Below are 230,686 nucleotides of genomic sequence, written 5' to 3'. Positions count from 1 at the left end.
TTGCCGGCCTTGCCCACCCACGCCTCGGCGGTCTGCTCGACGATGGAACGCACGGCCGAGTTGGACGCATCGATCGACACGCTCAGGCCCTCGATCGTCGCCCCGGCAGCAACGAGCTCCTGCGGTGTGACGGTGACGCCGTTCGACGAACCCGTAGATTCCGGTCCCCCTGGATATCCCACTTCGACTCCTCTGCTTCGATTTTCGTATTCACGTACGCCCGCGGCGCACATGACGCTCGACCGAGGGACCGCGTGCGGCCCGCTCACTCCCCTACATCTCCTTGGACGCAGCCACCCCTCGGTTCGGTTCCGGCATACGGCGAAAATCTGCGCGGCGGCCTCAACTCATCGGCACGATCTCCAGAGTCTGGGTGGCCAGATCACATTCGGTGTCGATCGCGGACGAGTCCGGTCCCTCGAACTGGCAGCCGATGCTCACCTGCACATCCGATTCGACCAGCACACGCCACAACACAGTGGACGCATCGGCCGGCCGCTCGACGTACGAGATCCCCACCCGACCTCCGAAATCACGGGCAGGCTCCAGCGATCCGATCGGGGAGTCGGGTCCACGCGCGTCGACTGCCGCACCGAGCTCGGACGCAACCTGTTCGAGCGTCGAGCCGGGCACCAGTTCCTGCACTGTGACGACGATGCGACGCTCGGGTGCTGTCGGCGGAATCAACACCATCCGGGCCGGGTCCTCCATCCTGGTCCAGGTCGCCGGTAGTCGCAGCGACGCCCGGCCCGAGACGAACGTCGCCGACGGGATCACCGACGGTGACTCGCTCGTCGCCGATACTGCTGTCGCCGAGGTCGTTTCGGTCGCGGGGGTCGTTTCGGTCGCGGGGGTGGCTTCGGTCGTCGACACCGCCTGGGTGGCAGGCATCGCGAACGGCGGCGAGGTCGCGACGGCCACCTCTTGCGGAGACCGAAGGACGAACGTCAGTGCAACGACACCACCGGCAACGATGACCGATGCGGCCACCGCACCGAACGCTCGAACCGGCCATCCGCTTCTTCGGGGAGGTGGCACCGCGACGGTCACTTCGTCGAGCCATGCCGCCGAGCGCCCTGCCGCGGCTCGCCCTGACGGGGCAGTTTCCACCTCCGCTCCCGCACGTCGATACAGAGACCTGGCGACGTCGAGTCCGGTCAGCCATCGTGCCGGATCTTCCGCAGCGGGGCTCGAGCTCGAACCCGACTCCGCCACGATGAAAATGTCCTCGGGACATTGCGACACCGACGATCGAAGGTAGTCGTCGGCTCGTCGTCGCCAGCTGTCGTCTCGTTCTCCGACAGCAAGTACTGCACCGATGTCGCCGCCGTGAGTTCTTGCCTCGTCCACCAGGACGACCGTCGTGTCGAGGGTGCCCACTTCGATCACCACCGCAGCAGCCGGTGCGCGTTCTCCCGCCGACGCGACCGCGGCGATCGCCGTCTCCACGACGACGACCTCGCTCGCCGACGTGGCGAACACGGCTCGGAGGAGCTCTCGACGCTCGTCGCCCCACGTCGAGGGATACGCGATCTCGAGCAGATCGAGTCGTTCGTGTATCCCGGCTCCCTGCAGCGCCGACCACACGATCCCGTGCAGGACTTCGCCGCGATCCCACACTGCGCCGCCCACGAGGATCGATCGATCGTCGAGACACAGCAGCGGAGGGACCTCGGTGTCCGCGCCCGCCCGCCCGAAGACGAGACGACCACCCTCCGATACCGCGTATGCGGATCCGACGTGTTCGCGTGGACCCTGCAGCGTCGCACCGGACGCGACGACAGAAATCTCCGAATGACTCAAATGCACAGCCGCGTAACGCCACTGCGCCCTCGTCAACTCGAGTGTCCGAGCTGCACGAGCGCGGGGCCGGACCGATCGACGAACACTCCACGTCCGGGCGGCATCGGGCTCGGACGCACGGTGCCGATCAAGCTCCCCTCGTCTCGGCTCCCGCTCATGACCAATCCCGGAGTCACCAGGTCGCGTAGCCGCCCGATCACCGGGTCGAACAGTGCCCGCGCCGCCCCGCCCGAGCGACGCGCCACGATGAGGTGCAGTCCGATGTCCCGGGCGTGTGGCAGATGCTCGACCAAGGGCGACAACGGGTTTCCGGACGCCGTGGCCACCAGGTCGTAATCGTCGACGACGACGAACACCTCGGGCCCGTCCCACCACGACCGCTCTCGGAGCTGCTGCTGGGTCACGTCCGATCCCGGCATGCGCCTGCTCATTCTGCCTGCGAGATCGACGATCATCGCCGTCAACGTCGCCTGCGCGGCCGCATAGCCGGCCAGATGCTCGGAATCGACTGTGCCCAAGAGAGTTCGACGGTAGTCCGCCACGATCAGTTTCACCCGATCGGGTGGGTTCGCATCGACCAAAGATCGACAGATCCCCCGCAGCAGGGACGTCTTCCCGCATTCGCTGTCGCCGAAGACGACGAAGTGTGGGTTCTCGGCGAAGTCGACCGTCACCGGAGCCAGCTCGGCCTCGTCGATGCCGATCGGAACTCTCAGTTCTGCAACGGTGCCGCGGTCGCGAGGCCAGGTGCCACCGAGTCGATCCAGCACCTCCGACCGTTCGAGCATCTCCGGCAACATGCGGACCGGCGGGGCAGGCGGCCCCGTGGACGCTGCGGCGATCGCGGTGACGGACTCTGCCACAGCTCGGGACAGGTCGGCCACCGATCGACGGTCGTCGACCCGAGGCAGTGCGATCTGCAGGTGGAGACCGTCCTTGGTCATACCCCGGCCCGGTCGGCCCTGCGGCACACTGGCGGCTTTCGTTCGGCCGATGTCCGAGTCCGACGGATCTCCGAGTCGCAGCTCGAGCCGGGTCCCGATCAGATCCTTCGTTGCGGGCCTCACTTCTGCCCAGCGAGAGGCCGTCAGAACGAGGTGCAGACCGAATGCCAGTCCCTGGGTCGTCAGCGTCGCGATCTGTTGTTCGAGACTCTCGAAGTCCGATCTGATGGATTGCCATCCGTCGATCACCAGGAAGACGTCGCCGAACCGGTCGTTCGCATCGACCGGTTGCATCGCCCGCAGCCGCCGGAACTCGACCATGGAATCGATGCCGCGATCTCGAAAAGTCTTCTCCCGCTGACGAACGACAGCCGCGACCTCGGCCACGGTCCGGCGCACTCGGTCGACGTCCAATCTGTTGGCCACCGATCCGACGTGCGGTAGTTCGGCCAACCCGGCCAGCGTTCCACCCCCGAAGTCCAAGCAGTAGAACTGAACCTGAGCGGGTGTGTGCGTCATCGCCAGAGCCATGATCAGCGACCGAAGGGCCGTCGATTTCCCCGACTGCGGAGCCCCCACGATCGCGACGTGCCCGGCTGCACCGGACAGGTCGACGGTGAGCAGATCCCGCCGCTGATCGAACGGCCTGTCGATGATGCCGATCGGAGCACGAAGTGTGCTCAGCGCATCGACGCCGCCGCTCAGTACCGACCGAGGCAGTAAGCGGGTCAGTGTCGGTGCCTTGTCCAACGGCGGTAGCCATACCTCGTGGGCCGGCATACCGCGGCCTGCGATTCGGCCGACGACGACGTCGAGAACGGTCGCGCCGGTGTCGTCGTTCTCGACCGGATCCGGTTCGACCACCGGCTCGACACGGACGTCGTTCTCGACGGGATCGACCACGACCGGATATGCGGTGAACGGCCTCGGACGGATGTCGACGCCCTGCGCGGCGGGTGCCCCCGCACTCGAACGTGGCGGAACGTACGGTCCGGACACGTAGGCCGCAGCGAAGCGGACGATCTCGGCCGAATCGCACTTGAGATAGCCGGCACCGGGCTGAGCAGGCAGGTGGTACGCGTCGGGAACACCGAGAACGGAACGTGACTCGTTGGCCGAGAACGTTTTCAGACCGATTCGATAGGACAGATGACTGTCGAGTCCGCGCAGCTTGCCTTCTTCCAGACGCTGACTGGCCAACAACAGATGCATGTGCAACGAACGTCCGAGCCGCCCGATCGCCACGAACAATTCCGCGAATTCCGGTTGCTGACTGAGCAATTCCGAGAACTCGTCGACCACCACGAACAGAGCGGGCAACGGCGCCAGGGCAGCTCCCGCTGCGCGCGCCTTCTCGTAGTCGGACACATTGGCGAAGTTTCCGGCCGAGCGCAGCAACTCCTGCCGACGGTTCATCTCGCCGGCGAGGGCATCACGCATCCGGTCGACCAGAGCCAGGTCCTCGGACAGGTTGGTGATCACGGCCGCAACGTGCGGCGCGGCCTCGAGCCCCGCGAAGGTCGCCCCGCCCTTGAAGTCGACCAGTACCAGGTTCAACTGCTGCGGGGCGTGGGTGGACACCAACCCGAGAACGAGCGTACGCAGAAACTCCGACTTACCCGAACCCGTTGCGCCGATGCACAATCCGTGTGGACCCATGCCGTTCTCGGCAGACTCCTTCAAATCGATCTCGACCGCGCTGCCGTCGGGTGCGACGCCGATGGGTACCCGCAACCGGTCTCGACCGCGACGCACTGTCCACGCTCGATCCGTATCGAGCGTGGCGACGTCGGCTATTCCGACGAGGCTGTTCCATCCCGACACTGCGGCCCCGTCGTCGGTGACGGTATCGACAGCGGAGGGCGACGACGGCGCGCGATACGGAGAAAGGCGTCGAGCAACGGCGTGTGCCTCGGTGGTGCTCATCGCGTCCGCCACGGCGAAGACCTCGACTGCCGTGCCGCTGACCGCACCGATCGAGCCGTTCTCGACCACCAGCTGGAGCCCGCGACTTGCCGCCAGTCGCGTGCACAACCCGGACAGGTCGACGATGGTGACGGAATCGAGGCCGGTGTCGGTGAGGTCGGTCGAACGGTTGGCGACCAGTCCGCCGTCCACCACGATCACCAACTGCGTGACCCCACTGTTCACCGCCCCACGTGCGAAGCGATTCCGCATCGACAGGACGTCCCCCAGCGCGCTCTCGAGCTCGAGGACACTGCCGAAGATCATTCGCGCAGAACCGGCACCGTCTCGCAACACGTCGTGTTGTGTGTGCGGCAGCCACTTGGTCCATTCCCACTGCTCCACGGTGTCGGGGCCGCAGACGACGGCCACCGCGAGGTGGTCCGGTCCGTGGAAGGTACAGAGATAGGCGACCATCGAGCGCACCATCGCGCGAGCGGCATCGCGATCCCCGGCTACCGACAGAGCGGCGAATCCCCTCAGCGACACGGCAATCGGCAACTCGGCCACCACCGAGTGTGCTCGCACGAATCGGCGCAGCGACACCGCGGACACCGGTTCCAGCTCTTCCACAGGTCCGGTCTCGGGAGGCACGAGTCGGGTCGCCAAACGCTGATCGCCGAGCCCGACCCGCACGTGGGCGAAGTCGGCGTCCTGAGGCCGACGTTCCCACATACGGTGCGTTCCGGCCGTCGACCACAGAGTGCCCGGATCCGGGTGGCTCCACTCGAGTGCCCTGCGCTGATCTCGCTCGGTGTCGGCGACGTCTCGTCGAAGCTGGTCGAGATACCGCAGATAGTCCTTACGGTCCTCGTTCGCCTCGGCGGTACGTGCTCCCCCGGACTTGCCCCCGCCTGCCAACATGCCCACCATCGACATCAGCATCATGGCTGGGAACATCAACATCATCGGGTTCGCTGCCGCACCGGAAGTGAACATGAGCGCAACCATTCCGACCATGGCGGCGACCATCACCAGCGGCATCAGCTTCATCAGGAGATTGCCGGGTACCGCGCGCGGCACGGGAGGCGGCGGTTGAAGTACGACCTCGCCGCCCGGTGACCGAGGTACTTCCCGGCGCGCGCTGCGAACGAAGCGCACGGTACTCATCGATCAGCCCCCACGGCCGCGCCCCCACAACTGCATTCGCGGCGACCTCCCCCCGAGGCCGCGTGGACGACAGGCTAACGCATGCACAACCGGAGGGTCCACCGTTGCGTCGAAGCATCGGGATACAGAAATAGAACGGCACCGCATTCGGTTGAACGAAGAATGCGGCTCCGAGGCCGCACATGTTCGACGAACGAAAGGTCGGCTTCCGTGTCCGTACCCCTGTCCATCCTCGATCTCGCACACGTGGGCGAGGGCGAAACAATCCGAGACAGTTTCGACGCCAGCGTGACGCTCGCCCAGCACGCCGAGAACTGGGGTTACCAGCGCATCTGGTACGCCGAACATCACAACATGAAGACGATCGCATCGTCGGCGACGTCGGTGTTGATCGGGCACGTGGCCGCACACACGAAGCGAATTCGACTCGGCTCCGGCGGGATCATGCTTCCCAACCACGCGCCGCTCACCATCGCCGAGCAATTCGGCACGTTGGCCACGTTGTTCCCGGACAGGATCGATCTCGGACTGGGCCGCGCCCCCGGCAGCGACCAGGTGACCATGCGCGCCATGCGCCGCGACCCCGCGTCCTCGGACCGATTCCCCCAGGACGTCCAGGAGCTGCAGGGGTACCTGTCCCAGCAGTCCCTCGTCCCCGGGGTCAGTGCCACGCCGGGTGCCGGCACCGAGGTGCCGCTGTACATCCTCGGATCGTCTCTCTTCGGCGCACAGCTCGCGGCAGCCCTCGGCCTGCCGTACGCATTCGCGTCGCATTTCGCACCCGACGCACTCGAACAGGCCGTGGAGATCTATCGCCGCGACTTCCGTCCGTCGGCGCAGCTGTCCGAACCTCACCTCATCGTGGGCGTCAACGTGATCGCTGCGGACACCGTCGCCGAGGCTCAGGCCCAGTTCCTCCGAACCAAGAGAAGCCGCGTGAGCCTGCTGCTCGGACGGGGTCGCACCTTCACCGACGAGGAAGCCGACATGGTGCTGGAAGCACCCGCGGGGCAACAGATCTCGAAGATGACGAAGTACTCGGCCGTCGGGACGCCCGACATGGTCAGGGAGTACCTCGACCGATTCGCCGAACGCACGGGAGCAGACGAGTTGATCGTCGCCTCGGGCGTCTCCGATCGTCGATCCTGGCTCAGGTCGTTCGAGCTGCTGGCCCAGGTGAGCGAGCTGGTTCCTGCCTGACTGCTGCGAGCAGGTCTCGGCGGAGGCGACGAGCGGTCGAGTGTCGGCGTGATGTCGTAGGGTGTGGACGCACGATGCCCGGGGGGCGGGCATCGACAGTGCACTGCACGCATCCGGGGGGATATCCATGACACGCGCCGACAGCCGTCCCGCAACGACGAACACACCGTCCGACGCAGCCGAACCGACCATCGCATCGGACCCGGCCCGACGTGCGCAGGGGCTGCGTGCCGTCTTCGCCCAGGACGTGTGCCGGGTGACGGTGTCGGCGAGGTCGACCCAGGTTGATATGGCACTGCCCGTGGACGTTCCGGTGTCGCTGTTGATTCCGGGGATCGTCGACATGATCGCGTCACGAGCGGAGCCTGCGGAAGGACCGGGTCCGGTCGGGAGCCGGACCGCGGACTCCGGATCCGACGGGTTGTCGGGGGCCTGGACGCTGTCCCGTATCGGACGCCCGCCGCTACCGTCGACGTCCACACTGTCGGAACTGGGCGTACGTGACGGCGACCTGCTCGTGTTGGGTGTCGCCGAGCGTCCGGCACCGACTCCGTTGTTCGACGATCTCATGGATGCCGTGGCCCGTTCCGGCACCGACGACGTTGCTCAGTGGACCGCGCGTACTGCACGCACGGTCGGTTCGATCATCACGGGCTCGACGGTGCTGCTCGCCTGCGGAATCGTTCTGAGTGACCCGGTTCGATCCGGTGCCGAGAACACGAGCAGCCCGGTCGAGGCAGTCGCCGCGGTCACGGCCGCGGTCCTGTTCGCCGTTGCGGGGATGATCCTCGGCCGGCTGTACGAGCAGGTGGCCGTCGCGGTGCTTTTCGGGGGATGCGCGTCGGCGCTGATGTTCACCGGTGGAACTCTGTTCGTGCCCGGCCAGTTCGGGGCAGCTCACGTGATGTTGGGTTCGGCCATGGCAGGCTCGATCGCGCTGTTGTCTCTGCGAATCGGCGGTGCCGGGCTCGCCGTGTTCACCGGGTCGATCGTGCTGGCAGTGTCGGCGTTCGCCGCGGCGGTCTGCGCGTTGTTCACCGTGATGACGCCGGCGGCCATCGGTACCGTCGCAGCACTGGTAGGTCTGACCGGAATCGCCGTGTCGGCCCGACTGTCGATGATGCAGGCGCGGCTTCCGTTGCCTCCGGTTCCCACCGCCGGTGCCCCACTGGACACCCCCCAGGAGGCGGAGCTCGATTCGATGTCGTTCGCAGATCTGCAGGTGGCAGCCACGCGCGCACGGAGCTACCTGACGGGATTGCTCACGGCGTTCACGATCGTGGTGGTGATGGGAGTACTCGCTGCGGCGGCGAGCGACACCGCGACCGGTTCCGGGTGGCCCGGCATCGCCCTCGCCGCACTGTGCGCGCTGGTGCTACTTCTGCGCGGACGCACGTATGCCGTTGTGACACATGCCGTCCCACTCGTCGGTGGTGGTGCGGTCGTCCTGTTCTCGCTCTCGGTCGGGGCAGTGATCACATTTCCGGACCGTGCACTCGAGTTGTTCGGCGCGGCGTTGGCCGCCGCCGTCGTCGCATCCGTGTTCGGAGCCCTGGTTCCGACCCGCAACTATTCGCCGGTGATGCGGCGATCGGCCGAACTGGTGGAATACGCCGCGATCGCCCTCGTCATTCCGATCGCAGTATGGGTGTGCGGTCTGTACAGCGTCGTCCGCGGACTGTGACCGCGCGCCGGCGTCGTGCGCACACCGTTGCCGCGCTCACTGTCCTGACCCTCACTTACGAAGCACTGATGGGACCGTCCTTCGCGCACGCCGAACGCCCGCTCATCGATCCGGTGCAACTGCCACCGCCCAGCCCTCCCGCGCCTTTGGAACCGACCGAGCAGAAGAACGCGTGCGCCGTCCCCTCCGAAACGATCGACGCCCAGGAAATTCCGACGGCGCAGCAAGCACTCGACTTCGCGTCCGTGTGGCCGATCACTCGCGGAGCCGGTCAACTGATTGCCGTCATCGATACGGGCGTCACGCCTCACCCACGTCTGCCGGGTCTGATTCCTGGGGGCGACTACGTCGGCACCGCCGACGGATTGTTCGACTGTGACGCGCACGGCACGATGGTGGCCGGTCTCATCGCCGCGCAGACGGCCTCGGGCAGCGGTTTCGCCGGCGGCGCTCCGGACGCCCGCATCCTGTCGATCCGTCAGTCCAGCAACGTGTTTCAAGTCGTGGACAACAGGACCGACCAGGAGAAGTCGACCGAACCCGAGAACGCTGCCGGGTACGGAAACGTACGGACGATGGCCATGGCAATCCGGACGGCCGCCGACGCAGGCGCATCGGTCATCAACATCTCCGAAGTGGCGTGCGTACCGGCCGGCGCAGGCGTCGCCGACGGCCCACTCGGCGCAGCAGTGCAGTACGCCGTTCGCGAGAGAAACGTCGTCGTCGTCGCCGCGGCGGGCAACTTCGGGAGCGACGCGTGCAGGGCACAGAACCCCATGCCCGACCCGGTCCGGCCCGAGGCGGACCCGTGGGAAGGGTTTGCGACCATCGCGACACCTGCCTGGTTCGACGACGTGTTGACCGTCGGTTCGGTCGAGTCGGACGGTTCGCCGTCGTCGTTCAGCCTGGCCGGACCATGGGTGGACGTGGCTGCTCCGGGCTCCAACATGACGTCGCTGTCGCCGGCGGGCAACGGCCTGGCCAACGGCATTCGGGGCACCGACGGCGTAGTACCGATGACCGGAACCAGTTTCGCCGCACCGCTCGTCGCTGCGACAGCGGCACTGGTGCGGGCGTACAGGCCCGATCTGTCCGCTCTCCAAGTGATCGACCGCATCGAGCGAACAGCTCATGCGGCGGCCGACGGATGGAATCCGTCGGTCGGCCACGGCGTCGTCGATCCACTCGCTGCGGTGACCGACGTCGTGACACCGACGCAGCGAACCGTCCCCGCAGATGCGGTCGCGATCGGTGCGCCGCTCCCACCGCCCGCCGCCGATCATCGGCCACGCGATGCGGCGGTGACCGGGTCGGTGGTGGTCGCGGTGATTCTGGGTCTCGGAACGGCAGTCTCCATTCCCCTGCGCCGACGGCTGTGATCGGCCCGCCCACTCGCCGGGACTACTTGGACGGAAGCGCGGCTGCCTGCGGGTCCGCCGCGACCCCGTCGTGCATGGTCAGCGCCTGGCCACGCCCCAGAGTTGGCCCGCTGCCCAGCAACTGCAGAATCTGCCACGGTGCAGGCGCCGGGAGTCCGAAGCCCAATGCCGACGCTGCATCCGCACCCTCGACTCCGTAGCGAACTCCCGTGTCGGCGACAAAGAAGACGCTGTCCTGACGGGTACTGGCCGTCGAGATACCGGTGCTTCGAACGAATCCGCCGCTACCCGGCGACAGATGGACCTGGTCGACCGCATCACCGCCGCCGTCCGCCTGAGCCAGTTCCACCGGTGAAGCGGTGGTATCGAGTGGCAACGACCGTCCTGCGGATTCGACCAGCTGCGCAGTCGGACCACCGTCGGCGACATCGAGTGGTGACCACGTCAGACACCCGACGGGCCTCTGGCCCGAGTCGACGATCTCGGGAGTCGTCGGCGGGAAGGTCGATACGTCGAGCCCGGACATCGTCTTGGGAGCGTCGGCCAGGACGTCGGGATTGACGGCCGCGATGTCGGGGCTGCCCTGCGAGTCGGCGAACTTGACGAGTAGGGCCGCGGTTTCGCTGATGGCTTGGATGCCGTCTTCGAGCACGACGTAGTACCGAATGTCGCGGCCGGCAACCTTGACCACGGATCCGATAGGCCGGTTGTCGAACGGGTAGGCGGGGATCTCACCCGCTCGCGCTATGAACGGAGCCGTCACCGCAGGCGACTGCGGTACCGCGTTGAGCAGACCGGCACTGACCGGCGTCGGCGTCGCATCCTCGAGGCCCAGCGCCCGAACGACAGCTCTGTCCGCCAGATCGACCGGCGACTTGGTGCCGTCGTGGACGAGATACGCCGCACCGCCCAAAGTCCACAGGAATGCTTCGGATGGGCCGAGCGCAGCCGCGTTCTCGCCGTAGCGGGGCTCCCCCACGATCACTGTCGTGGACGTGACGCCGGCGATCGGATCGACGGTGTCGCACACGGTCCACGACTCGGCCTCGCCGTCCGGGTCGTGCGGCAGCGCCGACGGGGCACCGGGAATTCCGACCAGCGCACCGCGAGGTCGCGACGCCAGTTCCGACTCCTTCACCGTCACAGGGTTGTCGGGCCTTCCCACGATCAACCGCGCCGAAGCCAGGTTCAGCACCGGATGGAACACGCCGTCGACGCTGACGAACATGGCGGCCGACTCCTTACCGACCACGATCGACGCGTCGCCGATCTTGTCCTGAGGCCGAAACAGCGCCAGGGCAGCGCAGCCCGCCAGACCCACGCATGCGACGACGACACCCACCATGAGCGCGCGCGACTGCGACTTCATCGGGTCGTGCAGCATCCGCGCGTCGCGCCTGATGAGGGCATGTTCCATTCGTCGGACGAGAAAGCGGTATCCGCCGACCTGCCATTTCGTCGTCGGAGTAGATGCCACGATTCCTCCCCAAGATTGTGCCGACCCGATCCCCCATCGGGTCACGCGACACAGTACAGTTCGTCCGCACCCATCGGCGACCGCGTCGGCGACGATCGATCGGGCTGCAACCTTCGGGGGGAGGGTATGTGATGACGCGTTCGAGGAGACGACGGCGCACGTCGGTCGTGTCGTTCGCCGTGCCATCTGTTCGAGGGTTGTTCGCGGCCGAAATAACTACTGTGACAACAACTCTCGCACTACTCGCGGCCGACGTTCCCGTCGAGTGGACGCTCACCGCCGCAGCGACGGTGTCGCTCGTACCGTTCGTCGCCTTTCGGCGAACGTCGATCGCCGGCTGGCTGGTCGTCGCTCTGCGCTTCGGATCCGGCCGAGCCCCTGCCGTCGGGGTGACAACAGAACATGTCGACCCCGACGGCCGGCCCGTCGCTGTGCACTGGCAGCGCGATACCGTCACGTGCACCGTGGAGATCATTGCACCGGAACACGACACGACGGTGCTGGCGCGAACGCGAGCCGACACACGACACACGCTGCCCATCGAGGCGTTGACGTCGTGCTTTCGGCAGCACGACGTCGAGGTTGCCGCAATCGACATCGTCGCGCTCGGGTTTCGAACCGCCGACGGTTCGGTGGCCACCGACGTGTACGAGGGCCTCATCGGCCCGTTGCCCGCCGTCGCGCAGCGCACGGTGTGGGTGTCCGTCACTCTGGACGTACGAGCCAACGCCCTGGCGATGGCAGCGAGGGGCACGGGCCGGACGGGGGCGGCCCGAACCGCGGTCGTTGCAGCCCTCCGCATTGCACGCGCCTTGGAATCTCATGGACTGTCCACACGGCTGTCGACGGCCACAGAACTCCGAGCCGCGGCATTGCACCTGAGCCGGGGTGTCGATACCGACGACCTGACTCAGGTGTGGTCCTATGCTCCATTGCCCGGCGTCGCGAGTACGGGTTACGGAATCGATTGCAGCACAATCACTGTCGAGGATCTTTCGGCCTTGTGGGCGACACCGTCGCTGGGTACGACCATGTCCGTTCACCTGCGCCCCACCGACGAGCCGAGCCGCGTCCGCGTTCGTGCGTCGTGCAGATTCGCTGCGCGAGAGGCAATCTCGAGGCCCGATGTTGCTTCACTGACCTCGATGGCCGGACGTCAACGAGACGGCATTCTCGCCCAATTGCCACTGGCTGTGGCAACACACTCGGCAGTGATGCCGGTCGGAACCCTCTCGACCTCCGCACTGCAGGCCTGGGCGTTCCCGGTGAGTGGTTGCGGCCAACTACTGGGATCGGATACGAACGGAAACGGTGTGGCAGTGCGGATCTTCGGGGCGAACCTGCCGCGGGTCAGCATCGTGGGCGAGCTCTACCTCGCCCAACAACTTCTGTTCCGAGCCGTGGCGATCGGAGCGCGAGTTGTCGTCAGAACGGACAGACCGCACGCCTGGGGAGCCCTCCGCGACGCCATCGGGGAGCCCAAGCGGTTTCTAGTCGACAGCGACCACACTCGGGTGCGGCCCTCGTACGACGTCGTCGTGGTCGACTTCGCAGACGGCTCCATCTCGCTCGATCAACAGTCTGTTCCCGGCGTCACTGTGATCTCGCTGACCGAACACGAACCGCCGCATGATCCGGCGGCACCCGGGCCGAGCCGACAGGAATTCGCCGCGATGCTGTCGATCGTTCAGCCGCGTGCGTCGGGTGACCGAATTCGGGTGCGCTCGGGTCCGATCGACATCGAACTGACGCTGGTCACCATTCCGCAGGAAACGGCGTTCATCGGTCGACCGAGAAGTCTTCGACCCGCCGTCCGAGTCTGACAGTGTCAGCCGGGGTACCGGACGCGCGCCCGTGCGCTCGACACTGCGCCGGCCCACCACTCGAGTTGGTCGAGCAATCGCCCCAAGGAGTCGACAGCAGCGGGATCGTCGACGCCACCGGCCTCGTCGAAACGCCGACGCACGCGATGGAGTGATACCGAATCCCGTACCGACACCATGTGTAGCTCTGCGGCGATGAGGCGCAGTTGCTCGGTCGCTCGCACACCACCCGCCAGACCACCATAGGAAACGAATCCCACTGGCTTGGAACGCCATTCGTACTTCACCGTGTCGAGCGCGGTCTTCAGCGAGCCGGGCACAGCGTGGTTGTATTCGGGAGTGACGAGGACGAACGCGTCGGCCTCGCCCACGATGCGGGTGAAACGTTCGGAGTCCTCGCTCGACGTCAAGCTGTTCGGGAGATCGAAGTCCGCGAGATCGACATCCACAACCGTGAGGGAGTCGCGCGCCGACGCCACGCTGCGTACCCAGGCTGCGACGGTGGGGCCCACCCGCCCCTCCCGAACGCTGCCGGTGACCACCGCTAGACGTATCGGCTGGATCGTGTCGGCACCGGACCCGGCGCAATCGTCGCTCATCCTTCTCCTCCACAGCATTCGTCGCCGACGATTGCCGGTCGAGTCTCCCGGGTGGCAGCATTGCGCGCGGCCAACATGTCGGCTGGTGGATAGTCGACCCGCACCAGGGCAAGTCCGTGGGCCGGGGCCACTGCCACCTCGCTCGCGCGTTCTCGACGACCGAGCAGGGAACGTGCCCAGTCGGGGGTTCGTCGTCCTTCACCGACGGCCTGCATCGCCCCGACCAGACTGCGCACCATCGACCAGCAGAACGCATCGGCGCTGACGTACGCGGTCAATCGATCCCCCTCGCGTTCCCAGTCGAAGCGCTGCAGTTCTCGCACTGTCGTGGCACCGTCTCGCCTCTTGCAGAACGCTGCGAAATCGTGCAGTCCGATCAGTGCCTGCGACGCCTCGCGTACCGCGTCCAGATCGATCGGCCGAGGCCAGGACACGACTCCGGCGACATCCAGAGGATCGACGCCGTAGAGCGCTGTGCCGAATCGGTACTCGTAGTGACGGCGATATGCCGAGAACCGAGCGTCGAAGTCGGGCGAGACCTCCGTGATCGCACGAACCCGGACGTCGGCGGGAAGGAAGCGCGCCATTCTTCGAATCAACCGGTCGTGCTCGTCCGGCACACCCACGGCGTCGAAATGTGCAACCTGACCGGTCGCGTGCACTCCGGCGTCGGTTCGACCGGCCACCGTCAGCTCGACCGGTTGACGGAGCACCGTGGAGAAAGCCTCCTCGAGCACGCCACACACGGTTCGGATACCGGGTTGCCGAGCCCAGCCGGAGAAGTTCGTGCCGTCGTACGAGATGTCGAGCCGATATCTGGTGGGGACCGACAAAGCGGGCCCGCCATCTCCTGAGGAAATGGCGGGCCCGCTTCGGTCGTGCTCGGAGCTCACAAGGACTAGTCCTTCTTCGCATCCTCGGCCTCGGGGGCGTCCGACGCGTGAGCGTCGTTGTCCTCGATGCCTTCGATGACTGCGTCGGCGTTGGCCACCTCGGCGTCGGTCGCGTCGGCTTCGACAGCCTCGACGACGTTGTCGTCTGCCGTGTCCTCGGCCGGAGCCTCGGTTGCGGCGGGAGCAGCCTTCGATGCCTTCACGCGGCGCGCGCGGTCGGCTTCGTTGGACACCGTCTGCTCGTTGACGAGCTCGATGATGGCCATCGGCGAGTTGTCACCCTTACGGGGGACGGTCTTGATGATGCGCGTGTAGCCACCGTCGCGATCGGCGAAGAAAGGCCCGATCTCGGCGAAGAGCTTGTGCACGACATCTTTGTTGTTGATCGTCTTGAGAACCTCACGACGATGGGCCAGATCACCCTTCTTGGCATGGGTGACGAGCTTCTCGGCGTGGGGACGAAGGCGCTTGGCCTTCGACTCGGTGGTGGTGATGCGGCCGTGCTCGAAGAGTGACGTCGCCAGGTTGGCCAGGATGGCCTTCTGGTGTGACGCCGACCCGCCGAGACGGCGGCCCTTGGTGGGCTTGGGCATGATGAATCTCCTAGTAAGAGCTCCAGCGAGCTGATTACAGCTGTTCTGTCTCGGCGTAGTCCTGCTCGGCGCCTTCGGTATCGCCGAAGGAGCCTGCGTCGGTGTCACTCCACGTGCCCGTGGTGGCGTCGTAGCCAGGCACGGTGCTCGGATCGAACGACGCGGGGCTGTCCTTGAGGGAAAGGCCGAGCGAGTGCAGCTTGACCTTCACCTCGTCGATGGACTTCTGCCCGAAGTTACGGATGTCGAGCAGATCGGACTCGGTACGACCAACCAACTCACCGACGGTGTGAACACCTTCGCGCTTGAGGCAGTTGTAGGAACGAACCGTCAGGTCCAGATCCTCGATGGGGAGTCCGAAGGATGCGATGTGATCGGCCTCGGCGGGCGAGGGTCCGATCTCGATGCCTTCTGCTTCGACGTTCAGCTCACGGGCGAGGCCGAAGAGCTCAACCAGGGTCTTGCCCGCCGAAGCGAGCGCGTCCCGCGCGGTGATGGAATTCTTGGTCTCCACGTCGAGAACGAGCCGATCGAAGTCGGTGCGCTGTTCGACGCGGGTGGCCTCCACCTTGTAGGTGACCTTGAGCACGGGCGAGTAGATCGAGTCGACCGGAATACGGCCGATCTCGGCACCCGATGCCTTGTTCTGAACGGCGGGGACGTAGCCGCGACCGCGCTCGACGACGAGCTCGATCTCCAACTTGCCCTTGTCGTTCAGGGTCGCGATGTGCAGATCTGGGTTGTTCACCGTGACGCCGGCCGGAGGCACGATGTCGCCTGCGGTGACAGCGCCGGGGCCCTGCTTGCGGACGTACATGGTGACCGGTTCGTCTTCTTCGGAGCTCACCACGAGTCCCTTGAGGTTCAGGATGATGTCGGTGACATCTTCCTTGACTCCGGGAACGGTGGTGAATTCGTGGAGGACGCCGTCGATACGGATGCTGGTGACAGCAGCGCCGGGGATCGACGACAGCAGGGTGCGGCGGAGCGAGTTGCCGAGTGTGTAACCGAAGCCGGGCTCGAGCGGCTCGATGACGAATTTCGAGCGGTTGTCGGCGATGACCTCTTCGGTCAGCGTCGGGCGCTGTGAAATGAGCATTCTGTGTTCCTCCTGTACGGGCGTCCGCTATTTGACGCCCACGTGTGGAGGCGAAGACGCATGTGAGCCTCGCGAGGAGACTCACATGCGTGCTGCGCCTTACTTCGAGTAGTACTCGACGATGAGCTGCTCCTGGAGCGGCACGTCGATCTGTGCGCGCTCCGGCACCCGGTGAACCAGGATGCGAAGACGGTTGGGGACGACCTGCAGCCACGGAGCCACCGGACGATCGCCGTAGCTCTCACGGGCGATCTGGATCGGCAGGGTCTGCGCGGACTTCTCGCGGACATCGATGATGTCGTACTGCGAGACGCGGTAGCTGGGGATGTCCACTCGCTTGTTGTTCACGAGGAAGTGGCCATGGGTGACCAGCTGGCGTGCCTGACGACGCGTACGTGCGAGACCCGCACGGTAGACGACGTTGTCGAGGCGAGTCTCGAGGATGGTCAGCAGGTTCTCACCCGTCTTGCCGGCGGCCCTGTTGGCTTCCTTGTAGTACAGACGGAACTGCTTCTCCATGACGCCGTAGGTGAAGCGAGCCTTCTGCTTCTCCTGCAGCTGGAGCAGATACTCGCTCTCCTTGATCCGCGCGCGGCCGTGCTGGCCGGGCGGGTAGGGACGACGCTCGAACGCCTGGTCGCCTCCGACGAGGTCGACGCGCAGACGACGCGACTTGCGGGTGATAGGACCGGTATAACGTGCCATTTTCTAAACCTTTCCTTCCCGCTAGACCCGACGCCGCTTGGGCGGACGGCAGCCGTTGTGCGGCTGAGGGGTGACATCGGAGATGGTGCCGACCTCGAGGCCTGCGGCCTGAAGTGAGCGGATCGCGGTCTCACGGCCGGAGCCGGGACCCTTGACGAACACGTCGACCTTCTTGACGCCGTGCTCCTGAGCCTTGCGCGCAGCGTTCTCGGCTGCGAGCTGTGCGGCGAACGGAGTCGACTTGCGCGAGCCCTTGAAGCCCACGTGTCCCGAGGACGCCCACGAGATGACGTTTCCGGCGGGGTCGGTGATCGACACGATCGTGTTGTTGAACGTGCTCTTGATGTGCGCAGATCCGTGCGGGACGTTCTTCTTGTCCCTGCGACGCGTCTTCTGCGCCTTCTTCGGACCGGTACCGCGTGCTTTGGGGGGCATTACTTCGCCTTCTTCTTGCCGGCAATGGTGCGCTTGGGTCCCTTACGGGTACGCGCATTGGTCTTGGTGCGCTGTCCACGGACGGGCAGACCACGACGGTGGCGAAGACCCTGGTAGCAGCCGATTTCGATCTTGCGTCGGATGTCGGCCTGCACCTCGCGGCGCAGATCGCCCTCGACCTTGAGGGACTCGTTGATGTAATCGCTGAGCTTGCGCAGATCGTCGTCGCCGAGATCCTTGCTGCGCAGGTCGGGGCTGACGCCCGTTGCTGCGAGAATTTCCTTGGAGCGGGTACGGCCGACGCCGTAGATGTAAGTCAGTGCGATCTCCATGCGCTTTTCGCGCGGCAGATCCACACCTGCGAGACGTGCCATGTGGCATTTCCTTTTCTTGTCCGGAGGTCTGCTCCCAGTCCGTCCCCTGTGTCCTTCTCACCGCTGGGGTGGGAAGCGTCTTTTAACAAACTCAGTGGGGCCCCGGCCTCCGTGCCGGGGGTCTGCCGCGACGCGTGTGTTGCGGTTGGTGCTGGGAGGTCATCTTCTAGCTGTTGCCAAGCCGACGTGCGTGATGCTCGGTGGTTATCCCTGACGCTGCTTGTGACGCAGGTTGTCGCAGATCACCATGACGCGTCCGTTACGACGAATCACCTTGCACTTCTCGCAGATCTTCTTGACGCTCGGCTGAACCTTCACGTCGTTGATCTCCTGTGTGTAGCTCGGACGCGCTGCGAGCAGCGGACCGAGCATGGTTCTCCCCGACCGGACATGGCCGAGGAAGCTCTTACTTGTAGCGGTAAACGATGCGTCCACGCGTGAGGTCGTAGGGCGAAAGCTCTACCACGACGCGATCCTCGGGAAGGATGCGGATGTAGTGCTGACGCATCTTTCCGCTGATGTGGGCGAGTACCTTGTGGCCGTTTTCGAGCTCAATGCGAAACATCGCATTGGGCAGCGGTTCGACAACTCGGCCCTCTACCTCGATAGCACCGTCTTTCTTGGCCATATCCTCCGCGATCCTGGCTCTCACACCTGGTTGATTGCATCTGTTTCCGTTACCGTGATGCCCACTGACCGACTCCTCGGAACCGAGTCGGAGTATCGCCGGACGGCCGCACAGCCCTCGAGGCATGCGGACATCCGGTACGCAGGGCGCACCGTCGATCTATGCTACCGGCAAAGACACATCTGGCCAAATGCGCGCGAAGCGGGCACGAAACGCGTCGGATGGCGACGTTAGATTAACTGAGCTAACCTTTCGTCCGCCCGCCATCGTTCAGCCACCGAGCCCGCAAGGTGCCCTCTTGAGTTCCAACCCGTCCGGCCCAGCCGTCTCCGTGATCATTCCCGTACACAACGCCAGAGATGTGCTCGACGAGCAACTACGCGCGCTCGCCCACCAGGACTACGACGGCCCGTTCGAGGTCGTCGTCAGCGACAACGGCTCGACCGACGGAGTGCGCGAGTTCGTGCAGGACCACGCACTACGGGCCCGCTTGAATCTGAAGTACGTCGATTCGTCCGGCACCCCGGGCGCGTCGCATGCCCGCAATCGCGGTGCGGAAGCAGCCGAGGGCCCACTGCTGGCCTTCTGCGATGCCGACGACGTCGTACACCCGACATGGCTGCGGCGCATCACCGCCGAATTGAACAGCTACGACCTCGTGGGAACCGGCCTGAGCACCGAGGCGCTGAACTCCGAAGCGACGCGCGCCGCAGTTCCGTTCGCCCCACCTTCGAATCAGGGCAAGTCGCCCTTTCGCCCGTTCGTCATCGGGGCGAGTATGGCGTGCCGCGCGTCGACCTACCGAGATCTCGGCGGGATGTTCGAATTCGTTCATGCCAGCGAGGACATGGAATTCTCCTGGCGCGCACAGCAATCGGGTGCCCGCCTGCACTTCATAGCCGAGCCGCTGGTCGAATATCGTCTGCGTACCGGCTACCGGGACAATTGGAAACAGGCGGGGGCGCTGGGATACGGGTCGGCCCACGTCCGCGGAATGCATCGGGCTGCCGGATGCCCGCCGTTCCGAATCCGCACAATTTCCGTAGCGCTCCTCGCGCTCGCGGTACGAAACCCATTGCTGCCGACCGCAGTGACTCGGATGCCGACTCGCCTCTGGCTACGCCTGACGGCAGCCCACCTCGGACTCATCCGAGGGGGCCGCCGGTACTCGTCACTCACCTGGTGAGCGTTGACCTGGTAGTTCTAGCGAGGCCGAACCGTCAGGATTCGCGGGCCGTCCTCGGTCACCGCGACCGTGTGTTCCCAGTGCGCCGCGCGTGAACCATCGGTGGTCACCACGGTCCACCCGTCGTCGAGAATGTCGGTCTCGTAGGTACCGAGCGTCAACATCGGTTCGATGGCCAGCGTGGAACCCACCACGAGCTCCGGGCCTTTGCCCGGCGCGCCCTCGTTCGCGAGGAACGGGTCCATGTGCATTTCGCGGCCGATGCCGTGGCCGCCGTAACCGTCGACGATTCCGTATTTGCGACCGTGAGCATCCTCGGCCGCGTGCGTACCGGACTCGATGGCGTGGGAGATGTCGGTCAGACGATTGCCGGGGATCATCGCTGCGATCCCGGCCTCCATGGAGAGCCTGGTCGCATCGCTCAGCAACGCATCGGCCTCGATGATGTCGCCGACGCCGAACGTCCACGCCGAATCTCCGTGCCAGCCGTCCAGCACTGCACCGCAGTCGATGGACACGAGGTCGCCCGCGACCAACAACTCGTCCGCCGACGGAATGCCGTGCACCACGCGGTCGTTCACCGAGGAGCAGATGCTGCCGGTGAATCCGTGGTACCCAAGAAACGAGGGCACCGCGCCGGCATCACGGATGACCGCCTCGGCAACTCGATCGAGTTCGAGCGTCGAGACTCCGGGCTTGGCTGCATCTCGTACGGCGACGAGAGCGGCACCTACCACGGCACCGGCTGCCGCCATCGCGTCGAGCTCACCAGCGCTCTTGAACGGGACGACTTTTCGTTTACGGCCGAACGCCATTACTTGCCGTGGTCCTCGATGGACTTCAGCGCGCGGGCATTGACTTCGTCCACCTCACCGATCGCATCGACGGTGACCAGCTTGTCGGAGTAGTAGTCCAAGAGCGGTGCCGTCTCGTCGCGGTACACCTTGAGCCGATTACGGATGACGTCCTCTTTGTCGTCCTCACGGCCGCGCGCCAGCATTCGGTCCACGACGACGTCCTCGTCGACGACGAAGGACAGCACTGCATCGAGATGCGCGTTCAGGTCGGAGAGGATGTCGACCAGAGCTTCGGCCTGGCCGACCGAACGCGGGAAACCGTCGAGCAGGAATCCGTTGACGGCGTCGGGCTCGGCGAGTCGACTGCGCACCATGTCGACGGTGAGTTCGCTCGGCACGAGGTCGCCCGCGTCGAGGTACTTCTTCGCTTCCAATCCGAGCGGGGTCTTCTCGCCGATATTGGCGCGAAAGAGATCGCCTGTCGAAATGTGTGGCACGCCCAGCTTCTCGGAGAGGAGGACGGCCTGAGTGCCTTTGCCGGCACCGGGGGGACCGAGCAGAACAAGTCTCACTTGAGGAACCCTTCGTAGTTACGCTGCATCAGCTGGCTTTCGATCTGCTTGACGGTGTCGAGGCCCACGCTGACCATGATCAACACGGCGGTACCACCGAACGGAAGGTTTTGAGCTCCGCCCGAACTGCCGATGTCGAGGAACAGGTTGGGAAGCACCGCAATGGTGCCCAGGTACACCGCACCGGGCAGCGTGATGCGACTGAGAACGTAGTTGAGGTAATCGGCTGTCGGCTTACCCGGTCGGATGCCCGGGATGAATCCACCGAACTTCTTCATCTCGTCGGCCCGCTCTTCGGGGTTGAACGTGATCGCCACGTAGAAGTACGTGAAGAAGACGATCAGCCCGAAGAAGATAGCGATGTACACCGGGTTCGCCGGGTTCACCAGATACTCGTTGATGATCCGCTGCCACCAGCTCGGATCGGTTGCGGTGCTGGCGGACGTGAGCTGGGCGATGAGATTGGGTAGGTAGAGGAGCGAGGACGCGAAGATCACCGGGATGACGCCGGCCTGGTTGACCTTGAGCGGCAGATACGTGGACGAGCCGCCGTACATCTTCCGGCCGACCATGCGCTTGGCGTACTGGACCGGGATTCGGCGCTGACCCTGCTCGACGAAGACCACACCGGTGATGATGAGGAACGCTGCGAAGCAGACGAACCCGAAGACCAACCCGCCGCGGCTCTCCAGAATCGAGTTGCCCTCGGACGGGATGCGCGAGGCAATTCCGGCGAAGATCAGCAGCGACATTCCGTTGCCGACACCGCGCTCGGTGATGACCTCGCCGAACCACATCACGACGGCTGCGCCTGCAGTCATGACCAGCACGATGATGACGAGCCCGAAGATGGACTGGTCGGCGATGATGTCCTGCTGACATCCCTGGAGCAACTGGCCGCGCGAAGCGAGGGCCACCAGGCCGGTCGCCTGCAGGATGGCCAGTGCGATCGACAGGTAACGCGTGTACTGCGTCATCTTGGCCTGGCCCGACTGTCCCTCCTTGCGGAGTTCCTCGAACTTGGGGATGACGACGGTGAGCAGCTGCACGATGATGCTGGCGGTGATGTACGGCATGATGCCGATCGCGAACACCGAGAGCTGGAGGAGCGCTCCACCGGAGAACAAGTTGATCAACGAGTAGATGCCCGCCGAATCTCCACCGGAGACCTGGTCGATGCATGCTCGGACATTGGCGTAGTCGACACCCGGCGACGGCAGTGTTGCACCGAAGCGATACAGGGCCACCAGACCGAGCGTGAAGAGGATCTTCCGTCTCAGGTCAGGAGTCCTGAGGGCCGACACGAAGGCGGAAAGCAAAGATCCTCCTGGCACGACTGCGTTGACGCCGCGAGTGCTTCGTCGGGAGCGACTGATGCTCCCGTGAGCCTCACGAGCATGGACTGCGGACGACATGCGTCGACCGCATCGATACGAACTTCTCTGAACTCTAGAACTCTAACAGTGCGCATCGAACGGACCGACGGTCAGTGTTGGACCCTGGCCGATCGGTCGACACACACGACATTCCGTGTAGGCAACGATGGCCGCAGCTCAGCTACGAGAGCTGTGGCTGCGGCCATCGTCACGAACTGCTGCTCGACGCGCTGCTACTCAGCACATCGAAGCAATGCTCATACCTCGGTTGCAGAACCGCCGGCAGCGGCGATCTTTTCCTTGGCGGAGCCCGTGAACTTGTTGGCCGAGATATCGACCTTCACGGTGAGGTTTCCGTCTCCGAGAACCTTGACGAGCTCGTTCTTGCGAACAGCTCCCTTGGCGATCAGCTCGGGGATACCGATCTGACCACCCTCGGGGAACAGGCGCTCGATGTCGCGCAGGTTCACGACCTGGAACACGACACGGTTGCGGTTGGTGAAGCCCTTGAGCTTCGGGAGCCGCATGTGGAGGGGCATCTGGCCACCCTCGAAGCGTGCCGGCACGTTCTTGCGTGCGCCGGTTCCCTTGGTACCGCGACCTGCGGTCTTGCCGCGCTTGCCACCTTCACCACGGCCGACGCGAATCTTCGTCGACTTGGATCCGGCTGCGGGGCGCAGGTGGTGCAGTTTGATGGTCATGGTTAGACCTCCTCAACAGTTACGAGGTGGCGCACCGTGTTGACCAGTCCGCGGTTCTGCGGGTTGTCCTCGCGGACGACCGTCTGGCGGATGCCCTTGAGCCCGAGAGTACGCAGGCTGTCACGCTGGTTCGCCTTCTGGCCGATGGTGCTCTTGATCTGAGTGACCTTCAGCTGAGCCATTACTTCACCGCTCCTGCCTGTGCGCGTGCGCGCAGCATTCCGGCGGGTGCAACCTCTTCGAGGGTCAGGCCGCGGCGAGCCGCAACTTCCTCGGGACGCTGCAGACCCTTGAGGGCTGCGACGGTCGCGTGCACGACGTTGATGGCGTTGTCGCTACCGAGCGACTTCGACAGCACGTCGTGGACACCGGCGCACTCCAACACTGCGCGAACAGCACCACCGGCGATGACGCCGGTACCGGCGCTGGCCGGACGCAACATGACGACGCCGGCAGCGGCTTCGCCCTGGATGGGGTGGGTGATGGTGCCGGCGATCATCGGGACGCGGAAGAAGCTCTTGCGAGCCTCCTCGACACCCTTCTGGATGGCCGCGGGAACTTCCTTGGCCTTGCCGTAGCCGACGCCGACCAGTCCGTTGCCGTCACCGACGATGACGAGGGCGGTGAAGCTGAAGCGTCGACCACCCTTGACCACCTTGGAGACGCGGTTGATCGTGACGACCTTCTCGATGAAGTTCGACTTGTCCGCAGCGTTGCCGCCACGGCCGTTGTCACGACGATCGCGACCGCCACCACCGCGGTTGTCGCCGCGCTGGTTGTTGTCGCCACTTGCGTTGGGGCCACTGTTCTGTCCGGCGGGGCCGCTTCCGCCGTCACGCCGTTGACGTCCCGGCATCAGGCTGTCCTTCCGTTGTCAGTCATTGTCATCATCAGAACGTCAACCCGCCTTCGCGGGCAGCGTCTGCGAGTGCCGCGATGCGGCCGCTGTAGTTGTTGCCGCCGCGGTCGAACACGACTGCCTCGACGCCGGCTGCCTTCGCACGGCTGGCGATGAGCTCGCCGACCTTCGCGCTGACGGCCTTCTTGTCGCCCTCGAGTGCGCGCACATCGGCTTCGATGCTCGACGCGCTGGCCAGCGTGTGGCCCGCCAGGTCGTCGATCAACTGCACGTGGATGTGACGCGAGGACCGGTTGACGACCAAGCGCGGACGCTCGGGCGTTCCGGAGATCTTCTTGCGAAGGCGGAAGTGACGACGTGCCTTCGACAGGCGACGCTTCGTCGAGACGTCGGTGCCGCGCGGTGTGCGCTTGACGACGTTCGCCTTGTCTGCTGTTTGCTGGCTCATATCACTTACCCGTCTTTCCGACCTTGCGGCGGATCACTTCACCCTCGTAGCGGATGCCCTTACCCTTGTACGGGTCCGGACGCCGCAGACGACGAATGTTGGCAGAGATCTGACCGACCTTCTGCTTGTCGATGCCGACAACGGTGAATCGCGTGGGCGACTCGACCGTGAACGTGATGCCCTCGGGTGCTTCGATCAGCACGGGATGGCTGTAACCGAGTGCGAACTCGAGGTCCTTGCCCTTGAGTACGACGCGGTAACCGACGCCGTGAATCTCCATCTTGGTGGTGTAACCGTTGGTGACACCGGTGATGAGGTTCGCGACGAGAGTGCGCGAGAGACCATGCAGCGAGCGGCTCTTACGCTCGTCGTCGGGCCGAGTGACGGCGATGGTGCCGTCGTCGGCGCGGGCGATCTTGATGGGCTCGGCGACTGTCAGGCTCAGGGCACCCTTGGGGCCCTTGACCGCAACGTCCTGGCCGTCGATGGTGATATCGACGCCAGCGGGGACTGCGACCGGCAATTTTCCAATACGTGACATGGTGTGGCCTCCCCTACCAGACGTAGGCGAGGACTTCTCCGCCCACACCCTGCTTGGCAGCCTGACGCTCCGTGAGCAGACCGGTGGACGTGGAGATGATCGCCACGCCCAGGCCGCCGAGAACCTTGGGCAGATTGGTGGATTTTGCGTACACCCGGAGACCGGGCTTGGAGACGCGTCGCACGCCGGCGAGGCTGCGCTCACGGCTCGGGCCGTACTTCAGATCGACGATGAGGGTCTTGCCCACCTCGGCGTCTTCCGTGCGGTAATCGGAGATGTAGCCCTCGCGCTTGAGGATCTCGGCGATGTTCGCCTTGAGCTTCGAGTGGGGAAGCTTCACCTCGTCGTGGTACGCCGAGTTGGCGTTGCGCAGACGGGTCAAGAAGTCTGCAATTGGATCGGTCATCGTCATGGTGTGACCTGTGCACCTTTCTCGCAGCGGTTCCCATGCAGCACGCGCGGGCTGGTGCCTTCCGGTTCCGGAGAACCCATCGGGCCTGGCTCGTCACATCGTGGGCCTACAGCGAAGTGAACATGTCCTGACCGACTGTTGCCGGTCAGGGGTTGCGCTCCAAGCAATGCATCGCTGCACTGCCAGGTGTTACGAGCTTCCGCATGTTCAATGCTGACGTGCGGAGAACTCGAGGTTGCGTTTGTTGTATTGCAAGGACTCGCGTGCAGGCACGACGAAGCCCGGGCAACCGCTCTAGTGTAGGCATCGCGCACCCGAAGACCAAATCGCCTTACCATTGCGGGACAGCTCGGGTCCAGTCGGACACCCCGACGAGTACTTCTTCGCTAACGTCGGACCATGACGGACTCGAAGGCAGTCGACATCGACCACCTCACCCACACTCTGCGCGACCGCAACATCGCAGGGGTGACGATCGGCTGGGTCGACAACAACGGCATCGTCCGATCACGCACCGTGCCCACCGCAGAATTGACTGCAGTCGCACGGCGTGGAGTGGGAGTCACCGCGGTGTTCGCGGTATTCGATTCGCATGACGGGATCACATTCGCCCACGAAGGACTGTCGACGCCGTCCGGCGATGTGCGGTTGATTCCGGTGATCGAGAGCGCGTCGAGCGTGGTCGCCCTGTCCGGACAGCCGGGGCTGGCCTGGGCGCACGGACGACAGGTCTCGGCAGACGGCACACCGTGGCCCTACGATCAGCGCTCAGTTCTCGAGCGGCAGGTGCAGAAGGCGTCCGATGCCGGTTTCGAGGTACGGGCCGGATTCGAGATCGAGTTCGCCCTGACTCGCGAGTCGGACGGACTGTCCGCTCATCGCGGACCTGCCTACTCGGCGAACGCACTCCGCGATGTCGATCAATTCGTCGTTCTATTGCTCGAGGCGCTGTCTGCGAATGGCCTCGACATCGGGCAGATTCATGCCGAGTACGGCGGCTCCCAGCTGGAGATCGCATTGAGTCCACTCGATCCACTTGCTGCGGCCGACGCGCAGGTACTCGCGCGGCAGACCATCCACTCAGCGGCCAAAGCCCAGGGCCTGAGGGCAAGCTTCGCTCCCCTGCCCTCGTCGAGCAGTGCGGGTAACGGATGGCACCTACACACATCACTGGTTCGCGACGGTCACAACGCTCTGACCGGCGACGGAGAGTACGGACTGTCCGACACCGGGCAGGCGTACATCGCGGGCCTCGTTCGAGAACTCCCGGGACTCACTGCCATCACGGCACCGAGTTCGGGGTCACTGCTGCGTCGTCGACCGGGGTACTGGGCAGGTGCCTTCGGATTCTGGGGCGTCGAGAACCGCGAAGCTGCAGTGCGACTCGTACCGGCCACGCCCCTTCTCGGCCCGGAACACACCAACGTCGAGTTGAAGGCGTGCGACGCGTCCGCCAATCCGTACCTGGCGCTGGCCGTCACGATCGCGGCCGGTCTGGCGGGAGTGGTGGATTCGGCGCAATTGCCGCCTCCGGTCCAGGAGGACGTAGGAGGTTGGGACGATGCTCGTCGGGATGCCGCGGGAATCTCGCCTCTCGCAACGACCCACGCGCAGCAGCGCGAAGACCTCCTGTCGTCCGCACTGGTCCGAGACGTGTTGGGCATGGAACTTCTGGGCGCGTTCGTCGCCTGCCGGGACGCCGATGCCACGTGGGCGGAGAGTCATACCGAGGACGAACTGCTCGAATCGTTGCGTTGGATCTACTGAGATGCTGCGCAGGTTCGCCGGGGCAACCACCATCGTCTCGGCCCTCGATCATGCTCTGCCGCAACCGGATCAACTCTGCGGACCGTTCTCGGCATCGGTTGCGCTGACGGCCGTCATGGGCGACGACGCACCGGGCGTGACGGCACTCGCGGTCGCGTCGAGGTCCGCGATCTGGCCGGGTGCAATCGACTCGGCCCGTCCTCCCGGAACCCCCCGAATCACCGACGGGTGGGATCTACTGCCGAGAGCCGCATCGATCGACGCAGCCGGGACCACGGCAGCAGGTCTCACGGAGGGCATCGAGACCGCGACCGATCACCGCGTCGCCGTGGTTCCCATCGTGGGGCCCTCCGTCGAGCGATTGCGTCTGCTACTCGACCGTCTTGCCGACGGGCCTTTCCGCTTCGCATCGTTGGCGAATGTACATACTGCAGAGTTGACCGACTTCGACTGGAACGTAGGACATTTCGTGACCGTCTGGGGATTCGATCCAGTCGAGGACGTAGTGGCGATTGCCGACACCTACCGGGAACTCGGAGACCCGGACATGCCGCCTGGATGTAGAACCGTCTCCACCGATGCCCTCGCGTCGGCGATGTCCGAGCGTGGCCTGCTGCTGATCGTCGACAGCCAGGATCATCATGCGGCGGTGGATCTGGTCCGCTCTCTGGATCTACGACACGACGTGTGGTCGGTGTGAAAGTCAGGACCTGAGCAACGCAAAATGGGCGTGGGTTCCTTTCGGAACCCACGCCCATCAGCGTGGTGTGGTGAAGCCCGGAGGCTTCAGATCACCAGGAGCTCTTGCGAACTCCGGGAAGCTCTCCGGCGTGTGCCATCTCGCGCACGCAGATACGGCAGAGGCCGAACTTGCGGAACACGGAATGGGGACGGCCGCAGCGGTTGCAGCGAGTGTATGCACGCACCGCGAACTTCGGCTTCTTGTTGGCCTTGTTGACCAATGCCTTCTTCGCCATGGACTCAGTTCTCCTTGAACGGGAAGCCGAGGTGCTTGAGCAGCGCGCGGCCTTCTTCGTTGTTGGTTGCGGTGGTTACTACGGTGATGTCCATGCCGCGCGGACGGTCGATCTTGTCCACGTCGATCTCGTGGAACATCGACTGCTCGTTGAGGCCGAACGTGTAGTTTCCGTTGCCGTCGAACTGCGTGCCCGAGAGGCCGCGGAAGTCCCTGATTCGGGGAAGGGCAATGGAAACCAGACGGTCGAGGAACTCCCACATGCGGTCGCCACGGAGGGTGACGCGTGCGCCGATGGGCATTCCTTCGCGCAGCTTGAACTGTGCGATGGACTTGCGAGCCTTGCGGATCTCCGGCTTCTGGCCGGTGATGGCAGCGAGGTCTGCAACTGCGCCGTTGATCAGCTTGGCGTCACGGGCGGCGTCGCCGACACCCATGTTGACGACGACCTTGACGATGCCGGGGATCTGCATGACGTTCTCGTATGCAAACTCGGTGTTCAGGGCGTCTTTGATCTCAGCGCGGTAGCGCGCCTTGAGGCGGGGCTGTTCGCCCGCGATGTTCTCGGTGGTAGTCATCTCAGATGTCCTTCCCGTTCTTGCGGGAAACACGAACGCGCTTGCCGGATTCTTCGTCGGTCCGGTAGCCCACGCGAGTGGGGTTTCCGTCCGAGTCGACAACTGCGACGTTCGATACGTGGATCGGGGCTTCCTGAGTGACGATGCCACCCGAGGATGCGCCGCGCTGGTTGGCAGAGACCGCGGTGTGCTTCTTGATGCGGTTCACGCCTTCGACCAGAACCTTGGAGTCAGCGGGGTAGGCCTGAATGACCTTGCCCTTGGCACCCTTGTCCTTGCCTGCGATCACGAGAACGGTGTCGCCCTTGTGCACCTTCATTTACAGCACCTCCGGGGCGAGCGAGACGATCTTCATGAACTTCTTCTCACGCAGCTCGCGGCCGACCGGGCCGAAGATGCGGGTTCCACGGGGGTCGTGGTCCGGCTTGATCAGCACCGCAGCGTTCTCGTCGAAACGGATGTACGAGCCATCCGGACGGCGACGCTCCTTGACGGTGCGGACGATGACGGCCTTGACGACCTCACCCTTCTTGATGTTTCCACCGGGAATGGCGTCTTTCACCGTAGCTACGATGATGTCGCCGATTCCGGCGTAGCGACGTGACGAACCACCGAGAACGCGGATGCAAAGGATTTCCTTCGCGCCCGTGTTATCAGCGACGCGTACTCGCGACTCCTGCTGAATCACTAACTTCTCCTTGACCTGGATGTACGTACGTGCCGGATTTCCGTCCCGACACGCGCGGTCGGCTGCCTAGAGCGGGCGCACGAAGACACACCGCTGCCACAGGCAACCGGTCAAGTGTAGGGGAACGCCGATGCCAGAGCCAAATCGCCGTCACGGAGACGTGCTCGCCCCCTACGTGTCGGACCTTGTCGGTACGGTTCGGAGATGGGGCAACAGGGGTGGGCGGGGAGCAGCTGTGACCGGGAACGGTGAGTCCGCAGGCTGGTGGTCGAGTCTTCCCGCAGATCGAGTGACTCGACTTCGCGGGGCGTCCGAACGCGAGCTCGCCGAATCCGCGAACCCGCTCCCCGCCGACGCACCTGCGATCGTCTTCTTCACTGTCGACGAGTCGGCATCTCATCGTTCGGCAGACCTGGTCGAGATGGTGGTCACGTCGCTGGAGACCGCAGCGGTCGACTCGACCGCGCTGTGGCTCCCCGAGTTCGAGCACAACGCAGGGACCTCCACGTTGGAGCGGCGTGCCGCTCGCACGTCCGCCGTTCGCCTGGCTGCCGACTCGGCACACTTCGGCCCCTACATAGCGGCTCTGGCCGAGTCGGCCTCCTCGGGGCGGCCGATACGCCGGGCGGTGTTCACCGTCGAGACCCGCGCGGCAGGTTCGGCGCGAGCTCTCGCGGCAGCTCACGGCCGCAACATTGTCGCTCTTGTGCTGGTCGTACCCGACGCCGTGGACGCCGACTTCGTGTCGACCGCAGCGGAATGGCTGTGTGCTCACGCACGGGCGGGCGTGTGGCTCACCGGCGGTGGCTCGTCGAGGATGGACAGATTCCCGTCCGTATCGGTGCGCGCACCCGAAGTGCCTGCCGGCGTCAGCACTGTCCTCGATCGCTTCCGGCCGTTGAGCTATCCGCCGATCGCCGGACACCCACACCCGGCGAGCGATCCGGAGAAGCGCCTGTACAGAGCGCTGGACCAGCACGAATGGGCCACCGGTCGAGAGCACAATCGCTCGATTCGGCTCGGCGAACTCAGCCGTCCGTTCACAGTCGACGTACTGTGGCGCACCGAGAGAGTCATCGTGGAAATCGACGGCGACGAGCACCGTGCCGCCCAGCGCTTCGCCGAGGACCGCGTGCGCGACAACCAGCTGCAGACACACGGGTACATGGTGTTGCGGTTCACCAACGCTCAGGTGATGGACGACCCGCACCGCGCTGTGGCTACCATCCGCGAGGCAGTATCGAGAAGACGATCGAAGGGGGATCCTCGATGAGTACCGAAGACCTGAACGGCACCGAAGCAGCAGTACTGCTCGTTCTGATGGCCGAAGCGAGTCCGGTGAAGAACAGCGCCCTCAAGGCACTCGGCCCCGAACTACCGAAGGCTTCCCGCGACAAACTGAAGAATGCGGGATTGATCGAGGTCGATTCTTCGGTGCGCCCGATGACCCTGGAGCTGACCGACAGAGGGTGGCGCACCTGCGGTGAGCTCATCGGCGGTGAACCACCGGCTCGGTCGACAGGCGCAGGCAAGGCCATGTTCACCGTGTTGGCAGGGTTACGTCGCTGGCTGGATCGCACCGACAGCCGTCCGGCCGATGTGTTTTCGCCCCGCGGGGACGAGACCGCACCCCTCGACAGCTCCGAGAAGGCCGACAAGACCGTCGACATCGAAGCCTCGATTCGCGCGGCCTACGCACGGCTCGCACGCGAAACCGGTAGCACCGTTCGGCTGTCTCGCTTGCGAAACGAGTTGCGAGACATCCCTCGTGGCGATCTCGACGATGCACTCGCACGGCTGCGCCGCGCCGCGGACGTCTCGCTGATACCCGAGGAAAACCAGAAGACGCTGACCGACGAGGAACGCGCTGCGGCCGTCGTCGTCGGTAATCAGCAGAACCACCTTCTCTCGATCGAATCATGATGGGCGTGAACTCCACGATGACGGACAACGAGCAGATCCGGGCTCTGGAATCGGTACGGCTGAGCTGGGCCCCGACCCCCGACGACGTGTGGCGTTCGCAGTCCAACGTGCACGTTCCCGGTATGCACGAGCGGGTGTTCCTCGAGGTGATGAACGCCTACGACGACGCGGAGACGTCGGATGACGCCAGTCCGCTCGGAGTCGTCGTACGCGGGCCGGCCGGATCCGGCAAGACGCATCTGCTGGGGCAGGTGCGCGAGGAGGTGCAGCAGAAGGGCGGGTACTTCTTCCTGATCAGGCTGCTCGACGCCGCGGGCTTCTGGCGGTCGACTCTCATGGGGATGCTCGACGACCTGATGCGGCCCTCCGGCCAAGGATCCGACAGCCAACTCGCACTTCTGCTGCGTCGCTTGTGCACGATCGGCGACATTCCCGACGAACAACGCGCAAAGATCATGGGCGAGAACATGATCGACGCCGAGACGCTGAACGACTTCGTCACCGCCGTATACAAGGTCCACCCTCGACATCGGCGTACCTCGCAGCACACGCTGCGCGCCTTGGTGCTGTCCATCGCCCCCGATTCGGCCGTCCAGGATCTCGGTGACGCATACCTGCAGTCGATCGACGACGTCGATGCCGAAGAATTCTCGCCCTGGGGAATCCGCCGGGCCGAGCTCGGTCACCAAGGCATTGCCGAGAACATCTCACGACTGCTGGCCATCACCGGTCCGACAATTCTCGCGATAGACCAGATCGACACGTTGGTCGCGCAATCCCGAACGGGATCGGATCAGGAGTTCGCCGACGCACAGGAAGACAAGGTCGTCGAGCAACTGGCGCACGGTCTGATGTCGCTGCGCGAAACGCTTCCTCGCACCGCGTCGGTACTCTCGGCTCTGTCGAGCGCGTGGGAGTTGATCGCCGCCCGCGGCGTGGCACCGATGCGCGACCGCTTCCGAGTGACGCAGCCTCTCAAGCCGATTCCGTCGTCCGACATCGGACGCCTGTTACTGGGACGACGTCTGGCGGCGTGCTTTCTCGAGGCAGGCTTCACCCCGCCGCATCCGACGTGGCCGGTGGCACCCGACGCATTCGAGCAGGCCCCGGACTTCACTCCGCGGCAGCTGCTGATCGCGGTCGACCGTCACATCAGGCACTGCCTCGACACCGGCGTCGCGTCGGAGTTGGAGAGTTTCACGGACAAGTCCGGGCCCGCGGATGCGCAGGACCTCCCCAAAGCACGGGTCGACGAACTCGACATACTCGACGATCGCTACGCAGCACTGCGCAAACAGGTCGACGTCGCCATTCCGCTGAAGCCCGACAGTGAGGACTCGATCGTCCCCGCACTCCTGTCTGCGGGCCTGACCGCGTGGATCCACGAGCATCAGTCCTCGGACGACAGCCTTGCCCAGGACCCACCTCCGAGCGGCAAGCCTGCCCTGCATGCCAGGCTGCGACATACCGTCGACACCGATACGGACGACGAGGAGCACTGGTGCTTCCGCGCGGTCACCTCCGGCAATGCCAGGGCCGCGTTGGCCCGTGTGGAGCGTGCGGTGACCACGGCCGGCCTCAGGGCAGACATGCCGAAACGGCGACTGATCCTCATCAGAAACGACCCGTGGCCCAATGGCGCGAAGACCGAGCAGACCGTCGCCGCTCTGCGACGTGCAGGCGGCATTGTCGTGCCGTTCGGCGACGAGGACCGCAGGGCCTTGGCGGCTCTGTCGGTGCTGCTGGCCGAGAACTCCCCCGCTCTCACGTCGTGGTTGCTCGCGCGCAAGCCCGCACACGAGGTCGAACTGTTCTCCTCCGTGTTGCCTGCAGTCAGCGTCGTCGACGACGACACCGCATTGATCGAACCCGAGAACACCGTCGCGGCCGAACCGATTGCGAGCCGCCGGCCGTCGATCGTCGCCGGGTCGGAAGTGAGCACCGGTGCGGACGTCGCAATCCAACTCGAGGCGCTCCGTAAGCACACAGCGATCTTCGCGGGTTCCGGATCAGGGAAGACGGTACTGATTCGCCGACTGGTGGAAGAATGTGCGCTGCAAGGTGTTTCGGCGATCGTGTTGGACGTCAACAACGACCTGGCTCGCCTCGGCACCGCGTGGCCCGAGGACGAACGGACGTGGCCGCCGGGCGACGAGGCCAAGGCGGCGGCGTATCTACGCGACACCGACGTCGTGGTGTGGACGCCCCGCAAGTCGGCGGGCCGACCGCTGAGCTTTCAGCCACTGCCCGATTTCGTCAGCGTTCTCGGTGATGCCGACGAGTTCGATTCCTCCGTCGAATCTGCATTGGCGTCGCTCGAGCCCGCCGCCGGCGTCCTGGGTACTTCCCAGAAGGCGAAACACGGCCGCGCAGTGCTGAAGTCGGCGCTCGATCTCTTCGGTCGACGCCCACAGGGCGGCACGCTGGCGGACTTCATCGACCTGCTCGAAGAATTGCCCGAGGACACCAGCGACCTGCGCGATGCCGTACGGATCGCGCAGGGACTGGCCGAAAATCTGAAGGCAGCCGTGGCCAACGACCCCATGTTCGCAGGGGCGGGCACCCCGGTCGACCCGGCAGTGCTGTTGACTCCGGCCGACGGCAAGAAGGCCCGAGTATCGGTGATCAATCTTGCGGGCCTGACCACCGACGAGCAGAAGCAGAGCTTCGTCAATCAGCTGCAGATGGGCCTGTTCTCCTGGATCAAGAAGAACCCCGCGGGTGACCGGCCGCTCGGCGGACTGTTCGTGATGGACGAGGCGCAGAACTTCGCCCCCTCCGATCGCACGACCGCAGCGACACACAGCACACTTGCGCTGGCGTCGCAGGCGCGTAAGTACGGTCTCGGTCTCGTGTTTGCCACGCAGGCACCGAAGGGGTTGCACAACCGCATCGCCGGAAACGCGTCGACACAGTTCTACGGACTGCTCAACAGCCCGTCCCAGGTCGAGGCGGCCAAGGAGATGGCCCGCGTCAAAGGCGGCTCGGTACCCGATGTCGGCCGTTTGCCCGCGGGGCAGTTCTACGCTGCCGTCGAGGGCGCAGAGTTCCGGCGAACCGCCACTCCCCTGTGCCTGTCCTACCACCCGAAGAGCCCGCCGACCGAGGAAGAAGTCATCGAACTCGCGCGTTCCTGACAGCACGCGTCGACACTGGCACACTGGATCCGATGAAAAACCTCGCTCGCGGGGAGAACTGCCCCGCTCCGACCGGCCGGCTGACGGTGACACTTGCCGCCTCGACGTCGGTCGACGTGTCCGCGCTGCTGTTGGGGCCGGACGGACGGGTGCGTTCGGACGCGGATCTGGTGTTCTACAACCAACCCGAGGGCGCGGGCCTCGAGTACCAGCGCGGGCCGTCCGGCCATCTCGTCCTGATCGATCCCTCCGCGATTCCAGCCGATATCGAGACCGTTGTCATCGCGGCATCTCTGGACGGTACCGGTCCGGCAACGTTCTCTGCCGCCGGCCCGACATCGGTGACCGTCTCCGACACGTCGGGCGGTGCGATTGTCGGATTCACCGCCGACGCCCTCGGCGACGAGAGTGCTCTCGTCATCCTGGAGTTCTATCGCCGCAACCAGCAATGGAAAATTCGGGCGGTGGGCCAGGGGTACGCCGATGGGTTGGCGGGCCTGGCCACCGCGTTCGGTATCAGCGTCGAGGACGACGATCCGCCCACATCCGAGGCACCGACGGCACCGCCCTCGCACCGAAGCGATGCGATCGTGAATTCACCTGTCCCACAAGGAGTCCTGGCCATGAGAAGTGAACTGTTCGCGCCCGCCCACGCCGAAGTTCCCGGATCCGGGATTCAGAAACAGGGCAGCAAGATGTGCCGGGTCGGCATGAACGGCGAGATCATGGCTCGGGCCGGCTCGATGGTCGCGTACCAGGGCAATCTGCAGTTCGAGGCCAAGGGCTCCGGGGGTATAGGTCGAGCCCTCAAACAAGCCCTGTCCGGCGAAGGCGTCCCCCTGATGAAGGTCACGGGCCAGGGCGACCTGTTCCTCGCCAACGCCGCACAGGACGTTCATCTGATCGATCTCGACGGCACGGACGGGCTCACCATCAACGGGGCCAACGTTCTCGCGTTCGACTCCTCGCTGAGTTACGACATCAAGCGTGTCCAGGGTGCCGCTGCGGGTGGAAACGCGGGGTTCTTCAACTGTGTGTTCACCGGTCGGGGCCGTATCGCCATCACCACCGACGGAGTGCCGGTCGTCCTGAACGTCGACCAGCCGACGTTCGCCGACCCGCAGGCAGCAGTTGCGTGGTCGTCGTCTCTGCAGACGAGAGTGAAGAAGAACGACTCGTTCGGGCTCGGAACGTTGATCGGCCGCTCGACCGGAGAGAGGTTCACGCTGGAATTCGCCGGCCAGGGGTTCGTGGTGGTGCAGCCGTCGGAACAGCCGCCGGGTGGACTGGTCGGCGGTACCGGTGGCGGCGAGCAAGCAGGCGTCGGCGGAGCGCTGGGCGGCTTGCTGGGCAGGTAAGCCGCACGCTTCGGAAAGCACAAATGCCCGCCCCCGGGAAGGGAGCGGGCATTTTTGTGAAGGTCCTACTTGGCCTTTTCGAGAACCTCGACCAGTCGCCAGTGCTTCGTGGCGGACAGCGGACGGGTCTCCATGAGCTGAACGCGATCGCCTACGCCGGCGTCGCCCTTCTCGTCATGTGCCTTGACCTTGGTGGTACGACGAATGATCTTGCTGTAGAGGGGGTGCTTGACCCTGTCCTCGAGCTCGACGACGATCGTCTTCTCCATCTTGTCGGATACGACGTAGCCGATCCGAGTCTTGCGGTTGTTGCGCTCTTCAGTCACAGTCTTTTCCTCGCTCATGCCGCGTCACCTGCAGTGTCCTCGGAAGGACCAGATGCCAAGCCGAGCTCACGCTCGCGCAGGACGGTGTAGATGCGCGCGATCTCGTGACGGACGGTGCGCAGTCGACGGTTGTTGTCCAACTGGCCGGTAGCCATCTGGAAACGAAGGTTGAACAGCTCTTCCTTCGACTCACGCAGCTTGGTGACCAGCTCTTCACCGGTGAGCTCGCGGAGCTCTGCGGCTGGGGTTCCGGTAGCCATCAGAACTGCTCCTCCCTGGTGATGATGCGTGCCTTGATGGGCAGCTTGTGGATGGCGCGAGTCAGTGCCTCACGCGCAATGGTCTCGTCGGGGTACGACAGCTCGAAGAGCACGCGACCCGGCTTGACGTTCGCGATCCACCACTCGGGCGAACCCTTACCGGAACCCATGCGGGTCTCGGCAGGCTTCTTGGTGAGCGGGCGGTCCGGGAAGATGTTGATCCAGACCTTGCCGCCACGCTTGATGTGGCGAGTGATCGCGATACGAGCGGACTCGATCTGACGGTTGGTGATGTAGGCGGGCTCGAGAGCCTGAATGCCGTAGTCACCGAATGTCACCTGAGTTCCGCCCTTGGCGGCACCCGAACGCTTCGGGTGGTGCTGCTTGCGGTGCTTGACCCGGCGGGGGATCAACATGCGTCAGCCCTCCTGAGTGGGCTCGGTCGAGGCCGGAGCCTCGGTTGCGGATGCCGCGCGGCCGGCCTCGGTGCTGGTCGCCGTGGTGCCCGAGGCACCGCTGCGACGCGGACGAGTGGGACGCTCACGACGGGGACGGTCTGCACCGGCGGCCGGAGCCGCAGCGGCAGCGAGTTCACGCCGTCCGCCGACGATGTCGCCCTTGTAGATCCAGACCTTGACGCCGATGCGGCCGAAGGTGGTCTTGGCCTCGTACAGCCCGTAGTCGATGTCGGCGCGGAGCGTGTGCAGGGGAACGCGTCCCTCGCGGTAGAACTCCGAGCGAGACATTTCAGCGCCACCGAGACGGCCGGAGCACTGAACACGAATGCCCTTGACGTTCGGCTGACGCATGGCCGACTGGATCGCCTTACGCATTGCGCGACGGAATGCGACGCGGTTGCTGAGCTGCTCGGCAACACCCTGGGCCACGAGCTGAGCCTCGGACTCGGCGTTCTTGACCTCGAGGATGTTGAGCTGAACCTGCTTGCCGGTCAGCTTCTCGAGAGCTCCGCGGATGCGGTCGGCCTCGGCACCACGGCGACCGATGACGATGCCCGGACGTGCCGTGTGGATGTCCACGCGAACACGGTCACGAGTGCGCTCGATCTCGACCTTGGCGATACCCGCGCGCTCCATGCCGGTGGCGAGGAGCTTGCGGATCTCGACGTCTTCCTTGACGTACTCCGAGTACTGCTTGTCTGCGTACCAACGCGACTTCCAGTCAGTGGTGATACCCAAGCGGAAGCCGTGCGGGTTGATTTTCTGACCCACTACTGAGCCCCTTCCTTGGACGCCTGGCCCTTACGACGGTTACGAGACGTTCCGCCGGTCTTGGGCAGGCTTTCGACGATCACCGTGATGTGGCTGGTGCGCTTGCGGATCCGGAATGCCCGGCCCTGAGCACGCGGCTGGAACCGCTTGAGGGTGGTGCCCTCGTCGACGAATGCAGTGGCGACGATCAGCGTGCTGGGATCGAGATCCAGGTTGTTCTCTGCGTTGGCGGCTGCGGACGCGATCACCTTGGCGACCGGCTCGCTGGCTGCCTGCGGCGCGAACTTGAGGATGTTGAGCGCGTCCTCGACGGAGCGCCCACGAACCAGATCCACGACGCGACGTGCCTTCATCGGCGTGACGCGAACGTGCTTCGCTACGGCCTTGGCAGTCGGATTGGCGGTGGGGGTGAAGTTGGTCATCGCCTCTTCGCCTTCCGGTCGTCCTTGATGTGACCCTTGAACGTGCGGGTCGGTGCGAACTCTCCGAGCTTGTGGCCGACCATCGAGTCGGACACGAACACCGGTACGTGCTTGCGACCGTCGTGGACGGCGAAAGTGTGACCGATGAAGTCGGGGAGGATTGTCGATCGACGGGACCAGGTCTTGATGACCTGCTTGGTTCCCTTGTCGTTCTGGACGTCAACCTTCGCGAGGAGGTGATCGTCTACGAACGGGCCTTTCTTCAGGCTGCGTGGCATTCTGAACTCCCTCCTAGCGCTTGTTCTTGCCGGTACGACGACGACGGACGATGAGCTTGTCGCTCGCCTTGTTCTTGCGGGTACGGCCTTCAGGCTGTCCCCAGGGGCTGACCGGGTGGCGTCCACCGGAGGTCTTGCCCTCGCCGCCACCGTGCGGGTGGTCGACCGGGTTCATCACGACACCACGAACGGTCGGGCGCTTGCCCTTCCAGCGCATGCGGCCGGCCTTACCCCAGTTGATGTTCGACTGCTCGGCGTTGCCGACCTCGCCGACGGTTGCGCGGCAGCGCACGTCGACGCGACGGATTTCACCGGACGGCATACGCAGCGTGGCGTAGGGGCCTTCCTTACCGAGGAGCTGGATGCTCGCTCCGGCGGAGCGGGCCATCTTCGCGCCACCACCCGGACGGAGCTCGACCGCGTGAATGGTCGTACCCGTCGGGATGTTGCGCAGGGGCAGGTTGTTGCCGGGCTTGATGTCGGCATTGGCACCCTGCTCGATCGGCGAGCCCTGGGCGATGCCCTTGGGTGCGACGATGTAGCGCTTCTCGCCGTCTGCGAAGTGCAGCAGTGCGATGTTCGCGGTGCGGTTGGGGTCGTACTCGATGTGAGCGACCTTGGCCGGCACGCCGTCCTTGTCGTTGCGACGGAAATCGATGAGACGGTACGCACGCTTGTGACCGCCACCCTTGTGCCGGGTGGTGATACGACCGTGTGCGTTACGTCCACCGCGACCGTGCAGCGGGCGGATCAGCGACTTCTCGGGGGTCGAACGCGTGATCTCAGCGAAGTCGGACACGCTGGAGCCACGACGGCCCGGGGTTGTCGGCTTGTATTTACGGATTGCCATGAGTCTTCTCGTCCTCTATATCCGAAGAGTCCCAGTCGCTTACGCGACCGGACCTCCGAAGATCTCGATGGGCTTGCTGTCGGCGGAGAGCGTTACGAGCGCGCGCTTGGTGTCCTTGCGCTTGCCGTAACCGAACCGGGTCCGCTTACGCTTGCCCTGACGGTTCATCGTGTTGACGCTGGTCACGGTGACGTCGAAGATCTTCTCGACGGCAATCTTGATCTGCGTCTTGTTCGAGTCCGGGTGCACCAGGAACGTGTACGTGCCTTCTTCGATCAGTCCGTAGGACTTCTCGGAGATGACCGGTGCCAGCAAGATGTCGCGGGGATCGGCGATCGTGGTCACTTGCTTGCCTCCTCGTTCTTTGCAGGCCCAGCGATGAAGGTGTTCAGCGCTTCCACGCTGAAAACGACATCATCGGCGTTGAGCACGTCGTACGTGTTGAGCTGGTCGGGTGCGATGGGGTGCACGCCGTCCAGGTTCTGAACGCTCTTCCAGGCTGCGATGTCCTCGCGGCCGACGACAAGCAGGACCTTTTTGCGGTCCGAGATCTCGGCGAGGAACGTCTTCGCACCCTTGGTGGACGGAACCTGTCCGGCAACCAATTCGGTGATGACGTGCAGGCGCTCGCTGCGGGCCCGATCGGAGAGGGCTCCGCGCAGTGCGGCGGCCTTCATCTTCTTGGGGGTCCGCTGGCTGTAGTCGCGCGGCTGCGGTCCGTGGACCGTGCCACCGCCGACGAACTGAGGAGCGCGGGTCGAGCCCTGACGGGCGCGGCCGGTGCCCTTCTGCCGGTACGGCTTCTTGCCGCCGCCGCGAACCTCGCCACGAGTCTTCGTGGAGTGGGTTCCCTGACGAGCAGCTGCCAGCTGTGCGATGACGACCTGGTGCAGCAGCGCGATGTTCGCCGGTGCGTCGAAGATCTCCGCGGGGAGATCGACGGTGCCGTTGGTCTTGCCGCCGGCTTCCTTGACATCGAGCGTCAGCTTGGTCTCGGTGTTCTTCTCGAGGCTGGTCATGCCCGTGCACCACCCTTCAATGCAGACTTGACGATCACGACGTTGCCGCGACGGCCCGGGATCGCTCCCTTGATCAGCAGCAGACCGTTCTCGCTGTCCACCTTGTGGACCGAGAGGTTCTGCGTCGTGACGCGGTCGCCACCCATACGTCCGGACATGCGCATTCCCTTGAACACGCGACCCGGCGTTGCACAGCCACCGATGGATCCGGGACGACGGTGCACAGCCTGTGCACCGTGGCTCGCGCCCTGTCCCTTGAAGCCGTGACGCTTCATGGTTCCGGCGAAGCCCTTGCCCTTGCTGGTGCCGGTGACGTCGACGTATGCGCCGTCCTCGAACACTGCAGCCGTGAGCTCCTGGCCGACCTCGAACTGCGAGGCGTCGGCAACGCGAATCTCCACGATGTGGCGACGCGGCGTGACACCTGCCTTCTCGAACTGGCCGGTGGTGGGCTTGTTCACCTTGCGCGGGTCGATCGCACCGAATGCGACCTGGACGGCGCTGTAGCCGTCACGTTCCTGGGTGCGGATCTGGGTGACCACGTTGGGGCCTGCCTTGATCACGGTCACCGGAACGACGCGGTTGTTCTCGTCGAAGACCTGGGTCATTCCGAGCTTGGTGCCCAGAATTCCTGTCGCAGGCCGGTTCTTGTTATCAGTCATCGTTGTCTCCGCGCTCACTGGATGTTGACGTCGACACTGGCCGGGAGGTCGATGCGCATGAGCGCGTCCACCGTCTTCGGTGTCGGGTCGAGGATGTCAATGAGCCGCTTGTGAGTACGCATCTCGAAGTGTTCGCGCGAGTCCTTGTACTTGTGCGGCGAACGGATGACGCAGTACACGTTCTTTTCTGTCGGCAACGGCACCGGTCCGACGACGCGGGCACCCGTACGGGTGACCGTTTCGACGATCTTGCGCGCTGACGCGTCGATCGCCTCATGGTCGTAGGCCTTGAGCCTGATGCGGATCTTTTGTCCCGCCACGCTTAGTGTCCTTTTCTTGCCGCTTGGTCGTAGAACGGGCCGTTCGGCCTGCTCCACCTCGTCTGCACAGTCCCCGAGCCGGGGGAATCCCTCCGACTCGAACTGCCTTCGTGCACACACGACAGTGAAAAACGTTGACGACCAGGCGTGACCTGTATCCGTTGCCGCTCTTCATCTGTCATGGTTCTCCGGTCCACGCGGTCGGGCGTGTCGCGATTCCGCTCATTCTTCTGCGCTGAAACTTTCGCTTCAACCATCCGAGGGAGGAAACCCACACCGATCGAGCTGGTGGTCCGGACGCGCTCACGTGGAGCGCTGGTCTCATGTTCTGCTCAGCCGATCTCTCGATCGACTCACCTGGTTCAGGCCGCACGCAAGCGCGTCCCGTGTCCAGGCAACCCGACCAGTATGCCGCAGTGTGCGCGACAGATCAACTCGGGGTCGATCCATACGCTCCGCACGACCTTACTCAGCAGTAAGGTAAGCCCATGAACACAGTCGCAACCACCACCGGGGCCACGTATCGAGCCTGGTCGAAGCTCCCGAACAACACTATCGGATCCACCGTGTTCTCCATCGGCATGTGTCTTCGGGTGCCCTACTTCGCGTCCGTGCTGCCACGGGTGGTTGCGCTGGAACCGGGGCGCTGCGAGGTCACGGCCCCGAAATGGCTGGGGATCCGCAACCACCTCGGCACGTTCCACGCGATCGCCGCGTGCAACCTCGCCGAGGTTGCGATGGGGATGCTCGCCGAGGCCACCGTTCCGACGTCGCACCGCTGGATCCCCAAGTCGATGACCGTCCAGTACCTGACGAAGGCGACCACGTCACTGCGCGCGGTGGCAGAACTGGAGACCATTCCCGATTTCGCGACCATCACCGACGGATGCGAGATCGTCGTGCCGGTTGCCATCCGTGACACCGCGGGCGTCGAGGTGGTGCACGCCGACATCACGATCTGGGTATCTGCAGCCTCTCGTTGACATACTCGACCGATGGACACGGTGACGCGGTCGGAGCAGCAGAATTCGGTAGTGGTGGTCGGGGGCTCCGGAGCCGTCGGCCGGCTACTGGTCGATCTCCTGCGCGGCGACGGCGTGCAGGTCACCGTCGTCGACGCTCGAGCCGCTTCGACATCGGTCGACGCCGCGACGCTCGTCGGCGACATCACCGCACCCGACCACCGCGTCACAGCTGCATTGTCGACTGCGTCGACGATCGTGCTCGCTGTGCCCGAGTCCGTGGCACTGTCGGCCGATCTGAGCGCGGTACGCCCCGACGCACTGCTGGTGGAGACGTTGTCGGTCAAGTCCGGCTACTCGCAGTACGCCGGCCGCGGCGGACACCTCGGCCCGACGCTGGGCATCAACCCGATGTTCGCACCGTCCCTGGGCATGAACGGACGCCCCGTTGCCGTCGTCGTGCACCGACCCGGCACCTCGGCCGACGCGTTCGTCGACAGACTGCAGCACTGGGGTGGCCGGACCGTTCTCCTCGACGCCGAGCGTCACGACCGACTCGCTGCGGCGACCCAAGCGCTCACTCACGCCAGTGTTCTCGCGTTCGGGCTCGCCCTGGCCGAGCTAGATCTGCCGTTCGCCGACATCGACGCCGTCGCTCCTCCCCCCCACACGACGATGCTCTCCGTCCTCGCACGCATCACCGGTGGAGAGCCCGAGGTGTACTGGGACGTTCAGGCAGGTAACCCACACGCCGCCGACGCGCGGGCGGCGTTGCGCCGCGCGACGCAACTGCTCGGCGAGACCGTCGAATCCGGCTCGGAGTCCGAGTTCGCCGAACTGATGAACCGAGCAGGCAGCGCCCTCGGCAGCTCCGCCGATCGCTATCGATCCGTCTGTGCCGAGTTGTTCGGTATCGTTCGAGGTTCCGGCGACAATTCGTGATCGCCGGTCCGGACGCGGAGGCGGGGCACACGATGTTGGAACAGCCGACCTTGCCGGAGCACGACCCCCACGATGTCGTCGAGAGCGCGGTCGTAGCGCGGTTGGCGAAGAACTGGTCGCAGCGTGCCACCGTCAAGAAGCCCGAACCCCAGTTGGACGATTTGTTCGACACGACCAAGCGAGATTTTCCCGACGCCTTGATCCCGTTCGGAGAACACGACACATTCCTCGGTGCCGAACCGGAACAGCAGGATCGGCTGCGGGCCTGGGGCTGGATCGCGTTCAACAAGAACGTGATGGATGTCGAGCAGCACGTCGTTCACCCGGGATTTTCGCTGCTCGCCCAGGATGTGTTCGAGACCGGGATGGGCGACACCCTCGCGGTCGCGGTGACTCAGGCCATGGTGGACGAGCAGTACCACACGCTGATGCACCTCAACGCCAGTGCGGCGACCCGTCGCGGTCGCGGTTGGGCGTTGTCCGAACGATCCCTGCCGTTCAGTTCCACCGTCCGTCGCCAGCGGACCGCTCAGGCGAAGAGCGACGACCCGTGGTCTGCGGCGATCAGCTCGCTCGCCTTCATGACGGTCGCAGAGATCTCCATCACGTCGTACCTCGATCTGATCGAGGACGACGACGTCATTCAGCCGATCAATCGGGCGACGGTCAAGCTCCACAATCGCGACGAGTACTGCCACGCATCGATTGCCGACGACATGGCGGCGATCGTCTTCGACAGGCTCGGATCCAACGATCGACAGAAGTTTCTAGACGGTCTCGTCGACGGCATGGATGCGTTCTCGAGCAGCGACTTCTCGACGTGGGCGCGCATTCTCGAACTCGAAGGTGTCCGCGGAGCCGAGGCCATGATCGCCGACGTCGAGGCCGACAAGAGCCGTCGAGCGCTGGTTCAGGACTACAGCGGACTGCGATCCCTGTGCCGAAAGCTGGACGTCGAGGACAGTATCGATATCGATTGGGGCTGACGGCAGAACATCTGCGACTGCAATCCACAGGTAACATTTCCCGGCAGTTCCCGTATCAAGTAGTGGCCCTCCCCTCCACGGGCCCCGGCACTGCCCCGGCCCCATTCACCCCACAGCTCGGAGATCCGATGTCGTCAGCTCAGCACGCAGCCGTACACGTGGAGGACGTACACAAGTCCTTCGGCGATGTGCATGCGCTGCGCGGCATCAGCTTCTCGGCCGAGCGGGGAACCGTACTCGGCATCCTCGGCCCCAACGGTGCGGGCAAGACCACGACTGTCAAAGTGCTGTCGACGCTGATCGCGCCCGACAGCGGCCGAGCCTTCGTCGCCGGCCACGATGTTGCTGCCGACGCTCCCGCGGTGCGGCGATCGATCATGATGACGGGTCAGTACGCCGCCCTCGACGACACTCTTTCGGGGCGCGAGAACATCGAATTGTTCGGCCGCCTCATGGGTCTGGACAAGAAGGCTGCCAAGGCTCGCGCCAAGGCCCTGCTCGACGAATTCGACCTGTCCGATACCGGCAAGCGTCCGGTCCGCGGCTACTCCGGCGGCATGCGCCGTCGTATCGACATCGCATGTGGCCTGGTCGTGCGTCCCGAAGTCGTGTTCCTGGACGAGCCGACCACCGGACTCGACCCTCGGAGCCGACAGGGTGTGTGGTCGTTGGTCGAGGCACTGAAGGCGCAGGGCATCACCGTGTTGCTGACGACGCAATATCTCGAAGAGGCAGACGTACTGAGCGACAACATCATCGTCATCGACAAGGGCACAGTTATCGCCGAAGGTACGTCGGATCAGCTCAAGGCCATGACCGGCGGTAGCTACTGCGAAGTGGTGCCTCTCGATCCGGGTCAGCTACGAGCAGCGGCCGAGGCGCTGGGTGAGATGGTGCCTCCGGCGGTGCACGCCGAGATCACTGCCGCATCCGACCGCCTGTCCGTGCCTGCCCCCGACGGTGCCGCAACCTTGTCCGAGATCCTCCGCCGTATCGACGCCCGTGGCATCGTGCTGGCCGACATCGCGTTGCGCCGCCCCTCGCTCGACGACGTCTTCCTCACCCTCACCGGCCATTCGCAAGCGAGCCCCACCCCGTGACGGCCACGACGCGAGCCGTCTCGAATACGCGTGCGGTCACCGCTCCTCGGACAACCACCGGGTCGACGACGCAGCAGCCCAAACGCCGGTCACGAACGCGGCCATCCGGCTTCGTGCAGTGGCAGGCACTGACCGGGCGTGCACTGTGGACGATGCTCACCCAGGGTGAGCTGCTGATCGCGGTCATCGCTCCGCTGATCTTCACCATCGGCTTCTACCTTCCGCTCAAGTTCGTGATGGGCCTGCAGGGCATCGACTACGCACAGTTTCTGATGCCGATCATCGTGCTGCAGGCAATGGCGTTCACCGCCATCTCCGCCGCGCAGAGGGCATCGACTGAGGCGATGAGTGGACTCAACTCTCGGTTGAAGACGATGCCCGTCGTACGCGGCGTCCCGCTGGTGTCGCGAATCTCGAGCGGTGTCGTCCGTTCACTGGTATCGCTCGTATCCGCACTCGGTTTCGGCTACGTCATCGGCTTTCGCTTCTCCGCAGGATTCGGTCAGGCCCTGTTGTTCTGCGCGCTCGCCATGCTGATCAGCACCACGTTGTCGATCGGTGCCGACGCAATCGGAACGCTGTCGAAGAGCCCCGAAGCGACCAGCCAGGTGTTGACCCTGCCCCAGCTCATCCTCGGCATGGCCTCGTGCGGATTCGTTCCCGAAAGCGGCTTCCCGGAACTCATCCGACCGTTCGTTCGCAATCAACCGATTTCGCAGTTCTCGTTCGCTATGCGCGACATGGCCGAGGGCGGAGTCAGCTTCCAGGTGTTGTGGCCATCCCTCGCCTGGGTGGCCGGCCTGCTCCTGTTCTTCGTCCCGCTCGCCATCTGGGCGAGCTCGAGACCAGAATGACGAGTCCGAGATGACGATGACAGAAGCGTCGGTGAACGCTGCACGCGTATCCAACCTGACCTTTCCCGAACCCAACATGGCCCTGCGAGAAGGGTCGATTCGTGCGCTCGGGACACACAGCCTGATCCAGGCCAAACGACTTCTGATGCGATGGATGCGCGATCCGTCGACGATGATTCAGGCGTTGCTGTACCCCGCGTTGATGCTGGTCATGTTCCGTGTAGTGCTCGGGAACTCGATTTCCGCGGCCACCGGATCGCCGGCGATCTACGGCCAGGTGCCGATGATCGCCCTGGTCGGAGCCATGTTCGGGTCCATCGTCAGCGCCGTCGGCCTCAAGGGCGAACGAAAGTCGGGTCTGTTGGCTCGGTTCTGGACAACGCCCACTCACCGTGCGGCCGGCCTACTGGGCAGGATGATCGCCGAAGCAGTTCGGGTGCTCGTGACCACCGTGGTCATCATCTGTGCCGGTGTAGCGCTGGGGTTCAGGTTCACCCAGGGAATTCAGGCCGGCATCCTGTTGCTCCTGATTCCTGTCGTGTTCGGTATCGGGTTCGCAGTCATGGTCACGTTCCTCGCCACGGTGGCCGGCGACGCACCACTGGTCGAAGTGGTGTCGATCTTCTGCACGTTGTTGATGTTCTTCAATTCGGGATTCGTCCCCGTCCTCGCGTATCCGCTCTGGCTGCAGCCGGTGGTTGCAGCGCAGCCGATGTCGGTTGCGGTCTCCGCGATGCGCGCGCTGGCACTCGGAGGGCCCGTCATGACTCCGATTCTCCAAACTCTCGCGTGGTCTCTGGGAATGGTCGTGATCTTCCTCTACCCTGCGATCCGGGGGTACAAGAAGGCATCTGCGTCGGGCTGATCGCGTAGTCCGGACCGACATTTCTACGTTGGGGGATTCGTTGTGGTCGACCGGGCACGACCTGAGCATCCGTCGGTATCGGTGATCATTCCTGTCGGCGGCCTCGATCCGCACTTGGACGCACAGTTGCAGGCTCTGGCCGATCAGGATGTCGGGTTTCCGTTCGAGGTGCTCGTTGCGGACAACACGCGAGACGGGGACCTCGGCGAATACGTACTCACTCATCCTTTGCGAGAGCGGCTGCGGCTCAGGTCGGTCGATGCTTCCCGCGAGACCGGAGCGGGTTACGCACGCAACTGCGGCGCCCGGGAGGCGTCCGGCGATCTGTTGGCGTTCTGCGACTCGGACGATGTCGTGCACTCGTCGTGGCTCACCACGCTCGTACAGGAGGCGTCGTCGTTCGATGTTGTCGGTACTGCGGTCGAAACCGACACGCTGAACAGCGTCCGGGCGCTGTCTTGGACTCCCACGACAGCGCCGGAGAACCAGGGCCGCACCGACTTCCTGCCGTTCGCGATCGGCGCGAGTATGGCCTGCTGGGCATCGGTGTACAGCGATCTCGGCGGCATGGACAACCGCTACCGAGCGAGCCAGGATGTCGAGTTCAGTTGGCGCGCGCAACTGGCGGGTTACACCTTGGGGTTCAGTACCGAGGCAGTGGTGGCGTATCGACTGCGTGACGAGCTACGCCCTCTCCTGCGCCAGTCGTTTCGCCTCGGGTTCGGCTTCGCCAAGCTTCGCGGAATCTACCGGCCTCAGGGGTGCCCGGCACTGAAAGTGCGCCGAGTCGCGTCCTGGTGGATGGCGCTGCTGCTGCGCAATCCCCTGCTGCCGACGTCGCTGACCAGGATGTCACGCGGCCATTGGCTGCGCGCGTTCGTCATCCGGGTCGGCGAGCTTCGCGCAGGAATCAGATACGGAGCCATCGGTTGGTGATGTCCACCACACGGGCTCGCCGACCGGCCTGCCCGACCGGCACCCTTGACCTGCACGCCTGTTACGCCTGTGTGTCCGGCTGTTACGGTCGGTGACGCAGATGCAGGTGACAGCGGCGGATTCCCACGCCCCGGACGAGATAGAGGCCATGCCGAAGAGGTTCACGAGAGTATTGCCCACGGCGATTGCTGTCGCGGTGGCCGGTGCCCTGTCCTTCACCGGGACGGGCACAGCGGTCGCTGCGCCCTCGCCCACCGGCACCTCGGTTTCTGCCACTCCTACGCTCGAGGGTGCCAACGACTTCGGCTGTGTTCCCAGCGCGGCCCATCCCCGTCCGGTCGTGCTCGTCCACGGAACCAAGATGGATGCGTCCACGTGGAAGATCCTGGCACCGCAGCTGAAGAGCGAGGGCTACTGCGTCTTCGCACCCAACTACGGCGGAGTATCGCTGCTGCTCGACCCGGGCACGACCATCTGGGGCTCCGGCGACATCGCTGAGTCGGGCCGTCAGATCGGCCGTTTCGTCGACGAAGTACTCGCGGCGACCGGTGCCGAGCAAGTCGACATGGTCGGCCATTCGCAGGGCGGCACCGCCACTCGGCAGTACATGAAGTTCGATGGCGGCACCGATGCGCAGGACCCCGCCCGCAACAAGGTGCACACACTGGTCACACTGGGTGCCACCAACCACGGCACGACCTTCGGTGGTTTGCAGCAGCTCTCCGAACTGCTCACCTCTCTCGGCCTGCCCGGCGACGCACTCACCCCCCTGACATACAACATGGCGGGTGCCCAGCAACTCGTCGGCTCGACGACGCTGACGAGCTTGAACGAAGGCGGAGACGTCGAACCAGGGGTCGAGTACACCGTCATCGCCACGCGCAACGACACCGTCTCGACACCGCCCGCGAACACCTTCCTCAAGTCCGGCGACCCTGCGATGGTGCACAACGTCTGGGTTCAGGACGTGTGCCCCACGGCGACGACGTCCCACGTCGGTCTCGTCGCCGATCCCGCTCCCCTGTACATGGTGAAGACCGCACTCGATCCCGATTACGCAACCACCACGCCCGCACCCTGCTGAACATTCTCCACACTCAACGACGAAGGCCTCACGACACGGTGTCGTGAGGCCTTCGTCGTTGCCGAACGGACTACCGGTGCAATTCCGCGTCCAGCACGGGCCCGATCTCGGTCGATGCCGGCGACGACGCCATCTGCCAGTGCGTCGAATGGACCGGGACGACCGTCATGCCCTCGCTCAGCGCACCGCGCCATGTCGCCGCCGCCACGTTGCCCGTGGGATCGTCGGTGACCGATGCGAACAGCAGCGCCCGTCCTGTGAAGGTCTGTGGCACATAGGTTTCGATGAGCTCTGCCGATTGTGCGATCCCGTCGAGTATCCCGGCGACCCGTTCGCGGGAAATCGAGTCGAAAGGTGCCGGCATCGACTTCAACAGTTCGGCCACGGAGTCGACCGTGAGTTCACCGATCTCGAGGTGGTTGTCCGCACCGACACCCAGCCCGCCGAGAATCTCGTCCGCCGATACCGGCCTGTCGACGAGGTGGTCCGACCCACCCGCAACGAACGAGTCCATCATGGCCAACGTCGAGACCTCGTGGCCCTCACGTTGCAGTTGCACGGCCATCGCATGCGCGATCAGTCCGCCCATGGACCACCCCAGCAAGTGATACGGGCCCGACGGTTGCACGGCGCGAATCTTGTCCACGAATACCGCAGCCCACTGTTCTATCGACTGCGGCACAGGTTCTGCACCGGACAGCGCGGGCGACTGCAATCCGTAGATCGGACGGTCGTCGCCGATGTGTGACGCCAGGGCACCGAAGGCCCAGGACAGACCCACGATGGGGTGGATACAGAACAGCGGGGCCGAAGAACCACCTACCCGTAGAGGTATCAGGACCTCGAGCCCGCTTGCTTCCGCTCCGTCGACTCCCGATGCCGTGGCAGCAGTGATCCGTGCCGCAAGGGAGGCAACGGACGCGTCCACGAACAACCAGTTCAGAGGAACAGGCCGACCACCGAGGGCCCCCTTCAGCGCGGAGACCAACTTGACGGCCAGTAGCGAGTTGCCGCCGAGCGAGAAGAAGTCGTCGTCGAGTCCCACGCGTTCGACTCCCAGAACGTCCGCGAACACACCGGCAACAGCTTCCTCCACCGGTGTCTGCGGCGACCTGAACTCGCGGGTCTCGAACTCCGGACTCGGCAGCGCCCGACGATCCAGCTTTCCCGCAGCGTTGAGCGGTAGAGCGTCGAGCACCACGAAGGCCGACGGAACCATGTAGGACGGCAGCGCAGAAATTGCCTCCGCCCGAACGAGCTCGACATCGATGTCGGTACCGGGTGTAGGAACCAGGTACGCCACCAACGACTCACCGACCGCCGAGTGCGACACCACGACGACAGCCTGACTCACCGACGACCGCGCCGTCAGCGCAGTCTCGATCTCTCCCAACTCGATTCGCTGCCCACGGAACTTGACCTGAAAATCGGTGCGACCGATGTACTCGAGCCGATCGGCATCCATCGACCACCGCACCAGATCACCGGTCCGGTACATCCGCGTCCCCACGCCGTCGAACGGGTTCGCCACGAACCGCTCCGCCGACAGGTCCGCCCGCGCAACGTAACCCCGCGCCAACTGCACACCCGCCAAGTACAACTCCCCCGGAACGCCCGCCGGTACCGGATGCAGACGCGAATCCAGCACGTGCACCGAGGTGTTCCACTCGGGCACACCGATGGACACCGATCCGGACCCCGCCCCGTCCTCGGAGACATCGCGATAAGTGACGCTGACCGCCGCCTCGGTAGGCCCGTACAGGTTGTGCACCCGCGCATCCGACACTGCCCGCCAGGCATCGACGGTACCCGCGGGCAGCGCCTCACCGATGACGAAAACATGACGCAGCGACGCGATCGACTGCGCCGACACCGCTTCGACGAACACCGTCAGCATCGACGGCACGAAGTCCGTCACGGTCACCCCGTGCCGCGCGATATCGGCGGCGACCGCCTCGACGTCACGCTGCGCGCCCGGGGCAGCAACGATCAACCGACCGCCGGTTCGCAGCGGCAGGAAGAAACCCCACAGCGAGACGTCGAACGTCGTCGCCGTCTTCTGCAGGTACACATCCGACGCATCGAGGCCGTATTCCTGCGCCATCCAGGCCATCTGGTTGACGATGGCCCGGTGTTCGATCGCCACGCCCTTCGGGCGACCGGTCGACCCGGACGTGAACAACACGTACGCCAGGTCGTCCCCGGAGGCACGCGGAAATACCACCGACCCGGCCGGCTCCGGTGGATCGGTGATGTCGACGACCGGAACAGCGGTCGCCGTGACGAAACCATCTCTGGCCGTGGACAACACGACCACCGGAGCGGCCGTGTCGAGAATGTAGTCGTTACGTTCGGTCGGCTGATCCGGGTCCACCGGAACGTACGCCGCGCCCGATCGCAGCACCGCATACATGCCGACGACCAACTCGACGGACCGCCGCATCGCGAGCCCCACCAGAACACCGGGCCCGGCACCGTGCGCCTGCAACAGCTGCGCAGTCGCGTCCACCCGAGCCGAGAATTCCCGATACGTCAGCGACCGTTCGCCGAACACCATCGCAACCGCGTCGGGCGTGTCGGCCACCACGCGATCGAAGCCGTCCAACAACACCTCGGCGGATTCGATGGCCACCTCGTCGCCATTGCCGCGCACCATGATTCGTTCACGCTCGGCCGAATCGAGAACGTCGATATCACCGACCACGACATCCGGACGAGCGGTCACCGCCTCGAGTACAGCCACCAACCGTCGCCCGAACGACGCCACCGTCGACTCGTCGAACAGATCCGTCGCGTACATCAGCTCGCCGGCCAGACCTGCGCCGTCTCCGAGTTCGGTGAGCGTCACCTGGAGATCGAACTTTGCCGACGCCGCCCCGGACCCGAATGCCTCGACGCCCAGATCGGGGAGCTCGAACGATCCCTGGGAGAAGTTCTGGAAGAACAGCGCTACCTGGACCAGCGGGTGCCGCCCTTGCGAACGCACCGGATCGAGTACCTCGACGAGACGCTCGAAGGGTACGTCCACATTGTCGAATGCCTCCAGGTCGGACGTACGTACGGCATCGAGTACCGCACCGAACGAGGCGTCTCGAGCGATCTGCGTTCGCAGGACCACCGTGTTGACGAACATGCCCACCAGGTCGTCCAACCGTGCGTCGCCGCGACCACCCACCGGTGCTCCCACGGCGATGTCGGACGTCCCGGACAACGTCGCCAGCAGCACCGCCAACGCTGCGTGCACCACCATGAACGCGGTGGCGTCGTGCGCGCGTGCACACTCGAGTACACGGGCGTGCAGTGCAGCGTCGATCTCGAACGCCGTCACCGCCCCCTGTCCCGATGCGACCCGCGGGCGCGGCCGGTCGGAGGGCAGATCCAACTGCTCGGGGAGGCCGTCGAGCGTGCGACGCCAATAGTCGATCTGCTTGCGGGCCAACGACTTCGGGTCCGATTCGGAGCCGAGCATGTCGAGTTGCCAGAGTGTGTAGTCGACGTACTGGACCGGCAGCGGTGCCCACTGCGGTGCCGATCCGCCGTGCCACGCGAGGTACGCAGTCATGACGTCGCGGGACAGCGGGTCCATCGAGAGCCCGTCCGCCGAGATGTGGTGGGCAACGAAGGCCAGCACGTACTCCGGTGCTGCACCGGCGGGGTCCGTGATGTGGAACAGCCGGACACGAAACGGGATCTCGACGGTGACGTCGAATCCGCGGGTGAAGAACTGTGTGACCGCAGCGAGCGCGTCGTCACGAGCGATGCGGACCACGTCCATCCCGACGTGCGTCTCGGCCTCGTCCCGCACCTGTTGATACCCGACACCGTCGATCTCCGGGTACACGGTGCGCAACGATTCGTGTCGACCGACCACGTCCCCGACGGCAGCCTGCAGCGCGTCGACATCGAGTTCTCCGCGGAGCAACAGAGCGACCGGCACGTTGTTGAGGGCGGAGTCGGTGTCGAGGCGGTTGAGAAACCACATTCGCTGCTGTGCGGACGAGAGCGGGATGCGCTCGGGCCGCTGCCTCGACGTGTCGAGCGCAGCTCGAACCGGACCGTCCGCCGAATCAGCGGCCTGCGCCAAGGCCTCGACGGTGGAGGACTCGAACACCGAGCGCGCCGGAACATGAACGCCCAGAGCCGAACCCAATCGAGCCGCAAGCTGTGTGGCGATCAGGGAGTTGCCCCCGAGTGCGAAGAAGTCGTCGTCCAGGCCGACCCGTTCGACCCCGAGCAGCTCGACGAAGATATCGGCCACCACATGTTCGGTAGTGGTCGACGGGGACCGGAACTCCGCGGCCTCGAACACCGGTTCCGGCAGTGCGTCTCGGTCCAGCTTGCCGGTGGGAGTCAGCGGGATCGAATCGATCCGTGTGATCACCGAGGGCACCATGTGCGCAGGCAGACTCCGCCCGGCCTCGTCCAGCACCCGGTCCAGATCGACGTCCGTCCCTGCCACCGGCAGTACGTACGCTGCGAGAACGGTTGCGCCGGTGGGACTGCGGTGACCGAGGGTCACCGCGAAATCGACCCCGTCCTGCGCTGTGAGAACGGCGTCGATTTCACCGAGTTCGATTCTGAAGCCTCGGATCTGGACCTGAAAGTCGTTGCGGCCCAGGTATTCGATGGCCCGTCCGGACGCCACTTCCCGCCAGCGCACCAGGTCACCGGTGCGGTACAGTCGGCTCTGTTCCGAGTTTCCTTCGGCTGCATACGGATTGGCGACGAAACGCGCAGCGGTCAGCGCGAAGCGTCGATGGTAACCCCGCGCAAGGCCGGCACCGGTCAGATACAACTCCCCCGGCACCCCGGCGGGCACCTGCCGCAACCGGTCGTCGAGCACGTGGTAGCCCATGTCCTTGGTGGACGGCCCGAGCAGCACGGCTTCGCCCGCGTTCAAGGGTGGCGAGATGTTGCACACCATCGACGCTTCGGTGGGGCCGTAGACGTTGTGAAAACGTCTGCCCGGTGCCCACTTCGACATCAGTTCCGAGGTGAAGGCCTCGCCGCCGATCGCGAGCACTCGCATGTCGGGCACCTCTGCCGGATCGAGTGAGGCCAGCGCCGCCGGGGTGATGAACGCATGGCTGACGCGGTGGCTGCGGAGCATGTCACCCAGATCGGAACCGCCGTAGACGCCGGGCGGGACGATGACCATCGTCGAACCTGCGCCCACAGCCATCAGTAGCTCCAGCACGGACGCATCGAAGCTGGGGGACGCGAAATGCAGTGTGCGCGAATCGGAGTCCAGCCCGTAGATCTCGACCTGAGTGGAGGTCAGCGGTGCCAGCCCGGCGTGGGAGACGGCGACGCCCTTCGGCAGACCGGTCGAGCCGGAGGTGTAGATGACGTACGCGAGCGTGGACGGGCGAATCGGTGCCCGTCGGTCGTCCGCCACGACGGGATCGTCGGACAACCCCTGGAGTGCGCCTTCGGTGTCGGACGAGTCGAGGCTGATCCACGACACCGACGTCGGCATCGATTCTTCGAATTGTGTTGCAGTGACACCCATTCGCACGCCGGAGTCGTTCACCATGTGCGTGATGCGGGCGGCTGGGTAGTTGGGGTCGATGGGCACGAATGCAGCACCGGTCTTCGCCACGGCCCACACGGCCGTGACAGATTCGATCGAACGGGTCAGTGCCAGTGCCACGAAATCCTCGGGGCCGACCCCGCGTTCGATGAGCAGCCGGGCCAGCCTGGACGACCGGGAGTCGATCTCCCGATAGGTGAGCGACCGGGTGCCGCACTCCACCGCTATACCGTCCGGGTTCTTTTCCACCGCCGCGGCGAGCAGAGTCGGCAGCGCGACCGTACGGGCCGGTCGCTGTCGGGTGGGTCGTGCACGGGTAGGCCTGGGGCGGCTCGACCGTCCACCCACTCGGCCGCCCGACTCGGACGGTGTGCCGGTCGATCCATCCGAACTCATCTGAACTATGACTCCTCACCAGTGTTGCCCCGCGCTCGGTCGTGGACGACGCGTCGGCCGATCCGACCGTTCATCGTCCACGACGCGGCGAGCGTTGCAGTTCGCCTCACCTTATCGGGCGGCGGTTCCTATCGACCCGGGCAGACGATGCACCGGAATGTCGACACCGCTCATCTCGGCACCGTCACCGTCGACCGACACGATCGCAACGAGGTCCTCGATGTCCTCGGGGTGCAGTCGATCGACCGCGGCGATGTCTGCTGAGGCAAGGAACGCATGGGTTACCCATTCTGCGGACACGATGTCGGCGGCGTCCTCGGCGGACTCCGCCCGATCGGTCACCAGGGCTGCACCTGCGGTCACGGCGACCACACCGGCCAGAACTGCTGCACCGGAATCGAACCGGGTGGGGACGGCCAGCCGCGAATCGAAGGCCACTGCCCACTCCGCCACTGCGTTCGTCGCCAGTGCAGCGAGTGTTCCGTGGTCGATCACGGTGCCGTCGTCGACCACGACCAACGCTGGGCTGTCGGGTCCCAGAACCGCCGTTCGGTCCGAATACGTCACCGGCCGCCCAGAACTCGCGGCAATGGCGTCGACGACGTCCGGATGCCCGAGGTGGATGGTCGTGACGGACCCGGCCCAGCTCGGCGCGTCGTCACCGTCCAGGACGAGGACGGACGCGCCTGCCCGCTGCAGAACGTCGGAAGAGTTCGACGGGGCGATCGGAGCCACCGCTCCGCCTGCCTTGGCCACCGCCCACCGCGTCACGACTGCCGCAACAGCGTCGGTGACGAAGACGCCGACCACGACTCCGGTTCGGACGCCACGTTCGATCAGTACCCGAGCCATACGTGAGGACTGCTCGTCGAGCTGACGGTAGGTGGTCTCGACACCGTCCGACGACAACGCGGGCGCATCGGGATCTGCGTCCACCGTCGAGGTGAGTACCTGCGGCAAGGTCAGGTCCGACCGAACCGGTGCCGCAGTGGAGTCAGCGGTCTGCGGGGTCTCGGTCAGTGCCGCCCGCTCGGCGGCGTCGAGAACGTCGATGTCGCCGACGACGACCGCTGGTGTTGCCGCCACTGCACCGGCGATGCGTGCGAATCGTTCCGCCAGCGACGCGACCGTGGACTCGTCGAACAGATCGGCGGCATACACCCATTCGACGTTCAGGGTTCCGGTGCCGCTGTTCCCGTCGGCGTGCTGGGTCTCCACCGTGACCTGCAGGTCGAATTTCGCCGTCGGCTCGAAGCCGCTGACGGGTTCGACCACCAGGTTCGGCAGCTCGAAGCGCGCCTCGCCGTGGGGCTCCACCGACAGAACCGTCTGGAACAGCGGGGTGTACCCGGCGTTCCGGTCCGGTGCGATGGTGTCGACGACCCGCTCGAACGGGACGTCCGAATTCGCGAAGGCCCGCAGGTCGGTCTCGCGTAGAGCGGTCAGCAGCTCTGCGAACGTCGCATCCGGGTCCACGTCCGTGCGCAGCGCCAACGTGTTCACGAACATGCCCACCAGTCCGTCGAGCGCCTCGTGCCCGCGCCCGGCGATGGGCGTGCCGACGGCGAAGCTGCGGGAGCCGCTCATCCGCGACAACAGCACCCCGAGGACCGCGTGCAACACCATGAACAGAGTCGCGTTGTTCTCGCGGGCGATCGCGGCGAGCCCGGTGTGAACCGACTCGTCCAGCTCGACACTCACACTGGCTCCGCGCAGGTTGGCGGTAGCCGCTCGCGGCCGATCCCACGGCAACGACACGACCGGGGTGATCCCGCTGAGCTCGTCCGCCCAGAAGGCCAACTGCTGCGACAGAATCGACGTGGGCTCGCTGTCCGAGCCCAGCACCTGCCGCTGCCATACCGCAAAGTCCGCGTACTGCACCGTCAGCGGTTCGGGCGTGTAGTCGGTTCCCGACGCGGCAGCGAGGTACGCAGTCATGACGTCACGGGCCAGTGGTGCCATCGATGCGCCGTCTCCGCTGATGTGGTGCATCACGATGACGAAGACGTACTCGTCCGGGCCGAAGCGGAACAGTGCTCCCCGGACCGGGGGTGCGACGGTGACGTCGAAGCCCTCGTAGACGAGTGCGCGAATCCGTTCGGCGGTGTCGGAGTCGTCGGTCGCGTCGATCGGAGTCAGATCGGGTACGACCGATCCGGCATCGACGAACTCCTGGTACGGCGAACCGTTCGCATCTTCCGGGTAGCGCGTGCGCAGTGCCTCGTGGCGTTCCACGGTGCTGGACACGGCGCTCTGCAGTGCCGCGACATCCAGCTCGCCTCGCAGACGGAGCGCCAGCGGCATGTTGTAGGCCCCGGACTCGGGGTCGAGTCGGTTCAGTACCCACATGCGCTGTTGCGCGAGCGACAACGGAACGGTCTGGCCGGCCGGTCGGCGACGCAGCGGCATATCGTTCGCGTCGTCGATGCGTGATTCGGCGCGCGCGGCGAGTGCCGAGACCGTCGAGGCCTCGAACAGGTCTCGGACACCGACCTTCTTCCCGAGCGCAGCCGACACCCGTGCCGCCACTCTTGTGGCGATCAGCGAGTTACCACCGAGATCGAAGAAGTCGTCGTCCGATCCGACCCGCTGCACGCCGAGCAGCTCCGCGTAGATCTCCGCCACGATCTCCTCGACCGGCGTTGCGGGAGCACGGAACTCGCGAACCTCGAACACCGGCTCCGGCAGTGCTTTTCGATCCAGCTTGCCGCTGGTGTTCAGCGGGAATTCGGCGAGCACCATCACCGTCGCCGGCACCATGTACTTCGGCAGCGCGCCGCCGACGAAGGTGCGTACCTCGGCCGGGTCCAGCGTTCTACCCGGCGCGGGCACCACGTATCCGACGAGCTGGTCGCCGGCACCGGTGGTCGCCACCACGGCCGTGGCCTGGTTGACGTCGGGATGGGCCAACAGTGCGGTCTCGATCTCACCGAGCTCGATCCGCTGGCCACGGAACTTGACCTGGAAATCGGTGCGCCCGATGTACTCCAGGACTCCTGCAGCGCCCGGCCCCGATCGCCATCGGACGAGGTCTCCGGTGCGATACATGCGCTCGCCGGCAGCCGAGAACGGGTTCGCGACGAAGCGGTCCATCGTCAGGTCGACCCGCCCGAGGTATCCGTCGGCGAGCTGCGTTCCCGCCAGATACAGCTCACCCGCGGTCCCTGCGGCAACCGGATGCAGCCTGCCGTCGAGAACGTAGGCCTGGGTGTTCCATTCCGGCGCACCGATCGGGACGGTCGCGCCCTCGTCGGCAGACGTCTCCCAGTACGTCACACTCACTGCGGCTTCGGTGGGGCCGTACAGGTTGTGGATCCCGGCAGAGGTGATCGCGCGGAAGTCCGTCACCGTCTCCGGCGGCAGTGCCTCACCCACCACGTAGACGTGTCGCAACGACCGGCACTGCTCCTCGGTGGCGTACGCGGCGAACACCGTGAGCATCGACGGCACGAAGTCCGTGACGGTGACGCCGTGCCGGGCGATGCGCTCCGCGACGTACGCCGGGTCGCGGTGGCCGTCGGGGGTCGCGAGAACGACGCTCGCACCGACCTGGAGTGGGAGGAAGAAGCCCCACAGTGACACGTCGAACGTCGTCGCCGTCTTCTGCAGGTAGACGTCGTTCTCGTCGAGCGAGTACTGGTCGATCATCCACGCCATCTCGTTGACGATCGCGCGGTGCGGCACCGCGACGCCCTTGGGTCGCCCGGTCGACCCGGACGTGAAGATGACGTAGGCGGTGTTCTCCGGGCGTACCGGTGCCAGTCGGTCGGCGTCGGCCACGGCGTCTGCCGGGTAGGACGCGAGATCGAGTGTGTCGAGTTCGAGAATCGGGAACCGTTCCGGCAGTCCCGTCCGATCGTGGCTGGTCGAGAGAACGGCGACGGGCACCGCGGTGTCGAGGATGTACTCGATGCGCTCGGCCGGGTGGTCCGGATCGATGGGTACGTAGGCGCCGCCGGCTTCGAGGACGGCGTACATGCCGACCATCAGGTCGATGCCTCGCCTCATGCCGAGAGCGACGAGTGACTGCGGGCCGACGCCGAGCGAAATCAGGTGTCGGGCAAGACGATTGACCCGCTCCGAGAACTCGGCGTAGGTCACTGCGGTGCCCTCGTAGAGCACGGCCGTGGCGTCCGGGTTCGCCGCAACCCGAGCCCGGAACGGCGCGGTCAGCATGATGCCCGCGTCGACCTCGTGCGCGGTGTCGTTCCAGGTGTCGATCACGCGGGTTCGTTCTTCCGAGCCGAGCAGATCGATATCGCCGACCGCCGTCGTGGTGTCGGAGACGAAGGTTTCGAGAACACCGACGAGCCGGGACAGGATCGATTCCACGTACGCAGCGTCGAACAGATCACTGATGTACTTGAGCGTGAACGAGATTCGATCCTCGGCCACGACCAACAACGTCAGTGGGTAGTGAGTGTTGTCGTTCGAGCTCACCGACTCGACGGTCATTCCGTCGATCGCTGCCGCTTGCTGCGTCAGCTCGGCTTCGTCCACCGGGTAGGACTCGAAGATGGTGAGGGTGTCGAACAGATTCCCCATTCCGATCGCCCGTTGGATGTCGACGAGTCCCATGTGATGGTGGTCGAGCAGGTCTGCTTGTTCTCCCTGAATCCGGACCAGGTAGTTCTCGACAGTGTCGGCCGGATCGAATCGAACGCGCACCGGGATGGTGTTGATGAACAGGCCGATCATCGACTCGACGCCGGGAAGAGCAGCGGGACGGCCGGAGACCGTGGCACCGAATACGACATCGGTGCGGCCGGTGATGTGTGCGATCAGCAGGCCGTAGGCCGCTTGCACCAGCGTGTTGACGGTAACGCCGAGCCTGCCGCCGAGCGCCACGAGCGACGCGGTGGTCTCGGGATCGACGAATTGCTCCGTCTCTGCCGAGCGTGCGGAGATCTCTCGTCCGACACTCGGCGGCGCGACGAACGTCGGCTCCTCGACTCCGGCCAGCGCGGTGGTCCACGCACCGAGAGACACGGCCGGGTCCTGTCGGTTCAGCCAGGCCAGGTAGGAGCGATACGAGCGAACCCTCGGCATCGACGAGGTGGAACCCCGAGCGGCGTACAGGTACAACAGTTCCTTCATCACCAGCGGCAGAGACCACCCGTCGAGGAGCACGTGGTGGTTGGTCATCGCGAGCTTGTAGGTGGTCGGGGTGATTCGCACGAGGACGAAACGCAGCAGCGGTGCAGTGGAGACGTCGAAATGCCGTCGTTGCTCGGCCGCCAGGGCATCGGCGACTGCTGTGCCACGTTCCGGCTCGTCGAGGTGCGACAGGTCCATCGTGGTCCAGGGCAACACGACGTCCTGTTGGACGATCTGCACCGTCTCGCCGTCTGCGGTCGCGGTGAACGAGGTACGCAGATTGTCGTACCGGTCCAGCAGCGTCTGGGCAGCGTGATGCAACCGTTCGGCGTCCACCTCGCCGGCCAGGTCGAGTACGACCTGCATGGTGTAGACGTCGATCGACGCATCTGCGAACAACGCGTGGAACAGCAGTCCTTGCTGCAACGGTGACAGCGACCAGATGTCGGTCAGCTGTGGGTAACGCGCCTCGAACGCCGCGATGTCGGCCTGCGACAGCGCCACCAGAGGCACGTCCGACGGGGTCAGGCCGCCCGAGCCGGGTACCTCGGCGTACGAGGCCAGCGCCGACAACGCCTCGGACCACAGCCCGGCGAGACGCTCGACCGTGTCCGCGGACACGGCTCCGGTCGGGAACGCGAAGCCGGCGCTCAGGACCCCGCCCTCGTCGCTGTCGAGCACGATCGCGTTGATGTCGACGGTCTTGTTCGCGGCCATGTCGGCGTCACCGGGCGCGGAGAGCTCACCGTCGGCGGCCGGCAACCAGCCGAGCGACTTCATCTCATCCGGGACCTCGCCGGCGTCGACCCGGCCCAGGTAGTTGAAGCTGATCTGTCCGGTGCCGAGTTCGGCCAGTTCCGCAGCGGTCTCCGAGTTCAGGTAGCGGAGCAGTCCCCAGCCCATGCCTCGATCGGGCAGCGCCAGCATCTGCTCCTTGACTGCCTTCACTGCATCGCCGAGCTGCGCCCCTCCCGCGAACGCAGCATCGACGTCGATTCCGGTCAGGTCGAGGCGCACGGGGAACAGGCTGGTCAGCCAGCCGACGGTCCGTCCCAGATCAGCTCCGGGAACCACCGCTTCCTCGCGGCCGTGGCCTTCGAGCTGCACCAGTGTTGCCGGTGCAGTGATGCCGCGCTCGGACCGCAGTCTCGTGACGGCCAGAGCGAGCCCGGCCAGCAACCCGTCGCTCACTCCGCCGCGGAAGATCTCCGGAACGGTGGTCAGCAAGGTGCGCGTGACGTCGGGTGTCAATTCGATGTTCACCCGTTCGAGCGTCGCCACGACGTCGACCGCGGGATCGAAGGGGCGGTTGCCCAGCACGGGGTCCTCGGTGTCGGCGATCGAACGCCACAGCGGCAATTCGGCCAGCCGCGCCTCGCTCGCTGCCGCGTCGACCAGTGCATGGGTCCAACGCCGCATCGAGGTCCCGACCTCGGGGAGGGTCGGGGTCACTCCCCCGGACACCTGAGCCCAGGCGGAGACGAAGTCGGGGACCACTATTCGCCACGACACTCCGTCGATCACGAGGTGGTGCGCCGCTACGGTCAGCATGCCCGGCACCTCGGGTCCTCGATCGACCCAGACGAGGGCGAGCATGCGACCGGCGGTGGGGTCGAGCGTTCCCACCGCATCGTCGAATACTGTTGCAGCCGAATCGGTATCGGCGCGGGTGAGCAACGCATCCACATCGACGGCTCCGGTGCCCGCAACCTCGAGGCCCCAGCCGCGGTCGTCGTGTACCAGGGTCGACCGCAGCACGTCGTGTCGATCGACCACTGCAGTCACCGTGGCGAGAATTCCGGCTCGGTCGATACCGATCGGCAACTCCAAGGTGACGGCCTGATGGAAGCGTGACCACCCGCCGCCGCGCTCGATCATCGCCACACCGAACGGGGGTAGCGGCATCCAACCGACACCGCCGCCGTCGAGTTCCTCGAGCACGACCGCGTCATTGCCCTCACCGACGATCACGGCGACCTCGGCGAGACCGGCAACGGTCTTGCGCTCGAACACATCTCGCGGCCCGAACTGAATTCCCTTGGCCTTGGCGCGAGAGACGAGCTGAATCGAGACGATGCTGTCGCCGCCGAGCGCGAAGAACGAATCGTCGACCCCGACGGCGTCGAGGCCGAGGACGTCTGCAAAGACCTCGCCAATGATGCGTTCGGTATCGGTTGTTGCGGTACGGAATTCGGCATCGCTGCCGAATTCCGGTTCGGGTAGCGCTCTGCGGTCCAGCTTGCCGTTCGGCCCGAGTGGCAGGGCATCGAGCACGATGAGCCCGGCCGGAACCATGTATTCCGGAACCAGGGTCGCAACCGAGGCGGTGACCGCTGTGGTGTCGATCGTCTCCCCGGCGACAGGAACGACGTAGCCGACCAGTAGTTCACCTGCCGACGGCGTCCGGCGCACGAGAACGACGGCTTGGTCGACCGACGGATCTGCAGTCAACGCGGCTTCGATTTCGCCGAGCTCGATCCGCAGGCCTCGGAGTTTGACCTGGAAGTCGGTGCGGCCGAGGTACTCGAGTTCACCGTCGCGCCTCCAGCGCACCAGATCTCCGGTGCGATACATCCGCGAGCCGGCTGCGCCGTGCGGATCGGCGACGAACCGGTCGGCGGTCAGGTCCGGGCGGCCGAGGTATCCGCGGGCCAGTTGACGCCCCGCAAGATACAGCTCCCCGGGCACCCCGACGGGCACGGGGTGCAGTCGCGCATCGAGCACGGTCACCCTCGTGTTCCACACCGGTGCACCGATGGGAACCGACACGGTATCCGACGGCAGGACATGGTGATACGTGACGTCGACAGCGGCCTCGGTCGGGCCGTAGAGGTTGTGCAGCTCGGTGGCGGGCAGTGCAGTGCGCAGGGCCGAGGCAACCGATGCAGGCAGTGCCTCACCGGAGGCGAACACCGCACGCAGGCCGGTGCAGTTCGACACACCGTCCGCGGCGGCGAACACGGCCAGCAACGACGGCACGAAGTGCGCGACCGTGACGCCGCGTTCGGCGACGGTGCTCACCAGATATGCCGGATCTCGATGGCCGTCGGGCACCGCGATGACGAGTTCGGCACCGATCTGCAACGGCCAGAACAGCTCCCACACCGACACGTCGAACGTGACCGGCGTCTTCTGCAACACCTTGTCCTGCTCGGCGAGACGGTATTCGGCCTGCATCCACAGCAGACGGTTGACGATGGCCTCGTGGCTGACCGCAACGCCTTTGGGGCGACCGGTGGAGCCGGAGGTGAAGATGACGTACGCGGTGTCCGCCGGTCGCAGCGGTGCGGTTCGCTCGGCATCGGTCACCGGTGCCGTGGACAGACCTGTCGTGTCGACGGTGTCGACCAGGATTCTGGCGGCGTCGGTCACGAGATCTGTACCGTCGCGCTCGGTCGTGAGCAGCACCACCGGTGCCGCCGTGTCCAGGATGTAGCCGATTCGTTCGGCCGGTAGATCCGGGTCGACCGGAACGTAGGCACCACCGGCGGCGAGCACTGCGTAGATACCCGTCAGCATGTCGATGGAGCGGCGCATGGCCGTCGCCACCACGGTTTCCGGGCCGACTCCCTCGGCGATGAGCAGACGCGCGAGCGCGTTGACCCGTTCGGAGAATTCGCGGTACGTCACCCGATCGTCGAGGAAGCTCGTGGCGGTGTTGTCCGGGGACTCGACAACTCGGGTCTCGAACAGCGACACCAGAGTTGCGCCGGGATCCACCTCGTGCGCGGTGGCGTTCCAATCCTCGAGGACGCGGGTACGTTCGCCCTCCTCGAGGATGTCGATGTCGCCGACGACCCCGTCCGGTGTGTCGGTCAGCGCGTGCAGTACCCGGACGAGCCGTCGCCCGAGGGAGGCCATGCTGGATTCTTCGAATAGATCTGTGGCGTAGTCGAACTGCACGTCGATTCCGGCGGGAGCACCGCGGTCGTCCGTGTTCTCCCAGAGCGTCACCTGCAGGTCGAATTTCGCGAACGCGCTACCCAGATCGATGCCCTCGACACTCAACCCCGGCAGGGCCAACGTCTGGCGGTTCAGGTTCTGGAACGTCAGCATGACCTGGAAGATCGGGTGGCGAGCCTGTGAGCGGTCCGGGGCCAGCTCGTCGACGAGCCGCTCGAACGGCACGTCGGCGTGCCCGAAGGCTCCGAGGTCGGCCTCGCGAACTGCGGCGAGTTGCTCGCGCAACGTTGCCGCGGGGTGCACCGTGGTACGCAGGGCGAGCGTGTTGACGAACATGCCGACGAGCTCGTCCAGATCGGCGTCACCGCGGCCGGCGACCGGGGTCCCGATCGTCACGTCGTCGGTACCCGCCATCGCGCCGAGGAGCACCGCCAGCGCGGTGTGGACCACCATGAAGTTCGTGGCGTTGTTGGCGCGGGCAGCGCGAGCGATGTTCGACTGCAGAGCCTCGTCGATCGAGAAGTTGTATGCCGCACCGCGATACGACGCCACCGCCGGACGCGGCCGGTCGGTCGCGAGATCGAGCTGTGCCGGGGCACCGGCCAGAGCCGAAGTCCAGTAGGCGAGCTGCTTCGCCAACGGCGAATCGGGGTCGTCCTCGGAGCCGAGTACCTCGCGTTGCCACAACGCGTAGTCCGCGTACTGCACCGGAAGTGGTGCCCACTGCGGGTTCTCCCCCGCGGCACGGGCGGTGTAGGCCACCATGACGTCGCGCGTCAGGGGTCCCATCGAGAACCCGTCCGCGGCGATGTGGTGGGCGACGAAGGCCAGTACGTGCTCGGTCTCGCTGACCCGCAGGATCCGGATTCGGACCGGAACAGCTCGGGTCACGTCGAATCCCGCGGACACGAAGTCGCGCAGGGCCTGCTCGATCGAACTCTCGTCGACGTCGTCGACGACAACCGTCACGCCGGCCTCCGCGGTACCGAGTACCACCTGATGGCCTCGTCCGTCGACCTCCGGGTACACGGTGCGCAGAATTTCGTGCCTCGCCAGCACGTCGTGCACGGCGTTGGTGAGTGCATCGACATCGATGCTGCCGGACAACCGAATTGCGACCGGGATGTTGTTCACGGCGGAGGTCGGATCGAATTGGCTCAGGAACCACATGCGCTGCTGGGCCATCGACAGCGGCACCGAGTCCGGTCGCGTCCGAGCCGTCAGTGCCCGGCGCGCACCGGTACCCACCTCGGACTCGATCGCACGTGCGAGCGACTGCACCGTCGGAGACTCGAAGATCGAGCGGACCGGCACCTGAGTATCGAGCGCCGCCCCCAGCCGGGAGACCACCTGGGTGGCGATGAGCGAGTTACCGCCGAGCGCGAAGAAGTCGTCGTCCAGACCCACGCGCTCGACAGCGAGCACCTCGGCGAAGACCGCCGCGACGGCCTCTTCCACCGGATTGGTCGGCGCGCGGAATTCGGCTGTCTCGAACTGCGGTTCGGGGAGCGCCTGTCGATCCAGCTTTCCGTTGACGCCTCGAGGAAGAGCCTCGAGCACGACGAAGGCCGCCGGGATCATATACGACGGCAGACGTTCGGCGAGTGCACGACGGATGCCGTCCCGATCCAGCGTCACCCCATCGGCGGGCACGAGGTAGGCCACGAGCCGCGCGCCTGATCCCGTGTCCGCGAGAGCGATCACGGCGACGTCGCGAATCTCGTCGAGCGATCCGAGAGCGGCATCGATGTCGCCGAGCTCGATACGGAAACCGCGAATCTTCACCTGGAAGTCGGTGCGCCCGACGTACTCCAGTTCGCCGTCGGCGCGCCAGGATACGAGGTCACCGGTGCGGTACAGACGGCCGCCGGGGGTGAACGGGTCCGCGACGAATCGCTCGGCGCTCAGATCCGGCCGCGCGAAGTACCCGTCGGCCAGCTGCGCACCCGCGAGGTAGAGCTCACCTGCGACGCCGACCGGAACGGGAGCCAGACGCGAATCCAGCACGTAGACACGGGTGTTCCACTCCGGGCCACCGATCGGAACCGTGGTGCCGTCGACGGTCGTCACCCGATGCGAAGTCACCGAAACCGCGGCCTCGGTCGGTCCGTACAAGTTGTCCAGTCGCGCAGCCGAACTGCGCAGCGCGCGCTCGGCCGTGGCGACCGGCAGTGCTTCGCCGATCGCCAGGATCCGCGTCAGGGTTTCGGGCAGGGTGCCCGCCGACGCCGTGACCAGCGCGTCGAGCACGGACGGCACGGTGTGCAGTGTCGTCACCGATTCCCGGTTCATCAGATCGACGAGGTAGGCGGGATCGCGGTGGCCCTCGGCGTCGGCCACGACGATCGCACCACCGGAGACGGTGGCGACCCAGAACTCCCACACGGACAGATCGAAGGTGGCCGCGGTCTTGAGCAGTACTCGGTCGGTGCTGCCCAGTCCGTAATGGGCGCTCTGCCACCGCAGCTGATTGACGATGGCGGCATGACTCACCGCGACACCCTTGGGGCGGCCGGTGGATCCGGACGTGAAGATGACGTACGCGGTGTTCGCAGGCCGCAGCGGCGAGGTGCGCTCACTGTCGGTGACGGGCGCGTCCGAGACCTCTGCGTCGAGCACTCGCGGATCGGTGTCGACCAACAGCACCGGAACCGAGTCGACATCGACACCGTCCCGCGCAGTACTCAGGACCAGAGCGGGAGCAGCTACCTCCAGGATGTAGGCATTGCGGTCCGCCGGCTGATCCGGATCGATGGGCACGTACGCCCCACCCGCCTTGGCGACGGCATACATCGCGACGAGCAGATCCACCGAGCGCCTGATAGCCAGAGCAACCGTCACCTGCGGGCCGACACCGGCACCGATCAGGACGCGGGCCAACCGGTTGATTCGACGATCGAACTCGCCGTACGACAGTGACTGACCGGCATGGACCACCGCGACCGCGTCGGGCTGCGCCTGCACCTGTCGATCGAACAGCGATACCAGCGTCTGCGACGCATCGACATCGTGATCGGTGTCGTTCCACGTGCGGACGATCCGGGTGCGTTCCTCGGGCGAGAGCAGCTCGAGATCGCCGACGACGGCCGATGGGTCCTCGGCCACGGCGGCGAGGAGGCGAACGAACCGGTCGGCAAAACCTTCGATCGTGGCGCGATCGAAAAGATCGGTGGCGTAACTGAATTCGGCCGACAGTTCCGCAGGCGAGCCGTCCGGGGCGTAGCGGTCCGAGATCGACAGTTGCAGATCGGTTTTCGCGGTCACCGCGTCCGCCTCGACGGCACTCACCGTCAGGCCCGGCAGCTCGAACGTCGACTCGGCAAGGTTCTGGAAGGACAGGCCTACCTGGAACAACGGGTTGCGTGCCGTCGACCGCACCGGGTTCAGCACCTCCACGAGACGCTCGAACGGAACGTCGGAGTGCGCGAACGCGGCCAGGTCCCGCTCTCGGGCCTGAGCGAGTAACTGGCGGAAAGTCATCGACGATTCGACCGACGACCGGAAGACCAGGGTGTTGACGAACATACCGATCATCGAATCGAGAGCCCGCTCACCGCGGCCGGCGATGGGCGTTCCGACCGCGATGTCCTCGGAACCGGACAGGCGTGCGAGCAACACCGCGAATGCCGAGTGCACCACCATGAACAACGTTGCCTGCTCGGTACGTCCGAGTTCGGCGAGAGCAGCGTGCGTGCCGGCGTCGACGGTGAACCGTACGGCATCGCCGCGGAAACTCTGCGCAGGCGGGCGCGGGCGATCGGTGGGCAGCACCAGCTGATCCGGCAGCTCGGCGAGCGTGTCCTTCCAGAACGACACCTGCTGCGCTGCAACCGAATCGGGATCCGACTCGGTACCGAGCACGGTTCGCTGCCACAGCGCGAAATCGACGTACTGCACCTCGAGTGGCTCCCAGTCCGGAGCCGTCCCTGCAGATCTCGCGGTGTATGCGGTCATGACGTCGACGGCCAGCGGGCCCATCGACGCGCCGTCGGCCGACACGTGGTGGACGACGAAAGCCAGGACGTGCTCGTTCTCGTCGACGCGGAACACGCGCGCGTCGACCGGTACCTCGACGGTGACGTCGAAGCCACGCGTGAAGAATTCGGTCACGGCGGCAACGACGTTCGCACCGGCCACGTCTCGCACGGCGAGGTCCATCGGCACCTCGGACGCCGGCAACACCTGCTGGAACGGGCCCTGTGCCGAGTCCGGGTACCGGGTACGAAGAGACTCGTGGCGCTCGACGACATCGCGCACCGCCGACTGCAGCGCAACGACGTCGAGCTCACCCGACAACCGCACGGCGAACGGAATGTTGTCCACCGACGACGTCGTGTCGAACTGGTTGAGGAACCAGTACCGCTGCTGCGCAGGCGAGAGCGGCGGGTGTTCGGGACGCGGACCCGCCACGAGTGCAGCTCGCCCGCCCGAACCGACAGCGCTCTCCACGTGCGCCACCAGTGCGGCCACGGTCGAGCTCTCGAACAGCGCCCGCACCGGGACCACCGTGTCCAGGGCCGCGCCGAGCCGCGAGACCACCTGGGTGGCGATCAACGAGTTACCGCCCAGGGCGAAGAAGTCGTCGTCCAGTCCCACTCGCTCGAGGTGCAGGACGTCGGCGAACACTCCGGCGACGATCTCTTCGACCGCGGTGGTGGGTGCGCGGAATTCCCGGGCCTCGAACACGGGTGCGGGAAGCGCGGCGCGATCCAACTTGCCCACCGGGGTCAGTGGAACGGTGTCGAGAACGATGATCGACGACGGGATCATGTAGGCGGGCAATGTTTTTCCGACGAAGGCGGTCAGCTCGTCGACGTCGACGACCGAACCACGCGTCGGCAGCACGTAGGACACGAGGGTGGTGACACCCGAGGGCAGTTCGTGTCCGAGTGTGACGGCGAAGTCGACCTCGGGAACAGCGGTGAGCGCGGAGTCGATCTCGCCGAGCTCGATACGGAACCCGCGCACCTTGACCTGGAAGTCGGTGCGGCCGACGAACTGCAGCTGCAGGTCGTCCGTCCATCGCACGACGTCGCCGGTGTGGTACATCCGTGCGCCGTCGATGCCGTACGGGTTGGCCACGAAGCGCTCGGAGGACAGACTCGGCCTACCGAGATAGCCGCGAGCGAGCGCACCGCCCGACAGATACAGGTCACCCGCGACACCGGTCGGAACCGGTTCGAGCCTGGAATCGAGGATGAGCACGGACATGCCGTGAATCGGTCGACCGATGGTGATCGGCTCGCCGGGCGTCAACTCGGCGAAGCTGGAGATGATCGTGGTCTCGGTCGGTCCGTACCCGTTGAAGTACTTCCGGTCCCCTGCCCAGCGGGCGAGCAGTTCGGGAGTGGTCACGTCGCCGCCCACCGAGAGCACCTCGAGCGAATCGATCCCGTGGGGATCCATCGTGCCGAGCACCGCGGGCGTGATGATCGTGTGAGTGACCCTCTCCGCCTTCAACAATTCGGCCAGTTCGGTGCCGCCGAGAATCGATGCGGGTACCACTACCAACGTCGCGCCGACGGAGAACGCCGCCATCCACTCCAGAACCGACGGATCGAAGTTCGGCGAGCAGACGTGGAGGAACCGCGAGGCCGGTTTCAGGTGATAGAGATCGGTTGCTGCGTCGAGGACGCCGCCGAGTCCGGCGTGCGTGACGACGACGCCCTTCGGCTTGCCCGTCGAGCCCGAGGTGTAGATGACGTAGGCGGGGTTCTGGAACGTGACGGGTCGCAGGCGGTCGGCGTCGGTGACCGGCTCGGCAGAGCGGGTGCGGACCTCGGCCACGAACTCGTCGTCGTCGACGCTCAGCCAGGTCAGGTCCTGCTGTCCGCCGGCGAGCCGATCCGAGTGTGCCCGGGTGGTCAGGCCCAGTAGGGCCTCGGAGTCCGAGACCATGTGGGCGACGCGATCCTGCGGATACGTCGGGTCGACGGGTAGGTGCGCGGCCCCCGATTTTGCCACTGCCCAGACCGCGAGCACCATGAAGTAGGAGCGTTGGAATCCCAGAGCCACAACGGATTCGGGGCCGGCCCCGCGCTCGATGAGCACCCGGGCAAGCTGCGAGGACGTCGCTTCGAGTTCGGCGTACGAGATCGAGCGGCCCTCGTAGCGAATCGCGGTCGCCGACGGGTCGAGTGCGGCTCCGGCAGCGAAGATCTCGGCCAGAGTGCCGCCGGCCAACACGTCGTCACCGTGGACGTGGGTGAGCCGGTCGTATTCGTCGTCGTAGAGGATGGACAGATCGCCCACCGGGGTGTTCGGTGTCGCCACGATCGCTTCGAGCAGCCAGCGGAAACGACGCGAGAACACCTCGATCGTGTTCTCGTCGAACAGGTCTCGCGCGTAGAGGAAACCGGCGGACAGACCGGTGCCGTCGGACTTCTCGTGCAGCGTCAGCGACAGGTCGAACTTGGCGGTGTCGACCTCGACGTCGACCGCCGAGACCGTCAGATCGGGTAGGTGGAATTCGCTCGGCGGCAGGTTCTCGAACGCGATCGCGACCTGGAACAGCGGGTGCCTGGCCGTCGTGCGCTCGGGCTCGAGCAGATCGACGAGCCGCTCGAAGGGGATGTCCGCGTGTGCGAATGCATCGAGGTCGACGTCCCGGACGTGGCCGAGGAGGTCGGTGAATCCCTTGCTTCGATCGACCGAGGTGCGGAGCACCAGGGTGTTGACGAACATACCGATGACGTCGTCCAGGACGGCCTCGCCGCGGCCTGCGACGGCGGTACCCACCGCAACGTCGTCCGAGGTGGACATGCGAGCCAGGAACAGCGCGAGAGCACCGTGGAGCACCATGAACAGGGTGGTTCCGGTCGACCGGGCCAGATCGTCGAGCGAGGCACGCATATCCGCATCGATGTCGAACTGGAACCGCCCGCCCGAGTACGACTGCACCGCAGGACGCGGCCGGTCGTACGGCAGGGTCAGCTCACTGGGCAGGTCCGCCAGGGCCGAACGCCAGTAGTCCGCCTGTGCTGCCATCAGGCTGCTCGGATCCGCGTCGTCGCCGAGCACGGCGCGCTGCCACAGCGCGAAGTCGGCGTACTGCACCGCCAGCGGCGTCCACTGCGGAGCGTCGCCGGCCACACGAGCGAGGTAAGCCGTCATCACGTCGCGGGTCAGCGGTCCCATGGACCACCCGTCTGCGCTGATGTGATGAACCACGACGACCAGCACGTACTCGTCGTCGGTGACCTGGAACAGTTTCGCGCGCAGGGGAATCGACTGGGTGACGTCGAATCCTTCGGAGGCGAAAGCGATCAGGTCGGCCACCGCACCGTCGGCGGACGGTGTGGTGGGTGTCAGGTCCGGTGCCACCGATTCGGCAGGCAGGATCACCTGATGCCCCGCTCCGTCCACACTCGGGTAGACGGTGCGGAGTGCCTCGTGCCGGTCGAGAACGTCGACGACCGCTGCGTTCAGGGCCGCAGTGTCGAGTGCTCCGGTGAGCCGGATCGCCACCGGGATGTTGTTGACCGCCGATTCGGGCTCGAATCGGTTGAGGAACCACATCCGCTGCTGGGCGAGAGAGAGCGGAATTCGTTCGGGGCGTTCCTGCGGCACCAGAGGCGCGGAGACTCCGTGGCCGACGTGGCTTTCCAACGCAGCAGCCAAGGCTGCCACCGTGCCTGCCTCGAACATCGTTCGGACGGGCACCGTCGTGCCCAGCTCGGCACCGAGTCGTGCGGCGACCTGAGTGGCGACGAGCGAATTGCCGCCGAGCGCGAAGAAGTCGTCGTCCACACCGACTCGGTCGAGTCCGAGGACCGCGCCGAACACGTTCGCGACGACCTCTTCGACCGGATCGGACGGTGCCCGGTAGGGCGTTGCCTCGAATTCGGGATCGGGCAGCGCTTTTCGATCGAGCTTGCCACTTCCGCCGAGCGGGAATTCGGCCAATTCCACGACGGTGGTCGGCACCATGTACTCGGCCAGACGTCCACGTAGCGCGGTGCGTACCCGGTCCACATCGACCGGGCCTTCGGTGGGGACGACGTAGGCAACCAGTTGTTCTCGTCGCACGAGCACCACGGCCTGAGCGATCTCGGGAAGATCCAACAGAGCCGATTCGATTTCGCCGAGTTCGATACGAAGACCACGCAACTTCACCTGGAAGTCGGACCGGCCCACGTACTCCAACTCACCGGCGGGCAGCCACCGCACCACGTCGCCGGTTCGATACATCCGCGCACCGTCGACCGCGAACGGATCGGCAACGAAGCGATCCGCGGTCAGATCGGGTCGGCTCACGTATCCCCTGGCGAGCTGGACACCCGAGAGATAGAGCTCTCCCGACACCCCGACCGGAACCGGCCGCAACGACGAATCGAGAACGCGCACATCGGTGTTCCACACCGGTGAACCGATCGGCACCACGGCTGTGTCCGCGTCGGAGACCGCGTGATAGGTCACGTCGACAGCAGCTTCGGTCGGGCCGTACAGGTTGTGCACCGACACCTGTGGGAGTGCGCGGCGCAGCGAATGTGCAGTAGCAGGCGCAAGCGCCTCCCCCGAGGCGAACACCGTACGCAGCGACGCTCCCGCGTCGGGCCTACGCAGCGCCTCCGGTGTGAACACCGACATCATCGACGGCACGAAGTGCACTACCGAGACATGTTCGCGTTCAATGACATCGAGCAGGTACGACGGATCCCGATGACCCTCGGGAACCGCGACGACCACCGATGCGCCGACCTGGAAGGCCCAGAAGAACTCCCACACCGACACGTCGAACGTAGCCGGTGTCTTCTGCAACACCACGTCCTGCGGACCGAGGGGGTACTCGTGCTGCATCCACGACAACCGGTTGACGATCGCCGCGTGCGATACGCCGACGCCCTTCGGCCGACCCGTCGACCCCGAGGTGAAGATGACGTATGCGAGGTTCTCTGCCCGCAGCGGTGCCGTCCGCTCCGCATCGGTCACCGGCGCCGACGAGAATTCCGACACGTCCACGGTATCGATGTCCACCGTCTCCACGCCGGGGAACTCGACGTGATCTCGGGTGCTCGAGAGCACCCGTACCGGCGAGGCCGTGCTCACGATGTACTCGTTGCGCTCCGACGGCTGAGCCGGATCGATGGGTACGTACGCAGCACCGGCCTTGACGATCGCGTACATACCGACGAACAACTCGATACTGCGGCCGACTGCGAGGCCGACCGTCGAATCGGTCCCGACACCCACCGACAACAGGTACCGCGCCAGGCGGTTCGCGCGCGCATCGAGCTCGGCGTACGTCAGCCGAACGTCCTCGAACACCAGGGCCTGCGCGTCGGGGGTCTGCTCGACGCGACCATCGAACTGCCCCACCAACGTTGTTCCGCTGGTGATCTCGTGCGCCGGTCCCGAACCGAACGTCAGCACCGACTCCCGCTCGACCGAGTCGAGCAGGTCGATCTCTCCAACGGCTGCGGCGGGCGCTGCGGTGATCGCACGAAGAACCCGAACGAACCGCTCTCCGAATCGAGCCATCGTCGACTTGTCGAAGAGGTCCGCAGCATAGGTCAGGGCGACGGTCAGGCCCGCGGGCTCGGAGCCGGCCGGTGCCGAATCCCACAGCGTCACTTGCAGATCGAACTTCGCCAGGTCTGCCTCGTAGTCGACCGCTGCGATGGTCAGGCCGGGGAGCTCGACCGAGGTTCGATCCAGGTTCTGGAACGTCAACATGACCTGGAACAGCGGGTGGCGTGCCTGCGAGCGCGCCGGGGCCAACACGTCCACCAGACGCTCGAAGGGCACGTCGGCATGCGAGAACGCAGCGAGGTCCACCTCCCGGATCTCGCGCAGCAGATCGTCGAACGACGTCCGTGAATCGACTTCGGTGCGCAGCACCAGTGTGTTGACGAACATGCCGACCACGTCGTCGAGGGCCGCGTCTCCACGGCCGGCGACCGGCGTACCGATACTGATGTCGTCGGCGGCCGCGAGCTTGGCCAACAGCACGGCCAGCGCGGCGTGCACGACCATGAATGTCGTTGCGTTGTGGTCTCTTCCGAGCTTCTCCAGCGCGCGGGCCAGTTCGGCGTCGATCTCGAACGTGTGCGTGCCGCCGTTGGTCGTGGCGACCGCCGGGCGGGGACGGTCGGTGGGTAGCTCCAACTGGTCGGGTGCGCCGCCGAGTCGGTGCCGCCAGTAGTTCTCCTGCGCCGAGATCAGAGATTCGGGATCGTCCTCGCTGCCGAGGACGGCCCTCTGCCACAGCGTGAAGTCGGCGTACTGCACCTCGAGCGGAGTCCACTGTGGTTGCTGCCCGTTGGTGCGCGCTACGTATGCGGCCACCACGTCTCGGGTCAGCGGGCCCATCGAGAATCCGTCGGCCGCGATGTGGTGCACCACGAACGCGAGCACGTGCTCGGTCTCGGCCGTCTCGAGAAGCACCGCCCGGAAGGGCAGCTGTACCGCCAGATCGAAGGGCCTGAGCGCGAACTGGAGCAGCACGGCGGGAACGTCGGCATCGGTTGCCGTCGCGCGCTCCAATTCCACTGCCACCGCATCGGATTCGAGTACTTGTTGGAAGCCGATGCCGTCGTGATCGGGGTAGACCGTCCGCAGCGACTCGTGCCGGTCCAACACGTCGATCAAGGCCGCCTGCAGGGCGGTGAAATCGAGTTCACCGCTCAACGCGATGGCGACCGGGATGTTGTTGACTGCCGAGTCCGGCTCGAATCGGTTGAGGAACCACATCCGTTGCTGGGCCAGCGACAGCGGCACACGTTCGGGCCGCTGCTGTGCCACCAACGGAGGTCGCGCGTGCGTCGAGCCTGCGGCATCGACGGCCGCGGCGAGTTCGGCGACAGTCGGTGCGTCGAAGAACGACCGCACATCCACTGCTGTGCCCAGTTCCGCGTTGACTCGCGCGATCACGCGGGTGGCGTTGAGCGAGTTTCCGCCGAGAACGAAGAAGTCGTCGTCCACGCCGATACGGTCGATACCGAGAACCGTCTCGAAAATTGCCGCCAGAGCAGTTTCGGTGTCGGTGCCCGGGGCGCGATACTCGCGTACGAGCGAGGCGAAATCGGGCGCAGGCAAGGCTTTTCGGTCCAGCTTGCCGCTGGCGTTCAGGGGGAATTCGTCCAGCACGACGAACACCGACGGCACCATGTACTCGGGCATGCGCCGGCGCACCGCATCCGCCAGGCCGTCGTGATCGATATCGGGCTCGGTGCTCACGACATAGCCGACGAGCTGCTCACCCAACTGGGCCTGCGATCGGTCGGCGTGAACGAGTACCGCAGCCTGGGTCACCTGCGGCTCGGCGAGCAGCGCTTGCTCGATCTCGCCGAGTTCGATACGGAGGCCACGCAGTTTGACCTGGAAGTCGGTGCGGCCGATGTACTCGATCTGGCCGTCGGCGCGTCGGCGCACCAGGTCGCCGGTGCGGTACATCCGGTCCCCCGGCTCACCGAACGGGTCGGCGACGAATCGATCGGACGTCAGGTCCGTGCGTCCGAGGTATCCGCGAGCGAGCTGCACGCCCGCGAGATAGAGCTCTCCCTCGACTCCCCGGGGTGAGCGCCGCAGACCCTCGTCGAGCACGTAGAGGTCGGTGTCGTCGACGGCAGCACCGATCGGTACCGAGCCGTCCTCCACCTGCTGGGTTCGGTAGTACGTGACGTCGACGGCTGCTTCGGTGGGACCGTACAGGTTGTGCAACTCGGCACCGGAGATCGCGTGGAACGCGTTGACGGTTCGCGCCGGCAGCGCCTCACCGGAGGCGAACACCATGCGAAGCGAATCGGCCTGTGCGGCGGTGGGTTCGGCAACGTAGACCGACAGCATCGACGGTACGAAGTGGGTCACCGTCACGCCGTGTTCAGCGATGACGCGGGCGAGATAGGCGGGGTCGCGGTGCCCGTCGGGCTCGGCGATCACCAGTGTCGCGCCGATCTGCAACGGCCAGAAGAACTCCCAGACCGACACGTCGAACGTGAACGGCGTCTTCTGCAAGACGACGTCGGCCGGGGTCATCGTGTATTCCCGCTGCCGCCAGGAAATATTGGCGACGATCGCGCGGTGGCCCACCGCCACGCCCTTCGGCCGCCCGGTCGAACCGGACGTGAAGATGACGTACGCGAGGTCGTCTTCGCCGAGGGTGCCGAGCCGGTCCGCATCGGTGATGCGCCCTGCAGTCACGCCGGAGACGTCGACGGCATCGACGAGCAGAGTCTGCGTGCCGTCCGGCAACTGCGGCAGGTCCTCCGATGTCGTGAGCACCAGAACCGGTCGCGCGGTATCGAGGACGTAGGCGAGTCGATCCACCGGGTGCTCGGGGTCCAACGGAACGTAGGCACCACCGGCTGCCGAGATGGCGTACATACCCACCAGCAGATCGAACGAGCGGCGGATCGACAGCCCCACCGTCGAATCCGGGCCGACTCCCCGCTCGATCAGAACCCGGGCGAGGCGTTCGACCGACTCTGCGAACTCGGAATAGGACCGACGCTCACCGCCGAACACGAGCGCGGGCGCGTCCGGTGTGCGCTCGGCCTGATCGGCGAACAGGGTGTAGAGGGTGGTTGCCTCGGGTTCGGCCGGGCTCGACGCCGAGTCGTCGTCACCGAGAACCGTCGCGGCATCGGAGACCACCGACGAGACCACGGCGTCGAGACCACCGTCGGTGGCCTCGATGAGGCCGGGAACGGTGTTGGACAGCACGACCGGGACCAGCGCGTCCGGGCCGAGAACCCCACCCATGGCCGTGTCGAGGGTGGTGATCTCCTCGTCCAACCGGGCGTAGGTCAACTCCGTGCCGAGGTGCGCGAGCGCCACGCGGTCCGGTTCGACCGCAGCGACGCTCCGAACCAAGCGCGGAAGGTCCTCGACCGTCAATGCTGCCTCGCGTCGACGTCCAACCGCCATCTAACTTTTCCTCCTGATCGATCCACGTGCACAACCGGCGAGCTCGGCTTTCGTCACGACGACGCGATCACCGACTCCGCCCGTTGGATCAACGATGCCAGAGCGGTCGACAACCCCTCTGCACCGAGGGCGGGCAAGATGCCCGGAATCAGTGCGGACAGCGTGACCGTCACCAGAGCCTGCGGCTTCATCGCCGCGCCCATCGTCGCCGACATCTGCGTCAATTTGGCGTTCAGGGCCGCAAAATCGACACTCGTCGATTCGTGCTCGAGCGCCACCGCATCGGGCGCGGTCGCCGCTGCGTCGGCAATCAACTGCGGTAGGTCGTCGACCGTCTTCGGCTTGGCGCGCGGCGCGAACTCGGCCTTCTCCTCGTCCGTGAGGATGTCGATGGATCGCAGCACCACCTCGGGATCGGAGACGACCGTCCGCAGAATCTTCGACAGCCGCTCGGCGAACGTCGCTATCGTCGATTCGTCGAAGATCGACGTCGCGTAGGTGAACGTCGCCTCGATGTCCTGCAGCGCTCCGGTCTCGTCGAAGTTCTCGACGGCGGTCAGCTGAAGGTCGAACTTCGCCTGATCGTCGCCTGCCGGCAGCGCCTGCACCTGCAGGCCCGGCAACTCGAACGTGCCCGTCGCATGGTTCTGGAACGTCAACATCGCCTGGAACAGCGGTGTGTAGGCGCTCGACCGAGCGCGGCCGAGCGCATCGACCAGCCGCTCGAACGGAACGTCCGCGTGGCCGAACGCCGCGAGGTCCTTGTCCTTCGCCTGACGTACCAGGTCCAGGAACGTGCCGTTCGGATCGATCTGCGTGCGCAGCACCAACGTGTTGACGAACATGCCCACCAGGTCGTCCAGTTGCTCCTCGCCGCGTCCTGCCGTCGGGGTGCCGATGCTGATGTCCGACGAGTTGCTCAACCGGCCCAGCAGAACCGCGAACGCGCTGTGCACCACCATGAACGTCGTCGCCGCATGCTCGCGGGCGATCTCCTCTATGGCCGACGCCACGTCTGAACCGAACGTGAAGCCGTACGACGCGCCTTCCATGGTCGGTCGAGGTGGCCGTGGGCGATCGAGCGGCAGTGCCAGTTGTTCCGGCGCTCCCGCCAGCTCGGCGGTCCAGTAGGCCAGCTGCTTTGCCAGCGGACTGTCCGGGTCGTCCTCGCGGCCGAGTACGTCACGCTGCCACAGCGCGAAATCGGCGTACTGCACCGGCAGCGGTGTCCACGACGGCATCTCCCCCGCCACCCGAGCGGTGTAGGCGACCATGACATCGCGGATCAACGGCCCCATCGAGAACCCGTCGGCGGCGATGTGGTGAGCCACCACGGCGAGGACGTGTTCGTCGTCGCCGACCTGCAGCAGCGCAGCCCGGACCGGGACGGTCTTCGTCACGTCGAATCCCGCACCGAGGACGTCCGTCAGGCGGGACACCACGGCGTCCGGTGCCACCTGTTCGGGTTCGAGCTCCACCCCGACGTCGGCGACGCCACCGATCTGCTGCACCGGGCCGTCGACCGAATCGGGGTAGGCCGTCCGCAGAATCTCGTGGCGACCGAGCACATCGTCGAACGCGCCGCGGAGCGAGGCGATGTCGAGGGCACCGGTCAACCGCACCGCGACGGGGATGTTGTACGCGGACGAACCCGGGTCGATGCGGTTGATCGTCCACATCCGTTCCTGGGCGATCGACAGGGGTAGTCGATCGGGACGCTCGCGCACCGTCAGTTCCCGGCGGGCACCGCCGCCGACGAGCGGCGCGATGTGTGCAGCGAGGCCCGCCACCGTGGACGCCGCGAACACCGATCGCACGGGAATCTGCGCGTCGAGAGCCTGGCCGAGGCGCGAGACCAGTTGGGTTGCGATCAACGAGTTTCCGCCGAGGGCGAAGAAGTCGTCGTCCAGCCCCGCGCGGTCCAGCCCGAGCAGTTCGGCAACGGTCGTCGCGACGATCTCCTCGATCGGGGTGACCGGTGCGCGGAACTCGGTGGCCTCGAAGTGCGGCGCGGGCAGCGCCTTTCGGTCCAGCTTTCCGTTGGCATTGAGCGGTAGCGCTTCGAGCACCACGAATGCCGCAGGCACCATGTACGACGGAACGAGATGCGAGAGTTCGGATTCGACGTGCGCGACATCGACGACCTCCCCGGCCCGGCCGACGACGTAGGCCACCAACTGGTCACCCATGGACTCGCCGCTGTGCACCACGACGGCCGAATCTGCCACTGCCGGCTGCGACCGCAGGGCCGCTTCGATCTCACCGAGCTCGATGCGGAATCCGCGAATCTTCACCTGGAAGTCGGCCCGATCGATGTACTCGAGGTGCGCCGGGGCCGGCGTTCCGTCGACGACGGGCACCCGCCAGCGCACCAGGTCGCCGGTGCGGTACATCCGAGAACCGTTCGCGTCGAACGGATTGGCGACGAATCGCTCCGACGTCAGGTCCGCGCGCCCGAAGTAGCCGCGCGCCAGCTGCGCGCCGGCCAGGTAGAGCTCGCCGCTGACACCCGCAGGCACCGGATGCAACCGCGAGTCCAACACGAACACCGTCGTGTTCGCCTCGGGAACACCGATCGGCACCGCGGTCGTATCGGCGTCCGTCACCGCGTGCGCGGTCACCGACACCGCTGCCTCGGTCGGCCCGTACAGGTTGTGCAGGTCGGTCGATCCGTTCCGCTTGCGGAACTCCTGTGCGACGGCAGCGGGCAGTGCCTCACCGATCGCCAGCACCCGCCGCAGGCTCGGCGATACCTCGCCCGCGGCGACGGTGCCGAGCATCGACAGCATCGACGGCACCAGGTGCAGTGTCGTCACCGACTGCGTGCGAATCAGCTCCAGCAGGTAGTCGGGGTCACGATGACCGTCGGCCTCGGCCACGACGAGCCGTCCGCCGGAGGTCAGCTGCGACCAGAACTCCCACACCGACAGGTCGAACGTGGCTGCGGTCTTGAGCAGCGCTGCGTCGGTCTCGTCGAGTGCGTACTCCGCACGCAGCCAGTTCAGCTGGTTGACGACGGCACCGTGCGAGACCGCAACGCCCTTCGGACGACCGGTCGATCCGGACGTGAAGATGACGTACGCGGTGTTGGCTGCGGTGAGCACCCCGGTGCGTTCGGACGCGCCAACCGGAACACCCGAGTAGGCATCGGCGTCGAACCGGGCCAGATCCACGATCGGGGCAGCATCGGTGATCTCGGCACCCACATCGCCGGAGATCAGAATGCACGCAGGAGCGGCTGTCTCGAGGACCAACGCGTTGCGCTCGGCCGGCTGGTCCGGATCGATCGGAACGTACGCCCCGCCTGCCGTCGAGATGGCGTACATGCCGACGAGGAGATCGACCGAGCGTCGAATGGCAAGGCCGACAGGCACTTCCGGCCCGACACCCATGCCGATCAGGTGACGCGCGAGCTGCGAGACCCGCTCGGCGAACTCTCCGTACGTCACCACGCCGTCGTCGTGGACGAGTGCGACTGCAGCGCGGTCGCGTTCGGCGGCTGCACCGAACAGATCGGGCAGGGTCGTGTGTTCCACGGCACCGAAATCGTGAACCGTGTCGTTCCAGTCCTCGACGATCGCAGATCGCTCGCCGTCCAGCAGCACGTCGAGATCGCCGATGGGTGTCGACGGCGACGCCACGACGGCGGCCAGCACGGCCTCGAAGCGGGCCACGAGTGAACGGGCCGTGCTCTCGTCGAACAGATCCGTCGCGTAGGTCAGCAGGGCATCGAAGCCACCTGCCGCGCCGTCGCCCTGCTGGGCATCGGACACGATCAGATGCAGATCGAACTGTGAGTTGCCGGTCTCGGTGTCGAGCGCCGAGATTTCCAACCCGTCGAGCTCGAACTCGCGGCGAGCGAAGTTCTGGAACGAGAAGCCGACCTGGAACAGCGGGTGCCGAGCCGTCGAGCGCGTGGGGTTGACCACGTCGACGAGCCGCTCGAACGGGATGTCCGAGTGGGCGAACGCCTGCAGATCGGTTTCTCGTGCGGCGTCGAGGAGATCATCGAAGGTCGCCTCGCCCGGAACATCGAGTCGCAACACCAGGGTGTTGACGAACATGCCGACGAGGTTCTCGATCTCGGCCTCGCCGCGACCTGCGATGGGTGTACCCACGACGATGTCCGAGGACCCCGAGATCCGCGAGAGCAGCACTGCGAAGGCCGCATGCACGGCCATGAAGACGGTCGCGTTGTGCGCGCGTGCCAGTTCCGCGAGACGCGCGTGCGCATCGACGTCGATTCGGAAATCGATGCGATTGCCGCGGAACGTCTGGCTCGCCGGACGCGGGCGATCGAGGGGTAGCTCGATCTGCTCGGGCAACTCCGACAGCGCGGCAGACCAGTATCGAATCTGTTGCGCTGCAATCGATTCGGCGTCGTCCTCGGAGCCGAGAACGTCCCGTTGCCAGAGCGCGTAGTCGGCGTACTGCACCGGCAGCGGTGCCCATGCGGGATCGGAATGCCGGGTACGGGCGGCATAGGCCGTCATGACGTCGGTCGACAACGGCATCATCGACAGACCGTCGGCGCTGATGTGATGGACCACCATCGCCAGCACGAACTCGGTGTCGGAGACTCGGAACAGCGAGGTCTTCAACGGAACCTCTGCGGTCACGTCGAACGTCGACGCCAGCAGCTCCAGCACCCGAGCGGTCACCGATTCCGCGTCTGTGTCGATCACGTCGAGAGTCGTCGGCACCTGGGACATCGGCACGACCACCTGATGCGGTCCCTCGGGCGAATCCGGGTACACCGATCGCAGTGTCTCGTGCCGCTCGATGACGTCCGAGACCGCGCTCTGCAACGCGCCGACGTTCAGATCGCCGCTCAGCCGAAGAGCGAACGGGATGTTGTACGCCGTCGAGTCCGAGTCGAACCGGTTGAGGAACCACATCCGCTGCTGCGCGAGCGAGAGTGGAACTCGATCGGGGCGAGGTCCCGGCACCAGCGCCGGCCGCGCGCCCGAGCCCTGCTCGACCCTCGCGGCGAGTGCCGCGACCGTCGGGGCCTCGAACAGTGCCCGGACCGGGACCGTCGTGTCGGCGGAGGCACCGAGCCGGGACACGACCTGGGTGGCCACCAGCGAGTTGCCGCCGAGTTCGAAGAAGTCGTCGTCGAGACCGACCCGGTCGAGACCGAGGACGTCGGCGAACACCTCGGCGACCATCGACTCGATCGGAGTCGTCGGTTGCCGGAACTCGCGAGTCCGTGCGGCCGGTTCGGGCAAGGCTCGTCGGTCCAGCTTTCCGTTGGTGGTCAACGGGATTGCGTCGAGCACCACGAACGCCGACGGGACCATGTACTCGGGGAGCTGCTCGGCCACCGACGCACGGACGGCGTCGACGTCGATCGTGGAACCGGTTGCGGGCACCAGGTAAGCGACCAGGCGCGCGGCACCGGGAGCGTCCTCGCGCACGATCACCGCGGCCTGTCCGACGGCCGGAGCCGACAGAACCGACGATTCGACTTCGCCCAGTTCGATGCGGAAGCCGCGGATCTTGACCTGATCGTCTGCGCGACCGACGAATTCGAGCTCACCGGTGGGCGACCACCGGGCGACGTCACCGGTGCGATAGAGCACGGATCCGTCGCCTGCGAAGGGATCTGCCACGAATCGTGTCGCCGTCAGGTCCGGCCGACCCAGGTATCCCCGCGCCACCTGACCGCCCGAGACGTACATCTCTCCCGGGACACCCGCCGGCACGAGGCCGAGTCGCGCATCCAACAAATACACGGACAACCCGGAGATCGCCCGACCCACCAGCGACCCCGATGCCTCCGCGGCAGCCTGCGCATCGAGCGCCCGATGCGAGACGTGGACGGTGGTTTCGGTGATGCCGTACATGTTGACCAACTGTGGGGAACGATCGCCGTGCCGATCGAACCAACCGCTCAATCGACGCAGCTCCAACGCTTCTCCGCCGAAGACGACGTAGCGCAGCGCGTACTCGGCAGCACCCGATGCCGTGCGGTCGGCCTGGTCGAACTGGTAGAAAGCAGACGGGGTCTGGTTGAGCACGGTCACGCGTTCGCGAATCAACAACTCGCGCAGCGCTTCCGGCGACCTCGACGTGAAGTAGTCGACCACGACGACGGTGCCACCCGTGGTGAGCGGGCCCCACAGTTCCCACACGGAGAAGTCGAACGCGAACGAGTGGAACAGAGTCCAGACGTCGGCGGGACCGAAATCGAAGTGCCGCTGGGTGTTCGCCAGCAGGCGGACGACGTTGCGGTGCGGGACGACGACGCCCTTGGGGGTGCCGGTCGAACCCGAGGTGTAGATGACGTACGCAGCTTCTGCGGCCGTCACCGCGGGAAGGACGTCCGTTGCGAACCGGGACTCGTCCGCTGGGGTGTCCATGTCGACCCTGGGCAGTTCCGGCGGTAGCGCGACCTCGACACCGGTCCAGGTCAGTACCGCGGCGGGACGCGAGTCGGCGAGCACGAACTCGATGCGATCGGCCGGGTACGACGGATCGATCGGTACGTATGCACCTCCGGCCTTGAGCACCGCGAGCAGCGCCACCACGAGATCGGCCGTGCGAGGCAGTACGACTGCGACCGCGGATTCGCGGCCGACACCCTGTGCGACAAGAACTCTCGCCAGTGCCGTCGACTCGGTGTCGATGTCTCCGTACGTGCGCGACCGACCGTCGAAGACGACGGCGGCAGCGTCCGGGTTCTCCGCGACCCTGGCCGCGAACAGGGAGACGATGGAGTCGGCAGAATCCGCGACCGCCGGTGCGTCCTGGGCAAGGGCGAGAACGTGATCGCGCTCGGCCGTATCCATCACCGGGATGTCCCCGACGGGCTGCTCGGCATCGGTACCGACCGACTCCAGCACGCGGATCAGGCGCTCACCGAAAGCGCGGGCTGTGTCCTCGTCGTAGAGATCACGGGCGAACGTCACGTCGATGGCCGAGCTGCCGTCCGCCTGGTTCTCGGTGAACGTGAACTGAATGTCGAACTTCGCCGTCTCGACGTCGAGATCGACTCCGCGCACGGTCAGGCCCGGGAGCTCGAGTTCGGTCTGCTCCATGTTCTGCACGGTGAGCATCACCTGGATCAGCGGATGCCGCGCGGCCGACCTCGGTGGGTCGAGTACCTCGACGAGTCGCTCGAACGGCACCTCCGCGTGCGCGAACGCCGACAGATCGGTGTTGCGCGTACGGGCGAGTAGATCGGTGAAGGCAGCACCGGGATCGATCTCGGTGCGCAGCACGAGGGTGTTGACGAACATACCGATGACGTCGTCGAGTGCCGCCTCACCGCGACCGGCGACCGGAGTACCGATGGCGATGTCGGTTTCGCCCGACAACCGGGAGAGCAACACCGCGAGAGCAGAGTGCAACACCATGAACAGTGAGCTCTGATTGGCGCGGGCTACCGCGCCGAGGCGCGCATGCGTCTGCGCATCGAGAGTCAGCCGAATGTTGCCGCCGCGGTAGGACGACCGATCGGGACGCACTCGGTCGCCGGGGAACGTGCTCTCGTCCGGCAGTCCCGACAGCGTTCGCGTCCAGTGTCGGATCTGGCCGGACACCGGTGAATCGGGATCGCTCTCGGAACCGAGCACGGTCTGCTGCCACAGGGTGTAGTCGGCGTAGCGAACCGCGAGCGGTGCCCAACCCGGTTCGCTTCCTGCACTCCGGGCCGCGTACGCGATCATGAGGTCGCGAGTCATCGGTCCGATCGAGAAACCGTCTGCGGCAATGTGATGTGTGGCCAAGGCCAGCACATGCCGGTTCGAGTCGAGCTCGAGCAGAATGGCGCGGAGTGGGGGTGCGGCCGTGACGTCGAAACCCTGCACGAAGAACTCGGCCAGGGCGGCGGTGACGTCGTCGGCGGTGACCTTCGTCGGTGCCAGCTCCGGAGCTACCTGCGCTGCGGGGACGATGACCTGAGACGCCACCCCGTCCACCTCGGGGTAGACGGTGCGCAGCGATTCGTGCCGTTCGATGACGTCGGCCACGGCAGAGCGCAGCGCGGCGACGTCGAGGTCACCGATCAGTTCGATGGCGACGGGCAGATTTTCCGTTGCCGAATCGACGTCGAAACGGTTGAGGAACCACATCCGGCGCTGGGCGAGCGACAGCGGAACGAAGTCCGGCAACTCGGTGCGCACGAGAGGAATCTTTCGTCCCGATCCCGAGAGTTCGTCCAGCTTCGCCGCGAGAGCCGCCACCGTCGACGCCTCGAAGATGGTCCGAACACTGACCGTGGTGTCCGTCGCGGCACCGATGCGCGACGCCACCCTGGTCGCCACGAGCGAGTTACCGCCGAGAGCGAAGAACTCGTCGTCGGCTCCGACGACATCGACGCCGAGCACGTCGCGGAACACCTGCGACACCACGATTTCCGACGTGGTCGTCGGAGCGCGGAAGGCACGCTGCTCTATATCCGGTGCCGGGAGCGCGCGCCGGTCGAGCTTGCCGTTGGCGGTCAGCGGAAGTGCGTCGAGCACGACGGTCGCAGCCGGAACCATGTATCCGGCGAGCGAGCGGGCGGCGAACGCCGTCAGGTCGGCCACGTCGACGGTCGCACCGGAGGCGGGGACCACATAGGCGACCAGTTGTTCTCCGGCGACGGCCGTCTGCCGAACCAGCACCACGGCCGACTCCACCGACGGGTGCCGGCGCAGCACGGTCTCGATCTCCCCGAGTTCGATGCGCAAACCACGCAACTTGACCTGGAAGTCGGTGCGGCCCAAGTACTCCAGGCGCCCGGTGTGAGACGAGGACTCCCGCCAGCGCACCAGATCGCCGGTGCGGTACATGCGAGAACCCGGTTCGCCGAACGGATCCGGTAGGAATCGATCTGCCGTCAGATCCACTCGACCGAGGTAGCCGCGGGCCAGTTGGACTCCGGCGAGATAGAGCTCACCTGCGACCCCGGGAGCAACCGGGGACAGTCGGGAGTCGAGGACGTACGTTCTGGTGTTCCACACCGGGACACCGATCGGAACCAGGTCGACGTCCGCCTCCGACACCTCGTGATAGGTGACGTCGACAGCCGCTTCGGTGGGTCCGTAGAGGTTGTGCAGCGCCACGCCCGGCAGGACGCGTCGGACGCGTTCGCCGACCTCGGCGGGCAGCGCCTCTCCGGAGGCGAACAGAGTCCGCAGCGACGCGGCTGCGGACGACGACTCGGCTGCGACGACGGAGACGAAGACCTCGAGCAACGACGGCACGAAGTGTGCCGTCGTGACCGACTGCGCCTCGATGGTCTCGAGCAGGTACTGCGGGTCTCGGTGCCCGTCCGGCTTCGCGACGACCAGCGTCGCCCCGATCTGCAACGGCCAGAACAGTTCCCACACCGACACGTCGAACGTGACAGGGGTCTTCTGCAACACGACATCGTCGGCGACGAGCTCGTATTCCGACTGCATCCACAGCAGACGGTTGACGATTGCCTCGTGTGTGACGGCCACGCCCTTCGGCTGCCCGGTCGACCCGGACGTGAAGATGACGTATGCGGTGTTCGTCGGTGCGAGTGCACCGATTCGGTCCGCGTCGGTGATCGGTGCATCGGAGACGCCCGACAGGTCGAGAACGTCGATGTCGATCACGTCGAGCCCGTCGGCATCCACCGAGTCTCGTGACGTGCTCAGTACGCACACCGGTGCCGCGGTGCGCAGGATGTGCGCAATTCGCTCGGCAGGCTGATCCGGGTCGATCGGTACGTAGGCACCGCCCGCCGCGACGATCGCGTGAATTCCGACGAGGAGCTCCACCGAACGACGGGCGGCGATCGCCACGGTGGTCTCGGGGCCGACACCACGATCGACGAGGTACCGGGCAAGACGAGCCACCCGTGCGTCGAACTCGCCGTAGGACACCGACTCGTCACCGAATACCAGTGCGGTTCCGTCGGATTCGACCGACCGCCCGAGGGAGGCCAGCGTCTGTGACCGGTCGACGTCGTGGTCGGTGTCGTTCCAGTCGTCGAGCACGCGCTTGTACTCGACGTCGTCGAGCAGTTCGATGTCGCCCACGACGGTCGAGAGGTTGTCTGCGACGGATTCGAGGACCTTGATCAGACGCTCACCCAGGGTGACCACCGTGGACTCGTCGAACAGGTCGGTGGCGTAGGTGACATCGAACGTCATACCCTGCGCCGCGCCACTGGGTCCGAACGATTCGACGAACGTGAACTGCAGGTCGAACAGTGCAACCAGGGTCTCGAAGTCGACGCCCGAGACCGACAGTCCCGGTAGTTCGAGATCCTTCTGCCCCAGGTTCTGGAACGCGAGCACCACCTGCACGAGGGGATGACGAGCCGTGGAACGTACCGGGTTGAGGATCTCCACCAGACGCTCGAACGGAACGTCCACGTGTGCCAGCGCCGACAGATCGGTCTCGCGAGCATCGGCGAGTACCTGGTCGAACCTGCGCGCGGTGTCGATCTCCGTTCGGAGCACGAGGGTGTTGACGAACATGCCGATCAGGTCGTCGAGCGCCGCCTCACCGCGGCCCGCGACCGGTGTGCCGATCGCGATGTCGGTCTCGCCGGACAGCCGCGACAGCAGTACCGCGAGGCTGGTGTGCACCAGCATGAACAGCGACGCGTTCTCACGTCGGGACGCCTCGATCATAGCGCGATGCAGTTCTCCGTCGATCGAGAAACGCACCAGCGCACCGCTGTTCGATGCCACCGCCGGCCTGGGACGGTCGGAGGGCACATCGAGCTGATCCGGCAGACCGGCCAACGTCGTCGTCCAGTAGTCGATCTGCTGCGAGACCACGGACGTGGGGTCGTCCTCGGAGCCCAGCACCTCGCGCTGCCACAGGCTGTAGTCGGCGTAGTCGACCGGAAGCGGAGTCCAGTACGGCTCCTGGTTCATCGACCGCGCCGCATAGGCATTCATGACGTCGCGAGTGAGCGGGCCGAGCGAGAAACCATCGGCGGCGATGTGGTGCACCACGAACACCAGCAGGTGCTCGGTGGGGCTCACCTCGAACAACCGAGTACGGAACGGGAGGTCCTTCGACAGGTCGAATCCTGTCGTCGCCAGCTCGCGCATGGCATCGGCCACCTGATGCGCGGAAATTTCGATCGGCGTCAATTCCGGTGTCGCCGACTGCGCGTCGACGATCACCTGATGAGCCGTGCCGTCGGTCTCCGGGAACACCGTCCGCAGAGACTCGTGCCTGGCGACGACGTCCGCGACCGCGGTCTGCATGGCCCGGCGGTCGAGCAGACCGGACAACCGGACGGCGATCGGGATGTTGTTGGCCGCCGACTCGACGTCGAACTTGTTGAGGAACCACATCCGCTGTTGCGCCAGCGACAGCGGAATGTGCTGCGGACGCTGCTGCGGTACCAGCGGCGGCCTGCTGCCGGTGGCGACCAGGGTGCCCAGTCTGGCTGCGAGGTCGGCCACCGAGGACGCGTCGAACAGCTCGCGAACGGCCATCCGGGTGTCCAGCGCGACGCCGAGTCGGGACACGAGTTGCGTTGCGATGAGCGAGTTTCCGCCCAGCTCGAAGAAGTCGTCGTCGAGACCCACGCGCTCGACGCCCAGCACCTGGGCGTACACCTCGGCGACGGTGCGTTCGATGTCGTTGGTCGGTTCGCGGTACTCGGTGACCTCGAATGCGGGGTCGGGCAACGCCTTTCGGTCGAGCTTTCCGCTGGCACCGAGCGGGAACTCGGGCAGCACGATCAGTGTCGACGGCACCATGTACTCCGCCAGACGGCCGCGTAGCGCCGACAGAACGGCTCCGGTGTCGACCGACACCCCCGAAGGAACCACGTATCCGACGAGTTGGTCGCGGCGGACCACGACTACGGCTTGAGAGACCGACCGCTGGGCGAGCAGCGCCGTTTCGATCTCACCCAGTTCGATGCGCAGGCCGCGCAACTTGACCTGGAAGTCGGAACGTCCGACGTATTCGAGCTCGCCGTCGCGATTCCAGCGCACGACGTCGCCGGTGCGGTACAGCCGCGCGCCGCCATCGGCGAACGGGTGAGCGACGAACCTGTCCGCGGTCAGGTCGGGGCGTCCCACATAGCCGCGCGCGAGCTGGGTGCCGGCGAGATAGAGCTCACCTGCAACACCGACCGGGGTGGGATGCAGTCGCGAATCCAGTACGTAGACAGCGGTGTTCCACACCGGAGCACCGATCGGCATGACGTCGGAGTCCGAATCCGTGACCGCGTGGTACGTCACGTCCACGGCAGCCTCGGTCGGTCCGTACAGGTTGTGCAGTTCCACCGACGCGACCGCACGCCGCAGTGCGCGAGCGGTGGTGGGCGGTAGCGCCTCGCCGGAGGCGAACATCAGTCGGAGCGAGGCTCCCGCGCTGCGACGCCGCTCGACTTCGGGCACGAACACCGACATCATCGACGGCACGAAGTGCACCACCGAGACACGTTCGCGTGCAATGACATCGAGCAAGTAGATGGGATCTCGGTGACCGTCGGGAACGGCGATCACCACCGAGGCACCGACCTGGAGCGCCCAGAAGAACTCCCACACCGACACGTCGAACGTGGACGGCGTCTTCTGCAGCACCACGTCGCGTGGAGTCAGGGCGTATTCGCCCTGCATCCACAGCAGTCGGTTGACGATCGCGTCGTGCGACACCCCGACACCCTTGGGACGGCCCGTCGAACCCGATGTGAAGATGACATACGCGAGATTCCGCGAACGCAGTGGGGCGCGTCGGTCGTTGTCGCGCAACGGTTCCGACGACAGGTTAGAAGTATCGAGCGTGTCGATGTCGATTGTGTCGACGTCGGGGAATTCGACGTGATCGCGCACGGTGGACAACACCCGGATCGGTGCCGCGGTGGCCACGATGTAGTCGTTGCGATCCGCCGGTTGGGTCGGGTCGATCGGCACGTATCCCGCCCCGGCCTTGACGATCGCGTACATGCCGACGAACAGGTCGAGGCTGCGGGCGATCGCGAGGCCGACCAACGTGTCGGGCCCGACGCCCAGCGAGACCAGATGGCGCGCAAGACGGTTGGCGCGTGCATCGAACTCGGCGTACGTCAGCCGCTCACCCTCGAAGACCAGCGCAGTTGCGTCCGGGGTCAGGGCGACCTGTCGGTCGAACAGGTCCACCAGAGTGATGTCGGCGGGGACCTCGTGTTCGGTGTCGTTCCATTCCGCCACCACGCGGTCGTGCTCGCCGTCGTCGAGCAGATCGATGTCGCCGACGGCCACCGACGAATCGGCCACCACGGCCGTGAGCATCCGTACGAACCGGTCGGCGAACCCGCGAACGGTCTCGGCATCGAAAAGGTCTGTCGCGTAGGTCAGTTCGGCGGCCATGCCCTGTCCGCGGCCGTCCAGTCCGATCGACTCGGTCACGGTGAGCTGCAGGTCGAACTTGGCGATTTCGGCATCGAGGGCGACACTGTCCACCGACAGGCCCGGCAGGTCGACGTGTGTTCGGGTGAGGTTCTCGAACGAGAGCATGACCTGGAACAGCGGGTGTCGAGCCTGCGACCGCGACGGGTTGAGGACCTCGACCAGACGCTCGAACGGTAGATCGGCGTGGCCGAAGGCTCCGAGCGCGACTTCGCGCGCGCGGCCGATCTGTTCGGAGAACGTGCGTCCGGAGTCGATGTCGGTGCGCAGAACGAGCGTGTTGACGAACATGCCGACCACGTCGTCGAGCGCTGCGTCACCGCGGCCGGCGACCGGAGTACCGATGGCGATGTCCTCGGTGCCCGACAGTCGGGCCAGCAGCACGGCCAGTGCGGCGTGGACGACCATGAACAGCGATGCGTTGTGGGTATGTGCCAGAGCGGACAGGCCCTGGTGCACATCGGCAGGCACGTCGAATCCGATGGAGGAGCCCTGGTAGGACTGGCGACTGGGGCGCGGCCGGTCGGTCGGCAGATCGAGCTGGTCGGGTAGGCCGGCGAGGATGTCGGCCCAGTAGTTCACCTGACCGGAGATCAACGACTGCGGATCGTCCTCGGAGCCCAGAACCGAACGCTGCCACAGGCTGTAGTCGGCGTACTGCACTTCCAACGGCATCCAGGCCGGGTTCTCCCACGCGGTGCGCGAGGCGTAGGCGATCATGATGTCTCGGGCCAGCGGTCCCATCGACCAGCCGTCGGCCGAGATGTGGTGCACCACCATGGCGATCACGTGTTCGCGTGGGCCGATCTCGAACAGTCGCGCCTGGATCGGAACGTTGACGGTCACGTCGAACGTCGTCGACGCGAGCGCGAAGACCTGTCGCTGAATGTCGGCGGCCGAGGTCGGAATCGGCATCAGGTTCGGCACCGTCTGAGCGGCGTCGAGAATGGACTGCTGCGGTCCGTGCGCGGTGTCGGGATAGACGGTGCGCAGCGACTCGTGCCGGTCGATCACATCCATGATGGCGACCTGCAGTGCGGCGACATCCAGGTCGCCGGTCAGCTTCAGCGCGAACGGAATGTTGTATGCAGCGGAGTCGACGTCGAACCTGTTGAGGAACCACATGCGTTGCTGCGCAAGCGACAACGGGATGCGCTCCGGACGGACGGTCGCGACCAGTGCAGTCCGGCCGCCCTCCCCCGCCGCCTGTTCGACGCGCACCGCGAGCAGCGCGACCGTCGACGCCTCGAACAGCATGCGCACCGGCACGGTGGCGTCGAGTGCCACTCCGAGCCGCGAGACCACCTGGGTGGCGATCAGCGAGTTACCGCCGAGCTCGAAGAAATCGTCGTCCAGTCCTACCCGCTCGACGCCGAGAACCTCGGCGAAGACGTCGGCGACGATCTCTTCGATCGGTGTCGTCGGTGCGCGGAAATCTCGCACCTCGAACACCGGCGCAGGCAATGCGCGCCGGTCCAGCTTTCCGTTGACCGTCAACGGAATCGTCTCCAGCGCAACGAACGCCGACGGAACCATGTACTCCGGCAACAGTTCGGCGATACCGGTTCGCAGATCCTCGAGGTCGAGGGTCGGCCGACCGTTCGCCACCGCCGAGACCACGTAGGCGACCAACCGGGCCGCCCCGGGCGAATCCTCACGGACGACGACGGCGGCCTGGGTGACGGCGGGGTGCGCGGTGACCGCGGCCTCGACCTCACCCAACTCGATTCGGAAGCCGCGCACCTTGACCTGATCGTCGGAGCGGCCCAGATATTCGAGCTCGCCCGACGCGTTCCACTGCGCCAGATCGCCGGTGCGGTACAGCAACGACCCGGCATCGGAGCCGGAGGCGAACGGATCGGCCACGAACCGCACCGCGGTGAGCGGTGCGCGTCCCAGGTATCCGCGCGCCAATTGTCCACCGGCAACGTACATCTCGCCGGGCACCCCGACCGGGACCGGATGGAGCCGGGTATCGAGAACGTAGACGCGCAGCCCTGCGATCGGCTTGCCGACCACCGATGCGGTCGTTGCGACGGACGCGGAGCCCAGCGCCTGATACGACACGTGCACCGTGGTCTCGGTGATGCCGTACATGTTGATCAGCTGCGGTGCACGATCGCCGTGCCGCTCGAACCAGCCGCTCAATCGACGCTGTTCGAGGGCCTCGCCGCCGAAGATCACGTAGCGCAGAGACAGCTCTCCGCCGGTCGAGGCCGCCGTGCGATCGGCCTCGGACAGTTGGTAGAACGCCGACGGAGTCTGGTTGAGCACCGTCACCCGTTCGTCCACGAGCAGCTGATGGAACGCTTCGGGTGAGCGCGAGGTGAAGTAGTCGACGACCACCAGAGTGCCGCCGTACAGCAACGGACCCCACAGTTCCCACACCGAGAAGTCGAACGCGTAGGAATGGAACATCGTCCACACGTCGTCGGCTCCGAAGCCGTAGACCGCATCGGTGTTCGCGAGCAGCCGAACCACGTTGCGGTGCGGCACCAGAACACCCTTGGGGCGACCGGTCGACCCCGAGGTGTAGATGACGTACGCGACGTTGGTGGGGCGAAGCGGGCGAATGCGATCGGTGTCGGTCACCGGTGCGCCCGAGATCGACGACAGATCGACCGTGTCGATGTCGACGAATGTTGCGCCGATGCGAGATTCGACGTCCGCGGGCAGCTCGATCGGGTCCGTTCCCGAGAAGAGAATCGATGTCGGACGCGCATCGTCGAGCATGTACTCGACGCGGTCCAGCGGGTAGCTCGGATCGACGGGGAGGTAACCGCCACCGGCCTTCACGACCGCAACCAGCGCGACGACGAGTTCCGCCGACCTCGGTAAGGCGACCGCGACGAGGCTCTCGGGGCCGACGCCGTGTGAGATCAGTACGCGGGCAAGGCGATTGGTCCGAGCATCGAACTCGGCGTACGTCAGCGACGTGTCGCCGAAGCGCACGGCCACTCCGTCCGGCTGTGCCGAGGCCGCAGCGTCGAGCAGGTCGATCAACGTCACGTCGCGAGAGACGTCCGGCCCGGACACGTTCCAGGTGGACACGACGGACTCGTATTCGGCGGCGTCCACGATGTCGACGTCGCCGACCGGAACCGACGCGTCGGTGGTAACTGCGTCCAGAATTCCGAGGAAGCGCCGCGCGAAGCTGTCGACCAGATCTGCGTCGAACAGATCGGTCGCGTACTCGAACACCGCATCGATACCCGCGGCAGTTCCGTCGACCTGGTGCTCGGTGAGCCAGAGCTGGAGGTCGAATTTCGCTATCGGGACGTCGAATTCGGCGGCCACGGCGCGGAGCCCGCCGACGGTGAGTTCACGAGACATGGCCGATTCCAGGGAGAGCGCCACCTGGAACAACGGGTGCCGTGATGTCGAGCGGACCGGATTGAGAACCTCGACCAGGCGCTCGAACGGAACGTCGGCATGCGCGAACGCCGACAGGTCCGTGTCGCGGACGCGAGCGAGCAGCTGCTCGAACGACAGTGCCGGATCGACATCGGTACGAAGTACCAACGTGTTGACGAACATTCCGACGAGGTCGTCGAGTGCAGGCTCACCGCGACCGGCCACCGGCGCGCCGATGGCGATGTCGGTGGTGCCGCTCAGTCGAGCCAGCAACAGCGCGTACGCCGACTGCATCACCATGAACAGCGACGAGTTGTTCGCGCGGGCGAGATCGGCCAGAGCACTGTGCAACCGGGCCGGAATCTCGATGCGCAGCTTGCTGCCTGCGTTGGACGACACGGCGGGGCGGGGCCTACTCGACGGCAGCGCCAGCTGATCGGGTAGATCCTCGAGTGTGGCACTCCAATAGGCGATTTCGCGTGCAGCGAGCGAATGCGGATCGGTTTCGGGACCGAGTACCGCACGCTGCCAGAGCGCGTAGTCGGCGTACTGGACCTCGAGCGGCGTCCACTCGGGAGCGCGGCCCTGTATCCGGCTCGAGTAGGCCAGCAGGACGTCGCGCGCCAACGGTCCGAAGGAGGCTCCGTCGGCAGCGATGTGGTGCAGGACCATCGCCAGTTCGTACTCGGTGGGCGACATCTCGAACAGCGCGATTCGGAACGGCGTGTCGATCGTGACGTCGAAGCCCTTGGCCACCAACTCGTGCAGTCGGCCACCGAGCTCGTGCCGTTCGATGCGGATCGGGGTGATCGTGGCCGGTGTCCTGGCCGCGTTGAGCACGACCTGCTCGGGCGATCCGTCCACTTCCGGGTACACCGTGCGCAGCGTCTCGTGTCGTTCCACGACGTCCGCGAATGCGGCCGACAGGGCACTCACGTCGAGTGGACCGCTCAGATGGACCGAGAACGGCAGGTTGTACACCGCAGTGGCCGGATCGAACCGGTTGAGGAACCACATGCGTTGCTGTGCAGGCGAGAGTGGGATGCGCTCGGGGCGTTCCCGGGATTCGAGGATCGGGGTGTCGGATCCGCGGCCGGCAGCCGACTCGGCCCGGGCAGCCAGTGCGCCGACGGTGGGGGCCTCGAACAGCTCGCGCACTCCCAGGCGTACTCCGAGTGCGCCGCCGACTCGTGTCACCAACTGTGTGGCGATCAGCGAGTTGCCGCCGAGCTCGAAGAAGTCCTCGTCCAGACCGACCTTGGACGCGCCGAGCAGGTCCTCGTAGATTCCGGCGACGACGTATTCCGCGCGGCTCTGCGGTGCTCGGTACTTCTTGGCGCTGGTGAACACCGGCTCCGGCAACGCTTTTCGATCGAGCTTTCCGCTGGTGTTGAGCGGCAGCGCATCGAGCACGACCACTGCTGCGGGAACCATGTAGGACGGCAGCGCATGCCCGGCGAATTCGATGGCCTCGGCGGAGTCGATGGACTTCCCCGGCCCGGCGACGACGTAGGCGACGAGTTGGTCGCCGGTAACCGTCTGCACGACCAATGTCACTGCCTGCGAGATGGATTCGTGTGCGAGCAGCACGGTTTCGATCTCGCCCAGCTCGATGCGCTGGCCACGGAACTTCACCTGGAAGTCGGTGCGTCCGATGTAGTCCAGCACTCCGTCGCTGCGCCACCGAACGAGGTCGCCGGTGCGATACATCCGCTCTCCGGCGTCGCCGAAGGGGTTGGCCACGAACCGATCCGAGCTCAGGTCGGGGCGACCCACGTAGCCCCGCGCCAGCTGGACGCCCGCGAGGTAGAGCTCGCCCGCTTCTCCCACCGGAGTGGGTCGCAGCCGGCTGTCCAGTACGAAGGCGCGGGTGTTCCACTCGGGCACACCGATCGGGACGGTTCGCGTGTCCTGTGGGCTGCTCTCGTGGTACGTCACCGAGACCGCCGCCTCGGTGGGACCGTAGAGGTTGTGCAGTCCCGCGGCGCAGACGGATCGGAATGCTGCTGCCGTCTCGACCGGAAGCGCCTCGCCGATCACGAAAACGTGACGCAGCGAAGCACAGGTGTTGGCCGGCGCGTTGGCGACGAACACGGTCAGCATCGAGGGCACGAAGTCGGTGACCGTGACGCAGTGTTCGGCGATCCTGTTCGCCACGTAGACCGAGTCGCGATGCCCGTCGGGGGTGGCGAGCACCATCGTCGCGCCCACTCGCAGCGGCAGGAAGAAACCCCACAGCGAGACGTCGAACGTCGTCGCCGTCTTCTGCAGATAGACGTCGGTGGTATCCATCGGATACTCCGCCAGCATCCACTCCATCTGATTGTGGATGGCGGCGTGCTCCACGGCGACGCCCTTCGGGCGGCCGGTGGAGCCGGAGGTGTAGATGACGTACGCGGTGTTCGAAACACGAAGCGGCGCAATCCGTTCCGCGTCTCCGACCGGAGCGGACGACCGGGCGGACAGGTCGACCAGATCGACGGCGACCGTCTCGGTGCCCTCGGGCAGCGACACGTCGTCACGCGACGAGATCAGTACGCACCGAGGCTGCGCGGAATCGAGGATGTAGGCCGTGCGTTCGGCAGGATGATCCGGGTCGATCGGTACCCATGCTCCGCCTGCCGCCACGATGGCGTACATGCCGACCACAAGATCGAACGAGCGTCGAATGGACAAGCCGACAAGAGTCTCCGGGCCGACGCCCATGTCGATCAGATGGCGAGCGAGGCCGTTCACCCGCGCCGACAGTTCTCCGTAAGTCAGGACGTCGCCCTCGTACACCAGAGCCGTGGCGTCGGGACGAGCTGCCGCAGCAGCCTCGAAGGCGGTGAGCAGAGTGCTGGGCGTGGTCTCGTGTTCGGTGTGGTTCCACTCGGAGACGACCAGTGCGCGCTCGGATCCGTCGGTCAGAGCCAGGTCCCAGACGAGGTCCGTCGGGGCTGCCGCCACGAAACGGCCGAGGAAGTCGACGAACCGCTCGTGATTGCGGCCGGACTGATCGGGGCCGTACAGGTTGGGGTTGGACTCGAAGTCGATGTGGGTCGTGGCCCCGGCGACGCTCGTGTAGAGGTTCAGTCCGAAGTCCTCGATGAGGCCGGTGGAGAGGATGTTGATTCCGCCGACCATCGATCCCAGGCGCACCTCGCCGAAGAACAGCATGATGTTGACCCAGGGACCGAAGAACGCAGCTTGACCGCTTGCGCCGCCGGCGTCGCGGCGAATGTCCTCGTGCCGGTACCGCTGGTGGCGCAGTGCACCGGAGACCTCGGCGTTGACGCGCGCCAGCATCGTTTCGACGGTGGTGTCGCCCGAGACGTCGAACCGCAGCGGCACTACGTTGGACACCATGCCGCCGGAGCGGCGCAGAACCGCGGTGGTTCGCGCAGTCACCGGCAGTGACAGCACGACGTCCTCGCGGCCGGTCATCTGGGCCAGATACGCCGCGAACGCGGCGATGACGATGGTCGCCATCGTCGTGTCGGTCTCGGCGCGCAGGGCATCGAGACTGCTCATCGTGTCGGCAGACAGAGCGGTGCTGTCGATCTGACTCTTCGGGGCCGGCGGAGCGGTGTGCCCGGCGAGGGTGGTGACTCCGTCGATTCCGTCGATCCGCGACGCCCAGTACTCGCGATCGGCCTGGAAGCGGCTCGAATCGCGGTAGGACATCTCGATGTCGTAGACCTTGGTCAGATCCGAGGCCAGGTTCTTCGTCGGTTCGGTGCCCTCGACCTCGGACGTGTACAACTCCGCAGCGCGGTTCATGAAGGTCACGGCACCGAAGCCGTCGAGAACGACGTGGTGCACGCGCTCGTACCAGAACCAGACATCGTCCTCGATACGCAGGACGGTGGCGGCGATCAGTCGATCGCGAAGAATGTCGATCGGAGCGCTGTAATCGGCGTGCATCCACTCGAGGGCGGCCGCGCGAGGGTCGTTCTCGCCGCGCAGATCCACCAGTCCGAGCGAGTCGTCCAGGGTGGGGTCGACGATCTGTCGTGGCTCCGCGTCGATCTCGGTGATACGGACGAAACCGGACTGCAGTTCGAGGGCTGCGCGTGACGATGCGCGCCGCAACAGTTCGACGTCGAGATCACCGCGCAGTTCGACGTACTGCGCGATGTTGGCGGGTACCGAGGGGTCCACGTGCTGCGCGAACCACATCCCCAATTGGGCCGGTGACAGTGGGAACGAGGGATGCTGCCGACTGTCGACTCCCGTGTCGTCGTCTCCAGCACCTTCCACACCTAGCGGGTCCAATCGATTCCTCTCTTTCCCACAATCACACGCGCCCCCACCGGCCGCCGAAGCGGCGGACAACGATGGGCACCGAACACATCGAGCAAGCTGACTACGTCGATCTCTATTTTCTCACCATGAACAACTCGGAAGTTACCTTTCAGTACTTATCCGTCGAGATGGGCCGGACCGTTACATGCCCAGCACGCGTCGAGAGCACCCGCCCCCGTACGTGCAGAACCGGTGGCTGGATTCGGCACCCGGCCAATCTACAGGCCCGCACGCGCGGAGTTCGTCGGTTGTCACGCCGTCATGTCGAAAGCGGCAATCACCTTGGTAGGTACCAAACGAACGATCAATTCGCCCGGAACTCCGTTGCGTCTGCCGAACTCCTCCCCTCTGTCGCGGCCCATGTACCGCGCTCCGATCTCGGTGGCCGTGCGCACCAGTTCTCGGGGATCCTCGTCGATCGAGGCAACGCCCTGCACCTGCACGAACCCGTACGGCGGCTCTTCGAGATCGACGGTCAACACGATCCGAGGGTCCCTGCGGATCGCTCGCCCCTTGGCGGTATCGGCTCCGGTGTTGAACACGATGGAATCGTCCTCGACGACGAACCAGATCGGGGCGACCAGGGGCCGTCCGTCCGAAGCGAGGTAGCCGACCTTTCCGGTGCGGGTACCTGCCGACAGAAACTCTCGCACGCGTGGATCGGTGAAAGACGTCATCGACGTCACGCTACTCGGCCGGACCGACAGGTTCACGTCACCGACGAACTCGGCCAGGACGTGCCGCTCAATCGACGATGCTGTGCCGGGCACCGTCCGCATATCTCGCGCGTCGAATCGACGATCTCCTGCACGAGATCGCGGAGGGGCTTCGTCGATACGGCCCTCTCAGCGACCCAACGTCGCTCCGATCAGAATCAATCTCATCGCTCGCTCCGTGGCATCGGTCAGAAACTCGGCACCTCGTTCGAGCGCTTCGACCAGTTCGACCGGCGAGGGCAGAATGCCTGCGAAGGCGTCGATACCCGAGTCGTAATTGGCCCGGGCATCGAGACCGATGGTGCCCGCGAGCGCCACCACTGGTTTGCCGTGGAGCTTCGCTCGGCGCGCGACCTCCGTAGGGATCTTGCCCTTCGGCGTCTGCTTGTCGATGGAACCCTCGGCGGTCAACACCAGATCGGCCGTCGCGATGAGGCTGTCGAGATCGACATGATCGAGCATCACCTCGAAGCGCGGTAGGAGCTCTGCTCGCAGGACTGCAGCCACGCCGGCACCCATCCCGCCGGACGCCCCCGTGCCCGGCCCGGTGCGCAGGTTCAGGCCCGAGGGCCGTGTCGACACGTCACGCTCGAGCACCTCGGCCCAGCGGTCCATCGCAGCCGACAGAACCTCCACTTGCCCCGGAGTGGCACCCTTCTGCGGTGCGAAGACCCGGGCGACTCCCCCCGGTCCACACAGAATGTTGTGCGGATTGCATGCGACCCTGATCTCCACACCGCTTCCCGGAGTCAGACGTGGATCGAGACCGGACACATCGATGTGATCGAGACGGACCAACTCGCCTCCGCCGTCACCCAATTCGAGGCCTTCGGCATCGAGGAGTCGCACTCCGAGCGCTTGGAGCAAACCTGCGCCGCCGTCCGAAGTACCGGAATCACCGCAGCCCAAAAGAATTCGTTCGGCACCGTAATCGAGGGCGGCGCGGATGAGCTCACCGACTCCGCGGCTCGTGGTGATCGTCGGGTCACGCATATCTCGCGGAACCAGCGACAGGCCGGCCGCCGCTGCCATCTCCACGACCGCTGTGATCGGCCCGTCGGTTCCCAGGAGAGCGAAATGGGACGCCACCGGCGTGCCGACCGGCCCGGTCACGACGGCGTCGATCACCTTTCCCAGGGTGGCACCGGCAAGTGCGCGGGCAGACCCTTCACCCCCGTCGACCAGGGGAACCGAGCTGACGATGGCACCGGGCACCACCCGGCGGATACCTGCACCGATAGCCACTGCGACCTCGTCGGCACCGAGGGATTCCTTGAACCCGGACGGGGCGACGACGAAGCGGAGAGGAGTTGAAGAGGGCATGGTGATCGTGTCCTTGTCGGAAGTCGGAGATCAGGAGATGGGAGTGCCGAGCAGAGGCCACACGGCGACGGCGAAGAACAGCACGGTCACTGCGGTCAGCGGCGCGAGGAACGCGGACAGCCGCAGCAGGTCCTTCGGTGAATATGTATCCACACCTTCGGCTTTGGCGAAGATCGCCACTGGCTTCGCCGAGGACGGCATGGTGTGGCAGAAGCCTGCCGCAGCCGTCGAGGCGAAGGCCGCGGCCACTGGATCGATGCCGAGCGCCACAGCCGTGGTGACGACGAGTGGAACCAGCACGGACGAACGGGCCGAGCGAGATTGGATGAGAAGATGTGACGCGACGGACAGAACGATCACCACTGCAATGAACACCCAGGGCGGTGCCGATCCGATCGGGACCACCGTGAACAGCCCGTCCGAGAGCCACCCTGCCGCACCGGACGTCGTCAGCGCGGTCCCGAGGGCCAGCGTCGCCGCCATGAACAGCAGCAGCGACCACGGCACCGTCGACAGCGCCTTGCCGAAATCGGTGGTACCGAAACGCGGAGAGGTGGAGATCAGTGCACCGAGCAGGGCGATGATGGCGGGGTGCACGCCGTGCAGCGGTTCCGAGCACCACAGCACGATGACGACGGCCAGCAACGTCGCGGCCCGGTTCTCCGCGATGGTCAGCGGTCCCGTCACCGGGGTGGGAAGCCGCGACGCCATGTCGGATACGTTTACCGCCAGTGGGATTCGGCGATCCTCACGATCGGTGAACAGCAGCAGTACGAGTTCGGCCGCACAGTGGCTACTGACCACGGCCAGCGGCACACCGAGCAACAACCACGCGGTGAAGCTGATGCCGGTGCCCGTCGCACTTTCGAGCACCTGGCTGGTGATCAGATGTGCCCCCGCGCCGATGAGGGTCGCCACAGCGGACAGCAGGATGACGGTGGGAAACAGGATTGCCAACGCCCGCACCACCCGCTTGCGCTCGGCGAGCGCCTGCGCCAACGCCACGAACACCGGCAGCGCAAGTGCCGCACGACCCGAGGTGGCAGGAATTGCGAATGCGGTCACGATCAGTGCAGACGTCACCAAATGGGCGAGCTGGCGTACGCTGCCCGCACCGCTGACGATGAACACCGCTGCGCGCGTTGCCAAACCGGACTCGCGAACTCCAGCGGCGATGATGAACGCCGCGATGAGAAGCCAGATGGTCTCTTCGCCCAGAGTGTCGAACAAGGCGTCGGTGCTGACCACACCTGTCAGTACCAGAGCCAGTGCGGCACCGAGTGCGACGTAGGTGTCGTCGATCTTGGTGAACACCCAGAGGGCGACAGCTGCCGAGAAGACGACGAGCGTCGTCCGTCCCGCGCTCGGCAACCCTTGCGCCGCGCCGGCGAGCACGGCCAACAGCACCAGCAGTGCAACCGAACTGACGACGAGCTGAACCACCCGGCGGGTCCACAGATCGCGAAAGCGCCACGCCCGCATCGGTTGCGGAAGGGGAGGTGGCTGCGTCCTGAAGCTGACCGTGTTCATGATTACCAGTCTGGAGCCGACCGATGAAACGCCGATGAACAGTCCATGAGCGTTCTTTCATGAGCGGTTCTGCTCAGGCCAGGCGGTACCCCATCCCGCGCACCGTCTCGATTCGATCGGAGCCGATCTTCTTGCGCAGCATACGAACGTAGACGTCGACGACGTTGGAGCCGGGGTCGAAATCGTATCCCCATACGTGACTGAGGATCTGCTCACGAGAGAGGACCTGCCGTGGGTGACGCAGAAACATCTCGAGCAGAACGAACTCGCGCGATGTCAGCGACACCACCACACCGTTCACCACGGCACGTCTGGTGTGCAGATCCACAGCCAGAGAGCCTGATTCCAGAACGGAGACCGAGGGCTCTCGGTCACCGCCACGCAGCCGCAGTCGAACACGTGCAAGCAGCTCCTCGAACCGGAACGGCTTGGTCATGTAGTCGTCCGCTCCCCCTTCGAGGCCGGTCACGGTGTCGCGCACCGAGTCCCGGGCCGTCAGGATGATCACAGGAATACCGACACCGGCGCCTCGTAGCGATTCGATCACCTCGAACCCGTCCTTGCCCGGCAGGCCCAGATCCAGAACGACGAGATCGAAGTCTCCGGTCGTCGCATAATCGATCGCGGAGATGCCGTCGGCCACGGTGGTCGTGGTGAAACCGTTGGCCCGTAAACCCTTTTCGATGAAGGACGAGATGCGGACGTTGTCCTCGGCGATCAATATTCGGCTCATCGTCGGTCTCTCATCGTGCCGGCAGGTCCAATCCGAAGGTCGCACCCGCACCGGGTCGACTGTCGAGCGTCGCGGCACCGTGGTGCCCGTCGGCAATTGCTCGCACGATGCTCAGCCCCAGCCCTGCGCCGCCACTGTCCGAGCGAAGCGAGCCACTGCTTCCGCGGGCGAACCGTTCGAAGATGGTCGACGCATCCACGCTGGACACACCGGGCCCGGTGTCGCTCACCCACAACCGAACTCGGTCCAGGGCAAGCTCCGAGCCCACGACGATCCGGTCACCGGTCCGGGTGTGCGACACCGCATTCTGCGCCAGCTGAAGCACTGCCTGCGTGACTCGCTGCGGATCGACCCGCACCGAGCCCGTACCGACGTGCCCCAGGATCCAATCGCGGTCGGCGAGCGCTCGCACCTTGGCGTCGATGTCGCGCGTGAGGATCTCGAGATCGACCGGTTGCTTGCGGACGAAATCCGGCCGCTCGGCTTTGGCAAGGATCAACAGGTCCTCCACGATCCGGTTCATCCGGTCCAACTCGTCGGTGACGAGCCGAACCGTCTCTTCACGCTCGTGTGGGTCCTCACCCATCAGTTCCAGATGCCCACTGACGATCGTGATCGGCGTACGTAGCTCATGGCTCGCGTCGTCCACGAATTGTCGCTGCGCGGCGAACGCGGACTCCAGCCGGTCGAGCATGTCGTTGAACGTGTCCGCGAGCTCGGCGACGTCGTCGCGGCCCTCCACCTCGATCCGCCTGGACAGATCGTCGGTGGTGATCTGGGCCGCGGTCCGGCGAACGAGACGTACGGGCGCAAGAATCTGCCCGGCCACCACCCAAGCGATACCGCCGGTGAACAGAAGTGCCATGAGCGATACCCCGACAACTACACGAATGGTGTTGGACACGTCTGCGCGCTCACGGTCGACCAGGATTCCGATAGCGAACGTCCCGGCCTGGCCCCCGCCGGAAGGTTCGGCCACCTGTTTCGCCCAGGCGACTTCTCCCTCCGAGGTCGGTGTCGATCCCACGCTGTCGGGTGAGTCCACGATGGCCGATACGACAGCGGCGTCGGCGACCAGATCCCCCGGACCGCCGCGCTCCTGACGCAGGAGTCGATCGGTGTATCCGAACAAGATCTCGTCGTCGTCCGGGTATTGACGCTGCAGGTGCAACTGGAGCAGATCTGCCACATTGCCGAACGGCAGACCGTCGTCCGGGTCACGGCCGGTCGCCGCGAACTCGCTGAACTCGCTGATCTCCTGCTCGAGCGCCACTGCGGTGTCTCGCTCGACGTCCGCGAGGAGGATCGTTCGCACTGCAACGCCGACGGCCAGCATTGCCAACGCCATGACGAACAACAGCCAGCCGAGGATGCGCACCCGTGCCGGAACTCGGCTTCCCACCCGGGGGCGACGAATCTCAGGCTCGGGCTCGAGTCCCGTCGGCGCGAGCACCTCGGTGCGGGCGTTGCTTCCGTCGATCACCTTTTCGGTCGAGTTCACCCGTCGTCATCTTCCGCATCGTCGTCGCCACCCACATCGTCCTGGTTGCCGACGTCGTCGTCATCATCCCCGTCCGGCAGAACCACCACGGGCGGCGGGGCCGGCACGACGATGGATTGCGGTGCTGATGGTGGAACGGCTGGAGCATTCCCGACCGACGGCCCCGTGTCGGTAGGAGCGCCTGCGGTGATGGGTGGGGCGGCGGTCGCCGGTGGGGCTGCGGTCGCCGGTGGGGCTGCGGTTGTCGACGGGGCAGCAGTCGTCGATCTGGCTGCGCCCGACGTCTGAGGTGCACCGCTCGACGTCGCGACTCCGACGGTGACGCGCGGCTCGAAGCTCGGTGGCTGAGGGGTGTCGGCCAGCACGGTGCTCGCGAGCGCGACGCCTACCGGCACGATCACCACAGCCGCCAGGACTGCAATCTTGGGTGCGAACTTCACACCGCCACACTCCCTCCGGTGCGTGAGACGACGATGAAGGCGACATGAGTAAGTTTTCATGTCCGCGATCGGACCGAACCTCGACGGCATTCGGGTCCCGCCGAGCCGGGTGCTATACCGCAGCTGCGTGTGTCAGCGTGCCTGCACAGACCGTTGCCCTGATCTCCGTCTCCGCCAGATCGTGCGCCGAGCGATGCACCGGGTGCTCCTCGAGAACGACGATGTCCGCGACGTCCCCGACGCGGAGCGCAGCGCGGTCGCCGCTCGCCGCCTGTAGTGCCGCGTCGAGAGGAACCGATTCCTCGGCATGCCACGGCGGCCGGTCGTCGTCGGTTCGGAATACCGCCGCCGCAACGCCTGCCAATGGCTCCGGTGGACTCACCGGAGCGTCGGAGCCGAAGAGAAGCGTGGCACCGCTTCGATGGAGCGACCCGTAGCCGTAGGCGACCGAGCGTCGACCTGCCCACAGATCCTCGGCGATGTCGCGGTCGGCCATGGCGTGCTGCGGCTGCACCGACGCCGCAACGCCCAGCGCCGCGAAGCGTGCGATGTCTTCGGGGACGAGCTGCTGCGCGTGTTCGATACGACCTCCGCAACCGGCCCGCTCGAACGCATCGAGCGCAACGCCGTTCGCCCGGTCACCGATCGCATGGACAGCAGAGGTGATTCCGCCGCGAGCTGCGCGAGAGACGAGCTCGAACAGTCCGTCGTGGGTCTCGAGCAACAGTCCGTAGGCGTTGTCACCGTCGACGCCCGGGTAGCGATCGTGACAGCAGGCCGTTCTGGTGTTCAGCGAGCCGTCGAGCATGACCTTCAGCGGTCCGCGCCGAATCATGTCCGAGACGGCCGAGACGTCGCCGGTGCGCTCCCCACGATCGAGCGCTTCGTCGAGCCACTGCGGCCACACCGTGGTGTCGACGCGCACTGCGGGAGATCCGGCCGACAGGCGTCGATCCCAGACCGTCCGGTTGTCGGCGAACTCGAAATCGACGACGCCGGTCACTCCGCGGACCGCCAGTGCCGCGGTGGCGTCGAGCACCGCTCGGTCCAACTCGGCCGGGTCCTCCAATGCCTCCAGCGCCATGACGGCCTCGAGACCGTCGACGTCACGAAGCACTCCGGTGGGATGGTCGATACCGAGATCGCGCAGCAGCGCCGGACTCAGCCACAGCGTGTGCAGGTCCATGCTCGTCAACGCCACACGGACGCCGGGCAATGCATTCTCGAGTAGATCCTTGTGTGGTTCGTCGGGCCACTGCGCGTCCCGAAAGCCGTTGGCGCGCACTACGGAATCGCCTGCTGTGCGCGCATAGGGGAACACCAGTGCCGCGGCATCGGCCGCCGACGAGGCCGGCCCGACGTCGATACGCCGCCGCGCCGCTGCCCATTGCGTCAGATGAACATGACTGTCCACGAAACCCGGCAGGGCCACTCCCCCCGCCCCGTCGACGACCTCGACGCCGCGGGTGCGATCGCTACCGGCCGGGGTGATGGACCCGATGGTCGAGCCGACGAGTTCGATGTCGAAGAGCACGCCGGAATCATCCAGTGCGACATTGGCGATAATCACTCCTGGGACTCTAGAGCGTCGCCCCCGACGCAGGCGCGCATGCCATCCTCTAGCAATGAAGACAGAGCCTGTGGCGATGCAGACAGATCGGACCGACCCCGTCGGATATCACGCGACCGTCACGGTGCGGTGGTCGGACATGGACGCATTCGCGCACATCAATCACGCCCGGATGGTCACTCTGCTCGAAGAGGCGCGCATCGAATGGCTGCTCAGTGAGGGCGAGGCCAACGAAAGCCTGATCAAGAGTGCGTTGATCGCGAACGTCACCATCGCGTACAAGAAGCCGCTTCGGCACTCGGACGGTCCGCTCGACGTCACACTTTGGTTCGAGAAGGTACGTGCGGTCGATTTCACCATCGGCTACGAGGTACGGGCAGCGGGCGCGGCCCCGGATTCGCCGCCTGCGGTGGTGGCGACCACTCGCATGGCGATGGTCGACGTCGGGGCGGAGACTCTGCGCCGGATAGCGCCCGAGGAGAAGGCCTACCTCGCGCGCTGGACTCGCTGATACTCCGCCGCGCGGTCTGCGAACCACCGCACCGCCTCCGGATCGTCGACGGCACTGGTGTCGAGAGCAGTTGTCTCGGCAGCACCTTGGAACATTTTCTTGAGCGGCACTTCGAGCTTCTTACCGGTCCGCGTGTGCGGGATCGCGGGCGCTGCGACGATGTCGTCGGGAACGTGCCGCGGGGATGCCTGTGTCCTGATGACGGCAACGATGCGCTCGCGTAGCTCCGCGGTGAGCCCATCCGGGACCACCACGAACAGCGGCATCCAGTATCCCCCGTCGGGCTGTTCCATGCCGAGCACCAGGGCCTCGATGACCTCGTCGAGAGATTCGACGGCCTGATAGATGTCTGCGCTTCCCATTCGAATTCCGTTGCGGTTCAGCGTCGCATCGGAACGACCGTGCACGACGACGCTGCCGCGTTCGGTCACGGTGATCCAGTCGCCGTGCCGCCAGATGCCCGGATAGGTATCGAAATACGCGTCCCGATAACGGGTTCCGTCGGGATCGTTCCAGAACCGCACCGGCATGGACGGCATCGGTTCGGTGACGACCAGTTCGCCCACTGCGCCGTGCACCGAGTTGCCTGCCTCGTCGTAGGCATCGAGTGCAACGCCCAGGAACGGAACCGACAACTCGCCCGCCCAGACCGGCACGGTCCGCACTCCCCCGGCGAACGCCGACACCACATCGGTACCACCGGAGATCGAGAACACCGGTACGTGGGCTCCGACCTTCTCCGACAACCACATCGACGACGTCGCGGGCATCGCAGACCCGGTGATCCCGATGGCGCGCAGGCTCGAGAGATCGTGATCGGCACCGGGGTGTGCGTCCGCCTTGATGCACGCGAGGACGTACCCGGGGCTGGTACCGAGGTACGTCACGCCCTGCGCGGCCGCGATGCCCCACAGCGCGTCCGTTCTCGGGAACGCGGGATTTCCGTCGGTGGACACGATCGTGGCCCCGACCAGCAGGCCGGCCACCTGGAAGTTCCACATCATCCAGCTCGGGCTCGTGTACCAGAAGAACACATCGTCGGGTCCTAGATCCGAGTGCAGTGCAACGGATTTGAGATGCTCGAGCAGCACGCCACCATGGCCGTGCACGATCCCCTTGGGCCGTCCCGTGGTCCCCGACGAGAACACGACCCACAACGGGTGATCGAACGGCACTGCGACCGGAGCGAGCTCGCGCGGTGTCGCGGTCGCGTCCGCCCAATTCAGCGCCGTCCCCGCGGTCCCCACAGCGTCGCCGATCGTGACCACCGTGCGCACCGTCGGCAATCCCTCTGCGAGAGTGTTCACGTCCGCATCTTTGTCGCGGAAGGCCCCTCCGTAGACGTACCCGGACGCGGTGATCAACGCCGTGGGGTCGAGCTGCCCCAATCTGTCGAGCGCCGCCGCCGCCGAGTAGTCCTGCCCACACGCAGCCCATACCGCGCCGAGACTTGCTGTCGCCAGGAAGGCGATGATCGCCTCGGGCACGTTCGGCAGGTACCCGACGACGCGGTCGCCTCGCCGGACGCCCGCGTCGGACAGGGTGCCCGCCAACGCACCGGCCTGGGCGATCATCTCGGACCACGTGACGGTCCGCGTCGAACCGTCCTCGGAGGCATGAACGATGGCGGCTCGATCTCCTCGAGCGTGCCGGACGACCTGATCGACGTAATTCAGCTCGGCACCCGGGAACCACTGCGCCCCCGGCATACCGTGGCCCTCGAGGACCGACGCCGGCTCGATGGTGGAGCGAATGTCGAAGTAGTCCCACACCGCTGTCCAGAACGATTCGATGTCGTCGATCGACCACCGCCACAACGCTGCGTAGTCGGGCAGCGTCACCTCGTGGCGCTCCTCGACGAACCGGGTGAACTCGGTGACCCGAGCGTGCTCGACATCGGTATCGGTGGGCGTCCACAGCGCACTGGTCATGGACGTCAGTATGTCAGCCCAACGGCTGGGTTCAGATCAATCCGAGCGAGCGTTCACGCATCTCGACCTTGCGCACCTTGCCGGTGACGGTCATCGGGAACTCGTCGACGACGTGCACGTAGCGCGGAATCTTGTAATGCGCGAGGCGACCGTCGCAGAACTGCCGCACCGCGTCCAAATCCAGTGGTGCGGCACCGTCTCTGAGCTGTATCCACGCCATCAATTCCTCGCCGTACTTCTCGTCGGGAACACCGATCACCTGAGCGTCGAGGATGTCGGGGTGAGTGTAGAGAAATTCCTCGACCTCGCGGGGATAGATGTTCTCGCCGCCGCGAATCACCATGTCCTTGATGCGCCCGGTGATCGCGACGTAGCCGTCACCGTCCATGACCCCGATGTCGCCGGTGTGCATCCACCCGTCGCTGTCGATGGCCTCTGCGGTCTTGTCGGGCTGCTCCCAGTAACCGATCATCACCGAGTAGCCACGGGTGCACAGTTCACCCGCCTCGCCTCGTGGCAGTGTCTCACCGAGAACGGGGTCGACGATCTTCACTTCGAGGTGCGGTCCCACACGACCGACAGTGGACACTCGCTGCTCGATCGAGTCGTCGCTGCGAGTCTGCAGCGATACCGGCGACGTCTCGGTCATGCCGTAGCAGATGGACACCTCTGCCATTCCCATGCGTTCGATGACCTGCTTCATCACCTCTGTGGGACAGGGTGATCCGGCCATGATTCCGGTACGCAGGCTGCTCAGATCGAATTCGCCGATGTTCTCCAGCGCCAACTCGGCGATGAACATGGTCGGTACGCCGTAGAGCGAGGTGCACTTCTCATTGGCCACGGCCGTCAACGTCGCCACCGGGTCGAACGCGGGACCGGGGATGACCATCGTTGCTCCGTGCGACGTGCACGCGAGATTGCCCATCACCATGCCGAAGCAATGGTAGAACGGCACCGGAATGCAGACCCTGTCGTTCTCGGTGTAATGGCAGAGCTCGCCGACGAAGAAGCCGTTGTTCAGTATGTTGCGGTGACTGAGCGTCGCACCCTTCGGGAAACCCGTTGTACCCGAGGTGTATTGGATGTTGATCGCGTCGTCCGGGCGAAGTGTGCTCGACACGTCGGCGACCATCTGCGGAGTCTTCGCCAACGCTCGGTGCCCTCGATCGGTCATCGCTTCCCACTGAATGCTTCCGATGAAGAGGACCTCGCGCAGAGTTGCCACTTCCGGTCGCACGTCGTCGATCATGGCCGTGTAGTCGGACCCTTTGAACTCGGTGGCCGACAACAGCACCGACACACCCGCCTGTCTCAGCACGAACTGCAGCTCGTGCGAGCGGTACGCCGGATTGATGTTGACCAGAATTGCCCCGATCTCCGCCGTCGCATATTGCGCCAGCGTCCATTCGGGGCAGTTCGGTGCCCAGATCCCTACTCGATCGCCTACTTGCACTCCGGCCACGAGGAGCCCCGCCGCCAACAACTCGACGTCCGCCGCGAACTCCGAGTAGGTCCACCGCCTACCCGATGCGACATCGACGAGGGCATCGCGATCGGCGTGCCGCTCGACGGTGCGATGCAGGTTTCGGCCGATCGTGTCGTCGAGTATCGCTGTGTCCGAATCGCCGCGGGCGTAACTGTCCATGAGCCTCACGGTAGTGACGCCGGTCACGGCCGGCCACCCCCGAATGGGGGTCCTACTCCAGTGTGATGACGTCCGCAGCCTCGAGCACCTCGGCGCGCGACGTGTCCTTGAGCGCGACGCCGGACCGTCCGAGCTTCCTGGCTCCGGCCAGCAGACCTGCCACGATGCGGGCCGACTGCGCGTACCCCTGCCCCTCGGGCGGGTGGATGTTGGAGATGCAGTTGCGATCGGCGTCGGTACGGCCGGGCTTGGGGAGGTGCGTCAGGTAGATGCCGAGACTGTCCGCGACGGACAGGCCGGGTCGCTCCCCGATGAGAACCAGTACCGTCCGCACGCCCATCGCCGCCGCGATGTGATCACCGAGCGCCACTCGGGCCTCGGTCGCAATGACCGGTGCAGCAATCGAATACCGTTCGGCAAGTTCGGTTTTCAGTGCTTCCACCATGGCGACACCGTGATCCGCCAGGGCCCGGGGAGACAATCCGTCACTCAGCACGATGCCTATCTCGTCCTCCGAATGTGCAATCGCCGACAGATCCTTCGGCTGACGACCCAGGTCCGGACGACGCAGATACTCGGCCCGGCTCGTCGCCAACGACGTCACCACCGACGGTGTACCGAGCCCCACCTGCTCCACCCGACGCACGAACTCGTCGACCTCGAGTGGCATGTGCACCGCATCTCGGGCCGCGGCGTGCGCCGAGCGAAACTCGAGCACCCGCGTCGTCGGCAACGAATCGCCGATACGCCCCAGACCGATCCGAGCTTGGGTACTCGCCCGCAACTCACCCCAGAACTCTGCTTCCGGTCGTTCCGCAGGCTCCACTCCCAAATCGGGTCGTTCCGCAGGCTCCACTCCTGCCGCTTCCGGTCGTTCCGCAGGCGTGCTCATCGCGCACTCATCAAGGCCCGCAGCGGCGATCCCGCGGCATCGACGTCGAGGACTCGGCCGTCGGCGTCCGCCATCCCCAGCCGCGAGAGCCAGGACTCGAATTCCGGTGCGGGCCGCAGACCGAGGACCTGTCGCACGTAGAGCACATCGTGGAAGCTCAGGGACTGGTAGCCGAGCATGACGTCATCGGCTCCCGGCACTGCAATGACGAATGCGACGCCGGCCGCGCCGAGCAACGTCAGCAACGTGTCCATGTCGTCCTGATCGGCCTCGGCGTGATTGGTGTAGCAGACGTCCACTCCCATTGGCAGTCCGAGGAGCTTGCCGCAGAAGTGATCTTCGAGGCCTGCCCTGATGATCTGCTTGCCGTCGTACAGGTACTCGGGCCCGATGAATCCGACGACGGTGTTGATCAGCAGCGGCTCGAGATCACGGGCCACCGCGTACGCACGCGTCTCGAGTGTCTGCTGATCGACGGGCCGGTCGCCGGTGCCGATGTGCGCTGCCGCCGACAGCGCCGAACCCTGACCCGTCTCGAGATACATGACGTTGTTCCCGACGGTTCCGCGGTGCAACGATCTGCCTGCCTCGTTGGCCTCACGCAGCAACGAAATGTTCACTCCGAAGCTCGAATTGGCACCCTCGGTCCCCGCGATGGACTGGAACACCAGATCGACCGGAACTCCTTTGTCGATCAGTTCCATCGTCGTCGTCACATGAGAGAGGACGCACGACTGTGTCGGGATCTCGAAACGCTGCCGAATCTCGTCGAGCAGATGCAGCAGATCGGCGGTGGCCTGAGGTGAGTCGGTCGCGGGATTGATTCCGATGACCGCGTCACCCGACCCGAGGAGCAGCCCGTCGAGTGTGGCCGCGGCGATGCCACGCGGGTCGTCGGTCGGGTGGTTGGGTTGCAGACGCGTGGTGAGAGTCCCGGGTAGGCCGATCGTCGTCCGGAACGCCGACGTCACCTGCGCGGCCCGAGACACCGCGATCAGATCCTGGTTCCGCATGATCTTGCTGACCGCCGCGACCATCTCGGGTGTCAATCCGGCCGCGACCGATCGCAGTGTCTGGGCCGCATCGGGCCCCGCTGTCACCTGCAGCAGCCAATCCCGAAGACCTCCCACGGTCAGGTGTGAGATGGCCCCGAACGCGATGCGGTCGTGCGAATCGATGATGAGCCTGGTGACCTCGTCGGTTTCGTACGGAACGAGCAGATCGTGCAGGAAGACATCGAGGGAGACCTCGGACAACGCCCACTGCGCGGCAGCCCGTTCGGCATCGGATTCGGCCGCGCAGCCGGCCAATTCGTCACCCGATCGCAGCGGTGTCGCTTTGGCCATCAGGTCGACCAGACCGTCGAACGTGTAGGTGGTCCCGGATACCTGCTGGGTGTAGATCGTCATTCCAGTTCGGCCTCGGCCTCGGCCAGTGCGGCGAACTCCTCGTCGGGCGAGTTGGCGACCAGATGATGTCTGCTGTAGATGCCGAAGTAGGCCATGAACGCGACGAACACTGCCAGACACCACAGTGCCGCAGTGGAATCGACGACGAAGGTGGCGACGACGGCGAGTGCCGCGATGATCAACGCGAATCCGGTGGTCACAACGCCCCCGGGGGTTCGGTACGGCCGTTCCATGTTCGGCTCGTTGCGGCGAAGCACGATGTGGCTGACCATCATCAGAACGTAGCTCAGTGCCGCACCGAACACGGCCATGTTCAGCAACATTCCGCCCTGACCGGTCAGCGAGAGCAGGAATCCGATGACGCCGGGCACGATCAGCGCGAGCGTAGGGGCCTTACGAGAGTTGGTGATGGACAGCGTCTTCGGCAGGTAGCCGGCACGGGACAGCGCGAAGAGCTGACGCGAGTACGCGTACATGATCGAGAAGAAGGACGCGACCAGTCCGGCCAGGCCGATGTAGTTGACGATCTTGCTCGCAGTTCCGTCACCGAGCGCCTCCACCAACGGGTTTCCCGATTCCTTGACGGCGTCGGCCCCGCCCGCTCCGGTCACCAGGAACAGGACGACGGCACCGGTGACGAGCAGTACGCCCATGGCGGCGATGATGCCGCGCGGGACGTTCTTGGTCGGATCCTTGGCCTCCTCGGCGGCCAGCGGCACGCCCTCGATGGCGAGGAAGAACCAGATGGCGAACGGCACAGCCGCCCAGATGCCGAGGTAGCCGAACGGCAGGAATCCCGAGGCCCCGGCCGCGTCGGTGGGGGCGATGTCGGTCAGGTTGCTCGCGTCGAACTGACCGATCGCGGCGATCGCGAAGACGACGAGACCGACCAAGGCGATGCCGGTGATGACGAACATGATCTTGAGTGCTTCGCCCGCGCCGGAGAGGTGGATTCCGATGAACACCGCATAGACCACCAGGTAGACCCACCATCCGTCGGTGATCCCGAACAGTCCGAGCGACTCGACGTACGCACCGATGAATGTCGCGATCGCTGCCGGCGCGATAGCGTACTCGATGAGAATCGCTGTGCCGGTGGCGAATCCACCCCACGGTCCCGTGGCACGGCGGGCGAAGGTGTAGCCGCCGCCTGCCGCGGGCAGAGCAGAGGACATCTCGGCCATTCCGAGGACCATGGCCAGATACATGCCCGCGATGATGATCGCGGCGATGAGCAGACCGCCGAAGCCGCCCTCTGCCAGGCCCAAGTTCCAGCCGGAGTAGTCGCCGGAGATGACGTAGCTCACACCGAGGCCCGCGAGAAGTACCCACCCGGCGGTTCCCTTCTTCAGGGTTCTCTTGGCCAGGTAGTCACCGCCCTCGACGTGCGACTGTGTGCCCTCGTAGGAGCCGGATTTCGGGTGAGGCGACTGGGGATCTTTCACGGACATTGCAAGCCTCTCGTACCAGGTCCCTCGCGAGGGGACGCCCATTCGGGTGTGTGGGGCGCGCGAACCGGTTCACGATAGGTCCGTGATGTAAGCGGGGTGTCATCGGTGAATGACGGGCGAATTACGGCTGCTGTGCAACCGCATTCACGTCACCAATATCTCCCTCGTCCGGTTCTGCGACTGTCAGTACTGCGTCCACCACAGCTCTGTTGGTTTCCAGCTCACGCTCCAGCCGCCGGAGCGTGTGCGCGATGCGTGACTCTGCGAAGTCACCGACGAGATCGACACTCGCCACCACGTAGATCTGTTTGGGACCGACGAACTCGATGCGAACGAACCGGACCGACGCCACCTCGGGGAGTAGCTCGATTCGCTGCACTACCGCGTTCCATAATGCTCTCGATCCTGGTTCGCCGGTGAGGAATCGGCGGTTTCGATCGATCAGCACGAACGCCACGATCCCGAGTAGAACGCCCACCAGAATCGAGCCGATGGCGTCGAACGCCGCCGAACCGGTGAGCTGGTGCAAACCGATTCCCGCACCGGCGATCACGATGCCGATCAGAGCCGCGCTGTCCTCGGCGAACACTGCTCGCAGCGTCGGATCCGAGGTCTCCAACGCGTAATCGAGAAAGTCCTTGTCGTATTGCGCTGCCTCGCCGCGTATTTGCCGTACCGACTGGAGGAAGGACACGCCCTCGAGCAGAAACGCGATGGCGAGCACGACGTAGGCGACGAGGTAGTTCTCACTGCTCGACTCACCGGCAAGCAACGAGGTGATGCCGTGCCACACCGAGACCGCCGCACCGGCGACGAACAAGCCGATGGCCGCGAGCGTCGACCAGAAGTACGTCTCCCGGCCGTACCCGAGCGGGCGCCGATCGTCGGGGCCGCGCGCCCCGCGGCGATTGGCGACGAGCAGGAAGATCTCGTTACCGGTATCGGCCCAGGAGTGAGCGGCCTCGGCGACCATCGACGCGGACCCGGTGAACACCGCCGCGAACGTCTTGGCGATGGCCACACCGAGGTTGGCGACGAACGCGATCACCACGGTGCGCAGGCTGTCGCCGCCGTCGGCCGCGTCGGTTTTCGATGAGCTCTTCATCGTTCGCACTGTATGCGCTGCGCGCAGTGGTGCGGCTATGTGCCGCCTGGGGCACACGGGAGTGTAGCCCGCGGAACGACCCGGAAGCGGAGCCGCACCACTGCCGTAGGCACTCAGCCCTGGAGCATTCCCGGCACAGGACAGGCGTCGACGGCCTCGGCGACCACGAGTGGGTCGTCGGGTACCGGCGGTCGTCGGCCCTCTTCCCAGTCGACTCCGACGAGAGGTGGATGCGCGGCGAGAAGTTCGTTCTCCTCCGGGGTGTACGCGCGCCCACGGCTCAGGAACCGCACGCCTTCGGGCGATTCGAGCGAGAATCCGCCGCCGCGGCCCGGCACCACGTCGAGTACGAGTTGGGTGTGTTTCCACGCTTGGAACTGCGAACCCGAGATCCACACCGGTACGCCGTCGACACCCTCGGGGAGGTCCTGGGCGATCTCGCCCACTCCGAGCCTGAGGTCGATGTACCCGAGCAGAACGTCGCGATCGCCGACGATGAATTCGCCTGCGGGATAACACATCGGCGACGAGCCGTCACAGCATCCGCCGGACTGATGCATCATCAGTTCGCCGTGGATACCGCCGAGGCGACGGAGAAGATCCATCGCCTCGGCGGTTGTCTTCAGCCGCGCGGGCGGCCGAGCGTTCTCCATCAGAAGAAGCCCTGCGCCTTCTGGGCGTAGCTCACGAGCAGGTTCTTGGTCTGCTGGTAGTGATCGAGCATCATCTTGTGGTTTTCGCGACCGATACCCGACTGCTTGTAGCCGCCGAACGCGGCGTGCGCGGGGTACTGGTGGTAGGTGTTGGTCCACACTCGGCCGGCCTTGATGTCGCGGCCCGCCCGGTAGGCAACGCCGCCGTCGCGGGACCAGACGCCTGCGCCCAGTCCGTAGAGGGTGTCGTTGGCGATGTCGATGGCGTCGTCGTAGTCCTTGAACGACGTCACCGACACGACCGGTCCGAAGATCTCTTCCTGGAAGATGCGCATGTCGTTCTTGCCCGTGAAGATCGTCGGCTGCACGTAGTAACCACCGTTGAGGTCGCCGCCGAGCTGTGCGCGTTCGCCGCCGGTGACGACCTGTGCGCCCTCGCCCTTGCCGATCTCGATGTACGAGAGGATCTTCTCGAGCTGATCGTTGGACGCCTGGGCACCGATCATGGTCTCGGTGTCGAGCGGATCACCCTGCCGCACAGCCTTCGTGCGGATCGCGGCCAGTGCGAGGAACTCGTCGAAGATGTCAGCCTGGATCAACGAACGCGACGGGCAGGTGCACACCTCGCCCTGGTTCAGGGCGAACATCGTGAAGCCTTCGAGGGCCTTGTCCTGGTAGTCGTCGTTGGCCTGGAGCACGTCGGAGAAAAAGACGTTGGGGCTCTTGCCACCGAGTTCGAGCGTGACCGGGATCAGGTTCTGCGACGCGTACTGCATGATCAGGCGGCCGGTGGTGGTCTCGCCGGTGAAGGCGATCTTGGCGATGCGCGGGCTCGACGCCAGCGGCTTTCCTGCCTCCACACCGAATCCGTTGACGATGTTGATCACGCCCGGGGGCAGGAGGTCGCCGATGATCGAGATCAGGTGCAGGATCGAGGCGGGAGTCTGCTCGGCGGGCTTGAGCACCACGGCGTTACCGGCAGCGAGCGCGGGCGCGAGCTTCCAGACGGCCATGAGAATGGGGAAGTTCCACGGAATGATCTGTCCGACGACGCCCAGCGGCTCGTGGAAGTGGTAAGCGACTGTGTCGCTGTCGATCTCGGACAGTGAGCCTTCCTGCGCACGGATGCAGCCGGCGAAGTACCGGAAGTGATCCACCGCGAGGGGGATGTCGGCGTTGAGGGTCTCGCGGATCGGCTTGCCGTTGTCCCAGGACTCGGCCAGAGCGATCGACTCGAGGTTCTCGGCGATGCGGTCGGCGATCTTGTTGAGGATCACGGCGCGTTCGGCCGCGGACGTCTTGCCCCAGGCGGGAGCGGCGGCGTGCGCGGCATCGAGGGCGAGTTCGATGTCCTCGGACGTGGAACGGGCGACCTCGCAGAAGTTCTCACCGGTGACCGGAGTCGGGTTCTCGAAGTACTGGCCCTTGACCGGTGGCACCCATTCGCCGCCGATCCAGTTGTCGTAGCGCGACTGGAACGACATGACGGAATCGGCGGTACCTGGACGGGCATAGACGGACATTGAAAATCCTCCTGATCGACACGTGCTGCACTGCTGATGCGGTGTGTGATTCAGGACACTAGGGGGTGCAACGTTGCAACTACGTTGCCGTCACTCCGACGGCACCGCCGCGACGGGTGCGTCAGACTCCGAGATCGCGGTCGAGCAGGTCGATACGTGCGCTGACCTGGCCGTAGAGTGCGGAATCGCGGCTCAGCGTGGCGCGATAGGCCTCCCATGCGATCACGTCGGATCGACCGTGAATGGAGGAGGTCCACTGGGCGAGCAACACCGGATCCCCCAGCCGCAACAGTGCAGCCTGCATACGAGACCGCAATTCTTCGCGAATCTCCTCGATGCCGGGTGCGGACGAGCCGGGCAACACCGGTCCGGTGTAGATCCGCAGAGCCGCCTCGACGTCGCCGCGGTCCAGGGCACGTCGGATGTCGCCGACATCGGAGGACAACTCGCCGACCAATCGGTACGGCCGGGATGCGAGGCCTGCGGTACCGAAAGACTTACGCAGCCGCGACATCTCTGCGCGGATGGTCACCGAATCGAGTTCCTGCTCGTCGAGCAGGACGGCGAGATGGTCCGAACTGAGCCCCTCCGGATGATCGCCGAGCAACAGGAGAATCTCGGCGTGCCGCTGTGAGAGAGGCGTTCGACCCGAGCCGCGTACCACTCCGGGCCGGCCGGATCCGAGGACCTCGAGACGAGGAGCGGTATCGCCCAACGATTTCGGTGAGTTCAACAGGTGCAGGCGTAACTCGGACTCGGCGGCTGCGACGGTGGCCCGCACCAGCGAGAGCACCTCGGGTACGGCCACCCGCGGCCCGCCGGTGATGTCGATGGCTCCGAGGATGTGGCCGCTGGTGGGGTGATGCACCGGTGCTGCCGAGCAACTCCATTCGTGGACCGATCGCGAGAAGTGCTCGGACGCGAAGATCTGCACGCTGTGATCGACGGCGAGTGCCGTTCCCGGCGCGTTGGTCCCCTTGCTCTCCTCGCTCCAGTCGACACCTTCGGCGAAATCCATCGTCAGCGCGCGGTCCTTGGCCGAGGAATCGCCCTCGACCCACAACAGGCGGCCCTCCGCGTCCGAGATTGCGACGAGCAGACCGGTGTCGGAGGCGTCCTCGACGAGCAGTTTGCGAATCACCGGGCGGATGAGTGCCATCGGATGCCCGTTGCGGTAGCGGTCGAGGTCCGGCCCACTCAGGGCCGGTGCCTGACTACCGCCGTCCGGGTCGACACCCTTGGTTCTACTTCGCATCCACGAGTCGAGTACGACGGACCGCACCGCCGAGCCGTGTGTACGGATGTCGTCGACGAAAGATTGATGGGCACTGGACATTTGGCGCGCCAGCACAGTGACATCCTCACCGGGGCGCACTGCGACCCAGGGGTTGCCGCCACTGTCCGATCGGCTTGCCATTCGACGCTTCCTCCGTGACCTGTCCACATCGTTGTAACCCAGCTCACAGGCAAGGATACAGCCGCTGTCGACGGGTGCGACCGGGGCCGGTCCCGTCGACGACGACCGGCTACTTCTTCTTGACGGCGGAGGTGATGATGTCGTTGCTGGTGTCTCCACTCGACTTCGCTCGCTTGTCGGCGCGCTTGTCCTTGAGTGATTTGCCGGATTTCTTGGTCATCGTGTTGCGGGGCGATTTGTCCGACATGGCAGAAACCCATCTGTTGGGGAACCTGAACGGTCCCCAGACCACGAACGCTACGCCTTACGCGCCGCGATCGTGCCGATCGATCAGCGCCGCGGCCCGCTCGGCGAACATGACGGCCGTTGCGTGGGGCCCTCTGCTGGGCACTACCGGGAACGCCGAGGTGTCGATGACGTACACGCCGTCGACCCCACGCACCCGACAATGGTCGTCCAGAACCGACCCCGGATCCGATTCTGGCCCCATTCGAGCGCTTCCGGACAGGTGCAGCGACGTACCGAGTGGCGCGAGCGGATCGGCGATGGTGGGAACTCCCACGACCGACGCCATGGCCGGGGATCGGAGCAGGTCGACGGCGAGTTCGACCCCGTCTCGCATCGCCCGACGGTCCCGTTCCGATTCGAGGTAGTGGTAGTTCACCGTGGGAGGAGTGAATGCGTCCGCCGTGCGCAACGCGATGCGTCCTCGCGCGGTCGACCGCATCAGACCCACGCCGAACGAGTGCGGCCCCACGTCCAGACCGGGTATCAATTCGTCGAACCGCCTCGTGTACGGCCGGATTTCCACGTCGCCCGCGTGCAGCACCGCCTCGAGCGGAGACGACAACCGATCGTCCGGGGAATGTTCGGCGGAATGTTTCGGAACGAGGGGAACGGCGACCTCGGGGTGGTCGGAGAATCCGCGACCCACGCCCGGACTGTCGACCACCATCGAGATACCCAGCGGGACAAGATTTTCGGGATCACCGATGCCCGATCGCATCAGCAGCGCGGGCGTGTGCACGGACCCCGCCGACACGATCACGGTATCGGCTCGGACGATTCTGCGCACTCCGCCGACGGTGATCTCCACTCCGATCACTTTGCTGCCGTTGAACTTCAACGACACCACTGTCGTATCACCCTGGATACGAAGGTTGGTCCGGCCGGCATTCGGCAGGAGGTATGCCTTGGCCGCGCTCACCCGTGTCCCGCCCAGAACGTTCGAGGGAACAGCACCGACACCGCCCGCCCCCGCATCGGGAGCATTCAGGTCCTCGCGGTAAACGATCCCGGCGCTCGTCGCCGAGTCCACGAACGCGGCGGTCAGCCGATGCCAGGCCCGCGCGGGCGGTCGGGTGATCGGCATCGGCCCGTCCGTTCCGTGCCAGCGACGCGCGATGCTAGGTCCGCCGGCGGCATCGAGGTCGTGATCGCTCTCGGAACGGCGAAAGAACGGCAGCACCTGATCGAACGACCAGTTCGATTGTGGCCACGCATCGAAGTCGGCGGGGATCGCCCGGACGAAGTAGCCACCGTTGACGGCACCCGATCCGCCGAGCACTCGGCCCCGGGTCACCGTGCGCGTGACGTCGCGGGTGAGTTCGGCGGTGTAGCGGCTCGCCCACCGGCTGTCCGGACCGATGGGGAGCGTCGTCGAGTCGCCCAGGCTGCGCGGAATGTCGTCGACCCCCGCAGATGCCGGCCCGGCTTCGAGCAGCAAAACTGAGCGGTCGGGATTCTCGCTCAGTCGCGCGGCGACGACACAGCCGCACGACCCGCCTCCGACGACGACGACGTCGGCGTCGAGTGGACTTCCCTCGTCGTCGGCCCGGCCTTCCAGGGGCACGGGTCAGCCGTCCAGGCGGGGCTTCAACGCCTCGATGGAACGAGCCGACAGCGCGCCGCTCCACAGCCCGGTTCCGTACGCGATGTCGTCGGCGCGTTTGAAGAAGATGTATCGAACCGGATCGAGCCCGCCCAGTTCACGATGCTTGTACCAATCCGAACACGCTTCTGCCACAGCCATACCGAGCGCGATCTTCCGGATACGGCTCGACAACAACACCGCGAGCAACGTGATCGGCCAATAATGTCGACACAGCGCCGAGGCAAGTTGCCACAACCCGGCCACGAAGCCCTCGGCAGCGAGAACGGCCGCGATGCGGGTGGGCTGATCGAGACCGACGAACATCTTGCGCAGCCGAACGACCGTGACCCCGAAACTGGCCAGAGCGCCGAGCAATCCGATACGCGTCAGGCTGGCGGCGAGCAGACACGTCACCAACGTCCACGGCGACATCGCGATCGGCGGCACCATGCCCGGATGACGCGCGGACAACGGTGTGGCACCGGTGCCGTAGAACAGTTTGCGGGCGAACCATTCGACGAAAGCGACGCGGTGCTCGTGCGCCACGTGGGCCACGGGCTCGTAGCGCAGTCGCCAGCCCGCCTCCTGCAGACGCCAGCACAGATCGACGTCCTCGGCCACGTGCATCGACTCGTCGAACCCGTGGCATTCCACCGCAGCAGACCGGCGAAGCAACATGGCGGCACTGGGTACGTACGACACCGCGCTCCCTGCGCGCACCGCCGCTTCCTTGCGTCCGAGGTCGAGCGAGGAGCGGGCGTGCTCGTAGCGGGCCAGTGCGCTGCCCTCGGGCTCCAGCGCGACGATTCGGGGTGCCACCAGGCCCACCGCCGGATCCGAGAAGTGCCCGAGCATCACCTCGAGCCAGCCCTTGCGCGGCACCACGTCCGAGTCCAGAAAAGCAACGAAATCCGTTGTAGCGCAACGTAGTCCAGTATTACGTGCGGCCGCAGGCCCGCGTGAGGTCTCGTGCCGCAGCACCGTCACGCTACCCACGCTCCACGAGACGGCAGGAACCGCCACCGGGACGTCGGATCCGTCGTCGACGATGATCACGTGCATGCCGTGCATCGCCGTGATCAGCCGCGCGAGCCCGGCCTCGTTGTTCTTGAGCGGCACCACGACGGTGACATCACTGGGCGACGGGATGGACATGGGCCGCGGGTTGCCCACCCCCGAGTCGAGCAGTTTGCGCGCCACGAGGGCGGACTGCGAGTCGGTCACCTCGATGAAACCGTCACCGATCATTGCCGCGGCCGTCGGTGCCAACGTGAGCATCCGCATCGGTGAACCACCGATCAGAACGCGTCCCTCGGAGAATGTGCGTACGCGTGGATCCACTCGCACCCCGAAGCCGTCAGGCAACCGACCTTCACCCATCAGGGCATCGTAAGCGGACAAACGGTCGGTGTGTCGGCCACCCGGTAAATCGGTCGGAACATACCTGCTCCCCGTTTCTGTTCGAGGCCTCGAACAGGCTTTCCGCCGGTTCTGCACCGCGATCGCTCACACGATGACGCCGTGCGGGGACGGACTCCATCTCTGCACCGCACCCAGCACGCGGTCCCGCAGTTGCTCGAAAATGAGCCGTCCCTCCTCGGCGGTGGCCCCGAGGGGATCGCCGAGCACACCGTTGGCCGTGACGGGGGCCAGGCCACCGGCGCGCAGCTCGGGCAGTAGAGCCGCGATCTCGGTGGTGTTTCCCGGCGCCGCTTTCGTCATGTCGACCACATCGGCCGAAAGGTGCAGCAGCAGCGATGTTTCGGTGCGTCCGGCATGCGCATCCGCTCCCGGCACCGAGCACGGGAACCATACGACGTCGCGCCCCTCGTAACGCAACAGCGTCACCGCCGAGCGCAGGGTGGGACCGTTGCCGCCGTGGCCGTTGACGAAGACGACCCTCTCTGCCCACCGACACGCGGAGCGCCCGTACTCCACCAACAGCGCCTCGAGCGCGGCGGACCCGATGGACACGGTGCCGCCGAAACCCTCGTGCTCGCCGCTCGAGCCGTACGCCACCGCGGGTGCCACGAGAGCGTTCGGAACCGTTCGCGCGACGGCGTCGGCGATGCGGGTATCGGTATCGAGAGGCAGGTGCGGCCCGTGTTGCTCGAGCGAGCCGACCGGAACCACGAGGAGCTTCGGTCCGACGATGTCCGGCCAGTACTGGGTACCGAGCGTGTCAGTGGCCATGGGTGCAGATGCTATCGGACGGAACCGAGCCGTCACGCGGACGAAACACACGGCCGATAATCTTCGATTCGTGCCACCCCGCCGTCGGTCGATATTGCTCTCGCAATTGTCCATATCGGCACCGGGTGGCCCGCAGCCGACAATTCTGGACGAGCTCCGACGCGTCATCCTTGCCGGTGACGCTCCCTCGAATACACCCATTCCGATAGACGAGGTCGCGGAATTGTTCGGTGTGAGCCGCATTCCGGTACGCGAATCTCTGAAGACTCTGATCGGCGAGGGACTGGTCGACCATCGACCCAATCTCGGCTACCGAGTGGCGCAGCTGACAGCGGCTGAACTGCGCGAAATGTACATCGTGCGTGAGGTTCTCGAAACTGCTGCACTCCCGATCGCGGTAGAACAGGCCACCGATGCCGATCGCGCGCACCTGATCGAGATCAACCGGCAGCTCGAGGCCTCGTTGACCGAGGACGACTCGCGCGAGTACCACCGCCTCTCTCGCGAATTCCACCTGTCGCTGACCCGGCCGTCGCGGATGCACCGACTCCTGCACATGCTCGAATCCGCCTGGAACATCACCGAACCCGTGCAACCGATGGTGCATGTCGCCGGATCCGATCGGGCGTCACTGCACGACGACCACGCCGACATGATCGCCGCCTTCCTCGATCGCGACTCCGACGCACTGTTGCGCGCTGCCCAGCACCATCACACGCGTCTCAATTCGGTCATTTCGACATTGTCGAACGATCACGGATTGTTTGCCGATCCACCCGCGGAAACGCCGGGCTGAAGATATATCGCTCACGTCACGAGGGCGCAATACTTCGCCGCTAGCTTTTCCCCATTCACTCGTTCCATTCATTGCCCGGCCGTCAGGAGCATCGATGACAGATACAGCGCACGGTCCCGCCCAAACGGGAGATCTCGTGGAAGCCGCGGGCCACCCCGTCGGTGGAGGCCTGATCAAGGACAGCTACGACCCACGGCTGACCAACGAAGACCTCGCTCCGCTGAAGAAGCAGACCTGGACGTCCTACAACCTGTTCGCTTTCTGGATGTCCGACGTGCACTCGGTGGGTGGCTATGTCACGGCCGGCAGCCTCTTCGCACTCGGGTTGGCGAGCTGGCAGGTGCTGATCGCGCTGCTCGTCGGCATCACCATCGTGTACTTCTTCTGCAACCTCGTCGCCAAGCCGAGCCAGGTCTCCGGGGTGCCCTACCCGGTCATCTGTCGCAGCGTGTTCGGCGTCCTCGGTGCCAACGTCCCCGCCATCATCCGCGGACTGATCGCCGTGGCCTGGTACGGCATCCAGACGTTCCTGGTATCGGCAGCCCTCGACATCGTGTTGATCAAGCTGTTCCCGTCACTGGCCCCGTACGCCGTCACCGCCGACTACGGCTTCGCCGGTCTGTCCCTGCTCGGTTGGGCCAGCTTCCTGTTCCTCTGGGTCGTTCAGGCAGCGGTCTTCTGGCGCGGCATGGAATCGATCCGCAAGTTCATCGACTTCTGCGGGCCCGCCGTCTACGTCGTGATGTTCATGCTGTGTGGCTACCTGATCTGGAAAGCAGGCTGGGGCGCAATCGATCTCAACCTCGGCGAGGTCGAGCACACGGGCCTGAGCTCGATTCCGGTGATGCTCGGAGCCATCGCCCTCGTGGTCTCGTACTTCTCCGGCCCCATGCTCAACTTCGGCGACTTCTCCCGCTACGGCAAGTCCTACTCCGCGGTGAAGAAGGGCAACTTCCTCGGCCTCCCGGTCAACTTCCTGGTCTTCTCCATCCTGGTGGTCGTCACGGCGTCGTTGACGCTTCCGGTGTTCGGTGAGCTGATCACCGACCCGGTCGAGACCGTCGCTCGAATCGACAGCACGTTCGCCATCGTTCTCGGTGCACTGACGTTCACGATCGCCACCATCGGTATCAACATCGTCGCGAATTTCATCTCCCCCGCGTTCGACTTCTCCAACGTCAGCCCGCAGCGCATCAGCTGGCGCGCAGGCGGAATGATCGCCGCCATCGGCTCGGTGCTGATCACCCCGTGGAACCTGTACAACAACCCCGACGTCATCCACCTGACCCTCGAAACTCTGGGCGCATTCATCGGACCACTGTTCGGCATTCTGATCGCCGACTACTACCTCGTCCGCAAGCAGAAGGTCGTCGTCGACGAGCTGTTCTCGATGTCGACGACGGGTCTGTACTGGTACTCCAAGGGATACAACCCGGCTGCGGTGTACTCCACCATCGTCGGCGCGCTGGTGGCCATGTTCACCGTGCTGTTCAACGGAGCGATCGACGGCATGCAGATCGCCGGAATGTCGACGGCGTCCAAGTACAGCTGGTTCATCGGGTGCGGCATCGGATTCGCGATGTACTTCTACCTCGCAACGCGAACCAAGCTGGCCGTCACCAACTTCGACACTCCAGTGAAAGCATAGGATCTCGCACGTGCTCATCAAGGTCATCAATCCGAACACCACGAGTTCGATGACCGCAACGATCGGTGACTGTGCCCGGGCCGTAGTCGGCCCGGGCACAGTCGTCGATGCGGTCAGCCCATCCATGGGACCGGTGTCGATCGAAAGCCACGTCGACGAAGCCCTTAGCGTCCCAGGCATTCTCGCCGAGATCGCCCGCGGCGAGGCCGCCGGGGTCGACGGTTACGTCATCGCCTGTTTCGGCGACCCCGGCATCGACGCCGCCCGCGAACTCGCATCGGGGCCCGTCATCGGGATCGCGGAAGCGGCCATGCATGCCGCGAGTTTTCTCGGCCGCGGTTTCAGCGTCGTCACCACGCTCGCGCGCACGATCGGACGGGCACAGGATTTGGCCGACCATTACGGCTTCGGACGGCAGTGCCTCGGCATCCATGCGTGCGACCTGCCCGTCCTCGATCTCGAAACCGACCCCGACGCCCGCAAGATCGTCACCGAGGCCTGCCGCATCGCGGTAGAGACGGACGGTAGTGATGCCGTGGTCCTCGGCTGCGCGGGTATGGCCGATCTCTGCCGACACATCTCGTCCGAAATCGGAGTGCCCGTCGTCGACGGGGTCGCAGCGGGAACGTTGTTCGTTCAATCCCTCGTCACCCTGGGACTCGGGACCGGCAAGCGTGGAGAGTTCGCACCTCCGCCGCCCAAGCTCTACACCGGCATGCTCGAGGGATTCAGCAGGGTCTGAGCGTCAGCTGCACTGGGTTGTCGATCGAATCAGCTCCTCGGTTCCGTATCCCGGACTCCGATCGGCGTCGGATATTCCAAACCGGGGAGCTGATTCGCTCGGGTGAAGTCATGCGGTGCAACGACGTCGGTCGGTTCGAGGGTGTGCGCCGACGAGTGTCCAAGACCGAGGACCGCCGAATCCAAGCCACCGCGCAGGATGTCGAGCACGTTCTCCACACCGGCCTGACCGTTCGCCGCCAGACCCCACAGATACGCCCGCCCGATCAGCACCGCCCGCGCGCCGAGGGCGAGTGCTTTCGCCACGTCACTGCCCCGCCGGATCCCGCCGTCGAGGGTGACCTCGACCTGATCGCCCACCGCGTCGGCAATCGCCGGCAGAATCCGGATCGACGCCGGAGCCCCGTCGAGATTGTTGCCCCCGTGATTGGACACCGACATCGCCGTGACACCGGCATCGACGGCCCGACGCGCGTCATCGACCCGACCGATGCCCTTGAGCATGAACGGCCCGTCCCACTGCTGACGTAGCCACGCGATGTCCTCCCACGACGGCAGCGGGGTGGACATCCACTCCCGATACGCGGCGAAGAACGTCGGCGCCGATTTTCCGGGCCCGGCGAGATTCGGGGCAGTCAAATCCGGGAACGTCCCCGACCGCGCCCACCGGGCGAGCCACCGTGGACGGGCCAACACCTCGGGTGCCAGCCGGAGCATCGCCCGCGCGTCGAGGCGTTCCGGTATCACCGGACTCCCCCAATCGCGGCCCTCCGAGAACGACCAATCCATCGTCAGAATCAGCCCGACCGCACCCGCAGCACGCGCACGATCGAGCATGTGCCCCAACAACTCCCGCGAACCCACCCAATGCACCTGAAAGAACGTCTGCGGATTCGCCGCCACGACCTCCTCGATCGGCTTGCTCGCGAACAACGACAACCCCATCGCAATCCCCCGCGCCGCGGCAGCCCTCGCCACCGCGACCTCACCATCGGGGTGCACGGCCTGCACACCCGTCGGGGAGATCATCACCGGGAATGCCAGCGGTTGCCCCATCAGCGTCGTCGACAACTCCCGCGAATCCGACAGGTCGGCCACGTGTGGGGCGAACCCGAGCTCGGTGAAGGCAGCGGTGTTGTCGCCCGCCGTCAGACCACGTTCGGACCCCGCCATCAGTGCCGAATACACCGATGCCGGAAGTCGCTTACGCGCTCTCCGTTGCGCTTCGGCGACAGTCTCGAACCAGTCGGTCACACACCCAGCTTCCGGTCGAATCCGGCGGGCATCACCACATCCGACGGTGACAGATCGTGCACCGAGGTGTGCCCGAGCCCCAACACCGCGGAATCGACTCCCCCACGCAGGATGTCGAGCACGTTCTCCACCCCGGCCTGACCGCCGGCCGACAGGCCCCACAGGTACGCCCGACCGATCAACACCGCCCGAGCACCCAATGCCAACGCCTTGACCACATCACTACCCCGGCGGATACCGCCGTCGAGGGTGATCTCGACCTGATCGCCGACGGCCTCGGCGATCGCCGGCAACGCCCGGATCGGTGCCGGGGTGCCGTCGAGGTTGTTACCACCGTGATTGGACACCGAAATCGCCGTACACCCGGCATCGACAGCCCGCTTCGCATCATCGACCCGCATCACACCCTTGAGCATGAACGGCCCACCCCACTGCTCCCGCAACCACGCCACGTCCTCCCACGTCGGGAGCGGTGTCCCCATCCACTCCCCATACGCACCGAAGAACGTCGGAGCCGGACCACCGGTCGGTGGCGTCAGGTTCGGGGTCGTCAGATCCGGGATCTTCCCGGTCTTCGCGAACTCCCACAACCACTTCGGACGCATAATGCCCTCGGGAGCGAACTGAACCATCGCCTTGAGGTCCATCTTCTCCGGAATCGACGGGCTACCCCAGTCGCGGCCGTTGGAGAACGACCAATCCAACGTCATGATCAACCCGACCGCACCGGCTGCGCGGGCCCGCTCCATCCGCTGCAACAGGATCTCGCGTGAGCCCACCCAGTACATCTGGAAGAACGTCTGCGGATTCGCCGCCGCGACCTCCTCGACGGACTTGCTCGCGAACGAGGACAAGCCGATCGGAATACCCCGCGCCGCAGCAGCTCTCGCCACCGCAACCTCACCGTCGGGATGCACCGCCTGCACACCCGTCGGGGAAATCATCACCGGAAACGACAGCGGCTGCCCCATCACCGTCGTCGACAAGTCCCGCTTGTCCGACAACCCCGCCACATGCGGAGCGAAACCGAGCTCCCCGAACGCCGCCATGTTGTCATCGACCGTCAACCCACACTCCGAGCCGGCCACCAACGCGGCATACACCGACTTCGGTAGACGCTTCTTCGCCCGCCGCTGCGCCTCGGCAACGGTCTCGAACCACGCACTCTTCGCCATAGCTTTGTGTTCCTATTCCATTCCTGCGAGCGGATTTTCGTCGCAGATCTTCGTCGGTGGACGCATCATCAACGTCAACGGCACCGACTTACGGGGAGTCTTTCTCTGGCCGGTGCGCGAATGATCGACACTCGACTTCGGGATCTCCCCCGCAGCCGCCAACGCCATCTCACCGTTACCGATCACGCATTCTGGATCCGGGCCATCCATCGGCAGACCCGTGAAGAACTTCGCCGCCATGCACCCACCCCGGCACGCATCGAAATGCGCACACTTGGTGCACGCACCCGAGGTCTGCGGTGAGCGCAACTCCTGGAACAACTCCGAGGTCTGCCAGACCGATTGGAAACCGCCCATACCGTCCTTGGCGTCTCGGACGATATTGCCGGCGAGGAAGTTCTCGTGAATGGCGAACGGGCACGCATACACATCACCGATCGGATCGATCAAACACACCACCCGCCCCGCACCACACAGGTTCAGCCCCGGCAGGGCGTCACCGAACGCCGAGAGGTGGAAGAACGAATCCCCCGTCAACACACCCTCACCGTTCGCGACGAGCCAGTTGTACAACTCGCGCTGCTGACCGGCCGTCGGATGCAGATCGTCCCAGACATCCGCGCCGCGACCCGAGGGCCGCAACCGTGTGATCCGCAGTGTCGCAGCATATTTATCGGCCAGAGCCTTGAAGTCGTCGAGCTGGCTCACGTTGTGACGGGTGACGACGACGGAGATCTTCGCATCCCGGAACCCGGCCTCCTTCAGATTCTCCAACGCCCGGCACGCCATGTCGAACGACCCCGGACCACGCACCGCGTCGTTGACCTCCGCCGTCGCCCCGTCGATGGAGATCTGCACATCGACGTAATCCGACGCCGCCAGGCGCGCCGCGACCTTCTTGTCGATCTTGACCCCGTTGGTGGAGAACTTCACCCCCACCTGATGCGCCGTCGCATAGTCGACCAGCTCCCAGAAATCCGACCGGACCGTCGGCTCACCGCCACCGATGTTGACGTAGAACACCTGCATCTTCTGCAACTCGTCGATGATCGACTTGCACTGCTCGGTACTGAGCTCACGCGGATCACGACGACCCGACGACGACAGACAATGCACACACGACAGATTGCAGGCGTAGGTCAACTCCCACGTCAAACAAATCGGAGCATCGAGACCGAGCTCGAACTGATCGACCAATTTCCCTACCGGAGCTGGTCTTTCGAGGGTGGAAGTCATAGGGGCCGTCCTCTTCTACGAATGGGTCAGGTTCTACGGGCGAGTGATCATGTTCGAGTCCGCCAACGTCTCGAGCGCTCTCACATAGGGAGCCGATGTCGAATCGCTGATCCCTGCGGCCGCAATCGCGGTGCGCATATCGGGATGATCGGGAAGGGACTCGATGATCGCCACGATCGTGCGGTTCTTCAGAAACGACAGCTTGCGGGTCCCGAAGTGGTAGAGCAGCGCCCCGAACGACTCGGGACGCAACGCCACCTGCGGATGCAACACCCACCGCACGTCCAGATCGAGCGCGTCCTGCACAGCAGTAGTCATGATCAGTACACGCCGCACATACCGTCGATCGACACTTCCTCCACCAACGACTCCTCCACCAGATCGGACTCGACGACCGACGTACCGACCACAGCGTTCTCACTCTTCTTCGACATCTGATTCCTCCTACGAAATCTGTTCGGCCACAATCCGATCGACTGTGTTCAGGATCACCACGCTAACGGCCGTCGAGGTTTCCGACGGGTCATGGCGCAGGAACTGGTCGGCCGTCGCGATCAACCGTCCAGATGGGTAGGTACCGGCCCGTCCGGCCTGCGGGGTGAGCGGCGTCCGAGCGGACCGACCAGCGGTCGATCCGAGTTCTGCCGCGGTTCGCTGTGGAAAGCTCACCTGAACAGAGGGTCACAGCAGAAACGACAGAAGAAGACTTACATGACCGAGATCGATGCATTGGCACCCGGACCCGACGGGGTTTGGGCTCATGAGAACGTCGTCGTCCGGCACACTCCCGGGCTTCGATTCGACGCCGTGCGTGCAGGATCGACGGTCCAGGTGAACCACTGCCTCGCTGCGCGCGAGATCGGCGAATGCCTCGTTCCGCTCATCACCGAACAGGCGCGCCACATCGGGCTGTCCCAGAGCGAGTTCGAGCACGTACTGGTCGGCATCGTGCGCACCACTATCGCCGATCCGGTCGAGGCATGGACGACGTACTACCGAAACTCGTTGGATGACCTCCTCTCCGGTCGAGCAGAGTTCGCTCCTGTGCACGAGCGTGCCGCCGCGTCGGTCCGCGGTTCGGTACTCGATCTGGGTTCGTGCTTCGGCTTCTTCCCGTTGCGGCTGGCAATGCAGGGTTGTTCGGTCACCGCGACCGACCAGTCAGCGGGAACCATGAATTTGCTCGCAACTATCGCTCCGCACCTCGGCGCGAGACTCGACACAGCAGTGTTCGATGCAGCCCGAATCCCGTTCGACGACAACAGTGTCGATACCGTGACAGCCCTGCACCTGCTAGAACATGTCGATGCCGAGACGGGCTCTGCCATCGTCGCGGAGGCACTCCGTGTGGCGCGCTGCCGCGTCGTCATCGCGGTACCGTTCGAGACCGAGACCACCGTCTGCCACGGACACATCCGCACGTTCGACGAGACGGCGCTGGCCGAGCTGGGACTATCGACGGGGCAGCCCTTCGAGACCTCGACCTACCACGGCGGTTGGCTCGTGATCGACAAGACGACGGCACCACAACTCGTTTGAACAGTCTCGATACTCCAGGCATGGGATCCGCGGGAGTACTAGAACGGTGGTGCTGTGTCGGCTTCCTCGTCGCTCGGTTCGGGTGTCGGGTTGTCGGGTGGTTCGGCGTAGGCGATGATGCCGGATCGTCTGGGTTGGGTGGGGATGTGTAGCCGGCGGTTTTGACGCTGTGGTGGTATTCGCAGAGGCATTGGAAGTTGTTGACGGTGGTCCAGCCGCCGAGTGGATTGGCGTGGTCGAACGGGATCACGTGGTCGATTTGGCAGCGTGCCGCGGGTCGGTGGCAGCCGGGGAAGCGGCAGTGGCGGTCATACGTACCGGCCCGGTCTCGATGCCGTCCGTGAATCGAAGGTCCACGCGGGATATTGCCCTGTTGCCTGTGGGAGTGAGTCGCATGGGGGAACGACGACCATTCCGTTCGCGGCTGCCAATGCTCTCATCGAATGTGACTGCGTGACCTCGGCATCCGCGCCGTCGATGAATCCCAACAGAACCCGAGGTGTGCTCGACGCCGAGGTCACGTCGCCGCGGACCCGCACAGTTCTCACCGTTCGCTCCGCCGCCGGATCCTGCAGAGCGGATGCCACGACCGGCCGGACGAACAGTTCGTACGAGATCAGCGCACTCACCGGATTTCCGGGCAGGCAGATGATCGGTATTTCATCGAATCGTCCGCAGCCCTGCGGTTTTCCCGGCCTGACCGCAACCGAGGCGAAGGTGACGTCGTGATCCGCCAGCGCAAGCCGGACGACTTCCTCGGTTCCTCCGCTGATTCCGCCGGTCGTGACGATGACGTCGGCTACCGCAGCGCAGCGGGCAAGGGCCGCTCTGCACGCCTCCACATCGTCGGATACCGCCGATTCGAGGTGCACATCGACACCACACCGCAGCAGATCGGCTGCGATCATCGGAGAGTTGGCGTCGAAACACTCGCCGAGCGTCGGAGTTTCTTCAGCACAGCGGATTTCGGATCCGGTGGACAACACAGCCACGGTCAATGTCGAACCGGTCCTGACATGCGTTCGTCCGAGTGCCGCAAGCAGTCCGACCTGAGCGGGAGTCAGCACCGCACCGGCCCTGATGGCCACGTCACCGGCATCGAAATCCGAAGCACGACGGCGGATGTTGCTCTTGGAACCACTCGAACAGATGGTCACCGTATCGAAACCGAACGACGTGACGAATCCGCTGGTCTGTTCGACCGGCACCACCAGATCGGCCCCTCGCGGAAGTATTGCACCGGTCATGATCTGTACACATTCACCCGGTGCCACGCTCAGCTCGGTACTCGACCGTCCGGCGACGCTCCGCGCCGAGACGGTCAGTGTGGCCGGCAGTCGTCGGAAACCGATCACATCGGTACGGCGCACAGCGAACCCGTCGACTGCAGAATTGTCGAACGCCGGCAGAACGCGCTCGGCAAAGACATCCTCGGCGAGAACTGCGCCGACCGCAGATCCGATGGGTACCGCCCGCACTCGGGCTGCCAAGCCGAGATCTGCTATGGCACAACTGTGTTCGTCGACCGAACGGGTAGTCGAGTTTACGGTCCGCATCATCCGCCGATGTAGGACATCTCGATCCGCTCGCCGGCCGGGGTGTCCCCCGATCCCGCTCGCAGTTCGGAGTATTGATCGTCACGGCTGTTCCAGAGCGCCGACAACCGCGCCACGAGAGCATCCTGCGATGCCCCCGAACGCAGCAGCGCGCGCAGATCGGTTCCCGCTGAAGCGAACAGGCACGTGTACACCTGCCCGTCCGCCGACAGCCTGGCCCGAGTACAGCTGCCGCAGAACGGTTTCGACACCGAACCGATCACCCCGATTTCTCCGCTCCCGTCGCGATACCGATAGCGCGTCGCGACCTCGCCTTCGTACATCGACTCGATCCGCTCGAGCGGATGGGCTGCCCCGATGATGTCGACAATCGAGTCGACGTCCGTCACCTGCGCCATTTCCCACCGCTTCGTCGCCCCGACATCCATGTACTCGATGAACCGCACGACAATGTCTGTCCCTCGGAACCGTTCGGCCAGGTCGAGAATCGAATCACCGTTCACGCCCCGTCGCACCACCACATTCACCTTGACGGGTGACATCCCGGCGCACACTGCCGCGTCGATACCGTCGAGCACGGTCCGGACGGGTACGCGCGTGTCGCTCATCCGCGCGAACGTCGTCGGGTCGATCGAATCCAGGCTGACGGTAACGCGTTTCAGACCGGCCGCGTACAACGATGCGGCCTGGGCTGCGAGCAACGACCCGTTCGTGGTCATCGCGAGATCGACGCCGTCGATGGCGCTCAATCGTTCGATCAGCGTGGCGATTCCGGCCCGCAGCAACGGTTCACCGCCCGTCAGACGGATCTTTCGGATGCCGATCGTCGCGGCGGCCTGCGCCACTCTGACGATCTCGTCGAAGGACAGCAGCCTGCCGGTGTCGAGGAATCGGTGATCGGGACCGAACTCGGCTCGAGGCATGCAGTAGACACAGCGGAAGTTGCATCGGTCGGTGACCGAGATACGGAGATCTCGAAGTGCCCGCCCCCGAGCGTCCACCGTCCCCGAACCGAGGTCGGTCGGATGGTTGCGCACTGCTCGAACGGGATCACCCACGGAGTAGTCCTTTCACTCTGTCGAACACCAGAATCGCGGACGGCAGTGCCTCACACTTGACCGCGCGCGCCCGGTAGTTGACGTGCAGCGACCAGCGCACGACCCTGCCTCACGACTTTCCGGCAAAGTTACGAACAGTGAATCAACCGGAAACATTGCGGGTTAATCTCGAAGAAAGCTCCTGCATCGCCGTGAGCGTCTACGACAAGGGGTCCCCATGCTGTCTCGATCCGGATTCTCCATTCCGACTCGAACGACCAGCCGCGGCGACTGGTCCGACATGTTGAACGAACACTTCGTCGCCCTGGACGTGGCCGACGTGGCGGACAGTCGATTCACGGGAGCCGTCCGATCGATGTCTCTCGCGCACCTGCAGGTGTCGACTGTCAGATCGACGACTCAACGCATCGCGCGAACCGACTCGCTCATCGAGAAGGACCGAATCGAATACGTTCAGATCGGGATGATCCGTCGAGGCCGCGCGATCGTGGTGCAGGACGGACGCGAATGCGTGCTCTCCCGCGGCGACTTCGCCATCTACGACACGTCTCGTCCCTTCGACTGGATCATCGACGGTCACCCCGACGACGATCAATGGGAGCTCGAAGTCTTCACCTGGCCACGTCACATGCTTCGACTCGACGAGCGTGAATCCAGCGACCTGACGGCCATGGCGTTCGACGGCTCGGCCGGTTTCAGCGGCCTCCTCAGCCGATTTCTGCACGACCTGGGGTCGACCCGGTCGACGCTGGGTACCGCGGGCGCGCAGGCCATCGCAGACGAGGTCGGAGATCTGGTCAGCGTCATCGCGAGGAACACCACCACCAGCCCGGCGCTGGACTCCCCCGGCACCGCCCTGGTTCGGACGGCGCAGCGCTACATCGAGGAGCACCTCGCAGACTCGGATCTATCGCCGAGCACGGTCGCGTCGGCCGTGCTAGTCTCCACTCGCCAACTGCACCGTCTGTTCGCGGCCAGTGGCACCACGGTGGCGCGCAGCATTCGGGTCAAACGGCTCGAGCGCTGCCGACGCGAGATCATCGCCAGCGTCGCGGTGGACCGCTCGCTGGGGCAGATAAGCCGACGGTGGGGTTTCGCGGACTCCGCGGTGTTCAGCCGCGCCTTTCGCGAGCAGTACGGGATGAGCCCTCGTCAGTACCGCGCGGCCGCGTGCGCGCAGTCCGACGACCCGCGAGCGGTCACTCGCCCGATGTGGCCGAGCGACCGTGAGCAGCCCGAGGTCGGCACTGCTCACGGTCCTCGTCGGTCGAACTGAGCTCCTACGGGTCCCTCGTCAGTGAAACGAGTCGCTCGAGTGGCCGGGCACGATCGCTGCCGAACCGTCGACCAGCGGGGCGATGTGGTTGACCGCTGTCGCGGCCTCGGCGAAACCGACTGCGATCAACTTGACCTTGTCTTCGTGTCCGGCGACGTCGCCCGCCGCGAAGACTCGCCTTCGGCTGGTGCGCATCGTCCGTCCGACGGCGATATCGCGCTGGTACGTGTCCAGTCCCCACGTGGCGATGGGGCCGAGTGCGGCCTTGAACCCCAGTGCGGCAACAACACTCGACACTTCGAGCTGTCGACGGTCGACTCCGGTGCCGTCGACGATCGTCACCGATTCGACGGAGTCCACGCCCAGGATTTCCTCCACCTCGAACGGCGTGAGGACATCGACACCGGACCGCTCCAGCAAACCGAGGCTGTGAGCGTGGGCCCGAAAGTCGTTGCGCCGGTGCACCAGTACCACCGATTTCGCGATCGGCTCCAGGCTCAACGCCCAGTCGACTGCCGAGTCTCCGCCGCCGACGATCATCACCCGTTCGCCGGCGAGATCATCGAGTTTGGGCACGAAATACCGTAGGCCTCGGTCGTGGAACTCGGCTCCGGCCGGCAATGGCCTCGGCGTGAACTTGCCGATACCTGCGGCCACGAGAACGGCTTTGCCGACGACGGTCTCGCCTTTGTCCGTCGTGACCCGCACGAAGTTCTCGGATTCTTCGAGTTCGGTCGCCACGTGTCCCATCAGATACGTCGGCTTCGCCTGATCCGCCTGTTCGACCAATGCGTCGACCAGATGTTGCGCCTTGATCGCCGGAAAACCGGCGACATCGAATATCTTCTTCTCGGGGTACAGGGCCGCCAATTGCCCGCCCGGATGGGGCAGAGCGTCGATCACGGTGACCGTCATGCCCCTGAAACCCGCGTAGTACGCACCGTACAGCCCGGCCGGTCCGGCACCGACGATGATCAGATCACTCTCGGAAACCGTTGCGGCACTCACTTCTTCGCCACTTCGTCGATCGAGGGATGGTCGTGCCCAACCGGGCCGAGATCTTCCGCGCCACCGGAAGCATCTGCGTCCTCACAGAATTCGACGGCGATATCGACGAATTGCTTCTGTTCCTCCGGAATCTTGTGCTCCCAGAAGATGGCGTCGTTGGGACAGGCGGGCATGCACTTGCCGCAGTCGACGCACTCGTCGGGATTGATGTACATCATCCGAGCGCCCTCGTAGATGCAGTCGACGGGGCACTCCTCCGTGCATGCCTTGTCGAGTAGGTCGATGCACGCTTCGGTCACGACGTAGGCCATATCGAAATCCTCTTGTTCGTAGTAGGAGAAAGAGTTGTCAGGCGTCGAGCGCTGCGACCTCGACGAGGGTGTCGGAGAACGTCGGAGCGTTCCCGAGGTCGGCGAACACCGTCGGATTGAGTGAGGCCGGGGTCGACAGAGACAGCATGTTCTTGCGCCACGCCCCCATCGCACAGACGGTGACACCCTGCATGACCGACTTGTCGAGTTTGGCAACGACGGTGAATTCGCCGCGATCGTTGAAGACTCGCACCACGTCACCCGAAGCAATTCCCCGCTGTTCGCCGTCCACAGGGTTGATCAGCAGCGTCGGTTCCTTCTGCACTTTGCGGTGCATGTCGAGATTGCCGAAGCTCGAATTCAGGTACGCATGCGATTTGGGCGTGAGCAGATTGAGTGGATACTTCTCTGCCAGTTCGGGATTGGTCCTCGACGACTCGCGCGGCGGGATGTAGTGCGGGAGCGGATCCACCGGTTGTCCCGGCTGGTGATCGTTCGATCCCTGCCGGAACAGCGGCAGCACGAAGTTGCCACCCGCCGCCGCCGAGGACAGAAACTCCGTCTTGCCGGACGGCGTCCGGAAATTGCCCTCTGCGTGCGGTGCGTACTCGTCGGGGCCGGGAAGGTTGAGTCGCTGCCACCCGAGCTTCTTGAGCGAGTCGATCGTGATGCCCTCCATTGCCGGGGCATTCCAGTCGTAGGAGAGGGCGAGGAGTTCTTCATCGGTTCGGGAGAACACCGGTTCGGTGAAGCCCATCGCTGCGGCCAGTCGGCGAAACAGCTCGGTATTGGGGACGGCCTCCCCGAGGGGCTCGATCGACCGGTTGTTGTACGTGACGAACAGGTGTCCCCAGGAAAAGTTGATGTCGTCCTGTTCGAGCTGTGTCGTGGCGGGCAAGATGATATCGGCGTAATCCGCTGTGTCGGTGATGAAGTGGTCGCTGACGACGGTGAACAGATCCTCCCGGCTGAGCCCGTCGATCATGCGCTTCTGATCGGGACACACCACCACCGGATTCGAGTTGTACACCATCAGTCCTTTGAGGGGCGTGTCCAGATTCAACCCGCCGGTCAGCGCCTCACCCAGCTGATACAGATTGATCACGCGTGTACCCGGAGTCTGCAGATCCGTCTGCAGAAACTCGGGCCAGTTCACCGGAAACGCCCACAGCGGCAGCTGCAGGATGCCGCCGCCGGGCTTACGCCAGGCCCCCACCAACGACGGTAGACAGGAGATGGCTCGGACGCTCTGCCCGCCACCGGCACTGCGCTCGATGGCGACGCCGATCCGAATGACGGAGGGCTGACTCTGTGCGTATTCCCTTGCCAGCGTGAAGATGTCCTCGACTGGAATGCCCGTCTCCTCGGACGCCCATTGCGGGGTGTACTGCTGCACCCGCTCGGCCAATTCGTCGAAACCGATGGTGAAGCGTTCGATGTAGTCCGCGTCGGTCAATCCCTCGTCGATGATCACGTGCATCATCGCCAGGGCGAGAGCGCCGTCGGTGCCCGGACGAATGGGGATGTACCAGCTCGCGGCCTTGGCGGTTCTGGTCTTGATCGGATCGATCACCACCACCTTGGCCCCGCGTTTCTTCGCCTCGGCTATGTACGGCCACAGGTGCAGGTTGGTGCTCATGGTGTTCGCCGCCCAGATCAGAATGAACTTGGAGTGGACGAAACTCTCGGGGTCGACGCCTGCCGTGTCGCCCACCGTCATCGCGTAGGCCGTGCACGATCCGGCATCGCAGTAGGTGCGCTCGGCAACCGTCGCCCCGAGTCGGTTGAAGAATGCATCCCCGACGTTGAGACCCTGCGTGATTCCCTGGGTGCCGAGGTAATTGCACGGCATGATCGCCTCGGGGCCGAATTCCTCGGCGATGGAGGTGAATTTCTCTGCGATGGTGGCCACGGCCTCGTCCCACGAGATCCGCTCGAACTCTCCCGAGCCCTTGGGCCCGGACCGCTTGAGCGGGTACAGCACTCGGTCCGGGCTGTAGACCTTGTCGAGATAGTTGTCCACCTTCACGCAGAGGCCGCCGTTGGTGTACGGGTTGGTCTTGCTCCCGCTGACGCTCGTCGCCACCCCGTCCTCGACGGTCACCACCATCGAGCACGAATCCGGACAATCCTGCGCACACGCTCCGAGAACGGTGAGTTCCGTCGGGCGGTCGGCCAGGGCGTCGTGTGAGCGCGTATCTTCCTGAACAGTCGTCATGGGTGCTCCTCGGCGTGGATATCACTGGTATGTGTTATCCGTAGCCTGCACCGCGAGGACGCTCCCGACAGGACGCCGAGCGCCGTCTACTTTGCACTCTGTGCCCGAAGGCTCATCGCTCAGATCAATCCCTGTTTACTCGCGGCATAGACGGCCTCGGCACGGCGGGACACCGCGAGTTTGCGCATGATGTTGCTGACGTGAAACTTCACCGTCGTCGCCGAGATGAACAACCGCGTTCCGATCATGTTGTTGGACAGACCCGTTGCCAGTAGCCGGAGCACTTCGAGCTCACGCTCGGTCAGCCGCTCGATGCTGCTCGGTGTGCCGTTGAGTGAACGAACGACGGCCGAGGCGCTCCGGGAATCGAACGCACTCTCACCGCGCGACACCGCGCGGATCGCGCGAACCAACTCGGTGGTGTCGACGTCCTTGACCACATATCCCCGGGCACCGGCATGCACGGCCTCCACCACCAGACGATCGTCGAGGAACGTCGTCAAGACGAGTAGACCGATTCCGTTGTGCGCCTTGGACAACTGCGCACACAGGGCGAGACCCTCGTAATCGGAGCTGGCAGAGAGCTTGAGGTCCATCAGCACGATGTCGGGTGTGACCCGAGCGACGACGGCCAAGCCCTCCTCCCGCGTCGACGCCTCCCCCACGATCGTCAGGTCGGACTCACGTTCGAGCACCGACCGTAACCCGTCGCGCAGAATCGCATGATCGTCGACCAGGACGATCCGAACCCTGGGCGGCGCCGCCGGAGGCGAACCGTCTCGTACCACTGTGACGCTCATGCTGTGCCCTTCGTGGAATTCGGGTCGAGCGGTATACGCACTGCCACTCGCACGCCCCCGGTGCGGGCACGGCGGATCTCGAAGACCCCGCCGTGTTCGCGGGCGCGCGCCGCCATGTTCGCCAACCCGCGGTGGCGGCCGTCGACGTCGGTGGATTCGGCCATGTGCAGCATCATGCGCAAGTGCGCCGGATCGCCGTCACCGTCATCGGCAATCGACAGCTGTACCTGATCGAGCGAATAGCTCAAGCGAAGAATGGCCCGGGATGCATGTCCGTGCACTGCAGTGTTGAACAACGCCTCTCCGGCGATGCGGAGCAAAGCATGCTCGCATTCGCTGCTCAACTCGACGGGAGTTCCCTCCACCCGCAGCGAGACCTGTAACTCGTCGGGCATGTGGACCACCGAAAGCTGTTCGAGCATTTCGGGAAGCGACGTTCGGTCGGCGTCCTGAGGGTGATTGAGCGCGTAGATCGCCGACCGCAGCTGATCCACTGCCCGACGCGTCAGATCCTTGGCCAGATCCAGCCTGTCACTGCGCTCTTCCGCCGAGATGTCACTGCGACAGACCTCGATCTGCATACCGGCCGACAACACGGCCTGGGTCACGCTGTCGTGCAGTTCGCGTGCGATGCGATGCCGTTCGTCGTCGAGCACCTGATGCCGATGCGCGGCACCCAGTTGTCTTTGCGTCAGCAGGAGTTCGGCATTGCGGGCGGCGAGGTCGGCCGCCGTTCGATTCGCCTCGGCGTAGGCATTCTCGGTGCGCTCGAGGAGTTGTCTTCGGCTCTGGAACAGAGCCGAATTCTGCAGGGCCACCGCAGTTTGGCTGGCCAGGATGCTGAGCACCGCGGCGTCGGTGGCGTCCAGCACACGTTGCTCACCGGTCCACGCTGCAAAAGCGCCCACGACACCCCCGTCGTACGCGATCGGCACGAAGGCGTGATGGGCGGAGATCACCGGGGTCAGCCCGTCGCCGCACGTCGACTGTCGGATCGACTCGAGGCAGTCGACGACGTCGTCCGGCAACGGTGGCCCTTCGACGTTGTCGACCAGAAACGGTGTGGCGTCGGGTCCGAGTACCAATCTGCGAGGACCGGCGTCGGGGAACGCCCCGTCGGCGAGAGCGAACACGACCCAGCGCGCACTCAGATGGGCTCGTGCGGCCTCGGCCACAGCGCACACCAGCGTTTCCGGACCGTCGACCGTGCGCACCAGTGCTCGCGAAATCAGTTCCAGCGCATAGACAACGCGTTCCAAACGTTCTGCCGCGCCGCGATACTGGGGGTAGAACGTGTTCTTGCCCGAACGCAGTCCCGTCAGCAACGAGAGGTCGGGTCCGGTTGTCACAGTGCGGTCCTGAACAGATCGACCATCTCGCGGTGCGTGGCCGAGCGCGGGTTGGTGGACATGCACGCATCGCGTAATGCGTTGGTGGCCAACACATCGAGATCGGACTCGCTGACGCCGATCTCGGCCAGGCCGGCGGGAACACCGACCTGACGAGCGAGGCGGTCCACTCGATCGGCCACGGCCATGGCGGCCTCCTCCGGCCTGGCCCTGCCCTCGGGTAGCCCGAGACTCGTCGCGATGGCCACGTACGGCAACGGATCCTCGGCAGCGTTGAAACGAATGACGTGTGGCAGCAGCACACCGTTGATCACCCCGTGCGGGAGATCGAGCAGCCCGCCCACCTGGTGGCTCATCGCGTGCGTTGCACCGAGGATCGCGTTCGTGAATGCCAGGCCGGCTTCCAGACTCGCCTGCGCCATCGACCCTCGTGCAACCATGTCGGTCGGCTCGTCGATGGTGCGAGCCAACTGTGACATCACCATGGTGATGGCTCGGAGCGCATGATGGTCGGTGAGCTGGTTGTGGCCCAACGACACGAACGCCTCTATCCCGTGCGTCAGAGCATCCAAACCGGTTGCGGCGTTCAGCCATTCGGGCATCGTGGTGAGCAACATCGGGTCGATCACCGTGATGTCCGGTACCAGGGCTCGGCCGAGAATGGTGATCTTGGTCGAGCGCGCGGTATCGGTGACGATGCAGAACTGCGAGACGTCGGCTCCGGTGCCGGATGTCGTGGGCACCATCACCAGAGGCGGGATCGGCCGGGTGGCCCGATCCACCCCCTCGTAGTCGAGGATTCGACCGCCGTTGCCGGCGAGGACGGCAATCCCTTTCGCCGCATCCATCACCGACCCTCCCCCGATCGCCACCAACACGTCGCAGCCGAAGTCCGCGTAGTAACCGTGGCCTGCCTCGATTTCGACGTCCTTCGGATTGGGCGTCAGCGCGCTCCAGACCTGGGGCTCCAGCCCCTGCGCAAGAAGGAGGTCGACGAGCTGGCCGGCCCAGCCACTCTCGATCAAGCCGGCGTCCGTGACGAGCATCGGCCGTACCCCACCGAGACGACGCGTCGCATGCGCGACCTCTCCGAGCGAATCCGGACCGAACACGATCTCGGGCGCATGGAACTTGAGGACACGTGGCGTCTCGGCTCGGCTGCGCCGAGTATCGAGATCGTGCAGCGCCTTGCCGACGTTCGCAGTAGCTGCCTGGTCCACCGTTCACACCCTCGCTGTCCTTCGATCCGAACACGATCCGGACCTGTGATTCAGGTTACAACCTTACGAGCACAGTCGGTCCGTTCCCACCAGCACCGGGCCAGGTTCCTACCTACCCGATCGGGCAGGTACGTGGTGTGATGGATCGGGTCAGGACAGCGCATGCCCCAGATCGGCGGCGTGCGCCGTCAACTGTTCCCCGTCTCGCGCCACGACCACCTGGTCGCAGAATTGTTCGTACTCCTCCATCGAGCACGCGGCCTGCGCCCAGTAGCGACGAGCTTCGGGAGTGATCCAGGCGATGCGGTGCACCTTGGAGCGAATCTTCTCCAACGCATCGAGTCCGGGCGGCCGTCCGTTGCACCGACCGTCCCCCACGATGATCACCGCGGTGCGCTTGTTCAACACCTCCCCGTGCGAGTCCAGCAGGTCCGCGAAGGTCTTGCCGTAATCGCTGCTCGCTTCGAGGTCCAATCGCGCATCTGCGAGTACTGCAGCCAGAGCACCGTCGCCCGTGCTCCCGAGCAAGGTGGTCGTCACGTCCACCGGAGAATCGACGAAGCCCATCACAGTGCAGCGGTGCGCACGCGAGTGCATCGCCTGGGCAAGTCTGAGCGTGAATGCGGTGATCGGGCGAACGGACAACGAGACGTCCGCCAGCACCAACAATCGAACCTTGTCCGGAACCGGTGTCCTGGTGACCAACCGAAACGGAATGCCGTCCGTGCGCAGGCTCGACCGAACCGTGCGACGCATGTCCAGCGGGCCCCGAGAGTGTTCGCGAGGCCGCGGCCGAGGAGTCCCGCGCATGTGCCGCAACACTTCGTGACTTGCGCGCTCGATCTCGGCATGGCTGTCGATCCCCCGCCCTGCGCCGTCGACCGGCACCGGTGACGACATCGTCCCGGTCAACTCACCCAGAGCTGCGACGAAGGCTTCGACGGCATCGGTGATCCTGTCCAACATCGCCGCGCTCAGCGGCCCGGAATCTCCGCCATCGCCGTACACGCTACTGGGATCGTAGGCATCGAACCATGCCAGGATACTTGCCGGATCCTCCCAGTTCAGTTGCCCTGCAACCGCTCCGCTCGTGCTCGACACCAACTCCCCTGCAGCCGTCGAACCGGAACGCTCCAGATCGACGGTGTAGGTCACGCCCCGTCGACCCATGTCGCCATCGGTATCGATGGACAGATCGTGATCCTCCGACGACAGACTGATGTCGTCGTCGTCCTTGTGTGGGTTGAAGCCCTTGTCGGCCTCGGGGGCGTCGAGCAGATCTCCGATCTCGACGGCACGCTCGTTGTATTCGGCGTACTTCGCCGCCTCCTGGTCGGCTCCCACGTCGAGATCGGTCGGGAGGCCGCCCGCCACCTGCGCGCCGACCGGCGAAGTGTGTTCGTGGACAACAGCGTTCGAGCCGACTGCGAACAGCGAGTCGAACGCGAGATCGAATCCCTGCTGTTCGTGATCGTACTTCGCGCACGTGGCGCGTAACGCCGCGCGTAGAACCGTCAGGTCACCTGCCCCCAGGAGCCCGAGCACGCGTCGGACTTCGATGACCTCGGCCGGCGACGCCGCCACTCCGAACCGCCGCAGCGTCCGGCCGAACACTGCCGACAGCACGTCGAGTACCACCGACGGAGCGAACGGCTCGACCGCAGTCATCGTCGAATCCCGATGCCGCCCTTGTCCCGTCCACCATGACCCCGGAACGCCGTCGCGGTCGTGTTGACGATGGCTCCGAGAGATGGTGCTGCAGAGGCTGTCTCCGTCGCCGGGCCTGCCATCGCGATCTTCATGTCCGAGGAGTATTTGACCAGCGCGGCGAGCAGATACTTGCGGGTGTCCTCCGTGTGGCCGAGGACCGACGCGATACGAGCCGCGTCGATGACCTCCGAGATCGATGGGCTCTTGCGCAGCGGCAGCGCCCGCAGTTCGGTTGCCAGCGCCACGATGTCGGCTGCGATCCGATCGGGTACCTCCGGAGCGCGGGCGGTGACGATCTCCCGTTCCCGTTCGGCAGAGGGGTAGTCGAGATGAAAGTGCAGGCAGCGGCGTTTGAGGGCGGAGGACAGCTCGCGAGTGTCGTTGGAGGTCAGAATGACCCACGGATCACTTCGTGCGGTGAAGGTGCCCACCTCGGGAATGGTCACCTGCTTCTCGGCGAGCACCTCGAGCAGCAGCGCCTCCATGGATTCCTCGGTCCGGTCGACCTCGTCGACGAGAAGAACCACCGGCTCCTCGGACAGGATCGATTCCAGCAGCGGACGCACCGACAGGAACGGCTCGGAATACAGGCCGAAGTCTTTGGCGGCGAGCATCTTCGAGGCGTCGTCGATGTCGGTGACGTGCTGCGTCAGCGCACCGATGTGTTCACGCAGCATCTGCACGTGCAGAAGCTGTTTGGCGTAATCCCACTCGTACAGGGCCCGGTTGTCGTCGAGGCCCTCGTAGCACTGCAGGCGCACCAGCTTGCGGCCGCTCGCCGCAGCAAGCGATTTGGCGAGCTCTGTCTTTCCCACACCCGCCGGCCCTTCGAGCAGCAGCGGGCGATCGAGCGCTGTCGCCAGATGCACCACGGTGGCGAGGTCGTCGTCGGCGATGTAGTCCTGCTCGGCGAGCGCCCTCCGCAGATCGGCAGCGTCGGTGAATCGAACGGTGTCGGTGTCGTCGCTACGCACTGTCGACAGCGAGGTCATGTGTTTCCCTTCGAAGAGCGGCTGCGCCGCATGTGAGCGGAACTTCGTACCCTGCTACGAAGTTCCACTCACATGGGTGGCGGTTAGTACGACTCGTTGATCGCGTGCGAGACGACCGGAATCATCGACTCGACGGTGACCTCGCGGGGGTTACCCGGGGTGCACCAGTCTTCCTGGATGTGCTCGGAGATCTTGAGTACCGACTTCTCGTCACCCTTGATCACGTCGCCCTTACCGGCGTACTTGCCGGTGTTCATCCGGTTCTTGTCGTACGTCGCGGAACGGATCGACCCGAAGTTGTCGGGAATGCCGACGTCCTTCGCGAGCCGGATGGCGGCTTCGACTGCCGCGTCGGCCGCCTGGACGGTGGTCATGTTCTTCGTGTCGACGCCCATGGCCACGGCGATCTCCGCATAGCGCTCGTAGCGTGAGGGCAGGTTGTACTCCCACACGCGCGGCAGAGCGATGGCGTTGTTGAGGCCGTGAGCACTGTCGTAGAACGCACTGATCGCGTGGGAAATCGAGTGGATGACACCGAGTCCGCCGGAGTTGAACGCCTGCGTGGCGATGTACTGGGCGTTCATCATGCCCTCGCGAGCTTTCAGGTTGCCCGGGTCGTAGACGGCCTCGCGAAGGTGCTTGGACACCAGGCCGATCGAGTAGATCGCGTTGCCCAGCGACGGCGCGAAATCGAGACGCGACACGTACGGCTCGGCACCGTGTGCCAGAACGTCGAAGCCACAGAACGCGGTCCATTGCTGGGGGCAGGTGTAGTAGAGCAGCGGATCGTCCAGTGCCAGAGTCGGTGTCGACGCCTCGTCGAAGGCAAGCCACTTGTGCGGCTTCTCCATGTCCGAGGTGTCGGTGATGACGTACGCCCAGGACGTCTCCGAACCCGTTCCGGCGGTGGTCGATACGGCGATATGCGGTGGGTTCTGCTTGTTCGTGGACTTGGAGAATCCCTCGAACTCGTTGATGTTGCGGCCGTCGTGGGCAACGACGACGCGGATGCCCTTGGCCGCGTCGTGGCTGGAGCCGCCACCGACGGAGATGACGCTGTCGCACTTCTCCTTCTGGTAGAGCGCGGCACCGTCCATGACGTTGTAGTCCTTGGGGTTCGACTCGACCTTGTCGTAGAGAACCACCTCGACGCCCTGGTATTCGATCTTGCCGATCAGTTCCTCGATGATCCCGGATCCGCGCAGTCCGGTGGTGACGAGCAGGGCACGCTTGAATCCGAGTTCCTTCGCCTCGACGCCGATCATGTCGTGAGCGCCGACCCCCAGCTTGGCGCGGGGCAGCGGGTGAAACTCCTTGATGGGGAATTCCCAGATCTGATTGAGCTCGATTGCCATCGGTGTCTCCTCGGTGAGTGTGGTCAGGAAACGCCTGGGGTGTGTGATCGGCGTCTCACTGATGACCACCATGGCCGCACCGAGAGGAGATCGGAACACCTGCAGGGCAGAACCGTTCCAACACCGCTGCCGGACTATCCGATTGGGCAGTACATGGTGCCCGTCCTCGGGAGGGGAGATCGAGGAGTGATTGCTGCGCTATCGATTTCGTCGCTGCACAACCGAGAACCCCACGACCGAGATCAATGCAAGAGCAATGACGAACGCCCCGTACACCTCGACCGTGGTGCTCAATCCGAGCCGGTGCACGGCGAGTCCGGCGATCACCGCAGGCAGGCTGAAGGCGAGGTAGCTGATGACGAATGTCGTGGCGAACACGCCACCTCGCTCCGCAGCGGGGACCAACGAACCGAGTGTGCGCATCGCGCCGAGAAACGTTGCTCCCCAGCCCGATCCTGCGACGACCGCGCCGACGAAATACAGCGCGACCGAGCCGATTTCGACCGACACCAAGGTCAGCGCGACGCCGCTTGCGAGCACCGACGCGCCGATCATCATCACCGTGCGAGGAAGCCCGTTGCGCACGACGACAGCTGCTACCGAGCCCGAGGCGAACAGCGAGAAGATCTCCAGGCCGCCCACGATGTAGTTGTCGATACCGAAGACGGTGCCGATGATCGACGGGCCCAGCGAGAGGTGGAACCCGCCGAGCGACCAGGTCGCGAACAGGGCAGGGGCAATGACCACGAACGGTGCCCGCACCGACTTAGGCAGCGAGGCTCGCGGCAGCAGGGTCGACGCCAGGTGACGTCGGGAATCGAAGCCGCGCATCGCCGACGTCTCCGGCACGAACAGCAGGGCCACGGCCAGTACTGCCGCGGCGGCGATCAACAGGGCGAACACGAGAATTTCGGGTGCCGGTGCCAACTGCACCAGCAATCCGGCCCCGATCGCGCCTGCCGCCAGACCGAAGGAGGGGGCGACGCTGTTGAGCAGCGGGCCGGTCGACACGGTGGGCTGCAGATCGATGATGGCCGCACTCATGGCCCCCGTCGCCGCGCCTGCTGCGATTCCCTGCACGACGCGAGCAGCGATCAATACCGGAACACTGTCGGCCACGATGAACAACACCAGACTGACGATCAACAGCAGCAGTGACGCGACCAGAATCGGTTTGCGTCCGATGTGGTCCGACAGACTTCCTACCGTGAGCAGAGTCAGCAGCAGCGCCAGCGCATAGACGGCGAAGACGACCGTGAGGGTGATCGCACTGAAACCCCACGACTGCTGGTACACCGGGTACAGCGGCGACGGTGCAGCGGAGGACGCCATGAGGACGATGAAGGCGACGCCGACCACCCAGAAGGCGTACCGATGCGGAATCCGCGCCGCTGCTCTGCCCTGAACGTCCCGCGTGTCGACACCGACCATGTGCTCATTCCCTCCACCGCAACGACCGTTACCTCAGTGAAGGACAACGCACGAACGCACCGGGCATTCCCCGGCGGCGCGGAACTACCGGGCCCGCGCACCGTCGAGCAGTACCGCTGCCTCGCGGTAACGACGTGCACTCTCCGGTAGTACGCCTTCGATCCCGCTCAGCCACACCGAGACCAGTCCGGTGCCGGCCCGCACCGAACCGACCTCGTCCGCGCGTCGCACCGTCTGATTGGCCACTGCCGCCGCGCTGTCGAACATCGTCACACCGTTCGGTAAACGCGAGACGATGTCGTCCAGCACCAACGGGTAGTGGGTGCACCCCAACACGATGGACTCGACGTCGTCGGGTGTGGCCGCCACCGCAGCGTCGATGGCCGCACGTATTCCGGTCGAGTCTCCGCGATCGATCGAATCGGCCAGGCCGTGGCAGGCCACGCTGGTCACCGTCCGACGAGAGGCGAATTCGTCGATCAACCGGGCCTGGTACGCACTTGCCGTCGTGGCCGCCGTCGCCCAGATCGCGATCCGATCGCTGACCGCCGCTGCGGGTTTGATCGCCGGGACCGTCCCCACCACGGGGATCGCATCACCGAGCGCAGCCCGCACCTGGCTCAACGCCGTCACACTGGCCGTGTTGCACGGCAGCACCACGACGTCGGCACCGAGTTCGACGGCATGCCGAGCGGTACCGACCACCCGCTCGACCACCCACGCATCCGGCTTCGGACCCCACGGAGCGTTGTCGGGATCCATCATCAGCACCAGATCGAGCTCGGGACGCGACTCACGCAGGCGAGCAGCCGTCGGGAGCATTCCCAACCCCGAGTCGATCAGTGCGACGATCATGCCAGTGCTTGCTCGACGTCGCCCACCAGATCGGCACCGTCCTCGATACCGACGGACAGACGCACCAGGTCCTCCGGGACCTCGAGCAGCGAACCGGCAGTCGACGCGTGCGTCATCGCACCGGGGTGCTCGATGAGCGACTCGACGCCGCCCAAAGACTCTGCGAGAGTGAAGATCTCGGTCTTCGCGCAGAAATCGAGAGCGGCCTGCTTGCCGCCGGCCAGCCGCACGGAGACCATGCCGCCGAACCGTCGCATCTGCTTCGCGGCCACCGCGTGAGACGGGTGCGACTCGAGGCCGGGGTAGATGACCTGCGAGATGGCCGGGTGCCCGTCGAGGAATTCGACGATCTTCTCCGCGTTGTCGCTGTGCCGTTCCATCCGCAACGCGAGGGTCTTGATGCCGCGCAAGGTCAGGAATGCGTCGAACGGTCCGGGAACGCCCCCGGCACCGTTCTGCAGGAATGCGAACGCGGTATCGAGTTCTTCGCTGTCGGTCACCAGAGCGCCGCCGACGACGTCGGAGTGACCACCGATGTACTTGGTCGTCGAGTGCAGCACCACGTCGGCACCGAGGGACAACGGCTGCTGCAGGTAGGGAGACGCGAACGTGTTGTCGACGACCAGCTTGGCCCCGCCCTCGTGCGCGACGCCCGCGAGCGCCTCGATGTCACCGACGTTGAGCAACGGGTTGGTGGGCGTCTCGACCCACACCAGCTTGGTGTTCGGACGCATCGCGGCGCGGACCTCGTCGACGTTCGAGACCGCGGCCACGGAGTACTCGATGCCCCACTGGGTGAAGACCTTGTCGATCAATCGGTACGTGCCGCCGTAGGCGTCGTTGGGAATGACGAGGTGGTCACCGGGACGCAGCGCCGACCGCAGCATGCAGTCGGTAGCGGCCATGCCCGACGAGAAAGCGCGACCGTAGGTACCGGACTCGATGGCTGCGAGGTTGGCCTCGAGCGGCCGACGCGTCGGGTTGCCGGTGCGCGCGTACTCGAATCCGCTACGCATTCCGCCGACCCCGTCTTGCGCGAAGGTGGAGCTGGCGTAGATCGGCACGTTGACCGCGCCGGTCAGTGGATCGGGCTCGTAACCCGCGTGGACCGCCTTCGTGGAAAAGCCCTGCCAGGAGGTGTTGTCTGCCTTGCTGCGCTGCTCACTCATGGCCTCCACACTAATCGGCCTGCGTCGCCCGGCAGGGGCGTGGGTAACCTGCGAAGACAACCCCCAGCGGAAAGAGGCACCGTGGCCAACTCCCAGAGCGTCGACGAACTGTTCGCGATCGATTCCCTCCTCGACGACGAAGAACGTCAGATCCGGGACACCGTCCGCAAGTTCGGCAACGAACGCATCCGACCACACATCGCCGACTGGTTCGACGAGGGCACCGTTCCCGCGCGTGAACTTGCCAAGGAACTGGGCTCGCTCGGCCTGCTCGGCATGCACCTCGAGGGCTACGGCTGCGCCGGAACATCGGCGACGGCGTACGGCCTGGCCTGCCTCGAACTCGAAGCCATCGATTCCGGCATCCGCTCATTGGTCTCGGTGCAGGGCTCGCTGGCGATGTTCGCGATTTGGAAGTTCGGGTCCGAGGAACAGAAGCAGCAGTGGCTGCCGGGGATGGCAGAGGGTTCGCTCATCGGCTGCTTCGGTCTCACAGAGGCCGACTTCGGGTCCAACCCCGGCGGCATGCTCACCCGCGCCAAGCGCGACGGTGACGACTGGATTCTCAACGGCAGCAAGATGTGGATCACCAACGGCCCGGTCGCCGACGTCGCCGTCGTGTGGGCTCAAACCGACGACAAGGTCAGGGGTTTCGTCGTCCCCACGGACACCCCCGGATTCACCGCGAACACGGTGAAGAAGAAGCTATCTCTGCGCGCGTCGATCACGGGCGAGCTGGTGTTCGACGACGTCCGGCTTCCTGCCGACGCGATGCTGCCCGAGGCCCGCGGCCTGAGCGGCCCGTTGAGCTGCCTCAACGAAGCCCGTTTCGGCATCGTGTTCGGCGCGATGGGGGCAGCTCGGGACTGCATCGAATCGGCGATCGAGTACTCCAAGACCCGCGCGGTGTTCGACAAGCCGCTGGCCGGATACCAGCTCACCCAGGCCAAGCTCGCGAACATGGCGCTCGAACTCGGCAAGGGTCAACTGCTCGCGCTGCACCTGGGCCGGCTCAAGGACAAGGGCGAGCTACCGGGCGAGCGAGTGTCGCTCGGCAAGCTCAACAATGTGCGTGAGGCCATCAAGATCGCACGCGAATGCCGAACCATTCTGGCCGCCAACGGAATCACGTTGGAATACCCCGCACTTCGGCATGCCAACAACCTCGAATCCGTCCTCACCTACGAGGGCACATCCGAGGTCCATCAACTCGTGATCGGGCAGGCGCTGACGGGCTCCAGCGCTTTCCGATAAGGCGGCTGCGCCGCTTGTGAGCGGAACCTCGTAGCCTGCTACGAAGTTCCACTCACATGCCTAGGCACCCTTACTGAGGAATCCGAGCAGATCGTGGCGGGTGATGACGCCGACGGGCTTGCCCTCTTCGACGACCATCAGCGCATCGGACTCCCCGAGGGCCTTGGTGGCGTCGGAGACGGTTTCGCCGGCACCGATCAGCGGGAACGGCTCACTCATGTGCTTGGCGACCGGGTCGGCCAACGCTGCGCGACCCTCGAACACGGCGCTGAGCAGATCGCGCTCGGTGACGCTGCCGGCGACCTCGCCTGCCATGACGGGCGGCTCGGCTCCGACGACGGGCATCTGCGAGACGCCGTACTCGCGCAGGATCTCGATGGCGTCGCGCACGGTCTCGGACGGGTGGGTGTGCACCAGATCGGGCAGAGCGCCGGACTTGCCACGCAGCACTGCGCCGACCGAGGTCTCCTCGGTGGTGCCGTCCAAGCGCGAACGCAGGAATCCGTACGACGACATCCACGAGTCGTTGAAGATCTTCGCCAGGTAGCCGCGGCCACCGTCGGGCAGCAGGACGACGACCAACGCGTCGGGGCCTTCGCGCTCAGCAACCTGAATGGCCGCGACAGCAGCCATGCCGCACGAGCCGCCGACCAGCAGGCCTTCCTCGCGAGCGAGGCGACGAGTCATGTCGAACGAGTCGTTGTCGGACACGGCAATGATCTCGTCCGGGATGGACGGGTCGTAGGCGGTCGGCCAGAAGTCCTCACCGACACCCTCGACCAAGTACGGACGTCCCGTGCCACCGGAGTACACCGATCCCTCGGGGTCGACGCCGATGACCTTGACCTTGCCGCCGGAGACCTCCTTGAGGTACTTGCCGGTGCCGGAGATGGTGCCGCCGGTGCCGACGCCTGCGACGAAGTGCGTGATCTTGCCGTCGGTGTCGGCCCAGATCTCGGGCCCGGTGGTCTCGTAGTGGCTGGCCGGGCCGGCCGGGTTGGCGTACTGGTTCGGCTTCCACGCTCCCTCGATCTCGCGGACGAGTCGGTCGGAGACGCTGTAGTAGCTGTTGGGGTCCTCGGGCGCGACGGCCGTGGGGCAGACGACGACCTCGGCACCGTAGGCACGCAGCACGTTGCGCTTGTCCTCACCGACCTTGTCGGGGCACACGAACACACACTTGTAGCCACGCTGCTGAGCGACGAGCGCGAGGCCGACGCCGGTGTTACCGGAGGTGGGCTCGACGATGGTGCCGCCGGGCTTCAACTCGCCCGAGGCCTCGGCAGCGTCGATCATCTTGACGGCGATGCGGTCCTTCGACGAACCACCCGGGTTGAGGTACTCGATCTTGGCTGCGACCGTGCCGGCGCCGTCGCCGATGACGGAGGACAACTTCACCAACGGGGTGTTGCCGATGAGTTCGGTGATGTGCTGTGCGATGCGCATTGCTCCATCTTCCCAGATGCAGGTATCGGACTCTCGGCCACGGCTGTCGACACCCGCATACGATGGTGAGGGGGCACGACGAGAGGGATCGATCTGTGACGGCGAGCGGATGGCGTACCGCCGCGAAAGCGAGCGCCGCGACGGTACTTGCAGGCTCTGGAGCAGGGACTGCGTCCTGGGCCGCGTACCGACATCTGATGGGGCAGGCCGCTGCGGCCCGCGGCGTCATCGGACGCAACATTGCAAAGCCACCCGAGGCCGACGGGGTCTACACCGCCGGCTGCGCGGCACCCGAGCGGTGGCGCATGGGGAGTTCAGCAGATATTCATCTGATGATCTTCGGCGACTCCACCGCGGCAGGCGTGGGTTGCACTGTGGCCGACGAGGTCCCGGGTGTCCTGCTCGCCCGCGGATTGGCCGAGGAAACCGGTCAACGAATCCGCTTGAGCACCAAAGCAATTGCCGGTGCCACGTCCAAGGGACTCGAAGGTCAGGTCGACGCCATGTTCGTCGCGGGCCCGCCGCCCGACGCCGCGGTGATCTTCATCGGCGCGAACGACGTCACCAAGAAATTCTCCATTCCGGCATCAGCGGCCAGGCTGGGCGATGCAGTCGAACGATTGACGGCCAAGGGCTGCGTCGTCGCCGTGGGAACGTGCCCCGATCTCGGTGTCGTGACGGCCATTCCGCAACCGCTGCGTACCGTCGTCCGCAATTGGGGTCGGCGGCTGGCCCATGCCCAGACGGCCAGGACTCTCGGCGCCGGCGGGCATCCGGTAGCCCTGGCGGATCTGCTGGCACCGGAGTTTCTGGCCGCCCCCGACACGATGTTCTCGGCGGACCGCTTCCACCCGTCCGCTGCGGGTTACGAGCTGGCCGCGCAACAGATTCTGCCGGTGCTCGCCTCGGCCCTCGGCGTATGGCACGGCGGTCCACTGCCCGAACTGCCGACGGTGTCCGCCGCTGCCGAATCACGCAGAGCCATCCCCCGCGCCACCGCCGCAGTGGACCGCTTTCTCCGGCGTAGAACTGCCGAGCTCGACGCCCAGATCGACAGCGCGGCGGAGGATCTCCTACGTCGTGGCGATGGCCGTCAGGCAGGGTTGTAAGTTCGATCAGGAGACATCGCCTACTCGGCGGTAACAGAGCAGGTAAGCAGTATCGATATCGAAGGAGATCTCATGCCAGAGGCAGTCATCGTCGCCACCGCGCGCTCACCCATCGGCAGGGCAATGAAGGGGTCGCTCAAGGACATTCGTCCCGACGACCTCACCGCTCAGATGGTCGCCGCTGCGCTGGCCAAGGTGCCCTCGCTCGACCCGAAGGACATCGACGACCTGCTCCTGGGCTGCGGCCTGCCCGGCGGCATGCAGGGCAACAACCTCGCGCGCATCGTCGCGGTTCAGCTCGGCTACGACTCACTGCCCGGAACGACGATCACGCGCTACTGCTCGTCCTCGCTGCAGACCACCCGCATGGCGCTGCACGCGATCAAGGCAGGCGAGGGTGACGTGTTCATCTCCGCAGGCGTCGAGAGCGTGTCCAGCTTCATCCACGGCAGCTCGGATTCGCTTCCGGAAAGCCACAACCCGATCTTCGCCGACGCCGAGGCCCGTACCAAGAAGGCACAGGAAGAGGGCGCGGACAGCTGGACCGATCCCCGCGAGAACGGCGAGCTGCCCGACGCGTACATCGCGATGGGCCAGACGGCCGAGAACGTCGCCCTGCTCACCGGCATCAGCCGTGAGGACCAGGACCGCTGGGGCGTCCGCAGCCAAAACCGCGCCGAAGAGGCCATCAACGCCGGCTTCTTCGAGCGGGAGATCACCCCGGTGACCCTGCCCGACGGCACCGTCGTCACCACCGACGACGGCCCTCGCGCCGGCACCACGTACGAGAAGATCAGCCAGCTCAAGCCTGTCTTCCGTCCGAACGGCACCATCACGGCGGGTAACGCGTGCCCGCTCAACGACGGCGCAGCAGCGCTCGTCATCATGAGCGACACCAAGGCCAAGGAGCTGGGCCTGACCCCGTTGGCTCGCATCGTGTCCACCGGCGTCACCGGCACGTCTCCCGAGATCATGGGCCTGGGGCCGATCGAGGCCACCCGTAAGGCGCTGAAGATCGCGGGCATGTCCATCTCCGACATCGACCTGTTCGAGATCAACGAGGCATTCGCGGTGCAGGTCCTCGGTTCCGCCCGTGACCTCGGCATCGAAGAGGACAAGCTCAACGTCTCCGGCGGTGCCATCGCGGTCGGCCACCCGTTCGGCATGACCGGTGCCCGCATCACCACGACTCTGCTGAACAACCTGACGACTCACGACAAGACGTTCGGTGTCGAGACCATGTGTGTCGGCGGCGGCATGGGCATGGCCATGGTGCTCGAACGTCTCAGCTGATCCGAGACGCACAACGAAAAAGCCCCGCCCTCCGAATGGCGGATTCTAGGGGTCCTCGCAACACCTGATGGTCAGATGCCTGTCAGTAGATCACGTAAACGCTCGGCTGGAGTTTTCCAGCCGAGCGTTTTGCGTGGACGGGAGTTGAGGCGGTGGGCAACGTTCTCGAGGTCGGTGGCGCTGTACACGGACAGGTCCGTGCCTTTGGGGAAGTACTGGCGTAGCAAGCCGTTGGTGTTCTCGTTCGATCCGCGTTGCCATGGTGAGTGTGGATCGCAGAAGTACACCGGCACCCCGGTGGCGACGCTGAACTGCTTGTGCGCTGCCATCTCGCACCCTTGGTCCCACGTCAGTGAACCGCGCAAATGCGTTGGGAGAGAACCGATCAGAGGAACCAGAACGTCCCGGACCTCCTCTGCAGTGTGCCCGCCGGGGAGGTGACCGAGAAGCAGGTACCGGGTAGAACGCTCGACCAATGTCACGATCGCCGACTCCGATCGAGTACCGACGATCAGATCACCCTCCCAGTGCCCGGGCACGGAGCGGTCGGCGACCTCCGCCGGCCGCTCGGAGATCATCACCATCGCATCGACGAATCGTGAGGTGCGCTGCTCGGGTGAGCGGTGCTGTACGCGGCGAGTACGTCCGGTGCGCAATGCGGCAGCAACTTCTCGGCGTAGTCCGCCGCGCGACTGTACGTAGATGGCCTGGTAGATCGTTTCGGTGCTCACACGCATCGCCTTGTCATCGGGGAAGTCGACAACTAGAGCGTGGCAGATTTGCTCGGGCGACCACTGCAGGGCGAGTTTGCCGGCGACGTAGGACCGGAGCGAACCCTGTGCCGCCAGCTTCGCCGGTTTCGGCCGGGCACGCGAGATAGCCCACAGCCGATGTGCCCGGTGCGGGTGGTACTCGTCGGCGATGCCGTAGGTGTCGATCTCGCGTTTGACGGTCGAGGCCGCCCGGCCGAGGCGGCGTCCGATCTCACGCAGCGAACACCCGGCTCGACGCAGGTCGGCGATGTGTTCACGGTCGGTCACCGTCAGATACCGAGGGTGCAGTGTGGACTCGATGCGGGCCAGCGACGGCCTCTGAGCAGCGGTGACGAACGTTGTCATACCGGTTTTGTAGTCGATACGTCGACCATCCGGGTGCAGGCGCGCACCACCGATCTTGCGGATGCCCCCGTCCCAGTCCTGCGCGGTCCGGAGGTGGACCCCAACCTCCCGAGCAGCCTCGCGCCGCGAGATTCCCGACGAGCGGAGTTCCTCGTATCGTCCCCGACCCGAATGCTCGGCCCGGCCGCTCTTTCCGCGCCCTTGCACACCCGCCTGACGAACCCACCCGAAGGCAGTGTTCCGGTTCACCCCGACACAGCGTGCGGCCGCGCTGACATTCCCGTCCTCACGGTCCAACGCCTCGAAAAACCGCACCTTCAACCCAGCACATGCCACGATCCCCGCAACTCCCTCAAATCGAGGGTGTTGCGGGGATCGTTAGAACCCGCCAATCGGAGGGCGGGGCTTTTCGCGTGAGTACTAGTCGTTCTGGAATTGACTTCTACTTATTCGGCCCTGATCGTGCATGGTCGGATTACCTGCTAGACGGGCCTTTCGATTGCGTGCGAACCTGCACGAACGCTTACGAAGGACGCGCAGTTGTGTCATCGCCGTGTCATCGGTTGATCTCTTATAGCAGGGTTCTTACAGTCCCCCCCGGTGACCGGATTTCACATCTCCGCCTGGACTGCCCTGCGGATCGCATTCGCGAGGTGCGGACTCACCTCAATGTCGGCCGCGTCCCACATCTTTCGCGCCGCAGCCTTCATCTCGGCCCGAAGCTGATCGTCCGTCTGGCGGGGGTGCTTCGCGGTGGTCACCGCTCAACCTGGATGGTTGACCAACCCCCCGGTGACACGTAGAGGTCCGGAATGCCCGTGCGAGCGCCGATCTTGAGCAGGCCACCGTCAGTGACCTCCCACCAGTTCTTTTCGTCATAGTCGGTGATCGTTCCGTCGGTGTAGGTCACTGTGAGGGCCATACCCCGAGCATCCCACGCCGTCCACAGTTCCGACGTATGCGGGCTGACGCCGACTAGCGGCTTCAGCATCGTGGCTGGCTGGGGACATTCCGCCCTTAACGTGCCCGGCATGTCGCCGGTCCCTGGTATCAACAACCCCACGGCAAACCCCACCACAAGGAGACACCCTGATGCCCAGCCCGACTTATTTCGACTTCGACACCACCAACCTTGAGGACTACGACCCCGAACGGGTCGCCACCGCCCTCCGAGAGCACCCTGCCATCTACCTCAACCACCTAGAGCTGGCACAACACCTCACCAACTGGGCGGACAGGCTTGACGTGGACATCCCGAAGAAGGATGAAGATGGCATCGCATACACGGATGCGCTTCGGGAGGTTGCCGCACACCTCCGACAGGCCGACTACATCCCAGGCGGAGATCAACTCGAAGGCGGAGTGTAAGAGTCGACGGCGGGGGTTCTGGGTGTGTCATTCGACTAGATGATCTTGCGACAACCGGCCGGTGAGGCGTGGTAGTCACCTTCTATGACGACACCACCATCGGACAGCCACGCCCCAGAACCCTCCGCCGCCCCGAAGCGCGGAAGACTGCACCCAATCGTTTACATGCTCATCGGCTCGCTGGCCACGATCATTGTTGGCGGCATCATCACAGGTGGTGTCCTACTCCTGAACCGCGATAGCGAACCGGAAACATTCACAGTGGCGGGTTCGATGTCCCTGACCAAGGGAAGCGGGTGGGATTCCATCAGCACGGGTTGCGTCGGCGACGGCGGATACGACGACATTCGCAGTGGCGCTGCCATCAAGATTTCGGATGAATCCGGCACGGTCCTTGCGACCGGCCGACTGGAAGGCGGACAGATCGACTCGGGGATGTGTACGTTCCCGTTCATGGTCGACGGTGTTCCGGCGGGTGAAGCGTTCTACGAGATCGAGGTGTCGCACCGGGGTGGTCTGACGTACGACGAGGCGGAGATGCGGGAGCCGCTCGTATTTACCCTTGGCTGAGTCCGCGAGTGATCGCTGTGAATGAGATCGAGCACCTAATGCATGCACGCCGCGATGTAGAGGAACTACGCCGTCGTTGGACCGCGGCGTCAGCGGAACTACAGGAGGTGACGACGTTGCTCGCAGCCGCCATTGAACGGGTAGCGAATCTCATTGCGGAGACAGAGACCGGTGACGTCCAGCGCGAACGCCGCGGAGAACTGAACCGGACGGCTCGCGCGGTGCGAGTACCAACTTCGCCGTGGCTCAGTCCACTGGAAGCAGCGGAACGGTCTCGATGCCACAGGAACGTCATCTACGACGCCCTATGGCTCCACCAAGAGAAACCAGGCTCGGGACTCAAGGGCCGGCAACGGACGGCCCCGCATGGTTCCTGGCTGATCCACATCGATGACCTCGACGCCTGGACAGCCGGCGAACCGCCACCCAAGCGACATCCCCGACCCAAGTAGCTCAAATCGGCCGGACCTCGCGGGCGTCACGTATTCAGCAACGCCCTTTCTGTTCTGAGCTGCAGCCGTCGAAGTTCCGGGTAGATCGCGTTCGGATTCGTGGTGTTCAGGTTCTCGACGTGGATGCCAGCACGCGCTCCCTTACCCTCTGCTGCCACCGGTGCTGCGACTTCGAGCTGTGCACCGGAGTTCATCGCCGCCAGCAATGCGGGGTGCTGCCCTGCCGTCGCGGCCGCGGACTTGACGATGAACTCTTCGTGTTCAAGCATCGCTGGAATCCTGTCGCGGCCACGTTCACCGAACGCCCAGCCTCCATTGTGGAATCCCTTGACGGGCAGCGCCTTCGATGGGTTACGGAACTTGTCGACAGCCAACGCGAGACCGGCGACGATGTTCGACAGCGGGTTGGTCATATCGGCCGGCAGATCCGGTGACCGGTAGGTGTTGAACTGGTCGGCGCTCAGGCCCATCAGCCCGCCGCCTGTTGGGTCGCCACCGGACTGCACGCCGATCTGAGCGATGACCGACTTGAGTGAGATGCCGGTCGACGTGCGCTGCAGTGCCTCCGCTGCCGTCGATGCCCACTGCTTCTCGCCATCGGCCGGCGAGTAACGGATCGGGGAATCCGACAGCACCGCGTCCTTCGATGGCCTGCTGGACACCTTCGGAGTCGGGGCGGGACGGTCGACCTTCGTGACGCCACGGATGACGGGCTCGGGCTTGGGCTCGTCGGATTTGCGGGCCGCGCCGGAACTCGATCGGCCTGCTCGACGATCACGCGCCTCCTGCTTGCGCGCTTCTCGACGCTCCCGGCCCGACATCGGCTTTTCCGCTGCCGCAGGCTCACTCGCGACAGGCTCACCTCCACCGGCCATGACAGCGAGGTATGCCTGCTCCGCGAATCCTGCCGCGCCAACACTGCCGCCGACTTTGCCGCCTCCGTAACTGCCGCCCATCTCCACGTTCGTGCCATCGGGGAGAGTGCCGGCAGTGTGACCGCCACCGGGGCCGCCGTTCATCCAGCCGAACCGCAGTGTCCCTTCGCCGCCCGCGCCGAGGATGAATCCCAATCCCTGCAGCGCTTGCGCTTGGTTCGCCGTCGCGAACCGAGAATCGAACGGGGGCAACCCTGCTGCGAAGTTGGCTATCGCCGACATGGCACCGGAGCAGTCGCCCCAGTTGACGCCACCCCAGACGTAGGGCGCGCCTTCGAGCCCGTTCGCGAACTGGCGAATCTCCTCGGGTGTCTTCTTCGCTGTACCCACCGCGCCGCCGTCGGCGAACGCCCCGACCTGTCCCGACGCGAGAGCGGCACGGAAGCGGTACACGCCATCCTGTCCACCGAGGCGGCGGACATCGTTGACGTCGAGCATGTGCTCGCCCTCCATGCCCAGGAGGGGGATGGAGTCGACGCCCGGGATGCCGCCGTACAGCGGGCCACCGTTTGCGCGGAACACGGGGGCGACCGGGCCCTGCACGCCGCCCGCGTTGAAGTCGCGCTGCGCCTGAGCTGTTCGCTCGGTGTCGACCGTGACGATCATCGTGCGCGGAGTGTTGATCAGCTCATCGAGGATAATCTGTGCCGCCGCGTCGTCCGCCGAAATCGTGACGTTGCCACCGGACGTATCGATCTTGAGACCGAGCGCCTCGAGACGATCGATAGCGGGCTGATCGAGAGCGTCGACGGTGATGCTCTTGTCGTCAGGGATGAGATCGACTTTGTCCTTCAGGATGTCCATCGCGAGTTGCGTCTCGACGTCCCCTGGCGCTTCGATCAAAGTGCTTACGACAGAGGGGATTCCGATGTACTTATCTGCGAGCTTCTGGGCCTCGGCCCCAACGATTCCGAGTGTCGCAATCTGGTCGATGAATTTCTGACGGGAGTCCTCGACCACGGCAGCGGCCGCGGCCTGCGCGCCGCCAAGATCACCGTTCGCCACCGCGGCGTCACGGGCCGCCCGGGCAGCGTCGATAGTCGCGTCACGCTGAGCGATCGTGACATCGAGGAGCTTACGTCCGGCTTCCGTAGCGACATCGATAGTGTTGGTGTCGACGTTCACGCCGGGGAGCTGCTCGCCATCTTTCCGTTTGAGCGCTTCGGCCGTCGCCGCAAACGAGTCCTGCAACGTGGAGTTGGCCTGCTCGAGGTCGAGCGGATTCCCGTTCAGCGCATCGATCGCAGCTTTCAGAGCAGACGTGCGATCCTCTGCTGTCGATGCCGAGTCCGCGATCTTGTCCATCGCCTCGGTGAAGGCATTCGCAGACTTCACGCCCTTGTCCTGAGCGGCGGCGGCGTCCTCGACGATCCCCTGTCCGTCCGCGAGTTGCTTGTTCGTCGTCGAGACCGACTCGCCAAGGTCGACCGCACCGATACCGGCGTCGTCGAGACTCTTCTTCAGCTGGGTCAGTGATGCGGCCTTCTCGGACTCGCTCGCTCCCGCAGCTGAGATTCGCGTGTTGTACGAGTCGATCTTGCCTTCGATTTCGGAGTACTTGTCACTGTTTCCGCTGAGGGCGACAGTCAAGTCGTTCAGCGAAATACCGGCTCGCTCATACGTTTCAGCGTTCGACTGGTAGACGCTCGAGGCTTGTGTCGACTTCCGAATATTCTCCTCGATGACGCCGTTGACGCGGCCTAGTGCATCGGCGTCGTTCAGGTGCGAGTTGACCAGATCGGCCTCGGCGATGCCGTAGTTACGCGCCGAATCGATCAGACCATTCTCGGCAAGGATCTTCGCCTGCGACGCAATGGTATTCGCGGTGACAGCACCGGTCTGCGCGTCCAGAGTGCCGCTGAGCGCTTCAACGGCAGCCTTGTTCGCCTCGGCCGCGGCCTTCGCCTCCTGGTTCTTCTTCACCCAAAAGAACAGCGCCGCACCGGCAGCCAGGACCGCGATACCGAACGGGCCACCGAGAGCCGACGCAATACCGCCACCCGCAATCTGCAGCGCCTTACCGGACGCTGCAGCAGCGCCAGCAGTAGTGGCGAACCGCGACGCGCCCGTAGAAGCATTCGAGAACGCAGTACCGATCGCACCGACACGACCCGCACCAGTACCAAGGACCTGCATCGATGCGGTCAATCGAGAGACGCTGGTGCCGGTACGAGACGCTTCAGTCCTTGCCAACGCTACGGCCGAACTGAACGTTCGGGTCGACGCCGCGGCAGACGACGTGGCCGTGCCGACCCTCGACAAGATCGGCGGAATGACCTTCCACGCAGCGAAAGCAGCGACGACAGCGATCACCATGTCGGTATTGCCGGCCAATGCGCCGAAGACATCCCCTGCAACGTCAGCCGTCACGGTCAGGGCTGGGATGAATCGACTGACGATCTCCTCACCGAGGTTCCCAAGATCGTTCTGCGCCTTGGCGATTCGTCCGGAGAGAGTGTCACCGAAAGCCTCTGCGCTACCGGCGAACTGAGAGTTCACCTCAGCGAGGATGATCTTCTGGGCACCGAGGAGGTCGTTTTGCGCGACCATCTGCTCGATCTGAGTCTTCTGCTCGGCCGAGAAGGTGATGCCGACCTTCGACAGGGCAGAGACGCCCTTGATTGGATCGTTCAGCGCCTTACCGAGCTGTAGCGCCGCGCCTTTGGCGTCGGTGCCCATCGCGACGGACATGTCCGTCATCGCCATGATGGTCTGATCGAAGACGTCGTTGCCTTCGCCGGCCTCGTTGCGAATGTTTTTGAACGTCAGGAGGAAGTTGGCACCAGCGACGGTGCCTTCCATCTCGACCGACGTCATTGCTTCGATGCTCTCCGCGAGTTCACCGACGTGCTCGGCCGATACCTGCGCTGCGCCACCGGTCGACTTGATGACCGAGGCAGTCTGAGCGGCAAGGGTTTCGACACCCTGCACGTCGGCCAACGCCTGCGTCAGGAACGTCAGAGCAGCGGCACCGGCAGCAAACCCGGCGATCTCACCGGTGAAGCTGTCGTTCGCACCCTGCGCGTCCTGCCCCAGCGCCTCGGCCTCGCGCGCATTCGCAGCCTCGGACGCATTGACGGCGGCAGCCGAGATGGCACCACCGACGGCGCTGATGCCGCTCGACGCCTCGGAGGAGAACCCGCTGGCGAACTTCTTGCCCTGTTCGCGGCCGGTGGACTCCATCTCAGGTCCGACGTTGCGGTTCAGCTCACCCGCGATACCGGGGACTGCTGCGATGAGGGCGGCGGCTTCGGTCGAGAACGAACGCCCGAAAGATTCCCCCTGCGCCTTGCCGGTCTTCGCCAGCGCACCGGACAGCCGACCCAGATCGCCCGTGACCTTCTTGGACGCCGCGCTGGTGTCGATACCCCCAGCGAAAGCAGTACCGAAGCGAGCGCCTTGCTCGCGCCCAATGCTGCCCACACCGGAGAGGCTGCGGGTCAGCGCGGAGCCGACGCCCTGCTGCGACGTCGCTCCGAACGCGTTGCCGAAGTTCTGACCCTGGTCTCGTCCCGAGCGGGTGACAGCAGTACCCACCCGACCCAAGGCACCAGTGAAACCGGTACCGAACTTCTGGCCCTGCTCGGTGCCGGACTTCGCCAGGCCGGGCCCGACCTGCTTGTTGAACTCCCCCACAAATTTTGACGCCTCGGGAAGGAGGCTTATGTACGCAACTGCAAGCTCGACGGCCATAGTCGTTGCCTCTCAACAGCTTTCGACTCGTTGCAGCGGGCCCTGAAAGTTGTCGCACTCGACCAAAGGTTCGAGTGTTAAGCCCTGAGTCTACCCATGGCGAGCACCGAAGCCGACCTTGCTTCCGAAACCGGAACTCAGCAAGATCGACTGAAAAACCATGGCCCCGAGTGAAAGTACCGCCTGGTGATCACGAGCTGACTGGATCAGCCGTAGAGGACGCTTTGCCGCCCGTCGACTTGCGGTAACGGTCGGCATCGAAAGCAACCACCTTGCCGTCGCCGGCCTTCGGAGCGTCGCGCTTCGCGAGCGCACGCAAGCGCATGATCTCAGCCTTCGCCCGCTCCAACGCTGGATTCAAGTTCGCCCGAAGGTTCGGCTGATCCCGAAACGCCTCGGCCAACATCTTGTAACGGATCTCGACCTCAGCGAGCTCATCGCCAGCAGCCATCGCCGCGCTGAGCGTCGTGTGCTTGGCCATTGGGCAACCTTCCAGACTGACTTGAGGGAGGGGGGTAGGGGGTAGGACACACACTTAGGCGTATGCAAGGGAGGGGCACGCTGTGGCTGCCCCAGGGCACCCTCCCCCTGGGGTTCGGGGCGGCGTCGGCGCAGGTCCGGCTCAGGATGATCAGTTGCGCGCATCCTTCATGGCCGGCCTTCGCGTCGAAAGGAACTCAGGAGGTCCGCGTTGACGCCGACGCCGCAAGTCATTTCAGGATGGGTTGAGTAACCAGTCGGGCAACTTGGATTCTGTGGGGGTTTTCGCGGCGGTCTGGCCACCGACCTTGGGGAAGCCGGCCGAGTGCGGCAGGTTCAGCGTCGGTGGCATGTACTGCGCTGTGACGGCGAGGGGGTTGTCCGAGTACCGGGCGAGTGCGGTGAGGTCGTCGAGGTCTTGGCGCGCGGTTGGATGACGCTCCAGGTAGTCGTTGGTGACTGTGGACCAGCCTCGTACCATTGCGCGTTCCATGACTGCTGCTGCGAGGATGGTGTCGCCCGATCGCTTAGCGGACTCGTAGAGTTCGGCGGCGTCGTCGCGGTCGTTGAGTTCTCGGGCGCGGGAGGCGGCGTCTCGATAGCTGACGAGCTTCGCGGGGTCGGAGCTTCCCGAGGGTGACAGGCCGAACAGTCTGCGTTCGAGTTGTTCCTTGTGTCCCCGTACGGCGGCCTTCTCCTGTTTGTGCAGTGCTGCCATCTTCTCGGCGACCTCGCGGTGCAGGGGTTCGAGGTGGTCATGCTTGCCTGCGAGTGTGAGGTTCGGGTCGTCGGCGACTTCGGCGTGGGTGCGGGCGAAGTCGTCAGCGAGTTCACCTGCCTGCGTGCGGATTGCGGCCACTTCGCCGTGCAGTTCTTCGATGCTCATGGTGTCTCCTTCGGCCGTGTGGTGTGAACGAGTGCGATGCTGGTGGGGTCGATGAGCCACCGGCTGCCGATCTGCTGGGCGTGTAGTCGTCCGGTGGTGCACCAGTTGCGGATGCACCGGTCGGTGACGTGCAGTGTGTCGGCTGCTTGGCGGGTGCTGACCCAGTGCACTGATTGTGCTTGGTGCGGTTGTGGCACTGCACTTTTCGTTCCGCTTTCGGAAACAAGGGCGGAAAGGTGGAGGGCAGCTAATGCGACGTACGCCTCGGGGTCATTGGCACGTAGCCTGAATCGACGTTCGGCAGTCATACCCGCGTTGTGTTCGAGCCAGCGTGCGATACGCGGCGGAATGATGACTGACCCCTCTGCGGTAAGGCGTTGCGAGATCCGCACTTCCAGTGACGGAGCATCTGGTTGGGTCACTGCGCCTGCCCGGTTTCGGCCGTCCACCTGTATGCGGTCGACTCCGAGATGCCCAGGGTGTCGGCAATGGCTTTTCTCGACATTCCTCCGTCGAGGAGTCGACGGGCCTGGTCTTTGGATCGGGCGGGCGCATCCTTTTCGGGGGTGGTCCTTTGCAGCAGCACTGTGAGGTGGGTGGACAGAAGTAGCGCCAGTGGTGGGACGCAGGCGATACCTACCGCGATGGGGGTCGACACTGAATGCTCAGAGAGTGTCGAGTGGATCGCGTTGCCGACCACACTGATGCCAGCGGAGACCATTAGCAGTGTCCAGCCGTACCAGCGTGCACGTTCCAGTGCCACAACAGCCGCGGTGCTGGTGACGATCAATCCGTCCACGATGAGCGGCCACAGCTCCGGGATGGACACCCCCGCCATCTGGGCTAGGTCGGCGAGTGCTGCAAAGCTGAGCCAGAACGAGAGCACGGCGATGACGATGGTCCCGGCTGTAGCGACGCGAGACGAAGTTGTTCCCATCGACATCTCAGGCCCCTTGCTCGGCAGCATCGCGTTGGATGCTCCATTCGGTGAGGACAGACTGTCCACGCTTCAGAACGGGAGCAGAGATTGATGCCGACTTGACTGCGTCTCGCTGGTACCCGGCGGCCAGTCCTGCCGCGTACACATCGGCGGCCTTCACCCACTGCCCACGCTGATTTGAGAGCAAGTCGGTGAGCCATTGTTCCGCGCTGATGATGGTGTTCTCGCCACCTGCCCCGAGTGTCCATATCGTGACACCACCGCGACGTCCGGATACCGATATCAACTGCGACGATTTCGCAGCCTGGCGGAGGTTGTCGATCTTGAATCCGGCATCGCAACCAGCCCCATACACCGCGCTCGATTCGACAGTGTTGGTCCCGGCGGCGATGAGCTGGAACGCGTGGGAATCGATCCACTCCCGAGCAGTCAGTGGGCGACCGCTTGTTGGTTCAGGATCTGCGACCGCCCGAAGGTGAGGGCCACTCGGTGATTCATGGGACTTACTTTGTGGACCCACCGTGGACCCCAGGTCCACCGTCTCTGAGCTGGGGATATGTACGGTGGACCCCTGTCCACGGTGGACCCCCTCGTTAAGCCGATACCGATGCCCCCGATCGACCGCGATTTCCTCCAGGGTTCCATCATCGACCAGCTCGGAAACCGCCGCAGAGACTTGATCTCTCCAGTCCGATCGAGCACGTTTCCTGAGGTCGCTCATCGGTAGCTCCTGATGTAGATCAAGCCACCGAATCACAGCGGCTTTTGCACGATCGAGCTTCCGGTCGGCAATGAACTCCTCACCCGCTGCCCGGGCGCTGGCACGTTCGCGAACTTTCTGACGGACGACCTTCTTCGACTCCGATACCACCCAGGCTCGTGTCCGGTTGGACACCTCCATCACTACGCCCGAGAGCGCCCAGTCGAGTTCCGACACCACGATCCGGTGATGCAAGAGCGCGAGGCACGCTGCGACCTTCAGCCGGGTCAGCATTGCGTGCCCGTCCAGCGCGTCTTCTTGCCCACGCTGACGGGCGATGTGAGCGGCGACGATCGTCTCCGCAATCTCAGTAGGTCCGTAGATAATCTCGGTGACTCCGTCGACCGCGGCCCACAATGGCATCCTCGTGTCCAATGGTTCGGGATCAGGCGTCGCATCCGCCGGCATATCGGGATCCGTCGTCGGGAACCAGAGGAACCGCTGCGGAGTCCCACCGGTCGTATCGTCGAACAACACCCCGGTGTGGGCTGGCTGTGCCCCAACGCTCATGCAAAGCCGATACGAGTGCGGTGGGACTATCCGTGTTGTTGCCTCGCTGGAGTTGCCTTGACCGAGCTGCTCGCCCATCGCCGCAGACTTCAGTTGAGCCAGCACGATCGATCCTTGCCGCGATGCGATACCAGCGAGCGAGTCGATCTCGGAGACGTTGATGATCGCCCGGGTGATCGGCTCGACGCCTTCCTTCTTCGGGGGGACGAAGGTGGCTGCGATTCCCTCACCCGATCCGATGGGCCGTTCGACGATCGGGGCCGGCCACACTAGGCGAGCAACTTTGTCCGACACGCCTTTTCCGCCACCTGACGGAGAGACGAATGCGGCCAAAAGGTTCAGTGATGCTCGGCCACCGATGATTCCGGGTAGTTGAACCTCCGGACCAGTGGTGGCGGCTACGCGAAGCAGTACCCCGCCAAACACTGCCCACGGTGCCGCGTACCGGGCACGTGACCATTGCCGCATGACCTGCAACTGTGGTGTGGCGTCGAAGAAGTCGTCGTTCATGCGCTTGCCCTCCCTGCGGTACGTTGCGCCGATCGCAGGCACGTCTCTACTTCCCGTTCCGGCAACCCTGTTTCGAGGGCCGCTCTGCAGATCTCGTCGACAAGGGACTGCTCCCCTCTTTCGAATGCACGACACAGTGCCCAAAATGTGATCGAGTTGCGGCCACCACCGGTGGACTCAGCGACCTTGCGGACGAGGCCGTGGCTGCGACGTTCCGGATTCACTCTCGTGGGCTGCGCAATGTACTGGGGTGCTTGGACGAGAAGGAGCAGTTCTTCGGGTAGCGCAGCGATCGGAGCGTCACGTTCTACTCGGTAGAACTCGCCAGACTCGGGGTGAACAGATCCGGGCATGACGGTGTATCCGCTGCGCCAGGTCTTGATGTCGATCCCGTTGTGCTGTGCGAGCTTTCCGCGCGCCGATCCGGTGTATCGGTAGTAGACGTGACGGCCACCGGATCCGGTGCGGACTACGAGTGTGTCGAAGTCGATCCCTGGAACCGCGTCGAGGTCGCCGCCGTTGCGGGGGTCTTCGTCGAGGACGATTACCCCGGTACAGGTGCCACCGAAATTGCAGTTCGGGTAGCGACGGGCCTGCCGTTCGATGATGCTGCGGTCGGTGGTGAAGTCATGGAACCCACCAGGCAGGAACGCTTTCTTGCCTTGCAGTGGTCCGATGGCGAATCCTCGGTTGAGCATGTCGGTGGGAATCATCAGGCTGCACCGCCCTTCTCGCGCTTGGCACACACGGGGCCCAGGTGCCGGCGGACCGAGACGGGGTCGACGAGCCAGGCACCGCAGGAGTGGCATTGGGAAGCGAGTCGATAGGTGCCGTCACGGAGGGCTGCGGCAAGTAGCTTGTCAGCGGGGTCGCGTAGTTTTTCGAGTTCTTCATCAGCGTCGGGGGATATCATTGATGTGTCTCCTGTTCGATGGTTCGGTGTTGTGGGGGTTCGTGGTGATGGCGAACCCCCCACAACTGGGCTTTGATTCAGCGGCCGGGCCATCGCCGGTAGTCGACGGCGATCCATGTAATCGACTGCACCGCAAGCATTCCGGCGAGAGCGAGCTCGACAGCAGTCATAGCGCCTCCCGAACCTCGGCTGCGATGCGAACTTCGTCTTCGTTGCGCCGCAATTGCGACTGGCGGTCAGCTTCGGCAAGGACATCGACAACAGCAGTGACCAGGTCGACGGCCTCTCCGATATCGAGGGTCAGTACGACACTGCGCCCGTAGCTGATGCGGGCTCGCCCATTGGTGAGTTCGGCATGAACCGGTTCGTCGGACATCTCGTCCAGGTGCGCGAACATCACACAACCTCGATTGTGTCGGCGACTGACATCAGCGCGGCCGCGAGGGCTCTGGCCTCGGCAGCAGTCAGGTGGAGTGCCCGATCCATGTTCCCTAGTTCGTGGTGGATCAGATCAATGTGGAGATATGCCACCGGTAGCTCGTTGAACCCGCGGTATGGCGTCACTCCGATTCGTGACGAGTAGGTCCCGTAGGAGTCCTGTTCGATCTCTTCCAGCGTCATGTCGACGTACTCGTCGATGCCGAAGCAGTTCTGGTCTGCTCGCGCGGTCTCGTCCGGATGGCCGTCGCCGGCGCAGCACCACGGCGTGCACTGGACCTTGATGACGTCGACGCTCATGCCGCTACATCCGATCGGTTGTTGATTGCCACTGCGCGAGTTGCCTCCTGAAGTAGCTGTGCAGCGAATGCCATTGCCTCACTGGGCAGGAACGCAACGTCGGCACCACAGTTCATCGACAGGTACGGCTGAGTGATCTGACCGTGGTCGTTGGCCTGCCAGAAGGTCGAGGCGTAAACCTCTTTCTTCTCGGGGCCGACGCACATGCTCGGTGTGCCAACGGTGCCTTGCGATCGATGCCACGCGCCCTCGAATGCGCCGGCTTGGCTCTCGGTCTCGATGCCGTCAGTTATGACTCTGAAGTCGGCCCAGATCTCGATGGCCACGTGCAGGAAGTCGTCGACGTGCTGCGGGAGGATGGTCAGGTCACAGAAACACTCGCCGCCGTCCTGGTCGCTGCAGTCGATCTCGATCTGCGGGGCGTCCGAGTACGCCTCGGTGCCGTCCTTGGCGTCGTGGCGCTTGATCGTTGCTCTGAACGGTCCGCGGGCGACCTCGGCCAAGACGGTCAGCTCCATGCCGTCGTCGGCCAGCCGGGCAATCACTTCGGCACTCGTCGGTGCCGTCGCTACAATGGTCATGATCAATCAGTTCCTTCCGGGATGTTGGGATTGGTTGTCTCGCCCTCGACCGCATCTGGAGCGCCAACTCCGCGGTCGGGGGCGTCTTCGGTTTCGTAGGGGCCCGGGGTCAGGGGCATCAGGCAGCACCGCCTTGAACTGACGACTCAAGACGCCGGATGAAGTCGTCGATCGCATCATCCGAAAACAGTCGTCGTCGCCCCACTTTCACTGAGCGAAGTTCGCCCGTCGAGATATAGCCGTAGATCGCTGTCTTGCCCAGATTCGTTCTTTCGAGGACTGTGTCGATCCCATTCAGGCGCGCCATGCCTAGCCTCCGTATTTCCGTAATGGACCATGTTTCCGTTGGTTTGTCTCAACCCGGCAACCGTAGCACGGGCATGCACGAACGCGACAGAACTTGTGCGAAGATGTCGCAATGCCGAACATTGATGAAGACGCGCGCCGTTGGCAACTTGTGATCGCTGGTAATTGCGGCGCAGCACTTCGCTACTGGAGACAGGAGGTTCGGGGCCTCACTGCTGCGAAGCTGTCTGAGCGATGCGCCGACCTAGGCTTTCCAATTTCTCGCGTGGCAATATCGAAGATTGAGAACAACACCCGACAAGGGAAGCTGGAGGTAGCCGAACTTATTATCTTGGCTCGCGCGCTGCGAATAGCCCCAGTTCAGTTGCTGTACCCCAATATTCCTGACGGAAGAATCGAGTACCTTCCTCGCGAAACTGTCCGGGAGACGGTGGCCCAGAACTGGTTCGTCGGACGCGGCAAGATGCACCCCGATGCGCACGATCAGCATATTTTGGAGATTGCACAGAGGTCATCCCCGGAGGAATTGTCGGACAACCAGAAGAAGCTCGATGAAAATCGCGAGTATGACGATGCCTCGACTCGAGTGTTGATACTTGACGAGCTTGACGAGCTCGAACGTGAAGCGGCGCAGGCATTCACGAGACTGAGGCACCCGAGTCTCGCATCAGACTCCGAGCAGGCCGAGACAATGCGGAACACGATCGGCCAGCGCTTCACAAAGGTGATGGCAGACATCGACGGACTCTTGTACGACTTAAAGCGAATCGGCATGGTCATTGAGGAAGAGGACCACCACTATGGCTAGGAAGCAGCTACCGCCGCAGATCAGCAAAGTAGTTCTCGCAGACGGTAGGTCGGTGCGATACGAACTGCGCGCCGCCGTGACCGACACGACCGGTAAGCGACGCTGGGTCAAGCGCCGATTCGAGAAAGAGTCCGAGGCGCGGTCCGCACTCGCCACGATCTCGGGTTCTGCCGCCGCCGGCGTGTTTGTCGGAAAGAACGTCAGGAGTGTCGAGGCCGCCTGCGCCGAATGGCTCAAAGGGAAGCGCGGCATCCGACCAACGACGCTGTACGGGTACACGCATGCACTCGCCCCAATCCGCGGCGAGCTCGGACCCATGGCAATTCAGAAGGTGACCAAATCCGATCTCGACGTCGTGGTGGACCAGCTCGTTGAAGGAGGATTACTCAAGGGTGAGGGCAAGCCGCGCAGGCCATGGTCGCCGCGATCAGTGAACATGGCGCTGCGGGTCTTCGGCCAGGTACTCGACTCAGAGCAGCGGCAAGGCAACGTTGCCCGCAACGTCGCCAACTTGGTGGACCGCCTCCCGGTGATCGACAAGGAAATGGACACGTACACACCGGACGAAGTCCAAAGGCTCCTCGCCGCAGTCGAGCTAAACCGACTCGAGCACGCTTGGCACCTGGCGCTGTCAGGACTCAGACGTGGAGAGGTAGCCGGCCTCGAATGGAATGACGTCGACCTCGCCGGGGGCAAGGTGACAATCCGACACAACCGCGTGTCGACGGGCGGCGTCATCCACGACAGCACTCCGAAATCCCGCAAGTCATCGCGGACACTCCCCCTCGCGCCGGGTCTTGCTGAGGCGCTGAAGACTGCAAAACGCCGTCAGGCTGAGGAGAAGCTTGCGCTGGGTGAGTCGTACGGCCCGGGTACTCATGTGGTTGTCGACGAGGCGGGACGTTCGGTAGCGCCAGCGAACCTCACATTCTGGTGGATCGCAGCATGCAAGGCGGCTGGAGTTCGGCGGATCCGACTGCACGATGCACGTCACACCTGCGGCACGCTTATGCACTTACAGGGAGTGCCCCTTGCAGTGATCTCGGCGTGGCTTGGCCACGCGTCGACTGACATCACCGCCAAGGTGTATCTGCACGCTCAGGACGACGCTATGACGGCCGCGGCGCAGAGTTACGGTGCAGTTGTGTCAAAGCGTGTCATCGGCAGCGCCTGACGCAACGACAAAGCCCCCGACCCGCTGTCGAAAGCGGAGGTCAGGGGCTTGCCTACAGGTCATCAAGTCTTGAAGACCTAGCGGTATTAGTCGTTCTGGAAGTAGCTCAGCAGACGCAGGATTTCGACGTACAGCCAGACCAACGTGATGGTCAAACCGAGGGCGACGCCCCAGGCTGCCTTCTCCGGAGCCTGTGCGCGGATCAGCTGATCGGCCTGGTCGAAGTCCAGCAGGAAGCTGAACGCCGCAATGCCGATGCAGACGAGGCTGAAGATGATGGCGATGGGTCCGCCGTCACGCAGCCCGAATCCACCGTCCATGAAGAAGCTGGCGACGAGGTTGCCGAGCATGAGCACGACGACACCGATGAGGGCACCGACGATCATGCGAGTCAGACGCGGCGTGACGCGAATAGCGCCGGTCTTGTAGACGATCAGCATGCCGAAGAACACGCCGAACGTGCCGAGGATGGCCTGGCCGATCAGTGCCGATCCGCCGACTCCGCCGAACGAGACGTCGGTGAACATCAGCGACAGCGCGCCGAGGAACACACCTTCCGCCGCGGCGTAGGCAAGCACGATTGCCTTGTTGTCCATCTTGCGACCGAACGTCGCGAACATGACCAAGCCGAAGCCGATGAGGCCGCCGCCGATCACGAAGGGGATGGCCAAGCCCGGATTACCCGAGACCAGGAAGTACGAGATGATCGCCGTGACGCTGAGCACACCGAGGGTGATGCCGGTCTTGGTGACCACGTCGTCGATCGTCATGGCCCGCTGAGCGGGCTGCGTTGTGTACGGGTCGGCCTGTGTTCCGGGATGCTGGCCGAACGTTGCGGCCTGCGAGGCTCCAGCCGTCGCAGATCCGAATGTGGCGTATCCGCCGCCCTGCTGCTTGGGCAGGTTGCGGAACACCGGGTTGCTGGAGGTGCGCACCGTGTCTCTTCCCTTCGTAAGTTCTGATCCCCACCGGGGATCTCCCCGTCGGTCATCAGTAGAACGTTCGACATCCGGACAAAAGTTCCCGTGACGAGAACCTCTACGTCGGACAAAACGGACTCTACCGGGTCGCCCCTCGACAGGCAGCCACGACCGCGTGTGTGACACCGAATCGAAACGGGCACTATGAGGAAATGGCAATCGAAGACGGACCCGACCAGACCTTGGACCAAAGCGAAAGCCTCGACTCCGACGAGGTGCGCAACGACGACGGCGACACCGTGGTCGATCCCCCGGACCACTGGAGCGAAGCCAACAGTTTCGGCACCACCGCCCGTGAAGCAGCCGAGGGCGAGAGCCTCGACCTCAAGCTCAGCGAAGAAGAACCCGACATCGCCGTCGAGGAGGATCTCGACCGCCCGATCACCGAGACCCCGGACGACGAACTGACCGAAGAACTGGTCGACCACGTCATCGAGGAGTCCGACGAGGATCCCGACATCGATTACGCGGAAGGCCAGCGTCAGGCCGAGATCGTCGAAGGGACTCTCGTCGAGGATCGTGGGCGCGACAGGGGCCAGATCGACGGCACCCCGGAAGACGGCGGCCCCGTCACCTGACGCTCTCGCATCTGGTCCTCACCGTTACTCGCTCGGGCGCACCGAGCGAGTGACGGTGAACTTGGTGTTGCGTCCCATCGGATCGGTGGGCCCGACGGCGTCGGCGAGAGCCCGACGATAGTTCAGGTGCGTGTTGAACACCGTCCACAGCTGTCCGCCCGGCCGCAGCACGCGTCCGGCGGCCTCGAACAACTTGCCTGCCCCGCCTGTGTGTACCGCAGCGCCCTCGTGGAACGGCGGGTTGCAGACGATCAGATCGACCGACCGGGACTCGAACGTCGACATCGCGTCGTCGGCCACCACCGAGATCGTCGTCCCGTTCGCCTCGGCGGTGGCAGCGGCCGACGCGATGGCAGCGGCGGATCGGTCCGTCGCGATCACCTCGAGACCGGGCCTGGTTCGAGCCAATTCGGTCGCGAGAATTCCACTGCCGCACCCCAGATCGACGGCGTTGGTTGCGCGAGGTGCCATCTTCGGCACGAACCCCAGTAGGAATCTCGTCCCGATATCGAGGCCGGCCCCGGCGAAGACCGCGCCGTGAGCCACGACCGTCAGGCCGAGGTCGTCGATTCGTTTGTCGACCGGATACGTCATCTCCGACGCCACTGCCCCGGTCGCGGTCAGTACCCGCGCCTTCTGCCGTCCCCGACCCGCCGTGACGGTCTCGAACGACCGCCCGAGGATGTCGTTCATCGCAGGCGTCATGTGTTTGTCTCGGCCGCCGGCCAGGACGACGACGTTCTGGAGCGCATGCGCCGCGATGTGCTCGGCGATCTCGGTGAGCTCGGCCAGACCTCGTGGCAACTGCATCAACACGGTGCCGACGCCGTCGAGCAGTTCCGCACCCAGCCCGTGGTGGGTGTACGTGCCGACCATCGACACACGCGCCGCGTTCAGCTCCAGAGCGCGTACGCCGGTAACAGCGTCCTGGTGCACTCGCACGTCGGTGAACCCCAGTGCCGCCGCACCCAGAGTCAGAGCGCCGTAGCGATCGCCGATCACAGCAATCGGTTCCGTGCGGTCGACCCCCAGTTCGTCGACGGTATCGAGCAGCAAACGATCTGCCGCGTCGACCGCATGCAGATTGGGTGCCTCGGCATCGGGCTCACGCCGCAGAGCTTCGAACAACGTTTCATCGGACACCCGGGCAGTATTCCACCCTGGCAGCTGTGCCCCGACCGGACGTTTCGACGGTTCACCGGCCCGTTCCGCGCGGCAAGTGGCTATTGCGACCGATGAGGTGCATGCTCGGGGAATGGAACACAAAGACAAGAACGAGGCGCTCTTCAGCCATCCCGACGACGCATCGACCGATGCCTCGGCCGAAGCGACCAAGCCCGCCGTCTACACGGCCCTTTTCAGCGGTGCCAACGACTGACCCTCACGACAGATACCGCAGGTACTCCAGCGCCTTGGTCGCGTGTACGTGACCGCGCTCGCTCTGCACCACCATCCGCACCGTACGGTGCCGATCGATCACGAACGTCGTCCGCTTCACGGACAACAACTGCCGTAGATAACTGCGACGAGCCACGTTCGAGTGGCCGCGCTCGAAATCACGAAGTCGACGCCTACGGGCGAACCACCCGCCGCGCCGCACTCCGAACTGTTCGGCCACCGCACCGTCGGAATCCGAGAGCAACGGGAAGTCGAACGACCTCTGCAGCGCGAAATGTTGGTTCTTGTCTCGGGTATCGGTGCTGATCCCCACTCGCTGCGCACCGAACCTGCCGAACTCCGCTCCCAGATCCCGAAAATGGCACGCCTCGGCCGTGCAGATCGGACTGTTCGCAGCCGGATAGAAGAACAGGACCACCGGCCCCGACGCCGTGAGCTCGGTGAGCGCACGACGTTCACCGGAATGATCGGGCAGCTCGAAATCCGGGGCGGTCTGTCCGATTCGCATGACGCAGAGGGTACCGCTCGGCTCGCAACGAGCAGGGCCGTGGCCGTCAACCGCGCGGTACGAGCCACTTTCGCAGTCGTGCGGTGACGAACGGCATCACCACGTACACCATCAGCGGAGTGCACATCATCACTACGACCGCAGTCCGCAGGGCCACGTTCAGGTGGGTCAGATGTGGAGTGATCACGAGGTTCACCAACAGGCTGACGGCATAGAACGCAACACCGATGGACACGGCTTGCTTCCACCGCGGCGGCGGACCGCCCACGACGCGCACGGCGTCGGTCAGGTTCGACTGTGGCTCGAACCATCCCTCCACGCCGGAAAGCCGATGTGTCACAACGTCGTCCGCTATCGGTCGGCCGCGGCCGAGCCAATCGCGCCTCGCCTCCGAACGCAACCACGCCCCGAGATGGTCGTGCGTCTCGAATCGATACACCACGTGATAGTCACTGGATTCGGCCGAGCTGCGCAGCCAGCCTCCGCCGAGAAAGCCCGGGAAGGTTCGCACCAGTTCGATGCCCCGGTCGGTCCATTCGACGAAGTCCGCCTCGTGTCCCTCGCGAACGCGTCGTGCGACCGAGGTCGTGACGTGCTCGAGCGTGTCGGTCATGGCCATGGGGTCCCCTCCTGCGCTGGTTCGTCGTCGGTGCGTTCTACACAGACTGTGTCGAAATGGACCGAGTATCAAATCAGGAACCGGATTGCAGACCGATGGCATACTGGAGCGCGCTGAGTGACTATTCGTCCACGAGCTTCCATCGCGATCGGTCTGGAGTGGACGTATGGCACCGAGCGAGACCGAGTACGAACTCGACGACGTCGACCGACGGATCGTCACCGAACTGAGCCGAGACGGGCGCATGTCCATGAGGGCCCTCGCCGAAGCCACCCACATTTCCCGCGCACATGCCTACGTTCGCGTCGACCGCCTCGTCGACGAAGGTGTGATCGAGGGTTTCACCGCCCGCATCGCGTACGAGAAGGCCGGATTCGGCGCATCCGCGTATGTCGCACTGTCGATTCGGCAAGATTCCTGGCGGGCTGTCGCCGACGACCTCAGCACGTTCCCCTTCGTCGAACACGTCAGCCTGATGGGCGGAGACTTCGACGCCTTGGTCCTCGTGCGCGCTCCGGACAACTCCGCATTGCGCCACCTGGTACTCGACAAGTTGCAAGGGCTGGACGGGATACTCTCGACGCGGACGTGGCTGATCTTCGACGAAGCAGTCGGCCCCGGAGCGCAGTGGTTCACGCCGAAGCCGAACAGGAGACATCCATGAGCGCCACCGAACAGCCCGCCCTCTCGGACGTCGTTGTCATCGGCGGCGGCATCGGCGGTGTCTCACTCGCATACGAACTCGCCGGCGACCGCCGTGTCACGCTGCTCGAGCGTGAGTCCACGCTGGCGTTCCACACCACCGGTCGATCCGCGGCTCTGTTTCTGGAGACGTACGGCAACAGCACGATTCGCGCCTTGACGACCGCCAGCCGAGACTTTCTGGTGAACCCACCCGACTGCTTCCGGTCGGATTTGCTCACTCCGCGTCCACTGTTGCAATTCGCGGCCACGGGACGCGGCGATGCCCTCGAAGCGATGTACACCGACGTCAGTCGCCTCACTCCCGACGCGCAGCTGGTATCCCCCACCGACGCATGCACATTCTTCCCACCGCTACGGCCCGAGCTGATCGATTGCGCTCTGTACGAACCGCATTCGATGGAGGTCGACGTCCATGCTCTGCATCAGGGCTTCGTCGGAGGTCTGCGACAGCGGGGCGGTCGGATCGACACCAAGGCCTCGGTGACCGAACTCGAGCGCCTGAACGGTCTGTGGCACGTACGCACCTCGGACGGGTCGACTCATCGGGCTCCACTGGTCGTGAACGCGGCAGGGGCCTGGGCGGATGTCGTCGGTGCGATGGCCGGGGCCCGCCACATCGGCTTGGTTCCCAAGCGCAGGTCGGTCTTCATGGTCGCCGCACCCGACGATCTGGACACAAAGAATCTGGCGACACTGAGCGACATCGACGAGAAGTTCTACATCAAACCCGAAGGCGCACAACTGTTGTGTTCGCCGGCCGACGAGACGGCGGTCGAACCGAGCGATGCCCGTCCGGACGAGCTGGAGATCGCGCGGGCGTTCGACGACATCGCCGAGGTGACCACCCTGACTGCGCGACACGTTCGTTCGTCCTGGGCCGGACTGCGCAGCTTCGTTCCCGATCGCACCCCGGTGGTCGGGTTCGACCCCGAGCTCGAGGGCTTCTTCTGGTGCGCCGGGCAGGGCGGCTACGGAATCCAGACGTGCGCGGCGCTGGCCCGGGTGGGCGCGGCTGTCGTTCGCGGAGAACCGGTTCCGGCCGACGTGGCCGAGCGCGGCCTTCTCGAAGCGGATCTGTCGCCCCGCCGTCTCGGCTAGAGGCGCTGCGCGCCACTTGCGCGGAAACTCGACCTGGGCTACGAAGTTCCACTCACGACGTGAGACCTCAGCCGGCGACGACGCGTCGCAGATCGCGCACTGTCGTCCGGTAGATGTCCAGCAGGTCGGCATCCTGCCCGCCGTCGATCCGTACCGCCCAGTCGTCGAAGGCGATACGCAGGGCCATACCGGCACCTTCGACCAACAGTCGTGCATACGAACGTGATTCGTGGTCACCGAGACGCTCGGTCACCGCATCGGTGACGCGGCACAGTGTCATCGCGTCGGCCGCGAAGGCTGCGGCCCGCAGATGCGCGTCGATACCGATCAGTCGCCGAGTGCGTAGGAGTCGGTCGCGTTCCTCCTCGGGCGCTGTCGACAGTCGCTCGACTGACTGCTCGTACAACGCTTCGATTCCAGGCAGCGTGATGTGCTCGGGCGCGGTAGCGGCGAGCCACTGGTCGAAGTCGACCTCGAAATCAGGGTCGATGCCGAGAACGGACTCCTCCTTCGAGGCGAAGCTGCGAAAGAACGTACTGGGCGACACCCCCGCTCGGCGCGCGATCTCGTCCACCGTGGTCGCGGCGCAGCCCTGCTTCTCGAACAGCTCGAGTGCGGCGCGAGTGATCTCGAGCCGAGTGTCTCGGCGACGTCGCTCTCGCAGGTCCGGCACTCGTTCGCTCATCCTCGTCCATCCGTCGACTGCGGTCGTCATCCGCTGTCAACTTACCAGCAATCGTCAAGTTGACAGTCACTGTCATAATGATTGAAGCTATCTACATACGATTGCACGCTTCGATCCCATACGCGAAAGTTTGTAGACACATGAGTTCACCCGAGACCGACCGCACCCCCGACGAGCAACTCGCGCCGGGCAGCAAGCTACTGATCGGCATATTGGTCATCGCGGCCTTCGTCATGATCCTCAACGAGACGATCATGAGCGTGGCGCTCCCGACCCTGATGGTCGACCTCGAGATCACGGCAACGACGGCCCAGTGGCTCACCACCGGATTCCTACTGACCATGGCGGTGGTCATTCCCGTCACCGGCTACCTGTTCCAACGCTTCACGCTGCGTCAGGTGTTCGTGACAGCGATGACCCTGTTCACCGTCGGCACCCTGCTCGCGGCCTCGGCACCCGGTTTCGAGCTGCTTCTGCTCGGCCGCATCACGCAGGCCAGCGGGACGGCGATCATGCTGCCGCTGCTCATGACCACAGTGCTCACCGTCGTCCCGGCCCACAAGCGCGGCGCGATGATGGGTGTGATCTCCATCGTCATCGCCGTCGCACCTGCCGTCGGCCCCACCATCTCCGGAGTCATTCTCGACTCGCTGAATTGGCGTTGGATGTTCTGGCTGGTGCTTCCCATCGCGCTCGTCGCGTTCGGCATCGGAACCACACTGGTGAAGAACGTGACCGAGACGGGACAGCCTTCGTTCGATCCCACGTCGGTCGTGTTGTCCGCCTTGGCGTTCGGCGGCATCGTCTACGGCCTGAGCAGCCTCGGCCATTCTGCCGAGGAGTCCGTCGTACCGGTCTGGTTGCCGTTGGTGGTGGGAGTGATCGCACTCGTCGTCTTCGTGCTGCGGCAGATCGCCCGCCAGGAACGCGGCGGCGCGCTGCTGGACATGCGTCCGTTCCGCACCCCCACCTTCAGCATCGGACTCGGCATGATCGCGATCTCGATGATGGCCCTGTTCGGTGCTCTGATCCTCCTGCCGATGTATCTGCAGAACGTGCGCGGACTCGACACCCTCGCAACCGGCCTGATGCTCCTGCCCGGCGGATTGCTGATGGGTCTGCTCGCCCCCTTCGTCGGCCGCATCTTCGACCGAATCGGGCCGCGCCCGTTGGTCATTCCCGGAGCCATGGTGGTGAGCGCCGCGTTGTGGTCGATGACGGTGCTGGACGCACAGTCGGCACTACCGCTGGTCGTCGGTATCCACATGCTGCTCTCGGCGGGGCTCGCGCTCATCATGACTCCGCTGATGACCTCCTCGCTCGGATCCCTTCCCACCCGCCTGTACTCGCACGGCAGCGCAATCTTCAACACCGTGCAGCAGCTGGCCGGAGCCGCTGGAACCGCGTTGTTCGTCACCGTCATGTCGAACACCGCAGCAGCCCGAATCTCCGACGGGGCAACGCAGGTGGGTGGTTCCGAGGCAGGCATCCACACCGCATTCCTGTGCGGTGGGGCGGTGTCACTGGTCGCGGTGGCTGCGTCGTTCTTCATCCGAGCACAGGCAAGCAGTGATCGAGACGAGGCCGTGTCGGCGCAACCGGTGCACTGAACCCCGGCGGCATTCACACCGCGCCGTCGCGGTCAGCCGAGCGCGATCAGATCGATCGGGTGAGTCAGCAGACGACCGACGAGGGCGAGGAATTCCGACCCCTGTTGGCCGTCGACCAGTCGATGATCGAACGAGAGAGACAGTGTCGTCACCGACCGTAAAGCGATCTCGCCGTTGTGTTCCCACGGCGTTCGACGGATGGACCCGAAGCACAGGATGGCAGCCTCGCCCGGGTTGAGGATCGGCGTGCCTGCGTCGACTCCGAACACCCCCACGTTGGTGATGGTGATGGTGCCGTCGGCCAGATCGGCCGGACTGCTCTTGCCCTCCTTCGCGATACGCGTCAGGTCGGCCAGGGCACGCGCGATGTCCACCAGAGAGAGTTCGTGAGCGTTCTTGATGTTGGGAACCATCAATCCGCGGGGTGTCGCCGCCGCGATGCCGAGGTTGACGTAGTACTTGGTCACGATCTCCTGCGCAGCCTCGTCCCAGCTCGAGTTCAGCGACGGATTCGATTTCAGCGCGACGAGAACGGCTTTGGACACCAGAGCCAACGGCGTCAGACGCACGTCCTGGAAGTGTGTGGAGGACCGCAGCGACTCGAGGAGTTCGAGCGTCTCGGTCACGTCGACGGTCACGAATTCGGTGACGTGAGGTGCAGTGAACGCACTTCGCACCATGGCCTCGGCGGTGTGCTTGCGTACACCCTTGATCGGAGTGCGCTCCTCTCGACCGGTCCGCCCGGATACCGACTGCTGCACCTCGGTCTCGAGCTGCACGTCGGTGTCACTCTGCACATCGGTCTCACTCCGCACAGCCGTCCCGACCTGCAGGTACGACTCCACGTCCTGACGGGTGACGTCGCCGTGGCGTCCACTCGCGGGCAGCTCGTTCAATTCGATGCCGTTGTCCTTGGCCATCTTTCGTACCGGTGGGGCCGCAAGCGGCTTTCCGTTCTGCTCGTTCGGCGTGGACGCCGCGGGTGAGTCGACGCGGCCACCGCGTCGGCTCGAGCCTTCCTTCGCGACGCCGTAACCCACGAGGACCGGGACGCGCTCGTCCTCGTCCTCCCCGGACGACGTGGTCTGAATCGGGGAAACGGACTGCTCTGGATCGGTAGCGACCGGTTCGTCGTCACCGCCGACTCTGATGTCGATGATCGGCACTCCGACCTCCACCGTGTCGCCCTCGGAAACATGCAGGGCAGCAACGACACCGGCGAACGGAGAAGGCAATTCCACCGCAGCCTTGGCCGTCTCGACCTCGGCGATGTTCTGGTTGAGTTCGATGGTGTCACCGACCGCGACGAGCCAGGTCAACAGGTCGGCCTCGGTGAGGCCCTCCCCCAGGTCGGGCAGCGGAAAGCTCTTGATGGTGGACATCGTCGAATCCTGTTCGGTCGGTATCGGCGGAGGATGTGATCGGGGCGAAACGGCAGCCGAGGGGCAACGGCAGCTCAGTGGGAACGGCAGCGGTCCACTGCGTCGAGGATCCGGTCGACGTCGGGAAGATAGAACTTCTCGAGTTTCGACGCCGGGTACGGCGTTCCGAATCCACCGACCCGCAGCACCGGCGCTTCGAGGTTGTAGAAGCACCGCTCGGAGATGCGAGCGGCTATCTCCGAGCCGAGGCCCATGAAGACCGGTGCCTCGTGTGTGACGACGAGCCGTCCGGTCTTGCGCACCGACGCTTCGACGGTCTCGAAGTCGATCGGCGACAGCGACCGCAGATCGATGACCTCGATCGAGATACCCTCGTGTGCCGCAACTTCGGCTGCCTTACGGGCAGTGGACACCAACGGTCCGTAGGCCACCAGTGTGATGTCGGTGCCCTCGGTGACCACCCGCGCCCGATGCAGCGGGAAGGCGGTGTCGAGATCGTCGACGCCGAGGTCGATCGGACTCTTCTCCCAGTATCGACGTTTGGGTTCGAAGAACAGCACGGGATCGTCGCTGGCAATGGCCTGCTGGATCATCGAGTAGCCGTCGGCGGCGTTGCTGCAGGTCACCACGCGCAGTCCGGCGGTCTGGGCGAAGTAGCCCTCCGGTGATTCCGAATGATGTTCCACTGCACCGATTCCACCGCCATAGGGCACTCGGATGGTCATGGGGATCTTGACATTTCCGCTCGTGCGATAGTGCAGTTTGGCTACCTGCGACACGATCTGATCGAACGCCGGGTAGATGAAGCCGTCGAACTGGATCTCGCACACGGGACGGAATCCGCGCATCGCCAGGCCCACAGCGGTACCGATGATGCCCGATTCGGCCAGCGGCATGTCCAGTACTCGGCCGGGCCCGAAGTCCTTCTGCAGGCCGTCGGTGATGCGGAAGACGCCACCGAGCTTGCCGATGTCCTCGCCCATCAGCAACACCTTGGGGTCGTTCTCCATCGCACGACGCAGGCCGGCATTGATGGCTTTGCCGAGCGGCAGGCTGGTGGGCCGTTCCAGGGTGGTCATGACGTGACTCCTTCGAATCCAGCTTGGTAGGAGGCGAATTGGGCCCGCTCGTCGTCGAGCAGAGAGTGTGGGTCGGCGTAGACGTTGTCGAACACCGTCATCGCCGCGGGTTCGACGGTCTCGAGGCATCCACGTCGCAGATCGGCGGCGACGTCGTCCGCCGTCCGCTGGACCGATGCCACGAACTCGTCGTCGAACACGCCGATTCGTCTGAGCAGCTTCTCGATTCGGTCGATCGGATCCTTGGCACGCCATTCGTCGTCCATGGCCCCGGATCGATACCTCGTCGGGTCGTCGGACGTGGTGTGCGGCCCCATGCGGTAGGTGACGGCTTCGATGAGCGTCGGGCCGCTGCCCTCACGGGCGCGGGCCAGCGCTGCTCTGGTCACGGCCAGCACCGCGAGGACGTCGTTTCCGTCGACCCGTACCGATGGGATGCCGAATCCCTCACCGCGTGCCGCGATCGTGGACTTGGTCTGCACGGTGACCGGTTCGGAGATCGCCCACTGGTTGTTCTGGCAGAAGAACACCACCGGTGCATGGAAGCTGGCCGCGAACCCGAGAGCCTCCGAGATATCGCCCTGGCTGGTCGCTCCGTCTCCGAAGTAGGTGATGGCCGCACCGTCGGCACCCTCGAGCTGCATGCCGATCGCGTATCCGGTCGCGTGCAGGCCCTGCGAACCGACGATGATCGCCGGCGTAGTCATTCGATATTCGTACGGGTCCCATCCCGACAGGGTCGATCCCCGCCAGAAACGGAGCATCCGAGTGGGATCGACTCCGCGGCAGTAAGCCACCCCGTGCTCGCGGTAGCTGGCGAACACGAAGTCCTCGGAGTCGAGTGCGCGGGCCGAGCCGACCTGCGCCGCTTCCTGTCCGAGCAACGGAGCCCACAGCCCCAACTCGCCTTGCCGCTGCAGCGCGGTGGCCTCGGCGTCGATGCGCCGGACGACCACGAGATCGCGATAGATCTCCTTCATCGCAGCCGTGTCGATGTCCGCGACCAGAGGTGAATACGTCTCGTTGCGGACCACCGTTCCGGATTCCTTGATCAGCTGTATCAGCGAGGTGGTGTTCATGTCCGTGGCACTCTCCGTCGTGATGTGATGTCCTTCACAAGGACACCACCGACGCCCAGCGTGCACAAGTGATGACTTCAGGATTACGCAGTGTGCACAATATCGGGTAACGACCGAGCTACAGGAAGTGCGCAATGACCGATCTCGACAAGACCGACGCCCGACTCCTCCTCGCCCTCTGCGCCAAGCCTCGAGCCACCGGCGTCGAACTCGCCACCACGTTGGGCCTGTCCCGCAACACCGTCCAGGCACGCCTCGGGCGGTGGGACGACAAGGGGTCCCTCACCCCCATCGATCACCGTATTCCGCCGAAGTCGCTGGGACGTCCGTTGCAGGCCTTCGTGACCGCTCAGGTCAATCAGCACACGTTGGCAGCGGTCACCGAGCACCTCCGCACGATCCCCGAGGTACTCGAGGTGTTCGGCCTGTCCGGTGCCGCGGACATGCACATCCGCATTGCGGCGGTCGACGCCGACGACCTGTACCGCATAGCCGGCCTGATCCTCGACATTCCTGGCGTCGAGCGGACGAACATGTCGATTGCCATGTCCGAGCTGATTCAGTACCGAACCAAGCCGTTGCTCGAACAGCTCGCCGACGACGGCCGCCGCTGAGCACCCCGACCATCCCCGCCGGGCCGATACCGACCGCATCACGCAATCTGCACGGTCCGAGCGATGCCGGTTGACCGGTCTGCGTCGTGCGCGACACCCTGTGACGGACAAGACATCCGGGTAGCCGCTGCATCTGCTCCCATCCCCTGACCGAAAGAGACCGACTGTGTCCGTCGTTGCCGACCACTCTGCCGTCACACCCACTCGACATCGCTCTTCTGTTGCCCAGACCGCGAATTCGGCTTCGGCACCGGCCGCACCCGGTGTCTTCGACCGGCCCGACATGCCATCCGACTCCGCGCACGAGCGCGTGGTGTTCTGCCACGATCGAGACACCGGTCTGCGCGCGATCGTCGCGATTCACTCGACCGTGCTGGGACCGGCACTCGGCGGAACTCGCTTCTACCCCTACGCAACCGAGCAGGACGCCGTGACCGATGTATTGAGACTCTCCCGCGGGATGACCTACAAGGCGGCTGTCGCAGGGGTCGATCTGGGCGGCGGGAAGGCAGTCATCATCGGCGACCCGACCGTCATCAAGACCCCGACATTGCTCGAGGCCTACGGCCGGTTCGTCGAATCGCTCGGCGGCACGTACGTCACGGCAGGCGACGTCGGCACCAACAGCGACGACCTCGATATCGTCGCCGAAGAAACGGCCTACGTCGTCGGTAAGAACACCACCGCGGGCGGCACCGGCGACAGCGGTCCACAGACGGCGCTCGGGGTCTATCTCTCCCTGCTGGCAGCAGCCGAATCGACCTGGGGCTCCGACGATCTGACCGGCAGACGAGTAGGTGTCGAAGGCGTAGGCAAAGTGGGTTACAACCTGGTGGCGCTCCTGCGCGGAGCGGGTGCCGACGTGCTCGTGAGCGACTCCTACGAACCCGCCCTCGAACGGATCGCCCAGGACTTCCCCGGCGTCACGATCGGAACCGACATCATCGGAGCCGACATCGACGTGTACGCCCCGTGCGCCATGGAAGCAACGCTCGACGCGTCCTCGGTGGACCGGCTGTCGGCGTCCATCGTGTGCGGTGCCGCGAACAATCAACTGCTCACGCCCGACGTCGAATCGCTGCTGGCCGCCCGGGGCATCGTCTGGGTACCGGACTACGTGGCCAACGCCGGCGGCTTGATTCAGGTGGAAGGTGAACTGCGCGGACGAAATTCGGCCGAGGTGATGGCAACGATCGGACAGATCCGTACTACCGTCGCCGGCATATTCGCCATGGCACGCAGCGAAGGGATCCTGCTCGGAGCAGCCGCGGACCGACTGGCCGAGAGGCGAATTGCGGCCGCCCGAGGGTAGGGACCGCACGCCCGGTGCGCTCCACCCGGCAGCGCATGTACCGCGCTGGCCTCAGGAGTGGAGCGCACCGCTGCGATCTACTGCGGCGCCCGTCTACTGCAGCGCAATGTACTTGGTCTCGAGGTATTCCTCGATCCCTTCCGAGCCGCCCTCTCGTCCGAAGCCCGACTCCTTCACACCGCCGAAGGGGGCCGCGGCGTCGGAGATGGCACCCCGGTTGACCCCCACCATGCCGGTGTCGAGAGCAGCCGAGACCCGCAGAGCCCGATCGAGGCTCTCGGTGTAGAAATAGGCCACCAATCCGTACCGGGTGTCGTTGGCCGCGGCGACGGCCTCGTCCTCGGTCTCGAATCCGACGATGGCGGCAACCGGCCCGAAGATCTCGTCGCGCAACAGGTTTGCGTCGGCCGGGATGCGGTCGAGCACAGTGGGCGTGAAGAAGAACCCGGGACCGTCGGGTGCCGATCCGCCGGTGCGGATGCGGGCGCCCTTGGCAACGGCATCGTCGACGAGTGCCGACACCGTCCGTCGCTGCTTGTCGTTGATGAGTGGTCCGATGTCGGTACCCTCGCGATCACCGGGGCCGACCGTCAGTGCTGCGATTCTCGCGGTCAGCTTCTCGGTGAATTCCTCGCGAACGGGCTCGGCCACGTACAGACGGTTTGCTGCAGTGCACGCCTCACCACCGTTGCGCATCTTGGCCAGCATCGCTCCGTCGACGGCGGCATCGATGTTCGCGTCTTCGAAGACGATGAACGGCGCATTGCCGCCGAGCTCCATCGATGTCCGGAGCAGTCGGTCGGCTGCATTGCGCACCAACAGCTTTCCCACTCCGGTCGATCCGGTGAAGGTGACCTTCCGCAGTCTGGGGTCGTCCATCAGCGGACCGGTGACGGATGCAGCGTCCGAGGCCGGGAGCACCGACAGCACACCGCTGGGCAATCCGGCGTCGGCGAACACCTGACCGAGCAGGAGCATCGTCAGTGGGGTGTCCTCGGCCGGCTTGACGATGACGGTGCAACCCGCTGCGAGCGCGGGACCGATCTTGCGAGTTCCCATGGCCAGCGGGAAATTCCACGGAGTGATCGCGAGTACCGGGCCGACCGGCATCTTGGTGACAAGGATGCGGCCGTTACCGGCGGGCGCAGGGGTGTACCGGCCGCCGATCCGGACCGCTTCCTCGCTGAACCAGCGCAGGAATTCACCGCCGTAGTTGACTTCACCGCGACTCTCCGCCAAAGACTTTCCCATTTCCAGGGTCATCAGCAGAGCGAAATCGGCTGCACGTTCCTGCAACAGGACGAAGGCGCGCCGCAGAATCTCGGCTCGCTCCCGAGCAGGCGTTGCCGCCCACTCCGGTTGCGCCGCGGCAGCGAGATCGAGGGCCGCGATGCCGTCGGCTGCGCCTGCGTCGGCGACGGTGGTCAGTTCCTCACCGGTGGCGGGATTCAGGACGGCGAATCGCGCGCCCGACTGCGCGGGGGTCTGCTTTCCACCGAGCCACAGGTCGGTGGGCAGCGAGGACAGCAGTTGCTCGACGGCCATGTCAGAGTCCCTTAGAAGCGTCGCGCAGTGCGTTCTCGAGGACCGTGAGTGCGTCGTCGAGCAACTCGTCGGAGATCACCAGCGGCGGAAGCAGGCGGATGACGTTGCCGTAGGTTCCGCACGTCAACACGATCACGCCTGCCGCGAGTGCCGCAGCGGCAACGGCTTTGGTGGCCTCGGGGTTCGGCTCACGTCCACCCGGTACGACGAGTTCGACGGCAAGCATGGCCCCGCGGCCTCGGACCTCACCCATGATCGCGACCTCCGGCATCAACGCCGTGAGCCGATCGACGACGATGCGTTCGATGTCGCGAGCGCGGGCGTTGAGGTCGAGGGTCTCCATCTGTTCGATCGATGCCAGCGCAGCGGCGCATGCGACGGGATTGCCTCCGTAGGTGCCGCCGAGCCCACCGGGATGCACGGCGTCGATCAGATCGGCCCGGCCCGTCACCGCGGCCAGTGGCATACCGCCCGCGATGCCCTTGGCCATGGTGATCAGGTCCGGCACGATGCCCTCGTGCTCGCTGGCGAACCAGGCACCGGTGCGGGTGAATCCGGACTGCACCTCGTCGGCGATGAACACGACATCGTGCTTGCGCGCCCACTCGGTCAGCGCAGGCAGGAAGCCGTCCGCCGGCACGACGAAGCCGCCCTCACCCTGGATCGGCTCGATCAGGATGGCCGCGAGATTGTCTGCGCCGACCTGCTTTTCGATCATGGAGATCGCACGGGCGGCGGCCTGTGCACCGGTGACGGCCGATCCGTCGGCACCGAGTCCTTCACGGAACGGGTACGACATCGGAACTCGATAGACCTCGGGAGCGAACGGCCCGAATCCACTCTTGTACGGCATCGACTTCGAGGTCAGAGCCATCGTCAGGTTCGTGCGGCCGTGATACGCGTGGTCGAACACGACCACGGCCGAGCGGCCGGTGGCGTGCCGGGCGATCTTGACTGCGTTCTCGACGGCCTCGGCACCACTGTTGAACAGGACGGTGCGCTTGTCGTGATCTCCCGGGGTGAGTTCGGCCAACTTCTCGGCGACCGCGATGTATCCCTCGTAGGGCGCGATCATGAAGCAGGTGTGGGTGAAGTGAGCGACCTGATCCTGCACGGCGGCAACGACAGCCGGATTCGACGCACCGACGGTCGTCACGGCGATACCGGCACCGAGGTCGATCAACGAATTGCCGTCGACGTCGACCACGACGCCGCCGTCTGCGTCGGCCACGTACACCGGCAGCGTCGATGCGACGCCTGCACCGACGACGGCCTTGCGGCGCTCGGCCAGAGCCGACGATTTCGGGCCGGGGAACGCGGTGACGATCCTGCGCTCCTGCGGAAGTCGGTATTCGATCGAAGCCATGGTCGCACCTTTCGGGTTGGTCTCTGTGCAGCAAGTATGCGACCGCGAGGGGCGACCGGAGACTGCCGATACGTACATTCAGGTGCAGAAGCACACGCCATTTCGTCAGGCACGATTACAGTGCGACAGGTGAGTGTGCAGATTTCCTGGTTGTTGAGACAACGCGACCTCCGGCTGAGTCATCGCGGCGGGCCCGAACGCAGCGGTGCCGCCATCACCTTCGCGCAGGCGACCGAGCTCACCGATCCGAGTCCGTGGTTGTCCGGCGGCGAGCTGATCCTCACGACAGGTCTCGGCTTCGACTCCGGCGGCCCCGCACTCGCGCAGTACGTCCGCACCCTCCGAACGGCAGGGGTTGCCTGCCTCGGATTCGGAACCGGTCTCTCGCACAGCGTGATTCCACGAGAACTTCTCGACGCGGCAGACGAGGTCGGGCTACCCGTCGTCGAGGTTCCCTACGACACTCCCTTCGCCGCGGTCATTCGGGCGGTCACCACACGCATCGCCGAGCAGGAGTACGAGGAAGTCCTGCGGGCGGCGTCGGTACAGAGCCGCATCACCCGCGCCGCACTGCACGGCGGCGTCGACGCGATCGTGCGCGAATTGGCGGTCGCCACCTCCACCTCCGTCGCGCTCATCGGACATCGCACCGAGTCGTTTCATCCGGTCGACGCGGCGGATCTGATCGCGCAGGCCCGCGAGATCGCCGCCAGTATCCGTCCGTCGTCGTCACCCGCGACGGTGTCGGTGAGCGAGCCGGGCCGCACCGTGAGCCTGCACTCGGTACCGATCACCGCCAGTGCGCCGAGCTTTCTCGCAATTCGCACGAAGGGGCCCGTGACGGGAGTCGAGCAGATATTGCTCGGGCATGCGGTGTCGCTGATAACCCTCGAACTGGAAAAGCCCGCGCGGCTGCGCGCGGAGCAGACGGCCCTCAACTCGCGCGCGCTCGGACTTCTCCTCGACGGGCATCTCCTGTCCCCCGGTGACACGCAGGTACCGAGCTATCTCGCCGACGCGGCCGACGACGACTCCCGCATCACCGTGGTGGTTCTCCGCGGCGCGACGGGGCGGACGGGTTCCATCGCCGATGCCGTCGATGCTCAGTTCCGCGCCCACGCACGGCCGACGTTCGTCAGGTCCACCGACGACGGTGCCGAGATGCTGCTACCCGGCGACGACGCGACTTTCGTTGCGCAGCTGATGAATTCGCTCCCCCGTTCGGTGTGTGCGGGGGTCGGCACCGACATGCACATTACCGAGGCCCCCACCGCGCTCAGACAAGCGCGGCTCGCGTGCGCGGCGGCCGGTCCCGGTGATCGGGTCGTCCACTTCACCGGGTCGATGCTGCTGGCGTCGGAACCGGTTCGGGAATCGTTGCGTGCCATGGCTGCCGTCACCATCGCCGTACTGGCCGAGTACGACCGCACTCACACCGCGGATCTGGTGGGTTCGCTTCGAGCGTTCCTGGAAGCCAACGGGCACTGGGAAACCGCCGCTGCCCACCTGTCGGTGCATCGTCACACCTTGCGCAACCGCATCACACGATGCGAGGAATTGCTGGGGGTGGATCTGACGTCGGCGCGGGTGCGAGCGGAACTGCTGCTCTCCCTACTTGCGGCATGAGCGCGCCCCTCTGTGTCAGGATTTCGCGATGACCACCCCTCGTCCTGAACCCCAGATCTCCGTCGCCACCGCGAAGTCGGTTCGGCTCGGAGTGCTGCTGGCGGCTGTGGGCGGATTTCTGGATGCGTACACCTACGTCACTCGCGGCGGTGTGTTCGCCGGTGCCCAGACCGGCAACGTGGTGCTGCTCGGCGTGGACGTGGCGGGCGGGCGTTGGGTGGAGGCGCTGGTGTTCCTGCCGCCGTTGACGGCGTTCGTTCTGGGTGTCATGACGGCCGAGTTCATCGCGTTGCCTGCGATCGAGAGGATCGTGCGCAGGCCGGTGCGGGCTGTGCTCTGCTACGAGATCCTGGTTCTGGTGATCGTCGGGTTTCTGCCGGCAATGGTTCCCGATGCGGTGGTGTCGGTCATCCTCGCGCATGTCGCGGGCGTGCAGGTGACGACCTTTCGGGTGTTGGTGGATTCGCCGTTCAACACGACGATGACGACCGGCAACCTCCGCACCATGGCCATGGCGGCGTTTCATCGTGTGGTCGAGCATGATCGGGAGGCGGGGATCAGGGCTCGGCGGTTCGGCACGGTCATCGCCGGGTTTCTCGGCGGCGCTGTACTCGGCGCAGTGTCGGTGGAGCTGTTCGCTCTGCGCGCGATCTGGGTGGTGGCCGTCATGCTGATCGTCGCGCTGGCACTGTTCGTGTTCGACGAACGCCCACCTCGATCGGCTGCAGCGAAGCGTTAGTCGCCCAGTCGAAGCGGCGCGATGGTGTCGAAGACGTCCCCTGGGCCCGGGTTGTCCGGTGCCGAGATGCCACCCAGGTGATGTACGACGCCCCACACCGCGTTCAGTGCTGTGTGAATCGCGCCCTCCGCCCAACCGGCGGTCCACGAGATGTCGTCGCCGGCAAGGAAGATGCCACGGTGTCGGGGTTCGAGTTCGTCCTGCACGAAGTGGGTGAACAGTCTTTCCTGATAGCGGTAGTGCCCCGGCAGGTTGGCCTTGAACGCACCCATGAAGTCGCGCTCGGTCTCCCAGGACAGCGTCACCGGAGTCGAGATGATGTGGCTGCGAAAGTCGACACCCGGGTAGATCTCTTCGAGGGATCGCAACATGATGTTCATGCGTTCGGTGGGATCGAGAGCCAGCAGTTTGAGCGAGTCGTCGGACCAGGTGTAGGACAGGCAGATCAGCCCCGGCTTTCCTTCGCCCTGATCGAGAAGGTATGTGCCGCGGCTCATCCGGTCGGTCAGCGTCATGCTGACCAGATCACGCCCGGTCACCGGGTCCTTGTCTTTCCAGAACGGCCGATCGACGAGTGCGAAGACCTTCGTCGACCCCATGTAGTGGGTACGTTCGATGGCGGTCCAGTGGTCGATCGGGAACAGATCGTCGTCGCATCTGATGTTGCTGAGCAACATCCAACTCTGCGCGGTCACGACCGCAGCCGCGTACGTACGGATGTTTCCTCGGTCGTCGTGGATCGTGGTGCCGCCCCCGGTGCGCCTGATCTCGGTGACGCGCGGCATCGTGGCGCCGCCGTTCACCGAGGACACCGACGTACCCGCCGGCCAGTGCGCCAGGTCCGCGGGTGTGTCGGTCCACAACCGCATCGGCAGCTGCTGTGACCCGCCGACTATGCCGCGGTGGTGATCGTCGGCTGCGGTGATGACGACACGAAGGATCTCAAGAATGGAGTTGGGATAGTCGGTGTCCCAACCTCCTGTTCCGAAACCGACCTGGCCGAACAACTCTCGCATGCGAAACGACGAGAAATGCTCGGACGCAGCGAGGAATCCGTAGAAGGTCTGATCGTCGAATTTCACGATCAGTTCGTTCCAGATGCGCTTGATCTCGGCCGCGTCCCGCCTGCGGATGGCACGCTGCAGCGGAATCAGTTCGGCGTGCTCCTCGAGCGTTCTGTTCCATGCGTCGGCGACCTCGGCGAAGATCGGCGGGAGATCCTCGAGCTTGCGGGCGTAGTGGCTGGTGCCCTTGAGATCGATCACCGTACTGGGGGTCGCCTCGGCCAACGGGTTCGGGAACGGTGTCGTCTCGAGCCCGACGGAGTCGAGGTAGTGGAACAACGCGGTCGAGGACGGCGGAAACCGCATCGCGCCCATTTCGGCGACCACACCCGGATGCCCCTCGAACGGCACCGATCGCATGCGGCCGCCGATTCGATCCGATTCGTAGACAACCGGTTCCAGGCCGAGCCGAAGCAACTCGCGGGCCACGACCATTCCTGCGAGTCCGCCGCCGACCACCGCGACTCGGGTACCGAGTGCGGCGTCGGGAACGCTACCCAGGCCGGCCGGGTGGGCGAGGTAATCGTCGTAGGCGAACGGAAAGTCCGGCCCGAACATGGTGAGCGGTTGTTCGTCCTCGGGCTCGATCGCGCTGTCCGGGGTGACGGGTGTGGTCATCTGTCGTTCTCCTGCTCGGCTCGTACCGGGCCTGCGGTCCCTGCGGGACGAGGTGCCGTCCGATACAGATCCGGACGTCGGTCGGAAAGGTGGGTGTTGATCGCTCGGGACCTGTCGAGGTCGGCGGGGTCCAAGTGCACCGTCAACAGTTGCTCGTGCACACCGGCTCTGGCGATGTCGGTGCCATCGGGAGCAACGGCGCACGTCAGGCCGCAATAGGTCAGGCTCGACTCGGTGCCACAGCGGTTGACGTAGGTGACGAACACCTGGCTCTCGTAGGCCCGCGTGGGAACCACGTGGGTTGCGATGATCTCGAATGGCGACATCAGACCGGTCGGGACGATCAACCATTGCGTACCCGCGTCGGCGTGCGCGCGGACGGTCTCCGGAAATTCGACGTCGTAACAGGTGAGCAGACCGCAGCGCAGATCTTCGAAGTCGAACTGCACCACCAACTCCTGGCCTGGGGTGAAGTGGGCACGATCGAGCTCACCGAACAGGTGCGTCTTGCGGTAACGCGCCAGTGACGTACCGGTCGCGTCGACGACCTGAACGGCGTTGTACACCGACTCGCCGCTGCGTTCGGGATATCCGTACACGATCGCGACGCCGTGAGCACGGGCGATCTGTGCGACCCTCCCGAAGATCGGCCCGTCGAACGGTTCGGCACGGTCGACGACGAGTTCACCGATGTCGTAACCGCTGACCGACATCTCCGGAGTGACCAGGATCGATGCACCTGCCGCCGCGGCAGCCGCAGCCGCAGCATCGAGTGCCGTCAGGTTCGACTCGACATCGCCGGAGTCCTCCGGCCCCTGATAGAGCGAGACGGTGTTCGTCACCGATTCAACCCCGGCTTTCCGATCGGCAATTCTTCGGGCAGGGCTGGTGCCAGCACCCACAACACTCGCGCTCCACCGCTGCTGTCGCTGCGGAAACTGTGCCGACGGCGCGGCGAGAACGTGAAGGCGTCCCCCGCCCCGAGAGAGATGTCGTCCCCGCCGAAGTCCGCGCCAGGATCGGCGTCGAAGATCACCCGGAGCTCGCCGTCGATCACGTACACGAAGCTCACGTCGAGCGGCAGCGTGTACGCCTCGGACCCACTCCCGCCGCCGTGTTCGATATGCCCCAACAACACCTGGACGCGACGCTCCCCTACCGGCGTCAGCAGATACTCGGTCATCTGTACTCCACCGAACATGATGCGCGGCAACGACTGTGCGCGTACCACTTCGCCGACGGGTGCGTCGTCGAACAGCGAGCCGACCGGTACGTCGAGCGCGGCGCAGACTCTAACCAGGGATGCGACCGATGCGTTCACCTGATCGCGCTCGAGCTTGGACAGATACCCCTTGGTGACCCCGCAGGTGTAGGCGAGCGCGTCGAGCGTCAGCCGCTTCTTCAGGCGCGCCTCCTTCAGGCGCGCACCGATTCGTGGCGCATCGACGTCGACCTGCGCGGCTGAAGACACCCTTTTCGCCTTTCAGGAAACTTGTGTTGACAAGACCGAGCATCAGAGTAACGCTTGCCGAGCGACATGGTCGACCTTTCGACGGCCGGGCGCTCGACTGCGGAGGGACATCTCGATGAATGCGAACAACCCGGAACACACCCCGGTCGGCCCGCTCGACGCCACCAAGGTCCCCCGTTACGCCGAACCGACGACATTCGCGCGACTCCCCCGGCTCGACGAGGTGTCGCGGGCAGACGTGACGATTCTCGGCGTGCCGTTCGATTCGGGGGTGAGCTACCGGCCGGGTGCGCGCTTCGGACCCGGCCACATCCGTGCGGCGTCGAAACTGTTGCGGCCGTACAACCCTGCCCTGCAGGTCTCGCCGTTCGCACGCCAACAGGTAGCCGACTTCGGCGACATCGGGGTCAATCCGTTCGACATCACCGAAGCGCTGCAGACCGTGCACGATGCCGTGACGGACCTGCGTGCCGACGGCTCTTCGGTGCTGACTCTCGGCGGCGACCACACCATCGCGCTCCCGATCCTGCGTTCGCTCGCGCGTGATCACGGGCCGATTGCGGTGTTGCACTTCGACGCCCACCTCGATACCTGGGATACGTATTTCGGTGCGCCGTACACACACGGGACGCCGTTTCGGCGGGCGAGCGAGGAAGGGCTCATCGACCTCGAACGCTCCCAGCACATCGGTATCCGCGGCCCTCTCTACAGTGAGCAGGACCTCGAGGACGACCGGGTGCTCGGCTTCCAGGTGATTCGTTCCGACGACTACGAGGTCGACGGCGTGGCCAGCATCGTCGAGCGGATGCGTCGTCGCCTCGACGGTGGCCCGGTCTACGTCTCGGTCGACATCGACGTTCTCGATCCCGCGCACGCTCCGGGCACCGGCACACCCGAGGCCGGCGGGATGACCTCGCGCGAGTTGCTCAACACGCTGCGCGGTCTAGTCGGGCTGAACGTGGTCGGTGCCGACATCGTGGAAGTCGCGCCCGCATACGACCACGCCGAGATCACCGGCATCGCGGCGGCCCATGTCGCGTACGAGTTGCTGTCGGTGCTGGCGCTGAACCGGTAGCGGGCACTTACCGGCGCGGCAACACCAGAATCGGTACGGGCGAGTGGCGGATGATCTTCGTTGCCCGTGAACCGAGAAACACTCGGGCGATCGGACCCAACGGCCCGGACGACCCGATGGTCAGCACTTCGCCGTCCTGCCAGTGCAGTTCGTCGAGTGCTTCTCGCCAACTGCCCGCGGTGGCCAACTCGGTGTCGACGCGGTCGGCCGGTAACCCCACCGCGACAGCGTCGTCCACTGCCGCGGTCAGCGCCTCGCTCAGTCCTCGGGCGAGCTCGGCCGCTACGTCGTCCTCGGCTCGCAGCCCGATCTCGGGCGGATACATCGTTGCCCCGCGAACGACGAACGAGGCCAAGCGAAGTGGCACACCGGTGTCGCGGGCCAACTCCGCTGTGGGCCCGACGACGCGGGTGGCCTCACTGTCGCCCGAGAACGCGCACGTGATCCGCGTCAGGACGGCCCGATCTCGAATGCGGTAGCCGCGCGGGGCCAACGCGACGGTGACCGGCGAGGAATGGAGCAACTTGTCCGCGGTGGAACCGACGACGACTTGCCCGAGAGCACCGTCCCCCGAGGAACCCAGAACCAGGATCGACGCCCCGGTGGTCTCCGCGGCCTCGGTCAATGCAGTGGACACCGAGCGGTGCGACATCCGGTGGAACGACGCGGCGACATCGGGTGCGCGTTCCTCCAAGTAGTGGCGGGCTTTCGCCTCCGACTCGGTGGCCGTCGACGCCGCCCAGTCCGCGAACTCGGCGTCGACCCGGGCCATCGACGGCGTCGACCACGGCTTGGGAACCACGGTTGCCACGTCGATGTTCGTGGTCAGGGATCGGGCCAGTTGCGCACCGAGATCGAGGGCACCGACACTTCCCTTGCCGGGCGCGAACGCGATCAGCACGCTCATTCTGCGTCCTTTCCGACCGATCGAAGCGCCGAATGATGCCGACCCCACAGGAAGTAGAACGCGAGAACCACGGCGAGCCAGAGCCCGAACCAGAACCATGTGGTCCACCGCAAGCCGGACAGGATGTAGATGCACGCGGCGATGGACAGGATCGGTGTCACCGGGTAGCCCGGCACCTTGAACGGACGCTCGAGGTCGGGCATCGTCCGGCGCAGGACGATCACACCGATCGCCACGACGATGAACGCGACGAGCGTTCCGATCGACACCAGATCGGCCAACTTGTCCAGCGGAACGAACGCGGCGAGGATCGAGATGATCACCGCGACGACGATCGTGTTGTTGACGGGGGTGTGAGTCCGGGGACTGACCTTCGCGAACGCCTTGGGCAGCATCCCGTCTCGGCCCATGGCGAACAGAATGCGCGTCTGCCCGTACATCGTCACCAGAGTCACCGAGAAGATCGAGATCACCGCGCCCGCCGCCAGAATCGTGGCCGGCCATGCCCGTCCGGTCACATTTCGGAGAATCTCGGCCAACCCGGCTTCTTCCTGCCCGGCGAATGCTGTCCACGGCTGTGTGCCCAACGCCGCGACCGCAACGACGAGGTAGAAGACGATCACCACGACGAGTGCGGCAATGATGGCTCGCGGCATGGTTTTCTGTGGATTCTTCACCTCGTCCCCGGCTGTCGAGACGGCGTCGAGACCGATGAACGAGAAGAAGATGGTGCCGGCCGCCGCGGTGACACCTGCCGCTCCGAGCGGCATGAAGTCCGAGAAGTTGCCGGAATCGAAGGCGGTGAATCCGACGACGGCGAACAGCGCGAGCACGCCCAGCTTGATGACGACCATGACTGCGTTCACCGCTGCGGACTCGCTCGCACCGCGAATGAGCAAGACGGCGCACAGAACGATCAGCACGACGGCGGGCAAGTTCAGGATTCCCGGATCGGCGTCACCCGGTGCCGCGGACAACGCGTGCGGGATGGTGAAGCCGAAGAGGTTACCGAGAAGTTCGTTGAGGTATCCGCTCCAGCCGACCGCGACCGCGGCACTCGACACCCCGTACTCCAGCAGCAGGCAGGCCGCAACACCCATCGCGACCACCTCCCCCATCGTCACGTATGCGTATGAGTACGTCGATCCCGAGACCGGCACCGCCGAGGCCATTTCGGCGTAACAGATAGCGGCGAGCCCGGCGGCAATTCCTGCGGCCAGGAACGACAGGACCACGGCTGGACCGGCTTCGGGAACGGCGAGCGAGAGCACGAAGAAGATGCCGGTGCCGATGGTCGCTCCCACTCCGAACATCGTCAGTTGGAACGTCCCGATGGTGCGTTCCAGACCACCGGGCTGCTGGTCCGGCTCTGCGATCGGTTTCTTGCGGAACAACTGCGAGCGCAGACCCGATGCGGGTCCGTTCGACGATGTCATGGTCGAGACTCCCAACGTGAAGACGAACGGTGCGGACCGAACCGTGCCGCGGGCGGTACAGCAGCCGACGCGAGGCGATTTCGGTGATTCTGCTCCCCGAGCCACCCGGTCGCACACCGAACACGCCGCGCGGTCCACGAGCTCGTCGTCGAGCCGGTGTCGGTGTGAGCGCCGCCTACCATTGACCTCGACTCGGATGGGAGACCCTCGAACACATGGCCACACAGCCGGACGCGACACCGCTCGACGCGGTGGCCGCGCAAGCGGCCTCGGACGCAGGCGGCCTGGACGTCGCGTTCCTGGGGAACTTTCTCGACGTCGTGACCGATGCGGTGGACGCAGGTGTTCCGCTCACCCGGAAGCAACTTCGGGAGTGCCGCGTACACGGCGACGAAGCAGCCCGAGCGGGTGTGGCTCTGCGCGCGTTGCTCGACCTCTACCTGTCGGCGGCGTGGCGATTGTGGCGCGAGTTGCCCGCCGTGCAGGCCGCCGCAGCAGACCCGGCCGGGGTCGTCACCGCGGGCGAGGTCATGCTTCGAGCCGTCGACGACGCCGCGGCCGAACTCGCCGAAGGCTTTCAGCTCGCCCGGCGGACCCTGGTTCGCGTGGAGGTATTGGCACGCCGCGAGTTCGTGGACGATCTGCTCTCCGGAACGGCCGATGTCGCCGGTGTCCTGGGACGTGCGCAGACGTTCGGGCTGGATCTGTCGAGTCCGCACGCAGTCGCCGTGGTCACGTCCACGACTCCGTTCACCGACGCGACGTCGGCCATCGGGCTGGTCGAACGCAGCGTGCAGGGCAGCAAAGGGGACGCCGATCTCCTCGTCGCCACCAAGCAGGGTCGGCTGATCGTGGTGTTTCCGGCACCCGATCGCGAGGCCGTCGACCACGTGCTCACCCGTGTGGGACGAGTCCTCGGTGCGTCTGCAGCCGGCCCGAGCGATACGGTCGACCTGCGCCGTCGCGGCGAATACGGACGGATACAGCTCGGAGTCGGTCGCCCACGCAGCGGCGCAGTCGGCGTGGCGGCGTCGTACCGAGACGCCCTGGACGCGCTCGAGCTGGCGTCCTCGCTGGGGCTCGACACACCCGTCGTCGACGCCCGTGATCTGCTCGTCTATCGCGTTCTGATCAGTGATCGCGCCGCGATCGCCGATCTGGTCGAGACGTTGCTGACCCCGTTGACGAGCGCTCGGGGCGGAGCAGGCCCACTGCTGGAAACATTGCAGGTGTACTTCGAGACCGGCGCGAACTCGGCGTCCACCGCACGCCGGATGCATCTGTCAGTGCGCGCCGTCACGTACAGATTGTCGCGAATAAGAGATTTGACCGGGCAAGATGTGGGCAATCCCGTCGAGGCATTTGCGCTGCACACGGCAGTACTCGGCGCGATGTTGCTCGACTGGCCGCGATCCGGCCTGCACTCCTGAATCGCACCTGAGGCCAAGATTGCCGGAAGTCGGCAAGAAAGTCTGCTGAAACATGTCCGCAAAACAACCCTGCCTGCAGTAAAGCAAACAGTCAGACTGGAGTAGTTGCGGTCGAACCGCCCCACATACCGATCGAACGAGAACGTAAGGAGCAGGACAGATGTCGTCGTTGACACAGAAGTTGACCGCGTTCGCTCGCAGCCCTCAGGGCAAACAGATGATCGACCGAGCGCGCCGATATGCAACCAAGCCCGAGAATCAGGCGAAGTTGAAGCAATTGGGCACGAAGTTCACCAGTAAGGGTGGACGTTCATGAACGTCGTCCCATGGTGGGCGTGGGCCGCATTCGGTGCCGTCGTCCTGATCCTGCTGGCCATCGACCTGCTGGCGCACCGCGGCGCGCACATCATCGGCTTCAAGGAGGCCGCGTGGTGGAGCGCACTGTGGGTAGGCGTAGCCATCATCTTCGGCATCGTGGTGTTCTTCACGCTGGGAACAACGGCCGGAGTCGAGTACACGACGGCATGGTTGCTGGAGAAGAGTCTGTCGGTCGACAACCTCTTCGTCTTCGCGCTGATCTTCGGCTACTTCAAGGTCCCCCGTGAGTACCAGCACCGCGTGTTGTTCTTCGGTGTCATCGGCGCCCTGGTCTTCCGTGCCATCTTCCTGGCCGCCGGTGTGGCCATCGTCAGCAAGTTCGCCGCGGTTCTGTTCGTCTTCGCCGCCATCCTGCTCTACAGCGCGTACAAGCTGATGAAGGACGAGGACGACTCGTACGACCCCGGCACCTCCATTGCAGTGCGCTTGCTCAAGAAGATCGTCCCCGTTCAGGACGAGTACTCCGGTACCAAGTTCTTCGTCAAGGAAGCAGGCAAGCGGGTGGCCACGCCACTGCTCGCCGTCGTGGTGGCGATCGAGGCCGCCGACCTGGTCTTCGCGGTCGACAGTGTTCCTGCCGTTCTGGCAGTGACCGACGACCCGTTCATCGTGTATTCCTCGAACGCGTTCGCGATCCTCGGCCTGCGTGCCCTGTACTTCCTGCTCGCAGGGTTGCTCGAGAAGTTCCACTACCTGTCCAAGGGACTGGCGATCATCCTCGCCTTCATCGGCGTCAAGCTGATCCTGCAGGCCGGGCACAAGGTGATCAGCACGTCGATCCCCGAGATCCCGTCCTTCGTCAGCCTGGTGGTCATCGTCGTGGTCCTGGCAGGCTCGATCATCCTGAGCCTGAAGAATCCCCCGGAGGAAGACAGCGCCGACGCGGTCGACAAGGCTGCAGCCGACAGTCCGATCGTCGATCCGACGGACGGAACCTCCACCGCCGGCACCTCGTCGACGGGTACGTCGGGTACCGATTCGCCTCGACTCGACAAGTAGTTCCGCACGACACATGCCCCGCCGGAATCGATCCGGCGGGGCATGTTTGTACTTCGCTGTGATGGGGCAAACCGTCGTCATGGCTGACAAGAACTCGTACACCGTTCCCGGACTCTCGTCGGACGTGGGCGCGCGCGTCGCAGCGATCCTGCAGGATCGCCTGAACGCCTACAACGACCTCCATCTCACGCTCAAGCACATTCACTGGAATGTGGTCGGACCGAACTTCATCTCTGTCCACGAAATGCTCGATCCTCAGGTCGAGGCCGTGCGCGGCTTCGCCGACGAGGTCGCCGAGCGCATCGCGACCCTCGGCTCCTCTGCGAAGGGAACGCCGGGCACCATCGTCAAGGAACGTTCCTGGGACGATTACTCGATCGGCCGGGCGACGGCGATCGAGCACCTCGGCGCTCTCGATCTGGTGTACACCGGGGTCATCGAGACCACCCGTAAGAACATCGAAGAGGTCGGCGAGATCGATCCGATCACCGAGGACATGCTCATCGGCCAGAGCGCCCAGCTCGAACTGTTCCACTGGTTCGTCCGCGCGCACCTGGAGAACTCCGGTGGTCAGCTCTCCACCGCAAGCGCGACCAGCGAAGTCGACGCTGCGAAGCAAGCCGGCTGACAAACATTTCTACCCGAAGCACCGGTCTCGCCGATCACGGCGAGGCCGGTGCTTTCGTTGTGACAGAACCAGATCACTCCGTCGGACGCGCCTCGTGGCCGCTGCGACCGTGCGTTCGTCGCTGTTCTTTCATCTCGGCCTCGAAGACGTGCCGACGTCCGTCGAGCAGCTCGTTCCGGACCGCCCGCTCGTGATCACGAAGTACCGTCCAATACCCGTCGTCGAACTCTTCGACGAGCTGGAACGTCCACCGCCCCTGAGCGATGTTGCGGCCGATCATGTCGGTCTCGAGTCGCTGTGCCAACGCGTCGTGCCCGGCGTCCGACAACGCGTCGGAGGCCTCCCCGAGCAGCAGATCCGCGTGTCCCATCAGCTGATGGAACGAGTACAGGTGGCCGCGTGCGCGCTCGACGTATTCGAGTGCCTCGGACAGTTTGCCCGTGGCTGCCACGGTATCGTCGTCCACTCCGTCGGGGCGGCGGTGCTCCGGTGCCGGCGTCTCATGCGAATGTGGGTCGTTCGTCTGTGCAGTCATGAACGGCACGTACCCGCATCCCATGCCGGCAACACGGCCGGGAGTCCGATGATTACCGACCGCGATCTCGGGTATAGCTCCCATGCACGAGCAGCACAATCGATTTCGAGGAGTTCACATGGCTGATTTCATCGACAAGGCAAAGCACAAGGCAGAAGAGCTCGTGGGCGAAGCCAAGGAAAAGATCGGCCACAAGACCGACAACGACGACCTTGCTGCCGAAGGCGCAAAGGACCAGGCGTCGGGCAAGACCAAGCAGGTCGGCGACGACGTCTCGGACGCAGCCGGCAACATCAAGGACAAGTTCACGAACTGATCCATCGATGCAGCAGAACCCCGCACCCAGCCTTCACGGCTCGGGTGCGGGGTTCTTCTCTGTCATAGGCCTTCTGTCGGATTCGGCAGCGGCAGTGGCCGCCCGAACATCCATCCCTGCCCCAAGCTGGCACCGAGTGCTCTCGCGCGCCGCAGATGTCGACGCGTCTCGATGCCTTCCGCCAGCACGATCGCATTGCTCGACCGAACGTAGGCGTGAACCTGTCGCATTGCCGGTCGGGATCGCAGCGGAGCTCGCACGATCGACGCGTCGAGCTTGACGATGTCCGGTGCCACCAGCGCCAGTAGATCCAGGGTTGCCGGTGTCGCTCCGACGTCGTCCATGGCCACCCCCATCCCGCGTGCGCGCGCGCCGCGGACGAGGGCCATCAGCAACGGAACGTTCCGATCCAGATCACGCTCGGTGATCTCGAGGACCACGTCGAGATCGTCGCCGATGGCGTCGAGGTGCATGTCGACGTCCTGCTCGTCACGGAAGCAACCCGGTTCGATGTTGAGGAAGAACCGCACCCTGCGGGAGTAGGCACGTTCCCTCGCCGCCCGCAGAGCTGCCGCGCGGCAGGCCACATCCACTCGGCCGACGAGTCCCCGTTCACGGGCCAGAGCAAAAACGTCCTCGGGAAGTGCGCTGCTCGGCGACGGCCACCGAGCGAGGGCTTCGTAGCCGACGACATGTCCCGTCGACAGTTCGACAACCGGCTGAAACAGCGCCGCCACCGAATCCACCGACTCGAGCGCCGCGGACGCTGCCAGCACCGCGCCGTCCGAGACGGTCACAGTGATCGCTCGTCCACCGGGGTTCGGCGTGCCTCGAGGCGATCGGCGATCAGTGCTGCGTGCAGTCGCCGCAACCCCGACGGTTTCATCGGATCGAGACCGGTGAGTTGATCCACCCGCTTGAGGCGGTAGTCGACGGTGTTGGGATGCACCGTCAGCCACGTGGCTGTCTTCTTCCTGTTGGAATCGGAGTCCACGAAGGCTTGCAGCGTCGGAAGAAGGTCGACCGAGTCACGTAGCGGATCGATCAGAGTCACGAGGTGCTTTCGACCGAGTCCGGGCCGGCTCACCTGGTACTCGAACACCAGATCCGAGATGCGGTAGGTGTCCGGCGTGTAATGCAGCCTGCGGACCAGGCTCAAGAGCTCGTACAGGTGCGGCGCAGTCACCGAGATGTCGTCGATCGCTGCCGACCCGGTCGTCGCCGTCACTGCGACCTGACCGGCGTCGGCAAGCCGCTCGACCAGTTCGTCGACGTCGGCACCTGGAACGTCGGGCAGCAGTACCGTTCCGCCCGTCGCACTGATGGATGCGATGGGGGCGATGTCTCCGTTGTGCGCTGCCAGGGCCGCGTGAATTCTCCGCAGCTTCCGTGCGGCCATCATCGCCGCATCGCCGCGCCTACCCCCTTCGTCGGCATGCGCCGGAAAGTGCAGGGCCACGACGTGATACTCCTCGGCTAGCAGCGCACCCATCCGATCGGCGATCCTGCGGGCAGTGCCGTCGCCGGTCAACAGAGCGTCGAGCAATTCGACGTCGTGCCGTGGACCGTTCTGCGCCAACGTGCGGAACTCGGTGAGATAAGCGTCGGACACCGCCTCGGTGACCACGTTCAGAAGCTCCATGATCAGGATCGTCCGGTCATCACCCGCCGCGCCTGCCTCCCGGTTCACCGCTGACTCGGCAGCCCGTAGACCCAGCGCGCAGCCCTCGTTGATCGCGTGCTGAATTCGGCCGAGTGGCACTCCGTCGCGGGCCCACCGCGTTGCGGCGTCCCGGAAGGTGTCCATGGCCCCCGCGACCGGTAGTCGACCGGAATCGCGGACCCCTGCAGCCAGTTCGCTGCAGGTGGTCGCCATGTCGTCGAGCTCGCCCCGTGCACAGTCGCGCGGCGGCGGTACGTCCTCCGGATCGACGAAATACCGGTTCAGCATTCGCGCGGCAGTCTCCCGGGGCGTCCGCAAGCGGTCCGATGCACGTCGACCACCTGCGTACTGCTCCTGCGCCGTGTCCACACTGTCTGTTGCAGTCACCGAACCCCACCCCTCGTACTCGAAACCCGCGTCAGGTCATGTCCTTCAGGCGGCCGATGTCTGCCCACAACGCCCCTGCCTCGGTATCGAACCGTCCTTCCCCGGCCGAACCGTCGGCCGGGGTGAAGACACTCGAACCATAGTGCACAAATAAAACCTGGGGATTGTTTTGGACCGTGAACCCGGCAACAAATCCGCATTAGCGTCCGGTTCGTCGTCATTTGTGACGCCCCATCACGAATGAACGGTCACGTGCGGTCGGTTTCCAAACGTGATGCGGCGCACGTTCCGGGCCGGAATCCGGGCCTACAGTTCCGACTTGTCCACTTGACCCTCGTCGAAAGTCAGGCTCCATGACCACTTCTCGGTCCACCTTCCGTGCAACGAGGAAGGCCACCACAGTCCGCGCTGCGATGATTGCTGCAATGGCATGCTCCGTTGCCCTCGGTTCCGGTTTCGCAGCACAGGCTCAGCCGGCACCCGTCCCGGTACCGGCACCGCCCGCAACCGTGCAGGGCAACACCGTTGTTCCGCCGGGGCCGACCGGCGCATACCCGAAGGCCTCGGATCAGGGCATCACGGCACCGAGCATCGATTCGGCTGCCCCCGCCACCGCGACGTACGACCCACGGACCGAGACCACCGGATACGGGCCCGATCAGAAGAACTTCCTGGCCGGATTCCTCTACAGCATCGTCAACCCCAACGTCGCACCCCAAGGTGCCAACGATTGGAACTGCAAGCCCACCGCCGCGCACCCCCGCCCGGTCGTCCTCCTGCACGGCACCTGGGAGAACGCGTACAACAACTTCGCGCGCATGTCGCCTGCCCTGAAGAAGGAGGGCTACTGCATCTTCGCGCTCAACTACGGAGACGGGGACTCCAGTGTCGTCGGCAATCTCCCGTCGCTTCGCGGTACCGCATCGGTCGCGTCCAACGCAAAGGAGATCGCCACCTACGTCGACGCTGTGCGGACGGCCACGGGCTCTGCGCAGGTCGACATCGTCGGCCACTCCCAGGGTGGGCTCGTCACCCGTCAGTACCTCCGTTTCGAGGGCGGTGCCAATCCGACAGACCCGACCAAGAACAAAGTGAACACGGTCGTCAGCGTCGCCGGATCGAATCACGGCACCACCCTCGTCGGCATCGGAACTCTGGGGCGCACCATCAACAACCTGGGACTCAACGTCCTGGGAGTCGTCGGTGCCATCGCCGGGCCGGCAGCCTCGGACCAGGTGATCGACTCGCCACTCGTCAAGGGACTGGCCGTCGGCGGTGACACCGACCCCGGCATCAAGTACACCGTGATCGGCACCAAGTACGACGAGGTCGTCACCCCGTACAAGACGACGTTCCTCACCGCAGGCCCCGGTGCCACCGTCAACAACGTCACCCTGCAGGACGGCTGCGGCATCGACCTGTCGGACCACCTGTCGATCTCCGTCTCACCGCGCGCGATCGGCATCGTCAAGAACGCACTGGATCCGAAGGGCTTCCCCGCGAAGTCGATCCCGTGTGCCTACAACTCGCCCATCACGGGCCAGTAGGACACCGGTACCTCTGTTCCGCCGAGGGCGATCGGCCGATCGGGCCGATCGCCCTCGGCGGAAGTCCGGGTCAGTTCTGTGCTGGAGTCCACCCCAGCGCCGGACCGAGCTTCTGCGCCGTGTCGGTCAGGATCTGCACGTAGTCCTCGTGGTCGAAGCTGAACGGCAGCGCGAACGCCACCTCGTCGACCTCACGAAAAGATCGATTGGCGTACAACTGCTCCGCGATCTCGTCCGAGGTACCCACGAGGTCCGGTGCGAACATCATCCGAGCCGGCCCCTGCGGTGCTCCGGTCCGTGCAGTACGCGCGTGAACGTAGTCCTCGTACTTGCGCTTCTGCGCGGCGGAAGCACTGTCGGTGGGGATGACCACCAGCCCCTGGGAGACCCGCGCGTCGGCCCCGGCCGGGTGAGCCTCGCGGAACCGCGCGATGTGCGCGCGCTGGATCGCATCGAAATCCGTCGAGTCCTCGGCGCGCACCACACTGCTCACCAGAAGATTCATCGCGTTCTCCCCTGCCCACTGCGCAGAACGGAGACTGGCCCCGCCGTACCACATTCGGTCCCGTAGACCACGCGAATGCGGTTGTACCCGTTCGGAATACGCTTCGATTCCCTCGGTCCCCGACCACGTGGACGCAGGTTCACCGGCTACGAACCGAAGCAGCCGCGAGACTCGGTCGTAGCCGAAGTCCTCGTCCTCGGCGGTGTCGGGATACAACGAGTGTGCGACGCGATCGAAGTGCATCGGTTGTCCCACACTGATTCCCGCGTTGACGCGCCCACCGGACAGCACATCCACCGTGGCCAGGTCCTCGGCGAGACGCAACGGGTTCTCCCAACCCAACGGCGTCACCGCAGTACCGAGCATGATGCGGTCGGTACGTTGCGACGCGGCGGCCATGACCGCGATGGGAGACGAGATACCGAACTGCAGGTGACGATGACGAAGCCACGCACTGTCGAATCCCAGCCGCTCCCCGAGTTCGATGATGCGCAGCGTCGATTCGTGGCCGACCTCGGGTGTGTTCTCGTCGAAGAGCCCGATGGTCAGAAATCCGAGCGAACGCAGGGGCCTGGATGGTTCGGGCACGTCTGGACCTCGTTTCGTGAAAGTCCGGCCAGCCTAATTCACACCGTCGTCGGTGTCGTGAACAGCGGCGGTGAGACGACGAATCTCGGTGCCGCCGCATTCGAGCAGGCCGCGGGACGCGAACGCTTCGAGCCATCCGACCATCGGCCACCGGCCCCACCGGCGGAAGAAAATCCGAGCGTTGACGACGATGTCGTCGAGATGTTCCACCGGAGGATCGGACACGGGGTGGAACTGGTGGTACGCGTGAGCGCCGCCCACCCACCGCAACCCGATGCCCGACGCGCGGGCCGTGGCCGCGAAATCCGTGTCCTCGCCCCCGTACCCGGTGTAGTCCTCGCAGAAGCCGCCGATCTCGCTCCACGTGTCGGCGTGCACGGCGAAGGACAACGACCAGAACAGGTCGAAATCGTGTCCGGGTTCCACTGCGCCCGCGGGCGGATTCGGTCGAGCCGGATGCGGCGCGGTGAGCGGGATCAGAGCGTCACCTTCGAGCCCGACGCTGTCGGGTTTCAGGTAGGTCACCGGTCCGCACAACAGAGTTCGCCGACTGTCGGGGCGCAGCGCGGCGCGGCGATACCTGTCGAGCATCTCCGGGGCGGGTATGCAATCCACGTCGAGGAACACCACCAGCTCGGCACCCCGATCGAGGGCAGCGGCTGCCCCGAGGTTACGCGCTCGCGCCACCGGCAGCGGGGTCTGCGCATCCATGTCGAGAACCGTTGCCGCAGAGCCGGTTCGGGCGACCACGTCTGCAATGTCGTCATCGCCCATGGCGACCACGATGTGCTCGACGGGCCGGTCGGTGGACTCGGCCAACCCGCGAATCTGCGCGGCGAGATGATCGTGACGACCCGAGACCACGGTCACGACAACCACTTTCATCGTCGAGCCGTCCCGGACGCAGCCTGCTCGATCGCGCGAGCCGCCCGATCGGGTGCGCCGTCGGTACCGAGCAGCGACCATGTCCGTCCGCCGATGCCCAGGGCGCAGTCGGCAGCGCGTCGCCACCGATCGACCGAGGGCCACTCGTCGAGCACCGCGGCGATGGATCCGGCCGCCAGTGCGTGCGCGGTGGCAGCCTGCTCGTCGAACGGCCGGGCTTGCGGAACCACGATGGCCGGTGTGCCCGACGCGGCGACGTCGGCCACGGCGTTCTGCCCGGCGTTGGTCACCACGAGGGCCGCTGAGCACAGCACCGGCCACACGTCGTCCACCCAGTCGCCGCCCGCCACTCCGAGTGTGCGGAAGTCGAACCGGTCGTCCGCGGCGGACCACGAGTCCACCAGTTCACGGGTCAACGAGGTGCCACCCGCCGCGCCCAGTACGACAACCGGGCCTTCGGTGGCCGCAGTGTTCGAGCCCTCCGTTCGGGCTCGTCCGGCGAACCGGCTGATCGAGCCCGAGTACGTCGTCTTTGCGGCGTACGGATGCAACCATGCCGGGTCGTACACACTGCGTGACCACGGTGCGAGAATGTGCGTCGCCGCGCGGTAGGCCATCGCGTGGACGGGATCGGCCCGGTGTCCCGGAATCGCCATGACGATCACCCGGACACCCATCAGCCGCAGAAACATCGCCACTTCCACGGACACATCGACGACCACTGCCCGCGGTCGCTCACGCGCAACCCAGTCGGCAATGATCGCCATCCGTGCGGTCAGTCCGTCGACGTCGTGGGGTGCCCAGTGCACCACTCCCCCCGCCGAGATGTCGTCGGCGGCTGCCTCGCCCACGGTGTCGTTCACATCCAGCGGGAGTGCGATCCATTCCGCTGCAGCATGTTCCGGAGGCCGCGCCCGCGAGGACAGCACCGTGATCGGCTCACCCAGGCGGCGCGCAATCGCGTCGGACCGAGTGACGTGGCCTACCCCGTGGTGGTGTGCGTAGTAGCCGATCATGCAATCGCGAGACCGTGGGCGGACTCCGGTGCCGATGCGGACTCGAGGGTCGATCGGTACAGCTCCTCGTACTCGTCGACCATCCGGTCCACCGAACACACCTGCTCGGCGCGCGCCCGCGCGTCGTGCCTGTTCAACGCTGCCGCGGCGGGAATGGCGGCGGCCAGCCCGGCCACATCGTCGGCGGGTACCAACACTCCGGACGAGGCGTCGATGATCTCGGGTATCCCTCCGCGGGCGAACGCCGCCACCGGGGTACCGCAGGCCAGAGCTTCGGCGACCACCAGACCGTACGGCTCGGACCACACCGGCGACACCAGCGCGACCTCGGCACCGGCCACCAGCGCGGCGAGAGCTGGCTGATCGAGGTGTCCGACGTACCGGACTCGATCGTCGAGCAGGGGTTCGACGACACCGTGGAAGTATTCGAGGTTGCTGATGGGTCCGGCGATGCGTAGCGACCGGCCGGCGAGCTTCGCGGCGGCGATGGCCAGGTGCAATCCCTTCTCGGGAACCAACCGTCCGGACCACACCACGTAGTCGCCGCCCGCACCGAACGGCCAGTCCTGCAGCGAGATCCCGTTCCGGATGACGATCGTCCCGGTCGCGACGTCGGCCCATTGTTCGGCTGCGAACGCACTGACAGCAGCAAAAGTGTTGGCACCGAACGGAGCCAGGGCAACAGCCGACTCCAGCCACGCGAACGGCGGCGTGTGCAGAGTGGTCACCATCGGCACCGGCAGTGTGGCGGACATAGCCAACGGCAGGTAGTGCAGGCTGTGGTTGTGCACGATGTCGAACGAGTTCGACAGCGCACCGGCCAGTTCCATCATCACGGCGAGGTATGCGTGGTGCTCGCGAACCGCAGTGGGGGTGACCGCGAGATCGGCGAGGGCAATCGGTGTCAGATCCAGCGTTCGGACCGGCAACATCGTGGCATCCAGATCGACGCTCGATCCGTCTGCGGCGAACAGACTGACGTGGTGCCCACGCTCGGTCAGCGCCCGCACCAGATTGTAGACGTGTGCCTCCAGACCGCCCGCGAAAGGCTGTGCCACCGGAAAACTCGATGACGCCAGCACCGCGATGCGAAGTGGCTTCTCGTTCAACGCATCTCCTTTGTCACTGCTGCGTAGATCCCAGCGTGGGTCGCTGCGATTCGTTGTCTCTGCTCGGCCCGGGTTGCGGCGTCGAGCGCTGTGGTCCGATCGGCGTGGGCCGCCTGCACGGCTGCCACCAACGTGGCGGGATCGAACGAGTCGGTGTTCATGACGAAACTGTGAATCGGCGCTTGGTCGGCATAGAAGCCGCAATCGGACGCGACGACGGCCGTTCCCAGATCCCGACATGCCTCGAGCCAACCCGAATGTGTTCCGAACCGATACGGCAACACCGAGACGTCGATCGAAGACAGGTAGTCCCACAGTTGCTCGTCGTCGAATCGGGCGTGCACCCGCACATCGACGTCGGGGAAACTGTTGTAGTCCAGCAACTTCGCGCCGACGGTCGGGTCGTACCAGTGGCCGGCCGTGTCGAACACGTCCTCGTCGATGTCCAACCGCACCGTCGCAGCCGGTAGCGATCGAGCCGCCTCGACGACGGCGTCCATCACCGCAAGCGGGTCGATGTTCGCTCGCAGGTTCTTGGCGTGGACTCCGATGACGAACGAGTCCGACACCGGGCGTGGGACGTTCATTCTCTCGAGAGGCACCACGTGTGGGTGCTCGATCACCGTCGCATGCACGTTCCACCGATCGGCTATCCACGCAGCTGCTCCCTCGGTAAGGGTGATCACGGCATCGGCACTACGTATCAACACGTCCAGCTGCTCCAGATGACCGGTGTTGTCCGGGAAGTGGGGATTGTGCGCGTCGTGGACCGTGAGCACCAGGGGCTTGCGATGGGCCCTCAAGTACTCGACCGTGCGGGTCAAGTCTTCCGGTGAGAAGGACTCGAAGCCGAAGTGCACGTGCAGAACGTCGAAGCTCGAATCGGGTTGCTCGGCCAACCACCCGGCGTCGAGGAGACGAGGCGGCCACCACTGGCCCGGCACATCGACGCGAACCGGCGTCGGATCGGGCAACAGCACCACCGAGTTACCGGAGCCGTCGGGCACCGGCTGCACGTGCTGTACGTACACGTGAGAGGAGGGTACGGACGCAATACGAATCATGAATTCCTTCGGGTACAGGTCAGACGAATCGTGCCTGTTCCCGACACGCGCATGGGTCTGTACCCACTTCGTACCGAGTTCAATCGCGGTTGGCGTCGCAGGTTCGGCGGGGCTACGTTGACCAGAAGAATGGTCGAACACACGCACTCACACGACGTCGGGGCAGACATGGACGGGCGTACTCGCCACTACGGCGATTTCTACGGAATATCGGGGCTCGAGGCCGCGCCACGTACACCCGTCGACGATCGCCCCCTGTTGCTCGTCTGGGGTAACTGCCAGGCCGAGGCGATGCGCATTCTGCTGAGCTCGGATGCGGCGTTGCCGTTTCGGACGGTACGAATCCCGCCGGTACACGAACTCGAATCCGCCGATCTGCCGCACGTCGATCGATTGGTCCGGCAGACCTCGGTACTGCTGACTCAACCTGTGCGGGAGGGTTATCGGGATTTGCCGCTCGGGGTCCCCGATCTGACACGAGCACTCCCGCCGCACGCGGTGGTACTTCGTTGGCCCGTGCTGAGATACGCTGCGCTGCATCCTTTTCAGGTCATAGTTCGGCATCCGAGCGATCCAGCGGCCGTTCCGGATCTCGTTCCGTACCACGATCTGCGGACGATTGTGGCCTTCGAGCGTGGCGTGCGGTCCGGCGAGAACTGGGACCTCCCGGTATCCGACGCCGGCTTTCGTGATGCCGCGCAGGCGAGCCTGGACGAGCTACGACTACGCGAGAGCCGCGACACCGACATCGCTGCGTCCGACCTGTTCCAGGGTGCGGGAAGCCGTGCCACTCATACGATCAACCATCCGACCAACGTGGTGTTGACTGCACTCGCGCAGCGGATCCTGGACCACCTCGACACCGCCTGCACTGTGGGTGATCCAGGGAGAGAACTGCTCGGCGGTGTGCGAGCGCCCGTCGAACGCCGGGTACTGGACGCCCTCGGCTTCCCCGGTGATGCTCGCCCAGACTGGACGGTCGACGGTTCCGACGTGTCCAGCGATGTCGTACACCGCGCGCACCTCGATTGGTATGCGGCACATCCCCAGTTCGTCGACGCCGCACTGGCCCGCCACTCCGAGCTCCTGCGAATCCTGCAGACGACGCCGTGATCGCACCCGTGCATCATCTCGTGGTCGGCCCACCGGACCACGGAGTCGTCCGGTGCGCCCGCGACATGGCTGCCGCCACAGCGAGTCCCGTGGTGACCGCTCCCGACCGACTACCGCCCGACACTCTCGTCCACATTCACTTCACCGACCGGCTGTTCGGACGTACCGCGCACGAGGCAGCCGATGCCATTGGCGCACTGGCACAGCAGCATCGAGCCCGCATCACCGTTACGCTGCACGACGTACCCCAGATCTCGGACGGCTCCGCGTTTGCGGCACGCACCGACTGCTACCGCCGAGTGATCGACTGCGCTGCAACGGTCGTGGTGTCGAGTGTGCACGAGCGACTGCTTCTCGAGGACATACTCGACAGCCGACCCGACATCCGGGTCATTCCCCTACCGATAGACCGCCCGGCACTACGATCCGACGACGTCGTCTCCCGGCGAGTCGTCGGGATTCTCGGGTTCGTCTATCCGGGGAAGGGACACAGCGAAGTACTCGGTGCCATGTCTGCACTGGACACCGACGTCGGGGTCGAGATCGTCGGGGCCGCGTCGGCCGGACACGAGGACGTGCTCGACGAACTACGCGTGACTGCCCGGCATCTGGGCAGGCCGTTTTCGACGACCGGCTTCGTGCCCGATGCCGAACTGGGCGGCCGGTTGCGGTCCATTGCTGTCCCGGTTGCTTTCCACCGGCATGTATCGGCATCCGGTTCGATCAACACCTGGATCGCGGCGGGCCGTCGTCCTCTGGTCCCTCGTGGTCGATACGTCGACGAGATGGCCGTCAATTCGCCCGATGCGCTGTGGATTCACGAGGACACAGTGGAGGGCCTGGCCGAGGCCATGGCAGAAGCGTTACGCCGACCCGAGAAGACATGGCAGGCTCCCGACTCGGCACCGTATCCATCGCCTGCCCAGGCGGCCGACCTGTACAGCTCCCTGTTCCGAGAAGGTATGGCTCTACCGTCCATCGCGCTGCCCGATGGCCGCTCGGTGGTTCCGCACAATCGGTGGGATCTGGCACCGACCGCATCCGACACGCCCCGAGTGTCGGTCGTGATTCCCTACTTCCGGCAGCAGCACCAGCTCGACCTGGTTCTGACAGCGTTGACCGCGCAGACCTGGCCCGCGTCCCGCATCCAGGTGATCGTCGCCGACGACGGATCTCCCGAGGAACCGAACGTGGAGGAATTCGGCTCGGCTCTCGACATCACCGTCGTGCTCCAACCGGATCTCGGATTCCGGGCCGCCGCCGCACGCAATCTCGGTGCGTCCGCAGCGCGCGGAGACATCCTCTGCTTCCTCGACGCCGACACCGTGCCCGAACCCGATTACATCGAGGAATCGGTACGCCTGATCGTGGCCCTTCCCGATGCGGTGACGGTGGGTAGGCGTCGACATGCCGATTTCGGCGGGTGGACGCCCGCGGACATCGGCACCTGGTTCGACGGCCGATCTGCGGGCCCCACGGAGTTCACCGAGCCCCCATGGCTTCGTGACGGCTACGCCGGCTCGCGAGATCTTCTGGACGCGGACCGTCGTTCGTACCGATACGTCATCAGTGCCGTGATGTCTTGCAGCCGAACGTTGTTCGAGGAACTCGGCGGGTTCGACCCGACGTTCGTCGGGTACGGCGGAGAAGACTGGGAATTCGCGCATCGGGCCTACGCCGCAGGTGCCGTCCTGGCCCATCGGCCGCGAGCAGTCGCCTGGCACGACGGGCCCGACTGGGCCGAACGCACGGGCGGAGACCGAGAGCGAAAGAATGCCGAAGCGTTGATGCTGGCCTCCCGCATCACCGACCCTGCGGCGCGTACCCAGGGTCTGATCTTCGCGCTGCCGGAGATCGTCGCGGTTGTCGATACCACCGGGCACAGCGCTGCGTCCCTCCTCGAGACCGTCGGCTCGGTCCTGAGGCATCCTGATTGTCGAGTGTGGATTCACGGACCCGGTGCCGAAGAATTACGGCGGCAGTGGGGCGACGCCGACTGCCGCATCCAGGTGGGTCTTCCGGGAGACACCGCACGTTCTCACGCGGTGCTCGAGGTGCGCGGCCTCGTCCTGTTCGGTGCCGGCGCACTTCGTCGTCTCGTGGAGACAGGAGCGGATCGGCTGACGGTCGACGTGGGCAACTCGGGCACGGTCGAGCTGCGCACGTCTCGGTCGAGCTGTCGCGCTCGACGGTGGTCGTCGACGATGGGAACGGCTTCCGAGGACCTCGCGGAGGCCCTGTTCGGGCACATGCATCGGACAGGCGCGGAGTTCGGGCTCTTCGCGGGCGAGGTTCAACCGAAACTCGCGTGGTGACTGTGGGGTGGTTCCGGTGTCGACTCGACCGAATCGGGTACGGCCAGTGGGAGAATGTAAGTCGGCGGCAGACGAAAGCAACGGCGAGATCGGGCGAATGATGAACAGAACGCTGTATTCGATGATGTGGATGATGGCAATTATCTTCTTCGTCGCTTTGCTGTGGGGCACAGTCGGTTACGTGTACGCAGACACCCATCCTCTGCAGCGAGCGGCATTCGTCGGAGGCGGAGTGTTGATCGCGGGATGGCTGATTCTGTTCGCGGCCGTCGGGATCAAAATATCGCGGCTCAAAGCCCGCAGGAGACAGAGCAACTCCGACGAGCAGTAACTGTTGGAGCCGCTCGGGTGTGGGTTTCGAATAGGCGGGTATACACCGACGAATCTTTCGTAGAGTCGGTCTTTCGATTTGCCGAGCAAGGATCGTCGATGGTCAACCAGCGCAGCACACCGAGCCGGCGCACTTCGTCCGAACTTCCGGCGACCCGCCAGGAATATCTGTCGACATGGTCGGGTCTGCACAGCAACATCGATCCATCGTCGTCGGTGCTCGTGTCGACGTGGCTTCGTCTGGTGTACTTCCTGAGCGCCCCGCTCGTGCGCGCATCCGTCTCGGCCCACGTCGTCACCGTCGCCGCGGTGGTTGCGGCTGCAGGATCGGTGGCGTTGTCCCGGCCGGGCACCTCGCTGCCCCTCCTGGCGGCGGTGCTCATCGTGTTCTCCGGGCTGCTCGACGGTATCGACGGCGGCGTGGCCATGATCGGCCGTTCCCAATCGCAGTGGGGCTATCTGCTGGACACGGTGTCGGATCGGTGCAGCGATCTGCTGTTCCTCGCGGGCAGCCTCGCGCTGGGCGCTCCGATGCCCATCGTCGTTGCCGTCGGTGTGACGACATTGCTGCACGAGACGGCCCGCGCGCGTGCCGTCGGAGCCGGGATCTCCGACGTCGGCTTTCTGACAGTGTGGGAGCGGCCGTCTCGGGTCGTTGCCGCAGTCGTCACCGCGACCGTTGCGGGCGCGGGCCCCGGTAGCGCTCAGACGTCTGCGACGATCGGAATATCGGTGACATGTGGTCTGGCTGTTCTCGGGTTCACCCAGCTGATGTTCGGGCTGTACCGACGGGCCGATCGAACTCGGCGGTGATCAGCCAGCCGGCGAGCGCGAGCACGTGAAAGACGAACATCCACAGCATGATCGCCACACCGCCGCCGATGTCGGTGAGACCGCCGAACGGTGCACCGAGGTCGACCGGAATGGCCAGAAACAGGATGAAGCCGTGCACGAACCCGGTGACGATCGACGACGTGACCAAGGAGCCGGCCACGAGTGCCCGCCACCCCACCGCCCGCGGCGCGATGACCCGGTAGGTCCAGGCAAGCGGAATGGCCAGGATCAACCATAGGCAGTTGAACCCCAGAAATATTCGTAGAGCCAGCGCACCGGCACCCCCGCCGCCCGTGGTCGCCTGCAGGACGCGTGCGACGGTCAGCACCCCGAGGAGCAACACCGGGGCGGCAACGAAAAAGGGCACCATCGCAGCTCTGCCTCGCCACCCGGTGAACGTTTCACGGGTCGGGGCGAAGCGCACGATCGCCCTCCGCAGACCCTCTCCGTAGAACGTTGCGGGGAATATCGAGATCACGACTCCCAGCGGTCCCAGGTGTATTCCGGCATCGGCCAGGCCGTCGAGCGCCGCGCGGGCACCCAACGCATCGGGCAGTAACGCAGACATGGCGTCGAATCCGCCCTGTACCCACTGCGCCGACGTCAACAACACGGTCGCCCGGATCGTCAGAAGCAACAGTGGGACGACGGCGATCACCGCGTAGAACGTCAGTCCGCCCGCGATCAGCGTGGTGTCCTCACGCGCGAAGCCGGCTTTGATCGCCTGCACTCCGCGAACCGCCCGAACGCGAACGGATGTCATCGCGCGCGTTCGGAGCGGGTCCGCCGAACGATCGAGCGGTTATTCAAGGGTGACGTCCACGGCGTCGATCACTTTGAGGAACGGGCAGATCGACGTGGCCTGCGCGAGTACGGCCTCCGGGTTGTCGGTGCCCGGTAGCGACACCGACAGTGCGAATTTCGCGTCGTAACCGGATGCGTCGGAATCGGTCAGCACGACGGTGCCCTTGACCGCGAGTTCGTCGACACTGCCGCCGACGGTCCCCAGTGCGATTCGCAGTGACTCCACCAAGCAACTCGACAGCGCTGCGGCCATCAACTGCTCGGGGTTGGTGGCCTCGCCCGGGCCGCCGAGTTCGGCCGGTTCTCGCACACTCAACGACAGCACTCCGTCGTCGGAGGTCACGCCGGTCGCAGTTGCAGAGACGGTTGCTGTGTACAGCTCGGTAGTCATCGGTGTCGGATGTCCATTCCGCTGCCGATCGAAACCGTCGAATCCCGCCGACACGAGTAGCGGTTCGGACGTGTCGCTGTTCACACCTGCGGTACAGCCGTTTGGCAGAACTTACCGGCGGGTAACACCCGAACAGGGCCGAGCATCACGCTGTGACCCACAGGCATCGGCCGGATCCATGTACCCACCCACCGAAAGGGGAGCACCATGAGCACATCGACTTTGATCGCTCAGTTGCGGATTGCACTGCAGCTGACACACACCGAAATTCAGGTCGCGGAAACCCGCGTCGTGCAGGCGCGCACCGAAGCGGTTCGTCGGGAACTGACACAGAACGCCGCCAACGGACGTGACCGCGCCGCCGCTATCGAGGAAGCACTGCGCAACCTCGGGGGGCTGCCCGAGGTAGTGGCACCGTTCATCGGGCGCACGTTCGCAGCGGTGAAGGCAGTCGCCGAGCAGGCGCAGCCGTTCGACGAGGCACTGCTGGGCGATCTCGCCCTCGAGCAGCAACTGCTGAGTCGAGCGAAGTACATCAAGGCTTTGGCGACAGCAGCCGAGGAACCGTCCGTCGTGGCACTGGCCACCCGCTTGGCCACCGCGCACGCCGCCACGGTCGAATGGCTCGAGACCGTCCTCGCCGAAGACGCCCTGGGTGGACCCGCCGCACTGCGCCGGACGCCTTTCCAGGCAGCTGCCGGCACCGCAGTCAAGATCGTCAACGCACCGGCCAACTGGTCGGCTCGCGGTCTCGACCGTGCATTGGACGCCGCTCGCGCCACCCCGGACCGACTGAGCGCTCTGCTCGGCCGCGGTGCACACGCAGGCGACGTCGCCGTCAGAACGTTGACCGCCAGCCGCGATGCAGCACTCGAAGCCGCCGAGGATGTCACCCGTAGCGAGGGTGTCGATTCTGTCGCCGACGCCATTCACACCGCGCGGTCCGCCGGTGGAACTCTCGGTGCCGACGAGCTTCCCGTAGCGGACTACGACGACCTCAACGTCTCGGACGCGGTGGCCGCCATCAAGGAACTGACCACACCCGCCGACGTACGCACTGTCGTGGCGTACGAAGAGGCACACAAGAACCGCCACGGAGTCGTGTCCGCAGGACAGACTCGCCTGGCAGCAATCGCCAAGGACGTCATCTCCGTCGACTGACGACGATCGATCGATCGATCCTTCTGCGAATACCGATGCGGCCCGTGAAGTTCCGGGCCGCATCGCTGTATTCGAAAGGTTCAGGGCTTCAACAGAACCTTGATCGCACCGTCCTGCTTCTTCTGGAAGATGTCGTACGCATGCGGCGCTTCTTCGAGCGAAAGCTCGTGAGTAGCGAACGAATCGACGCCCAACGGATCGTCGTCGCCGAGAAGCGGCATGATGTCGTCGACCCATCGCTTGACGTTCGCCTGGCCCATCCGCAGCTGAATTTGCTTGTCGAACAAGGTCATCAACGGTAGCGGATCGGCCATACCTCCGTACACACCGATGATCGAGATGGTTCCGCCGCGTCGAACGATGTCGATTGCCGAGTACAGCGCACCCAGCCGGTCCACGCCGGCCTTCTGCATCATCGGCGCGGCCACGGCGTCGGGCAGCATTCCGACGATCTGCTGGGCCAGCTTGCCGACCGGTGAGCCGTGCGCCTCCATTCCGACGGCATCGATCACCGCGTCCGTTCCTCGGCCGTCGGTCATGTCACGAATGACGTCGCCGACGCCCCCGCTGTGTTCGGCCAGATTCACCGTTTCGATTCCCCGTGCCGCAGCTCGCGCCAGGCGCTCGGGTACGAGGTCGACAGCAATGACCCGAGCACCCTTGTGCTGGGCGATGCGGGCGGCCATGTCTCCGATGGGACCGAGTCCGAGCACCGTCACCGACCCGCCTGCAGGTATCGACGCGTACTCCACCGACTGCCACGCGGTAGGCAATACGTCGGAGAGGTAGACGTATCGCGAATCGGGTCCGGCCTCGGGGACCTTGATGTGCGTGAACTGCGCCTGCGGAACACGGAGGTACTCCGCTTGCCCACCGGGCACTTGGCCGTACAGCTTGGAGAAGCCGAACAACGCGGCACCCATGCCCTGCTCACGAACCTGGGTGGTCTCGCACTGGGTGTACAGACTCGAATTGCACATGTAGCAATGTCCACACGAAATCTGGAACGGGATGACCACACGGTCTCCGACGGCGAGATCGCCTGTCTCCGAACCGACTTCCTCCACGATGCCCATGGGCTCGTGACCCAGAATATCGCCCTGGTCCATGAAGGCACCGAGCGTCTCGTACAGGTGTAGGTCCGATCCGCAGATATTGGTGGTCGTGATCTTCACAATTGCGTCCGTCGGCGCTTCGATGCGGGGATCGGGCACCGAATCGACGCTGACGTTCCTCTTGCCCTGCCATGTCACTGCGCGCATGGAGGCTCCTCTCTGTTACTCGACCCCGAAACTCGGAATCGCACGAAGCGGATTACCTGCTTCGTATGCGTGCAAACGCATCGGACCCACACGATTGACCGTGACCGGCAGCGGGTAGGCGTGAACAATGAGTGTTGTGACCCCTTCCATCGCCCCCACCCTCGTGTCGCCTCGGTTGCCGGTGCCGTGTGGTCCACTCTCGGACGCCGTGATCCGGTATCTCTCCACCGGCGGCGGTGCCGCACTGCCCAGCGCGTCGGATGCCGATCCGACGTCGCGTGATATGCAACTGGCGTTGCTCATCAGCTACGAACTGCACTACCGCGGGTTCGAGGGCGTGGACGACGAACTGGAGTGGGATCCAGCACTGCTGCAGTTCAGAGCAGCACTCGAATCCGCGTTTCTGAACTACGTGCGCTCGAATGTCGAACCCGGCGACGACGTCGTCGCCGAAATGAAGCGACTGTCGGTCGAGGCGTCGTCCGGTACCGGCCCGTCGTGGTTCCTGCGGGACGAAGGATCGTGGGAGCAGATGCGCGAGTACTTCGTACATCGGTCCATCTACCACCTCAAGGAAGCGGATCCCCATGCGTGGGCGATCCCGAGGCTGGTCGGCCAGGTCAAGGCCTCGTATGTCGCCGTCGAATTCGACGAGTACGGCGGTGGCAGGGGTGAGCGTGTCCACCAGCATCTGTGGGCCGAATCCATGACGGCAGCAGACCTCGATGCGTCCTACCTCGGGTACGTGGATCGCGTCCCCGCCCAGACACTCGCGTGGGTCAACCTCATGTCGTTGTTCGGATTGCACCGCAGCCGCCGAGGTGCCACCGTGGGCCATTTCGCCGCCACGGAGATCACGTCCTCGCCGGGTTCACAGCGGTTCGTGCAGGGCCTTCGCAGGCTGTCAGCGCCGGCTGCATGCATCGCGTTCTACGCGGAGCACGTCGAGGCCGACGCCGTCCACGAGCAGGTCCTGCGCCACGACGTGGTGGAGAACCTGATCGGACAGGAACCGCACATCGAAGCCGACATCGTATTCGGCATGCGCGCACTGGATTTCGTCGAGAACGAGCTCGCGGACCACGTGATGCAGCGGTGGTCCGCCGGTCAGTCGTCGCTGGACTGACTCGCTCGTCGCTTCGCGCGATGGCTCGTGTCGCACAGTGGGTACGTCTTGCTGCGCTTGCACGTGCACAGCGCGACGACGAAACGATCCGAGGTGACGACGGAGCCGTCGTCGAGTTCGATCTCGACCGGCCCGTCGACCAGCATCGGTCCGCCCCGGACCAGTCTCACCCGAGTGCGCGCAGGTGCAGCGTCACCACCCGTCGACTCATCGCTTGTCGCCACGCAACACCACCAATTCTTCCGTTCTGCGGCCCGATTCGAGCACGCCCTTGGCCTCGAGCCACTCGGCACGAGCCGTCATGACGGGCCCGAAGTCGATTGTGCGGCACGCCGCCACCGATGCACCGAAACCGCGAGTATTCAGCATCTCCCGTGTTCGCTGCGGACCCGAGAATTCCGAGTGGACCACCAGCAGCACACCACCGGGTGCCAGCAGTTCCGCGCCTCGCGTGCACAGAGGGTCGAGCACCACTCGCCCGTCCTCACCCGCATCCCAGGCGCGGTGCAAACCCATGCCGGTGGGCGCGGTCTCCGACGGAACGTACGGAGGGTTGCACAGCAGAATGTCGAACGGCTCCAGCTCGGCTGCCTCCGAGAACGACCCCAGCCGCACATCCACATCGACTCCGACCGACCGGGCATTGCGCTGCGCACAGGCAACCGCACGCGGAGAGATGTCGAAGGCCACCACCTCGCGGGCACCGAGCAGTGCTGCGGTGATGGCCACTGCGCCGCTACCGGTACACATGTCGAGTACACGGGCTCCGGGCACGAGCCCCGAATCTGCGGCGACGTCGCACAGCAGAAGTGAATCCTCCTGAGGCTCGTACACTCCGGGATCGGCGTGCACTCGTGCCAGCGAACGGACGGAATCGAATTCGGCTGTCGTCATGGACATTCCTCCCAGCGTGGATTGTCGGATTCGTATTCCCGTGTCCGAGCCCCGCAAACCGGTTGTTCGGAACAGGCTTACCGACACGCACTTCGGGGTAGTGCTGGATCGTGTGTGGTTGAGGAGCAGCCCGCAGTCTCGGCAGTCGACTGCCGCACTCCCCCTGCACGGGTTCAGGAGTTCGGCTTCAGAGGAGTTGTCCATGATCGTCGTTCCGTCCATTCGAACTCCGCTCGCCGGTGTGGTTCCATCGCTCTCCACCACCGGCGACCGTGCCTCGAGTACCCGCTCCTCGCTCCCGGAGGCCGAGATGACGGTGTCGGTCGACGAGAGCGCGGGCGACGACATCGAGGTGCGCATTGCCGGCACCATCACCGACGTCGACGTTCCGGTGCTGGCCGAGACGTTGGGGGAAGCCGCCGAGCGCGGCCGGGCTCTCATTCTCGATCTGTCTCGCGTCACGTTCGTCGCGGCGGGAGTTCGCTCCGTGCTCGACGCCACCGCTATTCGCCAGGGTCGCTGGCAGCAGAAACTCTCCGTCGTGCTTCCCGACGGCGCAGACCCGAGCGGCGTCTCGGACCGCGTCTTCGTCTACCGCACGCTCGCCGAAGCCCGCACCGAAACCGGTGCCCGCACCGACGTCACAGCGCAGGCGGCCGATTCACGGTGAGCCGCACCATGTACGACGTGCTGATCATCGGTGGAGGCAATGCCGGGATCAGCGCGGCCGCACGACTGCTGAAGAAGGGCGTGTCCGACGTCGCCGTGATCGAGCCCAAGCAGGTGCACACGTACAAGCCCCTGTTGTCGTACGTCGGTGCCGGTCAGGCACCGCTGACCGAGGCCGAACGGACCCAACGCTCGGTGATCCCCGAGGGCTGTGTGTGGCTCGAAGACTCGGTCGTGTCGGTGGATCCGGCAGAACGATCGGTTCGCTGCGCGTCGGGAATCGAGTACGGCTACCGCGATCTCGTGCTGGGGCAAGGCCTGATCGCCGACGAAGCCGCTCTGCCGGGTGTGCACGCGGCACTTCGTTTTCCCGATGTCGCCAGCAATTACCTCGACCGGGCCGAGCGCACATGGCGGCTGGTCCGTGACCTGCCTGCACACAGCCACGCCGTGTTCACCGTGCCGCGTCCGCCCGTCGGGTGTACCGGGACCACCGTCAAGCCGCTGTTTCTCGCGGCGGCCCATTGGAAACGCACAGGACGACTACCGACCGTCGACATCACGTTGGTCGTAGATCGTGAGAGTCTGCTCGGTGTCCCTGACCTGGACCCCCGGCTCGCCGGCCACCTCCGAGACCTGGGTGTGCGCGTCCTGATGGATACATCGGTCACGGCGCTCGAGCCGGAGAGCAAGCGCATGACCGTCACCGATCACGCCGGGGTCGACGAGCGAATCGACTACGACATGCTGCACCTGGTCCCGCCGTATCGCGGACCACTGTGGGTACAGGAGTCCGGTCTGGCCGGAGAGCAGCACGGTGTCGTCGACATCGACTCCCGCACGATGCGGCACCGACGCCACCCCGAGGTGTGGGCTGCGGGCGACGGTGCAGCGATCGACACCGACTCGTCGGGTGGCGCTCTACGCAAACAGATTTCGGTTCTCGTCGACAATCTCGTCGCATCCAGGAGCGGCGGAGCGATGTCGAATTACGACGGGTACACCGTCGCACCCATCGCTGTCGAAGCACACACTCTGATTGCTGCCGAGTTCGACCGCACCGGTGCACTGGTCTCGTCGCTACCCTCGTTTCTCGATCCCCTGAAACCCAGACGGTCCGCGTGGGCGTTCGACCGATACGGCCTACCGCAGTCCTACTGGCACATGATTCTCGCCGGGAGACTGTGACACCGACCGTCTGGTTCGGGGGTGTCAGCTGTCGCGGGAGGCGTTCATCAGCCCGTCGGGATCCTCGACGACGACGCGGTAGCCGTCGTCTTCCAGTCCGCTCACAGCCTCTCGAAGGAGTCGCTGTGCAGCGCCGTCGACGGCGCGCACTTCGGTGAAATCGACGACTATCTCCTCGCAGTCCGGGACGCCGGCCGCAAGACGGGCGACGACGGATTCCGCACCGGCGAACCTCAGCTCGCCCTGCAGTTCGACGGTCGTGACGCCGTCGGATTCGCTCAGCGTGCGAATGGCGGATTCGCCGCTGGGAGGGACGTGCATCATGTGCAGACCGAGGTCGCGTGACAACCTCTCGAACACCGCAACCCCGCGGACGCTGTTTCCGTGCTCGTTCAACCGGGGCGAGATCACGGCAACACCCACCTGACCGGGGAGCACGCCCATGATGGCTCCCGCGACTCCACTCTTGGCCGGAATGCCCACTGTCGCAATCCAACTGCCGCTGCCGTCGTACATCCCACAGGTTGCCATGACAGCGAGAACGTGACGGTTGACCGCGGGGTCGACGACCTGTCGGCCGGTGGCCGGATCGGTTCCGCCGTTCGCCATCACCGAGGCGATCACGGCCAGATCGTTGCACGTCACCGTCACCGCGCACTGGCGCGCATACCCGTCGACGACGACCGCGGGTTCCGCACCGAGGTGGCCGACCGACTTCAGCAGGTGCGCGATCGCGGTATTTCGATCGTCGGATTCCAGTTCGGCCTCGTACACCGCCCGATCGATGTGGAGTTCACGGCCGGCCATGGCTCCGAGTAGCTCGATGAGCCGCCCCGCTCGTTCTTCGCCGTCACTGCCCGCGATCATCGAATGTACCGCCAGCGCCCCGGCATTGATCAGAGGGTTGCGAGGTCGACCGGTCCGCGCCTCCAACGAGATCTCGTTGAACGAATCACCCGACGGTTCGACGTCGACGGCCTCGAGCACCGCTGCGAGCCCGTTGTCCTCGATGGCCAGCGCATAGGCCACCGCTTTGGCGATCGACTGGATGGAGAATTCGGCGTCGGTATCACCCGCCCCGTAGTGCGACCCACCGACGGTGGCGAGCGCAACCGCGAACGTGTCGGGATCGGCCGCCGCCAATTCCGGGTTGCCGCTCGACATTTCCCCATCGTCGAGGTGTCGGCACTCCGTCAGGACGGACTGAAGATACTCGGGCACCGGTGATCTCATCACCCCACGCTAACCGTCGGGTCTTGACACGCCGACCGTGGCACCGTTTACACTCCGGGTTCCTCAACCGTTGTGGAGCATCGCTCCGCACAGATCGGACGCGCCCGTGCGATTGCGACGCTTGACCTCCACCGATTCCGCCGACCGCCTTGCCGTCCACGTGCCCGACACGACCACGTGGATCGATCTCGAGGCTGCGGTCTCGACTCTGGGTGCCCCCGAGATCCTGCGCCCGCTCACCGGGTCCATGCTTCGGTTCCTCGATGCAGGTGAACCCGCACGTGAAGCCGCAACGACGGTGGCGCGGCGGGCGGCCGACGAGGGCGTCGCGACGATGGACCGACCGGCACCGACCCTTCCGGTCGTTCCGGCGTCACTGCGCTGCTTCCTGGGCTGGGAGGAGCACTGGGACCTGGCCGCACACAACCTCGTTCGGCGAAATCTACCGCGTGCCGTCCCGTTCATCCGTGGATTCGAGATGCTGACGCGTCGAACATTCCCGGCCCTGCGTCCCGGTCCGGGGTTCGACGACCATCCGATCTACTACACCGGTAACCACCTGACCGTCGTAGCCGACGGGGCCGATGTCGAGTGGCCGTCGTACAGCCGGGTTCTCGATTTCGAACTCGAATTCGGTGCCGTCGTCACCCGACCGATCCGAGATGCATCCGAGCGGGAGGCCGAGGCTTCGATAGGCGGTTACGTCGTCTTCGACGACATCAGCGCGCGGGACACCCAGTGGGAGGAGCAGCGCCGGACGCCGTTCGGTCCGGTCGTCAAGACCAAGACGTTCGCCAGTTCGATGGGCGCGGACATCGTCACCCCCGATGAGGTTGCGGCGCATATAGATTCGCTGGCCGCGGCCATCCGGGTCAACGGCGAGCTCTGGTCCACCACCAGCACTGCCGGGATGCGCTATTCCATGGGTGAATCTCTGGCGTATGCGAGTCGCGGCGAGAGCATCCACCCCGGCGAGCTCCTGACGTCGGGCACTCTGCCTCGCGGTTGTGGGCTGGAACTCGACCGGTGGATCGCTCCGGGCGACCGCGTCGAACTCGATATCGAACGAATCGGCTCCGTCACCAACACCATCGGTGCTCGCTGAGTCCTATCGGATTCCGCGCTCGGTGTCCGACTTGTCGGTCGACGCGTCCTGGAACATCTCGAGGAACGACCCGAAACCGGATGCACTCTGACGTGTTTCGTCTCTGTTGTTGTCCGCAGAGCCTGCGGATACGTCCTGTTGTGTCATGCAACCAGCATGACAATCGGACATTGCGACAAATCCAGGTGCAAAGTCACGAATCGGCATCGAACGATAACAGCCCGGTAACGACGAACTCGAAGCTGTGGATGGATCCAGCTCGTTTTCCATCCACAACTTCGAGTTCGGGTGGCGCATCAGCGCCGGTGAGTACTAGGCGAGCTCGAAGCGATCGAGCATCATGACCTTGTCCCAGGCTGCGACGAAGTCCCGGACGAACTTCTCCTTGGCGTCATCGCAAGCGTAAACCTCTGCGACAGCGCGCAATTCGGAGTTCGAGCCGAAGACCAGATCGTTACGTGTTCCGGTCCACTTCTTCTCGCCGGTAGCGGCGTCCTTGGCCTCGTAGATGCCGTCCTCCGCGGTGGGAACCCATTCGGTGCCCATGTCGAGGAGGTTGACGAAGAAGTCGTTGGTGAGCGTGCCGACCTTGTCGGTGAGGACGCCGTGCGTCGACCCCTTGTAGTTCGCGCCGAGTACACGCAGACCGCCGACCAGCACGGTCATCTCCGGTGCACTGAGCGAGAGCAGGTTGGCCCGATCGACCAGGTTGAACTCGGCGGGCAGCTTCTGGCCCTTGCCCAGGAAGTTGCGGAAGCCGTCCACCTTGGGCTCGAGATCGGAGAACGAGTCGACGTCCGTCTTCTCCTGCGTCGCATCCATGCGGCCCGGGGTGAACGGAACCGTGATGTCGACGCCTGCATTCTTGGCGGCCTGCTCGACGGCTGCGACACCGCCGAGGACGACGAGGTCCGCGAACGACACCGTTCCGGAGAACGACTGCTGAATGCCTTCGAGAACGCGGATGACCTGTGCGATCTCGTCGGGCTCGTTGACCTCCCAGCCGGCCTGCGGCTGCAGGCGCAGACGGCCACCGTTGGCACCGCCGCGCTTGTCGCTGACGCGGAACGACGATGCCGCCGCCCACGCAGCCGAGATCAGCTGATCCTGGCTCAGTTCGGAACCGAGGATGGTCTGCTTGAGCTCGGCGATCTGGGCGTCACCGATCAGCTCGTGATCGACGGCCGGAATCGGGTCCTGCCAGAGCAGGGGCTCCGCCGGAACCTCGGGGCCGAGGTAACGCGAGACCGGTCCCATGTCGCGGTGGGTGAGCTTGAACCACGCCTTCTGGAACTCTTCTGCGAGCTCCTCGGGATGATCGAGCCAACGACGGGTGATCTGCTCGTAGATCGGATCGACGCGCATCGCGATGTCGGAGGTCAGCATCGACGGGTGCCGACGCTTGGACGGATCCGCCGGGTCGGGAACGAGATCCGCGCCTTCTCCGTTCTTCGGACGCCACTGGTGTGCGCCGCCCGGGCTCTTGTAGAGCTCCCACTCGAAGCCGTAGAGGGTTTCGAGGAACGAGTTGTCCCACTGGGTCGGCGTCGGGGTCCAGATGACCTCGAGTCCGCTGGTGATCGCGTCGGCGCCCGAGCCGGTGCCGAAGCTGTTCTTCCAGCCCAGGCCCATCTGCTCGATGGGCGCGCCCTCGGGCTCCGGTCCGATGTGGGCATCGGGGTCGGCTGCGCCGTGGGTCTTGCCGAAGGTGTGTCCACCGACCGCGAGTGCCGCGGTCTCGATGTCGTTCATGGCCATGCGGCCGAAGGTCTCGCGGATGTCCAGTGCGGACTGCACGGGATCCGGATTGCCGTTGGGGCCTTCGGGATTGACGTAGATCAAGCCCATCTGCACTGCGGCCAGCGGGTTCTCGAGGCTCGTGCGGTCACCGTGGTAGCGCTCGTCGCCCAACCAGGTCTGCTCGGGGCCCCAGTAGACGTCCTCGTCCGGCTCCCAGGCGTCGACGCGTCCGCCGGCGTAGCCGTAGGTCGGCAGGCCCATGGACTCGATGGCGACGTTGCCGGTGAGCACGATGAGGTCGGCCCAGGACAGTTTGCGGCCGTACTTCTGCTTGACCGGCCAGATCAGACGGCGGGCCTTGTCCAGGCTTGCGTTGTCGGGCCAGCTGTTGAGGGGAGCGAATCGCTGCATGCCGGCTCCGGCACCGCCGCGACCGTCCTGCTTGCGGTAAGTTCCGGCCGCGTGCCACGCCATGCGGATGAAGAACGGACCGTAGTGCCCGAAGTCCGCGGGCCACCACGGCTGCGAGTTCGTCATCACGGCTTCGATGTCACGCTTGACCTCGGCGAGATCGAGAGAATTGAACTCGGCGGCGTAGTCGTAATCCGCACCCATCGGATCGCCCACGGCCGGGTTCTTCTTGAGGATCTTGAGATTGAGCGCCTTGGGCCACCACTCGCGGTTGCCGCCGCCTTCGACAGGCGTGGGCATCGCGTCGTGCATGACCGGACACTTGCCACCGCTCTCCTGCGGCTGATCCTCGTTCATCTCTTTTTCGCGTGTTACGTGATCTTCAGACACGTGCTTCCTTCCAAGGTGTGACGATCGGGCTGTGATCGGTGGTCACGAACTCTGCTGTGTTCGAGACCGGGGAGGGAACTGAACGGGAACTGCCGGCTGCTCGCGAGCAGCCGAACACTGTGCGCAGAAGCCCCAGTAGATGACCTCTGCCTCGTCGATCGTGAAACCGACGGAGTCCGATGCGGTGAGACACGGCGTCTCGCCCACCGCGCAATCCACGTCTGCGATCACGCCGCAGTTGCGGCACACAGCGTGGTGATGGTTGTCCCCGACCCGAGATTCGTATCGTGCGGGAGATCCCGCGGGCTCGATGCGACGCACCAGGCGCGCAGCGGTCAGGGCATTGAGAACGTCGTACACCGTCTGGCGTGATACCTCGGGGAGCACCGATCGGACGAGTCCGAGAATCGTGTCGGTGTCCGCATGCGGATTGGTTTCGACGACCTCGAGCACGGTGACCCGCGGACGGGTCACGCGCAAATCGGCGGTGCGTAATTGCTCCGCATAGGGTGAGATCGGCATCACAGCGTCAGTATCCTCCGGTTTTCTGGACCAAGTCAAGTATGCAGTCGAATCCGCTGCTTGTCGACTGCAACTCGGTATCGACCGCAACCCGACACATGCCGTTCGTCCGGAGTTCGGCCGGCGGCTCAGGCCAGAGCCAGGAACAACTTTTCGAGCTCGGCCTCGGTCATCGGTTCCCTACCGTCAGCAGCATCCCCCGTCATGCACTCCCGTAGGCCGGTTGCCACGATCTTGAACCCGGCACGGTCGAGCGCCCGCGACACGGCAGCGAGCTGGGTGACGACGTCCTTGCAATCACGACCGTTCTCGATCATCCCGATGACACCCGCAAGTTGGCCGTGCGCACGCTTGAGCCGGTTGAGTACCAGTGCAATGCTGTCGTCGTCGCCGATCATGTCGATTCCTTCGATGGTGGTAGCAGTGGACTCGAGGGTACCCCCGGGGGCATCATTTCGGCGCGGTACCGGTACCGCCGAGGGCCGCGATTGCCGCCTGCAGTTTCGCCGTGGCCTCGGCGGCGACCGCACCCAACCGCGGCTCACCGGTGACGTCGACCATGATGGCCGGGTTCATGGCCTCGACGACGACGGACCGCGCCGCCGCCGGGTTCTCACGTACGACCACATTGCACGGCAACAGCAGACCGATCTGCTTCATCACCCCCACTGCGCGGTGAGCCAGTCCCGGGTTGCACGCGCCCAGGATCACGTAGCGCTCCATGTCCTCGTCGAGCTTGGCCTTCAACGTGGCCTGCATGTCGATTTCGGTGAGAACTCCGAATCCCTGCTCCGACAACGCCTTTCTCGTGCTCTCGATCGCGTCGGCGAAATCGGTGTCGGTCAGTGTGGTGGACAGTGCGATGTTCATGATGTCTCCTCGAAAATTGTTGTGTCAGTGTGAGCTGTCGATTCAGTGTGAAAAGCGGATGGAGGGCAGGACGGCACGTAGCCATGCCGGCGACCACCACGCGCCGTGTCCGGTCAGCCGTAGCAGGACCGGAAGCAGGACGAGTCGAACCAGGAACGCGTCGAGCAGTACCGCAACACCCAGGATGATGCCCATCTCTTTCGGGGGCAACGGATCCGACAGTGCGAATGTGAAGAACACTGCCACCATCACCGCTGCTGCGGCAAAGATGACTCGTCCCGAGTGGGCCAACCCGTCCACCTGGGCAACCTTGGAATCACCGGAGCGCTCGTAATGTTCCTTGGCGGTAGCCAGGAGGAACACCGTGTAGTCCATGGCGATCGCGAAGATCATCGCGAAGAAGAAGACCGGGCCCCAACCGTCGAGAAATCCCTGCGGCGTGAAGCCCAGCAGCGAGGATCCGTGTCCGTCCTGGAAGATCAGCTTGGCGACGCCGAACGCCGCCGCGGTGGACAGCAGGCTCACCGCGGTACCGAGCAACGCGATGAGCGGAGCCTGAAGCGCCACCAGCAGCAGCACGAATCCGAGAACCAGGATGATCCCGACGACTATCGGCAGGTAGTCGTTCAAAGCCTGCTGCAGGTCCAGGTTCTCTGCCGGTGCTCCGCCGACGAGTGCCGAATCGGGCAATGTCGATCGCAGCTCGGCGAGAACGGAGCCCATCGCTTCGTCGGACGGATCCACCGACGGAATTGCCTGCAGTAGTGCATATCCCGAATCGTCAGCAGCACTCTGCGGAGGCGTCACCATCGAGATCCCGTCGACCCGCGCAGCGACGGTTGCGGTCTCGGCAGCATCCACTTCGGGAACCACGATCTGCAGCGAACCCGGTGCGCCCGGTCCGAACCGGTCCTGAACGAGCTCGTAGCCCTGCCGCACGGGGGCATCCTCGGGCACCACTGCTATCGACGGCATTGCCACCTTCAGCCCGAGCACCGGGAGGGCGAGCACAATCAGAATCCCCACCGACACGACCGCGAACGGCCACGGGTGCTTGTGCAGCAACTCCCCCCATGCCGCGAACCTTGGGGATCGATGCACTTGACGCTTGGCGTACGGCAACGAAGCGGCGTTGACCTTGGGTCCGAGCGCACCCAATGCCGCAGGCAGCAGAGTCATCGTTGCCAGCAACACGAAGGCGACAGCCAACATGATCCCGACGGCCATCGTGCGCACCGCCGGCGCGGGGACCAGCAGCACTGCGGACAGACTCACCAGCACCGTCAGCCCGGACAACACGACGGCCTTACCTGCGGTGTCCATGGTGGCGGCGACGGCAGCCCGAGGGTCGGTGTTCCGCAGCGCGTCGCGGAATCGAGCGACGATGAACAGGGCGTAGTCGATTCCCAGCGCGAGGGCGAACATCATTGCAAAGTTCATGGCCCACACCGAGATCGGCGTGACACCGTTGAGCAGAACCAGACCACCAGCGGAGGCAACGAGCCCCGCGACGGCGAGCAGCAGCGGCAAACCGGCCGCGACAAGGGAACCGAAGGCAAGCACCATGATCGCCAAGGTGACCGGCCACGAGAACAGTTCGGCTTGGATCATGGCGTCGTGGTTCGCCTTGTTGAAGTCCGACCACAGGGCCGACGAACCGGTGGGATACACCTCGATTCCGTCGGTCGAGAGCGCAGTCAACCGCTCCTTCACATCGTCGACGGCCTTCACCATCTCGTCGGTCGTGCCGTTCGCCCCGGCGATGACGATGCCGGTGCGGCCGTCCGGGCTGATCGTCATATTCGGTTGCGGCGCAACGACGTCTCCGAATCGGGAGTCACCGGAGAACACCTCGGTCACGTCGTCGATCACTGCCCGAACAACGGGGTCCGTGATGGATGCTGCGTCGGAGTGAACGACCACCTGCACCGCTGCGGACGAATTGCCACCGAAATGCTGCTGGGCCAGTTCTCGAACCTGTACGGATTCGGATCCGTTCGCCTGCCACCCGGCTCCCGCCAGATCGGTGAAGACCGAGGGCGCGAACGAACCGAGGCCGATCAGCGCGATGAGCCATACGCCGAACACCCAACGACGGTGGGTCACCATCGACGCACCCGCACGGCCGAGTAGTCCCGGCCCTCTCGCGGGCAGGTCGTCAGGTGGGCGAAGAATTTCGGCATCGCGCAGCGACATGGTTCTCCTATACGGGTGGGGGTATCGGTCGGGACGGACGAAACCCCGAGCGATCGAACGTGCCCACCATTGCATATACCCAAGGGGGGTATGCAAGTACCCCTGGGGGTATCACCCCAGGGGTACCTGCATCACCGCCGGCGGATCACAACCAGGACGTGTCGGTCAGCGCCGCCTGTTCCACTGCTTCTCGATGCCGCGCAGCACTTCGAGTGTCTGTTCGGAATCTGCATCGACCGCCATCCGCGACCGAGCCCGTTCGAGCGCACGTTCGGCACGTGTCACCGCGCGATACCCCGAGTCGGTGGCGTCGACCAAGTACTGCTGTCGATTTCGCGGATTGACACTGCGCACCAACAGGCCCGCGTCGACGAGACTGGCAGTTGTCGCAGTGATGCTGGTTCGGTGTCGCACCAATTCACGTGAGAGCGCGCTGTACGACAACGGCCCTCTCCGACAAACCAATTCGAGTACCTCGTACCGTGCCCAGCTCAGTCCCTGGGCATCGAGCGCCTCCGCCAACCGCACCCGGGCGGCCGAGGCCATCCGCAATACCGTGGACACGATCTCGAACTCGGTGGAATGCGCCGGAGAGGTGTCGCCGTCGAACGATTCAGCGAGGGCAGTCATCGAAAGGTACTCCCCTACTTGATTTCTGCGAGGACGGTGCCTTGGGTGATGGCGTCGCCTGCGGTGACGCTCAGGCCGGTGATGGTGCCTGCTTTGTGGGCGGTGACGGGG

General features: G+C 65.0%; 197 protein-coding genes, 1 tRNA gene and 1 pseudogene (1 of these 199 cut by a window edge). 67 read left to right on the top strand and 132 right to left on the bottom strand.

Going from position 1 to position 230,686, the window contains the following annotated elements; translation table 11 throughout:
* The 3 genes from K414_RS0113145 to K414_RS0113135 form a co-directional block, all read right to left on the bottom strand.
* On the bottom strand, positions 1-182 hold the 5' end (the start) of the coding sequence (locus K414_RS0113145) for a WXG100 family type VII secretion target (RefSeq protein WP_027496342.1). 184 nt of this gene lie to the left of the window's left edge; only the first 182 of its 366 coding nucleotides appear in the window; it begins with the start codon at positions 180-182; the stop codon falls past the left edge of the window.
* Positions 183-342: 160 nt separating this feature from the next.
* Positions 343-1,803, bottom strand: coding sequence for a type VII secretion-associated protein (locus tag K414_RS0113140; protein ID WP_161631804.1), 1,461 nt, complete (start codon positions 1,801-1,803; stop codon positions 343-345).
* Positions 1,804-1,835: 32 nt separating this feature from the next.
* Positions 1,836-5,822, bottom strand: coding sequence for a type VII secretion protein EccC (locus K414_RS0113135; protein WP_027496340.1), 3,987 nt, complete (start codon positions 5,820-5,822; stop codon positions 1,836-1,838).
* 210 nt (positions 5,823-6,032) lie between these two features.
* Between K414_RS0113135 and K414_RS0113130 the strand changes: the two genes are divergently transcribed.
* From K414_RS0113130 to mycP, 3 genes are all read left to right on the top strand, one after another.
* Positions 6,033-7,022: an LLM class flavin-dependent oxidoreductase gene (locus K414_RS0113130; RefSeq protein ID WP_027496339.1), complete on the top strand. Its 990-nt coding sequence runs from the start codon at positions 6,033-6,035 to the stop codon at positions 7,020-7,022.
* A 127-nt stretch (positions 7,023-7,149) separates the two neighbouring features.
* Positions 7,150-8,706 carry a type VII secretion integral membrane protein EccD gene (gene eccD, locus K414_RS0113125; protein WP_051365100.1) on the top strand — a complete coding sequence of 519 codons (1,557 nt, stop codon included), beginning with the start codon at positions 7,150-7,152 and terminating at the stop codon, positions 8,704-8,706.
* Between the two features lie 68 nt (positions 8,707-8,774).
* Complete coding sequence (gene mycP / locus K414_RS26930) at positions 8,775-10,085, top strand: type VII secretion-associated serine protease mycosin (protein ID WP_230591649.1); 1,311 nt, start codon at positions 8,775-8,777, stop codon at positions 10,083-10,085.
* A gap of 22 nt (positions 10,086-10,107) precedes the next feature.
* Here mycP and eccB read toward each other — a convergent pair whose 3' ends face one another.
* Positions 10,108-11,562, bottom strand: coding sequence for a type VII secretion protein EccB (eccB, locus tag K414_RS0113115; RefSeq protein WP_027496337.1), 1,455 nt, complete (start codon positions 11,560-11,562; stop codon positions 10,108-10,110).
* A 221-nt stretch (positions 11,563-11,783) separates the two neighbouring features.
* Between eccB and eccE the strand changes: the two genes are divergently transcribed.
* Entirely contained in the window at positions 11,784-13,385 is a 1,602-nt protein-coding gene (gene eccE / locus K414_RS0113110; RefSeq protein WP_051365098.1) for a type VII secretion protein EccE, read from the top strand.
* A 5-nt stretch (positions 13,386-13,390) separates the two neighbouring features.
* On the opposite strand, the gene K414_RS0113105 is transcribed toward eccE, so the two are convergent.
* The 9 genes from K414_RS0113105 to infA all read right to left on the bottom strand — a co-directional run bounded on the left by K414_RS0113105 (position 13,391) and on the right by infA (position 18,711).
* The gene (locus tag K414_RS0113105; RefSeq protein WP_051365097.1) at positions 13,391-13,984 is read right to left on the bottom strand and encodes an NAD(P)H-dependent oxidoreductase; all 594 of its coding nucleotides are present in this window, start codon (positions 13,982-13,984) and stop codon (positions 13,391-13,393) included.
* Complete coding sequence (truA, locus tag K414_RS0113100) at positions 13,981-14,877, bottom strand: tRNA pseudouridine(38-40) synthase TruA (protein ID WP_027496334.1); 897 nt, start codon at positions 14,875-14,877, stop codon at positions 13,981-13,983. The genes K414_RS0113105 and truA overlap by 4 nt, the downstream gene beginning before the upstream one ends.
* Positions 14,878-14,882: 5 nt before the next feature.
* Positions 14,883-15,470: a 50S ribosomal protein L17 gene (gene rplQ / locus K414_RS0113095; RefSeq protein WP_027496333.1), complete on the bottom strand. Its 588-nt coding sequence runs from the start codon at positions 15,468-15,470 to the stop codon at positions 14,883-14,885.
* 34 nt (positions 15,471-15,504) lie between these two features.
* Entirely contained in the window at positions 15,505-16,569 is a 1,065-nt protein-coding gene (locus K414_RS0113090; protein ID WP_027496332.1) for a DNA-directed RNA polymerase subunit alpha, read from the bottom strand.
* Between the two features lie 99 nt (positions 16,570-16,668).
* Positions 16,669-17,274, bottom strand: coding sequence for a 30S ribosomal protein S4 (rpsD, locus tag K414_RS0113085; RefSeq protein ID WP_008718223.1), 606 nt, complete (start codon positions 17,272-17,274; stop codon positions 16,669-16,671).
* Between the two features lie 21 nt (positions 17,275-17,295).
* Positions 17,296-17,709 (bottom strand): 30S ribosomal protein S11, encoded by a 414-nt coding sequence (rpsK, locus tag K414_RS0113080; protein WP_027496331.1) that lies wholly within the window; start codon positions 17,707-17,709, stop codon positions 17,296-17,298.
* Positions 17,709-18,083, bottom strand: a complete 375-nt coding sequence (rpsM, locus tag K414_RS0113075; protein ID WP_027496330.1) for a 30S ribosomal protein S13 — start codon at positions 18,081-18,083, stop codon at positions 17,709-17,711. The genes rpsK and rpsM overlap by 1 nt, the downstream gene beginning before the upstream one ends.
* Positions 18,084-18,287: 204 nt before the next feature.
* Positions 18,288-18,401 (bottom strand): 50S ribosomal protein L36, encoded by a 114-nt coding sequence (gene rpmJ, locus K414_RS0113070; RefSeq protein WP_025347279.1) that lies wholly within the window; start codon positions 18,399-18,401, stop codon positions 18,288-18,290.
* Between the two features lie 88 nt (positions 18,402-18,489).
* The gene (infA, locus tag K414_RS0113065) at positions 18,490-18,711 is read right to left on the bottom strand and encodes a translation initiation factor IF-1 (RefSeq protein ID WP_005140011.1); all 222 of its coding nucleotides are present in this window, start codon (positions 18,709-18,711) and stop codon (positions 18,490-18,492) included.
* Between the two features lie 298 nt (positions 18,712-19,009).
* Here infA and K414_RS26925 point away from each other — a divergent pair, with 298 nt between their 5' ends.
* Positions 19,010-19,897: a glycosyltransferase family A protein gene (locus K414_RS26925; RefSeq protein ID WP_037219217.1), complete on the top strand. Its 888-nt coding sequence runs from the start codon at positions 19,010-19,012 to the stop codon at positions 19,895-19,897.
* 17 nt (positions 19,898-19,914) lie between these two features.
* Here the strand turns inward: K414_RS26925 and map are convergent, their stop codons facing one another.
* From map to rpsH, 9 genes are all read right to left on the bottom strand, one after another.
* Complete coding sequence (map, locus tag K414_RS0113055; protein ID WP_027496329.1) at positions 19,915-20,712, bottom strand: type I methionyl aminopeptidase; 798 nt, start codon at positions 20,710-20,712, stop codon at positions 19,915-19,917.
* A complete protein-coding gene (locus K414_RS0113050) occupies positions 20,712-21,266 on the bottom strand; it encodes an adenylate kinase (RefSeq protein WP_027496328.1) in 555 nt (184 codons plus the stop codon). The genes map and K414_RS0113050 overlap by 1 nt, the downstream gene beginning before the upstream one ends.
* Complete coding sequence (gene secY / locus K414_RS0113045; RefSeq protein WP_027496327.1) at positions 21,263-22,585, bottom strand: preprotein translocase subunit SecY; 1,323 nt, start codon at positions 22,583-22,585, stop codon at positions 21,263-21,265. Before secY ends, K414_RS0113050 begins: the two co-directional genes overlap by 4 nt.
* Before the next feature lie 314 nt (positions 22,586-22,899).
* Positions 22,900-23,343, bottom strand: a complete 444-nt coding sequence (gene rplO, locus K414_RS0113040) for a 50S ribosomal protein L15 (RefSeq protein ID WP_027496326.1) — start codon at positions 23,341-23,343, stop codon at positions 22,900-22,902.
* A 2-nt stretch (positions 23,344-23,345) separates the two neighbouring features.
* Positions 23,346-23,525: a 50S ribosomal protein L30 gene (rpmD, locus tag K414_RS0113035; RefSeq protein WP_008718256.1), complete on the bottom strand. Its 180-nt coding sequence runs from the start codon at positions 23,523-23,525 to the stop codon at positions 23,346-23,348.
* Positions 23,525-24,199, bottom strand: coding sequence for a 30S ribosomal protein S5 (rpsE, locus tag K414_RS0113030; RefSeq protein WP_027496325.1), 675 nt, complete (start codon positions 24,197-24,199; stop codon positions 23,525-23,527). The genes rpmD and rpsE overlap by 1 nt, the downstream gene beginning before the upstream one ends.
* A 34-nt stretch (positions 24,200-24,233) precedes the next feature.
* Complete coding sequence (gene rplR, locus K414_RS0113025; RefSeq protein ID WP_032365631.1) at positions 24,234-24,650, bottom strand: 50S ribosomal protein L18; 417 nt, start codon at positions 24,648-24,650, stop codon at positions 24,234-24,236.
* A gap of 1 nt (position 24,651) precedes the next feature.
* Positions 24,652-25,191, bottom strand: coding sequence for a 50S ribosomal protein L6 (rplF, locus tag K414_RS0113020; RefSeq protein ID WP_027496323.1), 540 nt, complete (start codon positions 25,189-25,191; stop codon positions 24,652-24,654).
* A gap of 13 nt (positions 25,192-25,204) precedes the next feature.
* Positions 25,205-25,603, bottom strand: coding sequence for a 30S ribosomal protein S8 (rpsH, locus tag K414_RS0113015; RefSeq protein WP_008718266.1), 399 nt, complete (start codon positions 25,601-25,603; stop codon positions 25,205-25,207).
* A 399-nt stretch (positions 25,604-26,002) separates the two neighbouring features.
* Here rpsH and K414_RS0113010 point away from each other — a divergent pair, with 399 nt between their 5' ends.
* Together K414_RS0113010 and K414_RS0113005 are read left to right on the top strand one after the other, a co-directional pair.
* Positions 26,003-27,370, top strand: coding sequence for a glutamine synthetase family protein (locus K414_RS0113010; RefSeq protein WP_051365096.1), 1,368 nt, complete (start codon positions 26,003-26,005; stop codon positions 27,368-27,370).
* A 1-nt stretch (position 27,371) separates the two neighbouring features.
* Positions 27,372-28,070, top strand: coding sequence for a hypothetical protein (locus K414_RS0113005; protein WP_027496321.1), 699 nt, complete (start codon positions 27,372-27,374; stop codon positions 28,068-28,070).
* A gap of 91 nt (positions 28,071-28,161) precedes the next feature.
* On the opposite strand, the gene K414_RS0113000 is transcribed toward K414_RS0113005, so the two are convergent.
* From K414_RS0113000 to rplN, 4 genes are read right to left on the bottom strand one after another with little or no spacing between them, the layout of a single operon-like run.
* Positions 28,162-28,347 (bottom strand): type Z 30S ribosomal protein S14, encoded by a 186-nt coding sequence (locus K414_RS0113000; protein WP_008718273.1) that lies wholly within the window; start codon positions 28,345-28,347, stop codon positions 28,162-28,164.
* A gap of 4 nt (positions 28,348-28,351) precedes the next feature.
* Complete coding sequence (gene rplE, locus K414_RS0112995; protein WP_008718275.1) at positions 28,352-28,924, bottom strand: 50S ribosomal protein L5; 573 nt, start codon at positions 28,922-28,924, stop codon at positions 28,352-28,354.
* Between the two features lies 1 nt (position 28,925).
* A complete protein-coding gene (gene rplX, locus K414_RS0112990; protein WP_008718278.1) occupies positions 28,926-29,243 on the bottom strand; it encodes a 50S ribosomal protein L24 in 318 nt (105 codons plus the stop codon).
* Positions 29,244-29,612: a 50S ribosomal protein L14 gene (gene rplN, locus K414_RS0112985; protein WP_027496320.1), complete on the bottom strand. Its 369-nt coding sequence runs from the start codon at positions 29,610-29,612 to the stop codon at positions 29,244-29,246.
* Between the two features lie 235 nt (positions 29,613-29,847).
* Here rplN and K414_RS0112980 point away from each other — a divergent pair, with 235 nt between their 5' ends.
* The 4 genes from K414_RS0112980 to K414_RS0112965 are packed head-to-tail and all read left to right on the top strand — an operon-like array spanning position 29,848 to position 36,030.
* The gene (locus K414_RS0112980) at positions 29,848-30,885 is read left to right on the top strand and encodes a DUF559 domain-containing protein (protein WP_027496319.1); all 1,038 of its coding nucleotides are present in this window, start codon (positions 29,848-29,850) and stop codon (positions 30,883-30,885) included.
* The gene (locus tag K414_RS0112975; protein ID WP_027496318.1) at positions 30,882-31,535 is read left to right on the top strand and encodes a hypothetical protein; all 654 of its coding nucleotides are present in this window, start codon (positions 30,882-30,884) and stop codon (positions 31,533-31,535) included. Before K414_RS0112980 ends, K414_RS0112975 begins: the two co-directional genes overlap by 4 nt.
* Positions 31,536-31,552: 17 nt before the next feature.
* Positions 31,553-34,672 carry a DUF87 domain-containing protein gene (locus K414_RS0112970; RefSeq protein WP_027496317.1) on the top strand — a complete coding sequence of 1,040 codons (3,120 nt, stop codon included), beginning with the start codon at positions 31,553-31,555 and terminating at the stop codon, positions 34,670-34,672.
* Between the two features lie 32 nt (positions 34,673-34,704).
* Positions 34,705-36,030, top strand: a complete 1,326-nt coding sequence (locus K414_RS0112965) for an AIM24 family protein (RefSeq protein WP_081701595.1) — start codon at positions 34,705-34,707, stop codon at positions 36,028-36,030.
* 65 nt (positions 36,031-36,095) lie between these two features.
* Here the strand turns inward: K414_RS0112965 and rpsQ are convergent, their stop codons facing one another.
* The 11 genes from rpsQ to rpsJ are packed head-to-tail and all read right to left on the bottom strand — an operon-like array spanning position 36,096 to position 41,396.
* A complete protein-coding gene (rpsQ, locus tag K414_RS0112960; protein WP_027496315.1) occupies positions 36,096-36,374 on the bottom strand; it encodes a 30S ribosomal protein S17 in 279 nt (92 codons plus the stop codon).
* Positions 36,371-36,616, bottom strand: a complete 246-nt coding sequence (gene rpmC / locus K414_RS0112955; protein ID WP_027496314.1) for a 50S ribosomal protein L29 — start codon at positions 36,614-36,616, stop codon at positions 36,371-36,373. Before rpmC ends, rpsQ begins: the two co-directional genes overlap by 4 nt.
* Entirely contained in the window at positions 36,616-37,032 is a 417-nt protein-coding gene (gene rplP, locus K414_RS0112950; RefSeq protein ID WP_027496313.1) for a 50S ribosomal protein L16, read from the bottom strand. Before rplP ends, rpmC begins: the two co-directional genes overlap by 1 nt.
* A 3-nt stretch (positions 37,033-37,035) precedes the next feature.
* A complete protein-coding gene (gene rpsC / locus K414_RS0112945) occupies positions 37,036-37,845 on the bottom strand; it encodes a 30S ribosomal protein S3 (RefSeq protein ID WP_027496312.1) in 810 nt (269 codons plus the stop codon).
* Positions 37,845-38,267, bottom strand: a complete 423-nt coding sequence (gene rplV / locus K414_RS0112940) for a 50S ribosomal protein L22 (RefSeq protein WP_027496311.1) — start codon at positions 38,265-38,267, stop codon at positions 37,845-37,847. Before rplV ends, rpsC begins: the two co-directional genes overlap by 1 nt.
* Entirely contained in the window at positions 38,264-38,545 is a 282-nt protein-coding gene (gene rpsS / locus K414_RS0112935) for a 30S ribosomal protein S19 (protein WP_008718309.1), read from the bottom strand. The genes rplV and rpsS overlap by 4 nt, the downstream gene beginning before the upstream one ends.
* 13 nt (positions 38,546-38,558) lie before the next feature.
* A complete protein-coding gene (rplB, locus tag K414_RS0112930) occupies positions 38,559-39,395 on the bottom strand; it encodes a 50S ribosomal protein L2 (protein WP_008718311.1) in 837 nt (278 codons plus the stop codon).
* A 39-nt stretch (positions 39,396-39,434) separates the two neighbouring features.
* A complete protein-coding gene (gene rplW, locus K414_RS0112925; protein WP_027496310.1) occupies positions 39,435-39,740 on the bottom strand; it encodes a 50S ribosomal protein L23 in 306 nt (101 codons plus the stop codon).
* A complete protein-coding gene (gene rplD / locus K414_RS0112920) occupies positions 39,737-40,414 on the bottom strand; it encodes a 50S ribosomal protein L4 (protein ID WP_008718317.1) in 678 nt (225 codons plus the stop codon). Before rplD ends, rplW begins: the two co-directional genes overlap by 4 nt.
* Positions 40,411-41,076, bottom strand: a complete 666-nt coding sequence (rplC, locus tag K414_RS0112915) for a 50S ribosomal protein L3 (protein WP_027496309.1) — start codon at positions 41,074-41,076, stop codon at positions 40,411-40,413. Before rplC ends, rplD begins: the two co-directional genes overlap by 4 nt.
* Positions 41,077-41,090: 14 nt before the next feature.
* Positions 41,091-41,396, bottom strand: a complete 306-nt coding sequence (gene rpsJ / locus K414_RS0112910; RefSeq protein WP_003938093.1) for a 30S ribosomal protein S10 — start codon at positions 41,394-41,396, stop codon at positions 41,091-41,093.
* 488 nt (positions 41,397-41,884) lie between these two features.
* Here rpsJ and K414_RS0112905 point away from each other — a divergent pair, with 488 nt between their 5' ends.
* From K414_RS0112905 to K414_RS0112870, 8 genes are all read left to right on the top strand, one after another.
* The gene (locus K414_RS0112905; RefSeq protein ID WP_027496308.1) at positions 41,885-42,379 is read left to right on the top strand and encodes a hotdog fold domain-containing protein; all 495 of its coding nucleotides are present in this window, start codon (positions 41,885-41,887) and stop codon (positions 42,377-42,379) included.
* Between the two features lie 12 nt (positions 42,380-42,391).
* Entirely contained in the window at positions 42,392-43,300 is a 909-nt protein-coding gene (locus tag K414_RS0112900; protein WP_027496307.1) for a prephenate dehydrogenase dimerization domain-containing protein, read from the top strand.
* A gap of 32 nt (positions 43,301-43,332) precedes the next feature.
* A complete protein-coding gene (locus K414_RS0112895) occupies positions 43,333-44,286 on the top strand; it encodes a diiron oxygenase (RefSeq protein ID WP_027496306.1) in 954 nt (317 codons plus the stop codon).
* Positions 44,287-44,414: 128 nt separating this feature from the next.
* On the top strand, positions 44,415-45,386 hold the full coding sequence (locus K414_RS0112890) for a daunorubicin resistance protein DrrA family ABC transporter ATP-binding protein (protein WP_027496305.1): 972 nt from the start codon (positions 44,415-44,417) through the stop codon (positions 45,384-45,386).
* A complete protein-coding gene (locus tag K414_RS0112885; protein WP_027496304.1) occupies positions 45,383-46,240 on the top strand; it encodes an ABC transporter permease in 858 nt (285 codons plus the stop codon). The genes K414_RS0112890 and K414_RS0112885 overlap by 4 nt, the downstream gene beginning before the upstream one ends.
* Positions 46,241-46,250: 10 nt before the next feature.
* Positions 46,251-47,105 carry an ABC transporter permease gene (locus K414_RS0112880; protein WP_027496303.1) on the top strand — a complete coding sequence of 285 codons (855 nt, stop codon included), beginning with the start codon at positions 46,251-46,253 and terminating at the stop codon, positions 47,103-47,105.
* A gap of 81 nt (positions 47,106-47,186) precedes the next feature.
* Positions 47,187-48,041: a glycosyltransferase gene (locus K414_RS26920; RefSeq protein WP_161631803.1), complete on the top strand. Its 855-nt coding sequence runs from the start codon at positions 47,187-47,189 to the stop codon at positions 48,039-48,041.
* A 100-nt stretch (positions 48,042-48,141) separates the two neighbouring features.
* Positions 48,142-49,125: an alpha/beta fold hydrolase gene (locus K414_RS0112870; protein ID WP_237606181.1), complete on the top strand. Its 984-nt coding sequence runs from the start codon at positions 48,142-48,144 to the stop codon at positions 49,123-49,125.
* Positions 49,126-49,195: 70 nt separating this feature from the next.
* Here the strand turns inward: K414_RS0112870 and K414_RS0112865 are convergent, their stop codons facing one another.
* The 3 genes from K414_RS0112865 to K414_RS28950 all read right to left on the bottom strand — a co-directional run bounded on the left by K414_RS0112865 (position 49,196) and on the right by K414_RS28950 (position 87,879).
* Positions 49,196-55,054: a non-ribosomal peptide synthetase gene (locus K414_RS0112865; protein WP_081701594.1), complete on the bottom strand. Its 5,859-nt coding sequence runs from the start codon at positions 55,052-55,054 to the stop codon at positions 49,196-49,198.
* Positions 55,055-55,165: 111 nt separating this feature from the next.
* On the bottom strand, positions 55,166-76,921 hold the full coding sequence (locus K414_RS0112860; RefSeq protein WP_027496300.1) for a non-ribosomal peptide synthetase: 21,756 nt from the start codon (positions 76,919-76,921) through the stop codon (positions 55,166-55,168).
* A 53-nt stretch (positions 76,922-76,974) separates the two neighbouring features.
* Complete coding sequence (locus K414_RS28950) at positions 76,975-87,879, bottom strand: non-ribosomal peptide synthetase (protein ID WP_237606180.1); 10,905 nt, start codon at positions 87,877-87,879, stop codon at positions 76,975-76,977.
* On the opposite strand from K414_RS28950, the gene K414_RS28945 reads away from it, so the two are divergent.
* The 10 genes from K414_RS28945 to K414_RS28900 all read left to right on the top strand — a co-directional run bounded on the left by K414_RS28945 (position 87,832) and on the right by K414_RS28900 (position 97,659).
* Positions 87,832-87,938: transfer RNA gene (locus K414_RS28945), tRNA-OTHER, on the top strand. The two genes, K414_RS28950 and K414_RS28945, sit on opposite strands and share 48 nt — an antisense overlap.
* Before the next feature lie 88 nt (positions 87,939-88,026).
* Positions 88,027-88,632, top strand: a complete 606-nt coding sequence (locus tag K414_RS29610) for a hypothetical protein (protein ID WP_237606179.1) — start codon at positions 88,027-88,029, stop codon at positions 88,630-88,632.
* Positions 88,633-88,719: 87 nt separating this feature from the next.
* The gene (locus K414_RS28935) at positions 88,720-89,187 is read left to right on the top strand and encodes a hypothetical protein (protein ID WP_152530424.1); all 468 of its coding nucleotides are present in this window, start codon (positions 88,720-88,722) and stop codon (positions 89,185-89,187) included.
* A 492-nt stretch (positions 89,188-89,679) separates the two neighbouring features.
* On the top strand, positions 89,680-90,426 hold the full coding sequence (locus K414_RS28930) for a hypothetical protein (protein WP_152530423.1): 747 nt from the start codon (positions 89,680-89,682) through the stop codon (positions 90,424-90,426).
* Between the two features lie 6 nt (positions 90,427-90,432).
* On the top strand, positions 90,433-90,798 hold the full coding sequence (locus K414_RS28925) for a hypothetical protein (RefSeq protein WP_152530422.1): 366 nt from the start codon (positions 90,433-90,435) through the stop codon (positions 90,796-90,798).
* 237 nt (positions 90,799-91,035) lie between these two features.
* Positions 91,036-92,565: a hypothetical protein gene (locus K414_RS28920; protein WP_152530421.1), complete on the top strand. Its 1,530-nt coding sequence runs from the start codon at positions 91,036-91,038 to the stop codon at positions 92,563-92,565.
* A gap of 217 nt (positions 92,566-92,782) precedes the next feature.
* Entirely contained in the window at positions 92,783-93,004 is a 222-nt protein-coding gene (locus K414_RS28915; protein WP_152530420.1) for a hypothetical protein, read from the top strand.
* Positions 93,005-93,181: 177 nt separating this feature from the next.
* Complete coding sequence (locus K414_RS28910) at positions 93,182-94,036, top strand: hypothetical protein (RefSeq protein WP_152530419.1); 855 nt, start codon at positions 93,182-93,184, stop codon at positions 94,034-94,036.
* Positions 94,037-96,820: 2,784 nt separating this feature from the next.
* Positions 96,821-97,147: a hypothetical protein gene (locus K414_RS28905; RefSeq protein WP_152530418.1), complete on the top strand. Its 327-nt coding sequence runs from the start codon at positions 96,821-96,823 to the stop codon at positions 97,145-97,147.
* A gap of 23 nt (positions 97,148-97,170) precedes the next feature.
* Positions 97,171-97,659, top strand: coding sequence for a hypothetical protein (locus K414_RS28900; RefSeq protein WP_152530417.1), 489 nt, complete (start codon positions 97,171-97,173; stop codon positions 97,657-97,659).
* 479 nt (positions 97,660-98,138) lie between these two features.
* On the opposite strand, the gene K414_RS0112850 is transcribed toward K414_RS28900, so the two are convergent.
* From K414_RS0112850 to K414_RS0112820, 7 genes are all read right to left on the bottom strand, one after another.
* The gene (locus K414_RS0112850) at positions 98,139-98,564 is read right to left on the bottom strand and encodes a PPOX class F420-dependent oxidoreductase (protein ID WP_027496298.1); all 426 of its coding nucleotides are present in this window, start codon (positions 98,562-98,564) and stop codon (positions 98,139-98,141) included.
* 168 nt (positions 98,565-98,732) lie between these two features.
* A complete protein-coding gene (locus K414_RS0112845; protein ID WP_027496297.1) occupies positions 98,733-99,926 on the bottom strand; it encodes a glycerate kinase in 1,194 nt (397 codons plus the stop codon).
* A 30-nt stretch (positions 99,927-99,956) separates the two neighbouring features.
* A complete protein-coding gene (locus K414_RS0112840) occupies positions 99,957-101,456 on the bottom strand; it encodes an SLC13 family permease (protein ID WP_080729324.1) in 1,500 nt (499 codons plus the stop codon).
* Positions 101,457-101,529: 73 nt separating this feature from the next.
* Positions 101,530-102,189, bottom strand: a complete 660-nt coding sequence (locus K414_RS0112835) for a response regulator transcription factor (protein ID WP_027496295.1) — start codon at positions 102,187-102,189, stop codon at positions 101,530-101,532.
* A 10-nt stretch (positions 102,190-102,199) separates the two neighbouring features.
* Positions 102,200-103,690, bottom strand: a complete 1,491-nt coding sequence (locus K414_RS0112830; protein ID WP_152530416.1) for an ATP-binding protein — start codon at positions 103,688-103,690, stop codon at positions 102,200-102,202.
* Positions 103,687-104,130, bottom strand: a complete 444-nt coding sequence (locus tag K414_RS29145) for a hypothetical protein (RefSeq protein ID WP_051365094.1) — start codon at positions 104,128-104,130, stop codon at positions 103,687-103,689. The genes K414_RS0112830 and K414_RS29145 overlap by 4 nt, the downstream gene beginning before the upstream one ends.
* A gap of 112 nt (positions 104,131-104,242) precedes the next feature.
* Positions 104,243-105,700, bottom strand: a complete 1,458-nt coding sequence (locus K414_RS0112820; RefSeq protein ID WP_027496293.1) for an amidohydrolase family protein — start codon at positions 105,698-105,700, stop codon at positions 104,243-104,245.
* Between the two features lie 76 nt (positions 105,701-105,776).
* Between K414_RS0112820 and K414_RS0112815 the strand changes: the two genes are divergently transcribed.
* Positions 105,777-106,211, top strand: coding sequence for a thioesterase family protein (locus K414_RS0112815; protein ID WP_027496292.1), 435 nt, complete (start codon positions 105,777-105,779; stop codon positions 106,209-106,211).
* On the opposite strand, the gene K414_RS0112810 is transcribed toward K414_RS0112815, so the two are convergent.
* The 13 genes from K414_RS0112810 to mftE all read right to left on the bottom strand — a co-directional run bounded on the left by K414_RS0112810 (position 106,187) and on the right by mftE (position 122,306).
* Positions 106,187-108,142, bottom strand: a complete 1,956-nt coding sequence (locus tag K414_RS0112810; RefSeq protein WP_027496291.1) for an acetoacetate--CoA ligase — start codon at positions 108,140-108,142, stop codon at positions 106,187-106,189. The genes K414_RS0112815 and K414_RS0112810 overlap by 25 nt on opposite strands.
* A 31-nt stretch (positions 108,143-108,173) precedes the next feature.
* Positions 108,174-109,790, bottom strand: coding sequence for an AMP-binding protein (locus K414_RS0112805; RefSeq protein ID WP_202595065.1), 1,617 nt, complete (start codon positions 109,788-109,790; stop codon positions 108,174-108,176).
* 52 nt (positions 109,791-109,842) lie between these two features.
* Entirely contained in the window at positions 109,843-110,682 is an 840-nt protein-coding gene (gene eutC / locus K414_RS0112800) for an ethanolamine ammonia-lyase subunit EutC (RefSeq protein WP_237606178.1), read from the bottom strand.
* The gene (locus tag K414_RS0112795) at positions 110,679-112,091 is read right to left on the bottom strand and encodes an ethanolamine ammonia-lyase subunit EutB (RefSeq protein ID WP_027496288.1); all 1,413 of its coding nucleotides are present in this window, start codon (positions 112,089-112,091) and stop codon (positions 110,679-110,681) included. Before K414_RS0112795 ends, eutC begins: the two co-directional genes overlap by 4 nt.
* Positions 112,088-113,542 carry an ethanolamine permease gene (gene eat / locus K414_RS0112790; protein WP_027496287.1) on the bottom strand — a complete coding sequence of 485 codons (1,455 nt, stop codon included), beginning with the start codon at positions 113,540-113,542 and terminating at the stop codon, positions 112,088-112,090. Before eat ends, K414_RS0112795 begins: the two co-directional genes overlap by 4 nt.
* Before the next feature lie 121 nt (positions 113,543-113,663).
* On the bottom strand, positions 113,664-114,647 hold the full coding sequence (locus K414_RS0112785) for a cation transporter (RefSeq protein ID WP_027496286.1): 984 nt from the start codon (positions 114,645-114,647) through the stop codon (positions 113,664-113,666).
* A gap of 113 nt (positions 114,648-114,760) precedes the next feature.
* Positions 114,761-115,300, bottom strand: a complete 540-nt coding sequence (locus tag K414_RS0112780; protein WP_027496285.1) for a DUF779 domain-containing protein — start codon at positions 115,298-115,300, stop codon at positions 114,761-114,763.
* Positions 115,300-116,823 (bottom strand): aldehyde dehydrogenase family protein, encoded by a 1,524-nt coding sequence (locus K414_RS0112775; RefSeq protein WP_027496284.1) that lies wholly within the window; start codon positions 116,821-116,823, stop codon positions 115,300-115,302. Before K414_RS0112775 ends, K414_RS0112780 begins: the two co-directional genes overlap by 1 nt.
* 121 nt (positions 116,824-116,944) lie before the next feature.
* Positions 116,945-118,240 (bottom strand): transcriptional regulator, encoded by a 1,296-nt coding sequence (locus K414_RS0112770; RefSeq protein ID WP_027496283.1) that lies wholly within the window; start codon positions 118,238-118,240, stop codon positions 116,945-116,947.
* Between the two features lie 109 nt (positions 118,241-118,349).
* Positions 118,350-118,487 carry a hypothetical protein gene (locus K414_RS29390; RefSeq protein WP_167326762.1) on the bottom strand — a complete coding sequence of 46 codons (138 nt, stop codon included), beginning with the start codon at positions 118,485-118,487 and terminating at the stop codon, positions 118,350-118,352.
* 57 nt (positions 118,488-118,544) lie between these two features.
* A complete protein-coding gene (mftG, locus tag K414_RS0112760; protein WP_237606177.1) occupies positions 118,545-120,092 on the bottom strand; it encodes a mycofactocin system GMC family oxidoreductase MftG in 1,548 nt (515 codons plus the stop codon).
* A 3-nt stretch (positions 120,093-120,095) separates the two neighbouring features.
* A complete protein-coding gene (mftF, locus tag K414_RS0112755) occupies positions 120,096-121,493 on the bottom strand; it encodes a mycofactocin biosynthesis glycosyltransferase MftF (RefSeq protein WP_027496281.1) in 1,398 nt (465 codons plus the stop codon).
* Positions 121,494-121,619: 126 nt separating this feature from the next.
* Complete coding sequence (gene mftE / locus K414_RS0112750; protein WP_027496280.1) at positions 121,620-122,306, bottom strand: mycofactocin biosynthesis peptidyl-dipeptidase MftE; 687 nt, start codon at positions 122,304-122,306, stop codon at positions 121,620-121,622.
* Between the two features lie 70 nt (positions 122,307-122,376).
* On the opposite strand from mftE, the gene K414_RS0112745 reads away from it, so the two are divergent.
* From K414_RS0112745 to K414_RS0112735, 3 genes are all read left to right on the top strand, one after another.
* Positions 122,377-123,102: a GntR family transcriptional regulator gene (locus tag K414_RS0112745; protein ID WP_027496279.1), complete on the top strand. Its 726-nt coding sequence runs from the start codon at positions 122,377-122,379 to the stop codon at positions 123,100-123,102.
* A gap of 94 nt (positions 123,103-123,196) precedes the next feature.
* On the top strand, positions 123,197-124,750 hold the full coding sequence (locus K414_RS0112740) for an NCS1 family nucleobase:cation symporter-1 (RefSeq protein ID WP_027496278.1): 1,554 nt from the start codon (positions 123,197-123,199) through the stop codon (positions 124,748-124,750).
* Between the two features lie 10 nt (positions 124,751-124,760).
* On the top strand, positions 124,761-125,492 hold the full coding sequence (locus K414_RS0112735; RefSeq protein ID WP_027496277.1) for an aspartate/glutamate racemase family protein: 732 nt from the start codon (positions 124,761-124,763) through the stop codon (positions 125,490-125,492).
* A gap of 29 nt (positions 125,493-125,521) precedes the next feature.
* Here K414_RS0112735 and mftD (K414_RS0112730) read toward each other — a convergent pair whose 3' ends face one another.
* From mftD (K414_RS0112730) to mftA, 5 genes are read right to left on the bottom strand one after another with little or no spacing between them, the layout of a single operon-like run.
* Positions 125,522-126,745: a pre-mycofactocin synthase MftD gene (gene mftD, locus K414_RS0112730; RefSeq protein ID WP_027496276.1), complete on the bottom strand. Its 1,224-nt coding sequence runs from the start codon at positions 126,743-126,745 to the stop codon at positions 125,522-125,524.
* Positions 126,742-127,920 (bottom strand): pre-mycofactocin synthase MftD, encoded by a 1,179-nt coding sequence (mftD, locus tag K414_RS0112725; protein WP_027496275.1) that lies wholly within the window; start codon positions 127,918-127,920, stop codon positions 126,742-126,744. The genes mftD (K414_RS0112730) and mftD (K414_RS0112725) overlap by 4 nt, the downstream gene beginning before the upstream one ends.
* 12 nt (positions 127,921-127,932) lie before the next feature.
* Positions 127,933-129,156: a mycofactocin radical SAM maturase gene (gene mftC / locus K414_RS0112720; RefSeq protein ID WP_027496274.1), complete on the bottom strand. Its 1,224-nt coding sequence runs from the start codon at positions 129,154-129,156 to the stop codon at positions 127,933-127,935.
* 33 nt (positions 129,157-129,189) lie between these two features.
* Positions 129,190-129,474, bottom strand: a complete 285-nt coding sequence (mftB, locus tag K414_RS0112715) for a mycofactocin biosynthesis chaperone MftB (RefSeq protein WP_027496273.1) — start codon at positions 129,472-129,474, stop codon at positions 129,190-129,192.
* Between the two features lie 2 nt (positions 129,475-129,476).
* Positions 129,477-129,590, bottom strand: coding sequence for a mycofactocin precursor MftA (gene mftA / locus K414_RS28560; RefSeq protein WP_069973092.1), 114 nt, complete (start codon positions 129,588-129,590; stop codon positions 129,477-129,479).
* A gap of 277 nt (positions 129,591-129,867) precedes the next feature.
* On the opposite strand from mftA, the gene mftM reads away from it, so the two are divergent.
* Positions 129,868-130,695: a mycofactocin oligosaccharide methyltransferase MftM gene (gene mftM / locus K414_RS0112700; protein ID WP_027496271.1), complete on the top strand. Its 828-nt coding sequence runs from the start codon at positions 129,868-129,870 to the stop codon at positions 130,693-130,695.
* A 157-nt stretch (positions 130,696-130,852) separates the two neighbouring features.
* Here mftM and K414_RS29605 read toward each other — a convergent pair.
* The 3 genes and pseudogenes from K414_RS29605 to moaA all read right to left on the bottom strand — a co-directional run.
* Positions 130,853-130,996, bottom strand: a pseudogene (locus K414_RS29605) (HNH endonuclease signature motif containing protein); the annotation flags it as partial.
* Between the two features lie 7 nt (positions 130,997-131,003).
* The gene (gene glp / locus K414_RS26905; protein WP_051365093.1) at positions 131,004-132,254 is read right to left on the bottom strand and encodes a gephyrin-like molybdotransferase Glp; all 1,251 of its coding nucleotides are present in this window, start codon (positions 132,252-132,254) and stop codon (positions 131,004-131,006) included.
* Positions 132,251-133,309 carry a GTP 3',8-cyclase MoaA gene (gene moaA / locus K414_RS0112690; RefSeq protein WP_237606176.1) on the bottom strand — a complete coding sequence of 353 codons (1,059 nt, stop codon included), beginning with the start codon at positions 133,307-133,309 and terminating at the stop codon, positions 132,251-132,253. Before moaA ends, glp begins: the two co-directional genes overlap by 4 nt.
* A gap of 217 nt (positions 133,310-133,526) precedes the next feature.
* Here moaA and K414_RS26900 point away from each other — a divergent pair, with 217 nt between their 5' ends.
* The gene (locus K414_RS26900) at positions 133,527-134,585 is read left to right on the top strand and encodes a helix-turn-helix domain-containing protein (RefSeq protein WP_081701592.1); all 1,059 of its coding nucleotides are present in this window, start codon (positions 133,527-133,529) and stop codon (positions 134,583-134,585) included.
* Positions 134,586-134,603: 18 nt separating this feature from the next.
* Here K414_RS26900 and K414_RS0112675 read toward each other — a convergent pair whose 3' ends face one another.
* The 12 genes from K414_RS0112675 to K414_RS0112620 form a co-directional block, all read right to left on the bottom strand.
* On the bottom strand, positions 134,604-135,593 hold the full coding sequence (locus tag K414_RS0112675) for an NAD(P)/FAD-dependent oxidoreductase (RefSeq protein ID WP_152530415.1): 990 nt from the start codon (positions 135,591-135,593) through the stop codon (positions 134,604-134,606).
* Positions 135,590-135,904: a ferredoxin gene (fdxA, locus tag K414_RS0112670; RefSeq protein WP_027496268.1), complete on the bottom strand. Its 315-nt coding sequence runs from the start codon at positions 135,902-135,904 to the stop codon at positions 135,590-135,592. Before fdxA ends, K414_RS0112675 begins: the two co-directional genes overlap by 4 nt.
* A gap of 37 nt (positions 135,905-135,941) precedes the next feature.
* Positions 135,942-138,122 (bottom strand): molybdopterin-dependent oxidoreductase, encoded by a 2,181-nt coding sequence (locus K414_RS0112665; protein ID WP_081701591.1) that lies wholly within the window; start codon positions 138,120-138,122, stop codon positions 135,942-135,944.
* Between the two features lie 119 nt (positions 138,123-138,241).
* Positions 138,242-138,922, bottom strand: coding sequence for a response regulator transcription factor (locus K414_RS0112660; protein ID WP_027496266.1), 681 nt, complete (start codon positions 138,920-138,922; stop codon positions 138,242-138,244).
* On the bottom strand, positions 138,919-140,271 hold the full coding sequence (locus K414_RS0112655) for a histidine kinase (RefSeq protein WP_027496265.1): 1,353 nt from the start codon (positions 140,269-140,271) through the stop codon (positions 138,919-138,921). Before K414_RS0112655 ends, K414_RS0112660 begins: the two co-directional genes overlap by 4 nt.
* Positions 140,268-141,455: an iron-containing alcohol dehydrogenase gene (locus tag K414_RS0112650; protein ID WP_027496264.1), complete on the bottom strand. Its 1,188-nt coding sequence runs from the start codon at positions 141,453-141,455 to the stop codon at positions 140,268-140,270. Before K414_RS0112650 ends, K414_RS0112655 begins: the two co-directional genes overlap by 4 nt.
* A gap of 186 nt (positions 141,456-141,641) precedes the next feature.
* Positions 141,642-143,159 (bottom strand): VWA domain-containing protein, encoded by a 1,518-nt coding sequence (locus tag K414_RS0112645; RefSeq protein WP_027496263.1) that lies wholly within the window; start codon positions 143,157-143,159, stop codon positions 141,642-141,644.
* A complete protein-coding gene (locus K414_RS0112640; protein WP_027496262.1) occupies positions 143,156-144,193 on the bottom strand; it encodes a MoxR family ATPase in 1,038 nt (345 codons plus the stop codon). The genes K414_RS0112645 and K414_RS0112640 overlap by 4 nt, the downstream gene beginning before the upstream one ends.
* An 83-nt stretch (positions 144,194-144,276) precedes the next feature.
* Positions 144,277-145,548, bottom strand: a complete 1,272-nt coding sequence (gene mdo / locus K414_RS0112635) for an NDMA-dependent methanol dehydrogenase (protein WP_027496261.1) — start codon at positions 145,546-145,548, stop codon at positions 144,277-144,279.
* A 198-nt stretch (positions 145,549-145,746) separates the two neighbouring features.
* Positions 145,747-146,979, bottom strand: coding sequence for an MFS transporter (locus tag K414_RS0112630; RefSeq protein WP_027496260.1), 1,233 nt, complete (start codon positions 146,977-146,979; stop codon positions 145,747-145,749).
* Between the two features lie 84 nt (positions 146,980-147,063).
* The gene (locus K414_RS0112625; RefSeq protein ID WP_027496259.1) at positions 147,064-147,834 is read right to left on the bottom strand and encodes an aspartate/glutamate racemase family protein; all 771 of its coding nucleotides are present in this window, start codon (positions 147,832-147,834) and stop codon (positions 147,064-147,066) included.
* Complete coding sequence (locus K414_RS0112620) at positions 147,831-149,003, bottom strand: cystathionine gamma-synthase (RefSeq protein ID WP_027496258.1); 1,173 nt, start codon at positions 149,001-149,003, stop codon at positions 147,831-147,833. Before K414_RS0112620 ends, K414_RS0112625 begins: the two co-directional genes overlap by 4 nt.
* Before the next feature lie 81 nt (positions 149,004-149,084).
* Between K414_RS0112620 and K414_RS0112615 the strand changes: the two genes are divergently transcribed.
* Positions 149,085-150,257, top strand: coding sequence for an acyl-CoA dehydrogenase family protein (locus K414_RS0112615; protein WP_027496257.1), 1,173 nt, complete (start codon positions 149,085-149,087; stop codon positions 150,255-150,257).
* 60 nt (positions 150,258-150,317) lie between these two features.
* Here the strand turns inward: K414_RS0112615 and K414_RS0112610 are convergent, their stop codons facing one another.
* Complete coding sequence (locus K414_RS0112610; protein WP_027496256.1) at positions 150,318-151,703, bottom strand: cystathionine beta-synthase; 1,386 nt, start codon at positions 151,701-151,703, stop codon at positions 150,318-150,320.
* Positions 151,704-151,798: 95 nt separating this feature from the next.
* On the opposite strand from K414_RS0112610, the gene K414_RS0112605 reads away from it, so the two are divergent.
* Positions 151,799-152,812 (top strand): SGNH/GDSL hydrolase family protein, encoded by a 1,014-nt coding sequence (locus tag K414_RS0112605; RefSeq protein WP_027496255.1) that lies wholly within the window; start codon positions 151,799-151,801, stop codon positions 152,810-152,812.
* Positions 152,813-152,884: 72 nt separating this feature from the next.
* On the top strand, positions 152,885-154,105 hold the full coding sequence (locus K414_RS0112600) for an acetyl-CoA C-acetyltransferase (RefSeq protein ID WP_027496254.1): 1,221 nt from the start codon (positions 152,885-152,887) through the stop codon (positions 154,103-154,105).
* Between the two features lie 71 nt (positions 154,106-154,176).
* Here the strand turns inward: K414_RS0112600 and K414_RS0112595 are convergent, their stop codons facing one another.
* The 3 genes from K414_RS0112595 to K414_RS29135 all read right to left on the bottom strand — a co-directional run bounded on the left by K414_RS0112595 (position 154,177) and on the right by K414_RS29135 (position 156,145).
* The gene (locus K414_RS0112595) at positions 154,177-155,355 is read right to left on the bottom strand and encodes an IS30 family transposase (protein ID WP_152530502.1); all 1,179 of its coding nucleotides are present in this window, start codon (positions 155,353-155,355) and stop codon (positions 154,177-154,179) included.
* 479 nt (positions 155,356-155,834) lie between these two features.
* A complete protein-coding gene (locus tag K414_RS29140; protein WP_161631802.1) occupies positions 155,835-155,984 on the bottom strand; it encodes a hypothetical protein in 150 nt (49 codons plus the stop codon).
* A complete protein-coding gene (locus K414_RS29135; RefSeq protein ID WP_161631801.1) occupies positions 155,981-156,145 on the bottom strand; it encodes a hypothetical protein in 165 nt (54 codons plus the stop codon). Before K414_RS29135 ends, K414_RS29140 begins: the two co-directional genes overlap by 4 nt.
* 170 nt (positions 156,146-156,315) lie before the next feature.
* Between K414_RS29135 and K414_RS0112580 the strand changes: the two genes are divergently transcribed.
* Positions 156,316-156,591 carry a hypothetical protein gene (locus K414_RS0112580; protein ID WP_037219204.1) on the top strand — a complete coding sequence of 92 codons (276 nt, stop codon included), beginning with the start codon at positions 156,316-156,318 and terminating at the stop codon, positions 156,589-156,591.
* A gap of 165 nt (positions 156,592-156,756) precedes the next feature.
* Positions 156,757-157,161: a hypothetical protein gene (locus K414_RS0112575; RefSeq protein ID WP_051365092.1), complete on the top strand. Its 405-nt coding sequence runs from the start codon at positions 156,757-156,759 to the stop codon at positions 157,159-157,161.
* Positions 157,162-157,639: 478 nt separating this feature from the next.
* Here the strand turns inward: K414_RS0112575 and K414_RS0112570 are convergent, their stop codons facing one another.
* The 11 genes from K414_RS0112570 to K414_RS0112510 form a co-directional block, all read right to left on the bottom strand.
* Positions 157,640-162,241, bottom strand: coding sequence for a hypothetical protein (locus tag K414_RS0112570; RefSeq protein WP_152530414.1), 4,602 nt, complete (start codon positions 162,239-162,241; stop codon positions 157,640-157,642).
* Positions 162,242-162,431: 190 nt separating this feature from the next.
* A complete protein-coding gene (locus tag K414_RS26895; protein ID WP_051365091.1) occupies positions 162,432-162,722 on the bottom strand; it encodes a hypothetical protein in 291 nt (96 codons plus the stop codon).
* Between the two features lie 234 nt (positions 162,723-162,956).
* A complete protein-coding gene (locus K414_RS28230; RefSeq protein WP_051365090.1) occupies positions 162,957-163,607 on the bottom strand; it encodes a hypothetical protein in 651 nt (216 codons plus the stop codon).
* A gap of 418 nt (positions 163,608-164,025) precedes the next feature.
* Positions 164,026-164,544: a DUF2637 domain-containing protein gene (locus K414_RS26885; protein ID WP_202595064.1), complete on the bottom strand. Its 519-nt coding sequence runs from the start codon at positions 164,542-164,544 to the stop codon at positions 164,026-164,028.
* 7 nt (positions 164,545-164,551) lie between these two features.
* The gene (locus K414_RS28225; RefSeq protein WP_152530412.1) at positions 164,552-166,327 is read right to left on the bottom strand and encodes a hypothetical protein; all 1,776 of its coding nucleotides are present in this window, start codon (positions 166,325-166,327) and stop codon (positions 164,552-164,554) included.
* The gene (locus K414_RS26875) at positions 166,324-167,040 is read right to left on the bottom strand and encodes a bifunctional DNA primase/polymerase (RefSeq protein WP_051365087.1); all 717 of its coding nucleotides are present in this window, start codon (positions 167,038-167,040) and stop codon (positions 166,324-166,326) included. Before K414_RS26875 ends, K414_RS28225 begins: the two co-directional genes overlap by 4 nt.
* The gene (locus K414_RS29125) at positions 167,040-167,240 is read right to left on the bottom strand and encodes a DUF6011 domain-containing protein (RefSeq protein ID WP_037219202.1); all 201 of its coding nucleotides are present in this window, start codon (positions 167,238-167,240) and stop codon (positions 167,040-167,042) included. The genes K414_RS26875 and K414_RS29125 overlap by 1 nt, the downstream gene beginning before the upstream one ends.
* Positions 167,241-167,406: 166 nt before the next feature.
* Positions 167,407-167,637: a hypothetical protein gene (locus K414_RS0112525; RefSeq protein WP_027496248.1), complete on the bottom strand. Its 231-nt coding sequence runs from the start codon at positions 167,635-167,637 to the stop codon at positions 167,407-167,409.
* Entirely contained in the window at positions 167,637-167,978 is a 342-nt protein-coding gene (locus K414_RS0112520; protein WP_027496247.1) for a hypothetical protein, read from the bottom strand. Before K414_RS0112520 ends, K414_RS0112525 begins: the two co-directional genes overlap by 1 nt.
* Entirely contained in the window at positions 167,975-168,559 is a 585-nt protein-coding gene (locus tag K414_RS28220; protein ID WP_051365086.1) for a hypothetical protein, read from the bottom strand. The genes K414_RS0112520 and K414_RS28220 overlap by 4 nt, the downstream gene beginning before the upstream one ends.
* A gap of 118 nt (positions 168,560-168,677) precedes the next feature.
* Positions 168,678-168,866: a helix-turn-helix domain-containing protein gene (locus K414_RS0112510; protein ID WP_051365085.1), complete on the bottom strand. Its 189-nt coding sequence runs from the start codon at positions 168,864-168,866 to the stop codon at positions 168,678-168,680.
* Between the two features lie 111 nt (positions 168,867-168,977).
* Here K414_RS0112510 and K414_RS28215 point away from each other — a divergent pair, with 111 nt between their 5' ends.
* Together K414_RS28215 and K414_RS26855 are read left to right on the top strand one after the other, a co-directional pair.
* Positions 168,978-169,673 carry a helix-turn-helix transcriptional regulator gene (locus tag K414_RS28215; protein WP_152530411.1) on the top strand — a complete coding sequence of 232 codons (696 nt, stop codon included), beginning with the start codon at positions 168,978-168,980 and terminating at the stop codon, positions 169,671-169,673.
* Between the two features lie 52 nt (positions 169,674-169,725).
* Positions 169,726-170,847: a tyrosine-type recombinase/integrase gene (locus K414_RS26855; RefSeq protein WP_237606175.1), complete on the top strand. Its 1,122-nt coding sequence runs from the start codon at positions 169,726-169,728 to the stop codon at positions 170,845-170,847.
* Between the two features lie 86 nt (positions 170,848-170,933).
* Here K414_RS26855 and K414_RS0112495 read toward each other — a convergent pair whose 3' ends face one another.
* Positions 170,934-171,782 (bottom strand): Bax inhibitor-1/YccA family protein, encoded by an 849-nt coding sequence (locus tag K414_RS0112495; RefSeq protein ID WP_027496245.1) that lies wholly within the window; start codon positions 171,780-171,782, stop codon positions 170,934-170,936.
* Positions 171,783-171,979: 197 nt separating this feature from the next.
* Between K414_RS0112495 and K414_RS0112490 the strand changes: the two genes are divergently transcribed.
* Positions 171,980-172,405: a hypothetical protein gene (locus tag K414_RS0112490; protein ID WP_027496244.1), complete on the top strand. Its 426-nt coding sequence runs from the start codon at positions 171,980-171,982 to the stop codon at positions 172,403-172,405.
* A gap of 24 nt (positions 172,406-172,429) precedes the next feature.
* On the opposite strand, the gene K414_RS0112485 is transcribed toward K414_RS0112490, so the two are convergent.
* Positions 172,430-173,548 (bottom strand): methyltransferase, encoded by a 1,119-nt coding sequence (locus K414_RS0112485; protein WP_027496243.1) that lies wholly within the window; start codon positions 173,546-173,548, stop codon positions 172,430-172,432.
* A 112-nt stretch (positions 173,549-173,660) separates the two neighbouring features.
* Here K414_RS0112485 and K414_RS29770 point away from each other — a divergent pair, with 112 nt between their 5' ends.
* A complete protein-coding gene (locus K414_RS29770) occupies positions 173,661-173,783 on the top strand; it encodes a hypothetical protein (protein ID WP_255032376.1) in 123 nt (40 codons plus the stop codon).
* Between the two features lie 3 nt (positions 173,784-173,786).
* Here K414_RS29770 and K414_RS0112475 read toward each other — a convergent pair whose 3' ends face one another.
* Together K414_RS0112475 and K414_RS0112470 are read right to left on the bottom strand one after the other, a co-directional pair.
* Positions 173,787-174,311 carry a peroxiredoxin gene (locus tag K414_RS0112475; protein ID WP_027496242.1) on the bottom strand — a complete coding sequence of 175 codons (525 nt, stop codon included), beginning with the start codon at positions 174,309-174,311 and terminating at the stop codon, positions 173,787-173,789.
* A 46-nt stretch (positions 174,312-174,357) separates the two neighbouring features.
* On the bottom strand, positions 174,358-174,930 hold the full coding sequence (locus K414_RS0112470; RefSeq protein WP_152530410.1) for an antibiotic biosynthesis monooxygenase: 573 nt from the start codon (positions 174,928-174,930) through the stop codon (positions 174,358-174,360).
* Between the two features lie 166 nt (positions 174,931-175,096).
* On the opposite strand from K414_RS0112470, the gene K414_RS0112465 reads away from it, so the two are divergent.
* Both K414_RS0112465 and K414_RS0112460 read left to right on the top strand, forming a co-directional pair.
* A complete protein-coding gene (locus tag K414_RS0112465; protein WP_027496240.1) occupies positions 175,097-175,594 on the top strand; it encodes an Lrp/AsnC family transcriptional regulator in 498 nt (165 codons plus the stop codon).
* Positions 175,591-176,733, top strand: coding sequence for an FAD-binding oxidoreductase (locus K414_RS0112460; protein ID WP_027496239.1), 1,143 nt, complete (start codon positions 175,591-175,593; stop codon positions 176,731-176,733). The genes K414_RS0112465 and K414_RS0112460 overlap by 4 nt, the downstream gene beginning before the upstream one ends.
* Positions 176,734-176,800: 67 nt before the next feature.
* On the opposite strand, the gene K414_RS0112455 is transcribed toward K414_RS0112460, so the two are convergent.
* On the bottom strand, positions 176,801-177,448 hold the full coding sequence (locus tag K414_RS0112455; protein WP_051365083.1) for a helix-turn-helix domain-containing protein: 648 nt from the start codon (positions 177,446-177,448) through the stop codon (positions 176,801-176,803).
* A 110-nt stretch (positions 177,449-177,558) separates the two neighbouring features.
* On the opposite strand from K414_RS0112455, the gene K414_RS26850 reads away from it, so the two are divergent.
* The gene (locus K414_RS26850) at positions 177,559-179,028 is read left to right on the top strand and encodes an MDR family MFS transporter (RefSeq protein WP_037219199.1); all 1,470 of its coding nucleotides are present in this window, start codon (positions 177,559-177,561) and stop codon (positions 179,026-179,028) included.
* A 32-nt stretch (positions 179,029-179,060) separates the two neighbouring features.
* On the opposite strand, the gene K414_RS0112445 is transcribed toward K414_RS26850, so the two are convergent.
* The 3 genes from K414_RS0112445 to pdhA form a co-directional block, all read right to left on the bottom strand.
* The gene (locus K414_RS0112445; protein WP_027496237.1) at positions 179,061-180,410 is read right to left on the bottom strand and encodes a dihydrolipoamide acetyltransferase family protein; all 1,350 of its coding nucleotides are present in this window, start codon (positions 180,408-180,410) and stop codon (positions 179,061-179,063) included.
* 74 nt (positions 180,411-180,484) lie between these two features.
* On the bottom strand, positions 180,485-181,489 hold the full coding sequence (locus tag K414_RS0112440) for an alpha-ketoacid dehydrogenase subunit beta (protein WP_032371090.1): 1,005 nt from the start codon (positions 181,487-181,489) through the stop codon (positions 180,485-180,487).
* A complete protein-coding gene (pdhA, locus tag K414_RS0112435; RefSeq protein WP_027496235.1) occupies positions 181,486-182,568 on the bottom strand; it encodes a pyruvate dehydrogenase (acetyl-transferring) E1 component subunit alpha in 1,083 nt (360 codons plus the stop codon). The genes K414_RS0112440 and pdhA overlap by 4 nt, the downstream gene beginning before the upstream one ends.
* A 134-nt stretch (positions 182,569-182,702) precedes the next feature.
* Here pdhA and K414_RS0112430 point away from each other — a divergent pair, with 134 nt between their 5' ends.
* Both K414_RS0112430 and K414_RS26845 read left to right on the top strand, forming a co-directional pair.
* Positions 182,703-183,182, top strand: coding sequence for an Lrp/AsnC family transcriptional regulator (locus K414_RS0112430; protein ID WP_027496234.1), 480 nt, complete (start codon positions 182,703-182,705; stop codon positions 183,180-183,182).
* A 283-nt stretch (positions 183,183-183,465) separates the two neighbouring features.
* Positions 183,466-184,494, top strand: coding sequence for a Glu/Leu/Phe/Val dehydrogenase dimerization domain-containing protein (locus tag K414_RS26845; protein ID WP_051365356.1), 1,029 nt, complete (start codon positions 183,466-183,468; stop codon positions 184,492-184,494).
* A 93-nt stretch (positions 184,495-184,587) separates the two neighbouring features.
* On the opposite strand, the gene K414_RS0112420 is transcribed toward K414_RS26845, so the two are convergent.
* A complete protein-coding gene (locus tag K414_RS0112420) occupies positions 184,588-186,039 on the bottom strand; it encodes an NAD-dependent succinate-semialdehyde dehydrogenase (RefSeq protein ID WP_032408052.1) in 1,452 nt (483 codons plus the stop codon).
* A gap of 1 nt (position 186,040) precedes the next feature.
* Positions 186,041-187,405 carry a 4-aminobutyrate--2-oxoglutarate transaminase gene (gabT, locus tag K414_RS0112415; RefSeq protein ID WP_027496232.1) on the bottom strand — a complete coding sequence of 455 codons (1,365 nt, stop codon included), beginning with the start codon at positions 187,403-187,405 and terminating at the stop codon, positions 186,041-186,043.
* 129 nt (positions 187,406-187,534) lie between these two features.
* On the opposite strand from gabT, the gene K414_RS0112410 reads away from it, so the two are divergent.
* Both K414_RS0112410 and K414_RS0112405 read left to right on the top strand, forming a co-directional pair.
* Positions 187,535-189,031, top strand: a complete 1,497-nt coding sequence (locus tag K414_RS0112410; RefSeq protein ID WP_032408053.1) for a PucR family transcriptional regulator — start codon at positions 187,535-187,537, stop codon at positions 189,029-189,031.
* A gap of 28 nt (positions 189,032-189,059) precedes the next feature.
* Positions 189,060-189,770: a YoaK family protein gene (locus K414_RS0112405; protein WP_037219192.1), complete on the top strand. Its 711-nt coding sequence runs from the start codon at positions 189,060-189,062 to the stop codon at positions 189,768-189,770.
* Here K414_RS0112405 and K414_RS0112400 read toward each other — a convergent pair.
* Genes K414_RS0112400 through K414_RS0112390 form a run of 3 tightly spaced genes read right to left on the bottom strand, consistent with a single transcriptional unit; the run spans position 189,767 to position 192,923 of the window.
* On the bottom strand, positions 189,767-191,452 hold the full coding sequence (locus tag K414_RS0112400) for an NAD(P)/FAD-dependent oxidoreductase (RefSeq protein WP_027496229.1): 1,686 nt from the start codon (positions 191,450-191,452) through the stop codon (positions 189,767-189,769). The two genes, K414_RS0112405 and K414_RS0112400, sit on opposite strands and share 4 nt — an antisense overlap.
* Positions 191,449-192,294: a carbon-nitrogen hydrolase family protein gene (locus K414_RS26840; protein ID WP_037219189.1), complete on the bottom strand. Its 846-nt coding sequence runs from the start codon at positions 192,292-192,294 to the stop codon at positions 191,449-191,451. The genes K414_RS0112400 and K414_RS26840 overlap by 4 nt, the downstream gene beginning before the upstream one ends.
* Complete coding sequence (locus K414_RS0112390) at positions 192,291-192,923, bottom strand: XRE family transcriptional regulator (protein ID WP_027496228.1); 633 nt, start codon at positions 192,921-192,923, stop codon at positions 192,291-192,293. The genes K414_RS26840 and K414_RS0112390 overlap by 4 nt, the downstream gene beginning before the upstream one ends.
* A 115-nt stretch (positions 192,924-193,038) precedes the next feature.
* On the opposite strand from K414_RS0112390, the gene speB reads away from it, so the two are divergent.
* The gene (speB, locus tag K414_RS0112385; protein ID WP_027496227.1) at positions 193,039-193,998 is read left to right on the top strand and encodes an agmatinase; all 960 of its coding nucleotides are present in this window, start codon (positions 193,039-193,041) and stop codon (positions 193,996-193,998) included.
* A gap of 7 nt (positions 193,999-194,005) precedes the next feature.
* Here speB and K414_RS0112380 read toward each other — a convergent pair whose 3' ends face one another.
* Positions 194,006-194,905, bottom strand: coding sequence for a universal stress protein (locus K414_RS0112380; RefSeq protein WP_027496226.1), 900 nt, complete (start codon positions 194,903-194,905; stop codon positions 194,006-194,008).
* Positions 194,902-196,341, bottom strand: a complete 1,440-nt coding sequence (locus tag K414_RS0112375) for an amino acid permease (RefSeq protein ID WP_027496225.1) — start codon at positions 196,339-196,341, stop codon at positions 194,902-194,904. The genes K414_RS0112380 and K414_RS0112375 overlap by 4 nt, the downstream gene beginning before the upstream one ends.
* A 215-nt stretch (positions 196,342-196,556) precedes the next feature.
* On the opposite strand from K414_RS0112375, the gene K414_RS0112370 reads away from it, so the two are divergent.
* The 4 genes from K414_RS0112370 to K414_RS0112355 all read left to right on the top strand — a co-directional run bounded on the left by K414_RS0112370 (position 196,557) and on the right by K414_RS0112355 (position 199,776).
* On the top strand, positions 196,557-197,771 hold the full coding sequence (locus K414_RS0112370; protein ID WP_027496224.1) for a helix-turn-helix domain-containing protein: 1,215 nt from the start codon (positions 196,557-196,559) through the stop codon (positions 197,769-197,771).
* 160 nt (positions 197,772-197,931) lie between these two features.
* On the top strand, positions 197,932-198,087 hold the full coding sequence (locus K414_RS29385) for a hypothetical protein (RefSeq protein WP_202595063.1): 156 nt from the start codon (positions 197,932-197,934) through the stop codon (positions 198,085-198,087).
* Positions 198,084-199,148 (top strand): TerC family protein, encoded by a 1,065-nt coding sequence (locus K414_RS0112360; RefSeq protein WP_027496223.1) that lies wholly within the window; start codon positions 198,084-198,086, stop codon positions 199,146-199,148. The genes K414_RS29385 and K414_RS0112360 overlap by 4 nt, the downstream gene beginning before the upstream one ends.
* A 79-nt stretch (positions 199,149-199,227) precedes the next feature.
* On the top strand, positions 199,228-199,776 hold the full coding sequence (locus K414_RS0112355) for a DNA starvation/stationary phase protection protein (protein ID WP_027496222.1): 549 nt from the start codon (positions 199,228-199,230) through the stop codon (positions 199,774-199,776).
* 73 nt (positions 199,777-199,849) lie between these two features.
* Here K414_RS0112355 and K414_RS0112350 read toward each other — a convergent pair whose 3' ends face one another.
* Entirely contained in the window at positions 199,850-200,311 is a 462-nt protein-coding gene (locus tag K414_RS0112350; RefSeq protein ID WP_027496221.1) for a hypothetical protein, read from the bottom strand.
* Between the two features lie 118 nt (positions 200,312-200,429).
* On the opposite strand from K414_RS0112350, the gene K414_RS0112345 reads away from it, so the two are divergent.
* Positions 200,430-200,627 carry a CsbD family protein gene (locus tag K414_RS0112345; RefSeq protein ID WP_027496220.1) on the top strand — a complete coding sequence of 66 codons (198 nt, stop codon included), beginning with the start codon at positions 200,430-200,432 and terminating at the stop codon, positions 200,625-200,627.
* A gap of 62 nt (positions 200,628-200,689) precedes the next feature.
* Here K414_RS0112345 and K414_RS26835 read toward each other — a convergent pair whose 3' ends face one another.
* Complete coding sequence (locus tag K414_RS26835; protein WP_237606174.1) at positions 200,690-201,424, bottom strand: EAL domain-containing protein; 735 nt, start codon at positions 201,422-201,424, stop codon at positions 200,690-200,692.
* On the bottom strand, positions 201,421-202,677 hold the full coding sequence (locus K414_RS0112335) for a PucR family transcriptional regulator (protein WP_027496219.1): 1,257 nt from the start codon (positions 202,675-202,677) through the stop codon (positions 201,421-201,423). The genes K414_RS26835 and K414_RS0112335 overlap by 4 nt, the downstream gene beginning before the upstream one ends.
* Before the next feature lie 353 nt (positions 202,678-203,030).
* Between K414_RS0112335 and K414_RS0112325 the strand changes: the two genes are divergently transcribed.
* On the top strand, positions 203,031-204,224 hold the full coding sequence (locus tag K414_RS0112325) for an alpha/beta fold hydrolase (protein WP_027496218.1): 1,194 nt from the start codon (positions 203,031-203,033) through the stop codon (positions 204,222-204,224).
* Positions 204,225-204,294: 70 nt separating this feature from the next.
* Here the strand turns inward: K414_RS0112325 and K414_RS0112320 are convergent, their stop codons facing one another.
* From K414_RS0112320 to K414_RS0112300, 5 genes are read right to left on the bottom strand one after another with little or no spacing between them, the layout of a single operon-like run.
* On the bottom strand, positions 204,295-205,317 hold the full coding sequence (locus tag K414_RS0112320) for an LLM class flavin-dependent oxidoreductase (protein WP_027496217.1): 1,023 nt from the start codon (positions 205,315-205,317) through the stop codon (positions 204,295-204,297).
* A gap of 33 nt (positions 205,318-205,350) precedes the next feature.
* Positions 205,351-206,202: a galactosyltransferase-related protein gene (locus tag K414_RS26830; RefSeq protein ID WP_051365081.1), complete on the bottom strand. Its 852-nt coding sequence runs from the start codon at positions 206,200-206,202 to the stop codon at positions 205,351-205,353.
* Positions 206,199-207,218, bottom strand: a complete 1,020-nt coding sequence (locus K414_RS0112310) for a glycosyltransferase (protein WP_027496216.1) — start codon at positions 207,216-207,218, stop codon at positions 206,199-206,201. Before K414_RS0112310 ends, K414_RS26830 begins: the two co-directional genes overlap by 4 nt.
* Positions 207,215-208,327, bottom strand: a complete 1,113-nt coding sequence (locus tag K414_RS0112305) for a glycosyltransferase (protein ID WP_027496215.1) — start codon at positions 208,325-208,327, stop codon at positions 207,215-207,217. Before K414_RS0112305 ends, K414_RS0112310 begins: the two co-directional genes overlap by 4 nt.
* Positions 208,324-209,358, bottom strand: a complete 1,035-nt coding sequence (locus K414_RS0112300; protein WP_237606173.1) for a glycosyltransferase — start codon at positions 209,356-209,358, stop codon at positions 208,324-208,326. Before K414_RS0112300 ends, K414_RS0112305 begins: the two co-directional genes overlap by 4 nt.
* Positions 209,359-209,421: 63 nt before the next feature.
* Here K414_RS0112300 and K414_RS0112295 point away from each other — a divergent pair, with 63 nt between their 5' ends.
* From K414_RS0112295 to K414_RS0112280, 4 genes are all read left to right on the top strand, one after another.
* Positions 209,422-210,504 (top strand): WcbI family polysaccharide biosynthesis putative acetyltransferase, encoded by a 1,083-nt coding sequence (locus tag K414_RS0112295; RefSeq protein WP_237606172.1) that lies wholly within the window; start codon positions 209,422-209,424, stop codon positions 210,502-210,504.
* Positions 210,501-212,819: a glycosyltransferase gene (locus K414_RS29600; RefSeq protein WP_237606171.1), complete on the top strand. Its 2,319-nt coding sequence runs from the start codon at positions 210,501-210,503 to the stop codon at positions 212,817-212,819. The genes K414_RS0112295 and K414_RS29600 overlap by 4 nt, the downstream gene beginning before the upstream one ends.
* Before the next feature lie 97 nt (positions 212,820-212,916).
* Entirely contained in the window at positions 212,917-213,150 is a 234-nt protein-coding gene (locus tag K414_RS0112285) for a hypothetical protein (protein ID WP_094622014.1), read from the top strand.
* A gap of 98 nt (positions 213,151-213,248) precedes the next feature.
* Positions 213,249-213,962, top strand: a complete 714-nt coding sequence (locus K414_RS0112280; RefSeq protein WP_051365079.1) for a CDP-alcohol phosphatidyltransferase family protein — start codon at positions 213,249-213,251, stop codon at positions 213,960-213,962.
* On the opposite strand, the gene K414_RS26815 is transcribed toward K414_RS0112280, so the two are convergent.
* Both K414_RS26815 and K414_RS0112270 read right to left on the bottom strand, forming a co-directional pair.
* Positions 213,910-214,746: a YihY/virulence factor BrkB family protein gene (locus K414_RS26815; RefSeq protein ID WP_051365078.1), complete on the bottom strand. Its 837-nt coding sequence runs from the start codon at positions 214,744-214,746 to the stop codon at positions 213,910-213,912. The two genes, K414_RS0112280 and K414_RS26815, sit on opposite strands and share 53 nt — an antisense overlap.
* Before the next feature lie 39 nt (positions 214,747-214,785).
* Complete coding sequence (locus tag K414_RS0112270; protein ID WP_027496209.1) at positions 214,786-215,178, bottom strand: OsmC family protein; 393 nt, start codon at positions 215,176-215,178, stop codon at positions 214,786-214,788.
* A 207-nt stretch (positions 215,179-215,385) separates the two neighbouring features.
* On the opposite strand from K414_RS0112270, the gene K414_RS0112265 reads away from it, so the two are divergent.
* Positions 215,386-216,339 carry a hypothetical protein gene (locus tag K414_RS0112265; RefSeq protein WP_027496208.1) on the top strand — a complete coding sequence of 318 codons (954 nt, stop codon included), beginning with the start codon at positions 215,386-215,388 and terminating at the stop codon, positions 216,337-216,339.
* Positions 216,340-216,419: 80 nt separating this feature from the next.
* Here K414_RS0112265 and K414_RS0112260 read toward each other — a convergent pair whose 3' ends face one another.
* Positions 216,420-217,601 carry a zinc-dependent alcohol dehydrogenase gene (locus tag K414_RS0112260; RefSeq protein WP_027496207.1) on the bottom strand — a complete coding sequence of 394 codons (1,182 nt, stop codon included), beginning with the start codon at positions 217,599-217,601 and terminating at the stop codon, positions 216,420-216,422.
* A gap of 127 nt (positions 217,602-217,728) precedes the next feature.
* Here K414_RS0112260 and K414_RS0112255 point away from each other — a divergent pair, with 127 nt between their 5' ends.
* The gene (locus K414_RS0112255) at positions 217,729-218,727 is read left to right on the top strand and encodes an iron-containing redox enzyme family protein (protein WP_051365077.1); all 999 of its coding nucleotides are present in this window, start codon (positions 217,729-217,731) and stop codon (positions 218,725-218,727) included.
* Here K414_RS0112255 and K414_RS0112250 read toward each other — a convergent pair.
* Together K414_RS0112250 and K414_RS0112245 are read right to left on the bottom strand one after the other, a co-directional pair.
* Complete coding sequence (locus K414_RS0112250; protein ID WP_081701698.1) at positions 218,709-218,873, bottom strand: CDGSH iron-sulfur domain-containing protein; 165 nt, start codon at positions 218,871-218,873, stop codon at positions 218,709-218,711. The two genes, K414_RS0112255 and K414_RS0112250, sit on opposite strands and share 19 nt — an antisense overlap.
* A 61-nt stretch (positions 218,874-218,934) precedes the next feature.
* On the bottom strand, positions 218,935-219,621 hold the full coding sequence (locus K414_RS0112245; RefSeq protein WP_027496204.1) for a HemK2/MTQ2 family protein methyltransferase: 687 nt from the start codon (positions 219,619-219,621) through the stop codon (positions 218,935-218,937).
* Positions 219,622-219,823: 202 nt separating this feature from the next.
* On the opposite strand from K414_RS0112245, the gene K414_RS0112240 reads away from it, so the two are divergent.
* Together K414_RS0112240 and K414_RS0112235 are read left to right on the top strand one after the other, a co-directional pair.
* On the top strand, positions 219,824-220,291 hold the full coding sequence (locus tag K414_RS0112240; protein WP_027496203.1) for a hypothetical protein: 468 nt from the start codon (positions 219,824-219,826) through the stop codon (positions 220,289-220,291).
* 8 nt (positions 220,292-220,299) lie between these two features.
* Positions 220,300-221,478 carry an FAD/NAD(P)-binding oxidoreductase gene (locus K414_RS0112235; RefSeq protein ID WP_037220104.1) on the top strand — a complete coding sequence of 393 codons (1,179 nt, stop codon included), beginning with the start codon at positions 220,300-220,302 and terminating at the stop codon, positions 221,476-221,478.
* Positions 221,479-221,502: 24 nt separating this feature from the next.
* On the opposite strand, the gene glsA is transcribed toward K414_RS0112235, so the two are convergent.
* Positions 221,503-222,711 (bottom strand): glutaminase A, encoded by a 1,209-nt coding sequence (gene glsA / locus K414_RS0112230; protein WP_027496201.1) that lies wholly within the window; start codon positions 222,709-222,711, stop codon positions 221,503-221,505.
* A 106-nt stretch (positions 222,712-222,817) separates the two neighbouring features.
* On the opposite strand from glsA, the gene K414_RS26810 reads away from it, so the two are divergent.
* Positions 222,818-223,816, top strand: coding sequence for a fumarylacetoacetate hydrolase family protein (locus tag K414_RS26810; protein ID WP_152530409.1), 999 nt, complete (start codon positions 222,818-222,820; stop codon positions 223,814-223,816).
* Positions 223,817-223,819: 3 nt separating this feature from the next.
* Here the strand turns inward: K414_RS26810 and K414_RS29120 are convergent, their stop codons facing one another.
* The 8 genes from K414_RS29120 to K414_RS29595 all read right to left on the bottom strand — a co-directional run.
* The gene (locus K414_RS29120; RefSeq protein WP_155288482.1) at positions 223,820-223,963 is read right to left on the bottom strand and encodes a hypothetical protein; all 144 of its coding nucleotides are present in this window, start codon (positions 223,961-223,963) and stop codon (positions 223,820-223,822) included.
* A gap of 165 nt (positions 223,964-224,128) precedes the next feature.
* A complete protein-coding gene (gene katG / locus K414_RS0112210; protein WP_202595103.1) occupies positions 224,129-226,324 on the bottom strand; it encodes a catalase/peroxidase HPI in 2,196 nt (731 codons plus the stop codon).
* Between the two features lie 75 nt (positions 226,325-226,399).
* Entirely contained in the window at positions 226,400-226,879 is a 480-nt protein-coding gene (locus K414_RS26805) for a Fur family transcriptional regulator (protein ID WP_032366272.1), read from the bottom strand.
* 128 nt (positions 226,880-227,007) lie between these two features.
* On the bottom strand, positions 227,008-227,277 hold the full coding sequence (locus tag K414_RS0112200) for a metal-sensitive transcriptional regulator (protein WP_027496199.1): 270 nt from the start codon (positions 227,275-227,277) through the stop codon (positions 227,008-227,010).
* A gap of 52 nt (positions 227,278-227,329) precedes the next feature.
* The gene (locus K414_RS0112195) at positions 227,330-227,749 is read right to left on the bottom strand and encodes a DUF302 domain-containing protein (RefSeq protein ID WP_027496198.1); all 420 of its coding nucleotides are present in this window, start codon (positions 227,747-227,749) and stop codon (positions 227,330-227,332) included.
* 42 nt (positions 227,750-227,791) lie between these two features.
* On the bottom strand, positions 227,792-229,945 hold the full coding sequence (locus K414_RS0112190) for an MMPL family transporter (RefSeq protein ID WP_027496197.1): 2,154 nt from the start codon (positions 229,943-229,945) through the stop codon (positions 227,792-227,794).
* A 165-nt stretch (positions 229,946-230,110) separates the two neighbouring features.
* Positions 230,111-230,575 carry a MarR family transcriptional regulator gene (locus tag K414_RS28210; RefSeq protein WP_051365075.1) on the bottom strand — a complete coding sequence of 155 codons (465 nt, stop codon included), beginning with the start codon at positions 230,573-230,575 and terminating at the stop codon, positions 230,111-230,113.
* A gap of 14 nt (positions 230,576-230,589) precedes the next feature.
* A partial coding sequence (locus K414_RS29595; protein WP_237606494.1) for a biotin/lipoyl-containing protein occupies positions 230,590-230,686 on the bottom strand: 97 nt, incomplete at its 5' end.

Source organism: Rhodococcus sp. JG-3, from assembly GCF_000482405.1.
In the GTDB taxonomy this organism is placed as follows: Bacteria; Actinomycetota; Actinomycetes; order Mycobacteriales; family Mycobacteriaceae; genus Rhodococcoides; species Rhodococcoides fascians.
Note: the sequence above shows the minus strand (reverse complement) of the source record. Positions and strands in the feature narration are given on the sequence as shown.

Bases quoted from the DNA above. Each gene is read 5' to 3' on its own strand.
- rplV (WP_027496311.1), bottom strand. From the start codon at position 38,267: ATGACCAACTTCACCCCCACCGCCAATCCGACTGCCAAGGCCGTAGCG.
- K414_RS0112260 (WP_027496207.1), bottom strand. From the start codon at position 217,601: ATGCGCGCAGTGACATGGCAGGGCAAGAGGAACGTCAGCGTCGATTCG.
- rpsM (WP_027496330.1), bottom strand. From the start codon at position 18,083: ATGGCACGTCTCGCAGGTGTGGATCTGCCGCGCGAAAAGCGCATGGAG.
- K414_RS0112420 (WP_032408052.1), bottom strand. From the start codon at position 186,039: ATGGCCGTCGAGCAACTGCTGTCCTCGCTGCCCACCGACCTGTGGCTC.
- K414_RS26830 (WP_051365081.1), bottom strand. From the start codon at position 206,202: ATGAAAGTGGTTGTCGTGACCGTGGTCTCGGGTCGTCACGATCATCTC.
- K414_RS0112360 (WP_027496223.1), top strand. From the start codon at position 198,084: ATGAACGTCGTCCCATGGTGGGCGTGGGCCGCATTCGGTGCCGTCGTC.
- K414_RS28215 (WP_152530411.1), top strand. From the start codon at position 168,978: ATGCCGAACATTGATGAAGACGCGCGCCGTTGGCAACTTGTGATCGCT.
- K414_RS0112465 (WP_027496240.1), top strand. From the start codon at position 175,097: ATGGCACCGAGCGAGACCGAGTACGAACTCGACGACGTCGACCGACGG.
- rpsQ (WP_027496315.1), bottom strand. From the start codon at position 36,374: ATGAGCGAGGAAAAGACTGTGACTGAAGAGCGCAACAACCGCAAGACT.
- K414_RS0112240 (WP_027496203.1), top strand. From the start codon at position 219,824: ATGATCGTCGTTCCGTCCATTCGAACTCCGCTCGCCGGTGTGGTTCCA.
- K414_RS0112810 (WP_027496291.1), bottom strand. From the start codon at position 108,142: ATGACCAGTGCGCTGTGGACGCCCACCGATACCGATGTCGAGCACGCT.
- infA (WP_005140011.1), bottom strand. From the start codon at position 18,711: ATGGCCAAGAAAGACGGTGCTATCGAGGTAGAGGGCCGAGTTGTCGAA.
- K414_RS0112400 (WP_027496229.1), bottom strand. From the start codon at position 191,452: ATGACCACACCCGTCACCCCGGACAGCGCGATCGAGCCCGAGGACGAA.
- K414_RS0112900 (WP_027496307.1), top strand. From the start codon at position 42,392: ATGGACACGGTGACGCGGTCGGAGCAGCAGAATTCGGTAGTGGTGGTC.
- K414_RS0112850 (WP_027496298.1), bottom strand. From the start codon at position 98,564: ATGACGTCTTTCACCGATCCACGCGTGCGAGAGTTTCTGTCGGCAGGT.
- K414_RS0112740 (WP_027496278.1), top strand. From the start codon at position 123,197: ATGACAGATACAGCGCACGGTCCCGCCCAAACGGGAGATCTCGTGGAA.
- K414_RS26815 (WP_051365078.1), bottom strand. From the start codon at position 214,746: ATGACATCCGTTCGCGTTCGGGCGGTTCGCGGAGTGCAGGCGATCAAA.
- K414_RS0112645 (WP_027496263.1), bottom strand. From the start codon at position 143,159: ATGACTGCGGTCGAGCCGTTCGCTCCGTCGGTGGTACTCGACGTGCTG.
- K414_RS28905 (WP_152530418.1), top strand. From the start codon at position 96,821: ATGTCCTCGTGCCGGTACCGCTGGTGGCGCAGTGCACCGGAGACCTCG.
- K414_RS29610 (WP_237606179.1), top strand. From the start codon at position 88,027: ATGAGCCGTGCCGTCGGTCTCCGGGAACACCGTCCGCAGAGACTCGTG.
- K414_RS0112570 (WP_152530414.1), bottom strand. From the start codon at position 162,241: ATGGCCGTCGAGCTTGCAGTTGCGTACATAAGCCTCCTTCCCGAGGCG.
- K414_RS0112895 (WP_027496306.1), top strand. From the start codon at position 43,333: ATGTTGGAACAGCCGACCTTGCCGGAGCACGACCCCCACGATGTCGTC.
- K414_RS0112880 (WP_027496303.1), top strand. From the start codon at position 46,251: ATGACGATGACAGAAGCGTCGGTGAACGCTGCACGCGTATCCAACCTG.
- eccD (WP_051365100.1), top strand. From the start codon at position 7,150: ATGACACGCGCCGACAGCCGTCCCGCAACGACGAACACACCGTCCGAC.
- K414_RS0112250 (WP_081701698.1), bottom strand. From the start codon at position 218,873: ATGCTGGTCGACGGGCCGGTCGAGATCGAACTCGACGACGGCTCCGTC.
- rpmC (WP_027496314.1), bottom strand. From the start codon at position 36,616: ATGGCTACCGGAACCCCAGCCGCAGAGCTCCGCGAGCTCACCGGTGAA.
- K414_RS0112405 (WP_037219192.1), top strand. From the start codon at position 189,060: ATGACCACCCCTCGTCCTGAACCCCAGATCTCCGTCGCCACCGCGAAG.
- K414_RS0112870 (WP_237606181.1), top strand. From the start codon at position 48,142: ATGCAGGTGACAGCGGCGGATTCCCACGCCCCGGACGAGATAGAGGCC.
- K414_RS29770 (WP_255032376.1), top strand. From the start codon at position 173,661: ATGGAACACAAAGACAAGAACGAGGCGCTCTTCAGCCATCCCGACGAC.
- K414_RS0113105 (WP_051365097.1), bottom strand. From the start codon at position 13,984: ATGAGCGACGATTGCGCCGGGTCCGGTGCCGACACGATCCAGCCGATA.
- K414_RS29125 (WP_037219202.1), bottom strand. From the start codon at position 167,240: ATGATATCCCCCGACGCTGATGAAGAACTCGAAAAACTACGCGACCCC.
- K414_RS0112510 (WP_051365085.1), bottom strand. From the start codon at position 168,866: ATGGCGCGCCTGAATGGGATCGACACAGTCCTCGAAAGAACGAATCTG.
- K414_RS26875 (WP_051365087.1), bottom strand. From the start codon at position 167,040: ATGATTCCCACCGACATGCTCAACCGAGGATTCGCCATCGGACCACTG.
- K414_RS0112815 (WP_027496292.1), top strand. From the start codon at position 105,777: ATGCAGACAGATCGGACCGACCCCGTCGGATATCACGCGACCGTCACG.
- mftD (WP_027496275.1), bottom strand. From the start codon at position 127,920: ATGGCGAAGAGTGCGTGGTTCGAGACCGTTGCCGAGGCGCAGCGGCGG.
- K414_RS0112195 (WP_027496198.1), bottom strand. From the start codon at position 227,749: ATGAACATCGCACTGTCCACCACACTGACCGACACCGATTTCGCCGAC.
- rplP (WP_027496313.1), bottom strand. From the start codon at position 37,032: ATGTTGATCCCCCGCCGGGTCAAGCACCGCAAGCAGCACCACCCGAAG.
- K414_RS28915 (WP_152530420.1), top strand. From the start codon at position 92,783: ATGACGTACGCGACGTTGGTGGGGCGAAGCGGGCGAATGCGATCGGTG.
- K414_RS0112905 (WP_027496308.1), top strand. From the start codon at position 41,885: ATGAACACAGTCGCAACCACCACCGGGGCCACGTATCGAGCCTGGTCG.
- K414_RS0112865 (WP_081701594.1), bottom strand. From the start codon at position 55,054: ATGAGTTCGGATGGATCGACCGGCACACCGTCCGAGTCGGGCGGCCGA.
- K414_RS0112525 (WP_027496248.1), bottom strand. From the start codon at position 167,637: ATGTTCGCGCACCTGGACGAGATGTCCGACGAACCGGTTCATGCCGAA.
- glp (WP_051365093.1), bottom strand. From the start codon at position 132,254: ATGATGCGGACCGTAAACTCGACTACCCGTTCGGTCGACGAACACAGT.
- K414_RS0112775 (WP_027496284.1), bottom strand. From the start codon at position 116,823: ATGTCCGTCTATGCCCGTCCAGGTACCGCCGATTCCGTCATGTCGTTC.
- mftM (WP_027496271.1), top strand. From the start codon at position 129,868: ATGACCGAGATCGATGCATTGGCACCCGGACCCGACGGGGTTTGGGCT.
- mftC (WP_027496274.1), bottom strand. From the start codon at position 129,156: ATGACTTCCACCCTCGAAAGACCAGCTCCGGTAGGGAAATTGGTCGAT.
- K414_RS0112265 (WP_027496208.1), top strand. From the start codon at position 215,386: ATGAGCACATCGACTTTGATCGCTCAGTTGCGGATTGCACTGCAGCTG.
- mftA (WP_069973092.1), bottom strand. From the start codon at position 129,590: ATGTCGAAGAAGAGTGAGAACGCTGTGGTCGGTACGTCGGTCGTCGAG.
- rpsE (WP_027496325.1), bottom strand. From the start codon at position 24,199: ATGCCGGGACGTCAACGGCGTGACGGCGGAAGCGGCCCCGCCGGACAG.
- mftB (WP_027496273.1), bottom strand. From the start codon at position 129,474: ATGACTACTGCTGTGCAGGACGCGCTCGATCTGGACGTGCGGTGGGTG.
- K414_RS0112440 (WP_032371090.1), bottom strand. From the start codon at position 181,489: ATGACCACCCTGGAACGGCCCACCAGCCTGCCGCTCGGCAAAGCCATC.
- K414_RS0112630 (WP_027496260.1), bottom strand. From the start codon at position 146,979: ATGGTCGGTGTCGACACGCGGGACGTTCAGGGCAGAGCAGCGGCGCGG.
- K414_RS26845 (WP_051365356.1), top strand. From the start codon at position 183,466: ATGCCATCCGACTCCGCGCACGAGCGCGTGGTGTTCTGCCACGATCGA.
- K414_RS0112770 (WP_027496283.1), bottom strand. From the start codon at position 118,240: ATGGCAAGCCGATCGGACAGTGGCGGCAACCCCTGGGTCGCAGTGCGC.
- mycP (WP_230591649.1), top strand. From the start codon at position 8,775: ATGGGACCGTCCTTCGCGCACGCCGAACGCCCGCTCATCGATCCGGTG.
- rplD (WP_008718317.1), bottom strand. From the start codon at position 40,414: ATGACCAGCCTCGAGAAGAACACCGAGACCAAGCTGACGCTCGATGTC.
- K414_RS0112860 (WP_027496300.1), bottom strand. From the start codon at position 76,921: ATGGCGGTTGGACGTCGACGCGAGGCAGCATTGACGGTCGAGGACCTT.
- speB (WP_027496227.1), top strand. From the start codon at position 193,039: ATGAATGCGAACAACCCGGAACACACCCCGGTCGGCCCGCTCGACGCC.
- K414_RS0112625 (WP_027496259.1), bottom strand. From the start codon at position 147,834: ATGATCGTCGCACTGATCGACTCGGGGTTGGGAATGCTCCCGACGGCT.
- rplB (WP_008718311.1), bottom strand. From the start codon at position 39,395: ATGGCAATCCGTAAATACAAGCCGACAACCCCGGGCCGTCGTGGCTCC.
- K414_RS0112835 (WP_027496295.1), bottom strand. From the start codon at position 102,189: ATGAGCCGAATATTGATCGCCGAGGACAACGTCCGCATCTCGTCCTTC.
- K414_RS0112610 (WP_027496256.1), bottom strand. From the start codon at position 151,703: ATGCGCATCGCACAGCACATCACCGAACTCATCGGCAACACCCCGTTG.
- K414_RS0112430 (WP_027496234.1), top strand. From the start codon at position 182,703: ATGACCGATCTCGACAAGACCGACGCCCGACTCCTCCTCGCCCTCTGC.
- K414_RS28220 (WP_051365086.1), bottom strand. From the start codon at position 168,559: ATGACCATTGTAGCGACGGCACCGACGAGTGCCGAAGTGATTGCCCGG.
- K414_RS0112280 (WP_051365079.1), top strand. From the start codon at position 213,249: ATGGTCAACCAGCGCAGCACACCGAGCCGGCGCACTTCGTCCGAACTT.
- K414_RS0112975 (WP_027496318.1), top strand. From the start codon at position 30,882: ATGAGTACCGAAGACCTGAACGGCACCGAAGCAGCAGTACTGCTCGTT.
- mdo (WP_027496261.1), bottom strand. From the start codon at position 145,548: ATGGCAATCGAGCTCAATCAGATCTGGGAATTCCCCATCAAGGAGTTT.
- K414_RS28230 (WP_051365090.1), bottom strand. From the start codon at position 163,607: ATGAGCATCGAAGAACTGCACGGCGAAGTGGCCGCAATCCGCACGCAG.
- K414_RS0112445 (WP_027496237.1), bottom strand. From the start codon at position 180,410: ATGTCCACCATCAAGAGCTTTCCGCTGCCCGACCTGGGGGAGGGCCTC.
- rplX (WP_008718278.1), bottom strand. From the start codon at position 29,243: ATGAAGGTGCACAAGGGCGACACCGTTCTCGTGATCGCAGGCAAGGAC.
- rplO (WP_027496326.1), bottom strand. From the start codon at position 23,343: ATGACCATCAAACTGCACCACCTGCGCCCCGCAGCCGGATCCAAGTCG.
- K414_RS0112380 (WP_027496226.1), bottom strand. From the start codon at position 194,905: ATGAGCGTGCTGATCGCGTTCGCGCCCGGCAAGGGAAGTGTCGGTGCC.
- K414_RS0112785 (WP_027496286.1), bottom strand. From the start codon at position 114,647: ATGAAGAGCTCATCGAAAACCGACGCGGCCGACGGCGGCGACAGCCTG.
- K414_RS0112660 (WP_027496266.1), bottom strand. From the start codon at position 138,922: ATGAGCGTCACAGTGGTACGAGACGGTTCGCCTCCGGCGGCGCCGCCC.
- K414_RS0112520 (WP_027496247.1), bottom strand. From the start codon at position 167,978: ATGAGCGTCGACGTCATCAAGGTCCAGTGCACGCCGTGGTGCTGCGCC.
- K414_RS0113005 (WP_027496321.1), top strand. From the start codon at position 27,372: ATGCTGCGCAGGTTCGCCGGGGCAACCACCATCGTCTCGGCCCTCGAT.
- K414_RS0112255 (WP_051365077.1), top strand. From the start codon at position 217,729: ATGAGTGTTGTGACCCCTTCCATCGCCCCCACCCTCGTGTCGCCTCGG.
- mftF (WP_027496281.1), bottom strand. From the start codon at position 121,493: ATGGGTGAAGGTCGGTTGCCTGACGGCTTCGGGGTGCGAGTGGATCCA.
- eat (WP_027496287.1), bottom strand. From the start codon at position 113,542: ATGTCCGTGAAAGATCCCCAGTCGCCTCACCCGAAATCCGGCTCCTAC.
- K414_RS0112580 (WP_037219204.1), top strand. From the start codon at position 156,316: ATGCCCAGCCCGACTTATTTCGACTTCGACACCACCAACCTTGAGGAC.
- rpsH (WP_008718266.1), bottom strand. From the start codon at position 25,603: ATGACGATGACCGATCCAATTGCAGACTTCTTGACCCGTCTGCGCAAC.
- rplC (WP_027496309.1), bottom strand. From the start codon at position 41,076: ATGACTGATAACAAGAACCGGCCTGCGACAGGAATTCTGGGCACCAAG.
- K414_RS0112575 (WP_051365092.1), top strand. From the start codon at position 156,757: ATGCTCATCGGCTCGCTGGCCACGATCATTGTTGGCGGCATCATCACA.
- K414_RS26900 (WP_081701592.1), top strand. From the start codon at position 133,527: ATGCTGTCTCGATCCGGATTCTCCATTCCGACTCGAACGACCAGCCGC.
- rpsD (WP_008718223.1), bottom strand. From the start codon at position 17,274: ATGGCACGTTATACCGGTCCTATCACCCGCAAGTCGCGTCGTCTGCGC.
- K414_RS26805 (WP_032366272.1), bottom strand. From the start codon at position 226,879: ATGCCGATCTCACCCTATGCGGAGCAATTACGCACCGCCGATTTGCGC.
- K414_RS0112805 (WP_202595065.1), bottom strand. From the start codon at position 109,790: ATGGACAGTTACGCCCGCGGCGATTCGGACACAGCGATACTCGACGAC.
- K414_RS0112190 (WP_027496197.1), bottom strand. From the start codon at position 229,945: ATGTCGCTGCGCGATGCCGAAATTCTTCGCCCACCTGACGACCTGCCC.
- glsA (WP_027496201.1), bottom strand. From the start codon at position 222,711: ATGAGATCACCGGTGCCCGAGTATCTTCAGTCCGTCCTGACGGAGTGC.
- K414_RS0112600 (WP_027496254.1), top strand. From the start codon at position 152,885: ATGCCAGAGGCAGTCATCGTCGCCACCGCGCGCTCACCCATCGGCAGG.
- K414_RS0112345 (WP_027496220.1), top strand. From the start codon at position 200,430: ATGGCTGATTTCATCGACAAGGCAAAGCACAAGGCAGAAGAGCTCGTG.
- K414_RS28225 (WP_152530412.1), bottom strand. From the start codon at position 166,327: ATGAACGACGACTTCTTCGACGCCACACCACAGTTGCAGGTCATGCGG.
- K414_RS0113135 (WP_027496340.1), bottom strand. From the start codon at position 5,822: ATGAGTACCGTGCGCTTCGTTCGCAGCGCGCGCCGGGAAGTACCTCGG.
- K414_RS26850 (WP_037219199.1), top strand. From the start codon at position 177,559: ATGAGTTCACCCGAGACCGACCGCACCCCCGACGAGCAACTCGCGCCG.
- K414_RS0112310 (WP_027496216.1), bottom strand. From the start codon at position 207,218: ATGATCGGCTACTACGCACACCACCACGGGGTAGGCCACGTCACTCGG.
- K414_RS0112375 (WP_027496225.1), bottom strand. From the start codon at position 196,341: ATGACATCGTCGAACGGACCCGCATCGGGTCTGCGCTCGCAGTTGTTC.
- K414_RS0113090 (WP_027496332.1), bottom strand. From the start codon at position 16,569: ATGCTCATTTCACAGCGCCCGACGCTGACCGAAGAGGTCATCGCCGAC.
- gabT (WP_027496232.1), bottom strand. From the start codon at position 187,405: ATGGCTTCGATCGAATACCGACTTCCGCAGGAGCGCAGGATCGTCACC.
- K414_RS0112840 (WP_080729324.1), bottom strand. From the start codon at position 101,456: ATGAACACGGTCAGCTTCAGGACGCAGCCACCTCCCCTTCCGCAACCG.
- rpmD (WP_008718256.1), bottom strand. From the start codon at position 23,525: ATGGCTCAGCTGAAGGTCACTCAGATCAAGAGCACCATCGGCCAGAAG.
- rpsS (WP_008718309.1), bottom strand. From the start codon at position 38,545: ATGCCACGCAGCCTGAAGAAAGGCCCGTTCGTAGACGATCACCTCCTC.
- K414_RS0112845 (WP_027496297.1), bottom strand. From the start codon at position 99,926: ATGCCCTCTTCAACTCCTCTCCGCTTCGTCGTCGCCCCGTCCGGGTTC.
- K414_RS29390 (WP_167326762.1), bottom strand. From the start codon at position 118,487: ATGTCGGACAAATCGCCCCGCAACACGATGACCAAGAAATCCGGCAAA.
- K414_RS0112455 (WP_051365083.1), bottom strand. From the start codon at position 177,448: ATGACGACCGCAGTCGACGGATGGACGAGGATGAGCGAACGAGTGCCG.
- K414_RS0112285 (WP_094622014.1), top strand. From the start codon at position 212,917: ATGATGAACAGAACGCTGTATTCGATGATGTGGATGATGGCAATTATC.
- K414_RS0112200 (WP_027496199.1), bottom strand. From the start codon at position 227,277: ATGATCGGCGACGACGACAGCATTGCACTGGTACTCAACCGGCTCAAG.
- mftE (WP_027496280.1), bottom strand. From the start codon at position 122,306: ATGGCCACTGACACGCTCGGTACCCAGTACTGGCCGGACATCGTCGGA.
- K414_RS26895 (WP_051365091.1), bottom strand. From the start codon at position 162,722: ATGGCCAAGCACACGACGCTCAGCGCGGCGATGGCTGCTGGCGATGAG.
- rplQ (WP_027496333.1), bottom strand. From the start codon at position 15,470: ATGCCCAAGCCCACCAAGGGCCGCCGTCTCGGCGGGTCGGCGTCACAC.
- K414_RS0112245 (WP_027496204.1), bottom strand. From the start codon at position 219,621: ATGACGACAGCCGAATTCGATTCCGTCCGTTCGCTGGCACGAGTGCAC.
- K414_RS0112970 (WP_027496317.1), top strand. From the start codon at position 31,553: ATGACGGACAACGAGCAGATCCGGGCTCTGGAATCGGTACGGCTGAGC.
- K414_RS26885 (WP_202595064.1), bottom strand. From the start codon at position 164,544: ATGGGAACAACTTCGTCTCGCGTCGCTACAGCCGGGACCATCGTCATC.
- K414_RS0112620 (WP_027496258.1), bottom strand. From the start codon at position 149,003: ATGAGTGAGCAGCGCAGCAAGGCAGACAACACCTCCTGGCAGGGCTTT.
- K414_RS28210 (WP_051365075.1), bottom strand. From the start codon at position 230,575: ATGACTGCCCTCGCTGAATCGTTCGACGGCGACACCTCTCCGGCGCAT.
- K414_RS0112270 (WP_027496209.1), bottom strand. From the start codon at position 215,178: ATGACTACCGAGCTGTACACAGCAACCGTCTCTGCAACTGCGACCGGC.
- K414_RS0112325 (WP_027496218.1), top strand. From the start codon at position 203,031: ATGACCACTTCTCGGTCCACCTTCCGTGCAACGAGGAAGGCCACCACA.
- K414_RS0112490 (WP_027496244.1), top strand. From the start codon at position 171,980: ATGGCAATCGAAGACGGACCCGACCAGACCTTGGACCAAAGCGAAAGC.
- rplF (WP_027496323.1), bottom strand. From the start codon at position 25,191: ATGTCACGTATTGGAAAATTGCCGGTCGCAGTCCCCGCTGGCGTCGAT.
- K414_RS0112475 (WP_027496242.1), bottom strand. From the start codon at position 174,311: ATGCGAATCGGACAGACCGCCCCGGATTTCGAGCTGCCCGATCATTCC.
- fdxA (WP_027496268.1), bottom strand. From the start codon at position 135,904: ATGGCCTACGTCGTGACCGAAGCGTGCATCGACCTACTCGACAAGGCA.
- K414_RS0112890 (WP_027496305.1), top strand. From the start codon at position 44,415: ATGTCGTCAGCTCAGCACGCAGCCGTACACGTGGAGGACGTACACAAG.
- K414_RS29135 (WP_161631801.1), bottom strand. From the start codon at position 156,145: ATGGCCCTCACAGTGACCTACACCGACGGAACGATCACCGACTATGAC.
- K414_RS0113010 (WP_051365096.1), top strand. From the start codon at position 26,003: ATGACGGACTCGAAGGCAGTCGACATCGACCACCTCACCCACACTCTG.
- K414_RS0112470 (WP_152530410.1), bottom strand. From the start codon at position 174,930: ATGGCCATGACCGACACGCTCGAGCACGTCACGACCTCGGTCGCACGA.
- rplR (WP_032365631.1), bottom strand. From the start codon at position 24,650: ATGAGCCAGCAAACAGCAGACAAGGCGAACGTCGTCAAGCGCACACCG.
- K414_RS0112350 (WP_027496221.1), bottom strand. From the start codon at position 200,311: ATGACTGCACAGACGAACGACCCACATTCGCATGAGACGCCGGCACCG.
- K414_RS0112665 (WP_081701591.1), bottom strand. From the start codon at position 138,122: ATGACGACTGTTCAGGAAGATACGCGCTCACACGACGCCCTGGCCGAC.
- K414_RS0112640 (WP_027496262.1), bottom strand. From the start codon at position 144,193: ATGACCTCGCTGTCGACAGTGCGTAGCGACGACACCGACACCGTTCGA.
- K414_RS0112780 (WP_027496285.1), bottom strand. From the start codon at position 115,300: ATGGAGAACGCTCGGCCGCCCGCGCGGCTGAAGACAACCGCCGAGGCG.
- K414_RS0112795 (WP_027496288.1), bottom strand. From the start codon at position 112,091: ATGACGATCTACACCCAGCAGGTATCCGGGACCACCTACACGTTCGAC.
- pdhA (WP_027496235.1), bottom strand. From the start codon at position 182,568: ATGAACACCACCTCGCTGATACAGCTGATCAAGGAATCCGGAACGGTG.
- K414_RS0112965 (WP_081701595.1), top strand. From the start codon at position 34,705: ATGAAAAACCTCGCTCGCGGGGAGAACTGCCCCGCTCCGACCGGCCGG.
- K414_RS0112235 (WP_037220104.1), top strand. From the start codon at position 220,300: ATGTACGACGTGCTGATCATCGGTGGAGGCAATGCCGGGATCAGCGCG.
- katG (WP_202595103.1), bottom strand. From the start codon at position 226,324: ATGAACGAGGATCAGCCGCAGGAGAGCGGTGGCAAGTGTCCGGTCATG.
- K414_RS0113000 (WP_008718273.1), bottom strand. From the start codon at position 28,347: ATGGCGAAGAAGGCATTGGTCAACAAGGCCAACAAGAAGCCGAAGTTC.
- rplE (WP_008718275.1), bottom strand. From the start codon at position 28,924: ATGACTACCACCGAGAACATCGCGGGCGAACAGCCCCGCCTCAAGGCG.
- map (WP_027496329.1), bottom strand. From the start codon at position 20,712: ATGGCGTTCGGCCGTAAACGAAAAGTCGTCCCGTTCAAGAGCGCTGGT.
- K414_RS0112460 (WP_027496239.1), top strand. From the start codon at position 175,591: ATGAGCGCCACCGAACAGCCCGCCCTCTCGGACGTCGTTGTCATCGGC.
- K414_RS0112355 (WP_027496222.1), top strand. From the start codon at position 199,228: ATGGCTGACAAGAACTCGTACACCGTTCCCGGACTCTCGTCGGACGTG.
- K414_RS0112370 (WP_027496224.1), top strand. From the start codon at position 196,557: ATGGCCACACAGCCGGACGCGACACCGCTCGACGCGGTGGCCGCGCAA.
- K414_RS29385 (WP_202595063.1), top strand. From the start codon at position 197,932: ATGTCGTCGTTGACACAGAAGTTGACCGCGTTCGCTCGCAGCCCTCAG.
- eutC (WP_237606178.1), bottom strand. From the start codon at position 110,682: ATGAGCACGCCTGCGGAACGACCGGAAGCGGCAGGAGTGGAGCCTGCG.
- rpsK (WP_027496331.1), bottom strand. From the start codon at position 17,709: ATGCCCCCCAAAGCACGCGGTACCGGTCCGAAGAAGGCGCAGAAGACG.
- K414_RS29120 (WP_155288482.1), bottom strand. From the start codon at position 223,963: ATGACACAACAGGACGTATCCGCAGGCTCTGCGGACAACAACAGAGAC.